The following is a 230,686-nucleotide window of genomic DNA, read 5'->3' on the forward strand; positions in this document are numbered from 1 at the left end:
TGGTACCGCTCAGGTGATAGCGGTCGCCCGCGTGTTTGCTGGCGAATGCTTGCAGTTTGCTTTTGAACAGGATGGCCAGGGCGGTGAGTACCAGGACCACGGCCAGGCCTTGCTTGATCACAGCGTTGGCGGCCTGGGTGTCGGTGTCCAGGGTGCTGAGGAACCACAGGGTTGCAGCAGCGGCAGGGACGCTGCCCAGGGTCAGCCAGCCGGTGATTTTCCAGTCGATGTTTTTGTTCTTGCTGTGGACCCAGACGCCGCTGGCTTTGGTAATGGCGGCGTACAGCAGGTCAGTGCCCACTGCGGTGGCCGGGCTGATGCCGAACCAGAGCAGGATCGGGGTCATCAATGAACCGCCGCCGACGCCGGTCATGCCGACGATGAAACCTACGATGAGGCCTGCAATGGTGAAGCCGAATGAACCTACATCCATAATTTACCTGAACGCCCAACGTGCCCGTGATCGGATGGCAGCCAGCATAAAGGTTTTTTTATAGCGAAATAGACTAGTTCGTTATTAGGTTATAACTAGGGTGTTGCGGGGCTAGCCCGGTGGGAGCGGGCTTGCCCCGCGATGAGACCCTCCCGTTTGTGAGCATATCCGTTTGCCAATGTGGCGCTGAGTCACCTTTCCGCCCTTACGGCGGCTTACTTTGGCAAACGCCCCAAAGTAAGCAAAGGTCTCGCCCCACCAGGGGCCCTACGCTGCGCTTCGGGTCCCTTCGCTCCGGCGTCGCTACGGGGCATTGCGAGCTACGAGTTGCAAGCAACTCTACGCTTCGCAACTTCGGCTACGCCGAAGGCGCTGCGCGCTAGCCCCTCCACGACACCTCCACTCAGCCCTACTGGTTAACGGGGCGGGTGGATCAAGATCAAGAGCACAATTCGCTTCGCTCTTGCTTTGTGTGCGCCCATCACCGATCCGTCATCACCACCATCACCTGTGCATCACCCCCATCTTCACTTTCCGACAGGTAGATGTGGCCAACATTGCTGTTGAAATAAGCGGTTTCCTGCGCGCCGATAGTCACCGCCTCACCGGTTTCGAACTCAATTCTTACCCGGCCACTGAGCACCAGGGCAAATTCCTGACCTGGGTGGCGAATGAATTCGTCGAACTGCTGCCGCTCACGCGCAATGATTCGTGCATACATCGGTGTCATCAGCCGCTCGGGAAACTCGCCGGCAATCAGGTGGTAGTCATAGGTTCCGGTGCTGTAACCCGGTGCTGAAGGCAGCGAATGGACCACCACGGTGGTCGACGCCGGGGCATCTCCCATGTCCGCCGAGCGAAATAATTGGGCGATGTCGACATTCAGCGCTCGCGCCGCTGCGGCGAGTTTTTCGTAACTCACCGATACCTGCGCCAACTCCATTTTCGACAAGGTCGAGACCGGCACCCCGGAGCGTTCCGACAACTGCTTGAGGGTCAGTTGCTGGCTCTTGCGCACGGTCCGCAGGCGGGCGCCAACTTCGGTGCGGTCGATCGGGGGCTGCGCGCCGGGGCGGTCGGCAGCAGGGGAGCGGTCACTCATCAAGAATCTCGGTCAGGTATCACGGACAGGCATCTTACCGTGGCCGCTTGCGTATTCTGAAATTCTCATATATTAGAATTCTCATAAGTGATAATTTCCTATTCCCTCATCAGGCAATGGCAAGGTTATGACGCAGATATTCGACAGCGTGATCATTGGCGCCGGTATTGCGGGTGCTTCCCTGGGGTACCGGCTGGCAGAGCAGCAAAGCGTGCTCTTGCTGGAGCGTGAATCGCAACCCGGCTACCACTCCACCGGGCGTTCGGCGGCAATGTTCATGGAGGCTTATGGCACCCCGCAGATCCAGGCGTTGACTCGGGCCAGCCGGGCTTTTTATCAATCGCCTCCGGCAGGGTTCTGTGAGCATCGGTTGCTGGAGCCGCGAGGGTGTCTGTATGTCGCCAATCTTGAGCAACAAGCGCTGCTCGCCAGCAGTTATGCGCAGAACCTGGCCAATGGCACCGAAGTGCGCTTGCTCGACCCCGAGGCTGCGGTGGCGATGGTGCCGAGCCTGAAGGGCGAAGTTATTGCAGGCGCGTTTCATGAGCCGGGGGCCATGGACCTTGATGTACACGCTCTGCACCAGGGCTTCCTGCGTGGCTTTCGTCAGGCCGGCGGCGAGCTGCGCTGCAATGCCGAGCTGGTTGAGGGGAGCTTTGCCGAAGGTCTCTGGCATCTGCACCTGGCCGACGGCAGCGTGGTCCAGGCTCGTCAGTTGGTCAACGCGGCTGGGGCCTGGGCGGATCGGATTGCCATAATGTGCGGTGTACAACCCGTTGGCCTGCAACCTTGCCGGCGTAGCGCCTTTACTTTCGAAGGGCCACAAGACCAGGCGTTTGCACAGTGGCCAGCGGTGATCGGGGTGGATGAGAGTTTCTATTTCAAACCCGATGCCGGGCAGTTGCTCGGCTCACCGGCCAATGCCGATCCGGTCGAACCTCAGGATGTGATGCCTGAAGAGCTGGATGTGGCCACCGGCATCTACAACATCGAAGCGCTGACCACGCTGACGATCCGTCGCCCCAGTCATACCTGGGCCGGGCTGCGTTCATTCGTCGCCGATGGCGATCTGGTCATTGGCCGCGATCCCCAGACTCCGGCGTTTTTCTGGCTGGCTGCCCAGGGCGGCTATGGCATCCAGTCGGCGGCCGGTGTCTCGCAGCTGGCCTGTGCGTTGCTGCTGGATCAAGCACTTCCCGCTTCCTTGCACCGCGAAGGTGTCGAGCCGCAACGCTTGTCACCGGCGCGTTTTCGTTAATCCCACAAAGGACATTGCCATGAGCTCGACTATCCAGCGTATTCCCAGCCACCTGCCGTTCCCGTTTTCCAAGGCGGTCAAGGTCGGGGGCTTTTTGTTTCTCTCCGGTCAGGTGCCGATGACTGCCACGGGCGAAGTGGTGCGTGGTGACATCCAGACCCAGACCCAGGCCACGCTTGAGCGTATCGGTGAAACCCTGGCCGAGTGCGGCGCAGGGTTCGAACAGGTGGTCAAGGCCACGGTGTGGCTGTCCGACATGGCGCATTTCGCCGGCTTCAACGAGGTCTACAAAAGTTTCTTCGCCAACGGCTATCCGGTGCGCTCGACAGTGAGCGCCGGCCTTGCCCTGGGCGTGGATGTGGAGATCGAAGTACAGGCCTGGATCGGTCACGACTGAGGTCGCACACGCCTGCGTGGTACTGGAAAAACAACAAGGCCTGACCAGGGCCATAGATGCCAGAGGGTTCGAGATGAAAGAGCAGCTGAAAATTGCAGGCGCCTTTATCGGCGTTATCGTGGGTGCCGGTTTCGCCTCAGGGCGGGAGTTATTGCTGTTCTTTGTCAACTTTGGCCTCTGGGGGCTGCTCGGCACCCTGGTCAGTGCGGCGCTCTTCACCTTTCTCGGCATGGCCCTGGCAGGTCTGGGCAACCGTCTGCAGGCCGCCTCGCACAAGGATGTGGTGTATGCCATCTGCGGACGCTACCTGGGTCTGTTTGTCGATCTGTTGATCACCTTCTTCATGTTCGGGGTGACGGTGGTGATGCTCGCCGGCGGCGGTGCCTTGCTCGAGCAGCAGTTCGGTATCCCGGCACTCACCGGCAGTGTGCTGGTGACCCTGTTGGTGGTGGCGGTAGTCTGTCTGGATATTCAGAAAGTCATCGTGTTGATCGGTGCCGTCACACCTTTCCTGATCCTGGCGGCAACGGCGATCGCGTTGTACGCGGTGTTCACCCGCGACCTGAGTTTCACCGCCCTGGACCAGGTCGCCAGCCAGCAGGAAGCGGGTGCCAGCCACTGGTTGCTCGGGGCCTTCCTCTATGTGTCGTACAACGTTGTGGCCGGGGCGCCGATGCTGGCGATCCTCGGCGGTTCGGCACGTCTGGAGAAGACTGCGATCTGGGGTGGCATCCTCGGTGGTGCGGGGCTTGGCGGTCTGATGCTGGTGATGAGCGCAGGCTTGCTCTCTCGTCTGGACACAGTGGCTGATTTGCCGATGCCGATGCTGTCGATTGCCAGCGAAATTTCCCCGGCGCTGGGTGTGATCATGTGCGTGATCATCTTCGGCATGATCGTCAACACCGCAGTGGGCATGCACTATTCGTTTCTGGCGCGGCTGCTGCCGGCGGGTACCCGCAGCTTTCGCCTGGGCGCTGTGGTGACGGGCGTGGCGGCGTTTATCTGCAGCCTGATCGGCTTTATCAGCCTGGTCGGCCAGGTCTATCCGTTCTTCGGTTACCTGGGCTTTGTGGTGATGCTGGCGGTGCTGATCGGCTGGGTGCGGATGGGCAGGGTCAAGCGCGCCGTGGTGGTGTAGTAACAGGCACCTGGCGAGGGCATTGCGCCCTCGCCAGGCCAACGGGTCAGATCTTGAAGCTGTCGACCAGTTGTTTCAAACGACCGGCCTGTTGAGCCAGGGCATCGCAATGACGCAGGGTGTCATTGAGGTTGGCCACGCCTTGCTGGTTCAGCACGTTGATCTGGGTGATGTCCAGGTTCAGGCTTTCGACCACGGCGGTCTGTTCCTCGGTCGCCGCCGCCACCGACTGGTTCATGCCGTCGATCTCGCCGATACGCTGGGTGACGCTGCTCAGGCGCTCACCGGCCTGGTTGGCGACCATCACGCTTTCCTCGCTCGACACCTGGCTGGCGTTCATGTTGTGCACCGCCTCGCGTGAACCGACCTGCAGGGTGGTGATCATCTTGTGGATCTCTTCGGCCGATTCCTGGGTACGGTGCGCCAGGTTGCGCACTTCGTCGGCGACCACCGCAAAACCGCGCCCGGCTTCCCCGGCACGGGCGGCCTCGATGGCGGCGTTGAGGGCCAGCAGGTTGGTTTGCTGGGAGATACCTTTGATCACATCGAGGATCTGCCCGATGTCGTCGGTGCTGGCGTTGAGGGTTTCGATCTGCTCGCAGGATTCGCTGATCTTCTGCGACAGCGCAGTCATCGCCGAGATGGTTTCTTCCACCACCTGGCGGCCGTCATTGGCCTGTTCGCTGGCACCGCTGGCGTGCTGCGAAGCATCGGCGGCGTTGCGGGCGATTTCCTGGGTGGCAGCGCCCAGTTCGTTGATCGCTGCAGCCACGCTATTGGTGCGCATGCTTTGCTCTTCGGAGCCGCTGATCGAGGCGTTGGACGCGCTCATTACTCGCTCGGACAGGTCATGCACCTGACGGGTGGCCGAGGACACTTCGGCAATCGAGGCGTGAATACGTTCGACGAACTGGTTGAAGGCGCCGGCCAGTTCGCCGAATTCGTCCTTGTTCTCCACGGTCAGGCGGCGAGTCAGGTCGCCTTCGCCCTGGGCGATGTCCTGCATGGCGCGGCCCATGGTGGTCAGTGGGCGCATCAATACCGGAATCAGCAAGCTGAGCAGGCCGGCGATGGCCGCCACGGCGATGAGCATGGCGATGATGGCCGAAGTACGGAACTGGCTGAGAGGGGCGTAGGCCTTGTCCTTGTCGATCGACAGACCGATGTACCAGTCGGCCGATGGCAGGCCGCTGACCGGAGCGAAGGAGATGATGCGCTCCTGACCGCCGAGGGTCGCTTCATGAATGCCCGGGGCCACCTGCAGGTTGCTGCCTGGATAGATGTCCTTGAGGTTTTTCATCACTCGGTCTTTGTCCGGGCTGACGATCACCTGGCCATTGCGGTCGACCAGGAAGGCATGGCCGATACCGCCGAAGTCCACGGCGTTGATGATGTCGACCAGTGACGCCAGGCTCAGGTCGCCGCCGACCACGCCGAGCAGTTCACCGTTGGTTTTGCTCTTGACCGGCATGCCAATGGTCACCACCAGGCCACCGACCGCAGCCATGTAGGGCGGGGTCAGCATGGTCTGGTTGGCGGCGACCGCGGCGGTGTACCAGGGACGCTGGCGCGGATCGTAGCCGTCAGGCATCTTCGCATCCGGGCGCTGGGTGAACACACCGTTGGCCTGGCCGACATAGGTGAACTGGAAGTTGTTGGTGAACGAAGGCTGGTCGACCAGCCCCGGGAAATCGGCATTGGCGCCTTGGTGGGCAACGTCCTGGGCGAGGTTTTCCAGCACCAGAATCCGGCCGCTCATCCAGTTCTGCACGCTGCTGGCGGTCAGTGCGCCAGCTTGCTTGACCGACGACTCGATGTTTTGCCGGATGGTGTTGCGTTGCAGGTAATCGTTGTAGAGGGTGAACAAAGCAAATGCCAGAACCACGACGCCGCAGGCGCACAGCAGGATCTTGTGGCGAAATTTCAGGTTCATGTTCCGATACCTTGTGCCAGTAAGGAGGAGTGCCGAGCGGTGCTTTTGGCCAATGCTCGTACCTATCCAGACGGCTATCGGCCGCAACGCTGAAAAATTGAAAAGGCAGATTGCCGCAGGGGCTGACAGGATTTTCCTACCCAAGGCTTTGGTCTGCGGCTTGGGGCGTTAAACGCCGAGGTGCCTGACCAGTTCCTGCGCGGCCTTTTGCAGCGGCTGGTTGTGGCGCCAAAAGGCATGCACCGGTAACTGCAGTTCGTTGCGGGTGTTCTTGAAGTCCAGGCGCAGCAGACGCCCGGCCTCAAGCAGCGGGGCTACCCGTGACAGGGGAAAGTCACCCCAGCCCAGGCCTGCTTCGACCATTTCCAGGGCCATGCTCAGGCTGTCGGTGCGCCAGTGCGCCTTGCCGATCAGGGCGCGGGTGTCAGTGATTGGCAGGTCGCGACTGGCCACCAGGATCTGCCGGACATTGACCAGGTCTTCGAGGTAGGCAATCTGCCGCGGCTGGCGTTGCAGGGCAGGGTGCTGCGGTGAGATGGTCGCCACCAGCGATTCCATACCGATGTTCTGGAAGCGTTGCTGCGGATCGACCGCCAATCCGGCAAAGGCCAGGCACAGACTGACCCGACCGCTGTGCAGCAATTGCAGGGCCTCCTCCTGAGGGGCGCTGAGCACCTCGATCTCCAGCAGCGGATAGCGTTCGCTGATGGTCTTGATCGCCGTCAGCAGCGGGCCGTGGTCGATGTCCGGCACCACGCTGATGGCCAGGGTGCTTTCCAGTCCCTGGGACAACTCCAGGGCATGCACCTGTAACTGTCCCAGTTGTGCCGCGATCATCCGCGCATGCGGTTCCAGCGCCAGGGCCAGTGCGGTGGGCCGGGTTTCCCGGTGGGTGCGTTCGAACAGGGCGTAGCCCAGTTCGGCCTCAAGGTTGCCGACCGCCATGCTCACGGCCGAAGGCACGCGGCCCAGGGCGCGGGCGGCGGCAGAGAAGGACCCGCGGTCAAGCACGGCGAGAAACAGTTCGATGTTGTCGCTGGAAAAATTCAATTGGGCAATCTCCTGTCAGTCAATCTGATAGCTGCTGACTTTTTCTGTCAATAAGATTGACGCATTCTTGCGCGCCTCTGCCGCCTGGATGGGCGGCGTCTGTTGATGCAATCGAGGTAGTACGGTGCAAGGTGTAAAACGCAAACTGGTCTACGTGACCGCCTACGAAGTGATTGGTCTGTGCATGTCGACCCTGGGCCTGGCCTATCTGTCGGACACGGCGCCGAGCAATACCGGACCGCTGGCGGTGATGATCACCACCATCGCCATGGCCTGGAACTTCATCTACAACACCCTGTTCGAGTACTGGGAAAGCCGTCAGGTCAAGCGCGGACGCAGCGTCGCCCGGCGTGTCGTACATGCCATCGGCTTTCAGCTGACCCTGGTGGTCTACCTGATTCCGTTGATTGCCTGGTGGCTGGACATGAGCCTGGTCGAAGCCTTCCTGGTGGACCTGGCTTTCATCATCCTCATCCCTTGCTACACCTTCCTCTACAACTGGTTGTTCGACCGCATTTTCGGCTTACCGACCTCGGCCCAGGCCGTGGACGACAATCGTGTCGCTGCCTGAGGCGGGCTATTGCGCCGGCAGAACGATGCGCAGCGAGCCGTTTTGTGTTTCATCCGGCTGCTGCCTGGCACCGAGCAGGCCCTCCTCGATTTCGCCGGACAAGTAGTACACCCCAGCCATGACGCCGCTCTTGCGGTTATCCATCAGCTCGCGCCATTCCTCGTTGAGCGCCACATTGAGGATCACCCGCAGTTGCTCGATCATGGCCGGTTGTTCCTGGTTGTGGCTGATGATGCCATAACCGGTCGCGGCCACCGAGATCAGGGCGCCCGCGACGCGGCCTACGGCGCTGGCCACGGCACTGGCAATGCCGCGCGGAGCCAGGGTTGCACCGAGTTTTTCACTGGCCTGCTGCGCCACCGATGACAGCCCGACATCCGAACGCTGGGTGCCGGCGCGTACGGCGCTGTGCATGTGCCCGACCAGTGACGCATACGCCGGCTGCTCGGCCAGCGACTTGCTGTAAAGCAGTTGGTAGAGCGAGGCATTGCGTGCCGCCGGAGGTCCCAGGTTGATCGCCTGGATTCGCGTCAGGCGCCGGTTGAACTGCTCGGGCGGCGCCCGGTAGCGCTGGGCAATCTGCTGCAGTTGTTGACCGAGTAGCTGGATGTAAAGCTCCATGGCGCGGTTGCGGATGCCTTCGGGGTCGATCTCCTTGGCCACCTGGTCGAGTACCCGTTGGTGATACTGCTCTTGCAGGTAAAGCGCCAGGCGTTTCTCCGGCGGCTCCTTGCCGTCGCCACTGTTCATCTTGTACCAGGCCACTTTCATGGTCAGCCATTGCTGGGTCCAGTAGCCGGTGAACCAGGGGATGAATTCGCTTTCGGTAAACTGCTGCACGCGGTCCTTCCACACGCGCATGGAGCGTCGGCTGTAGTCATTGACCGAGCTGGTACTGGCCAGCGAGGCGTCGATGATTTCCCGGTCGATTTGCTCCCAGGTAGCGGGGCTCAGTTGCACGGGAGGTGGCTCGGGGGGCTTTTCTCGCGAGGCGCAGCCGCCCAGGGCGAGCAGGAGGATGAGCAGGGAAATGAGGAATGAACGGGGGGTCACAAGCGCTACCCCCTTGCGACGGGATGTTTGGCGGGTTTGTTACCTTGGTGATTTCAGTATAGGTGGGAGGGGAGCGAGGGGCGCATCGGAACTTAACAAGACCGACCAAGTACAACCGTAGGAGCGGGACAAGGCCCGCTCCTACAGGGTCAGCCCTCCAGGTCCAGCTTGGCCTCGATATGGTCCAGGTGCTGATGCATCAAGGCCAGGGCCGCTTCGCCGTCACCCCGTTCGAGCGCATCGATGATCGCTGCGTGCTCTTGCCAGGCGCAATGGCTGCATGGGCGAGTTTCGTATTGGGCGATGATCAACGAAGTTTGCGGCACCAGACCATTGAGAAACCGCGTCAACGGCGCGTTGTTGGCGATCTCCGCCAGTTTCAGGTGGAACTCGCCTCCCAGGCGAATGGCCGTGCAGCGCTGACCCTGTTCGTGATGCTGGCGTTCGCGCGCAACCAGTTCACGCAACTGGCGGATTTTCGCTGGTCGCGAGCGTTGCGCGGCCAGGGTGATCAGGGTGGTTTCGGCCAGGCGCCGGGCGCTGAGGATCTGCCGCGCCTGTTGCGGATCGGGAGCTGCCAGGCGTGCGGTGTGGCTCGGGCGCTGGACGATTACCTGCTGGTCGCACAGGCGGCCCAATACCCGCCGAATCACCGTGCGGCTGACGCCAAATGCCTCACCCAGCGCTTGCTCAGGCAGGGCGCTGCCCGGCGCCAGGCGCTGTTCGAGAATGGCATCGAACAGGCGTGGGTAGATCTGCTCGGCCGACAGGCGCACTTCGCCATGGGCAAGCAATGGCGGCAGGGCGGTCACAGGGGCTTGGGCGCTGGCGTTCATCAATGCTCTCCTGAGTTCAAGTGGCCGGTTGTTCGTCCGGGATGTTCAGTTCGATACCCATGCGCCGGCCTTCCTGGAGGATGTGGTGGCGCATTTGCGCACTTGCCTGGGCGCTGTTCTTGTTGCGGATGGCACGGACCACCGCTTCGTTTTCTTCCAGACGCGCCGCCAGATGCTCGGGGGAGTTGCGCAGTACCGCGGCGCTTTGCTTGAGGGCATTGCTGGTTTGCTGCACGACACTCTGGAAAATCGGGTTGGCGGTGAGGGTGAACAATTCTTCGTGGAAGGCGATGTAGGCGTTGACCCCGGCTTCGCTGTCCTCGGCCTCAAGGGCTTCGCGCATGTCCATCAGGGTCAGGCGCAACTGGCCGATTTCCTTGCTGCTGATCGATTGCGCAACCAGGCCGACGATGAACGGTTCCAGGGTGTAGCGCAGTTGCAGGACATCTTCCAGGCTGGCTTCGGCCACGCCGGTTTGTGGTTTCGCGGTTTCGGCCAGGTCGGCGTCGAGCACCAGCACCCCTTTGCCCGGCATCGAGCGGACCAGGCCGAGGGTTTCCAGTACGGTTACCGCTTCACGCAGGCTGGGACGGCTGATGCCCAGTTGCTCGGCCAGCTCGCGTTGTCCCGGCAGCATGTCGCCGGAACGCCACTGGCCGCGGGCCAGGGCCTGGCGGAGTTTTTCCACCACGGAATTCACTACGGTCGATGAAGTAATCACTGTTCACTCCATGAGAACACTTGCATGGTTTGCTCCTGGGGCCGGCACTGTCAGCGCCGGCCCTTGCACTCAGAACTCTTGTTGATGGGCGTTGGGGGTCTTGCGCTGGGCAAAGCCAAAGCCCTGTTTGCCGGCCAGCACATTATTGGCCCGCTCCATGTCGATATCGCCTTCCCAGCGACCGATGGCGACGGTCGCCACGCAGTTGCCGATCAGGTTGGTCAGTGCCCGGCCGATGCCCATGAACCAGTCCACTGCCAGCACCAGCACCAGGCCGACCACCGGGATGGCCGGTATCGCCGTCAGGGTCGCGGCCAGAATCACCAGCGCCGAGCCCGGAATGCCATGGGCACCCTTGGAGGTGATCAGCGACACCAGCAGGATGGTCAGCAGGTCGGTCATTGCCAGTGGGGTACCGGTAGCGTTGGCGATGAACACGATCGCCAGGGTCAGGTAGATCGAGAAACCATCGAGGTTAAAGGAATAGCCGGTCGGGATCACCAGGCCGACGGTGGAATTGCCGATGCCCAGGTGCTCGAGTTTGCGCATGATTTGCGGCAGGACAGCATCGGAGGAAGCGGTGCCAAGAACGATGGTCAGCTCTTCGCGCAGGTACTTGATGAACGGCAGGATGCGCAGACCCGACAGGCGCATCACGCCACCCAGGATCAGCAGTACGAAACCGATGCAGGTCAGGTAGAACAAGGCGACCAGGCCACCCAGGTGCTGCAGCGATTCCAGGCCATATTTGCTGGTGGTGAAGGCGATGGCGCCGAACACGCCGATCGGCGCCAGGCGCACGATCATGCCCATGATGCGAAAGATCACATGACTCAGTTCATTGATCAGCCGCGAGATCCCCGAGGCCGCTTCACCGACCAGGTTCAGGGCACTGCCGAACAGCACAGAAAACAGCAGCACTTGCAGGATGTTGTTGTCAGCGAAGGCACCGATCACCGACGTCGGGATCAGGTCCATAAGGAACGCGGCGGTGCCGTGGATATGTTGGCCACGTTCGGCCAGGTTGCCGGCCTCGGCGGTCGACAGCTGGTCCAGGTGAATATTGGCGCCGCTGCCGATCCCGGAGGTAAAGGCAAACACCAGGCCGATGACCAGAGCAATGGTGGTCAGGATTTCGAAGTAGATCACCGATTTCAGGCCGATCCGCCCGACCTTTTTCAAGTCACCGGCACCGGAAATACCGCTGACCACAACACAGAACACGATCAGCCCGATGAGCATCTTGATCAGCTTGATAAAGCCGTCACCCAAGGGTTTGAGCTGCAGGGAAACTTCGGGAAAGCTGAGGCCACAGGCGACGCCAAGCGCCAGGCCGAGCACTACTTGGAGGAAGATCGAACGCGAGCACCATTTGAGCATGGGAGGGATCTCTGATCGGTGTCCTTGCTTCGATGCCGGGGGAGGGCGAAAGAGCGGAGGACTTAATTATTGTGGTCTTACCGGTATGTCCAGTGCGGGCTCAGTGTAGGCGTGGATTTTCCAGCTTTGCAAGGGCTTTTCGGCTGAAAGGGAGAAATTGGTTTTACCGGTCTGACCAGTTGAGATTCATCATGCTGATATAGCCAGCAACGGCCATGTTCACCGTAGGGCGAAGCAGGAGCTAACGCTTGGACAGGGTCCGATCGACAGCCGCGATCAGATCACCCAAGGCATGGGACGGGGCATTGTGGATGACGCCGAACAGGTACGCGCGCTGTTCGTCTTCGTCGTCTTGATCGGCGAAAAAGGCTTTCAACTTGATGCCCAGGACTTCGGCAAAGACCAGCAGGGCGTCGACGCTAGGGGTGTAGGTGCCGGTTTCAAAGCGGCTGATGGTCTTGGGGTCGAAACCGGACCGTTCACCGAGTTCAGCCTGAGTAAGCCCTGCGACCTTGCGGTATCGCCTGATGGCCGGACCCAAACTTGAATATTTCATCGCTTGATTCCCATTTAGAATCAAGAACTTAACGGCAATCGTCGGGATAGCACAACGCCATAATTCGTCACATTTGTTTACGGAATGTGATGTAATTCATCCCATCAATGGGGTGGACAGGTCAAAAGCCATCAAGTTTCAACCCGGTTTCGTGGCTCGGATAGCTGAGTGGAGCCCACGACAGATCGCTTCAAAGGGAGTTTTTACGTGCGTCTCAACCTGCCGGTCACCTCTGTCGAACAGACGTTCGGAGATGACCAACGGCTCATTTCTGCCACCGATATCGCCAGCAACATCACCTATTGCAACGCTGAATTTGCCGCCATGAGTGGCTTCAGCCAGGCCGAACTGATCGGTAGCCCGCACAACCTGGTCCGTCATCCCGATATGCCCGCCGTGGTGTTCCAGCAGATGTGGCAGTACCTCAAGGCCGGCCAGAGCTGGATGGGGATCGTCAAAAATCGCTGCAAGAACGGCAATTTCTATTGGGTCAGCGCTTACGTCACGCCGATTCTCGAAGGCGGTCGCCTGGTTGGCTACGAGTCGGTGCGGGTCAAGCCGAGCCGTGAGCAGGTGCGCCGCGCTGAAACACTTTATGCGCGTTTGCGCGAGGGCAAGGCGGCGGTTCCTGCGGGCCGGCGTCTGGCGCTGCTGGCGCAGGTCATGGCTGTGCCGCTGCTGGCTGGCGCGGCAGCCATTGCTGCGCAGCAACTGTTGTCAGGCTGGCCCGGCCACGGCATTACCCTTGGGTTGTTCGGCGTGGTCGGTGTGTGGGCTCATCAGCGTCTGGGGCGCCAGTTGGCGCAGATCGTTCAGGGCTCGGGCAACACCTTTGCCGACCCGGTCGTGGCGCTGACTTACAGCGATGCCCTGGGGCCTGCGGCGCAGTTGCAGATGATCCTGATCAGCGAAGAGGCGCGTTTGAAAACCGCACTGACACGTCTGAGCGACCTTGCGGTGCAAATGAGTGAGGCGGCCAGAGACTCCAGCAGCCTGTCGCGCCACACCGAATCGGCCCTGCTTGAACAGCGTGCGGAAACCGACATGACCGCCACCGCGATGACCGAGATGACGGCCTCGATTGCCGAGGTCGCGCGCCATGTGCAGGAAACCGCCGGTGAGGCGCACACCGCCAATCAACTGGCTGGGCAGGGCAGTGCGGTGGCGGGCAGCATGCGCGAGGCGATCCAGTTGCTGGCCGGTACCGTCAGCCAGATCAATCAGGCCGTAACTCACCTGGCCGGCCAGACCCAGGATATTTCCCTGGCCGCCGAAGTGATTCGCGCGATTGCCGAGCAGACCAACCTGCTGGCCCTCAATGCCGCTATTGAAGCCGCCCGTGCTGGTGAGCAGGGCCGCGGATTTGCCGTGGTTGCCGATGAGGTGCGGGCGCTGGCCAGCAAGACCCGGCAATCGACCGTACAGATCCAGGGTATCATCGAGAGTTTGCGCGCCGGTGCTGACCAGGCAGTGAGCATTGCCAGTCTGGGCATCGATGAAGCGCAGCACGGTGTGGCGCGGGTGCTGGAGGCACAGCAGGCATTGCAGGGTATCCGCGTGGCGGTGGAGCGTATCAGTGACATGAGCCAGCAAATGGCGGCAGCGTCTCAGGAGCAGTCGTCGGTGGCCGAAGAGGTCTGCGCGCAGATCAACAGCGTCGCCAGTACCGTGCAGCACACCGCGCAGAATGCCAATGCTGCCGCCACCCGCGGAGCAGAACTGGAACACATTTCTTCGGGCCTGCGTGCCCTGGTCGAGCGCTTCAATCGCTGAGCCTTCAGGGTACGAGATTTTCATGGACGACAATTACCGCACGGCCGTAGATGCGGCCGCGATCTTTTCCGAAACCGACTTGAGTGGTCGGATCACTTACGTCAACGAACAGTTCTGCAGCATCTCTGGCTATCGACGCGACGAGTTGCTGGGGGCCAATCACCGGATCCTCAATTCCGGTCTGCACGATCCGGCGTTTTTCGATGGCATGTGGCGTGCCCTGGTCGCCGGCAAGGCGTGGAAGGGCGAAATCTGCAACCGCGCCAAGGACGGTTCGCTGTACTGGGTCGACAGCACCATGGTGCCGTTGATCGATCCGGCCACCGGCCAGGTGCGCAAGTACGTGTCGATCCGCTTCGACGTGACCGAGAAGCGCCAGTTACTGCATACCCTGCAGTGGCGGGTGGGCCATGACGTGCTGACCGGCCTGCCCAATCGCGCCTACCTGTCTGACCTGTTGAATCAGGCGCTGGAGTTCTCGCGGCGCGAAGACATTGCCTTGGCCGTGTGCATGCTCGATCTGGATGGCTTCAAGGCGGTCAATGACGGCTACGGTCATGCCAGTGGCGACCTGTTGCTGGTGGAAGTGGCCAATCGCCTGAAAGGCATCTTGCGTGGCGGCGACGCGGTGGCGCGGCTTTCGGGCGATGAGTTCGTGTTGATCTTGCGTCATGTACAGGACCCTGCACAGCTGCACCTGGCATTGCAACGGGTACTCAAGGCGATTGCCGCGCCGTACTCGATCCGTGATCGCGAGGTCAGTGTCAGCGCCAGTATCGGGGTGACCCTGTTCCCCCTCGACAATGAAGATGCCGACACCCTGGTGCGTCATGCCGATCAGGCGCTGTATGTGGCCAAGCAGAGTGGACGCAATCGCTACCACCTGTTCGATGTGTCGCTGGACCGCGAGGTCAAGGCCACTCACCAGACGGTGGCACGGGTGCGTCAGGCGCTGACCATGGGCGAGCTGTGTCTGCATTACCAGCCCAAGGTCAACATGCGCAGTGGCGAGGTGCTCGGTTTCGAGGCTTTGCTGCGCTGGCAGCACCCGCTCAAGGGCTTGGTGGCACCGGCCGATTTCCTCCCGCTGGTGGAGCAGACCGACCTGATTGTCGATATCGGCGAGTGGGTCATCGACCAGGCCATGGCGCAGATGCAGCGCTGGCAGCAGGCCGGGCACGTATGGCCGGTGAGTGTAAACATTGCTGCCCGGCACGTTCAGCGCAGTGACTTTGTCGAGCGTCTAAAGCACCTGCTGGCGCGTCACCCGGGCGTGGCACCGCAGATGCTCGATCTGGAAATCGTCGAGTCGGTAGCGATCGAGAACATCCAGCGCGTCAGCCAGTGCCTGGACGCTTGCCAGCAGTTGGGCGTGCAGTTCTCGCTGGATGATTTCGGCACCGGCTACTCGTCGTTGAGCTACCTCAAGCGCCTGCCGACCCGCACCATCAAGATCGACAAATCCTTCGTGCGCGACATCCTCCATGACCATGACGATCTGGCGCTGACCCGGGCGGTGATCGGTCTGGCCAGGGCCTTTGGGCGCCAGGTGATTGCCGAGGGCCTGGAGACCATCGAGCACGGTCAGTTGCTGATGGACCTGGGGTGTGATGTCGCCCAGGGCTACGGCATTGCCCGGCCAATGTCGGCCGAGGCGGTCGTCGACTGGGTCGCCAATTACGTACAACCGCCACAGTGGCTGGCATTGGCAGGGCACTAACGGCGTTCTTTACGCATTCTTTATGAGCTGGCCAAGGTCCTGATCTCGCGCCTTTACAGCAGCTCTACCGACAATGACCGTCAGCGGCAAAGTGCCGTAAGGACGGAGAGTTTCGATGAGCATTCTGGACGGGGTGTCACTGCTGCTGGCAGTGGCGTTGATGATCTACCTGATGGTCGCGCTGCTGCGCGCTGACCGGGGTTAGGAGCGACCATGCACAGTTACGATTATGCGTTGCTGCTGGCGTTCTTTGCGCTGGTGTTGCTCCCGGCGCCCTGGCTCGGGCGTTTCTATTACAAGGTGATGGAGGGCCAGCGCACCTGGCTGACGCCGGTGTTGGGGCCGGTGGAGCGTGGCTGCTACCGGCTGGCCGGGGTCGATGCCGGAGACGAGCATAACTGGAAGCAATACACCCTGGCCTTGCTGGCTTTCAACCTGGCCGGCTTTGTGCTGGTGTTTGCCGTGTTGCTGTTGCAAGGCTACCTGCCACTCAATCCGCAGCACCTGCCGGGTCAGGAGTGGTCACTGGCGTTCAATACGGCGGTGAGTTTTGTCACCAACACCAACTGGCAGGCCTACAGCGGCGAAGCGTCGGTCAGCTACCTGAGCCAGATGATCGGCTTGACGGTGCAGAACTTTGTCAGCGCCGCCACCGGCCTTGCCGTGCTGGTCGCGCTGTGCCGTGGCATTGCCCGGCGCTCTGCCCACACCCTGGGCAACTTCTGGGTCGACATGACCCGGGCCACGCTCTACGGCCTGCTGCCGCTGTGCCTGCTGCTGGCTTTGTTGCTGGTCTGGCAGGGCGTGCCGCAGACCTTCGGTCATTACGTCCAGGCCCTGACCCTGCAAGGGGCTGACCAGACCATCCCGCTGGGCCCTGCGGCCAGCCAGATCGCCATCAAGCAACTGGGCACCAATGGCGGCGGCTTTTTCGGCGTCAACTCGGCGCACCCGTTCGAGAACCCGACGGCCTGGAGCAACCTGTTCGAGGTGGCCTCGATCATTCTGATTCCGGCAGCCCTGGTGTTCACCTTCGGTCACTATGTCAAAGACCTGCGCCAAAGCCGCGCGATCATCGCCTGCATGCTGGCGCTGTTCCTGATCGGTGGCGGCACGGCACTGTGGTCGGAATACCAGGCCAACCCGAGCCTGAACAACCCGCAGGTTGCACAGAGCGCACCACTGGAAGGCAAGGAGAACCGCTTCGGCACCACCGCCAGCGTACTGTGGACGGTGACCACCACTGCCGCCTCCAACGGCTCGGTGAACAACATGCACGACAGTCTCAACCCCATCAGCGGCATGGTCGCGCTGGTCAACATGATGGTTGGCGAGGTGATCTTCGGCGGTGTCGGTGCCGGGCTCTATGGCATGTTGCTCAACGTGCTGATCGCGGTGTTCCTGGCGGGCCTGATGATCGGCCGCACACCGGAATACCTGGGCAAAAAACTCCAGGCGCGAGAAGTGCAGCTGCTGGTGGCGACCCTGCTGGTGATGCCGGTCGGCGTGCTGATTCTCAGTGCCCTGGCGGCCAGCCTGCCAGGTCCTGCAGCCTCGGTCACCAACCCCGGTGCCCACGGCTTCAGCCAGGTGCTCTACGCCTATACCTCGGCCAGCGCCAACAACGGTTCGGCCTTTGCCGGCTTCGGCGCCAACACCACCTTCCACAACCTGATGCTTGGCTTGGGCATGTTGATCGGCCGCTTCGGCTACATCCTGCCGGTGCTGGCCCTGGCCGGCAGTCTGGCGCTGAAGAAGACCGCGCCGCTGGGCGAGAACAGCTTCCCGACCCACGGTCCGTTGTTTGCCACCTTGCTGGTCGTCACCATTCTGTTGATCGGTGGATTGACCTTCCTGCCGGCCCTGGCTCTGGGCCCGATCACCGAACACCTGAGCCTGGGTTTCTGAGGAGCGAATCATGAATATGCCGATTCCTGAAGTGAAAGCGGCTCCGGCCCCGGCGGCACGGACCAGCTTTGCCGCACTATGGCGCCCGGCGCTGCTGCAGGCGTTCGTCAAGCTCGACCCACGTCAGCTCAAACGCTCACCGGTGATGCTGGTGGTCGAGCTGACCGCCGTTTTCACCACCTTGCTATGCCTGGTGCCCGACATTGCTGTGCCGACCGCGGTGGCAGTGCAGATTGCCCTGTGGCTGTGGTTCACCGTGTTGTTTGCCAACTTTGCCGAAGCCCTGGCCGAAGGCCGTGGTAAAGCTCGTGCCGACAGCCTCAAGGCCGGTAGCCAGGGTCTCAGCGCCCGGCGTCGCAACGCGTCGGGCAGTTTCGAGATAGTGCCGGCGACCAGCCTGCGCAAGGACGATGTGGTCAAGGTCATGGCCGGGGAGATGATCCCCAGTGACGGCGAAGTGCTCGAAGGGATTGCCGCGGTCAACGAAGCGGCGATTACCGGTGAGTCCGCGCCGGTGATCCGTGAGTCCGGTGGTGATCGCTCGGCGGTGACCGGCAATACCCGGCTGGTCTCCGACTGGTTGCTGATCCGCATCACCAGCAACCCTGGCGAATCGACCCTGGACCGCATGATCGCCCTGGTCGAAGGCGCCAAGCGCCAGAAGACCCCCAACGAGATCGCCCTGGACATCCTGCTGATCGGCCTGACCATGATCTTCCTGGTGGTCGTGGTAACCCTGCAGCCGTTCGCGCACTTTGCCGGTGGCAGCATTCCGCTGGTGTTTCTGGTGGCGCTGCTGGTCACCCTGATTCCGACCACCATCGGCGGTCTGCTGTCGGCCATCGGTATCGCCGGCATGGACCGCCTGGTGCGCCTCAATGTGATTGCCCGTTCTGGCCGCGCGGTGGAAGCCGCCGGTGATGTGCATGTGCTGATGCTCGACAAGACCGGCACCATCACCTTCGGCAACCGTCGTTGCAGTGCCTTGCATGCCGCCCCTGGTGTGACTTCCAAAGAACTGGGCGAGGGCGCCTTGCTGGCTTCGCTGGCTGACGACACTGCCGAGGGCAAGTCGATTGTCGAGTACCTGCGCCAGTTGCACGACTTCGACGAGCCGGGCGCCGATCAACTGATACCCGTGGCCTTCAGCGCCGAGACGCGCCTGTCCGGTGTTGACTACCAGCAGCGTCGGTTCCGTAAGGGCGCGGTAGATTCAGTGCTGGCCTTCGTTGGCCTGCAGCGCCTGGAAATGCCGGCGTCGCTGGCCCGCGAAGTGGACAAGATCGCCCAGAGCGGCGGCACGCCCTTGCTGGTCTGTGTCGACAAGCGTCTGCTGGGCGTGATCCACCTCAAGGACGTGGTCAAGCCGGGGATTCGCGAGCGCTTTGCCGAGCTGCGCAAGCTGGGCATCCGCACTGTGATGGTCACTGGCGACAACCCGCTGACCGCTGCTGCCATCGCCGCCGAAGCCGGGGTCGATGATGTGCTGTCCGAAGCCACGCCGGAGAAGAAGCTGGCACGCATTCGCCAGGAGCAGAACGACGGCCGTCTGGTCGCCATGTGCGGCGACGGCGCCAACGACGCCCCGGCACTGGCCCAGGCCGATGTCGGCATGGCCATGAACGACGGCACCCAGGCAGCCCGCGAGGCGGCCAACATGGTCGACCTGGACAGCGACCCGACCAAGCTGCTGGATGTGGTCCAGGTCGGCAAGGAACTGCTGGTGACCCGCGGCGCCTTGACCACCTTCTCGATTGCCAACGACGTGGCCAAGTACTTCGCCATCCTCCCGGCGCTGTTTGCGGCGATCTATCCGCAACTGGGTGTGCTCAACCTCATGCGGCTGACCAGCCCGCAGAGCGCGATTCTCTCGGCGATTGTTTTCAACGCCCTGATCATCGTCGTGCTGATTCCCCTGGCCCTGCGCGGCGTGCGGGTGCAGGCCGCCAGTGCTGCCCACCTGCTGCGCCGCAATTTGCTGATCTACGGCGTGGGCGGGCTGATCGTGCCGTTCGCCGGGATCAAGCTGATCGACATGCTGCTCACCGCTTTGCATCTGGTCTGATACCAAGGAGATGACCATGACTACTTATCTACGTCCGGCCACGAGCCTGATCCTGCTGATGACCCTGATCACCGGTGCGGTGTATCCGCTGGTGGTCACCGGGGTGGCCCAGGTGGCTTTCCCCGAGCAGGCCAACGGCAGCCTGCTACGCGATGACCAGGGCCAGGTGCGCGGCTCGCTGCTGATCGCCCAGGTGTTCAAGGGCGATGCCTGGTTCCACGCACGGCCATCGGCGGCTGACTATGCCACCGTCGCCAGCGGTGCCAGCAACCTGGCGCCGAGCAACCCCGGCGCTGGCCCAACGCATCAACGACAGCGCTTCGCAGCAGTACATCGAAGCACAGGGCGCGGTACCGCTGGACCTGCTGACCACCTCCGGCAGTGGCCTGGATCCGCATTTGTCGCCTGCTGCAGTGGCCTATCAATTGCCGCGGGTAGCGGCTGCGCGTCAGCTCAGCACGGAGGTCTTGCAAGGTCTGGTCGAGCAGTCCACCCTGCAGCCATTGATCGGTCCGCCGGTGGTCAATGTACTGGCCTTGAACGCCGCCCTCGAACGGCTGGCCCCGGCTTCGAAATAAGGACAAGCAGTGAGCGATAGCAACTCCGAACGCGCTGATGCGTTGTTGGCCGGGCTGCCGCGCGAAGGGCGCGGCAGGCTCAAGGTGTTTTTGGGCGCAGCGCCGGGGGTGGGCAAGACCTACGCCATGCTCCAGGCCGCCCATGCCCAGGTGCGCCAGGGCGTGCAGGTGCTGGCGGCGGTGGTTGAAACCCATGGTCGGGCCGAAACCGAATCCTTGCTCGCCGGGTTGGCGCAACAACCTCTGGTGCGCTCGGAGTATCGCGGTGTGCAGCTTGAGGAAATGGACCTCGATGGCCTGCTCAAGGCCGCGCCGCAACTGGCGCTGGTCGACGAGCTGGCCCACAGCAACGCGCCCGGCAGTCGCCATGCCAAACGCTGGCAGGATGTGCAGGAACTGCTGGCGGCCGGTATCGATGTCTACACCACCGTCAACGTTCAGCACCTGGAAAGTCTCAACGACCAGGTGCGTGGCATCACCGGCGTGCAGGTGCGTGAAACCCTGCCGGACTGGGTGCTGCAGGAAGCCTTTGAACTGGTCCTGATTGACCTGCCGCCGCGTGAATTGCTCGAGCGCCTGCGCGAAGGCAAGGTCTATGTGCCGGAGCAGGCGCGGGCGGCAATCGATGCCTTCTTCAGCCAGACCAACCTCACCGCATTGCGCGAGCTGGCCATGCAGACGGCGGCGGCCCAGGTCGATGCTGATCTCGCGCATGGTTACCGTCAGCTGGGCCAGGATGCGCCGTCGTTGCGCGGGCGTTTGCTGGTCGGGGTGGATGGCGATGCCCAGGCCGAGCGTCTGGTGCGCCACGCCAGCCGGGTGGCCCAGCGTCGTCACCTGCCCTGGAGCCTGGTGCATGTCGACAATGGCAAACTGCGGGACGAAACCGCTCGCCAGCGTTTGCAGGCAGCCCAGCAACTGGCCGAGCGCCTGGGTGGCGAAGTGGTGTTGCTGCGCGCCGGTGAAGTGGCGAAAACCCTGATCCAGCACGCCCTCGAACGTCGCGCCAACCTGGTGCTGGTCGGCCAGTCCCGGGATCGCTTGCGTCGGCGCTTGTTCGGTGCCGGCGTGGCCACGCGCTTGTTGCGTGAGGCCCATGGCCTGGAAATCAACGTGCTCGACCGCGACGAACGCCCCGAACCGCCGAGCGCGGCGGTGAAGAAGGTCTGGGTCTGGCGCCACTACCTGTTGGCGCTGGTCGCCACTGTGCTCGCAGCGGGGATTTCCTGGGGCGTTTCCGGTGTTCTGGCTTTGCCCAACATCTCGCTGGTGTTTCTTGCCGCGGTGTTGCTGGTGGCCGTGCGCAGCAGCTTGGGCCCGGCGCTGGCCTGTGCGGCGATGTCGTTCCTGACCTATGACTTTCTATTCATTCCGCCGAACTTCTCCTTCAGCATCCAGCGTGAAGAGGATGTGCTGACCTCGCTGTTCTTTCTGTTGATGGCGGCGCTGACCGGCAACCTGGCTGCCCGCCAGCGTCGGCAGTTGCAGGCGCTGCGCGAGACGCAGGAACAGACCAACCAGTTGCTCGATCTGTCACGCAAACTGACCGCCGCCACTGACCGCCAGGCGGTGTTCAATGCCGCCGGACAACATCTGGATGGCTGGAACGATTTGCAGGTGTGTCTGCTTGAGCGCGATGTGGAAGGGCGCTTGCAGGTTGCCAGTGCTGCCAGCGTGCAGTTCAACGACAACGAGCGGGCCGCAGCCGACTGGGCCTGGCAGCACGATCAGGCCGCAGGCCTGGGCAGTGATACCTTGCCCAATGGCCGTTGGTGGTGGTGGCCGCTGTCGGTGGAAGAACAACCGCTGGCGCTGCTCGGCGTGCGTCCGCGGCAGGGCCAGAGCCTTACCGCGCAGCGCCGGCGTCTGCTCAAGGCGCTCAGCCAGCCCCTGGCCCAGGCCCTGGCCCGGGCACGTCTGGCTGAACAACTGGAAGCGGCGCGGTTGCATGGCGAAACCGAGCAATTGCGCAGTGCTTTGCTGGCGTCAGTGTCGCATGACCTGCGTACACCCTTGACTGCCATGCGCGGCAGCATCGACAGCCTTCTGGCCCTGGGCGAAGCGATCCCCATGGCGGATCGCCAAGAGTTGCTTGAGGGCACGCGTAACGAAGCCGAACGCCTGGACCGTTATATCCAGAACCTGCTGGACATGACCCGCCTGGGCCACGGCGGCCTGAAACTGGCCCGTGACTGGGTGGCGCCCACCGATATCGTCGGCAGTGCGCTCAACCGCTTGCGGGTGGTGCTGGCACCATTGCAGGTGTCTACCGAAGTGGCGGACGGTTTGCCGCTGCTGTTCGTACATGCTGCCTTGATCGAGCAGGCGTTGGTCAATGTACTGGAGAACGCCGCGCGCTTTTCGCCGGTCAACGGCCGCCTGCAGTTGCAGGTGTCGGCTGACGATGAACAGTTGCGCTTTGCGGTCAGCGATGAAGGCCCGGGTATTCCAGCGGCTGATCGCGAGAAGATCTTCGACATGTTCTACACCGCTGCCCGGGGTGATCGCGGCGGGCAGGGCACCGGCCTTGGCCTGGCCATCTGCCAAGGCATGATCGGGGCGCACGGCGGGCATATTCTGGTGAGTGAGGGTATCGATGGTCACGGCACCTGCATCACATTATGCTTGCCGCTTCCGACCCAGCCCGAGCCTGAAAGCGAAGCGCCATGAGCCAGATTGCCACCCTTCTGGTCATCGATGATGAACCACAGATCCGCAAGTTCCTGCGCATCAGCCTCAGTTCCCAGGGCTATAAGGTAGTGGAGGCGGCCAGCGGTGCCGAGGGCCTGACTCAGGCCGCGCTGGCCCGGCCCGACCTGGTGGTGCTCGACCTTGGCCTGCCGGACATGGACGGTCAGCAGGTGCTGCGCGAACTGCGCGAATGGAGCCCGGTGCCGGTGCTGGTGTTGTCAGTGCGTGCCAGTGAAATCCAGAAAGTCGAGGCCCTTGATAACGGCGCCAACGACTACGTGACCAAGCCGTTCGGCATCCAGGAGTTTCTTGCCCGGGTGCGCGCGTTGTTGCGTCAGGCGCCTCAGGCTGCGGCAACGGATGTCGCGCCAAGCTTCGGTCCCTTGACGGTTGACCTGGCCTTTCGCAAGGTCACCCTGGACGGTGTCGAGGTGGCCCTGACCCGCAAGGAATACGCGCTGCTGGCGCAACTGGCAACGCATCCGGGACGGGTGATTACCCAGCAGCAACTGCTCAAGGACATCTGGGGGCCGACCCATGTCGACGACACCCATTACTTGCGCATTGTGGTCGCGCATGTGCGGCAGAAGCTGGGTGATGACCCGACGGCGCCACGCTTCATCATCACCGAGCCTGGGGTCGGGTACCGGTTGGTGGGGCCGGAGCAGGGCTAACGGCCTGCTCCCACCATCAGCGCCGCTCCGCCTCGTAGTTCTCCATGGTATCGCGCGCTATCTCCCGGCCCAGGGCTATCAGCTCCGGCGCTTTGTAAAACTCGAAAAAACGACACACGCGCTTGGGGACGTTGATCAGCACGTCCGGCGGGTAGCCGGCGATCTTGTACTGGGCCAGCGAGGTCTGCATCACTTCAAAGCTCTGGTTGATCAGATCCAGCAGTGACGCGGGGCCGACGTTGTCGATGATGAACGAGCCGGCCGCCGACTTCGGTGCGCCGTCACTCTCCGGCGCTGCAGCCGGTTGCTGGGCTTCGGGGTTGGCAGCATCGCTGAGCCAGGGATTGGGGATATGTACGGCCTGCGGTGCGAGTTCCTGCTCGATGCGCATCAGCTGTTCGGCCTGTTTACGCCGGAACGGCAGGTGTGAGCCCAGGGAACTGATCAGGTTGTCGAAACGCAGCTTGAAGGCCGCCGGGCGTTCGATAACAGGTAGCTGATACTGCTTCTGGTTGGTCGAGTTGAGGTTCACGGCAATGATCAGGTCGCAGTGGCTGGAGACCACCGGAATGATCGGCAACGGGTTGAGAATGCCGCCGTCAACCAGCATGCGGTTGCCTTGCACCACCGGGGTGAACAGGCTGGGAATTGCCGCCGAGGCGCGCATGGCCTGGTGCAGACAACCTTCCTGAAACCAGATTTCCTGCTGGTTGGTGAGGTCGGCGGCCACTGCCGTGTAGGGGATACGCAGGTCTTCGATGTTTACGTCGCCGACAATCTTGCGGATCTGCCCGAATACTTTCTCGCCACGGATCGCCCCCAGGCGAAAGCTCACATCCACCAGACGCAGCACATCCAGGTAGTCGAGGCTCTCGATCCAGTTGCGATACTCCTCGAGCTTGCCCGCCGCATAGATACCACCAATCACCGCACCCATGGAGCAACCGGCGACACAGGCGATGTCATAGCCGCGACGTTCCAGTTCTTCGATAACCCCAATGTGCGCATACCCGCGAGCTCCGCCCGAGCCCAGTACCAATGCCACGCGTTTGCTCATGATGGCTCCCGGTTGTAATGCGTCGATGGTCTAACAATGCGCCCATTCGCGTCTGTGCTTCAATCGTCATCCGCGCTGCGCTACGCTTTGCAGGGCACTTTTCTTCTTTGTAGCCGTCGAACACGCCACTTTGCACTTTTCTTTTGAGGAATCACCGATGAAAGCCTGGATTTGCCTGCCCCTGATTGCTCTGCTCCTGACCGGTTGTGCTGGCAAGACAGCCTATCGCGACAGTTGTGCCAATCAGCTGGACTCGGCCTGGAAGGAACTTGATCTGGCCAAGGCTGAAGGCTTTGCTGGTACTGTCAGTTACTCCAAGGCGCTTTCGTTGTTGACCGGGGCCAAGACCCAGCAGCAGTTCGAAGCGTTCGAAGGGTGCAGCAACAAAGCTGAAAAAGCGCGTTTCTACATTCGTGAATCCCGCGCCGGTCGCTGATACAGGAGAACACCATGTCAGCCATGCTTGACCATGTGATTGCCCAGGTACTGGCACTGCAGGTTCGTCTGCTCGGTTGTCAGGCACGGCTGGCGGCTGACACCGACAGTGAGGCACTGCATGACTTGCGGATTGCCACGCGCCGCTTGCGCAGCTTGCTGCGACCACTGCGTGAGTTGCCAGGGGTCGAACAGCTGGAAGGCGCGGCGCAGGCGTTGGGTAATCTGACTACCCCGCTGCGTGACCGCGAGGTGCTGGCCGCGCAGTTGCTTGAGCGCGATCAGCTGGCGGCGGCGCAGGTGCGTCTGGCTCACCGCCGGGAAACTTTCGCCAGCGTAGCCGAGAGTGCCGAGCTGGGCCGACTGCTGGCGATTGTCGATGCTTTTCCGATCTTCCTGCGGGCCGCTGAGCGCGAAGGCTTGATCCGTAAACTGCACAAGCGCATCGACAAGCGCCTGGAAAAGCAGTGGAAGCAGCTGCGCGAAGCGCTGCAGGATCCGGCCCATGACCGTCATCGCCTGCGTTTGCTGATCAAGCGTGTGCGTTATGCAGCTGAAGCCTACCCGCAACTGGAGCATGCCGGGCGCCGTTTACAGCGCTTGCTCAAGCGTGCGCAAAGCGACCTGGGTAGTTGGCACGATCTTCTGCAATGGTTGCTGCAGGCCGGGCAACAGCGAGACCTGGCGCCTTGTGTCGAGCATTGGCAAGCCCAGCTGCAGGACGCCGAACAACGAGCCGATGTCACCCTGGAGCGCTTGCAAACGCTGCTGGTGCAGCGATAAGCCGCTGATATGGCTGAAATGCGGGCTGCTGCTGGCGCTTCTGCTGGTTAAGATCGGCCTTTTCCCACGGATGAGGTCGGCATGAACTTCTCGCAATTGCTCAAGACGGTCCGCCTGCATCCCCAGGCGGTAACCATTCCTGCCAGCTGGGCGCAAGGGCGCGCCTGTTTCGGTGGCCTGATGGCGGCCCTGCTCTACGAAACCATGCTCACCAAGACCTCGCCCGGTCGCCCGGTGCGTTCCCTGGCGATCACCTTCGTCGGCCCGGCCGAGCCCGAGGTGCCGATCAGTTTTGAAGTCGAGTTGCTGCGCGAGGGCAAAGCGGTCAGTTCCTTGTTGGGCCGTGCGGTGCAAAATGGCCAGGTAGTGACCCTGATACAGGGCAGTTTCGGTGGCGGACGCGATTCAGTGGTCAATCTTCCGGCATTGCCTGCGGTGGAGATGAGCAGCCTTGAGGCTGCCTCCAGCGAGCTCCCCTATATCAAAGGCGTGACCCCTGAGTTCATGCAGCATGTGGCCCTGCGCTGGGCGATTGGCGGGATTCCGTTCAGCAACAATCACTCGCGCAGCATGGGCGGTTGGGTGCGCTTGCGTGACGAAGGCGGTGACGAAACCCTGAATGAAGCGCACCTGCTGGCGCTGGTTGATGCCTGGCCACCCAGCTTGTTGTCGCACCTGAACAAGCCGGCGGCCGGCAGCACCTTGACCTGGACCATCGAATTCATTCAGCCGGTGGCGAGCCTGACCACCCAGGACTGGTGCAAGTATTGCGTGCAGACCGAGTATGCCCGCGATGGCTACGGGCACGCGGCGGCCGCCCTGTGGACGGCTTCAGGTGAGTTGCTGGCCATCAGCCGGCAAACGGTGACCGTCTTCGCCTAGGCTCTGTACGAAAAGCCTTGATACTCGGTGATGCTGCGTTGAAAACAGCCTCGGAATGCTCATTTACAACCCGTAAACTCCGCTTCCTCGGCTGTTTTCGCCTTGCCTGACCTTCGTCTCAAAACTTTTCACACAGAGCCTAGTGACGATGGCGGTTGCGCCAGGCGCGCCACCAGGCGCCACTGAGCACAAAGCGCGGAAAGGTAATGAACTGTTCCACCAACAACCGGCCGATGGCGTCCTTGCGGTCGCTGAAGGGTTCCGGTTGTTCGGCTTCCAGGCGATGGCCCTGGCGCTGCAGACCAAGGCCTGCGATCAGGGCGATGATGCCGACGGCCAGTTGCCCCAGGTCTAGCGAGAACAATCCGGACAGCACCAGTAGCACGCCGAGGATGAACAGCGGCACAGCGATCAGGTGCAACACCAGGTTGGTCGGGTTGCGGTGATTGTGGTGGTAGCCACGCCATTGCCAGGCGTGCAGGTTAGGCAAGCGTTTGCTCATGGGAAACTCCTCAGGGCCATGTCTGAAGAATAGTGCGGCCCCCGTCAGGGGGCCAATGAGCGCCGGCTATCGGGCCTATAGCTTGAGTTGGCCAATGGCCTTGTTCAGTTCACCGGCCAGGGTGGCCAGTTCGCTGCTGGTGGTGGCCGAGTCGACGGTCTGCTGAACGGTCTCTTCGGTGACGTCGCGAATACTCACCACCGCCCGGTTCATTTCTTCGGCCACCTGGCTTTGCTGCTCGGCGGCGACGGCAATCTGTGTGTTGCTTTCACGCATCTGTGCGACCGCACTAGTGATCTCGGCCAGGGCGGCGCCGGCTTCCTGGGCCTGCTGGACGCAATCGTCAGCCTTGAACGAGCTTTCCTGCATGAAGTCCACCGCATCGCGGGTGCCTGCCTGCAGCGCCGCAACCATGGTGGTGATTTCATCGGTGGAGGCCTGCACACGCTTGGCCAGGTTGCGTACTTCATCGGCGACGACGGCAAAGCCACGACCCAGATCGCCAGCACGGGCAGCTTCGATGGCCGCGTTGAGGGCCAGCAGGTTGGTCTGCTCGGCAATGCTGTGAATCACGCCGACCACACCGTTGATCTTCTGGCTGTCCTCGGCCAGCTGGCGAATCATTTCGGCGGTCTGCTGCACGCCGCTGGACAATCCGGAGATCGAAGTCTGTACGCGACTGACCACTTCCTGGCCGCTGCCGGCCAGGGTGTCGGCAGTCTGCGACAAGTCGCGGGTGGCGCCGGCATGCTGGGCGATGTGATAAACCGTGGCCGACATCTCGTTGATCGCGGTGGCGGCCTGATCGGTTTCGCTCTGCTGGCCGAGCATGCCGTGGCGCACGTCGTTCATGCTCGCGGCCAGGCGCGCGGCACCGGAGTCGAGCTGGGCGGCGGTACGCGCCACGGTGTTGACCACGCGATGATAGGTGGTCTGCATGGCGTTGAAGGCGCTGGCCATCTGCCCGACTTCATCGCCACAGGACAAGGGCACCCGGGCTGAGAGGTCGCCGGTCTTTTCGACATGCAGCATCACGTCCTTGAGGGTGTTGAGCTGGCTGAGCAGGAAGCGGATCAGCAGCTGCGAGGCGCAGAGCATTGCCAGCATCAGTATCAGCACGCAGACCGCGTAGTTGGTGAAGCGGTCGGTAAACACCTGAAGCAGGCTGGGGGAGGGGGCAAGAACGGCAATTTGCTGGCCGTCGCGGCTGATCACCTGGGCGCCGCTCAGTGGATCGGTGCCGGTCAGGGCCAGCCCCTGCAGCTCGACCCAGCCCTGAGCGCTGGCCAGGGCTTCGAGGTTGTGATCGGCAAACGAGGGCACTTGCCCCGGGGTGTACTGCAGCCACAGCGGGTTTTGCGGCAGATCCTGGCCAGCTGGCCAGGCCGCCAGCAACTGAGCCTCGGACTGGGCCTTGGCCTGGGCTTCCTGCGCCCTGGCCTGTTGCTCCAGGTGCACGGCATACAGCACCAGGAACAGGGTTGTGACGAAGGCCACCGCATTGACGGCCCAGAATTTGTATTTCAGGGAGATATTGCTAAGCCAGGCACCCATGGAAGGTCTTCTCTGATTGAGCGGAAACATTGTTGGCAAGGTGCCATCATTGTGCCGAACCGAGCAGGGGTGCGCCTTGATATGCGTCAAATAATCGCGGGCAGACCAAAGAAGGCGCGTGCGCAGGCGGTGGTATGGGCTGCCAGATGCTCGGTGCTTTCGTTCCGGTGCAAGGCGACTTCGCGCAGTACTTCGGTGAGGAATGCCGGCTCGTTGCGGCCGCTCTTGGGCTTTGGCCGCAGGCTGCGCGGTAACAGGTACGGCGCATCGCTTTCGAGCATTAGCCGGCCCTGGGGAATACTGCTCACCAGCGGGTGCAGGTGGGTGCCACGGCGCTCGTCGCAGATCCAGCCGGTGATGCCGATGTGCAGGTCGAGATCGAGGTAGCCGAACAGCGCGGCGCGTTCGCCGGTAAAGCAATGCACCACCGCGGCGGGCAGGCGGTCACGGTAGTCCTTGAGGATTGCCAGCAGACGCTCGCTGGCATCACGCTCATGGAGAAATACCGGCATCTGCAATTCGACCGCCAGCGCCAGTTGTTCCTCCAGGGCTTTCTCCTGCTGTGGGCGAGGGGAGAAATCACGGTTGAAATCCAGGCCGCATTCGCCCACCGCACGCACCCGGGGCTGCTCCAGCAAGGCCCGCATCTGCCGGGCGCTGTCGCTGCTCCAATGGCTGGCATCGTGGGGGTGAACACCGGCGGTGCTGAACAGCCGTTGGCCACTTTCATCCAGCGCCAGGCACAACTCCAGCGCCTGTTCGCTGCCCTCCAGGCTGGTGCCGGTCACCATCATTTGCACAACTCCAGCGGCCTCGGCGCGCTCGAGAATCGCTTGGTGTTTGTCGGCAAAACTTGGGTTGGTCAGATTGACGCCGATGTCGATGAGTTGCATGGTGCTACCTCAGGCCGCTGGCCGGCCAGCATAGCAAAGCTCGAGTAATTTCGATAAATCGAAGAACTTCAATGAGTTGTCGTGGTCTTTTGCGGTCAATTGTCATGGAGTGACCGCAAGCTATGGCGCCAACCCTACACGCGCGGACCTTGATACGGATGACCCGAGCGCTGTTTTTGTTGATCGTGCTGGGCTTTGGGCTGCTTCTGGCAGGCCCGGCCAGCGCGCGCCTGCCCGGTCCGCAACAAACGGTGAGCAAAACCCAGGTCCGCGACCTGGCGCAGATCCGCAGCAGCCGGGTGCTCAAGGTGCTGGTCAACCAGAGTCGCAACAGCTCCGGTGAAGTCAAAGGCGAGCCGGTGGGCGTGGAATATCACCGCCTGCGTGCCTTTGAGCACTACCTCAATGGCCGCGCCCGCGATGGCCAGGAAATTCGCCTGAAAATCATTCCGCGGGCCAAGGAGCAACTGCTGGCGGCGCTGCAGCGTGGCGAAGCCGATCTGGTGGCGCCGGGCGAACTGCTCGACCCCACCTCTACCCGTGGCCTGGTGGCCAGCGATCCGGTGGTGGACAACGTGCCCATGGTGCTGGTGGGGCGCAAGGGCGAACGCAGCTTTCAGCGGGTCGAGCAGCTGTCCGGGCGGACCCTGGCCCTGACCAGTGCCAGCGCCGCCGGCGATACCCTGCATGAAATCAACCAGAAGTTGGCCCTGCGCAAGCTGCCGCCGATCAAGGTCGAATGGGTCGATCCGACATTGGCGGTGGAAGATGTTCTGGAAATGGTTCAGGCCGGGATTTTTCACCTGACAGTCGTCGAGCAGCCAATCGCCGAGCGTTGGGCCAGGGTCATGCCCAAGCTGCGTATCGATCGCAAGGTGCAGGTTGCAGCTCCGGAGGCGATGCGTTGGTACGTGCGGCGCGATGCGGTGATGTTGCATGCCAGTGTCGACCGGTTCTTGCAGGGCTATCGGCCGCCGGAGAACCAGGATGCGGCGTTCGAGCGTATCTATCGACGCCTGTACCGGGTGCACAATCCCTTGGCGCGCAATGACCGCAAGCGGCTGGAAGCGCTGCGGCCGGTCTTGCAGCGTCATGCCAGCGAACAGAATATCGATTGGTTGAACCTGGCCGCGGTGGCCTTCAAGGAGTCTTCGCTCAACCCTGCGGCCCGAGGTGCCGGGGGAACCCATGGGTTGATGCAGATCACTTCCAGCGCGGCGCAGCGGGTGGGGGTGAGCAATATCAGCAATGTCGATGGCAATGTGCAGGCCAGTGCGCGCTATATGGCGATGATTCGGCGCAAATTCTTTTCCAGTAACCAGCTTAATGAGCGCGAGCGTATGGCCTTTACCCTGGCGGCCTACAATTTGGGGCCGGAGCGGGTCCAGGCGATGCGGGCAGAAGCGCGGCGCCGGGGTTTGAACGGCAATCAGTGGTTTTTCCAGACCGAGCGTATCGCCATGGAGCAGGTGGGGATGGGACCGGTCAGTTACGTCAACAGCGTTAACAAGTACTTCCTTGCATTCGACCGTGAACGGGAGTCGTTGGAGCCGAAGGGGCGCAAGGTGGTGGGGCGTAAATGACCGCGGGAGGCTAGGACGGGGCAGCAGCCCAACAATCCTTACGACGGCGCACAATTCGCTTCGCTGTTGTTTTGTGACGTAATGTTAGAAAGGTGGCTTTCTGCGGGTTGACATTCCGCCCGCAGCTTCTCTAGGATGCTGACTTGCGCCGATTTAAACAGCTACTTGCGGGGCGCAGGAGAACCCGATGTGGTTCACCGAATACCGCTAAAACGCTGGTTCGGTGACGCCTCCCACCGCAGCCCAGCGGGATCTGCGAGGCGGAGAATTACTCCATGAGTTGTCCACGTACCAGTGTCTGTCTGACCCCTCTGCCTGCCAGTCAGGCCACCCGTGTGCCGCGCATTTTGCTGGGCGGTAGCCACCAACCTACACTCCTGCGATTTCTCGATGGCTGGCCGCGCCGCAAAGGCAGCGCCACCGCATTCCTGATTCAGTTCGCCGACACCCGCGCCTCCCTTGACCAGTTCGCCAGCGACCGCTTCGACCTGGCAGTGATCCAGTCGCCCAGCGCTGAAGACGCCGCCGAGGTAATCGGGCACCTGACCCGCGTTGCGCGGCAAGGTTTGATCACCCGCGGTTGATCGCCAGTTTCATACTGAACTATGCATCTTCGGAGGAAACGGGTGGCCTGTAGGTGACACTGTTGATGTACCAGGTGGCTTCGCCTCCAGGCGTTTGCACAACCACTTCGTCATCCTTGCCTTTCTTCAGTAGCGCGCGGGCCATGGGCGAGTCGATGGAGATGTAGTCGTTTCGCCCATAGATCTCGTCGTAACCGACGATCCTGAAGGTCTTGATCTCGCCTTCGTCGTTCTCGATCTCTACCCAGGCGCCGAAGAACACCTTGCCTTCCTGTTCAGGCGAATAATCGACGACTTTCGCGTCCTCCAGGCGTTTGCGCAGGTAGCGCACGCGCCTGTCGATTTCTCGTAGCAGCTTCTTGTTGTACTGGTAGTCGGCGTTTTCACTGCGGTCGCCCAGCGACGCGGCCCAGGCAACCTTGGCGGTAATCTCGGGGCGGTAAGTGCGCCAAAGGTGATCCAGCTCGCTTTTCAGCGCCTCGTAACCTTCTCGGGTGATGATGTTTGTAGCCACGCTTGGTCCTTCATGGGGTCGGTATGGCGAGAGATGTACGGATTCTAACGATATCGCGCCAATACCACCTGCTTTCTGTCAGCCTTCGCGCAGTACTTTAAGCGGGCTGGCATTGAGTGCACGGCGAGTGCCGTAGACCCCGGCACCACCCACCAGCAAAGCGCCGATAACCGGCAGCAATAGCAACCAGGGGTGCGGACTCCAGCTCAGGTCGAAGGCGTAGCGGTACAGCAGCAGGGTGATCAGTTCACAGCCGATGGCCGCCAGTAAACCGCTGGCGGCACCCAGCAAGCCGAACTCGATGCGCCGGGCCTTGATCAGCAGGCCGCGACCGGCGCCCAGTGCACGCAACAGGGCGCCTTGACGAATGCGCTCGTCCAGTGTCGCCTGCAGGCCGGCAAACAACACTGCCAGCCCCGCCGCAAGGACAAACAACAACACATATTCAACGGCCAGGGTGACCTGGGCGAGGATGCTGCGTAGCTGTTCCAGCAGTGCATCGACCTGCAGGATGGTGACCGCCGGGAACGCCCGCGACAACGCCACCACCTGCTGATCGTGGCCGGCGGCGAGGAAGAAGCTGGTCAGGTAGGTGGTGGGCAAATTCTGCAACGTGCCGGGCTGGAAGATCATGTAGAAGTTCGGCTGGAAACTGTCCCAGTTGACTGTGCGCAGGCTGCTGACCACGGCCTGGCGCTGCTGCACACCGATGCTGAAGGTGAGCTGGTCGCCAAGTTTCAGTTTGAGGCTCTGCGCCAGTTCGCTCTCAACCGACACGCCGGGCAGGCCGCTGCCACTGTCAGGGCTGGCCTGCCACCACTGGCCTTCACTCAGGGCGTTGCCCTGGGGCAGGTCGGCGGCCCAGGTGAGGCTCAGGTCGCGCTGTACGGCGCGATCGCCGGTGGACTCTTTGCTGACGATCTGCTGTACGGCCTGGCCGTTGATTTCGGTCAGGCGCCCGGGAATGACCGGGTACAGCGGTGCGGCTTCGGCGGAAAATTCGTTCAGGCGCTGGGCAAAGGTGTTCTTGTCGTCGGGCAGAATGTTCAGGGCGAAGTAGTTCGGCGCGTCCTTGGGCAACTGGTTTTGCCAGGTGTCGAGCAGCTCGGCGCGCAGCAAGGCGATCAGCGCCATGGCCAACAGGATCAGGCCGAAGGCCAGGGATTGTCCGGCAGCTGCCAGCGGGTGGCGTAACAGTTGGCCCAGGCCCAGGCGCCAGGCCAGTGGCGAGCCGGCAAGCAAGCGCCGCAGGCTGCGCAGGCCGAGCAATAGCAGGCCACCGAGGAGTACCGCCGCCACCAGGCCGCCGCCGAGCAGGGCAAAGGTCAGCAGCAGGTCGAGGCTCAAACGCCACATGATCAGGCCCAGGGCGAGCAGGGCGGCTCCATACACCAGCCAGCTGCTTGGTGGCACCGGTAGCAAGTCGCGGCGTAGCACGCGCAGTGGTGGCACCCGGCCCAGGGCGGCCAGTGGCGGCAGTGCAAAACCCGCCAGAGCGACCAGGCCGGTAGCGATCCCGGCCAGCGCGGGTGCCAGCCCACCGGGCGGGATCTGCGCGGGCATCAGGCCTTGCAGCAGCTTGAACAGACCGAGCTGTGCCAGCCAGCCGAGCAGCGCGCCACCCAAGGCGGCCAGGCTGCCGAGGATTGCCAGCTGCAGACAGAACAGGCTCAGTGCCTGGCGCCGCGACAGTCCCAGGCAACGCAGCAGGGCGCTGGCATCAAATCGGCGGGTGGCAAAACGGCTGGCCGACAAGGCCACGGCGACGCCAGCCAGCAGCACTGCAACCAGGCTGGCCATGTTCAGATAACGTTCGGCCTTGCCCAGGGCACCGCCGATCTGCCGGTTACCGTCGCGCGAATCCTGCAGGCGCTGGTTTGGCGCCAGGTCTTTGCTGATGCTCTCACGGTAACTGGCCAGGGCCTCCGGTTCACCGCGCCAGAGATCACGGTAACTGACCCGGCTGCCAGGTTGCACCACGCCGGTGGCGTCGAGGTCGACAAGGTTGATCAGCACGCGCGGCGTCAGGCTGTAGAAGTTGCCGGCGCGGTCCGGCTCGTAGGTCAGCACCCGGCTCATGTGCAAGGTTTTCATGCCGACGTCAATGCTGTCGCCGATCTTCAGGTTCAGGGCCGCCAACAGCCGCGGTTCGACCCAGGCCTCGCCCGGCGCCGGCCCGCCGCCGCTAGTTTCGCTGGCATAGGGCTCGGCAGCGCTACGCAGTTCGCCGCGCAGTGGATAGGCGTTGTCGGCAGCCTTGATGCTCGACAACTGGATGCCGTTATCGGTGGCAATCACGCTGGAGAATTCAACCACCTGGGCGTGCAGCAGTCCGGCGGACTTGCCACTGGCGATCTGCTCGGGCCGGGCTGGCGAGCTGCCTTGCAATACCAGGTCGGCGCCGAGGAACTCAGTGGCGCGAAGCAGCATGGCGCCGTTGAGGCGGGCACCGAAGTAGCCGATGGCGGTGCTGGCGGCCACTGCCACCAGCAGGGCGAAGAACAGCACACGCAGCTCGCCGGCACGGGCGTCGCGCAGCAACTGGCGCAGGGCCAGGGCGAACAGGCGGAAAAACGGCAGGCGGGCCATCAGGGCTCCAGCGGCGCGACCAGGTGGCCGGCGTCCAGGCGGATCAGACGGCGGCAGCGCTGGGCCAGGCGTTCGTCATGGGTGACCAGTACCAGGGTGGTACCACGTTCCTTGTTCAACTCGAACAGCAGGTCGCTGACACGCTCGCCGGTATGGCTGTCGAGGTTGCCGGTCGGCTCGTCGGCGAACAGCACCGCAGGTTCCGCGGCAAAGGCCCGGGCGATGGCCACGCGCTGCTGCTCGCCACCCGACAATTGCCGTGGCGAGTGGCTCAGGCGCTGACCCAGGCCGACCCGTTCAAGCAGGCTGCGGGCATGTTCGCGGGCGTCGCGGCGACCGTCCAGTTCCAGGGGCAGCATGACGTTTTCCAGGGCGTTGAGGCTGTCGAGCAACTGAAACGACTGGAACACGAAGCCCACATGTTCGGCACGTACCCGCGCGCGCTGGTCTTCGTCCAGCGGACCGAGGTCATGGCCTGCGAGGGTCACCGAACCTGCGCTGGGCAGGTCCAGGCCGGCAAGCAGGCCGAGCAGGGTCGACTTGCCCGAGCCCGATGCCCCGACAATGGCCAGGCTGTCGCCCTGTTTCAATTCCAGTGAGAGTTCGTGCAGGATGGTCAGATCGCCTTCCGCGCTGGGAACCACTTTGCTAAGGTTCCGCGCAGTGAGAATGCTGGGGCCCATGGAGAATCCGATGCGAGTGTGGTTATTGAGTGCTGGCCTGGCCTTGATGTGCATGGCCCAGGGCGCAGCAGCGGGTACCGTGCTGATTGTCGGCGATAGTATCAGTGCCGCTTTCGGCCTGGATACCCGCCAGGGCTGGGTTGCCTTGCTGGAGCAGCGCCTGAAAACCGAAGGTATCGACGCCACAGTGGTCAATGCCTCGATCAGTGGCGACACCAGTGCAGGCGGCCAGGCGCGGCTACCAGCGCTGCTTGCAGAGCACAAGCCGGAGTTGGTGGTGCTGGAACTGGGTGGCAATGATGGCCTGCGCGGGCAGCTTCCAACGCAATTGCAACAAAATCTTGCCTCGATGATCGATGAGTCCCGCGCAGCCGGTGCCAAGGTGCTGTTGCTGGGCATGCGTTTACCGCCCAATTACGGCAAGCGTTACACCGATGCGTTCGCTCAGGTTTATGAAAATCTGGCGACGCAAAAACAGGTGCCGCTGGTGCCGTTTTTCCTCGAAGGGGTGGGCGGTGTGCCCGAGCTGATGCAGGCCGACGGTATCCATCCGGGGCAGGGCGCTCAGGCGCGCTTGCTGGAAAATGCCTGGCCGCAGCTAAAACCGCTGCTTTGATGCTTTTATACTGACCGGCTTTCGGCTAATGTGGCGCCCCCGATTTGGAGCCCCCGATGCCGCGTCCCGCCTGGTCCCTGTTTGCCTATCAATTGATCGAGCCTGACGAACAGCTTGACCTGTTCGCCTGCCAGGAGATCCGCGTCCATCTTGTGGCCCGTCAGCTGGAGCTGGGAGGCTCGGCCGACCGCACCCTGTGCGGCACCTTGTTGCCGGCGCAGCCGCGCTGGTCCACGGTCGAGCGCGGTATCTACCGCGATCGGCGCCTGTGCACGCTGTGCCGGGCCATTCTCGATGCCCAGCGCCGTGGAACGCGGCCTGTATGGCCGGAACTGTAGCGCTCCGATATAACCTTTCATCCCTTGTAACGCCTTCCTCCGTCCGGATCACTCCCGATTGTGCCGGGGGCGGTGTACAATCGTCGTCTTGACCTCACTGAATTAGCGAAGGATTTCCCGGATGTTGCCGCGCTTTCCCGCCGTCACCCGTTGCCTGTCCCTGGCCGCCCTGCTGGCGGCAGGTCCTGTTGCTGCGCTGGAGTTCCCCCTGCCACCGCCGGGCGAAGATGTCATTGGTCAGGTTCAGGTGATCAAGGCCAAGTACGAAGACACCTTTGCCGATATCGGCACGGCCAACGACCTGGGCTATCTGGAAATGATCGCCGCCAACCCGGGCGTCGATCCCTGGCTACCAGGCGCCGGCACCGAGATCATCTTGCCGACCCGTTTCATCCTGCCGCCAGGCCCGCGTGAAGGCATCGTCATCAACCTCGCCGAGTACCGCATGTACTTCTATCCGAAAGGGCAGAACGTGGTGCACACCTACCCGCTGGGTATCGGGCGTGAAGGCTGGGGATCGCCAATCGCCAATACCAAGGTCACGGCCAAGACGCCGAACCCGACCTGGACGCCTCCGGCCTCGATCCGCAAGGAACACGCCGAAGACGGTGACATCCTGCCAGCCGTGGTACCGGCAGGTCCGGATAATCCGCTGGGTCCGTACAAGTTCACCCTGGGCGTACCGGGTTACCTGATTCACGGCTCGAACAAGAAGTTCGGTATCGGTATGCGCACCAGCCACGGCTGCTTCCGCATGTTCAACAACAACGTGCTGGAGCTGTCGAAGATGGCCCCGGTCGGAGTTCCGGTACGCATCATCAACGAGCCGTACAAGTTCGGTATCAGCGCTGGCAAGGTCTACCTCGAGGCGCACACGCCGCTGGACGACAAGGGCGATCCGTCGGTGGTCGACAAGCACACCGCCGTGATCAACGCCTTGCTCAAGCGTGAAGACCTGGCCAACAACCTGCGCATGAACTGGGACATGGTGCGTGACGTGGTTGCGGCTGAAGACGGCATGCCGGTGGAAATCGCTGTGCCAACCACTGGCCAGCAGCCAATGGTTTCAAGCGTACCGCTAGACATGCAGTAAGCCCCCGGGGTTGTTGCATCCGAGGCCTGCCATTGTGCAGGCCTCGTCGTTTCTGTCGGTTACTTTCTTGCAGACAATAAAAAAGCCGACCCACAAGTGGGTCGGCTCCAAATAAAAATCCCGAGGGATAATTACTTACGGCTGGCTTTGTCCAGCATACGCAGAGCGCGCTCGTTAGCTTCGTCAGCGGTCTGTTGTGCTTTTTGAGCAGCAGCCAGAGCGTCGTCAGCTTTGCGGTAGGCTTCGTCAGCGCGAGCTTGTGCACGAGCAGCTGCGTCTTCAGTAGCGGTCAGACGAGCTTCGGTTTCTTTGGATACGCTGCTGCAACCGGTAGCCAGAACTGCGGCCAGAGCCAGAGCAGAAAATTTCAGAACGTTGTTCATCGTGTTCCCCTTCAAGGACTTTCTATTAAATAGCCATCTCTCAGCAAAGAGAAACTAGCCGGTGTACATAGTACCCATTACTTGTAGTAAGTAAACTGACAGAGCGCAAGAACTGCAAAAAAATACGCCTGTCCCGGGGCCGCCACAGCCTTTGTAAAAAAACTGTGAAGGCGCCGCCGCAGCGGCTGTAATCTAGTGTAGCAAGTGTGTTTTTTTGTTGAACTAACGGTGACTTAAAGTGTCATCCTACGTCTTAGCTCTACAACATCCGGCAAGTGTTCAGGGCGCTGCCCGCAGCCAGGTTCGCTGGCGGCTAGTGCACGATTTTTGCGACCAGACACCTTGAGCATTCGGGCCCGGGGCGCCTACTATTTGTACGTGCTCTTTTGCCAGAGAACGACCAAGCTGTTCTTGCTGTCCAAACGGGCACGGGGTGGCGTAGAGGTTCCTTCGCCGGATAAACATCGGTAAGGTAGGGGTCAAATCATAAGACCCGCGAGGAGTAGTGATGAGCGAGGCGTTGTCCATCCACCATGACCAGGCTGGTCATCAATTCGAGACCAGTGTGGACGGTCATCGTGCTTACCTGACCTACATGGACCTGGGTAAGCAAACCCTGGATATCTACCGCACCTTTGTTCCCAATGCGTTGCGGGGCCGGGGTATTGCCGCGGCGCTGACCGAGAAGGCGTTGCAGTACGCAGAAGACATGGGCTACACCGTGATTCCGTCATGCTCGTACGTGGAACGTTACATGGAGCGCCAGCAGCGGCACTCCAGCAAAGCCTGAGAATCGCGAAGGGCAGCCTGCTGCTGCCGTTCAACGCACACACAAAAACGCCGGGCTTAGCCCGGCGTTTTTGTGTCTGCCTGTCAGGCGCGGTTGCGCTTGGGCAGCACGTCCTTGAGCTTGGCGTGCATGCTGCGCAGGGTCTTCTCGGTGGCGTCCCAGTCGATGCAGGCGTCGGTGATGGAAACACCGTACTGCAGGTCGTTGAGGTCCTTCGGAATCGCCTGGCAGCCCCAGTTCAAGTGGCTTTCGACCATCAGGCCGATGATCGACTGGTTGCCTTCGAGGATCTGGTTGGCGACGTTCTCCATCACCAGCGGCTGCAGGGCCGGGTCCTTGTTGGAGTTGGCGTGGCTGCAGTCGACCATGATGTTCGGCTTGATCTTGGCCTTGGTCAGCGCCTGTTCGCACAGGGCGACACTGACCGAGTCGTAGTTCGGTTTGCCGTTGCCGCCGCGCAGTACCACGTGACCGTAGGCGTTACCTTTGGTGGTGACGATGGATACGCCGCCTTCCTGGTTGATACCGAGGAAGCGGTGAGGGCTGGAGACCGACTGAAGGGCATTGATTGCCACGGTCAGGCCGCCATCGGTGCCGTTCTTGAAGCCGACGGCCGACGACAGGCCCGAAGCCATTTCGCGGTGGGTCTGCGATTCGGTGGTACGCGCACCGATGGCCGACCAACTGATCAGGTCTTGCAGGTACTGCGGCGAGATCGGGTCGAGGGCTTCGGTCGCGGTAGGCAGGCCCATTTCCGCAAGGTCCAGCAGCAACTGGCGACCGATGTGCAGGCCGTCCTGAATCTTGAACGAGTCGTCCAGGTACGGATCGTTGATCAGGCCTTTCCAGCCGACCGTGGTGCGTGGCTTTTCAAAGTACACGCGCATGACCAGGTACAGGGTATCGGAGACTTCCGCGGCCAGGGCCTTGAGGCGCTCGGCGTATTCGTGGGCCGCTTTGATATCGTGGATCGAGCAGGGGCCGATCACCACGAACAGGCGGTGATCCTTGCCGTCGAGGATATTGCGCACCACTTCACGGCCCGCAGTCACGGTCTTGAGCGCAGCGGCGCTCAGGGGAATTTCCTTCTTGAGCTGATCGGGGGTGATCAAGGTCTCGTTGGAGGCAACGTTTAGGTCATCGATCGGTAAATCAGCCATCGTGTTACTCGTCAGGTCACGGGTGCCGGCCGCCAGCGATCCCCGTGCGGCGGAGCAGCGAAAATTGTACGCAGCGGGGAGCCGAACCTTAGCGCGTTACACCGTGGCTCGACAATGGGTAGAGCCCGCTTTCCTGCGTGTGAAAGCCCGCTGGCGCAGGGTTTTTTGCAGTTAAACGAGAATCTGGCGGGTATGGGTGGCCTCAAGGCTGGCTTCGGAGAATTCGCCGGCGTGCAGGCTGACCCATTGCTCGGCAAGGGCATTGAGGTCGGGCGGGGTGCTTTGGTCGAGGGCTTGCTGCTGGTAGAGGTGCTGAATCTGGCAGACCTGTTCACTCATTCTGGCCCCGAACAGCGCCTGTTCATCAACAAAGGCGATGCCAACCCGGTAGCCGTCCTGCTGCTTCTGACACCAGGCCACGTAGCCTGGGTAACGGGCTGATTCACCAAGGGAAGGGATAATCATTTCGATGGCCATGCCGCGGCGGTAGGCGCGGGGGTGGTTGCAGGCGATACCGCCCAGGCTGATAGTGTGCAGGCGCTGGCGAAACAGGCTGGGCGACTGGCGCAGCGCCAGTTCGACCGGAACATCGTCCGGGTGCGGCAGGTATCCACGCATGATCGACTCCGTGTCGATTTTTTGACCTTGTTCGCCTCAGTATAGTGAAGGTTCGTAAAGCGCTTGATTTGCGTGTAAAAAAATTGAACAAAAAATGAAAGGTTAAAGGAGAGCAGGATGAACACCAGCAGTCCGCGTATTGGCATCATCGGTACCGGCGCCATTGGCGGTTACTACGGCTTGATGCTGGCCCGGGCCGGGTTCGATGTGCATTTCCTTCTGCGTAGCGAGTTCGATGCGGTCAGTGCGAACGGGATTCGGGTCGAAAGCGCAGTTCATGGCACGCTGCAAATGCCGGTGCAGGCTTATGCCGATGTCGCTGACATGCCGCCCTGCGACTGGCTGCTGGTGGGCGCCAAGACCACCAGCAATGCCGAGCTGGCACCGTTGATCGCCAAGGCTGCGGCCAGCGATTGCAAAGTGGTGCTGTTACAGAATGGCCTGGGCGTCGAGGAGAGTCTGCGTCCGTTGCTACCCGACCATCTGCACCTGCTGGGCGGTTTGTGTTTTATCTGCGTCAATCGCGAGGCGCCTGGTGTGGTCCGCCACCAGTCCCTCGGGGCGGTGAACCTGGGGTATCACAGCGGCCCGGCTGCCGACGCCGCCGCGCGTCAGCATGTGGTCGAAGAGGGTGCCAAGCTGTTCCGCGCGGCTGGCATCGACTCGCAGGCCATGAGCAACCTGGCCCAGGCGCGCTGGCAAAAGCTGGTGTGGAATGTGCCTTACAACGGTCTGTCCGTCCTGCTCAGGGCCAGCACCACGCCGTTGATGGCGGATGTGCAGAGCCGTGAGCTGATCCAGGCACTGATGGCAGAGGTGGTGGAGGGCGCGCGTAGCTGTGGCCACGAGTTGCCCCAGGGCTATGCTGAGCATCTGTTCGCCGTAACGGAAAAGATGCCGGACTATTGGCCGAGCATGTACCACGACTTTGCCCAGCAGCGGCCTCTGGAGCTGGCAGCAATCTATGCCGAGCCGTTGGCGCAAGCGCGTGCGGCGGGTTGCAGCTTGCCGCGCATTGAGGCGTTGTATCAGGCGCTGGGCTTTATTGACCGGCATAATCTACAGCGCTGAAGCCCGCATAGAGCGCACAAGAGGAGCAACACATGAGCAAGAATCTCGGCGACAAACTGGTGGTCGCCATCTCCTCGCGGGCGCTGTTCGACCTCAGCGAAAGTCATCGCCTTTACCTTGCAGAGGGAGTCGAGGCCTACCGCCAGTATCAGATCGATCACGAGGACGAAGTGCTGGCGCCCGGTGATGCCTTCCCGCTGGTGCAAAAGTTGTTGGGCCTTAACGCCCATCTTGGCCAAGCCCGGGTCGAGGTGGTGCTGGTGTCGCGTAACAGTGCCGATACTGGTTTGCGGGTGTTCAACTCCATCGAACATCACGGTCTGGGTATCTACCGTGCCGCCTTTGTTGGTGGGCGCAGTCCGTATCCGTATCTGGCGGCTTTCGGCTGTCATCTGTTCCTGTCGACCGATGCGGACGATGTGCGCAGTGCGCTTGAAGCCGGTTTCGCTGCGGCCACCATCTTGTCTGGAGGTGCGCAACGAGCCGCCAGCGATGAATTGCGCATCGCTTTCGACGGTGACGCTGTGCTGTTCTCCGACGAGTCGGAACGGGTCTATCAATTGGGTGGGCTGGAGGCGTTCCAGGCCAGCGAACGCCAATCGGCTCGCGAACCATTGCGAGGCGGACCGTTCAAGCCGTTTCTCGCCGCGCTTAACCTGCTGCAGAAGGAGTTTCCCGACGGCACCTGTCCAATTCGCACGGCCTTGGTGACTGCACGTTCAGCGCCCGCGCACGAGCGGGTGATCCGCACGTTGCGCGAGTGGGATATCCGTCTTGACGAGTCGCTGTTCCTGGGCGGTCTGGACAAGTCGGCGTTCCTTGAAGCCTTCGCCGCCGATGTGTTCTTCGACGACCAGGCCGGCCATTGCGAACGGGCGCGCAGCGTTGTCGCAACTGGCCATGTGCCGCATGGCATCAGCAACGAACCGACCCTGAATCAGGCCGTTGATACCGGGCGCTAGACGGAACGGCACGACATCGGCGCGCTGCTAAGCTGAAGCTTGCTCTGCCCACGCGGCAGTCGAGGAGGTCGAATGATTCATTCCATGCTGTTTGCCACTGACCTCGGTGTCTACGCGCCTTTTGTCATGCAACACGCGCTGGCGTTGGCGCGCACGTTCAATGCAGAGCTTTATGTGATCCATGCCGTCGAACCCATGGGGCAATTCGCCGAGTCGCTGCTGCAAAGCTATCTGGATGAGCAGACGTTGGATCAGCTGCACAGCCAGGGGGTCAACAACGTCATGGCCAACATCGAGCAGAAGGTCCTGGAAAACTTTCGTGACGAGCTGGGCGAAGAAGCAGATCTGGCGCTGATCAAGGCGGTGCGGGTGCGCCAGGGCGATCCGGCCCAGGTGATTCTGGAGCAGGCGCAGCGCCTGAGTGTCGACCTGCTGATCTTTGGTAGCCATAGCCAGGGGGCGGGTGTTGATATTCCTATCGGCCGCACGGCGGTGCGTCTGCTGCAGCTTTCGCCAGTACCGGTGTACATGGTGCCGTTGGCCCAGCACCTGGGGCGTCGGAAGGCTTAGGGCTGCCTTGTCAGTGGATTCCTACTAGACTGTTAAAATAGTTCTAGATTTATTCTTCAAACCACTAATATAGTTATAAATCGTCGCTGCTGCCGGTGACGCCCCAGCTGATTTGAGGGATACCTATGAAGCTTCAACAATTGCGCTACATCTGGGAAGTGGCGCACCACGACCTCAACGTCTCCGCGACAGCGCAGAGTCTGTATACGTCCCAGCCGGGCATCAGCAAGCAGATCCGCTTGCTCGAGGACGAATTGGGCGTTGAAGTGTTCGCCCGCAGCGGCAAGCACCTGACCCGCGTGACCCCGGCCGGTGAGCGTATCATCACCACCGCTGGCGAGATCCTGCGCAAGGTTGAAAGCATCAAGCAGATTGCCCAGGAATTCTCCAACGAGAAGAAGGGCACCCTGTCGATCGCCACTACGCATACCCAGGCGCGCTACGCACTGCCACCGGTGATCAGCAGCTTCATCAAGCAGTACCCGGAAGTGGCCCTGCACATGCATCAGGGTTCGCCGATGCAGATCGCTGAAATGGCTGCTGATGGCACCGTCGATTTTGCCATTGCCACCGAAGCCCTGGAGCTGTTCGGTGACCTGGTCATGATGCCGTGCTATCGCTGGAACCGTTGCGTGGTGGTGCCGCAAGGCCACCCGCTGACCAAGTTGCCCAAGCTCACCCTCGAAGCCCTGGCCGAATACCCGATCGTTACTTATGTGTTCGGTTTCACCGGGCGCTCCAAGCTTGATGAAGCCTTCAGCCATCGCGGCCTGACCCCGAAAGTGGTGTTCACCGCCGCTGACGCCGACGTCATCAAAACCTATGTACGCCTGGGGCTGGGCGTGGGCATTGTGGCCAAGATGGCGGTCGATACCAAGCTCGACAATGACCTGGTGGTCCTCGATGCCAGCGAACTGTTCGAGTCCAGCGTGACCAAGATCGGCTTCCGTCGTGGCACTTTCCTGCGTGGCTTCATGTGCGACTTCATCGAGAAGTTTGCCCCGCACCTGACCCGTGAAGTGATGGCCAAGGCCATCCAGTGCCACAACAAGCAAGAGCTTGAAGAGCTGTTTGCGGATGTCGAGTTGCCGGTGCATTGATACCAGCAGCAGGCATGAAAAAACCGGCCATCGTGCCGGTTTTTTCTTGTCCTCGGTTCGGCTCAGAAAATGATGAGCATGAGAGTGCCAATGTATATCGACGCCATCAGCAGCGCGGTGCCCATGCCCCACTGGAATTTGCTCAGCGCACCCCGCCAGGCGAGCCTGGCCAGGCCAAGGCTCAATGCGAGCATGAACGCGCTGAAGGCAACCGCAGCCAGTGGCCGGTGCAATCCCGGGCTGTCGTTGTGTATCCCCATGGCAATCAGCAGCAAGGTCATCAGCACTTGGCGCTCGAGCAGGCTGCTACGTAGTTGGCGCAGCAGGGTCGCTTGCAATTGCTCGCGTGGCGGCAGGCCAGGCGCGAGGAGCAGTTCGGCCAGGGTCGCGCGGTTGCGTCCGTGAAGATCGATCAGCGTGCCTATGGGTTGCATGGGCGTCCAGACCAACAGGGCCGCCACCCACATGGCAAGGAAGCCACTGTTGTAGTCCGGCTCTATCCAGTAGACGAACGTCATGACGCTTGCCAGTGCCAGGTATGTCAGATACCGGCCGCGTTTACCGTATATCTGCTCGATGGTCTGGCAACTGCGGCCAAGCAGGGCGGCCATGCGATCCTGGCACTGTCGGTTCTGAGATGGAGCGCTGCTGCTGACAACGCCTGGTGCTGCAGCCGTGCACGCCTTGCCTGTGCCCGGCGAGCCAAAGGTGAGTCCGTTCAGTGCTACTCCCAGTGGCGTCATGAGCTTTGTCCGTGGACGCTGCGAATGGTACTGCCACAGTGCCCAGGTCAACAGCAGCGCCAGTACGCCTAGCAGAGCACTTTGGACGGGGTTGGCGAGCACAGGCCAGTACAGGCTGAGCAGGGTTACCGGGATGAAGTTCAAGGCCCACGGCATGCTGATGGTCAGCAAGCCGAAACATGAACCCAGCCATAATGCCGCCGCCAACTGCGGGAGGTGATGGCTGGCCGTTGGCCAAAGCGCCAGGCACATCAATGGTGGGGCGATACTCAGTGCCATGTGCATGCTGACTGCGCCCAGCAAAGTGCGACGAACCTTGGGTGCGCGTAAAGCAATCATGTTCGAAGTCAGGTTGCACAGCCTTGGGCCATGGAACAGCCACCACAGGGCGGCGGCAACGGCCCAGGTGAAAGGCCAGGCCAGTGATGCCTGGTCTTCAGGTGCGAGCTGCCAGAGGCTGACACCGATAGCCAGCGTCAGCACGTAGCACAGAGCGCCCACAGCGAGCAGCCACGACCCGAAGAACAGCGGCTTGAGTGCCGAGGCCTTCATGCTGCCAGCTCCATGAACAGGTCTTCCAGGCTAAGGCGCAATTCATCTTTGATCTGGTCAACTTCGGCATACAGTCGCAGCTGACCCTGATGAATCAGGGCAACATGAGACGCTATACGCTCCAGGTCGGAGAGTATATGGGTCGAGAACACCACGGTGCTGCCGTGCTCGCCCGCCAGCTCGACGATTTCTCGCAGCAATTCGCGACGAGCCAGTGGATCAAGGGCTGCGGCCGGTTCGTCCAGCACCAGCAGGCGCGGGCGCGGGGCCAGGGCGCGAATGATCGACACTTGCTGACGTTGCCCTGGAGACAGGCTGTGAATCAGGCGCTGGCTGTCCAGATTCCAGCGCTGCAGCAGCGTTTCGGCCAGGTCGCTGTCCCAGGTCGGGTACAGGCTGGCAAAGAACTTCAGGGCCTCGCCGACTTTCATCCAGTTCAGGCTGTCGCCTTGTTGTGGTACATAGCTCAAGGCGGCCTTGTCCTGATCATCGATCTGCTTGGCAGACTTGCCAAACAACCGGACCTCGCCACTGTCAGCCTGGCGCAGCCCCAGCAGGCACTCGATCAGGGTGCTTTTGCCTGCACCATTGCGTCCCAGCAAACCCAGTACTGTTCCCGGTTCGATGTTCAGAGAAACATCGTCCAGTGCCATATGATCCTTGTAGCGTTTGGTCAGACCGTGGGCTTCGATCACGGGGGGCAGGTTACTCATTGCGATCCTTCGAAAGCGCTGCTTCGTTCATGAGAGGGGTAAGGGCCTCGATCAATTGATCGAGGCTAAGGTCCAGCTGTCGGGCCTGGCGGGCCAGTTCCTGCAAGGTCGGCTGCAACACCTGCAGGCGTGTTTCTGTCGGGGTGACGGCCTGATGGTCGGCCGCAACCTGCATGCCCTTGCCACGCTGGCGCTCCAGCAATCCCTGGGCTTCGAGCAAGGCATAGGCTTTGGAAACGGTCATCGGGTTGATGGCATGGGCGGCGGCCACTTCGCGCACCGAGGGCAGGCGAGTGCCGGGTGGGCAGGTTCCAGCGCTGATCAGGCGAGTGACCTGGCCGACGATCTGGCGATAGATCGGGTCGGGGGAGCTGGGCTCGATGTGTAGTGTCATGGCGTCCATGTGTATTAGTGTAGCAATACACTATGGGCGCTAAGCAAGTGCTTTCTTTCGGGCATGAAAAAACCGGCCGAAGCCGGTTTTGCGAGTCTGGAGGAGCGTCAGCCTTTGCTGATCAGGTTGCCGGCATGCAGGCCGCATTCCTTCTGGGTCGACTCTTCCCACCACCAGCGGCCTTCGCGTTCGTGCTGGTTCGGCAGTACCGGGCGGGTGCAAGGTTCGCAACCGATGCTGATGAAGCCGCGCTCGTGCAGGCTGTTGTATGGCAGTTCAAGCATGCGGATATAGCCCCAGACCTCCTCGCTGCTCATCTGCGCCAACGGGTTGAACTTGTACAGGGTGCGCTCGGGGGTCGAGAACGCGCTGTCGATTTCCAGTGCGGCTACCTGGCTGCGGGTGCCGGGGCTCTGGTCGCGGCGCTGGCCGGTGGCCCAGGCGCTGACGGTGCTGAGCTTGCGGCGCAGCGGTTCGATCTTGCGGATGCCGCAGCATTCGCTGTGGCCATCTTTGTAGAAGCTGAACAGACCTTTCTCTTTGACAAAGGGGTCAAGTTTGCTGCGATCAGAGGAGAGGATCTCGATCGGCAGGTTGTAGAACTCGCGCACCTGATCGATGAAGCGGTAGGTCTCCGGGTGCAGGCGGCCGGTGTCGAGGCTGAACACCTTGACGTTCTTGTTCAGCTTCCAGGCCATGTCCACCAGCACCACGTCTTCGGCGCCGCTGAAGGAGATCCACAGGTCGTCGCCAAAGTGTTCAAAGGCAAGCTTGAGGATGTCTTGCGGGGACTTGTCGGCATAAGTCGCGGCCAGGGCGGCGACGTCGAAGGGTTGGCTCATCAGGCGGCTTCCGGTCATTGAATGGCGCTTGGCGCTCGTAATACCACGATCTTAACAAAAATTGCCGTGGCCGACGCCGCGCATGTAGAGTGCGGCTTCCCATTTTTGGCGTTGTTCGAGGAGTGTGCTGTGGAAATTGCCTGTCTCGACCTGGAAGGCGTGCTGGTCCCGGAAATCTGGATCGCCTTTGCGGAAAAAACCGGAATCGAATCGTTGCGGGCCACCACCCGTGATATTCCCGATTACGATGTGCTGATGAAGCAGCGCCTGCGCATTCTCGATGAGCATGGGCTGAAGCTTTCCGATATCCAGGCGGTAATCTCCACCCTCAAGCCGCTGGACGGCGCCATCGAATTCGTTGACTGGTTGCGCGAGCGTTTCCAGGTGGTGATTCTCTCCGACACCTTCTACGAATTCTCCCAGCCGCTGATGCGCCAGCTGGGCTTCCCGACCTTGCTCTGCCATCGCCTGATCACTGACGAGACGGACCGGGTGACCGGCTACCAGTTGCGCCAGAAAGATCCCAAGCGCCAGTCGGTGCTGGCGTTCAAGAGCCTGTACTACCGGGTGATTGCTGCCGGTGACTCGTACAACGACACCACCATGCTGGGTGAGGCTGACGCAGGGATTCTGTTCCATGCGCCGGAGAATGTGATCCGCGAGTTCCCGCAGTTTCCGGCGGTGCATGGTTTCGAGGCGTTGAAGAAGGAGTTCATCAAGGCTTCAAATCGTTCGCTGAGCCTGTAAGGGTCTCATCGCGGGGCAAGCCCGCTCCCACCGGAGTTGTGAGTGACCGGTGGGAGCGGGCTTGCCCCGCGATGCTTTTCAGAGGCCCTGCAAGGTATCGAGCAGCACCTTCACCTTGGTGATCGACTCTTCATACTCCGCCTGCCAGTCCGAATCGGCCACCACCGCACCACCACCCCAGCAGCACACCTGGCCATCCTTGATCAGCAAGCTGCGAATGGCGATCGAGCTGTCCATTTCGCCGCGCACGTCGACGTACAGCAATGACCCGCAATACAGCGCCCGACGGCTGGGCTCCAGCTCGTCGATGATCTGCATGGCGCGAATTTTCGGCGCGCCGGTGATCGAACCGCCGGGAAAACTGCCGGCGATCAGGTCCAGGGCGTCCTTGTCGGCGGCCAGCTGGCCGGTGACGCTGCTGACCAGGTGGTGCACATTGGGGTAGCTCTCCAGGCTGAACAGCTCCGGCACTTTCACCGAGCCGATCTCGCACGTGCGCCCCAGGTCGTTGCGCAGCAGGTCGACGATCATCAGGTTTTCCGCCCGGTCCTTGCTACTGGCCAGCAGTTCGGCGCCGTTGCGTGCGTCCTCTGCCGGATCTGCGCTACGTGGCCGGGTGCCCTTGATCGGGCGGGTCTCGACCCGGCCTTCACTGACCTGGATGAAACGCTCCGGCGAGAAGCTCAGCAGCGTGCTGCCATCGGCCAGGGTCTGGAAGCCGGAAAAAGGCGTCGGGCAGGCCTGGCGCACGGCCAGGTAGGCACGCCAGGGATCGCCCTGGCATGGCGCGCGAAAACGCTGGGTGAGGTTGATCTGGTAGCAGTCACCGGCATGGATGTACGCCTGCACCCGCTCAAAGGCCTGGTGATAGTCCTCGGCGCTGATATCGCTGCGCATCGGTGCCAGCAATGAGAAGTGCGTCTCGCTGTCCGGCACAGGGGCATCGAACAGCGCAATCAGACGCTGGCGCTCGCTTTCGGCCAGGCTCGGGTGAAACAGCAACTGGCTGCGCCCGAGCTGATGGTCGCTGATCAGTGCCCAGGCATACAGGCCGAGGCTGGCGTCGGCCAGGCCGAGGTCGTCGGCAGCCAGGCTCGGTAGTTGCTCCAGGCGCCGTCCGAAGTCGTAGCTCAGGTAGCCGATCAGGCCGCCGGCAAAGGGCAGTTCGACGCCGTCTGGCAGGGTTGCCCGTCCCAGTTGTGCAAGGCTGGCGCGCAGGCGCTGCAGGTAGGCTTCACCGCTTTCGGCGGCTTGCGGTGCCAGGGTTTGCACTGGCCAGGCGCTGAGCAGGTCGAAACGGCCGCGCTCGGCGTTTGGGCGGGCGCTGTCGAGCAGCACGGCACCGGGGGCCTGGCGGATGCGCGCGAAGTAGGCCGCAGGGTCGGCGAGGTAGGGCAGGGGGTGGAGCGTACAGGTCGGCATGCAAGTAACAGCTATGAATGCGGGGGAGGCGATTGTAGTCCTGTGTAGGAAATGCGCCTAGCGCAGACTACGACCTTGAGTGCCTTGCCTGCGTCGGCCAGGGTTGGCTGACGCAGGCAAGGTGGATTGCACTCAGTTGGACGGTACGTGGCCGAACAGCTCCTGGGCGAAGCGTACGCGCTCTTCGGCGGTTTCCTGGCGGCCGTCTTTGGCCAGTTGCTCCAGATGCGCTTCCACCGCGTGGGTACGCTTGGTCAGGCCGCAGTCGTTGGCGATCTGGATGTTCAGACCGGGACGGGCGTTGAGCTCGAGGATCAGCGGGCCCTTGTCCTGGTCCAGAACCATGTCGACACCGATGTAGCCCAGCCCACACAGCTCGTAGCAGCCGGCGGCCAGCTTCATGAAGCCGTCCCAGTTCGGCAGTTGCACGCCGTCCACCGCGTTAGTGGTGTCCGGGTGCTTGCTGATGATGTTGTTCAGCCAGGTGCCGCGCAGGGTCACGCCGGTCGCCAGGTCTACACCGACACCGATGGCGCCCTGGTGCAGGTTGGCCTTGCCGCCCGACTGACGGGTCGGCAGGCGCAGCATGGCCATCACCGGGTAGCCCATCAGCACGATGATGCGGATGTCCGGTACGCCTTCATAGCTGATGCTCTTGAAGATCTGGTCGGGGGTCACCCGGTACTCGATCAGGGCGCGGTCACGGTGACCGCCCAAGGAGTACAGGCCAGTGAGAATACTGGAGATCTGGTGCTCGATTTCCTCGTGGCTGATGATCTTGCCCGAGACCGTGCGATAACGGTCTTCGAAGCGATCAGCGACCACCAGGATGCCGTCACCGCCAGCACCCTGGGCAGGCTTGACGACGAAGTCGTTGCGCTGGCCGATGATCTCGCCGAGTTTGTCGATCTCTTTCTCGGTGGAGATGATCCCGTACATTTCCGGCACATGAATGCCGGCCTTGATCGCACGCTCCTTGGTGATGATCTTGTCATCGACGATCGGGTACAGGTGGCGCTTGTTGTACTTGAGGACGTAGTCCGCATTGCGCCGGTTGATACCCATGATGCCCCGGGCCTCCAGGGCTTTCCAGGTTTTCCAGAGACCGAACATTAGGCGTCAGCCTTCACGAAAGCTTTGAAACGTACCAGCTCCGTCAGGCGGTAGCCGCGGTAGCGACCCATCGCCAGCATGAAGCCCACCAGGATCAGCAGTACCGCCGGGAAGGTGAAGACGAAGTACACCAGCTCCGGCACGCTCATCAGCAGGTGTGCCAGGGAGGCGGCGAACAGGGTGCCGATGGCGACTTTCATCGCATGGCCGCCGCCACGCTCTTCCCAGGTGATCGACAGGCGTTCGATGGTCATGGTCAGGATCACCATCGGGAACAGTGCCACCGACAGGCCGCGTTCCAGGCCCAGCTTGTGGCTGAACAGGCTGATCGCGGCGATCAACACCACGACGAAGGTCAGTACCACCGACAGGCGCGGCAGCATCTGCAGCTTCAGGTGTTCAAGATAGGAACGTAGTGACAGGCCCAGCGCGGTAATCACCGTGAACAGGATGATACCGAAGCCCAACTGTGTTTCACGGAAGGCCAGGGCGATCAGAACCGGGGTGAAGGTACCCAGGGTCTGCAGACCGATCAGGTTGCGCAGCACCAGGATCACCAGCACGCCAATCGGGATCATCACCATGATCATGAAGGTCTGCTGGGTCTGCAGCGGCAGGCCGTACAGCGAGTATTCGAGGAAGTCGGCGTCGGTGTTCTCGTCGGTCAGCTTGGCCAGGCGGATGGCGTTCATCTCGCTGTTGTTCAGGCTGAAGCTGACGTTGGCTTTCTTGCCGCCATCGACGGTGATCAGGTTGTCATCACCGGTCCACCACAGCAGGCGGTCGGTCGGCAGGCCCTGTTCGCCGGTATCCGGGTTGAAGTACAGCCAGTCGGTGCCGTTGAAGCTGCGCAGCCACAGCTCAGGGGTTTGCGGCTGGTCGGCGACCAGGCGGATGGTGTGGACCTTTTCCACCGGCACGTGGGCGATGGACAGCAGCAGGTCGATGACCTTGGCCTTGTTCAGCGACGAGGTGTCACCGGCCAGCAGCAGCTTGACGTTGTCGTCATTGAGGTTGTTGACCCGCTTGATGGTTTCGCCGACAAAGGTCTCGACGTCCGCCGAGTGCTGGCGGATCGGTGCCATCAGGGCTTCGGCGGCGATCTTCTCCGGGCCTTCTACGGCCAGGCTGTCGCGGAAGGTCGGGCCCTTGATCTTGGCTTTTTCGGTGCTGTAGCGCTTGGTCAGGACCAGGCGGTAGTACAGGGTCTGGTTGCCGCTGGCGCGACGGGCCGACCAGGTGACCTTGCGGTTGCCGTCGACGCGGTTGACGCTGACTCCGTAGTTGTTGGAGATGAAGCTCTCATTGAGGCTGACGTAGTCGCGGTTCAGCGGCGGTACGAACATCTGTACCTTGATCGGGTCCTTGGGGTTGGCGACGAACTCGACCTTGGCGTCGATGTTCCACAGGTCGTCGGTCTCGTCTTCGGTCACCGGGATCCCGAGAAAGAAGATCTGATAGGCCGTGACGATGATGCCCAGTAGCACCAGTACGGTGATCAGGACTTTCAGATGGAGGGTAAGAGAGCGCATCGGGATTACTCTGCGGTGTGAGCGACAGGGGCGCAGGCAGGTTTGCCGGCCGCGTATTTAAGGCTTGGGTCGACCAGCGCATCAAAGTGCTTGAGCGCCTCGGAGCCGATCAGCAGTGGGTACTGGAACGCGCTGCGGTCGGTCAGGTTTACTTCGATCACGCGTTGGGCCGTGCCCATGCAGATGTTCAGTTCAATCACCGGGCGGGCGGTGTAGGCCTTGCCCTCATCCGGGTTGTAATCGCCGGCGCGCCGCTTGATCTTGCTGACACGGGCCAGCGGCCGTTCTATCGGATGCGCGTGGGCGGCGTCAATCGCCAGGTAGAAGCGTACCCAGGATTCGCCATTGCGCTTGAAGCGCTTGATGTCGCGGGCGCTGAGCGAGGCAGTCTTGGCCCCGGTATCGAGCTTGGCGGCAACCTCCAGGTCGATATCGGCGAGGCGGGCGTATTCATTAAGGCCGTACACGGTCTTTTCCGCAGCCTGGCCAACGGCAGGCAACAAAAACAGGCTGAGCAACAGTAGAAGGGGCGTAAGTCTCATAAATCCTGGCGCGGTGCTGTGCGGTGTTCGGGTCAAGGCCACTGGCAGTACTGCGCAAGCTTCCTCGTTTATCTGCCATCACCACAAAATGATGACAAGCCCACTATTCATGCCCTGTGTGGGGGCGCGGCATTCTATCACGCTGGTGTGCTGGCGCCAGCGGCTGCACTCAGACAACACCTCGGCAGGTGAAGTTCGTTCTTAGACGATTGTCGACAATATTGATTTTGTCTTTGACTATGCCGCTCGATTTGGCTAGTTTTGGCCTCATTGATTTATGAGGTGTCGACAATATGCTGGACACAGCCCAAGCCCCCGGCGCAACCGCAGAGGATACCGAAACCCTCTCGGAAAACGTCTTTCGGCGCATCCAGGCGGCCATCGTCAAGGGCGAGATCGCCCCTGGCAGCAAGATCTCCGAGCCTGAACTGGCGCGCACCTACGGCATCAGCCGCGGGCCGCTGCGCGAGGCGATCCATCGCCTGGAAGGCCAGCGCCTGCTGGTGCGCGTGCCGCATGTCGGCGCGCGGGTGGTATCGCTGAGCCATGCCGAGCTGATCGAGCTGTACGAGATCCGCGAGTCCCTGGAAGGCATGGCCTGTCGTCTGGCTGCCGAGCGTATGAGCGTAGCCGAGATCGATGAGTTGCGCCGGGTCCTCGATACCCACGAACGTGACGCTACCTTTCAGGCCGGCCTGGGTTACTACCAGCAGGAAGGCGATTACGACTTCCACTACCGGATTATCCAGGGCAGCGGCAACCGCACCCTGGTGCAGATGCTCTGCGGCGAGCTGTATCAACTGGTGCGCATGTACCGCATCCAGTTTTCCGCCACGCCCAACCGGCCACACCAGGCGTTCGCCGAACACCACCGGATTCTCGATGCCATCGCCGACCGTGACGGTGAACTGGCCGAGCTCTTGATGCGCCGTCACATCGGCGCTTCCAAACGCAATATCGAGCGTCATTATCTGGACGCTACCAGCCCACGAGGTGAGTCATGAGTCAGAAAAGCAGTCCCGGCCAGCGCTTTCGCGATGCAGTTGCCGCCGAACACCCCCTGCAGGTTGTCGGTGCGATCAACGCCAACCATGCACTGCTGGCCAAGCGTGCCGGTTTCAAGGCCATCTACCTCTCGGGTGGCGGTGTCGCCGCTGGCTCCCTGGGCCTGCCGGACCTGGGCATCACCGGGCTGGATGACGTACTGACCGACGTCCGTCGTATCACCGACGTCTGCGACCTGCCGCTGCTGGTGGATGTCGACACCGGTTTCGGTTCCTCGGCGTTCAACGTCGCCCGCACCGTCAAGTCGATGATCAAGTTCGGCGCGGCGGCGATCCACATCGAGGACCAGGTAGGTGCCAAGCGCTGCGGCCATCGTCCAAACAAGGAAATCGTTTCCCAGCAGGAAATGGTCGACCGCATCAAGGCGGCGGTGGATGCCCGTACCGACGACAGCTTCGTGATCATGGCGCGCACTGACGCCCTGGCCGTCGAAGGCCTGGAGTCTGCGCTGGACCGTGCCGCTGCGTGTATCGAAGCGGGTGCCGACATGGTGTTCCCGGAAGCCATTACCGAGCTTGCGATGTACAAGACCTTCGCCGACCGGATCAAGGCGCCGATCCTGGCCAACATCACCGAATTCGGTGCGACCCCGCTGTACACCACCGAAGAACTGGCTTCGGTCGACGTATCGCTGGTGCTTTACCCGCTGTCGGCGTTCCGCGCGATGAACAAGGCGGCCGAGAATGTCTACACCGCGCTGCGTCGCGATGGCACGCAGAAAAACGTCATCGACACCATGCAGACTCGGATGGAACTGTACGACGCCATCAACTACCACGCGTTCGAGCAAAGCCTCGACGCCCTGTTCGCCCAGAAAAAGGGTTGAACACCTGCTGAACCCTGTAGAAGCGGGCTTGCCCCGCGATTAGCCAAAGATTCCATAACAAATTCAAGAGTGGAGAAAAGCGATGGCCGAAGCAAAAGTACTCAGTGGAGCCGGCCTGCGTGGTCAAGTGGCCGGGCAAACTGCACTGTCGACAGTCGGGCAGGCCGGTGCCGGCCTGACTTACCGTGGTTATGACGTCCGTGACCTGGCCGCTGGCGCCGAATTCGAAGAAGTCGCCTACCTGCTGCTTTACGGCGAGCTGCCCAATGCTGCCCAGCTGGCCGAGTACAAGGGCAGGCTCAAGACCCTGCGCGACCTGCCACAAGCGCTGAAAGAAGTGCTCGAGCGCATCCCCGCAGATGCTCATCCGATGGATGTGATGCGTACCGGTTGCTCGGTGCTTGGCACCCTGGAGCCCGAGCTGACCTTCGAACAGCAACGCGACAAGACCGATCGCCTGCTGGCCCTGTTCCCGGCGGTGATGTGCTACTGGTACCGCTTCACCCACCATGGCGTGCGCATCAACTGCACCAGCGACGAAGACACCATCGGCGGCCACTTCCTGCACCTGCTGCACGACAAGAAGCCGAGCGAGCTGCACGTTAAAGTGATGAACGTCTCGCTGATCCTCTACGCCGAGCACGAATTCAACGCCTCGACCTTCACCGCCCGCGTTTGTGCCTCGACCCTGTCGGACCTGTACTCGTGCATCACCGCAGCCATCGGTTCGCTGCGCGGCCCGCTGCATGGCGGCGCTAACGAAGCAGCGATGGAGCTGATCGAGCGCTTCCAGAGCCCGCAGGAAGCGGTTGCCGAGCTGCTGCAGATGCTCGAGCGCAAAGACAAGATCATGGGCTTCGGTCACGCCATCTACAAAGAGTCCGACCCGCGTAACGAAGTGATCAAGGGCTGGTCGAAGCAGCTCGCTGACGAAGTCGGTGACACTGTGCTGTACCCAGTGTCCGAAGCCATCGACAAGACCATGTGGGAGCAGAAGAAACTGTTCCCCAACGCCGACTTCTACCATGCCTCGGCGTATCACTTCATGGGCATCCCGACCAAGCTGTTCACCCCGATCTTCGTCTGCTCGCGCCTGACCGGCTGGGCCGCCCACGTGTTCGAACAGCGTGCCAACAACCGCATCATCCGTCCGAGCGCCGAATACACCGGCGTCGAGCAGCGCAAGTTCGTGCCAATCGAACAACGCTGAGCCTGGCTGTAACTCCCTGGCTTGCCCCCGAACCAAGGGCAGGCAAGCCAGGATTGCCAGACACCGACCCTACCGTGATTGAGTCCCTGTGCCATGAATACTGAATTTCGCAAGAACCTGCCGGGCACTGGCCTGGATTATTTCGACGCTCGTGCCGCTGTCGACGCGATCGCGCCCGGCGCTTATGACCGTCTTCCCTACACCTCGCGCGTGCTGGCAGAAAACCTTGTACGCCGCTGCGATCCAGCGACCCTCAATGCCTCGCTGAGTCAGCTGATCGAGCGCAAGCGCGACCTCGACTTCCCGTGGTTCCCGGCCCGTGTGGTGTGCCACGATATCCTTGGCCAGACCGCGCTGGTCGACCTTGCCGGTCTGCGTGATGCCATCGCTGAAGGCGGCGGTGACCCGGCCCAGGTCAACCCGGTGGTGCCGGTGCAACTGATCGTCGACCATTCCCTGGCCGTGGAATGCGGTGGTTTCGACCCGCAGGCGTTCGAGAAGAACCGCGCCATCGAAGACCGCCGCAACGAAGACCGTTTCCACTTCATCAACTGGACCAAGAAGGCGTTCAAGAACGTCGACGTGATCCAGCCGGGCAACGGCATCATGCACCAGATCAACCTGGAGAAGATGTCACCGGTGATCCATGCCGAGCGTGGCGTGGCTTATCCTGATACCTGTGTCGGCACCGACAGCCACACCCCGCATGTCGATGCCCTGGGTGTGATCGCCATCGGCGTCGGCGGCCTCGAAGCCGAGAACGTCATGCTTGGCCGCGCCTCGTGGATGCGCCTGCCGGAAATCGTCGGCGTCGAGCTGTCCGGCAAGCCGCAACCGGGCATTACCGCCACCGACGTGGTGCTGGCCCTGACCGAGTTCCTGCGCAAGGAAAAAGTGGTCGGTGCCTACCTCGAATTCTACGGCGAAGGCGCCCGCGCCCTGACCCTGGGCGACCGTGCGACCATCTCCAACATGGCCCCGGAATACGGCGCCACTGCAGCGATGTTCTCTATCGACCAGCAGACCATCGACTACCTCAAGCTGACCGGTCGTGAAGACGAGCAGGTCAAGCTGGTGGAAACCTACGCCAAGGTTGCCGGCCTGTGGTCCGATAGCCTGGCCAACGCCGAGTATGAGCGTGTGCTGCGCTTCGACCTGTCCAGCGTCGTGCGTAACATGGCCGGCCCGTCCAACCCGCACGCCCGCGTGGCGACCAGCGACCTGGCCAGCAAAGGTATCGCCGGTCAGTGGGAAGAAGTGCCGGGGCAGATGCCTGACGGCGCGGTGATCATCGCCGCCATCACCAGCTGCACCAACACCAGTAACCCGCGCAACGTGATCGCCGCCGGCCTGCTGGCGCGCAACGCCAACAAGCTGGGGCTGATCCGCAAACCATGGGTCAAGTCGTCCCTGGCGCCAGGCTCCAAGACCGTGGCCCTGTACCTGAAAGAAGCGGGCCTTGATGCAGAGCTGGAACAGCTTGGTTTCGGCATCGTGGCCTTTGCCTGCACCACCTGCAACGGCATGTCCGGTGCGCTGGATCCGGTGATCCAGCAGGAAATCATCGATCGCGATCTGTATGCCACCGCCGTGCTGTCGGGCAACCGCAACTTCGACGGGCGTATCCACCCTTACGCCAAGCAGGCGTTCCTGGCTTCGCCACCGCTGGTGGTGGCTTACGCCATTGCCGGGACCATCCGCTTCGACATTGAGAAGGATGTACTGGCGGTAGTCGACGGCAAGGAAATCCGCCTCAAGGATATCTGGCCGAGCGACGAAGAAATCGACGCCGTGGTCAAGGCAGCGGTCAAGCCGGAGCAGTTCCGTCAGGTCTACATCCCGATGTTCGCCATTCAGGAAGACACCGGGCCGAAAGTCGATCCGTTGTACGACTGGCGTGAGATGAGCACCTACATCCGCCGTCCACCGTACTGGGAAGGCGCGCTGGCCGGAGAGCGTACGCTCAAGGGCATGCGTCCGCTGGCGGTACTGCCGGACAACATCACCACCGACCACCTGTCGCCGTCGAACGCGATCATGCTCGACAGCGCCGCCGGTGAATACCTGGCGAAAATGGGCCTGCCGGAAGAGGACTTCAACTCCTACGCAACCCACCGCGGCGATCACCTGACCGCGCAGCGCGCCACCTTCGCCAACCCGAAACTGTTCAACGAGATGGTTCAGGAAGGCGGCAAGGTCAAGCAGGGTTCCCTTGCGCGGATCGAGCCGGAAGGCAAGGTCACCCGCATGTGGGAAGCCATCGAAACCTACATGGAGCGCAAGCAGCCGCTGATCATCGTTGCCGGTGCCGACTACGGTCAGGGTTCGTCCCGTGACTGGGCGGCCAAGGGCGTGCGTCTGGCGGGTGTCGAGGCCATCGTCGCCGAAGGTTTCGAGCGCATCCACCGCACCAACCTGGTGGGCATGGGCGTGTTGCCGCTGGAGTTCAAGCCGGGCGTGAACCGCAAGACCCTGGACATCGACGGCACCGAGACCTTCGACGTGGTCGGTGAGCGTACCCCGCGGGCTACCCTGACCCTGGTGATCACCCGTCACACCGGTGAACGCGTAGAGGTGCCGGTGACCTGCCGCCTGGATACCGCTGAAGAAGTCTCGATCTACGAAGCGGGCGGGGTGCTGCAGCGCTTTGCCCAGGACTTCCTCGAATCGGCGGCGGTTTGAGGTAAGGCCTTATCGCGGGTCAAGCCCGCTCCCACCGACCGGTAGGAGCGGGCTTGACCCGCGATAGCCTCCCACAGCACTTACAGGACAACTCAGCTATGGCACACGCACCTCAAGTGAAAATCCCCGCCACCTACATCCGTGGCGGCACCAGCAAAGGCGTGTTCTTCCGCCTCCAGGACCTGCCTGAGCGCGCGCAGGTGCCGGGCCCGGCCCGTGACGCACTGCTGCTGCGGGTAATCGGCAGCCCCGACCCCTACGGCAAGCAGATCGACGGTATGGGTGGCGCCACCTCCAGCACCAGCAAGACCGTGATCCTCTCGCGCAGCATCAAAACCGATCATGATGTCGACTACCTGTTCGGCCAGGTGTCGATCGACAAGGCCTTCGTCGACTGGAGCGGCAACTGCGGCAACCTTTCCGCAGCGGTTGGCTCTTTTGCCATCAGCGCCGGTCTGGTCGACAGCAGCCGTATACCGCAGAACGGTATCGCCACCGTGCGCATCTGGCAGGCCAATATCAGCAAGACCATCATCGCCCACGTGCCGGTCACCAATGGTGAAGTGCAGGAAACCGGTGATTTCGAGCTGGATGGCGTGACCTTCCCGGCGGCTGAAGTACAACTCGAATTCATGGACCCGGCCGCCGACGAAGACGGCGAGGGCGGTTCGATGTTCCCGACCGGCAACCTGGTCGATGACCTGGTGGTGCCCGGTATCGGCACCCTCAAGGCAACCCTGATCAATGCCGGAATCCCGACCATCTTTATCCAGGCCGAAGCCATCGGCTACACCGGTACCGAATTGCAAGATGCGATCAACAGCGACCCCGAGGCTCTGGCCCGATTCGAAACGATTCGTGCCTATGGCGCCGTACGCATGGGCCTGATCGAGCACATCGATGAAGCCGCCAAGCGCCAGCACACCCCGAAAGTCGCCTTTGTTGCACCGCCGACCGCTTATCAGTCGTCCAGCGGTAAAGCCGTAGCGGCGACAGACGTTGATCTATTGGTACGTGCGCTGTCGATGGGCAAATTGCACCACGCCATGATGGGCACAGCAGCTGTGGCCATCGGTACTGCTGCGGCGGTTCCCGGCACCCTGGTCAACCTCGCGGCCGGTGGTGGCGAACGCAGCGCCGTACGTTTCGGTCACCCCTCGGGCACCCTGCGCGTTGGCGCCGAGGCTCGGCAGGTGAGCGGTGAGTGGGCTGTCACTAAAGCAATCATGAGCCGCAGTGCGCGGATACTGATGGAGGGCTGGGTGCGGGTACCCGGTGATGCCTTCTAACCAGTAAAGGCGCTTGGCTCCCTGTTACCTACAACAGAGAGATGTGAAATGAGTGCCAACGTTGATCTGAACAACCGCCCCGACTACGACCGGGTGCTGCAGGATATCGCTGACTATGTCCTGAATTACCAGGTCGGGTCCGCGCCGGCGCTGGATACGGCGCGTAACTGCTTGATGGACACCCTGGGCTGCGGCCTGCTGGCGTTGCGCTTCCCGGAATGCACCAAGCACCTGGGGCCGCTGGTGGAGGGCACCGTGGTGCCGTACGGCGCGCGGGTGCCGGGTACCAGCTACCGCCTGGACCCGGTCAAGGCCGCCTGGGACATCGGTTGTATCGTCCGTTGGCTCGATTTCAACGACACCTGGCTGGCCGCCGAGTGGGGGCACCCCTCGGACAACCTCGGCGGCATCCTGGCGGTGGCCGACCATCTTTCGCAAAAACGCGTGGCCAATGGCGAAGCCCCCTTGAATATGCGGGCAGTGCTGGAAGCGATGGTCATGGCTCACGAGATCCAGGGGGTGATTGCCCTGGAGAATTCCTTCAACCGCGTTGGCCTTGATCATGTGTTGTTGGTCAAGGTCGCCTCCACGGCGGTCTGCGCCAGGCTCATGGGCGCCAATCGCGAGCAAATACTGTCGGCGCTGTCCCATGCCTTTGTCGATGGACAGGCACTGCGTGCCTATCGTCATGCCCCGAATGCCGGTTCACGCAAATCCTGGGCGGCGGGAGATGCCTCGAGCCGCGGTGTACGCCTGGCGGATATCGCCCTGCGTGGCGAGATGGGTATTCCAGGTGTTCTGACGGCGCCGCAGTGGGGCTTCTACGATGTGCTGTTCAGCCACACCAACAAGGATCTGGCGCTCAAGCCTGAAGACAAACGAGCCTTCAGCTTCTCTCAGCCGTTCGCCAGCTATGTGATGGAAAACGTGCTGTTCAAGATCAGCTTCCCTGCCGAGTTCCATGCCCAGACAGCCTGTGAAGCGGCGGTGACCCTGCACCCGCTGGTGCGCAATCGCCTGCATGAAGTCGAGCGGATCGTCATTACCACCCATGAGTCGGCGATTCGCATCATCTCCAAGGTTGGCAAACTGGCCAACGCTGCCGACCGTGACCATTGCATTCAGTACATGACCGCTGTGCCGCTGATCTTCGGCGACCTGGTGGCTGAGCAATACGAGGATGAATTCCACGCTGCCCATCCGCTCATTGACCGCTTGCGCGAGAAGATGGAGGTCGTCGAAGACCCGCGTTTTACCCGCGAGTACCTGGAGGCCGACAAGCGTTCGATCGCCAATGCCGTGCAGGTGTTCTTCAATGATGGATCAAGCACCGAACAGGTGGTGGTGGAGTACCCGATTGGCCATCGCCGGCGTCGGGCCGAAGGGATTCCATTGCTTGAGGAGAAGTTCAAGGCCAGCCTGACGACGCGCTTTGCCGGACAGCGGGTGAACGAGATCTTTGCCTTGTGCAAGGATCAGGCGGCGCTTGAGGCCACGGCGGTGCATCGGTTTGTCGATCTGTTTGTGATTTGAGGGAACTGTGGGAGCGGGCTTGCCCCGCGATGCGATGTGGCTGACAGTCTGCAATCGCGGAGCAAGCCCGCTCCCACAGGTGGTTGCTCCCATAGATCAATAAAAAACCCCGCCGATTGGCGGGGTTTTTTTACGCTAGGTCAGCTTACGCTTGAACAACCGGGATGTTGGCGCTCGCAGCGGCTTCGCGGAACTCGGCGATCTGGTCGAAGCTCAGGTAGCGGTAAACGTCGGCAGCCATGCTGTCGATGTTCTTCGCGTACTCCATGTACTCTTCGACGGTTGGCAGCTTGCCCAGGATCGAGGCAACGGCAGCCAGTTCGGCCGAGGCCAGGTAGACGTTAGTGGCGTCGCCCAGGCGGTTCGGGAAGTTACGGGTCGAGGTGGACACCACGGTCGAACCGGTCTGCACGCGTGCCTGGTTACCCATGCACAGCGAGCAGCCTGGCATTTCCATGCGCGCACCGGCTTTGCCGTAGATGCCGTAGTAGCCTTCTTCAGTCAGCTGGTGAGCGTCCATCTTGGTTGGCGGAGCCAGCCACAGACGGGTAGGGATGCCACCCTTGACCTTTTCCAGCAGCTTGCCGGCAGCGCGGAAGTGACCGATGTTGGTCATGCACGAACCGATGAACACTTCGTCGATCTTCTCGCCCTGAACGGTCGACAGCAGACGGGCGTCGTCCGGGTCGTTCGGCGCGCAGAGCACAGGCTCTTTGACGTCGGCCAGGTCGATCTCGATGATCTCGGCGTATTCGGCGTCGGCGTCGGCTTCCAGCAATACCGGGTTGGCCAGCCAGGCTTCCATCGCCTGGGCACGACGCTCCAGGGTACGGGCATCGCCGTAGCCTTCGCTGATCATCCAGCGCAGCAGGGTGATGTTCGACTGCAGGTACTCGGCAATGGCCTTCTCAGGCAGCTTGATCGAGCAGCCGGCGGCGGAACGTTCAGCCGAGGCGTCGGACAATTCGAACGCTTGCTCGACGGTCAGTTCGTCGAGGCCTTCGATTTCCAGGATACGGCCGGAGAAGGCGTTGATCTTGCCTTTCTTCTCGACGGTCAGCAGGCCTTTCTGGATGGCGTAGTAAGGGATCGCGTGGACCAGGTCGCGCAGGGTGATGCCTGGTTGCAGTTTGCCCTTGAAGCGCACCAGTACCGACTCCGGCATGTCCAGCGGCATGACGCCGGTGGCAGCGGCGAAGGCGACCAGGCCGGAACCGGCCGGGAACGAGATGCCGATCGGGAAACGGGTGTGCGAGTCACCGCCGGTACCGACGGTGTCCGGCAGCAGCATGCGGTTCAGCCAGCTGTGGATGATGCCGTCGCCTGGACGCAGGGACACGCCGCCACGGGTGCGGATGAAATCCGGCAGGGTGTGGTGGGTGGTGACGTCGATCGGCTTCGGATAGGCCGCGGTGTGGCAGAACGACTGCATGACCAGGTCAGCAGAGAAGCCCAGGCACGCCAGGTCTTTCAGTTCGTCACGGGTCATCGGGCCAGTGGTGTCCTGGGAACCGACGGTGGTCATCTTCGGCTCGCAGTAGGTGCCTGGACGAACGCCAGTCACGCCGCAAGCTTTACCGACCATTTTCTGCGCCAGGCTGTAGCCTTTGCCGGTGTCGACCGGGGCTTCAGGCAGCTTGAACAGATCGGTTGGGCCCAGGCCCAGTTCGGCACGTGCCTTCTCGGTCAGGCCACGGCCGACGATCAGCGGGATACGGCCGCCAGCGCGGACTTCGTCGAGCAGCACCGGGGTCTTCAGTTCGAAGGTGGTGATGACGTCGTCGGTGCCGTGCTTGCAGACTTTACCGGCGTAAGGGTAAACGTCGATGACGTCGCCCATGCCCAGGTTGGTGCAGTCGAATTCGATTGGCAGAGCGCCGGCGTCTTCCATGGTGTTGTAGAAGATCGGGGCGATCTTGGTGCCGAAGCAGAAGCCGCCAGCGCGCTTGTTCGGCACGTACGGGATGTCGTCGCCGAAGAACCACAGCACCGAGTTGGTGGCGGATTTACGCGAAGAGCCGGTACCGACCACGTCGCCGACGTAGGCGACCGGGAAGCCTTTGGCTTTGACTTCTTCGATCTGCTTGAGCGGGCCGATGGCGCCTGGTTGCTCAGGCACGATGCCGTCACGGGCCATTTTCAGCATGGCCAGGGCGTGCAGCGGGATGTCAGGGCGCGACCAGGCGTCCGGGGCAGGGGACAGGTCGTCGGTGTTGGTTTCGCCTGGCACCTTGAACACGGTCAGGCTGTACTTCTGTTCGATCGCCGGGCGGGCGGTGAACCATTCACCGGCGGCCCAGGAATCCAGCACGGCCTTGGCGTGAGCGTTGCCGGCCTTGGCTTTTTCGGCGACGTCGTGGAAGGCGTCGAACATCAGCAGGGTGTGCTTCAGTTGCTCGGCGGCAACGGCAGCCAGTTCAGCGTCGTCCAGCAGCTCGACCATGGTGGCGATGTTGTAGCCGCCCTGCATGGTGCCCAGCAGCTCTACAGCGCGTTTTTTGTCGATCAGCGGGGAAGTGGCTTCGCCCTTGGCGACAGCGGAAAGGAAGCCAGCTTTGACGTAAGCGGCTTCGTCCACTCCTGGTGGAACGCGGTTGGTGATCAGGTCGACGAGGACTGCTTCTTCGCCAGCAGGGGGATTCTTCAGCAGCTCGACCAGGCCTGCGGTTTGTTCGGCGTTAAGCGGCTGGGGCACGATACCCTGGGCGGCACGCTCTTCGATGTGTTTGCGGTAGGCTTCAAGCACAGTTATTACCCTCATCAGTGGTCCCAAATGGGTGTCCGGGACGCTCATCCAGAAAGTCCGGCACCCGTGCGCAATACGGCTTCTTGGGCCGCGTAGCCAGGGTTGCAGGAAATCCTTACAGAAGCTGCTTTCAAAGTTTTACGCCTGTAGAACGGAGGCTGATGAGGGCTGGCGCGGGATATGCGATGAGGCGTATATCCCGGGCCAACGCCGTTCTACCGGATCAACTGTGCTCGTGACGCTTTGAAAACAGCTTCTAACGGACATTGCTGCCTTAAAAAGGCCGGGTGATTCTACGGTAAAAACTCGATAAAGGTAAGGCGCGGACGATGACTTTAGCGGGTGACCCCCGTTAGACAAAGGGCTAACATGGCAGCCTGTTCCACCGTCCAGTTGTAGATTTTTTCATGTCCAATCAGTCAATCAAAACACCTTGTGTCGGCCTCTGCTCCACGGTTTACGGGGATCTGGTGTGCCGTGGCTGCAAGCGTTTTCACCATGAAGTGATCAACTGGAACGGCTACAACGAAGATGAAAAGCGAGCGGTCTGGCTGCGCCTCGAGCAATTGCTGGTGCAGGTCATGGTGGCCAAACTTGAAGTCTTTGATGCCAACCGTCTGCGCTTGCAACTGGAGCAGCGCAAGATCCGCTTCGTGCCGCACCAGTCTGAGTATTGCTGGGCTTACCAGCTGATTGCCCGTGGCGCGCGGGTGATTCGTGAGCTTGAGGCTTACGGCATGGTGTTGTTGCCGGAGTTTCGTGACTGGGAATTGCCCGAGTTGCGCGATGCCATTGATCGGGAATTCTTCTTGCTGTCTGAAGCCCATTATCAGCGCTACATCGCGCCGGGGTTTCTCAAGGATGCTTTGGGTTGAAGGCTGGGGCCGCTTTGCAGCCCATCGCCGGCAAGGCCGGCTCCCACAAATGCTAATACTTGCAATCAGTGTGGGAGCTGGCCTTGCCAGCGATGAGGCCCTGAGGGCCAACTGAGAGAATCAGCCCTGCGCCAGCTCGGTCAGGTGCACCTTCACTTCTTCAGTCTTGAGCACCAGCACATCGCACTCGAGCGAATCGAGCACCACCTCGGCGGTGTTGCCGATCAACGCCCCGGAAATCCCGGTGCGGGCCACGGTGCCGATTACCGTCACCACCGCATCGTACTTGTTGGCGGTGTAGGGGATCAGCACATCGGCCGGTCCTTCGGCGACGTGCAGGCGATCGTCCTTGATATCGAACTCGGCCTGGAATGCGCTGCATTCTTCGCGGTAACGCTGTTCGATGGTTTCCTTCAGTTGATAGACCGGGTCGGCCGCCGACAGCATCGGCGACGGATGGGCGCTGATTACATGCAGGTTGCCCTTGGCCAGGTTGGCGATCTCGTAGCCGTGGTCGACGATGTTCTTGTGCAGCAGGCGATGCGCCTCGTCGTGATTGCCGACATCCACTGCAGCGAGGATCACGCCGCCAGTCCATGGCCGTTCGGTCTTGACCATCAGCACCGCGCAAGGGCACAGGCGCAATAGTTTCCAGTCGGATGGGGTGAGCAGGGCTTTTTTCAGCGGGTTGTCCGGCCGGTGCTCCTTGATCACCAGGTCGCAGCCTTCGGCCTGCTGCACGGCAATGATCGATTCGTGCAGGCTGCCGTGCCAGGCCTCCTCGTGGGTCACATTGTCGAACCCGTCGTCGTGCAACTGGCTGCTGAGCAGGCTGAGCAGGGCGCTGTGGTCGTGATTCTTGTCGGGCATCAACAGGTGCAGGCGCGCGCCAGTGGCACCGGCGATCAGTTTGGCCCGGGTCAGGGCACGGCTATGGGCGTGCTCGGGATCGAGGACCACCAGAATGCTGCGTACTTCTTGCATGAGCGTGAACTCCCTTCAGATTTGGCGACCGATGACTGACTATAGTCGGCGCCAAGTGCAATGGGCGTTGATATGTATCAAGCATAGTTCACTGGTGATCGCCGCCGCTGCCGGTATAATCGCCGGTCTTGCCGTTTGCCCTGCCTGTTTGTGAGCCTATGCACCTTATTCCCGAAATTGATGCGTTCCTTGGTTGCCGTACTCCTGATGCCTGGGTCCAGGCGGCGCTTGCCGACCAGGAAACCCTGTTGATCGACCACAAGAACTGCGAGTTCAAGGCCGCCAGCACCGCGCTGAGCCTGATGGCCAAGTACAACACGCACCTGGACCTGATCAACATGATGTCGCGCCTGGCCCGTGAAGAGCTGGTGCACCATGAGCAGGTACTGCGCCTGATGAAGCGCCGCAAGATTGCCTTGCGTCCTTTGTCGGCCGGGCGTTACGCCTCGGGCCTGCGCCGGGTGGTGCGTACCCATGAGCCGGTGAAGCTGGTCGACACCCTGGTGGTCGGTGCTTTTATCGAGGCGCGTAGCTGCGAACGTTTTGCCGCGCTGGTGCCGCATCTGGATGAAGAACTGGGCAAGTTCTATCACGGCCTGCTCAACAGCGAGGCCCGTCACTATCAGGGTTACCTGAAGCTGGCTCATCAATACGGTGAGGCGGCGGATATCGAACGGGTGGTGGAGAAGGTCAGGGCGGTCGAGGCTGAACTGATCAGCACCCCGGATGAAGAGTTCCGCTTTCATAGCGGTGTTCCTGCCTGATTTATCGCGGGGCAAGCCCGCTCCTACCGTAGGAGCGGGCTTGCCCCGCGATAGCTTTCGTCGCTCAAATAGAAAGCAAGCTAATTAATGCCTTGACGTTGGCTGCCTAAGCAGTAACATTATGTTACTTACTGCCTAAGCAGGTATCTCCGTTCATGCAGCACTTCACCCCCGAAAACTTCCAGACCTGCACCATCGGCATGCTCCTGGGCCGCGCCGCGCTGGTCAAAGACCGCATTCTCGACAGCCACCTGCAGGACTTCGGCGTTACCGCCGCGCAGTTCAAGGTGCTGATCATCGTCGCCCAGTACGGCGTCGATACGCCCGCCGAATTGTGTCGTTTCCTGTCCCTGGACAGTGGCTCGATGACCCGCATGCTTGATCGCCTTGAGCAAAAAGACCTGATCCTGCGCCGCCGCTGTCCGGACGATCGCCGCCAGGTGCGCCTGGCGCTGAGCGAGGAGGGCCAGAAGCTCGCCGATCAGTTGCCGCAGATCGGCGCGGCGGCGATGAATGAACTGGTAGGCGTGCTCGCCGCGGATGAACTGGCGACCCTGGAAAATCTGCTGAGCAAGGTGCTGCTCGCGGCTGGTGACACCCTGACAGCCCAGCGTATAGGTGCCAAATGAACACGCCGGAAAGTGCCAGCACAGCGCAAGACCTCAACAACACCGGTAAACGCAAAACCTGGCTGCTTGGCCTTGCTTTGCTGGTGGTCGTCGGCGGTGGTGCAGTCTGGGCCTGGCACGAGCTGTACGGGCGCTGGAATGAAGAGACCGACGATGCCTATGTCAACGGCAACGTCGTGGAAATCACCCCGCTGGTGACCGGTACTGTGGTCAGTATCGGTGCCGACGACGGTGATCTGGTGCATGCCGGGCAGGTGCTGATCGAGTTCGACCCCAGCGATGCCGAAGTCGGGCTGCAGTCCGCCGAAGCCCAGCTGGCCCGTGCAGTGCGCCAGGTACGCGGCCTGTACAGCAATGTCGATGGCATGAAGGCCCAGGTGGCGGCGCGTCAGGCCGAGCAGACCAAGGCCCAGGAAAACTACAACCGGCGCAAGACCCTCGCTGCCGGTGGGGCCATTTCCCTGGAAGAGCTGTCCCACGCCCGTGACGACCTGTCTTCGGCGCAGGGCGCGCTGCTCAACGCCAAGCAGCAGCTCAACACGACCAGCGCGCTGGTCGATGACACCGTGGTTTCCTCGCATCCGCAAGTCATGGCCGCAGCTGCCGACTTGCGCCAGGCCTACCTGGCCGTCGCCCGCACCACCCTGGTGGCACCGGTCACCGGCTACGTGGCCAAGCGCACCGTGCAGTTGGGTCAGCGCCTGCAGCCGGGCACCGCGACCATGGCGGTGATCCCCCTGGACCAGCTCTGGATCGACGCCAACTTCAAGGAAACCCAGTTGCGCAACATGCGCATCGGCCAGTCGGTGGATATCGTCGCCGATCTGTACGGCAGCGAGGTCAAATACAGCGGCACCATCGACAGCCTCGGCGCTGGCACCGGCAGTGCATTCGCCCTGTTGCCGGCGCAGAACGCCACCGGTAACTGGATCAAGATCGTCCAGCGGGTGCCGGTGCGCATCCATATCAATGCCGAACAACTGGCCGCCCATCCGTTGCGTATCGGCCTGTCGACCCAGGTCACGGTCGATCTGCACGACCAGAGCGGGCCGGTGCTGGCGCAGTTGCCGCCACAGAAGGCATCGTTTGCCACTCAAGTGTATGACCGCCAGCTGGTCGAGGCCGATGCAATGATCGCGCGGCTGATCCATGACAACAGCCAAGGCCCTGGCAAGACGGCGCAGCGATGAGTGGCAACGCGTCATTCAGCCCGCCAAGCCTGCTGCTGACCACCATCGGGCTGTCGTTGGCGACCTTCATGCAGGTGCTCGACACCACCATTGCCAACGTCGCGTTGCCGACCATTTCCGGCAACCTGGGAGTGAGTGCGGAGCAGGGCACCTGGGTGATTACCTCGTTCGCGGTGAGCAACGCCATTGCCTTGCCGCTGACCGGCTGGCTGAGCCGGCGTTTTGGTGAGGTGAAGCTGTTTATCTGGGCCACGCTGCTGTTTGTGCTGGCGTCGTTTCTCTGCGGTATCGCCCGCTCGATGCCGGAGCTGGTGGGGTTCCGGGTGCTGCAAGGTATCGTTGCCGGCCCTCTGTACCCGATGACCCAGACGCTACTGATCGCCGTCTATCCGCCGGCCAAGCGCGGTATGGCGCTGGCGTTGCTGGCGATGGTCACGGTGGTGGCGCCGATTGCAGGTCCCATCCTCGGCGGCTGGATCACCGACAGCTACAGCTGGCCGTGGATTTTCTTCATCAACGTGCCCATTGGCCTGTTTGCCGCAGCGGTGGTACGTCAGCAGATGCGCACCAGGCCGGTCACCACCCAGCGCCAACCCATGGACTATATCGGCCTGCTGACCCTGATCATTGGCGTCGGCGCCCTGCAGATCGTGCTGGACAAGGGCAATGACCTGGACTGGTTCGAGTCGAGCTTCATTGTGATCGGCAGCCTGATCTCGGTGGTGTTCCTGGCGATTTTTATCATCTGGGAACTGACCGACAAGCATCCGGTGGTCAATCTGCGGCTGTTCGTGCACCGTAACTTTCGTATCGGCACCATTGTATTGGTCGGCGGCTATGCGGGCTTTTTCGGCATCAACCTGATCCTGCCGCAGTGGCTGCAGACCCAGATGGGCTACACCGCTACCTGGGCCGGGCTGGCGGTGGCGCCGATCGGATTGCTGCCGGTGCTGATGTCGCCGTTTGTCGGCAAGTACGCGCATAAGTTCGACCTGCGTTTATTGGCAGGACTGGCGTTCCTGGCTATCGGCGCCAGCTGCTTCATGCGTGCAGGGTTCACCAATGAAGTGGACTTCCAGCATATCGCCCTGGTGCAGCTGTTCATGGGCATTGGCGTGGCGCTGTTCTTCATGCCGACCTTGAGCATCCTGCTCTCGGACCTGCCGCCGCATCAGATCGCCGATGGCTCGGGGCTGGCCACCTTCCTGCGCACCCTGGGCGGCAGCTTCGCGGCCTCGTTGACCACCTGGATCTGGATTCGCCGGGCTGACCAGCATCATGCCTATCTCAGTGAAAGCATCAGCACCTATGAGCCTGCCACCCGTGAGGCACTCAATCAGCTGGGCGGTGCGAACGTGCAGTCTTACGCGCAGCTGGAGCGCATGCTCAGCAGTCAGGCGTACATGATGTCGACGGTGGATTACTTCACCCTGATGGGCTGGGTGTTTGCTGGGTTGATTCTATTGGTGTGGCTGGCCAGGCCGCCATTTGCGGCCAAGGCTGGGCCGGCGTCGGCGGGGCACTGAGCAAAAGCATCGCTGGCAAGGCCAGCTCCCACAGGGATTGCATGCACTGAACCATTGTGGGAGCCGGCCTTGCCGGCGATAAGGCCCGAAGGGCCTTCAATCAGGGAAACGCAAACGGCTGCAACTGAAACCCTTGCTCATCCACCTGTAACGCCCAACCCTGACGATCCCAATCCCCCAGCACGATACGTCGCGCCGGTTGGTCCTCGACCATCAGCTTGTGGATCGCCGGTCGGTGGGTGTGCCCGTGGACCAGGGTGTGCACGCCATATTCGGCCATGATCCGCGGCACTTCTTCCGGCGTCACGTCGACAATGTCGTTGGCCTTCATCCGCGTCTGCGCCTTGCTTTCGCTGCGTAGCTTGCGCGCCAGCTTCTGCCGGGTGCCGAGGGGTAGGTGGCGGAGGATCCACAGGCTCAGGGGGTTGCGCAGGTATCGGCGCATCTTCATATAGCCGATGTCCAGGGTGCACAGGCTGTCGCCATGCATCAGCAGCACCGATTCGCCGCCCATGCGCACCACGCTGGGGTCGGCCAGCAGGGTGGCGCCAGCCGCCTTGCAGAAGGCTTCGCCGATCAGGAAGTCGCGGTTGCCATGCATCAGGTAGATCTGCGTGCCACTGTCGCTCAAAGCACGCAGGGCCTGGCAGATCGTGGTCTGGAACGGTGTCATGGCATCGTCGCCGATCCAGGCCTCGAAAAAGTCACCGAGGATGTACAGCGCCTCGGCGTGGCGCGCACGACCGTCGAGCAGATCAAGAAACGCCCGGGTAATGTCCGGGCGTTCTTCTTGCAGGTGCAGATCAGAGATCAGCAGTATCACTCAATGATCTCGGCTTTCTCGATGATCACGTCTTCAACCGGCACGTCCTGGTGGCCGGACTTGGAACCGGTGGCAACGGTCTTGATCTTGTCGACAACGTCGGTGCCTTCGGTGACTTTACCGAATACCGCGTAGCCCCAGCCCTGGACGTTCTTGCCGCTGTGGTTGAGGAAGCTGTTGTCGGTGACGTTGATGAAGAACTGCGCCGAAGCCGAATGCGGCTCCATGGTACGGGCCATGGCGATGGTGTATTTGTCGTTGCTCAGGCCGTTGTCAGCTTCGTTCTGGATGCTTGGGCGCTTGTCTTTCTTTTCTTTCATGCCTGGCTCGAAACCGCCGCCCTGGATCATGAAGTTACCGATGACGCGGTGGAATACGGTGTTGCTGTAGTGACCAGCGTTCACGTATTCGATGAAGTTAGCCACAGTGATCGGGGCTTTCTCGGCATTCAGTTCGATGACGATGTCGCCATGATTGGTGCTCAGTTTGACTTTGGACATGCTGGAATTCGCTCTTTCAAGGCATTTGAAGTAGGGTCGCGCAGGATCGCGATACAAACCTGACGCACAGTCTACAACCCGCGATACGTGGCTTGCGGCAGTTTTTTTGCCGCCAGTACCGAATATAGGGCCAGTTTGTCGGCCGGACGCTGTCGGCAGCTCGACCGCTTCGGCTATGATAAGCGCTTTGATTCAGTCGGCCTACCCAGGCCGTGTACCCGTATTTCAAGGATCCTATGAGCAAGCCCACTGCCGACACCGCTCCCAACGCCGCTGCCAAAGGCGCTCCCGCCGTCCCTGCGAACTTCCTGCGCCCGATCGTGCAGGCCGACCTGGACTCGGGCAAGCACAGCAGCATCGTCACCCGTTTCCCGCCTGAGCCCAACGGTTACCTGCACATCGGCCATGCCAAGTCGATCTGTGTGAACTTCGGCCTGGCCCAGGAATTCGGCGGAGCCTGTCACCTGCGTTTCGATGACACCAACCCGGCCAAAGAGGACCAGGAGTACATCGACGCCATCCAGAGCGATGTGCAGTGGCTGGGTTTCCAGTGGACCGGCCCGGTGCGCTACGCCTCCGAATACTTCGACCAGTTGCACGATTGGGCCGTGGACCTGATCAAGTCGGGCAACGCCTACGTCTGCGACCTGACCCCGGAGCAGGCCAAGGAATACCGTGGCAACCTGACCGAGCCGGGCAAGAACAGCCCGTTCCGCGAGCGCAGCGTCGAAGAAAACCTCGATCTGTTCGCCCGGATGAAGGCTGGCGAGTTCAAGGACGGTGAGCGTGTGCTGCGGGCCAAGATCGACATGGCCTCGCCGAACATGAACCTGCGCGACCCGATCCTCTATCGCATCCGTCATGCCCACCACCACCAGACCGGTGACAAGTGGTGCATCTACCCCAACTACGACTTCACCCACGGTCAGTCGGACGCCATCGAAGGCATCACCCACTCCATCTGCACCCTGGAGTTCGAAGGCCATCGTCCGCTGTACGAGTGGTTCCTCGAGCACCTGCCGGTGCCGGCCAAGCCGCGGCAGTACGAGTTCAGCCGCCTGAACCTGAACTACACCATCACCAGCAAGCGCAAGCTCAAGCAACTGGTCGACGAGCAGCACGTCAACGGCTGGGACGACCCGCGCATGTCGACCCTGTCCGGCTTCCGTCGCCGTGGTTACACCCCGGCCTCGATCCGCAATTTCTGCGAAATGATCGGCACCAACCGTTCCGACGGCGTGGTCGACATGTCGATGCTCGAGTTCAGCATCCGTGACGACCTCGATCGCACCGCGCCACGTGCCATGTGCGTGCTGCGTCCGCTGAAAGTGGTCATCACCAACTACCCGGAAGGCCAGGTCGAGAACCTCGAACTGCCTCGCCATCCGAAAGAAGACATGGGCGTGCGCGCGCTGCCGTTCGCTCGCGAGATCTACATCGATCGCGACGACTTCATGGAAGAGCCGCCAAAAGGCTACAAGCGCCTGGAGCCTGCCGGTGAAGTGCGCCTGCGCGGCAGCTACGTGATCCGCGCTGATGAAGCAATCAAGGACGCCGACGGCAACATCGTCGAACTGCGCTGCTCCTATGATCCGGACACCCTGGGCAAAAACCCTGAGGGTCGCAAGGTCAAAGGCGTGATCCACTGGGTGCCGGCTGCGGCCAGCGTCGAGTGCGAAGTGCGTCTGTACGACCGCCTGTTCCGCTCGGCCAACCCCGAGAAGACCGACGATGGCGGCAGCTTCCTCGACAACATCAATCCCGATTCGCTGCAGGTACTCACTGGTTGTCGTGCGGAACCTTCCCTGGGCCAAGCCCAGCCAGAAGACCGCTTCCAGTTCGAGCGCGAAGGTTACTTCTGCGCCGACCTGAAAGACTCCCAGCCGGGTCGCCCGGTATTCAACCGGACTGTGACCCTGCGCGATTCGTGGGGCAGCTGAGGAACGCTCGTGCTTACCATCTACAACACGCTTAGCAAGACCAAGGAAGTTTTCAAACCGCTCGACGGTAACAAGGTGCGGATGTACGTCTGCGGCATGACCGTGTACGACTTCTGTCACCTGGGCCACGGCCGCAGCATGGTCGCCTTCGACCTGGTCACCCGCTGGCTGCGTTACAGCGGCTACGACCTGACCTACGTGCGCAACATCACCGACATCGATGACAAGATCATCAACCGGGCCAACGAAAACGGCGAGTCGTTCGACGCGCTGACCGCCCGCATGATCGACGCGATGCACGAAGACGAGCGCCGCCTGAACATCCTGCCGCCGGACCAGGAGCCGCGTGCCACCGACCATATCGCCGGCATGCACGCGATGATCCAGACCCTGATCGACAAGGGCTACGCCTACGCGCCAGGTAATGGTGACGTGTACTACCGGGTCGGCAAGTTCGTCGGCTATGGCAAGTTGTCGCGCAAGAAGATCGAAGACCTGCGCATCGGTGCGCGGATCGAGGTCGACGAAGCCAAGCAGGACCCGCTCGACTTCGTGCTGTGGAAGGGCGTCAAGCCGGGCGAACCGAGCTGGGAGTCGCCATGGGGCGCGGGTCGCCCGGGTTGGCACATCGAGTGCTCGGTGATGTCCACCTGCTGCCTGGGCGAGAGCTTCGACATCCACGGCGGTGGCAACGATCTGGAGTTCCCGCACCACGAGAACGAAATCGCCCAGAGCGAGGCCGCCACCGGCAAGCAGTACGCCAACTCGTGGATGCATTGCGGCATGATTCGCATCAATGGCGAGAAGATGTCCAAGTCCTTGAACAACTTCTTCACCATTCGCGACGTGCTCGACAAGTATCACCCGGAGGTGGTGCGCTACCTGCTGGTGTCGAGCCACTACCGCAGTTCGATCAACTACTCCGAAGACAGTCTGCGTGAGTCCAAGGGTGCCCTGGAGCGTTTCTACCATGCGCTGCGTGGCTTGCCGCGGGTCGAAGCCAAAGGTGGCGAGACTTACGTCGAGCGCTTCACCCTGGCAATGAACGACGACTTCGGTACGCCTGAAGCCTGCGCCGTGCTGTTCGACCTGGTGCGTGAGATCAATCGTCTACGCGAAAGTGATCCAGAGGCAGCGGCTGGCCTGGCCGGTCGTCTGCGTCAGCTGGGTGACCTGCTGGGTGTGCTGCAACTGGACGCCGACGACTTCCTGCGTGCCGGCGCCGAAGGCAAGGTCGATGCGGCTGAAGTCGAAGCCTTGATCCAGGCGCGCCTGCAGGCGCGTGCGGACAAGAACTGGGCAGAGTCGGATCGCATCCGTGACCAGATCACCGCCATGGGTGTGGTGCTGGAAGATAGCAAGGGTGCCACTACCTGGCGCTTGGCTGACTGACCAATCGCGGGGCAAGCCCGCTCCCACAGTGGGAGCGGGCTTGCCCCGCGATGGCCCTAACCGGCCACCCCGGTCCGGCAATGCAACACCAGTTTCGCCCCACCCAGCTCACTGGCCCCGACCTCCAGCGCAAAGCCATGCAGGTCGACAATCGCCGCAACCACCGACAGTCCTAGCCCGAACCCCGGGTGACGATGGCCTTCCTCGCTGCGATAAAAACGCTTCAACACCGCCTCACGCTCATCCTCGGGAATCCCGGGCCCGCTGTCCTCCACTGCAATTTTTACCACACCGTCTTTGCTGCTGGCGCCCATGCGCACCTGGCCGCCCGCAGGGGTGAACTTGATGGCATTGCCCAGCAGATTGGCCAGGGCTTCGAACAACAGCTCGCGGTCACCATTGAGCGGCGGCAGTTGTGCAGGCACATCAAGGCCCAGTCGAATATCGCCATCTTCAGCCAGCGGAAGGTAGAAATCGTGCATTTCCACCAGCAGGGCGCGTGGGTCGAGCTCGACAAACCCGGCCCGGCGTTGACGATCCTCCAGCTCGCTGATGCGTAGCAAGCCGCGAAAGCGCGCCATCAGCGTATCGGTTTCGCCAATCGCCTGTTGCAGCGCTTCAGCCTGCGGAGATTCGTCGCCAGCCTGCTGGCGGATCCGGTAGAGCTGGGCGCGCAAGCGGGTCAGCGGGGTGCGCAGGTCGTGGGCAATGTTGTCGCAGACACCCTTGACCTCATGCATCAGGCGCTCGATGCGGTCGAGCATGGCGTTGACGATGGCAGCGAGCATGTCCAGTTCATCGCGGCGCTGGGACAACGGCAGACGCTGGGTCAGGTCGCCGGAGACAATTTGTTCGGCGGTGGCCTGGATCGCGCGGATGCGCTTGAGCGGCCGGCGGCGCAACAAGTACCAGCCTGCGATGCCGGGGATGATGGTCAGCGACAGCCCCCAGAGCAGGGCGTGCAGAATGATGCGGGTAACCACGAACAGTGAGCCGTTGTCACGTACCAGCACCAGCCAGCGGCCATCACGGACCTTGATCGCCACGGCGTCGCAACTGTCGCGCGGCAGGTGCGGGTCTTCGGCGTCGAGGCAGCGGCTCAGTTCGTGGATCTTGCCGTCCAGGCCCAGCTCGGTTGGCAGCTGGCGGATCTGCCCGCCCAAGGGGTTGAACTGGGCGTCGAACAGGCCATAGGCATCGAAACTGCGCTCTTCGAAGGCCTGGCTGGCGATCAGTGCGTCGTCCAGCTGTTTACCGCTCATGTGCGCAAACAGGTGCTGGCGCTGCAGCAGCGAATGGCGGGTGAGTTTGTTCAGATAGCCCGAGACCTCGAAGTACAACACCCCCATGAGGATGCTGCTCCAGGCCACGAACAGAAAGCTGTACAGCGCCAGCAGGCGGCTGGTCGAAGAACTCCAGCCCTTAGACGGGTTCGGCAATGGCATAGCCCGAGCCCCGCACGGTCCGAATCAGCGGGGTCTGGCCAGCGGCATCGATCTTCTTGCGCAAGCGCCCGATGTGCACATCGATCAGGTTGGTGCCGGGGTCGAAGTGATAGCCCCAGACTTCCTCGAAGATCATCATCCGGGTGATCACCTGGCCGGCGTGGCGCATGAGGAACTCCAGCAACTTGTACTCGGTGGGCAGCAGGTTGAGGGTCTGCTCGCCGCGCCGCGCCTCGTGGCTGATCAGGTCCAGTTCCAGGTCGGCGACCTGCAGGCGGGTCTGCGCCATCGGCACGCTGTTGCGCCGCAGCAGCACTTCAACACGGGCGGCCATTTCGTCGGAGGCGAAAGGCTTGGTCAGGTAGTCGTCGCCACCGGCACGCAAGCCGCGCACCCGTTCGTCGACATCGGACAGGGCGCTGATCATCAGGATCGGCGTGGCGATTTTCAGGTTGCGCAGAGTGGTGACGATGGTCAGGCCGTCGAGCTCGGGGAGCATACGATCGAGGGTGATCAGGTCGTAACCGCCGGCAATGGCCTTGGCCAGGCCTTCGCGGCCGTTGTCGGCCCAATCCACTTCCAGGCCATGGCTGGAAAGCTCGGCGACGATCTCCTGAGCGGTCACGGCGTCGTCTTCGATAGTCAGTACGCGGGGCATGCTAATACCTGGGCGGCGAGTAGAGACTTGATTGTGCCAAAGAATAGGCGGTGCCCGGGTTAAAGAAAAATTCATCTGCGCTGTGTTCTTCCCTTCCTGTTGGGTGGCAGGGGTGATGAGGTGGCATGCGTGTGCCGAAGAATTAACCATTGGAGCAAGCCTACTCGATCCCCGGACGGATCCTACAGCTTCGGATTGAGTGTTCTTGCTAGATTGCTGTCTTTACCACTTTACAAGTGCTCATGAGCGTTTTTTTTGTGCTTGTAGATATTTTGGCTCCCCATTTGGCGTAGGGGAAACGACTGAAAAATTCGCAACTAGCTCAGGCTGTAGGTGAGATTATGAATAGTGCTTCCTCACAAAATTGTTCCGATATTTTTGAAAAATCGACGTCGATGCGCGAGTTTGGTGAAGTGTTTATTGAGGCGCTACCAAGACATCTGGACAGTTTGAAAATACCCGGACGCTTGATAGAGAGCGATTTTAGAGCTTCCCCTCTATCTGCTCAAGTGGAGCATATAGCTGAGCTCCAGCAGGTAATGCGCGAGGTGCTACATCATCCGATTACGCACGACGCCCAGTCCTGTGCTGAGAAGACGTTCAAGGTTTTCCTTGAAAGAGAGGCGGTTGATGTCGGTGTTTTGAAATTTTTCAATGGCTGGAATGAAACGCACAAAACAACCAGTCTCGTCTCTGCAAAGGTAATTATGCGGTTGTCAGCGGACGCACGCTTCATTCCAGCCGAAAAGCGAGAAAGTTATAATCGTGTCATGGCACATATGCATGAAGTTGCAAAAGATGACTTTGGTCTGGGGCATGAAGGGCATGATGGGATGTACGCCTATATGACGGCTGCATTTGATGCGTCAGGGTGGGAGGGGGATCGGTATGCGATTACTGAATGCTGTGAGTTTTCTAGATTTTTATACGGTGTAGGCGTTGCGAAGCATAAAGCTGCCATTACTTCCGTCGAACATAAAAGCTCAATAATGAACGCCATGATGGTGTCCATTGCATCTGAGTTATGGAATGGGCGTGAGTACAATTTCATCGCTCAATTCATCGAGAAAAAACTCATTTCCGTCAGGCCGTCACTGTGCAGTGATTTGAAAAGTCTGCGCGATGCAAAGGGCTATGTATTGGGGCATTCTGGTGAAGTAGAGAACAAACACGGAATGCATGCCTTCGCTGCGGCGCAAGCTTTTGGTCGCACCGTAGAGCTTGGGTTTGAAATGAGTCGGCTCAAAGAGGTGATGCTTGATTATAATACGCGTGTTGGGGCCGCCTTCCATTCTTTGCATGAGGCATTAGGTGAGTGACAAGTAGTTGCTGGCGAAATCGTCTGAATAGTTTGTGCTGGTCTGTGTTTTTTAGGTGTTCTGAGTTGCGCAATTTTTTTACTTTATTAGTGCCGGCTTCCAATGGCTAGCAATCTTTCGCTTAATTTAAAGGCGTGCCGTAAGGTAAGTATGCATGCCCTTGCTGGATCAAACATATGGATTATGAATACACGCTGGTTGCGCTGGGCTTCTTTGCATTTTGCGGTGGCTTAATAGATGCGGCAGTGGGTGGAGGAGGGCTGGTTCAAGTGCCTGCGCTCTTGCACGCTTTGCCGCAATATAGCTTGTCTACCGTTTTTGGAACTAACAAGCTGGCGGTTCTGGCAGGGAATCTTTCTTCTATTTTTAGCTACACAAAAAGAATAGAAATTGCATGGAGGCTTCTGCTGCCTACTCTGATTTCGGCCTTCTTGTTCGCATTGCTAGGCGCTTTTTCTATCTCGCTCGTTCCGAAAGCGCTTATGGAGCCCGTTGTTTTTGTGGTTTTGATTGTGATGGCGGTTTATACCTTTATAAAAAAGGATCTAGGGCGGGTTCATGCGGAAATACAGTGTGGAGCCAAAGAGGTGTTGTTGGGGGTGTTTTTTGGAGGGTTGATTGGTTTCTACGACGGAGTTTTTGGGCCAGGGAGTGGGAGCCTGTTGCTTTTTTTCTTTGTGAAAATTTTTGGCTTCGACTTCTTGAATGCATCGGCTTCGGCAAAGCTGGTTAATCTAGGGACATTTAGCGCGGCGTTGCTCTTTTTTATTCCGTCGGGAAATGTGCTGTGGGCGATCGGTGGAGTGGTAGCTATCTGTAATATCGCAGGCTCTGTCACAGGAGTCTTTTTGGCATTGCGATATGGTAGCGGTTTTATTCGGGTGTTCTTTTTGATCTTGCTGATATTTCTTATCGGTAGAATGGGCGTGTCCATGTTGATATGAAAAAGGGCATGCCATCTCTGGCATGCCCTTCGCTTATCGCTCGGTAGCGCTTTAGGCGACCTTGACGATCCAGCCCGCCGGGCCTTCGATGTCGCCGCTCTGGATGCCGGTCAGCTCGTCGTAGAGCTTGCGGGTCACCGGGCCGACTTCGGTCTCGCTGTGGAACACATGCAGCTCGCCGTTGTAGTGGATGCCACCGATCGGCGTAATGACAGCTGCGGTGCCGCAGGCACCTGCTTCTTTGAAGCGTTTCAGGTCATTGATCAGCACGTCGCCTTCGATCACCTTCAAGCCAAGACGCGATTCGGCCAGCTCCATCAGCGACAGACGGGTGATCCCCGGCAGCACGGAGGCGGATTTCGGGGTGACGAATTCGTTGTTGGCGGTGATGCCGAAGAAGTTGGCCGAACCGACTTCCTCGATCTTGGTGTGGGTCAGCGGATCAAGGTAGATGCAATCGGCAAAACCGGCTTGCTTGGCCTTGTAGCCCGGTTGCAGGCTGGCCGCGTAGTTGCCACCGACCTTGGCGGCACCGGTGCCCTGAGGCGCGGCACGGTCGTAATCGGAAATCAGGAACTTGTGCGGGGTCATGCCGCCTTTGAAGTACGAGCCGACCGGGATGGCGAAGATCGAGAAGATGAATTCCCGGCGCGGTGCGCACACCGATGTTGTCGCCTACGCCGATAACGAACGGACGCAGGTACAGTGCACCTTTGCCGTATGGCGGAATGAAGCGTTCGTTGGCCTTGACCACCTGTTTGCAGGCGTCGATGAACTGTTCGGTAGGCACCTGTGGCATCAGCAGGCGATCGCAGCTGCGCTGCATGCGCAGGGCGTTCTGGTCCGGGCGGAACAGGTTGATCGAGCCGTCCTTGCAGCGGTAGGCCTTCATGCCTTCGAAACATTGCTGGCCATAATGCAGCGCGGTCGAACCTTCGCTGATGTGCAGCACGTTGTCTTCGGTCAGGGTGCCCTTGTCCCACTCGCCATTACGGAAGTAGGACAGGTAGCGCTTGTCGGTCTTGATGTAGTCGAAGCCCAGCTTGTCCCAGTTAATGCTTTCGTTACTCATGGCACCCTCGAATCGGTTTGCATATGCCTGATCGCTCAGGCGTCTGTTATCGCGCACGCAGCCACGATAATACATCCCGTGCGGATCGGGAACGCCCAGTCATAGGATTGGACCATGGTCGCAGTGAAAATTTCAGCCCGCCAGCTCACGCAGCAGCACCAGGCGCGCGCCGAAGCCGATCAGCAAGGTGCCGAACAGGCGGTTTTGCAGCTTTTGTTTCCACGGGCTGGCGGCCAGCCAGCGGCCGATGCGATCACCGCTCAGGGCATAGAAACTGTCAAAAACCAGGCCAACGACCACCAGCACCGTACCGAGAATTGCGAACTGATGTCCGACCGGACCTGCCTCCTGGCTGATGAACTGTGGCAGCAGCACTGAACAGAACAGCAGCGCCTTGGGGTTGAGCAGGTTGGTCAGCAGGCCTTTCTTCAGCGCCGCAGACCAATGGCCGCAGCGGCGTGTGATATCAGTGCTCGCTGGCAATGGGGTGACTGGCGCGCACAGCAGCTGCCAGCCGAGCCATGCCAGGTACAGGCCGCCGGCGATGCTGAGCAGATCAAACGCCCAGGGGTGGCTGCGCAGCAGGGCGGCCAGGCCCAGGGCTGCCAGGCTGACATGCGCCGCGCGGGCCAGGGCCAGGCCCAGCGCGGTCATCAGTGCCTGACGTCGGCCTTCGCTGGCGCCGGTATTGAGCAGCAGGAACATGTCCGGCCCCGGCACCAGGTAAACCACCAGAAGGGCTGCGCAAAACAAGCTGTATTGAGTCATCGGACAATCCCCAGGCAAGCAACAGACTGGAGAAAATTCTAAGCCCGAAAGGGCTGGCAGGTGCTTGCGTTTGTTGCGCTGCTACGGGGCTGTATTGATATAAACTGCCAGGATCAGTAATGGAAAATACAGATCATGCCAAAAATCACCCTGGATGCTTTTGACCGCAAGATTCTCGATGCCCTGCAGCGCAACGCGCGCCTGAGTAATGTCGAATTGGCCGAACTGATCGGCCTGTCACCGTCACCCTGTCTGCGCCGGGTGCGGTTGCTGGAGGAGGCGGGGCTGATCAAGGGCTATGCGGCCCAGCTGGACCGTGACGAAGTGGGCCTGGGCCTGACGGTGTTTGTCGGGGTCAAGGTCGAGCGTCATCACGAGCCGGCGGCCCAGGCCTTTCAGCAGGCGGTACTGGCGTTACCGGAAGTCATTGCTGCGCACCTGGTGTCCGGCGAGTCGGATTTTCTGCTGCAGGTGGTGGTGCCGGACCTGCGCAGCTATGAGCGCTTTCTGATCGACACTTTGCTCAAGCTGCCGGGGGTGAGCGATATCCGCAGCAACTTTGCCATCCAGACGGTCAAGCCCCATGGGCCTTTGCCGCTGTCTCATCTGCAGGCTTGACGTGCTGTAAAGGCAGGCGCAGTATGAAGTCAAGACGATTTGCCTGCTGACCTCGATGCGTACCACGACTACCGCCTATAGCGGAGCGGGTACCAATGATTGACCTTTAGGCAGTAGGTAAAACAAGGCCCCGCCAGCAATGGACGGGGCCTTGTCTTTTCTGGGGGTTATGCACCGTGTTGCCAGCTCAGCCTTCGATCTGCTGACAGAAGCGCAGACGATTGCCGAACGGATCGGCGATCTCCATCTGCAGGCCCCAGCCGACCTGGATCGCTTCAGGACGGGAATAGCCGTAGCGCTTGTCTGTCAGCTCGTTCTGCAAGGCGACGATGTCCTCGACGCGGGCAAACACTGTCGAGCCGGGAGTGGCATCGCCATGATGTTCGCTCAGGTGCAGGATCAGCCCGTCGCGGCGCACCTGGGCATACAGGGGCAGTTCGGGCTCGAAACGGTGTTCCCAGTCCAGGGTGAAACCGAGAAAGTCCAGGTAGAACTCCTTGGCTTTTTCGACGCAGAAGATGCGCAGGACCGGGATGGCGGGGGCGAGCTGGATCGGTGATGGCATGGGCATTCCGCGCGGTGAGTGGGCCAGCCGGCAGTGTGACAGGCGCTCAAGTAGCCAGCAATTGCATGGCAAAGTTTTGCCACGGGCTATTGCCACCCTGTGGGAGCTGGCGAAGCCGGCGATCGACCGCGCAGCGGTCGCAAAAAACGGCTGCGGTCTGTTGTGGTCTGTACCGGCCCCTCGCCGGCTTCGCCAGCTCCCACAGAACGACCTGCGCTTTTTGCGCTCAGAACGTAGCCTTGACCTGCAAGCCCAGAACCAGCGCATTGTCGATCTGCTCACCGGAAAACGCCCCGGGTTCGATGATGTACTGCACGTCCGGGCGCAATGTCAGCCAGGGTGTGGCCTGGTAGCCGTAGCTGAGTTCGATCAGCTGTTCGGCGCTGTCCAGGTTCGGGAAGGCTTCGCCATTGGCCACGGCGGCGTCCTGCTGGACGTCGCGGCTGCGCGGGTTGGGTACGGCGCGCCCGTAACCCAAGGCAACGGTGTCGCGCGGTCGGCCTGCGAAGGGCTTGTACAGGACCATGCCGACGCCATACCAGGTGCTGAACGGCGATGCGGCGCTGCTTGCCGCCGAGTACTGGCCGAAGGCATGCAAGCTACGGCCCGTTGTGGCTTGCGAGTTCCATAGCGCCTGGTCGATCAGCAGGTAGTGACCCTCACGGCCGGCTACTTCGTTGTCGCTGCCGATGCGTTTGGCATCGGAACTGTCGTAGTAGTAGCCCAGTTTGTATTCCCCGGGCAGTTCACCCTGCAGTTTGTACACCAGCTCAACCGGCACTACGGTGCCGGTGCTGTGTTTGGGCCCCAGGTGCCAGGCGCGGCTGGGGTTACCGTTGCTCTCGGGGTCGACGTTGAAGGCGGCGACCCGCAGTTGCCAGGTCGAGGACAGGTCGTACTTCACCCGCACGCCGAGATGCGCGTTGGGGTAGTTGGTCCAGCCGCTGCCGCCCGACATGTTCAGCGGATGGCCGCAGAAACCGGCGTTCATGAAGTTGCAGAGGATGCCGCTGTCGAGGCCGCCGAGGTCGTTGCCCATGGCCATGTAGCCGAGCTTGAGGTTGAGTGCCGGGGTGAACAGGCTGCGCTCGTAGCTCAGTTCGGTCAGGCGGGTATAGAGGCCGCCGTAGTTTTCCTGGATTGGCAGACGGTTGCCGACCAGATCTTCCGAGGCACTGTTGCCGCGACGGTCGTTGACGGTCAGCTGGATCTTGTCGCCGTTTTCCAGGCCATACAGCTTGCCCAGATCGAACTGCACGCCAAGCTTGATGTTCTGCGAGTAGCGCGCTGAGCGGTGCAGGCCGCCAGCGGCGTTGTAGGCGGTCTCACCGCTGTAGTCGCCGGTGAACGTGACGCCTTGCTCGTTCAGTTGCTGACGCAGACCGCTCCAGTCGCCGGTAAGCGTGCTGCGGGTCAGAAGGTCTGAGTCATTCGCCAATGCGGGGAGGGTGGTGGTGCAGCACAGAGCGAGCAGCAGACCGGTGATCGGGCGGGGATGAAAAAAACGGAAAACGCGGGACATGCACAACCTATCTGACGGAAACGCGAGGGAAACAAAGGAAGGGGGCGCGGTGCCGGAGCACCGCGCCAATGCAGCGATGGCTGTTACGGCAGGGCGTAGGCCATGACGTAATCGCCACGATCAGTCGACTGGCGCGCGCCGCCAGCGGTGATGACGATGTACTGCTTGCCGGTTTTCGGCGACACATAGGTCATAGGGCCGCCCTGGCTGCCGACCGGCAGGCGGGCTTTCCAGACTTCCTCACCGTTGCCGCTATTGAAGGCGCGCAGGTAGAAGTCCTGGGTGCCGGCAATGAACACCAGGCCGCCCTGGGTCGACAGGGTGCCGCCGAGGGTTGGCAAACCGACCTTGATCGGCAGGTGCATGCGGATACCCAGCGGGCCGGTGTCTTCGACGGTGCCCACCGGCACCTGCCAGGCGACTTTTTGCGTCTTCATGTCGATGGCGGTCAGGGTGCCGAACGGTGGCGCCTGGCAGGGAATGCCGGCAACCGAGAGGAAGCGGTTCTTGTTCACCGCATACGGCGTGCCCTTGAGCGGCACGGCGCCCATGCCGGTGTTCAGCGCTTCACCGCCGGAGCTGGCCTGGCCACTGTTTTGCGATGGGATCATCTGGATCCACAGACCCAGGCGCATGTCGTTGACGAAGATAAAGCCATGCACCGGATCCGTGGAAATGCTGCCCCAGTTCATTCCACCCAGCGAGCCCGGGAAGCTCAGCGACAGATCCGTGCCGGGCGCCGTGTAGAGCCCGTCATAGCGCATTTTCTTGAAATCGATGCGGCACAGCAATTGGTCGAAGGGCGTGGCACCCCACATGTCCGACTCGGTCAGTTGTTGGGCGCCGATCTGCGGCATGCCCACCGATTTTGGCTGGGTCGGCGAGTAGGGCTCGTTGGGAATGTTGCCCGCTTTGACCGCGACTTCTTCGACCTGGGTCAGCGGTTTACCGGTGGCGCGGTCGAGGACGAAGATCTGCCCGGCCTTGGTGCCGATTACCAGTGCCGGAACAGACTGACCGTCGGCCTTGGTAAAGTCGATCAGGCTCGGCTGCATCGGCAGGTCGAAGTCCCAGAGGTCGTTGTGCACGGTCTGGTACACCCATTTCTCTTCACCGCTGCTGGCGTCCAGGGCCAACACTGAAGCGCCGTACTTGTGGTTCAGCTCAGTGCGCTCGACACCATAGATGTCGGTGGAAGAGCTGCCCATCGGCAGGAACAGGGTGTTCATCGCCGGATCATAGGACATCGGCGCCCAGCTGTTGGGGGTACTGCGCACGTAGGTGCTGTCGCCGCTCGGAGCGTTTCTGTCTTCGGGGTTGCCCGGGTCGAAGGCCCAGCGCATTTGCCCGCTGATAACGTCGAAACCGCGGATCACGCCGCCTGGCATATCGGTCTGGACGTTGTCGGCAATGCGCCCGCCGACGACCACGGTAGTGCCGGCCATCAGCGGTGCCGACGACAGTTGGTAGTAGCTGTCCGGGACGTTACCCAGGCCCGTCTTGAGATCGACCTGGCCGTTGTTGCCGAAGCCCTGGCAGAACTCACCGGTATCGGCGTCGACGGCGATCAGGCGGGCGTCGATGGTGTTGGTCAGCAGGCGGCGCTGGCAGTTGGCGCCGGCCGCTACGCTGGCGGCGATGATCGCCGAGGCGTTGGCCTGGGTCGGTTGTGCGATCGGCGCGCTGGCGTCGAAGTAGGCCATGCCGCGGCAACGCTGCCAGACCGCCGACTTGGCGTTGATTGCATTCTTCCACAGCTCTTTGCCGGTGTCGGCATCGAGGGCGATCAGGTTGTTGTGCGGGGTGCAGATGAACACCTTGTTGCCGATCTGCAACGGGGTCAGCTGGTCTTCGGCACCGTTGCCGTCGCTGAAGGCCACATCACCGGTGTGATAGGTCCAGGCCACCTTTAGCTGGTTGACGTTGTCGCGATTGATCTGGTCCAGCGCGGCGAAACGGCTACCGCCTTCGGTGTTGCCGTAGTGCGCCCAGTCTTTCTGAGCATTGGCCGGATCAACTGCGGTTACGCCAGGGCCATTGCCAGTGGGGGCAACGCTGGGGTGGGCGACGAACATGTTGCCAGCGGCAATGACCAGCGCTACGGCCAGCACGCCGGCCACACCATAGGCACTGCGGCCAGGGGTATTACCCGCAGCGCGGGCCAGCATCGGGTAGACCAGCGCCAGCGCCAGGCCGATGGCGCCGAACATGAACAGGCGCGAGAACAGCGGCCAGAACACCAGCCCGACATCCGCCAGCGCCCAGATCGCGGTGCCGACCAGGAACGCGGCGTACAGCCAGGCACCTGCCGGCTTGCGGCGCGCGACCAGCAGGCCGGAAATAGCCATCAGCAGACCGCCGATCAGGAAGTACCAGGAGCCACCCAGGCTGACCAGTTTCACGCCGCCAGCGGCCAGCGCCAGGCCGAGCAGGGCGATGATCAGCCCCAGGCCAACCAGGATGAATATTGAGGCGCCAGAGGTGCGCGGTGCGTGCTTCATACCGAAAAAACTCGAAGTGGGGGAGTGGCCGAATTATACCCTTAGCAAGCTAATTAACAAGTTAGTACATTTTAGACCATGGGATCATTGGCTGCTCTGTTGCTTTCAAGGCAGCGTCAGGGTTTCATGGTGGCCAATGCGCGGAATCGCGTAATGGCGTGCAACGAGACCCGATATGAAAACCCGTTTTGAGAGATGTGGTGTGCCTGTGCTCAGTATTCAGTGTGATGACAACCTTCATGGCGTCAACCTTCAGCCATCGGTGATAAACGCATGATCGAAGTGACCGAAGTTTCCATTGCCCAGCTGCGCGCGGCGCTCGAATCCGGCCAGACCACCGCGGTCGAGCTGGTTCAGGCCTATCTTGCCCGTATCGCTGCCTATGACGGTCCCGCTACGGCCACTGCACTTAATGCCGTGGTAGTGCGCAACCCCGAAGCACTCAAGGAGGCTGAGGCCTCTGATGCCCGCCGGGCCAGGGGCGAAACCCTCGGGCCGCTCGATGGCATCCCCTACACGGCCAAAGACAGCTACCTGGTCAAAGGCCTCACCGCTGCTTCCGGCAGCCCGGCGTTTGCCGACCTGGTCGCCTACCGCGATGCGTTCACCATCGAACGCCTGCGTGCTGCCGGCGCCATCTGCCTGGGCAAGACCAACATGCCGCCGATGGCCAATGGCGGCATGCAGCGTGGGGTGTATGGCCGGGCCGAGAGCCCGTACAACGCTCAATACCTCACCGCGCCGTTCGCCTCGGGCTCCTCCAATGGCGCAGGTACCGCCACGGCCGCGAGCTTCTCGGCATTCGGCCTGGCCGAAGAAACCTGGTCGAGCGGGCGTGGTCCTGCTTCGAACAACGGCCTGTGTGCTTACACCCCTTCGCGCGGGGTGATCTCGGTGCGCGGTAACTGGCCGCTGACGCCGACCATGGACGTGGTCGTGCCGTTTGCCCGGACCATGGCCGACTTGCTCGAAGTGCTCGACGTGGTGGTCGCCGAAGACCCCGACACCCGCGGCGATCTGTGGCGGATGCAACCCTGGGTGCCGATTCCGAGTGTCGGTTCGGTGCGTCCGGCTTCGTACCTGGAGCTGGCGGTCAACGACACGGCACTGGCAGGCAAGCGCCTGGGCATCCCGAAGATGTATATCAATGCCGATCCTGAGGCGGGCACCAGTGAAGCACCGGGTATCGGCGGTCCGACCGGTCAGCGTATCAACACCCGCCCGACGGTTATCGATCTCTGGGAACAGGCGCGTAAGGCCCTGGAAGCCGCAGGCGCGGAAGTGATCGAGGTGGATTTCCCGCTGGTTTCCAATTGCGAAGGCGATCGTCCAGGCGCGCCGACGGTGTTCAACCGTGGCCTGGTGTCCAAAGAGTTTCTCCACCATGAGTTGTGGGACCTGACCGCCTGGGCCTTCGATGATTTCCTCCAGGCCAACGGCGACCCGAAACTCAACCGTCTGGTCGATGTCGATGGTCCGAAGATCTTCCCTCACGACCCGGGCACGCTGCCAAACCGCGAAGGCGATCTTGCTGCAGGCATGGACGAGTACGTGCGCATGGCCGAGCGTGGCATCACCCCTTGGGATCAGATCAGCACTGTGCCTGACGGCCTGCGCGGGCTGGAGAAAACCCGCCGGATCGATCTGGAAGACTGGATGGATCGCCTCAAGCTCGATGCCGTGCTGTTTCCGACGGTCGCCGACGTTGCCCCGGCCAATTCCGATGTCGACCCGGTGTCGGCGGATATTGCCTGGAGCAACGGCGTCTGGGTGGCCAACGGCAACCTGGCGATTCGTCACCTGGGTGTGCCGACGGTCACCGTGCCGATGGGCGTGATGGCTGACATCGGCATGCCGGTCGGGCTGACCTTTGCCGGACGCGCCTATGACGATTCGTCGTTGCTGCGCCTGGCGTCGGCGTTCGAATCGACAGGGTCCAAGCGCCTGGTGCCGCCGCGCACGCCGCCATTGGTTGCTGGCAATTAAAGAGAGGGCGGGGTTGGCGCTATGCAGCGTCAATCCCGGTCTTGAATTGACCGTGCATTGTGCTTGGAAGTGTGCGCGTGGCTACGACAGAGATGTCGAGAGATGGGTTTGGATCAGAAGAAGAAAATGGCAGGGGCGGCTGGATTCGAACCAACGCATGGCAGGATCAAAACCTGCTGCCTTACCGCTTGGCGACGCCCCTGTAGCTGTTGCGACGAGTGTCTGGCACTCGTTTGAAGAGATAGCATTCGCTGCCGTTGCAGGAATGCGCGGAAATTTATCAACTTTTTTGCCGTCTGGGAAGAGCCAGAGCAAATAAATTGTTTTTAAAACAGCCGGTTACTGTTGTGCCCGGTCAGGCATCATAGTGTTTTATCCCATCCAGCAGGAAATCTTCCATGGCAAACCATGACATCACCTTCGTTCCCGACCCCGACCCGGAATCCATCTCCAGCGACGTAGCCGGTTTCGGCGGCATGCTGGTTTCCACCCAGATCCCGACCCGCGCCGATGGCAGCCTGGAGCTGGGCGATATCACCCTGCAGAGCGAATGTACCCTGCAAGCGCTGAAGGTTGCGCTGGAACGTGCTGGCAGCTCGATGGACCGGGTTCTGCACCTGACCATCTATCTCACCGACATGGCAGACCGCGCCGCCTTCAACGAGGTCTACCAGCGCTTCTTCGCCAAACCCTGGCCGGTGCGCGCCGCTGTCGGCGTGGCCTCGCTGGCGGTAGAAGGCATGCGTGTGGAAGTGACGGCGATGGCCGCCAAGGCCTAAAGCCGCCGCCGATCCTTGTAGGAGCGGGCCTTGCCCGCGATCGGCCGCGCAGCGGCCGTAATCCAGCCTGCTCGGTATCTGCATGCTGCACTGGCCTCATCGCCGGCTCCGCCAGCTCCCACAACGGCATGCAGCTCGGCAGCCAGCGGGTGCGAGTCACGCGTTTCGCGCTACAATGCGCGCCTTGACCGTGACAAGCCTGACTAAAAAAACATGTCCTTACCCAAGCATCACCTGGAACTGCTCAGCCCCGCCCGCGATGTGGCCATCGCCCGTGAGGCCATCCTGCATGGCGCCGACGCCGTGTACCTCGGTGGCCCAAGCTTCGGCGCCCGCCACAACGCCTGTAACGAGGTGAGCGATATCGCTCAGTTGGTGGAGTTCGCCCATCGTTACCACGCGCGGGTGTTCACCACCATCAACACCATCCTCCACGACAACGAGCTGGAACCGGCGCGCAAGCTGATCCACCAGCTGTACGATGCCGGTGTCGATGCGCTGATCGTCCAGGATCTGGGGGTGATGGAGCTGGATATTCCGCCGATCGAGCTGCACGCCAGCACCCAGACCGACATCCGCACCCTGGCGCGGGCGAAATTCCTCGATCAGGCCGGTTTCTCGCAACTGGTCCTCGCTCGCGAGCTGAACCTCAAGGAAATCCGCGCCATCGCCGACGAGACTGATGCGGCGATCGAGTTCTTCATTCACGGTGCGCTGTGTGTGGCCTTCTCCGGTCAGTGCAACATTTCCCACGCCCAGACCGGACGCAGCGCCAACCGCGGCGACTGCTCCCAGGCGTGCCGTCTGCCGTACACCTTGAAGGACGAAAAAGGCGGCGTGATCGCCTATGAAAAGCACCTGTTGTCGATGAAGGACAACAATCAGAGCGCCAACATCCGCGCCCTGGTCGAGGCCGGTGTGCGTTCGTTCAAGATCGAAGGCCGCTACAAGGACATGGGCTATGTGAAGAACATCACCGCCTATTACCGCCAGCGCCTGGACGACGTCCTCGAAGACCGCCCGGACCTGGCCCGCGCATCCAGCGGCCGCACCGCACACTTCTTCGTGCCTGATCCGGACAAGACTTTCCACCGCGGCAGCACCGACTACTTCGTCAGTGACCGCAAAATCGACATCGGCGCCTTCGACTCACCGACCTTCACCGGTTTAGAGGTGGGCGTGGTGGAGAAAGTCGGCAAGCGTGACATGCAAGTTGTCACCCATGAGCCGCTGTCCAACGGCGACGGCCTCAACGTGCTGGTCAAACGTGAAGTGGTGGGCTTTCGCGCCAACATCGCCGAGCCGAAGGGCGAGTTCGATGAAGATGGCGAAAAGCGCTACCGCTACCGCGTCGAGCCCAACGAAATGCCCAAGGGCATGTACCAGCTACGGCCCAACCATCCGCTAAGCCGCAACTTGGACCACAACTGGCAACAAGCCCTGCAGAAGACCTCCGCCGAGCGCCGCATTGGCCTGGCATGGGTTGCGCGTCTGCGTGAAGAGCGTCTGCAGTTGACCGCCACCAGCGAAGAGGGTGTCAGCGCCAGCGTTGTCCTCGACGGCCCGTTCGGTGTCGCCAACAAACCAGAACAGGCCCTGGAGCAACTGCACGACCTGCTCGGCCAACTGGGCACCACCGAGTACCACGCCACCGCCATCGAGCTGGATGCGCCACAGGCGTTTTTCATCCCCAACTCGCAGCTCAAGGCCTTGCGCCGCGAAGTGATCGAAGCGCTGACGGAGGCGCGTATCAAAGCGCACCCTCGCGGCGGGCGTAAAGCAGAAAGCAATCCGCCACCGGTGTACCCGGAATCGCACCTGTCGTTCCTGGCCAACGTCTACAACCAGAAGGCGCGCGACTTCTACCACCGTCACGGCGTCAAACTGATCGACGCGGCCTATGAGGCCCATGAAGAGAAGGGCGAAGTGCCGGTGATGATCACCAAGCACTGCCTGCGCTTCTCCTTCAACCTTTGCCCGAAACAGGCCAAGGGCGTCACCGGCGTACGTACCAAGGTTGCGCCGATGCAGCTGATTCACGGCGACGAGGTGCTGACCCTGAAGTTCGACTGCAAACCTTGCGAGATGCACGTTATCGGCAAGATGAAGGGGCACATCTTCGATCTGCCGCAGCCGGGCAGCCAGCAAGTGGTCGGCCATATCAGCCCCGAAGACCTGCTGAAAACCATCCCCCGCGCCCCGCACTGAGTGACTACGAGCGCGACGTTACGGCGTCGCGCTCGTCCTCAGCCGCGCAGCTCCATTCCCGCCTTGTCCAGCAGCCAGCTACGGAACGCCTCCAACGCTGGCAGCGCCTGATTGCGCGGCGGATACACCAGGTAGTAACTGCGTGCACTGGCAAAGGGCAGGGCAGGGCTGCTCAGCTCGCCGCTGGCCAGTTCGTCGCTGATCAGGATGCGTGGCACCAGGCCGATGCCGATGTCGGCGCGCACCGCCTGGATCAAATGCGAAGTCAATTCGAAACTCGGCCCCAGGCGCATGGCCTGGTGCGCCAGACCGTGGTGGGTGAACCATTCGCCCCAGGCATTGGCGTTGTTGGCGACGCTGAGCAGTACCTGCTGGCTGATGTCTTTCGGGCGCCAGCTGGGCCGGGTGGCCGCCAGGCTCGGTGACAGAATCAGCATCAGTTCTTCGGCGTGCAGGCGATGGCAGATCAGCCCCGGCAGTTCGCTGGTGGCGACCACGATGGCAGCGTCGATGCCACTGGTGGCGAAGTCCACCGGTTCGATCCGTGAATTGATATGCACCAGCACGTCCGGATGGCTGCGGTAGAACTCATGCAGGCGTGGTAACAACCATTTCGAACCGAAGGTCGGCAGGGTGGCCAGACGCAGGCTGCCGCCACCGGCCTGATGGGCGATGGCGTGCAGGGTGGCGCTGCGCACACGCCCCAGGGCCTCGCTGATTTCACGCTGGTACAAGCGTCCGACATCGGTGAGCTTGACCGTGCGGCCTTCGCGGCGGAACAACGTCACCCCCAACTGTTGCTCCAAAGCCTGGACCTGACGGCTGACGGCGCTCTGGGTCAGCGCCAGTTCCACCGCCGCGCGGGTATAGCTTTCATGGCGCGCCGCGGCTTCAAATGCCAGCAGCAAGGACATCGACGGGGTGAGATTGCGGTAATTCATTCGTAAAAGTCATCAAAGGCTGCGGGATTATCCGTTTGTGCCTGGCGCAAGGCTGCGGGATCATTGGCATCATCCACTACCTGGCGGTGTACTGACCATACCGTTTCAGCAAGTATTCTCGATTAGCCTGACATAAATGAGGCCATCCCCCGATGATCGCCCGACTGACCGGCACTGCACCGGCCACGCTGTACCCTGATTTTCTCGAAGCCCTGCGCGCTGCCGGTTTCCGCGGCCAGCTCAGTGCCGACTACGCTACGCGCACCGTGCTGGCGACCGACAACTCGATCTACCAGCGCCTGCCGCAGGCGGCGGTATTCCCCCAGGATGCCGAGGACGTTGCGCGCATTGCCGCGCTGATGGCCGAGCCGCGCTTCAATGCGGTCAAGCTGACCCCGCGCGGTGGCGGTACCGGTACCAACGGCCAGTCGCTGACCGACGGCATTGTTGTCGACCTGTCGCGGCACATGAATAGCATCCTCGAAATCAACGTCGAGGAGCGCTGGGTGCGGGTCCAGGCCGGTGTGGTCAAGGACCAGCTCAATGCCGCGCTCAAGCCGCACGGGTTGTTTTTCGCCCCGGAACTCTCCACCTCCAACCGCGCTACCGTCGGCGGCATGATCAACACCGATGCCAGTGGCCAGGGCAGCTGCACCTACGGTAAAACCCGTGATCACGTGCTGGAGCTGCACAGCGTGCTGCTCGGTGGCCAGCGCCTGCACACCCGGCCGCTGGACGACGCTGAACTGGAACAGGCCTGTGCCGAGCCTGGCCGCGCCGGCGAGGTGTACCGCACTGCCCGGCAGATCCAGGAAACCCAGGCCGAGCTGATCGAGCAGATTTTCCCCAAGCTCAACCGCTGCCTGACCGGTTACGACCTGGCGCACCTGCGCGACGAGCAGGGTCGCTTCAACCTCAACAGCGTCCTGTGCGGCGCCGAGGGCTCGCTGGGCTATGTGGTCGAAGCCAAGCTCAATGTGCTGCCGATCCCCAAGTACGCGGTACTGGTCAACGTCCGCTACACCAGCTTCATGGACGCCCTGCGCGACGCCAATGCACTGATGGCGCACAAGCCGCTGTCGATCGAGACCGTCGATTCCAAGGTGCTGATGCTGGCGATGAAAGACATCGTCTGGCACAGCGTCGCTGAGTACTTTCCCGCCGATGCCGAGCGTCCGACCCTGGGCATCAACCTGGTGGAATTCTGTGGTGATGATCCGGCCGAAGTGAATGCGCGGGTGCAGGCGTTTGTCGCCCACCTGCAGGCCGACCAGGGTGTCGAGCGCCTGGGTCACACCCTGGCCGAAGGCGCCGAGGCGGTGACGCGGGTCTACACCATGCGTAAACGCTCGGTGGGCCTGCTTGGCAACGTCGAGGGCGAAGTGCGTCCGCAGCCGTTCGTGGAAGATACGGCGGTGCCGCCGGAGCAACTGGCGGATTACATCGCCGAGTTCCGCGCCTTGCTCGACGGCTATGGCCTGGCCTACGGCATGTTCGGTCACGTCGATGCCGGTGTGCTCCATGTGCGCCCGGCGCTGGACATGAAAGACCCGGCCCAGGCGGCGTTGGTCAAGCCGATTTCCGATGCGGTGGCGGCGCTGACCCTGCGCTATGGCGGCCTGCTCTGGGGGGAGCACGGCAAGGGCCTGCGCTCGGAATACGTGCCGGAGTACTTCGGTGAACTGTACCCGTCGCTGCAAGCGCTCAAGGGTGCTTTCGATCCGCACAACCAGCTCAACCCCGGTAAAATCTGCACCCCGCCGGACAGTGCCCAGGGCCTGATCAAGGTCAACGAAGCGCCGCTGCGTGGCGACTTCGACCGGCAGATCGACGAGCGCGTGTGGCAAAGCTTCGGCAGCGCCGTGCACTGCAACGGCAACGGCGCCTGCTACAACTACGATCCCAACGACGCCATGTGCCCTTCGTGGAAAGCCACCCGCGAACGCCAGCACTCGCCCAAGGGCCGCGCCTCGCTGATCCGCGAGTGGTTGCGTTTGCAGGGCGCCGCCAACATCGATGTGCTGGCCACCGCCCAGGGCAAGCTGAACTGGCTCAAAGGCCTGCCGGCACGTCTGCGCAACAATCTTTCGCGTAGCAATGGCGAGGCGGACTTCTCCCATGAAGTCTACGATGCCATGGCCGGTTGCCTGGCCTGCAAATCCTGCGCAGGCCAGTGCCCGATCAAGGTCAACGTGCCGGAATTCCGCTCGCGCTTCCTGGAGCTGTACCACGGGCGCTACCAGCGGCCACTGCGTGACTATCTGATTGGCTCGCTGGAGTTCAGCATCCCTTACCTGGCCCATGCGCCTGGGCTGTACAACGCGGTGATGGGTTCGAAGTGGGTCAGCAACCTGCTGGAGCGGCATGTCGGCATGCTCGACAGCCCGCTGATCAGCCGTTACAACCTGCAGGCCACCCTGACCCGTTGCAACGTGCGCATGGCCAGCATCCCGGCCCTGCGCGAACTGACCCCGGCCCAGCGCGAACGCAGCATTGTCCTGGTCCAGGATGCCTTTACCCGCTATTTCGAAACGCCGGTGCTGGCAGCGTTCATTGATCTGGCTTACCGCCTCGGTCACCGCATCTACCTGGCGCCCTACAGCGCCAACGGCAAGCCGCTGCACGTCCAGGGTTTCCTCGGTGCCTTCAACAAGGCGGCCATCCGCAACGCGCGTCAGCTCAGTGCCCTGGCCGACTGCGGTGTGCCGCTGGTGGGCCTGGACCCGGCCATGACCCTGGTCTACCGCCAGGAGTACCAGAAGGTGCCGGGCCTGGGCGATTGCCCGAAAGTGTTGCTGCCACAGGAGTGGCTGATGGATGTGCTGCCCGAGCAGCCGACCCGGGCAACCACCACCTACCGCCTGATGGCGCACTGCACCGAGAAGACCAACGTCCCGGCCAGTACCCGCCAGTGGGAGCAGGTGTTCGCCCGCTTGGGCCTGAAGCTGTCCACCGAGGCCACCGGCTGCTGCGGCATGTCTGGCACCTACGGCCACGAAGCGCGCAACCAGGAAACCTCGAAGGTCATCTTCGAGCAATCCTGGGCGGGCAAACTGGACAAGGAGGGTGAAGCGCTGGCCACCGGATACTCATGCCGTAGTCAGGTCAAGCGCCAGGCGGATCGCACCTTGCGCCATCCGCTGGAGGTGCTGTTGCAGCAGCTCAGCCGCTGAAACAGCGGGGCCTCAAGCAGATTGGCGGAGCGGTCAAGGGTAAAAGAGCACCAGCCCGAACACTGCGAATACCACCAGATGCATGAGGCCCTGGATCGGTGAGGTTTTCTGGCTGTTGAAGCTCAGCATGGTCAGCACCACGGTGACGACGAAGAGCAGGATTTCGGTATTGGAAATTCCCATCACCACCTGCTTGTTGGTGACCATGCCGATCACCAGCACAGCCGGCACCGTGAGGCCGACGGTCGAAACGAATGCCCCCAGGCACAGGTTGATCGCGCGTTGCATTTCGTTGTTGATCGCCGCCTTGACCGCGGTAATCGACTCGGGGGTGAAGACAATGATCGCAATCAGCACACCGCCCACCGCGGTCGGTGCGCCGACTGCCTCGATGCCGTAGTCGGTCACCACCGCCAGGTAATGCGCCAGCAATACGATCGGCAGTATCAAACCGAGCAGCACCAGTGAACGTACCAGGATCTCTTTGCTATCGAGCGGCGTCTGCTCGCTGCTGGCGGGTGCATCGCTACGCGCTTCAGGCTGGGCGATGCTCATCTGGCCGGCTGGCGGCTGCATGAAGAAGCGTCGGTGGCTGCGCATCTGCATCCACAGGAACGCTGCGTACAGCACAAGGGTCAGCGCAGAGATGCCAACCGCCTGGGTGATGCTGAACTCGCCCGTGCTGGAGGTGTAGTTGGGGAGTATCAAGGCAACTGCGGTGAGCAGCACGATCATCGAAATGTACGCGTTGGCACCCTGGATATTGAACGCCTGCTCGCCATTGCGCACAGCGCCGGCGATCAGGCAGATACCGATGACCAGGTTCATGATGATCATCATCACGGCAAATATCGAGTCTCTGCCAATGGTCGGGAAATCACCTGGTCCCAGCAGGACCGAGGCGATAAGTATCACTTCGATCGACACGATCGACAGCGTCAGAATCAGTGTGCCGTAGGGTTCGCCAAGCTGTTGCGCCAGGTGGTCGGCTTCGTGCACCACACCGAAAGACGCCATCAGGATGGTAAAGAACAGCAGCAGAAACACCCAGGTCGAGGTCAATGAGTTCAAGGTGCTGCCAAGCAGCTCTGCGCCTACCAGCATGAACAGGCCTACCACCAGCCAGGCGCCGGCAAGCCTCATCCAGGTCGAAAGGGCAATTAGTGGAGGTTTTTTGATAGCGTCGCTCAACAGGACGTCTTGGCTTGGTGCGGTGTTCATGTTGTCAGTCTCCCCGTGAACACGATGGATGTTTTTCGTCTACGGCGTTCACCTGGCGCTTTTTCGCAACGCCGCCATTGAGGGCGCCCATCGAGCCTTCATAGACCAGCCCGAGCAACAGGATGGCGGCGAAGATAAAGGCCCCGATGAACCCGGCCCAGCCGGTTTCCCTGACCGACACGGCGTAGGCAAACAGGAACAGTGCCTCGGCCTCGAAGATCACGAAGAGAATCGCAACCAGATAGAATTTTGCCGATAGCCGTAGGCGGGCATCACCCACGGGCAGCATGCCCGACTCGAAAGGTTGGTTCTTGCTCCGCCCCCAGGCCTTGCCGCCGAGAAATCTGGAGACTCCCAGCATCAGCAGGCAAAGGGTGACAACGCCGAGCAGAAAGACGCCGAACGCCCAGTTGTGCGAGATAGTGGCTGCAGTGTCTGTCATTGTTCAGTCCCGGTATGAATTTCCAGAGGGGAACTGGCTAACCACAGGCGCACGGCGCTGACGGGCAGTGTTGAATACGCTGCGCGCGCGAAAAGAGAAGGGGGAGAGATGGAGGGTGCTGATAAATCGGTCACAGCCTGCTTCCTTGGAAGTGCAGGGCCGTCCCCGATCGGTATTCGAGCCTGAGGTCGTCCTCAGGTGAGCGTGTCATGTAGCGGGTGAGACTGTACTGATTTTTGCCGCCGATGCCAACGCTCGTGTCCGTTTACCTTCAGTCGCGCCGCTCGGCCACCAGCAGCAGCGACTGCGGCACAAGGCTTTGCGGGTGTTGCGGCTCCTGCAGGCCGACCAGGCGAAAACCGGCCATGTCCAGCGCATTGAACCAACTGGACAAGGTGCGCATGTACCACGGCATGGGTTGCCATTGTCCCTGGAAGTCGGCAAAGGTCTCCACGCGCCAACCATCCTGATAGTCGCCCGCCGCCGCAGTCCAGGGGTGAAGGGTCTGGATCAGCAACGCACCGCCAGGGACGAGCAGGGCGTTCATCGCCGCGAGCAGCGGGATGATGTCCTGGTGCAGCAGGGCGAAGTTGGCGCAGATCAGGTCGTAATCGCTACCGATGTTTACCTGGGCCTCCACCAACGCGTCGTAGTTGGCTTGATGCACCGGCGAACTGCCTGCTGCCCGCGCTGCTTCGACCAGGGTTGCGTCGCCATCCACCCCGACCGCCTTGATGCCCCGTTCGGCCAGGGCACGCAGCAGCCAGCCCTCACCACAGCCGAGGTCGAGCACATGTTCGGGCTGGCGGCCCAGCACGGCCAGGAGGATGGCCTGGTCGGTGACTTTCAGGCGGCTTTCGATGGCGCCGCTACGGATCGCTTCGATCCAGGCGCGGGCGTTGTGGTGCCAGCTTTGCAGGAGGGTGGATTCGTGGCTGCTCATTTGCGTGTCCGCGGTTGGGGGCTGCAGAGAAGGATAGGGCATGCAGGCACTGCGCGGTGTTCGGCTCGCGCCGGCTGGTAGCTGCCTATACTTATGAATGGCCGGATGACAGGTCGGAGCAACGCTGTATCTGACAGGTGGTGTATGAACCACATCATTGCGGGTTTCAACCGCTGCTTGCTCACCATTGTGCTGGCCTGGACATGCCTGGCAACGGCCCAGACCGTACCGGACCTGCCCAGTGTCGAACTCACCCCGGCCGAAGAAGCCGAAGTGCAAAGCCTGGTGTTGCCGGTGCCAGCGAGTCGGACCAAAGATTTTGATGACATGCGCGAGCGGCGCCTGATACGCATTCTGGTGCCCTACAGCCGGACTTTTTTCGAGATCAGCCGTGGCCGTGAACAGGGTATCAGTTACGAGTTCGGCAAGGCCCTGCAGGCCTGGCTCGACAAGGCCTACCCGGACAAGAACAAGTCACTGAAATGGCGGGTGATGTTCATCCCGGTCACGCGCAGCGAGCTGATGCCCAAGCTGATCGAGGGTGTCGGTGACATTGCCGCCGGTGGGCTGACGGTCACCGAGGGGCGTTTGAAAACTGTCGACTTTGCCGACCCCTTTGCCACGGGCATACACGAAGCGCTGATCACCGCGCCTGGCAGCAAGGCGTTTACCAAGCTTGAGGACCTCAGCGGTGAAGAGGTTACGGTGCGCAAGTCCAGCAGTTACTACGAGCATTTGCTGGCGCTCAACGAATCGTTCAAGCAAAAGGGACTGCCGCCGGTCGATGTAAAACAGGCTGACGAAAACCTGCAAACCGAAGACCTGCTGGAAATGGTCAATGCCGGTTTGCTCAAGGCTACCGTGGTCGACCGCTATATCGCCAAAGCCTGGAGTCCGCTGTACACCGATATGAACATCCATGACGAGTTTTACCTTCATTCCAATGCTGCGTTCGCCTGGGCTGTTCGCAAGAACAATCCGCTGCTCAAACAGACCCTGGCCGGTTTTGTCAAAACCCACAAAGTCGGCAGCGCATTCGGCAATACCTTGAGGAACAAGTACGTCAATAACAGCAAGCGCGTACTCACGCGACCTCAGAAGAGGAGATGAAGAAGTTCAAGGAACTGGTGGTTATTTTTGAAAAACATGCGGACAAGTACGGGTTCGACCACCTGATGCTGATGGCCCAGGGCTTTCAGGAATCGCAACTCGACCAAGCGGCCCGCAGCCATCGCGGCGCGGTGGGGGTGATGCAACTGTTGCCTACCACCGCCGCCGACCCGACCGTCGGCATTGAAGGCATCGACAAAAGTGCTGACCGCAACATCGAAGCGGGTACCAAGTACATGCGCCTGCTGGCTGACAAATACCTGAACGATCCGGCCTTGAGTCCGACCGACAAGACCCTGATGACCTTTGCTGCGTATAACGCCGGCCCCGGCAACTTGCGCAAATTTCGCGCCCTGGCGCAGAAGTCCGGGCTGAACCAGAACATCTGGTTTGAAAACGTCGAATATGCCACGGCGCAAATAGTCGGACGCGAAACCGTGGATTATGTCGGCAATATTTATAAGTACTACGTGGCTTACAAGCTTGTGGAAGAGAAGAACAAGGCTGCTGCCAGCAAAGCGGCTCCTTGATGGGTAGCTGCTATCTGCACCAGCGTCCTATCATTTTTACCAGCTAGCCACGGCCGTATCGCGCGTTTATAAGTGGCTGACCGCTAGTGATGGATCGACCCCATGCGTGCACAGATGCACCACCACACCCCCACGCTCACCGTCCTCGAGGGTCGTGGCCTGGTTGTGCGGCAGGTGACCTATCATCGGACTGAACCCACAACACCCGCCCAGGCGCGCATCAGTGCCTCGGGCTACGACCTGTTTGGCCGTGCCATTGCCAGCTGGGATCCGCGCCTGTTTGCCCAGGCGCGCGAGCCCAACCAGAGCACAGTGTTCAGCCTCTGCGGCACATCGCTGCACAGCCACAGTGCCGATGCCGGTTGGCGCCTGAGCCTGTGCGGTGTGGGCGGGCAAACGCTGGAAAACTGGGACAGTCGTGACAGTCATTGGCACACCGCTTACGACGCCTTGCTGCGGCCTGTACTGCGGCGAGAACAGACCCTCGGGCAGGTTTCACGCATTGCCGAGCGCTTCAGCTATGCCGGGATGTCAGCCGAAGAGGCCAGGCACAATCGTTGTGGCCGTTTGATCCGTCAGGATGACAGCGCGGGTAGCCAGCGTCTGAACGATTATGACCTGAGCGGCCAGGTACTAAGCGAGACGCGACGCTTCCTGGCTAGCCTGGAGCTGCCCGACTGGCCCGACACCCTAGCTGAGCGTGACACGCTGCTCGAACCCGGCCCCGGCGCCACCAGCCTGTTCCGCACCGGCCCCAGCGGTGACGTGCTGGAGCAAACCGACGCCCAGGGCAATCGACGCACCCTGCACCACAACGTTGCCGGCGACTTGCGCGAACTGCAGCTCTCGCTCGACGGCGGCCAACCACAAAGTGTGCTGTCGGCCATACGCTACAACGCTTTCGCTCAGGTTGAAGCGCAGACCGCTGGCAATGGCGTCATCAGCCAGGCCGACTACGATCCGGCCGATGGCCGCCTGCAGCGCTTGTGTGCCTCGCGTAGCGGGCGTACGCGGCTGCAGGACCTGGTCTATGCCTACGACCCGGTCGGTAACGTGCTCAGCATCGAAGACCTGAGCCAGCCTGTCCGTTATTTTGCCAATCAGCGGGTTGAAGCAATCAGCGAATACTATTACGACTCGCTCTACCAGCTGATCGAAGCCAGTGGCCGTGAAGCGCTGGGCGCCACCATCGGCCCGGGCTTGCCGGGATTGAGCCTGACGCCTGGTGATACCAGCCAGTTGCTCAACTACCGGCAGTATTATCAATACGATGCCGGCGGCAATCTGCAGGAGTTGCGTCATGTCGGTCGCCAGTCCTACACCCGGCGCATGCTGGTGAGCGAGACCAGCAATCGCGCTTTGCCTTGGCCGGACGGCACTGCCGCACCAGACCCGGACCACGGCTTCGACGCCAACGGCAATCTGCAAGCCCTGCAACCCGGACAAGTGCTGCGTTGGGATGCCCTGAATCAACTGCACAGCAGCCGCCAGGTGGCCCGTGCGCAAGCCCGCGATGATCTGGAGCAGTACGTCTACGACGCGGGCGGCCAGCGCGTGCGCAAGGTAACCAGCCGCCAGGCTCGCGTGCTGACGCAGCGTAGCGAAGTGCGCTACCTGCCGGGCCTGGAAATTCGCACCGACAGCGCCACGGGCGAGCGCCTGGCCGTGCTGACCGTGCAAGCTGGCCGCTGCAGCCTGCGCTGCCTGCACTGGCACGAGGGTAAACCGCAAGGCATCGCCAATGATCAGCTGCGCTACAGCCTCGACGATCATCTGGGCTCGAGCACGTTGGAGCTGGATGCCGAGGCCAGCATTCTCAGCCACGAGGGCTATTACCCCTACGGCGGCACGGCCTGGTGGGCGGCACGCTCGACGCTGGAGGCGCAGTACAAGACCGTTCGTTATTCGGGTAAGGAACGCGATGCCAGTGGTTTGTACTACTACGGGTTTCGTTATTACGCGCCGTGGTTGCAGCGCTGGATCAACCCGGATCCGGCGGGGGATGTGGATGGGTTGAATAGGTATCGGATGGTTGTAAGCAATCCTGTTACCCATTTTGATGTTGACGGCCTAATGCCGGATCAGATTGAGCAATGGGTATCTCATCATGGTATGACGCTTTCCGCTCGTGGGCTCGCTGATTTTAATTTACAAGAGCGACGTTTGGTGACAACCGCACTTCGCGATGCCCAAATAATATTGTGGGAGGCAATAGCAGAATTCGACGAGCTGTCAGGCGTGGGACCAGTGAGTCCAGATCCATTGCAAACTGTTTTCGGTACCGATTACTCATGGCGGAGTTACGAAATTCGTCAGGCGTGGGACTCCATAGGAAATTACATTAAGCAATACGACACAGTTGCTGGAGGTAAATTATTCCTGAGGGGCGCGGGGGACGATAAGCTCATGGGTATGGTGGTTGGGCGGGCCGCCCCAAGATATCCAGGAGATTTATCTGCGCAAGATGGACATATTACCATAGGTGATAATTTTTTTCGCCAGCACACCAATGGTCGTGTTGAGCGGGCCTTTACTATTATTCATGAAGTTTCCCATCATAGAGTTATCAATAACTTTTCTGGAGATCCGGCACCTGGAACGAAAGACTATTTTTATTTACGCTCAGGGATAACCAGTGCGCATTCTTCTCGAATTGTCGATGGAGAGGGCACGGGGACAGGAGCTTTGTTAGTCAGCGATCTTGAACCTCAGGGGCACTATGCTTTTGTTTCGGCAGTGGCAGGTTGGGCCCAAGATAAGGATGGTGTTGTAATAAGCAACCTTGACCAAGCGGTCTACTACTTCAATAAAACGGGCTCTTTGCGTACCCAGGTGGCACTTGATAACGCCGATTCGCTAGCGTATGGATCGCTGTTGCTCTACGACGCTCGGATGTCGCGCCCAAGGAACTCAAGCGCACAGGTCAGCGGCGAAGCACGTCGCCACTAATACCAGCTCTAAATTTCGCACTTCGGCCATCAGCTTTTGAGCATCAACCCATGCAGCACCCCAAACCTCAAGCCAGGCTCGGACGGCATCATTTCGGTGATGCCAAACGCCTTGAACGCCGCCAGCATGATCGCCAGACCACCCGGCAACGCGCTTTGGCGATGAGGCTGCAAGCCACCCAGACGGGTGCAGTTAACGTGACCGGCCTCCAACAGCAGCACCGACAGGCGCAACAGACCACGGTAGGTGATGCCACCTTCGCCACAGTCGTTCAGGGCATTGGCCCTGAGCACTTTGGCCAGCATTCGCGCAGTACCTGAAGAGCCGATGGCCTGCTGCCAACCCAGGTGGCGATAGCGTCGGGCGACTTTTTCGAACTGCAAGGTGGCGGTGCGCTCGGCGTCCAGCAGGGCCTGGGCACGAACCACGCCGCCAGGGAAATAGCGCGTACTCCAGATGCCACTGCCGATATTCAGGCTCTCGGTCAGCAGTGCCTGTTGACCGCGGCCCAGAATCAATTCAGTGGAGCCGCCGCCGATGTCCACCACCAGGCGTCGGGTATCGGCAGCAGGGATGCGATGGCTGACACCGGCATACACCAGCTGGGCTTCTTCCTGGCCGGAGATGACGTCGATGGGAAAACCCAGGTGGCGCTGGGCATCGCTGAGGAAAAGTCTGGCATTGGCGGCTTCACGCACAGCGCTGGTGGCCACTGCGCGTACGCGTCCAGGCTCGAAGCCGCGCAGCTTTTTGCCAAAGCGGGCGAGCGCTTGCCAACCGCGGTCCAGCGCCAGTTCGTCCAGGGCGCCATCGTGCAGACCTTCGGCCAGGCGAACCGGCTCGCGCAAGGATTTCACTTCTTCGATAACCCACTGGCGGTTCCGTTTGACCGGCTGGCCGATCATCATGCGAAACGCATTGGACCCCAGGTCAATCGCCGCAAACAGGGAGGTATCGCTTTTCATCGAGTGTTCCTTGCAGGTTCATCAGGCAACGCTCAAAAGCGTTTGCGATGATCTTGCCACTCGATCGATGACGCGAAGATGACAGCCAGTACCCGCACCTACGGCTTTTTTACAACGGCGAAATCGTCCCTAACGCGCCAATCCCAATAGCCAGCACCAGAAAACCAACGACGAAAAGCGCAAGCTTGCCCATATGAACTCCGAATTGAACAGGAAAGAGGCAACAGGCGCTGCAGATAACCCAGCCACCTGATCAGACACGCTGTGAAAGGTGCCTGTTAGGGGCCTCATTGTCCGAGTGTCAGGGTTTTCATTACAGATGCAGATGAAGCAGAAAAATACGGATCAGAATAAAAACGCCCCGACCTGAACATCCGGGCCGGGGCGTTTTTTGTGGCTGTATCAGGCTGCGGCGTTGCTCTTACGCCAGGTCAAAACGGTCCAGGTTCATCACTTTGCTCCAGGCAGCAATGAAGTCCCTGACGAACTTGTCCTTGCCATCGTTGCTGGCATACACCTCAGCCAGCGCACGCAGTTGCGCATGCGAGCCGAATACCAGATCGACACGGCTACCGGTCCACTTCAGCTCGCCGGTTTTGCGGTCGCGGGCTTCATAGCTGTCGTTGGCGCTGGAGGCCGGCTTCCATTCCACGCTCATGTCCAGCAGGTTCTGGAAGAAGTCATTGGTCAACTGCTCAGGCCGCTGGGTGAACACGCCCTGGGTGTTGCTGCCGACATTGTTGCCCAGCACCCGCAGGCCGCCGATCAACACGGTCATCTCCGGCGCGCTGAGGTTCAGCAGTTGCGCCTTATCGACCAGCAGCGCCTCGGGTTTGGCTTTGGCTCCTGCCTTGACGTAGTTACGGAAGCCATCGGCAACCGGTTCCAGCAAGCCGAAGGACTCGACATCAGTCTGCGCCTGGGAGGCGTCGGTGCGGCCGGGGGAGAAGGGCACCGTCACGCTGTGCCCCGCATTTTTCGCCGCTTGCTCGACACCGGCGTTACCGGCCAGAACGATCAGGTCGGCGAGGGAGATTTTCTTGCCGCCGCCCTGAGCGTTGAAGTCGTTCTGGATGCTTTGCAGCTTGCCCAGCACTGCGGCCAGTTGTGCTGGCTGATTGGCCTCCCAGTCTTTTTGCGGCGCCAGACGCAGGCGCCCACCGTTGGCACCTCCGCGTTTGTCTGATCCGCGGAATGACGAGGCCGCGGCCCAGGCAGTAGACACCAGCTGCGACACTGACAGGCCCGAGGCCAGCACTTTGGCTTTGAGCGCGGCGACGTCGGCGTCGTTGACCAGGGCATGGTCGACAGCCGGGATCGGGTCTTGCCAGAGCAGTTCTTCACCGGGCATTTCCGGGCCGAGGTAGCGTGACAGCGGGCCCATGTCGCGATGAATGAGTTTGTACCAGGCGCGGGCGAAGGCGTCGGCCAGTTGCGCGGGGTTTTCCTTGAAGCGACGGGCGATCGGCTCGTAGATCGGGTCGAAGCGCAGTGCCAGATCCGAGGTCAGCATCCGCGGTTCCTGCTTTTTCGCCGGGTCGAAAGCGTGGGGGATGCGGTCTGCACCAGCACCGCCTTTGGGCCGCCACTGGTGGGCGCCGGCCGGGCTTTTGGTCAGCTCCCAGTCGAAGCCGAAGAGGTTTTCCAGGTACTCGTTGCTCCATTTCGTGGGGGTCGAAGTCCAGGTCACTTCCAGGCCGCTGGTGATGGCGTCGGCGCCTTTTCCGCTGCCGAATTTGTTGCGCCAGCCCAGACCCTGTTCCTCAAGGCCGGCGGCCTCGGGTTCAGGGCCGACGTTGTCGGCCGGGCCGGCACCGTGGGTCTTGCCGAAGGCGTGACCGCCGGCGATCAGCGCCACGGTTTCTTCATCGTTCATAGCCATGCGGCCGAAGGTGTCGCGGATGTCCTTGGCGGAGGCGACCGGGTCGGGATTGCCTTCAGGGCCTTCGGGGTTTACGTAGATCAGCCCCATCTGCACCGCGGCCAGCGGGTTATCGAGGTTGCGCTCGGTTGGCGGCAGGTTGCGGCCTTGTTCTTCGCCATGCTTGGAAGGTTCAGCCACCAGCGGCACGTCGCCTGGCGGTTGCGCTTTGCCATAGCGGATATCGCCCCCCAGCCAGACGGTCTCTGCACCCCAGTTCACCGCTTCATCCGGTTCCCAGACATCGGCGCGGCCGCCGGAGAAGCCGAAGGTCTTGAAGCCCATGGATTCCAGGGCGACGTTGCCGGTCAGCACGATCAGGTCGGCCCAGGAAATGTTCTTGCCGTACTTCTGTTTGATCGGCCAGAGCAGGCGCCGGGCCTTGTCCAGGCTGACGTTGTCGGGCCAGCTGTTGAGCGGGGCGAAGCGCTGCTGGCCGGAGCCGGCGCCACCACGGCCATCACCGATGCGATAGGTGCCGGCGCTGTGCCAGGCCATGCGGATGAACAACGGGCCATAGTGACCGAAGTCGGCGGGCCACCAGTCCTGGGAGTCGGTCATCAGTGCCCGCAGGTCTTGCTTGAGGGCGGCAAAGTCCAGGCTCTTGTAGGCCTTGGCGTAATCGAAATCCTCGTCCATCGGGTCGGAGAGGCACGAGTGCTGGTGCAGGATTTTCAGGTTCAGCTGGTCGGGCCACCAATCGCGGTTGCTGGTGCCGCCGCCAGCGGCAGGATTGAACGGGCATTTTGACTCGTTTGACATGACTGTTTCACCTCTGGATGGACTCACCCCACAATCCGACCCGTTCTATCAACCGAGTAGAGATGAGTGAAATCAATGACATAGGTTCAAGGCCAGCGGTTCGATCAACGAATCGGTGATGGCCATCACGGACAGTTCAGCGTAGCGGCAATCTCGTTATCGGAAAGATGAATCACTGCGGGAAGGGCAGCTGTAGCCGCTTTGTTACCGCCTTCCCAGAAGCCATCCGGCCGGATCAGTGCAGCGATAAATATAGGCTAGACCTGCCGAAGAGCGAGGGCTAATAGCGGGAGTATTGGGGGTTGATAGAGTGACTCTCTCAGCTGGCCGGTGGGAGCGGGCTTGCCCCGCGATGCGAGGTGACTGACAAACCGCAATCGCGGGGCAAGCCCGCTCCTACCGTCAAGCCGTTGCCTCAAACGCGTCGTGGTATTTGACCACGCCAGTTGGTGCGACATCCCCGAATGACAATGCCTGGAAGTACTCAGGGGGGACGCCGGGCAGCTCAAGGTCGGGGTGCGTCTTGAAGCCGAAGCGTCCGTAGTAGCCTGGGTCGCCGAGCAGCACGCAGCCGGCACCGCCAAGACGTTGCAACTGCGCCAGCGCGGCGTTCATCAATGACGAGCCAATGCCTTGACCCTGGCGCTCAGGGTGCACCGAAATAGGCCCCAGGCCGTACCAGCCGGTTGCCCCCGATGACACCGTAACGGGCGACAGGGCAACGTGACCGATGATTTCGCCGTCTTCCACTGCCACCAATGAGACGCTCATCTGATTGGCCTTGCGAAGGGCATTGACGATGAAATGCTCGGTGTGGCTTGAGTGCTCCTGATTCTTGAATGCGGCCTCGGTCAGGCGTGCAATGCTGTCGATGTCTGCAGGTTGTTCATTGCGAAGGGTGATGTTCATGTTGATCCTGGCTTTGGTGTCCCGGTTGATGGCCTTGCGCAGCACTTGGTAAAGAGCATCAGGTTGTACTACGAGGCAGTGAACGACAAGGCGGCTGTTACCTTGCGTTAACTCGGCAAACAACCGCCACTGTCCGCTGCCAGGCCCTGTAACATGCATCACCTTCCCACCACGCACGAGTCTGAAAAATGGATGCTCACTCGATACTTGCTTATGTGCTGGTTGCCGCGATTGCTATCGCCAGTCCAGGTCCTGCCACGTTGATGGCGATCAACAACAGCCTGGCCTATGGTCCGCGTTCTGCGCTGTGGTCTTCGTTGGGCAATGCGTGCGGACTGTTCTGCCTGTCGGCAGCGGCAATGCTGGGCCTGGGTGCTTTGCTCGCCAGTTCCGAGTGGATGTTCAACGTGGTGAAAATTGCCGGGGCCGGCTACCTGTTCTATCTGGGGGCCAAGCAGTTGTTCAAGAGGACGCCGATGCTTGCGGCCGATGTTCCGGGCAATCAGAAAGTCAGCAAACCATCGCGTCTGAAGCTGTTCAAATCGGCTTTCCTGACCGCAGCTACCAATCCCAAGGCGACGATGTTCTTCTCGGCACTGTTCCCACAGTTCATTGACCAAAGCGCCGCATTGCTGCCGCAGTTTCTGCTGCTCACGTCGATCTTCATGGGCTTGTCGCTGACGTCCCTGACGCTGTACGCAGGCCTGGCTTCCCGGGCCAAAGGCGTACTGACTCGGCCGCGCTTTTCGCTGTGGGTGAGCAGGGCGGTAGGCTCGACGTTCATCTTCTTCGGGGCCGCCATTCTTACCATGCGCAGGCAAGGTGCGTAGTCGGGTTATCAATGGGCAAAGCCTGAGAACACTGCTATTCCTATTGCTTGGAGCATTTGGATAGCCGTTGATGCTGGTCGTCGAACAGTTGCACAAGTCGTTCATTACCGCGCAAGGCACACTGCCGGTGCTGCAGGGCGTCGACTTGCGTCTGGCGCGGGGCAGCAGCCTGGCGTTGATGGGCGAGTCGGGCAGCGGTAAAAGTACCTTGCTGCACCTGCTCGCAGGACTCGACCGCGCTGACAGCGGGCGCATCCTGATCGACGCCGAACCCCTCGACGCGCGTTCGGAGTCAGGCCTGGCGCGCTGGCGCCGGGAAGGCATCGGTCTGGTGTTCCAGCAGTACAACCTGATCAGCAGCCTGGATGTGGCAGCCAACCTGGCGTTTCAGGCCAGGCTGGCCGGGCGCTTCGATCAGCAATGGCTGGACTATCTCTGCGAGCGCCTGGGGCTGGCGGATGTGTTGCAGCGCTACCCGGAGCAATTGTCCGGCGGCCAGCAGCAACGCGTCGCCATCGGCCGGGCACTGGCGGGGCGACCTGCGTTGCTGCTGGCCGATGAGCCCACCGGCAGCCTCGACGAGGCCAGTAGCGATCAAGTGTTGAGCCTGCTGCTGCAACTGGTTGCCGAGGCCGGCAGCAGCGTGTTGATGGTCACCCACAGCCAGCGCCTGGCTGCGCGCCTGCAGCAACGTTGCTTCCTGCATGCCGGCCGGGTGCGGGTCGAGACGGCTTGATGAACGCCTTGCTGATGACCTTGCAGGCGCTGCTGAGCCATTGGTGGCGCCATCGTTTGCAGTGCTTCAGCCTGTTTACCGGATTGTGGCTGGCCACTGCGCTGTGGACCGGCGTCCAGGCCTTGAACAGCCAGGCACGCAATGACTACGCCCGTGCCAGTGCGCTGTTGACCGGCCCTGTGCAAGCACAACTGGTGGCCCGCGATGCAGAGCGATTCGAGCAGGCGCTGTACCTCCAACTGCGCCAGCTGGGCTGGTCGGTATCCCCGGTGGTGGAAGGGCGCGTGCGTTTTGCCGGCGAGCGGCCGCTGACGGTGCGCCTGATCGGTATCGAACCGCTGAGCCTGCCAGCGGCAGCGAGCGTCGCCGGTACCCCGATGCAAGACTTCGATCTGCAGGCGTTCATCGGTACTCCGGGGCAAGCCTGGGTTGGCCCGGACACGTTGCAGCAATTGGGTATGCAAGCGGCGGATCAAGCACTCAGCAGTGATGGCCAGGTATTGCCACCTTTCGTCCTCAAGCCGCAGCTGGCACCGGGCGTGATCATCGTCGACATCGGGCATGCCCAGACCTTGCTGCAAGCACCGGAGCAGCTATCGCGGTTGTTGTTGGCGGATGACAAGGCGCCATTGCCCGCGGCCATTGCTGCCCGCCTCAAGCTGCAACCAGCCGGTGACGATGGCGGCTTGCAACGCCTGACCGAGAGCTTTCACCTCAATCTCACCGCGCTCGGCCTGCTGGCCTTTGTCGTCGGGCTGTTTATCGCTCACGCCGCCATCGGCCTGGCCCTTGAACAGCGTCGTAGCCTGATTCGCACCCTGCGTGCCTGCGGCATCAGCTTGAATTTGGTGTTGATCGGCCTGACGCTGGAGCTGGGTGTGTTCGCGGTGCTCGGCGGTTTGGCCGGGGTCGCCAGCGGCTATGTGCTGGCCGCCTTGCTGTTGCCCGATTTCGCCGCCAGCTTGCGCGGTTTATATGGCGCCCAGGTCGCCGGGCAACTGAGTCTGCCGGCCTGGTGGTGGTTGGCCGGGGTGCTGGTGAGTGTGTGCGGCGCGCTGATCGCCGGGTTGAGCAGTGTTTTGCGCGCAGCCCGCCTGCCACTGCTGGTGTTGGCGCAACCTCAGGCCTGGCGGTTGGCCCAGGGCCCGTGGCTGCGACGTCAGGCAATTGCAGCAGGGCTGTTACTACTGGTGGCACTCGGCTGTTGGCAATACGGGGCCAGCCTGCCCAGTGCGTTCATCTTGCTTGCGGCGCTGTTGCTGGCCGCAGCGCTGCTGTTGCCGACGTTGCTCGATGGCGCGTTAGCCTGGCTGGCACGCTTCTGTCGTCGGCCATTGGCGCAGTGGTTCATCGCCGACAGTCGTCAGCAATTGCCCGCATTGAGCCTGGCGCTGATGGCCTTGCTGCTGGCGCTGGCTGCCAGTGTCGGCGTGGGCAGCATGACCGAGGGCTTTCGCAAGACATTTACCGGCTGGCTCGATCAGCGTCTGGCAGCCGATCTCTATGTCACCCCTCGGGATAACGCGCAGGCTGCGCAGATCAACGAATGGCTCGGCGAACAGCCGGGAATCAGCGCGGTGCTGCCCAGCTGGCGCCTTGAGCTACGCCTGCAGGAATGGCCGGTACAAGTCCAGGGCATCATCGACCACCCTGGCTATCGCACACGCTGGCCGTTGCTGGAACACAGCGCACGGGCCTGGGAGCAACTGGCGAGCGGTCGCGCAGTCATGCTCAGTGAACAGTTGGCGCGGCGTTTGCGCGTGCGGTTGGGCGACAGTCTTCAACTGCCGGTGGAGCCTGTGCAAGCCATGACCGTGGTCGGCATCTACGCTGACTATGGCAATCCCAAAGGCCATCTGTTGGTCAACGCCGACTGGCTGCGCAGGCATCGGCCTGAGGCGAGCCTGAACAATATCAGCCTGAACCTGGTTGCCGAGCGTGTCCCGGTGCTCAAGGCCGAGCTGCAACAACGCTTTGCCCTGGACGACAGCCGCGTGGTCGAGCAAGCCACCTTGAAGCGCTGGTCGACTGAAGTTTTCAGCCGCACCTTTGCCGCCACGTCCGCGCTCAACAGCCTGACCCTCGGTGTCGCTGGCATCGCGCTGTTCATCAGTCTGCTGAGCCTGAGCCAGAGCCGCCTCGGCCAACTGGCGCCGCTCTGGGCGCTGGGTGTGCAGCGCGGGCAGTTGGTGTGGCTTTCACTCGGTCAAACCCTGATGTTGAGCTGCTTCACCGTGCTGCTGGCGATACCCCTGGGCTTGCTGCTCGCCTGGTGTCTGGTGGCGGTGGTCAACGTCCAGGCGTTTGGCTGGCGCTTGCCGCTGCATGTCTTTCCCGGGCAACTGCTGCAACTGGCCATGCTAGGGCTGTTGACCAGTCTGCTGGCCAGTGCCTGGCCGCTATGGCAATTGGCACGGCGCCAACCGAGCGAGTTATTGAGGCAATTTGCCGATGAAGCCTGAAGTTTGGGGATTGATTGTCTTGTTGCTGCTGAGCGGTTGCGATCAGCCTGAACCAGCAGGCAAAAGTTTTGCCGGCTTGGGTCAGGAGGCGGACGCCTTCAGGCAGGTGACGCGCAATCATGTGCTGGAGTTTCCTCGCGATCACGGTGCGCACAATGGCTTTCGCATCGAGTGGTGGTACGTCACCGCCAATCTCAAGGACGCTCAGGGACGTGAGTGGGGCGCACAGTGGACCTTGTTCCGCTCGGCCCTGCACACCGGCGCGGAAACTGCCGACTGGAGCAGCCCCAACCTGTGGATGGGCCATGCGGCGCTGACCGGCCCTGGTGGCCATCAGTCCAGCGAAACCCTGGCGCGCGGTGGTGTCGGCCAGGCGGGGGTTGCAAGCCAGCCGTTCCGGGCCTGGATAAATGACTGGTCGCTGCAGGGCAGTGATGACATCGGGCAATTACAGATGGTCGCCCGCGGCGCAGGCTTTGCTTACCGCCTGAACCTGCTGAGCACGGGGCCGCTGGTGCTGCATGGCGCACAGGGCTACAGCGAAAAATCCGGCAAGGGTCAGGCGTCTTACTACTACAGCCAGCCGTTCTACCAGGTCAGTGGCGAAGTCGAGCGCGAAGGCCAGCGCATTGCGGTCACCGGCAACGCCTGGCTTGATCGTGAATGGAGCAGCCAGCCGCTGGCGGCCGGGCAATCGGGGTGGGACTGGTTTTCCCTGCACCTGGACAGCGGCGCGAAATTGATGCTGTTTCGCGTGCGTGAGGCTGCGGGCACGCCCTACCGGGCGGGCACCTGGATCAGCGCACAAGGGCAGACCCAGGCGCTGCAAGGCGAACAGATCCAGCTCCAGGCGCTGGCCTGGTCAAAGCAGGACAACGGCGTCCAGATGCCCACCCGCTGGCGCGTGCAGGTGCCGAGTCAGGGGGTCGATGTGCAGGTTGAGGCGCTGGAGCCGAAAGCGTGGATGCACACCAGCTTCCCGTATTGGGAAGGCCCGGTGCGCATCAGCGGCAGTGTGGGCGGCAGGGGCTATCTGGAAATGACCGGTTACTAGCCGTAATGCACCTTCTCGGTGGGAGCGGGCTTGCCCCGCGATTGCAGACCATTAGCCACATCGCATCGCGGGGCAAGCCCGCTCCCACCGGGATCTCACCTCACGCCAACAGTGAAACTGCCTTGAGCAGATCGTGAAGCCCTTCAGGAACCAGCGGTGATGTATCCGAGAAGCTTGAACTGTCGCGCCATGTGGCCTTGAACGCTGCGCCATCGCTTTCGTGACCAATCAGGCAGGATTGTTGGTAAAGGCTCATGTCGCTGAATTTAGCGTCATAGACCTGAACAATCTCGTGCCCCGGCTTACCGGCATAGGTGAAGATGCTCTCCAGAGTGCCGAGCAGACGCACATCGCTGATCGACTGGTTCAGTTCTTCCTGCACTTCTCTGGCAATGGCATCAATGCTGCGCTCGCCGAAATCGATGCCACCGCCGATGGGGCGAAACAGGGTCTGATCAGATTCAGCGTCGTAAAACTGGTTAACCAGAATCTTTCCCTGGTGATGAAAGACGCACAGGGCGAGGGCGCGAATGCGGTGCTCGGACACGAGTCCAATTCCTTTTGTGAGTGAGTGGCGCGCGACGATACGTTTGTGCTCGTGTTTAAGCCAGCCCAGTGTTAAACACCGGGCTGGCTGAGTGTGCGGATTCAAACGCTCGACACTACCCGCAGCCTACAGCGACACCAGCACATCACACTGGGATTCGTTGAGCACATGCTTGGTAACGCTGCCGATCAACAGTTCTTCCAGAGCGCTTTCCCCCTGCTTGCCGATCACGATCAGGTCGCAGTCCAGCTCCTGTTCCTGCTCAACGATCCGCCAGGCGGCGTCACCATGCACCACGATTTGCCGGGCATTGCTCAGCCCGGCGGCTTCGCTCAATGCCGCGAGTTGTTGCACGGCATCTTTCCTGATGACATTGCGGTAGTGATTGAGGGTCTCCTGGTCAATGTGGGCGAAGCGCATGCTCCCCTCGAAGGGGGCTTCGTACACGTGCAGGAGGATGATCTCGGCCTGCGGCGCAACAGCCTTTGCCAGTTCGATGGAACGCAGCGATGCAGGCGAAAAATCAACCGGGACGAGCAAGGTACGGTACGCATCGCGAGGTGCGTGCTTGACCACCAGCAAAGGGCAGAGCATGCGGCTGAGTATTCTTTGCACGGTAGAACCGAGCAGCAGGCGACGGGCCAGGCTTTGGCCCTTCGCTCCGCAGACCAACAGGTTGCTGTGTTTGTCCTGCACCACCCGGGTGATTTCGCTGACAACCGAACCGGACGCGACCTGTACGCCTGCGCCGATGTCGTAGCGCTGGAACAGCGCCTCTGCCAGTTCGTGAATTTTTTCTCTCGCACTCCCAAGCACGCGATTCAACAAGTCTTCATCAGGTACCACGACCTGCTTGAGGCGCTCGAAGGGGGCTGGATTGGCGACGTAGAGCAGATCCAGCGATGCGTGCTGTTCCTTGCTCAACAGTGCGGCCCGCTGTGCCGCGTTGCGGGCAGAGGTGGACAGGTCGGTGGCAACCAGTACGTGGTTCAACGAGGTCATATGGGTTTCCTTATGCAATGTTGTGCACATGAATCTTAGGCGTTGGCCTGTTATCGATCCGTTCCCTGCTTGCAGCCATCCTCTCGCGAACCACGCCCGGCGTTTTGACTTGCGTCAAACGCCGTGGTCATAGCATCCGCTGGTCACGGTTGCGGACAGCCTGTCTGATTCGACCTTCTCCGGCGCTGTCATTGTGAAGTTTAAAGTTGCTAGTTTTCTTTTTAGTTTGGTATTTCTTTGAGTTGAGTAAAAGATTGCAAGTGCAAAAAAACTTAACTAATGCATTCACCCTGCCGGTCATACCGATCGAAATCGCTAGCTGAATATTCGCATCAGCTGGCAGCTGTTGCGTTTACACCTGACGTAAGGCTTACCTGCGCATTGCTCTGAATGCCCACTGCCTGAAACCCGCCTGAACAAAGGCTTTGGCGTGGATCTGCCGCCAGCAGCAGTGCTGGCGGCACTGCGGCGATCTGGAACCGGTCAGCGGCCATTGCTGAAAGCGCAAGACTTTCGCCTGAAAAACCGGATAATGGCGGCCAAATCGTTTTGCACGTTATTATGGTGTTCCCGCATGGAAATCAAGGTCAACTTTCTCGACAACCTTCGGCTTGAAGCCAAGTTTGATGACTTCACCGTGGTCGCCGATCAGCCTATCCGCTATAAAGGCGATGGTTCGGCGCCGGGTCCGTTCGATTATTTTCTGGCGTCGTCGGCGTTGTGTGCGGCTTACTTTGTGAAGTTGTACTGCCAAACGCGTGATATTCCCACCGATAATATTCGCCTGTCGCAAAACAATATTGTTGATCCGGAAAACCGTTACAACCAGATCTTCAAGATTCAGGTCGAGCTGCCAGCCGATATCTCCGCCAAGGATCGCCAGGGCATTCTGCGTTCCATCGACCGTTGTACGGTGAAGAAGGTGGTGCAGACCGGCCCTGAGTTTGTGATCGAGGAAGTCGACAACCTCGACGCCAATGCCCAGGCATTGCTGATGCTGGACCCGGCGTCCGACGCCAGCACCTATATCGTCGGCAAGGATCTGCCGCTGGAGCAGACCATCGCCAACATGTCGGCGATTCTCGCCGGCCTGGGCATGAAGATCGAAATCGCGTCGTGGCGCAACATTGTCCCCAACGTCTGGTCGCTGCATATCCGCGATGCGCAGTCGCCGATGTGTTTTACCAATGGCAAGGGCGCGACCAAAGAAAGCGCGCTGGCTTCGGCGCTGGGCGAATTCATCGAACGACTGAACTGCAACTTCTTCTACAACGATCAGTTCTGGGGCGAAGAGATCGCCAACGCGGCGTTTGTGCATTACCCGGACGAGCGCTGGTTCAAGCCTGGCCGCAAAGATGCGCTGCCGGCGGAAATCCTCGACGGCTACTGCCTGGAAATCTACAACCCCGATGGCGAGCTGCGCGGCTCGCATCTGTACGACACCAACTCCGGCAATGAAGCGCGCGGCATTTGCTCGCTGCCCTTTGTGCGCCAGTCGGACGGCGAGGTGGTGTATTTCCCCTCCAACCTGATCGAAAACCTGTACCTGAGCAACGGCATGAGCGCCGGTAACACGCTGGCCGAAGCGCAGGTGCAATGTCTGTCGGAAATCTTCGAGCGCGCGGTCAAACGCGAAATTCTGGAAGGTGAACTGGCACTGCCGGATGTGCCGCAGGAGGTGCTGGCCAAGTACCCGGCGATCCTCGCCGGTATTCAGGGCCTGGAAGAGCAGGGCTTCCCGGTGCTGGTGAAGGATGCGTCGCTGGGCGGGGAATTCCCGGTGATGTGCGTCACCTTGATGAACCCGCGTACCGGCGGCGTATTTGCCTCGTTCGGCGCACACCCAAGCTTTGAAGTGGCGCTGGAGCGCAGCCTGACGGAACTGCTCCAGGGCCGCAGCTTCGAAGGCCTGAACGATCTGCCGCAGCCGACGTTCGAAAGCCACGCGCTGACTGAGCCGAACAACTTTGTTGAACACTTCATCGATTCCAGCGGTGTGGTGTCGTGGCGCTTCTTCAGTGCCAAAGCCGATTTCGAATTCGTTGAGTGGGACTTCTCTGGCCAGGGTGAAAACTCCAACGCCGAAGAAGCCGCGACCTTGTTCGGCATTCTCGAAAGCATGGGCAAAGAAGCATACATGGCGGTGTACGAGCACCTCGGCGCAACAGCCTGCCGCATTCTCGTGCCGGGCTATTCGGAAATTTACCCGGTCGACGACCTGATCTGGGACAACACCAACAAAGCCCTGTTTTTCCGCGAAGACATTCTCAACCTGCACCGCCTGGACGAGAGCGAGCTGCGTGCCCTGGTTGAGCGTCTGGAAGAGAGCGAGCTGGATGACTACACCGACATCACCACGCTGATCGGCATCGAATTCGATGACAACACGGTCTGGGGGCAGTTGACGATTCTGGAGTTGAAGCTGCTGATCCATCTCGCCTTGCAGCAGTTCGAAGAGGCCAAGGAACTGGTGGAAACCTTCCTGCAGTTCAACGACAACACCGTCGAGCGTGGACTGTTCTATCAGGCCCTGAACGTGGTGCTGGAAGTGCAGCTCGATGACGACCTGGAGCTGGACGACTACGAGTTCAATTTCCGCCGTATGTTTGGCAACGAGCGGATGGACGCGGTGATCGGCTCGGTGGACGGCAGCGTGCGCTTCTATGGCTTGACGCCGACGAGCATGAAGCTGGAAGGCCTCGACAGGCATTTGCGGTTGATCGACAGCTATAAAAAGTTGCACGCGGCGCGGGCCAAAACATTGGTTTGATTCTGCTAACTGCACCGACAAAAAAGCACCTTGGGTGCTTTTTTGGGTTCTTCACGCAATCCCGGGGAGCATGATCTTGAGGCTGGGCTGGGCTGGGCTTCGGATGGGGGGATCCATTCCCTGCGGCGCCGCTGATGGCCCCTTCCGCCGTAAGGGCGGAAGGGGCCAGAAGCGGCGCCACAGCGAATGGATAAACTCGCAGCCTCAGCAACCAGACCCAACCCAACCCAACTCAAGAGTCATAGCCCTCGGGATTCCGTGAAGAGCCTTTTTTTATTTGGCAGAGGTGAAGGAGGGCGTGGCTGCTAGTAACCGAGGCGATGAAAGAAACTGCATGCAGCGCGGGCCAAAGTGGCGGCGTTGTCCAGTTAACGGCGCTAGCCAAAAGCACGATAGGCGCTAGCTGCCATTGCACTGGCGCCAGAAATATATACCTCTGACAAACAAGAGTATTTATACTCGCCGCGCCTCCAGCGTGGCAATTTGACATCACTCCTAGACGAAGCCACGCAAGGACGCGTTCTCACCTCGATTTCAAAGGAAGAAAAAGTGGCTGTCGTTAACCTACAAAAAACCCTTATCGCGCTTGCTATCACCGCAGCAGCACATCCCGTTTACGCTGAAACCCTGGCGCTGACCAACGCGGGCGTGCAGATCGAAAACGTCTCTTATGCGGACCACGTTGAAGTCAATGGCGCGTTCGCTACGACCAACAGTGACCTGGACGCCATCGAGTTCAACAGCGTTACCTTCAACAAGGACCTGATCATCAATGCCAACGTTAATGCCAATGGCACTAACGCTGATGGCCTGGACCTGTCTATGGCGGGTGAGGACGAAGACCCTTCGTCGTTCGGCCCGGCGACCGAAATCTTCGGTAACCTGGTGAACAAGGGCAGCATTGCGGTGAGTGGCGGTGGTGTGTCGGCGATGCTGGTTGACCCGGCTATCATCCACGGCAACCTGGTCAACGAAGGCACCTTGAGCGTCAGCGGCGATGAGTTCGAAGGTGACGGTATCCGTGCGCTGGAATTCTCCGGTGAGTCGGAATTGCACGGCAATCTGATCAACGCCAGCACTGGCCAGATTCTGGCGAACGGCAAGAACGCCAAGGGTATCTTGCTCGAAGGCGGTGAGATTGACGGCAAGCTGATCAACAATGGCTTGATTCAGGTCAGCGGCGAGGGCGCCACTGCTCTGGATGCCACCTCCAATGAATACTTCGGCTACACCGATCGTGTCGACATTGGCGGCATTGAAAACAATGGCCGCATCATCGCAACGGGTGACGATGCGGTTGGCGTTGAGCTGGACGGCGTCAGCTTTACCACTTCTTCTGCCCAGTTCGTCAACAATGGCCTGATTCAGGCTACCGACGCCGCGATTGAAATCGGTGGCTTTGACATCGATGGTGAGGGCGAAGGCGGCCCGCTCACGCTGGTCAACCGTGGCACCCTGGTTTCTGAAGACGAAGCCATCGATGCCTCCGACGCATCCGGTGTGGTGGTTCTGGACTGGCAAGGCGGCGCGATCACCGGCAACCTGATCGATCTGGATCGCATTACTGTTACCGGTGATGCAGTGTTCAAGGGCACCAGCGCCGATGTCGATGGCTACAACATCCGCATGTACGACAACGGCCCGTTGAATGTCGGTACCGAGAGCAGCGCAGGGCATCTGCAGCTGGCTAATGCCCACACCTCGTTGCAGGGTGACCTGGTGGTAGCCAATGGCTCATCGCTGGATCTGAACCTGAGCAGCGCGACGGATGCCAGCAAGGCAGTCTTGAGCGTCGACGGCAATGCAACCTTCAAGAAGGGTTCGCAAATCACCCTGGCCGCCCAGGGCAACGATTTTACCGCCGCTGGCAGCACCTACACCCTGGTCAAGGCTGATTCGCTGGATAACCAGACCGAGTCCGGCAAGCTGGTCAGCAGCCGCTCCTCGCTGTTGAACGTCGATACCTATGTCGTCGAAGGTAATCAGGTCGTTGCGACCGTCACCGGGAAATCGTCTTCGCAAGTCGGTGAGGTGATCAAGGACATCGGCGGTTCGGGCAACGCCCAGCGCGCCGCTTCGGCATTCAGCAGTGTTGCCACGCAACTGGCCAGCTTGAACCCGCAGGACAAAGTCTTCCAGGCCTATGTCAATGCATCGCAGGACGCTCAAGCGCTGCGCGCGCTGGCTGAGCAGTTGACCCCAGAGGTCAATGGAGGGGCGACTCAGGCCGCGACCACCGGCCAGACACTGATCAGCAACGTCACCAGTGGCCGCACCTCCGGGGCGCGCGGCATGTCTTCGGGCGAGGGCTTCAAGGAGGCGGGTGTCTGGGTGCAAACCCTGTACAGCGATGCCAGCCAGGACCTGCGTGACAATGTCGCCGGTTACAACGCCTACAGCCGCGGTATCGCGGTGGGTGCCGACGGTAAGCTCAACGATCAGCTGACCCTGGGTGTGGCGTACAGCTACCTGAATACCGACGTCAACGGCAAGAGCGGTGACAAAACCAAGGTCGATGGTCATGCATTCACGCTGTACGGCGGTTTCGAGCAAGGTAACTACTTTGTCGATGGCAGCCTGACCTATGGCCTGAACGACAACGAAAGCAAGCGCAGCATTGCCAACACGACCGCCAAAGGCGATTACGACAGCAACCTGTTTGGTGTGAACCTGGTCGGTGGCTACACCTACCACGTCTCGCCATCGGTGCTGGTTGAGCCTCGCGTAGCCGCCCGCTACAGCCGCGTCGATATCGACGGTTACCGTGAAAAAGGCAGCTCCGCAGCACTTAAAGTCGAAGATCAGCGCTTCGAAGTGGCCGAGCTGGGTGCAGGCTTGCGCGTTGCCGGCAATTTCCCGCTGGGCAGTGGCACGCTTGAGCCGCAGGCCCAAGTCATGGCGTATCACGACTTTATCGGTGATGAAGTCAGCAGCACCTCCACCTTCATTTCGGGCAACACGCCGTTCGTGACCAGCGGTGCCAGTGCCGTACGAAACAGCTATGAAGCGGGTGTAGGCGCTGACTACCACCTGGGCGCTGTGACGGTTGGCTTGAGCTACGACTATGTAGGCAAGTCCGACTTTGATGCCGATACGGTCACCGCCAAAGTGCGTTACGACTTCTGATGACCGCTGCAAGTCTCAGCCCGCTACGGTGGGCCGGGGTTTGCCTGCAAGGCGCGGCACTGTTGTTCAGTGCCGCGCTGAGCGGTTGCCAGTCGCCTAGGCAGGCGCTGCAAGCGTTGGCATCCTCCCATGGCCAGCACCTGGAAGTGTTGGCCACTACCCCCTTTCCCCTGGCGATGATCGCGTCGCACAAGCAGCAAAATGCCGCGCGATTACGCATCTATCTGGAAGGTGATGGCCACGCCTGGGCCACGCCGACGCAACCGAGTATCGACCCCAGTCCCCGGCAACTGCTGGTGGCGCAATTGGCGCTGGATGACCCCACGCCGGCACTCTATCTTGGCCGTCCCTGTCAGTTCGTCAGCGTCTCGACCTGTACGCCTGAAATGTGGACTAACCGGCGCTTCTCCGAAGAGGTCATTGCCAGTCTTGACCAGGCGCTGGATCTGCTCAAGGCGCGTTATCGCAACCAGGACTTCGAACTGGTCGGCTACTCCGGTGGCGCCGCAGTGGCACTGCTGTTGGCTGCCAGGCGTGACGACATTGGCCAGGTACAAACGCTGGCGGGTAACCTCAGCCCGACGGAGTGGGTCCGGATACACCAGCTCACACCATTGCGCGGTTCGCTTGAGCCCTTGCAGTACCGCCAACGTCTGGCTTCGATCCCGCAACGGCACTTGTTCGGCAGTGAGGACCGGGTGATTCCGAGCACTATTGAAGGATTTTACCGCCGTCAATTAGGGCCGGCCGCATGCCTGGAAACCCTCGTGATACCGGGTGTCAGCCATGAGACTGGATGGAACCAGGCCTGGCAGCGCTGGCGAGAGCAGCCGATCAAATGTGCGTTGCCTGCACGAGAGGGAGCTGCTGATGGTGCAGAAGAGGGCGTAGCAGGTAGCGCGTCCCGTTAGTTTAGTAATAACCAACCTGAGCGTTAGAAAAGCAGAGTCTAACTACCTTAACTTCCGTGCCACCTTACACGGCAAGAAAAACTGACCACAGGAAAACATTATTGTTCGTTGCGGGGGCTGCCCGAGTGGCCAGTTCGGCATCGAATGGAACGAGACCCGGATGTCTCGCCTGGGAAGGCTTAGTTAATCCCGGTGTCTTGAGTGATTTGCAATCACCCATGAACAGTAGGAGATAACAATAATGATCAAGACTCTGAAATTCGCAGCGCTGGCAACCGGGTTGTTGGCTGCCAGTCACGGCCTTGCGGCCGATCTCACCATCGTCTCCTTCGGTGGCGCCAACAAAGAGGCCCAGGTAAAGGCCTTCTACAAACCCTGGCAGCAAGCCAGCGGCAGCAAGATCATTTCCGGTGAATACAACGGCGAAATGGCCAAGGTCAAAGCCATGGTCGACACTCGCAGCGTCTCCTGGGATGCGGTGGAAGTCGAATCGGCCGAGCTTGCCCGCGGTTGTGACGAAGGCATGTTCGAAACCCTCGACCCGGCGCAGATCGGCCTCGACAGCAAAGACTTCGTACCCGGTGCCATCCAGCCATGCGGCATCGGTTTTCTGGTGTACTCGACGGTGCTGGCCTACAACGCCAGCAAGTTGAAAGAAGCGCCCACCGGCTGGCAAGACTTCTGGGATGTCGAGCGCTTCCCGGGCAAGCGCGGCCTGCGAAAACTGGCCAAATCGACCCTGGAATTCGCCCTGATCGCCGACGGTGTGGCGCCTGGGGAGGTCTACACCTTGCTGGCGACCGAGGCGGGTCAGGATCGCGCCTTTGCCAAACTCGACCAGATCAAGCCGCACATTCAGTGGTGGGAAGCCGGCGCACAGCCGCCGCAGTACCTCGCGGCCGGGGATGTGGTGATGAGTTCGGTGTACAACGGCCGCCTTTCGGCTGAGCAACGCAAAACCTATGACCTGAAAATCGTCTGGTCGGGCGGGCTCTACGAGTTCGACTCCTGGGCCATTCCGCGCGGTGCTTCACGCCAGGAGAAAACCCGCGAATTCATCGCCTTCTCGCTGGAGCCTGTGCAACAGAAAAGCTTTGCCGAGCACATCGACTACGGCGCCGCCAACCTGCAGGCGATGGACCTGCTCGACAAGGCACGCATCGCCGAACTGCCCACCGCGCCAGAGAACCTCGCACAGCAGGTACCGGTAGATGCACTGTTCTGGGCGGACCATGGCGAACATCTGGAGCAGCGCTTCAACGCCTGGGCTTCACGTTGATTTTCTGAGCGCTCATGCCAGCCATGGGGTGTATACCCCATGGCTTTTTCCAGGGTTGGCGTCATCCGTCAGGAGATGGCGTTCAGTCCGGCCTGTTGTGCCTTGGCCGCGGAGCGGCTGCGCAGCCAGCTGAAAGCAATGGCGAGTATCAGTGCGAAACCGACGTAGCCCAGCAGCGGATAGACGGTGCCGACCAGCTTGCTGAAGCCGCCCAGGCTCAAGACCAGACCTACGCATACAGTCGCTGCGCTGACCAGTTTGAAGCGGCGCGTATCAGGCTTGGCAAAGCGTGCGCTGAAGGCAAAGAACATTCCCACCGCAGTACTGTAAATCATGCAAACCAGTGCGATCGACATCACCACCGACAGGATTGGCGAGATGCGCCCGGAAAGTGCCAGGGCCGGCATTTCGATACCCTGCAGTTGATTGATGTTGGCGAACAGGCCGATGTTCAACAACAGGATCAACGCACCCAGGCCCAGACCGCCGAGTACACCGCCGACTGCTGCAGCCCTGGGCTGTTTGGTCATGCCGCCGATGACTGCCAGCATCGGAAAGCCCACGGCGATATTGAACGATGCGTACAGCAAGGCGCCGACGAACCAGTTGCCGGTGACCGTCTCGTTGTTCTCGCGGGCAGCTGCGTCGAGGGCCTCGACCGAAGCGTTGTAGCTGAAGATCGAGTAAGTGGTGATGAGCAGTACCATGGCCAGCAGGAAAGGCATGACCGCGCTGATCAGGTTGATAATGCGCTTGACGTTCAGGCACAGGGTGGCAATCACCAGCACGGTCATCAGTACACCGCCGAACAGCGGTGGCAGGTTGTACTCCTGGGTGAAGATCGAACCACTGCCCGCCAGCATCACGACGCCGACGCCGTACAGGAAGAACGACAGCACAACATCGACCAGCAGCCCGATTCGGCTACCGAACAATCTGTAGAGAACTTCCTTGTGCGAGTTCGCTTGCATCTGCGAACTCATCCGGGCGATCTGCATGCCGAGGAAGGCAAACAGCACACCGCTCACCAGAGTGCCGACGATGCCTATAAGCCCATAGCCGGTGAAGAACTGCAGTACCTCCTGCCCGGAGGCAAAGCCGCCGCCGATCACCACGGACATGTAAGCAAGCGCAATCTGGATAGATTGTTTATTCATTACACTTAATCTCGTTCTTAGACTTATTAGTTGCATGGAATAGCGCGGTAACTCCTGTCCGCGCCATTCCGCATAGCGACGATCTGCATGGCAGCACAACAAGCACCCTGGCTCGCTGGATCGTGCAGGCATGCCGACGCCAGGCGCAGTATAGGAAGAGTGGGCTAGTTGTTTTGACTGTATAGGCAGTCATATCTGGCGAAAAGTGCTGTAGAAGCTTGATTTGTAATACTGTTTTCGCGAAACGGCAGAAATTTACCGAAAAGTCCTCTACAGTCTGGCCCATTGCAAGCCTAAGTCCGGCGGATTTCCAGCGTAGCCTTCAGCCCGCCTACCGCGCGGTTTTCCAGCCTGACCTGGCCACCGAGTCGCATGGCAATAGTCTGCACGATGGTCAAGCCCAAGCCTGCGCCCTGGTCATTGCCACGGCTGTAGAAACGTTCGAAAAGCCGCTCACGCTCTGCCTCGTCGATGCCCGGTCCGTCATCTTCGACCGACAGTTCGAAATGCTTGTCCCGGCAGGCCAGGCGCACGGTGATCAGGCCCTTGGCCGGTGAAAAGTTCGCCGCATTGGTGAGCAGGTTGTGCAATGCGATAGTGATCGCCGCATTGTCTACCTGCGCCCGATAATCGCCTGGCTCAACGTCGAACTCCAGCTCCAGGCCTTTGTCCAGCAGCCAGGCAGTGAGTTGCGCAAGGCTGTCGCGAACGGTGCTTTGAAGGTCAGTCTGCAACGCTTTGCGGGTGCTGGCCTGGGGCTCCAGGCGGGCCATGGTCAGCAGTTGATTGACCAGCCGGGTGGTGCGGTCCACGCCACTGATCAAGTAGTTCAACGACTCGCGACGCTGCTCCGGTGTCCCGGCTTCCAGCAGGTTCTGTGCGTGTACCCGCAGTACCGCCAGGGGTGTGCGCATTTCATGCGCGGCATCGGCGATGAAGCGGCGCTCACGGCCCAATACATCCTCGATCTGCGCCAGCATCCGGTTGAGTGCCGACTGCATGGGCTCAAGCTCCGTGGGCAGCGGCATCATCTTCAGCGGTTCAAGCGAGCCTGCATGCCGTGCGCGCAAGGTCGCCGCCATGTCCGCCAGCGGCTTGAGCCCCCAGCCAATCGCCAGCCACACCAATGCAACGAGGATCAGGCTGCCGAGCACATTGGGCCAGAGGGTATGGCGCACGATGCGGCCTACCAGGTCCGAGCGGACATCGTCGCGTTCGCCGACCCATATACGCAGGTGGTTTTCCTTGTCTTCGAGCAGAAACCCACGCCAGGTGCGCTGTTTGAGGTCGGTCACATCGCTGAAACCTGCGGTTGTCGGTGCTCGCTCGAAGGCCGGGGCACTGGCGGTCTGTACCAGCACATCGCCTTGCGGGTTCCACACCTGGAAAGCGATCTTGCTTTCATAGGGATGGCCATCGACCCTGGGCATGGCTTCGCCCAGGGCTTTGTTGAAGGCTTGATAAAGCTCGTTATGTTCGCGCGTCGCCACGGGCATGCGCATGACGCCCTGGAGCAGCCGTGCGTTCTGCGCCAGTTGGGCGTCGTAAACCTCGGCGATTTCGTGATTGCTGTCGTGCAGGTTGAGCAGACTGATCACCAGCAGCCCGGACAGCATCAGGCCGATGATCAAGGTCAGGGTGCGCCGCCGGATCGAAGTCATGAGCCCTGTTCTACCCGGTAACCGACACCACGGATCGTGCGGATCAGGTCGGTGGAGAACTTTTTGCGCAAGTGGTGGATGTGGACTTCCAGGGTGTTGCTCTCGGCTTCTTCATTCCAGCCGTACAACAACTGGGTCAGGCGCTCGCGCGTCATCACCCGGCCGGGGGGCGACAGCAGTTCGTGCAGCAGCTGATATTCCTTGGGCGTCAGGGACACGAGCCGACCGTTATAGGTGACCTGCTGGTTGCCGGGGTCCAGCGTGATGCCAGCATGCTGGATCAGTGCGCTGGCGCGTCCGGCGCAACGTCGCAGCAGCGCGCGCAGCCGGGCCTTGAGTTCATTCAGGTCAAAGGGTTTGACCAGGTAGTCGTCTGCACCGGCATCCAGCCCGGCAATGCGGTCTTCGGTTGCATCTCTGGCCGTCAGGATCAACACCGGCAATGCCGAGCCGCTTTGGCGCAGGCGGCGCAGCACTTCCAGCCCGTCCAGGCGCGGCAGGCCAAGGTCGAGCACGGCCAGGTCGAAGGTTTCGCTGAGCAGCGAGTGCAAGGCGCTGCTGCCGTCCTGCAGCCAGTCGACCGTGTAGCCCTCGCGGCCCAAGGCCTGATGAATGCCCTCACCGAGGGCGACGTCGTCTTCGATCAGTAATAGCCGCACCGGAACTCCTGTCAGTCAACTTTCTTGTGGATGTCGACCAGCAACGCTTTGATTTCGTCACGACGACCTGCGTCCGCGCTTTCCCGACCCGGTCGTGGTGCTGCTTGCAGGGCCTTCTGCAAGGCTGTCCGGGCTTCGCCGTATTTCTTCTGACGGTAGAGGTGATCGCCCCAGAAGTACAGGCTGTCGATGCCGTCGGGGTTGACCTGCAACGCCTGCTGGAGCAACTGCTCAGCCTTGTCGGCATCGCCGAAACCGATCGGCCAGCCCGGTACCCGGTCATACAGCGCTGCCAGGCTGGTGTAGGCCGAGCCTTGCAATGCCTTGGGGTCCAGGCTCAAGGCTTTCTCAAGGTCGGCTTTGGCTGCCTTGACCTTGCTCAACGCGCCCAGCCCGCCCTGGGCGCCGGCCCAGCTGCTGGTGACGATGCCCGACCAGATCCACGCTTCCGCCGCTGCCGGCTGATCATGGGTAAGCGCCGCCGTCCGGCTGGCGAGCTGTTCGAACGCCGCGGGGCGTTGTGCGGCTGGTAACTGATACTGAATGGTTGCCCAGCGCTGCTGGATCTCGGCAAGGCGTTGCTGATCGCCGGCATCCAGCGCCGCCCAGGCGCCCTGGCTGAGCAGACCGATGAGCATGCAGATGGCTGGTTTGTTCATGGCTTGAGGTCTTCCTTCGTGGGTTTCTGGCTCAGACGACGGATCAGTGGCAAGTGCTTGCGCAAGCCACGGTCGACAAGATTGGGGAGCAGAGTATTCAGGCGTACGAAGAAGCGCTCCGGCCAGCCCAGGTACAGGTCGCGATGATCATTGGTGATGGCGCGCAGCACTGCCGCCGCCACTTGCTGTGGCTCGTCGACCCCGGACTTGAGTGCGTCGTTGAGCGCCTGTGCCGCCACGCTGTTCATGCTCGTGCGGGTCGCACGAGGGGCTACGTACAGCACATTGACGCTGGTGTCGGCCAGTTCACGGCGCAACGCTTCGGAGAATCCGCGCAAGGCGAATTTGCTGGCACTGTAAGTGGCATAGCCAGGATAGGCGATTGAGCCATAGGTCGAGCCCACATTCACCACCATGGCACTTTTGGCCTTGCGCAGTAATGGCAGCAGGCTTTTTGTCAGGCACAGTGGGGCGCCGACATTGACTGCCAGCATGGCGTTGATCTCGCTGTCGTCCAGCTGTTCGATCATCGCAAAACGGTTGATGCCCGCTGCGTTGATCAGCAGGTTGATGCCACCGATGGCCTGGGCAGCCAGCAGGACCTTGCTCCGGTCGCTGGCGGTGGTCAGGTCTGCAGCGATCCAGGAAATGCTCTCTGGGTAGCTCAACAACAGCGATTCCAGCATGTCCCGGTGGCGGGACACGGCAATCACTCGCGCCCCCTCGGCACACAGACCCTGGGCGATTGCCAGGCCGATACCACCGCTGGCACCGGTCAACACCACACGAGCATCAGACAGGCGCATGCGTCTGCTCCCCGTCCCGTGGCAAACCACGGAACATATCGGTGTACAGCCGGTACACCACCCGTGAGGCATGGATTACAGCGGCCTGGTCGTGCGGGTCGTCGAGCTGGTCCATCAAACGGCGGTAGGTCTGCATGTGCCCGATATCCAGCGCACCGTGGGAGTTGAGGTAGCTGAAGGCAGTGTCCGGCAGTTTCAGACCGGCCTGAATGCTGCCGGCAGCATGCGTCGCCAGGGCAATACTGGTGCCCTCCAGAACATTGACCATACCGAACAGGCCGACCGGGTTGTCGCGAGCGATCAGGTCGTAGAGGAAGCTGACCATCAGCTCGATCGGCACTGCCGGGCGACCGTTGCGCACGGCCTCCTTATCGCCACCACAGGCCTCGATGTCGTCGAGTACCCAGGCCTCGTGCCCGTACTCGTCCTCGATATAGTCGCAGACGGCCTGGCGCAGCCATTCCAGGCGCGACGGCAAACGTGCACCACAGGCCATCATCAGCGGTACGGTATGGCGCACGTGATAGTAAGCCTGGGTCAAAAATTCCCGGTAGCTGTCCAGGCTGACTTTGCCTTCAAGGGCATCGCGGATGATCGGCAGGCTGAACAAGGCCTGGCGTTCATCGGCGGTCGAGTGTTGCAAGGTGTCGAAAAAGCTCATCGTGCGGTGTCCTCGGAGAATTCGCCTGCGCTCAGGAGCATGCGGTAGCGTTCGGCGATGGCATCCCGGCGCGGGCGGCCATTGACGGTCAGCAGGCCATTGTCGGGCGTGAAGGGTTGCTCGAGTCGGGTCCAGCGATGGGCCCGGGCGTAGTCGGGTAGCGACTGGTTGGCTTGCGCCACGGCGGCCGCCAGTTGCTCATCGGTGCAGTCAGAACGCTGCGGCCAGAGCAGCGCATGGTTACAGGGCATGGCTTCGCCGTAGACGAAGGCCTGTGCGATCACGCCGCGTTGGGTGAGTTCGGCCTCGACCCATTCCGGGTTCACGTTGCGACCGAAGCTGGTGACGAACTGGTGCTTCTTGCGCCCCTTGAGGTACAGGTAGCCGTCGGCATCGAATTCCCCGAGGTCGCCGCTGGCCCACCATTCGCAGGTCTGCGCAGGCTCGCCCAGATAGCCGAGCAGGGTCGGGCCCTTGACCAGCACTTCGCCATCTTCGGCCAGGCGTACCTGCAGGTGGGGCAGCGGCCGCCCGACACTGCCGGGACGGCAAGCCTGGGGTTGGTTCAGGCACACCACCGAAGCACATTCCGATAACCCGTAGCCTTCGTAAACCGGCATGCCAACCTGCTGGGCACGGGCGAGCAGTGCTGTGCTGACCCGGGCGCCGCCCACCGCGGCAAAGCGCAAGGCGCGCGGATTGAAGGCGTGTTGTTCGGCGGCGCTGACCAGCAGCAACAGCAACTGCGGCACCAGAATCACACTGTGCGGCGCACGTTCGGCCAGAAAACCCAGCAACCGCGGTGTATCGATGCCCGTGGCACCCTGGATACCCAGGGTCTGCGGGCCAGGCAGGCTCAGGGTTGCGCCCGCCAGTAGCGCGGCATAGCAGCCCAGGTTTTCCAGCAGTATCGCCAGCGGCAGTAGCGCCAGGTGATGCTGCGGATCTTTGGCTTTGCTGGCCTGGTGCAACGCGCGGGCGACACTCAGGATGCTCGCGACACTCAGGCACACACCCTTGGGCGTGCCGGTGGTGCCGGAAGTGAAGGTCAGTTTGGCCGTACCTTCGGGCATGCAGGTGTCGGCCAGCTCATGGCGATACCAGACATCGCCCCGCTGCAGATACCCGGCTGCCTGTAGCTCCGGTGCCATTGCCGGTTCGGCGATCACCAGGCTGGCGCCGCTGCGTTCAAGGCAGTGCTTGCGCTGCGATGGGCTGAAAAAAGCGGGCAACGTTACGCAGGTCAGCCCTTCGATCAACAGCGCCAGATCCCAGAGCAGCGCGTCCACACCGTTGTCCAGCGCCAGGGCGACCACCTTCGCCTGTTCATCGCGTAACCGTTGTTGCCGAGCCGCTACCCCGGTGCAGAGGGTGGCGTAGTCGACCTTCAGGTTGTCGCCCCACAAGGCAATGGCGTGCGGCGTACGTTCGGCGTGCTGGTGTAGTGTTTGCTGGAAATACCTCAACTCAGGCGACATCGCTGGCCTCCGCTGTGCAGGTCGGCAGGCCGAGGCGATTCAACAGGCCGGCATTTCGCAAGTGGATGAAGCCGGCGCGGATGTTGCCGGCATGCACCTTTGGCTGACTCTGGTAATAACTGCCCCAGTCGTGCCGATCTTCACCGAGCCGTAGCGGGTCCGCTGCGCAGAGGGTCTGCGGTTTCAGCCCCAGGCGATGGAAGCTGTTCACCAGACCGATGCTGCCGGTGAACGCGACCCACTCCAGCCCGCCCATGGCCAGCAGGTAGGTGATGGCAATGATGCTAAGGCGTGCGCTGCCGGTATCGGCAGCTGCGAGGTTGCCGACTTCGACGATTGCCGTGCGCGCCACCGGTTCGCCGCTTGCACCGCTGAGCAGCGGCTCGATCGGTTCATCCAGGTAACGTTCGAGAAACAACGGCCCGGCGCTGGCCAGGCGCACGCCGGCCACCGCGCAGAGCGTCCCGCGGGCATCGCTGACCCCGAACAGTTCGGGCATGAATTGCTGGATACGCGCGCCATGGGCCTTGCGAAAACGCTCCTGGATGAACGCTTCGTAGGTGTTGCGCTGGTGTTCGCCGGGTATGGCTCTGGCCAGGGTCAGGGGAGCGTCCGGCGTTGCACCGAAGCGCAAGGGCAGAGGAATGTTCCAGTCGAAATCGGGCATGACGTGATGCCTCCCAGGAAAGGTCTTGGGAGGAGTATTTGCGGCAATCCTTAACGAAGTCTGAAGATACCGAAAGTGTCGCTGATTGAAGTCAGGGGGCTGTCGCTGCTTGCCTGGTTATTCGTCGATTTCACTCCGTGGGTTGTAGTCACCGCCAGCCATGGGGTATGAACACATGGCAGCCAAACACCAATCAGCAAGGAGCCAGGCATGAGTGTTCGAGGGAATGATCGTCAGATTGACAACATTGAGTTCAACGTCAGCGACATCGCTCGCAGCAAAGCCTTCTATGGCGCTGCGTTCGGCTGGACATTCGTCGATTACGCCCCGAGCTATACCGAGTTCAGTGATGGTCGGCTTACCGGTGGTTTCACCACCGGCGAGGCCGTTCGGCCGGGTGGGCCATTGATCATCCTGTATGCGGATGATCTTGAGGCAGTGCAGCAGCGTCTTGAAGGCCTTGGCGCTGTGATCAGCCGCGACACCTTTGCATTTCCCGGAGGGCGTAGGTTTCATTTCATTGACCCGGACGGCTATGAGCTGGCGGTCTGGACCGCGCAGCAGTAGGCTTCGGCGCCTGATTTTATGGAAACAGCTCAATCGGGAGGCGCCGAGTGGCCGAACAAATCCTGAAGACCAAGCTGGTCAATTTTCTTGTGGCTGACGCCAGGATCAATCACAGGAGCGTCAGCGCCTTTGGCAATGCGAGTTCATTGTCCGCCTTGATGGAGGTCTTCAAGCAGGTATCCGGAGGGCTGTGGGTCGGCGGCAAACTGGTGGTTACCCAAAGCGTAATTCGCCTGAGCGCCAACGCCATGAATCGCTTTGTTCAGCACGGCACGCTGGATATTGAAGTGCCATTGGCATTGATTCGAAAGGTCAGCGTCGAACATGGCTACATCACTAACATCGTGTGTGTGGAGACCGATGCGGGTAGCGTCAAATTTCGGTGTTTCGGGGCGAAGGCCATCGCCAGGGAGATTGAGAGGTTGAGCGTTTCGCAGACTTGGGTGGAGGCTCTGTAGGCGGGCTTTTTGACTCATTGGCAGCAGTGATAATGATTGTCGGTGGTGGGCCGCATCTGCGGCCTCAGTGCGATGCTACTTAAGACCAGATTGGTTATTTCGGTACCCGACGTTCCGCCATCTCTTCCTCGATACCATCGAGCAACGCATCGACCAACCCTTTGGCCATCTCGATGGAATGCAGCGTCGACCAGATCAACCCGCGGGTGTTCGGGTCGACCTTGTCACAGGCCTGCATCCCCGTGTCATTGGCGCATCGCAAGTACATCGACGCATGTACCAAAGCGTCATGTGCTTCGATACCGGCGCGCACGGTGAACAAGGGTGGATGACCTGCGGCACAGGTACCGAAAGGGGTACTGGCAGTGTGTGGGAGAGCGCCGGCTGGCGGTGGATCAGGAACGATCTTGGACATGCTGCAACTCCTATATCAGCCAGGAAACTGCCAGCATCCGCTTGCACACGAATGGGTGGCAGCTGTGCGCAGGTGTGCAAGACCGAGGATATAGGACCCGGCAGACCCGAAGGTCTCCCACGCACAGCCACCATAAAACGATTCCTCAGGCGTAAAGACGCGCCGGGAAGGTCTCAAGGTACTGATTGCTCCATATCTGTCGGGCTTGCACACCCGATCGCTGAATTGGCAGCGACCGGGGGAGAGTAGCGTGCTGGGTGGGGGAGGGCAAGGGGGAGTTAAGCGGGCATAGTATTGCCAGCATCCGAACCAAAACTGCCTTTTAGGAAAGGCAGCTAACGGCCAAAAGCGGACGTTCCTTCTCAACGGCTTTCAAGATCCAACCTGAGGCATAATCTGATCGTAAACGGGCCAGAAAATAGCAATCATATGGACATGCACACCTCATGCGGGCTGATCGAAATAGTTGACGAGCCTACTTACTCGTTTAATTCCACTGACAACGCACAGCCCTATGCTCTCGAGATCCTCCTTACGGACAAGTCGATCACGTCTATCCATGGTGTGAAATTAAATGGAGTCAGCATCCTGGTAATTGGTGCTGGGGGAGGATGCACCGCAATCCATAAGCATTCGGTACTCGTGCTCGACGACAAGCTCTATTTGGCCGTCGGCGACCACATCGCCTGTTTGTCGCTAGAGCTTCCCTATCAGCTTCTCTGGTCCGTTCAGGTCGACAGCGCAACGTGCTTTGGCATCCACTATGAAAACCAACAAGGTGCTCTCCTTTCACACGGCGAACTGGAGATTACTCGCCTGTCCATGGATGGCGTCATAATCTGGCAAGTCTCTGGCGCAGACATATTCTCTGAAAATTTTTGCTTAACCGCGGATTACATCGAGGCCGTTGATTTCAACATGTCTATCTATCGGTTTGATTACGTGACGGGTGAACTACTTCATGATTAGCAGCCTCTTCGGCCGTCCGCTTAGGGTCGGTTGCTGCCCTTCGCGACAGGCAGCAATCGGCCATAGCCCTTCCCGACAACGGCCCTTTTTAGCCCTGCCAATCGTGTCCCTGGCAAGGTATGAGAGCCCCGCATCCGGCAACCCAACACTCAGAGCCCGCAGTTAACAGCGCCATACCTCACCTTCGCAAATCCCTCAAAGCAACAGTTCGATGGCAGAATCTGCTGAATTTGATCGTTTTGGAGACCACCATGCTTGGTGCATTTGAGCGGAAGCTCGACCCCTTTCCTCCTGACGAGGTACCGCCACCACCCGAGGGTCTGGCTCGGTTCCTGTGGGCCTGCACACGCGGCGCCCGCGGCTATATTCTTGTGTTTGCGCTGCTCAGTGCCAGCGTGTCGATCTACGAAGCCTGGCTGTTTTCTTTCCTCGGTCAGGTCGTGGATCTGCTCGCCACCTGGCAGGCAGGGGGGGAGGCGGCGGCGCAGGAAAGCCGGGTGTTGTGGGGCATGGGGATCGTCATGGTGTGTAGCATCGGGCTGGTAGCCTTGCGCACCATGGTGCAGCACCAGATATTGGCGATTAACCTGCCATTGCGACTGCGTTGGGACTTCCACCGTTTGATGCTGCGGCAAAGCCTTTCGTTCTTTTCCGATGAGTTTTCCGGCCGGGTCACCACCAAGGTCATGCAGACGGCGTTGGCCGTGCGCGACCTGCTGTTCACCCTGATTGAGATCGCCCCCGGGATTGGGGTGTATTTCATTGCGATCATCGCCCTGGCAGGCGGTTTCGCGCTGAAACTGATGCTGCCTTTCGTTGCCTGGGTGGTGTTGTTCGGCCTGGCCATGTTGTACTTCGTGCCGCGTCTGGGGAAGGTCGGGCAGGAACAGGCCAATGCGCGGTCGATGATGACCGGACGTATCTCTGATGCCTACACCAACATCACCACAGTAAAGCTGTTCTCCCACTCCAATCGTGAAGCGCACTTCGCACGTGCCGCGATGGAGGACTTCAAGCAAACCGGCTTTCGCCAGATGCGCCTGGTCAGCCAGTTCGAGATCGTCAACCAGGCATTGGTGGTGGCGTTGATCATGGCGGCCGGTGGCTATGCTCTGTGGCTTTGGCACCAGGGTGAAGTCGGCGCCGGTGCCGTGGCGGCAATCACTGCCATGGCGTTGCGTATCAATGGCATGTCGCACTGGATCATGTGGCAAATGACGTCGCTGTTCGAGAGCATCGGCACCGTGCAGGATGGCATGGCAACCCTTACCCGCGGCCCCAAGGTGAAGGATGCGCCGGATGCGGGTGTGCTGGTGACCACCGGCGGGGCAGTAACCTTCGACAATGTCAGCTTCAATTACAGTGGCGAGCGCCAGGTGCTCGATGGCCTGAGCCTGCACATTCGCCCGGGTGAAAAAATCGGCCTGGTAGGCCGCTCCGGCGCGGGCAAATCCACGCTGATCAACTTGCTGCTGCGCTTCTATGACGTCGACAGCGGTCAGATTCGCATTGACGGACAAGACATTGCACAGGTGACGCAAGACAGCCTGCGCAGCGCCATCGGCATGGTCACCCAGGATACGTCACTGTTGCACCGTTCCATTCGTGACAACATCGCCTACGGCCGACCCGATGCGAGCGACGCACAAGTCCGTAGCGCCGCAGCCAGTGCCCAGGCCGATGAATTCATCAGCCAACTGAGCGACCGGCAAGGCCATACCGGTTACGACACCCTGGTGGGCGAGCGCGGCATCAAGCTTTCGGGCGGCCAGCGCCAGCGCGTCGCGATTGCCCGAGTGATGCTCAAGAACGCCCCGATCCTGCTGCTTGACGAGGCTACCAGCGCGCTGGATTCCGAAGTAGAAGTGGCCATTCAGGAAAGCCTCGATGAAATGATGGAAGGCAAAACCGTGATCGCCATCGCCCATCGGCTGTCCACGATTGCGGCCATGGATCGGCTTATTGTCATGGATGAAGGACGCATTATCGAACAAGGTACCCACACCGAGTTGCTCGCAAAGAACGGCATCTATGCGCAACTGTGGCACCACCAGAGTGGCGGGTTTCTGGGTGAGGATCGGGGGGTGGCCGAGGTTATGGATCAGGGGTGAGGGTGAACGGCCCGGGGATCTGCGGGCGGCTGCTTTGGGGCTCCACCAACGTGTCAGTCAGGTGCATCAATGCCCGGCAAAAGACCGGATGACAAAGGGCAAATGGCAAGTCATCAAGTGGAGCCCAGAAAAATTTGAAAGTGTGGCCGTGGTCGTCGAGGGTGTTGTGAGTCCATTGATCTGGCAGCACCACCTGCGGCTCACACAGTTGAAACGACCATATCTGATCCAGATGCCCGGCATCCCAGCAGCCCAAATCGCTGACAACCGTGGCCGAGTCGATCCCGGATTCTTCTTTCAATTCGCGAAGCGCGGCCTGGGCAGGTGATTCACCGGTCTCGATGGTGCCTTTGACCAGTTGCACTCCAGCCAGTGGATGCTGGAACAATAGAATGCAAGGGTCAGGCGAACGGCGGAGGATGACGGGGCAGGCCTTGTTGGGTGACATGACGATCTCCTTATCGACAAGCTGGCAATCATACCTCTTGGGCGAGCGTTTCCGCGTATATGTGACCACTTGGGCTCGTGTTAGTCCCGTGAGTGGGGCTGGCACTCTACCTCATCCAAACACCGCCCTCTGCCAGTGCTCCTCACTAACAATTGCAATCCCCCCACCAGCCTCCCTGATTTCCACCGCCTTCTTGATCTTCGTCCCATAACTACTGTGCAACCACTGCTCATTGCCGACACTACCCACCACCAGATAGTGCACCTTCTTGCTCACTGAACCGCCAATCAATCCACCTCGCTCAAGCACCAGCGCTTCGCACTCTTTGCGTGGTCCAAAGGCCATGGCTCCGGTAAACAGATATACCCGTTCCGACCAATCCAATACGGGGGCGGGATTGTTCAGAGGCAGGGTGGTTGGCGCAGCAAAGGGCCTGACGCTGCTGTTGGGGACGCCAGTGAACTGTTGGAGTACATCCAGTAGTTCCGTCGACTCGTCGGCATCCAGAACCCCGTCGCTGAGCATGTCGGCCAGGCGTCGGTAGAGCAGGTTGATGACCGGATCATCGAGGTGGGCCAGGTGCTGTTCAATCCAGCTTTTGAGGAACTCGGCTTCCTGCTGATTGATGCTGCTATCTGCCGTCAGACCTGCAGCGATGCCGAGCAACGCATCGGCAGAACGCCGGTCGATCCGGGCCTGATGATAGAAACGGCTGTTCTGGAATTCCTCATGCAAATCGACCATGACGCAACGCTCCTCAATCTTCGATTTCAACCTGCGGGTTGTAGTACTTGCTCTGATCCGGGGTAAAGGTCACCACCATGCCGGTGCGGCTGCAACTGAGGGTCAGTTCCGCGTTGGTGTCGATCTGCAGGTCTTCGCCGCGCAGGCCTTGCCATTGGGCGAGGTATTTGAGCGAGCCGAATTTCTCGCGTTTCTTCAGGGTGCGTTCCACGCCGCCTTTCCAGCCCAGTACCGGCAGTTCTCCGGCGAGGCAGCGACGGGCGATGTCGGGGTGTTTGAGGGCGCGTTCGCGACCGATTTCCCAGCAGCGAATCAGGCCGTTGTCCGGGCCTTGCCAGGTGTCGATCCAGGTGAGGGCAGGGCGCAGTGCGAGGTGGATCGGGCGGTGGACAATGCTGCTCATTCAGCCTCCCTGGCTGGTTGTTTTTGTTGGGGTAAGGCAGTTTCGAGAGTGCGATGCTACTAATTGGCCATTATTGGTGTCCAGCATTGAAAAATGAAGATGTTGAGCGGCGGTGCAGGCTGTTTTTTTGGGAGCCGGGCTGCGACCGCGTTGCGGTCGATCGCCGGCTTCGCCAACTCCTACACAGGTATTGCGCTGCCTGTCAGGTCTTCGGGGTGTCCAGGCTGGCCATGTCGATCACGAAGCGGTAGCGCACGTCCGAGCGCTCCATGCGTTCGAAGGCGTGGTTGATCTGTTCCATGCGGATCATTTCGCAGTCCGGGAGGATGTTTTTGCGCGCGCAGAAGTCGAGCATTTCCTGGGTCTGGGCGATGCCACCAATCGGCGAGCCGGCCAGGCGACGACGGCCGAGGATGAAGGGCAGGGTGAGCTGCTCGTCGATGGGGCCGACCTGGCCGACGATCACCAGAGTGGCGTCGATGTCGAGTAGTGCCATGTAGGGTGAGACGTCGTGGCGCACGGGGATGGTGTCGATGATCAGATCGAAACTGGAGCGCGCAGCGGCCATGGCCTTGGCGTCGGTCGATACCAGCAGCTTGTCGGCACCCAGCTCCAGGGCATCGGCAAGTTTGTCTGCAGTGCGGCTTAGCACGGTGACAACAGCCCCCATCCCGGCAGCCAGTTTCACCGCCATATGGCCCAGGCCGCCCAGGCCGATGACCGCCACCCGGCTGCCCGGCCCGACATTCCAGGTGCGCAACGGCGAGTAGGTGGTAATGCCGGCGCACAGCAGCGGCGCGGCTTTGGCCAGGTCCAGGCCATCGGGCACGCGCAGGACGAATTCCTCACGCACCACAATGTGCTTGGAGTAGCCGCCGTAGGTCGGTTCTTTGGTGATGCGGTCGAGGCCGTTGTAGGTCTGGGTATTGATTTCCCGGCACAGCTGCTCTTCGCCTTTGCGGCACTGGTCGCACTGCTGGCAGGAGTCGATCATGCAACCTACGGCTACGGCGTCACCGACCTTATAGCGGGTCACCGCGCTACCGACTTCGGTCACCCGACCGATGATTTCGTGTCCGGGCACAATCGGATAGCGGCTGATGCCCCAGTCGTCACGGGCCTGATGTAGGTCCGAGTGACAGACGCCGCAGTAGAGAATCTGCATGGCCACATCGTTGGGGCGCAGGTTGCGGCGTTCGAAGGTGAAGGGCGCGAGCGGTGCGCTGGGCGTTTGGGCAGCGTAGCCGATGGTGTACATGAGTCACCTCTCTACAAGTCGTGTGTTGGCTGAAGAAAAAAGTGTCAGCCAATGACTATAGACACTGAAGAGGGGGCAGCGCATAAAGCAAGAGCGAAGCGAATGTGCTTTTGATCTTGATCTGCTTTTGACTTTGATCCACCGGCCCCGTTAACCAGTAGGGCTGAGTGGAGGTGTCGTGGAGGGGCTCGCGCGCAGCGCCTTCGGCGTAGCCGAAGTTGCGAAGCGTAGAGTTGCTTGCAACTCGTAGCTCGCAATGCCCCGTAGCGGCACCGGAGCGAAGGGACCCGAAGCGTAGCGTAGGGCCCCTGGTGGGGCGAGCCCTTTGTGTTCCTTTGGGCTGGGCCGGCACACCGGCGTTTGCCAAAGGGACCCGCCGTAAGGGCGGAAAGGTGATTGAGCGCCACCTTCGCCAATGGATATGCCCACAAATCAGAGGCCGCATCGCGGGGCAAGCCCGCTCCCACCGAGGCAGGTATATCAGCGCTGACCTACCCAATAATCATGCAACGCCCGCGCAGCCGGCTCGATCGCCGCCACCCGCTGACGATGCAGCACCACATCCAGATCCACCGGCAACTCATAGTTATCCTGCTCGGCACAATCAGTGATCACCTGCAACCGACCCGCCAGCCCCTCGGGCAGCTCCGGCCAGTTACCGACAGCAACCCCACGCACATACCCAAAGCACCATTCCTCCGCCAGCGTCAGCGGCTGACCGCGATGCTCCGTCTGTTCAAAGCGCGCCTTGAACGCCTGTGGCTCGCTAGCCAGCTGGCTCGCCAGTGTATTGAGATGACGCACACAGAGGTCGATAAAACGCCGGCACTCTTCAGGCTTTTGCCATTCCGGCGTCTTTCCGCCCCAGATCGCCGGGAACCACTCGGCAATGTCCACCTGCACCGGGCTCGACACCAGCGCAGTGAAGTAGCCATCCAGCTCGGACGGGTTGAGCACCGAGTGGTCGTCGCCGTACTTGAGCAGAATGTCTTCGATGAACTCGAACTCGCTGGGGTTGAGAGGTTGGGCTTGCATGAAAAGGATCCTTTGCGAGGTGAGCGTGAAAAAAAGCGGGGAGGATGGCCCTTTGCGACGAATTTTTCCAGTCTGGACAACACTATAAGTCGTACCCAAGCCCTCTGGCACTGGCCTTTGGCCGGTAACTGTGGCCTGCTGGGCACTCTTTTGACAGTACAAGGACGTCATCATGTCATTCCCTGCGAACGAGCGCGCAGCCCTGCTGGCGGTCAAGGGCGTAGGCCCCACCGTGGTCGAACGCCTCGAACAACTGGGCTATCACTCCCTGGCCCAGCTGAGCCAGGCCGATGCCCTGGAGATCGTCACCCAGGCGGCGTCGCTGGTGGGCTCCAGTTGCTGGAAAAACAGCCCGCAAGCGCGCGCGGCGATTCAGGCCGCCATCGCCCGGGCGCGGCTCGGTTGAGTCCGCTCACCACACTAAATTCCAGCACAGGCTTTTCGTTCTCTTGGTAGCCACCGTACGCCAGCTGTGCGGCGGGCCCATTCAATCCAGGAGACAGGCAATGACATCCGTATTCGACCGCGACGACATCGTGTTCCAGGTAGTGGTCAACCACGAAGAGCAGTATTCCATCTGGCCCGACTACAAGGCCGTGCCCGCCGGCTGGCGTACCGTTGGCAAGAGCGGCCTGAAAAAGGAATGCCTGGCCTACATCGATGAAGTCTGGACTGACATGCGCCCGCTGAGCCTGCGCCAAAAGATGGCCGAAACCGCAGCGTCGCACTGAGGGCCGGCTTGTGTCGTCACTGACCCTGTTGTGCCTGCCGTATTCCGGAGCCAGCGCCATGGTCTACAGCCGCTGGCGGCGCAAGTTGCCGGCCTGGCTGAACCTGCGCCCGGTGGAGTTGCCCGGGCGCGGGGCGCGCATGGGCGAGCCGCTGCAAACCGATATGCAGGCTCTGGCACGGCAGCTGGCCAGTGAGCAGCGCCTGGCCGCCAGTCAGCCCTATGCCTTGCTCGGTCACAGTCTGGGGGCATTGCTCGCCTTCGAGCTGGCCCACGAGTTGCGGGCCCTCGGCTGCCCGTCGCCGGTCGCGCTGTTTGCCTGCGGCACGGCCGCACCGACCCGGCGTGAAGATTACGACGGCGGAAACTGGCGCGAGCCGAAAAGCGATGAGGTACTGATCGACGAGCTGCGCAAACTGCAGGGCACGCCGGAAGAAGTGCTGGCCAACCAGGAGCTGATGAGCCTGACCTTGCCGGTGCTGCGCGCCGACTTTCTCCTGTGTGGCCGTTACAGCTACCGTCAGCGCCCGGCGCTGTATTGCCCGCTGCATGTGCTCGGCGGTGAAGAGGACCGCGCCACTGAAGAACAGCTGCTGGCCTGGCGTCGCGAAACTTTGGGTGATTTTTCCCTGGAGACCTTCCCCGGCGGCCACTTCTTCATTCATGAGCATGAAGACCGGGTACTGGCTGTGCTCGGCGCCGCGCTGGAGCCTCATCGCTTGTCGGCCTGACACTGAAGCATTGACGCAACAGCCAGCGCTGGGCGAGCCTTGGAGGTTCAACCACGACGCAGGTGCAAGGAATGTTGATCAAGCCGAACCAGGCCAGCTTGCTGGTCATCGACGTGCAGGAAAAACTCATTGGTGCCGTCAGCGACCCGGCCGGTACCCTGGCGCGCACGCGCTGGCTGATGGCCGCCACTGCCGAGCTGGGGCTGCCGACGGTGATTTCCGAGCAGTACCCCAAGGGCCTCGGGCCGACCGTCGCGGCCCTCAAGCAGGCGTCGCCGGGGGCCCAGGTGGTAGAGAAACTGCACTTTTCCTGCGTTGCCGCTCAATGCCTGCCGGCATCCTTGCTGGAGCGCGAGCAGGTGATTGTCTGCGGCATGGAAACCCATATCTGCGTGCTGCAAACCGTGCTCGGCCTGCGCGCGCTGGGCAAGCAGGTGTTCGTGGTCGAAGACGCCTGTGACTGCCGTGGCGCCCACAACCAGGCGGCGGGCATTGCCCGTATGCGGGATGCCGGAGCGCAGATCGTCACCCGCGAGATGGTGCTGTTCGAGCTGATGGAAAGCTCGGGCCACGAACAGTTCCGCCACATCAGCAAGACCTACATGGTCGGCGAGCAGCCCTGAAGCATGCACGGGCAGGTGGCTCGGGGTCGGCAAGTGCATTAGAGTGCGCGGCAAATTCATAACGACAGGATGTTCCCATGAAAGCCCGCGCCTTGCTGCCCCTCGTCTCCACTCTGGTGGTTGCCGCCATGCCTGTGGTTGCCCAGGCCCAGGCCAGCGTAGCTCAGGTGTTCAACGGTGAAATGCTCGGTACCAACCTCAAGTACTTCGAATCGCTTGCCGGTGTTGCCCGCAGCAGCCTCGGTGACAAGCACACCTACAAGGTGCAGGGCTGCGAGATCACTGCCGACGCTACTGGTGGCACCATCAATGACCTGCGCCTGACCCTGTCGCCGACCTGCAAGGCGGATCTGCGTTCCTTCATCGGCGACTTCGCGCCGCCCGCCAACCAGCCGCTGACCTTCGCTGCGCTGCACCAGTCCACCGGCGGCCCGCTGGAGTTCTACGCCGATTGCCTGGAGATGTGCGGTAACGCCTACGACCCTTCGGTGTATGCACTGTGGGAAGGTCCGCGGGCGATCGGTTTTACCCAGGTGCTGGTCGAAGCCATGCTCACCGATGACGCGGCCATCGACGCCGCGGGCAAGTGGAGCACGGAGATGAAAAAGCACAAGGGCGAGGATTTCGTCATCGACAACAAGTACAACTGCGAGCGCAGCTTCGATCCGATTGCGCTGCAGAGCTTCAAACCGGTGGCGATCACTGCCGTGACCATCGGTACCCAGCTGAGCAAGCCAGGTTGCTGAGCAGCAGCCTGATTGCAGTCAGGCATGGCCCTCGCTACTGTGCTGGTGTTACCGCAAGAGGCGAGGGTGCTGCATGCAAGTTCGGGGTTTAGTTCTGGCCTTTGCCGTGTTGTTGACGGTGCAGGGTTGCGTTACTCAGCGCGAAGAGCCTGAGGCAGAGCCTGCCAAGGTGCGGGCGCAGATTGTGCGCTTGCTGCCTGCCGCAACCAAGGACCGTGAAGGCTGGGCGCGCGACATCCAGACCGCCTTCGCCACGCAGAAAATCAGCCCCAGCCGCTCCAACCTGTGTGCGGTGCTGGCGGTGACCGAGCAGGAGTCGACCTTCCAGTCCGACCCGCAGGTGCCGGGCCTGGGGCGTATCGCCCGCCAGGAAATCGACCGCCGCGCCGCCCGCCTGCATATCCCGCAAATGCTGGTTAACGCTGCATTGCAGACCCGCTCACCCAACGGCAAGAGCTACAGCGAACGGCTCGACGCCGTGCGCAGCGAAAAGCAGCTCAGTGCGATTTTCGATGACCTTATCGGCAGTGTGCCTCTGGGTCGCACGTTGTTGGGCGACCTGAACCCGGTGCGTACCGGTGGGCCGATGCAGGTCAGCATTGATTTCGCCGAGCGCAATGCCCGCGACTATCCCTACAGCCATACCGGGACGATCCGCCAGGAAGTCTTCAGCCGCCGTGGCGGTATGTATTTCGGCATCGCCCACCTGCTTGGCTACCCCAGCCACTATGAGCGCCAGGTGTACCGTTTTGCCGACTTCAACGCCGGTTGGTATGCCAGTCGCAATGCGGCGTTCCAGAGCGCCTTGAGTCGTGCCAGTGGAGTGAAGCTGGCGCTGGATGGCGACCTGATCGCGCCGGGAGCGATCCTGCCGGGTACCACCGAGAAGGCCGCGCGGCGTTTGGGCGAGCAGCTTGGCTTGCGTAACCCGAGCATTCGCGATCAGTTGGAGAAGGGCGACAGCCTGGCGTTTGAACAGACCCGGTTGTATAGCGGGGTCTATGCCCTGGCGGAAGGTAAATCCGGTAAACCGTTGCCGCGGGCGCAGTTGCCGGGGATTGAACTGAAGAGCCCGAAGATCACCCGCAAACTGACCACGGCCTGGTTTGCCAACCGGGTGGATGAGCGCTATCAGCGGTGCATGAAGCGCTGAGTTTAATGAGAAACAGAGGGCTTGCTTGCGGTGGGAGCGGGCTTGCCCCGCGATAGCGATTTTTCAGTCACATCGCATCGCGGGGCAAGCCCGCTCCCACCGGGTCAGCCGGTGATCAAGGCATTCACGACTTGCTCGACACTGGCCTTCAACCCCACCAGCGTATCTTGCGGGTCAGTATCCACCACCACCAGCTTGGCACCTGAAGTGGCAATCACCTCCGCCACTTCCTTGCTTGGCTGCTTGTGATGCAACACCAGCGCCACATCCTGACCCTTGAGCTCATCGCCCAGGCGCTTGAGAGCCGCCGCATCCCACTGGTCGTCCGCCACCTGCGGGTGGTCGATCAGGTCCAGGTTCAGGCCGCTGATCAGGTAATCCAGGCGGTCCGAGAGATTGACCACGCTAAGGTTGTCCGCTTCAGCCAGCCGCGCTTCGCTCCCCGCGCTGAGTTCCAGCAACTGACGCTTGAGGCTGGCCAGGTTGGCCTGGATCTTCGGCTGCTCGCTCGGGCTCAGGCGGCCCAGGTCGTTGGCCAGCACATCGGCCATGCGCCCGAAGTTGCTGGGGTTGAGCCACGGGTAGGCGGCAAAGGCATTGCTGCCTTGCACGGCGATCCCCGGCAGCGCGCCATCCACCGGGCGGGCGGCGTCGATTTCGACGATGCGGATGTTGCTGCGCCGCGCCACCGGATACAGCGGGTCGTCGCTCCAGATCGAACGCAGGGCGATCACCGCATCGGCCTGGCTCGCTGCTTTCTGCAAGCTCGCGCCACCGCGGCCACTGAAGTAGGACGGCTGGCGCGACGCCGGAATGTTCGCCGGCGCGGCGCGCTGCAGCTTGACCGCGGTGCCGTCGAGCAGGGCGCTGGCCAGGGCGTGGGTGAGCGGCAGCGAGGCGAGCACGGTGATGTCTGCTGCTTGCTGGGCCGCCGCCGGAGCGTTCTGCGCCAGGCTCAAGGTGGGCAGGCCGGCCAGGGCCAGCGCCAGGCACAGGTGCTTGAGATCGAAGGTCATGCCGGATTTCCTTGCAGGCGTGGGACAAGGCCGCGGGCCAGGGCGGCGAGGGCGAAGCAGCAGCCGGCGACGAGGATGATCGCCGCACCGGAAGGCACCGGCAGGTCGAAGACGATCGGCAGCAGGATGCCGACCAGGGTGCTCAGGGTGGCGATCAGCACCGAGGCCCAGAAGAAGCCCTTGAGCGACTGGCTGATCAGACGTGCGGCAGCGGCCGGAATCACCAGCAGGGCACCCACCAGGATCGCGCCGATAACCTTCACTGCAGCCACCGTGACCAGCGTCACCAGCACCACGAACAGATAGTCCAGGCTCTTTACCGCCACACCACGCACCGCCGCCAGCTGCGGGTTGAAACTGGCGAGCATGATGCGGTTGTACAGCGGCAGGGCCAGCGCCAGTACCAGCGTACCGACGATGCCGAGCACCAGCAGGTCCTGGCCGCTGACGGTGAGCACCGAACCGAACAGGACGTTTTCGAGGATGTGCACGTTGATCTTGCCGGCCAGCATCAGCAGCAGGCTCGCACCCAGGGCCAGGGACACCGAGAGGAACACGCCGATCAAGGTGTCTGGCGACAACCCGGTGCGGTTGCGCAAAAAGTTCAGCAGGATACCGAACAGCAGGCAGTAGCCGAACAGGCTGCCATACGGGCCGGTGTAGGGTTCACCGAGGAGGATGCCGATGGCCACCCCGGTCAGCGCTGCGTGGCCGACCGCTTCGGAGAAAAAGGCAAAGCGCTTGACCACCACCAGGGTGCCGAGCCCGCCGAGTACCGGGCCGATCATCAGGCCGGCGAGCAGGGCGTTGACCACAAAGCCATAGGCCAGGGCCTCAGGCAGATAACCGGAACTGGCCCAACCCTGGATCAGCAGGCGAAATTCTTCGTAGTTCATCAGGCGACGCTCTCGCTGCGCGGGTGGATGGAGAACAGGCTGAGCAGGCGATCCGGCGTCAGGGCCTGTTTCGGCGGGGCGTCGAACAGCACCCGGCGGCTGAGCCCGGTGACTTTGTCGGCCAGGCGCGCCACCGCTTGCAGGTCGTGCTCGATCCACAGCACCGTGGTGCCAGCGGCGCGCCAGTCCAGTAGCAGGTGTTCGAACACCTGGATGCCGGCTTCGTCCAGCGCCGACATCGGCTCATCCAGCACCAGCAGTTGCGGGGCCGGAATCAGGCCCTGGGCCAGCAGCACGCGCTGACGTTCACCACCGGAGAGGGCGCCCATGCGTCGCTTGCGCTTGTCGAGCATGCCGACCCGCTCCAGCGCCGCGTCGATAGCCGGGGCAACCTTGCGCGACAATCCAAGAAAAGCCGGGCGGCGCTGACACATGGCCGCCATGAAATCGTCGACGGTCATCGGCAGGCCACGGTCGAACTCCAGCGCCTGCGGCACATAGCCGATCACCTGCGCATCCGTCGGCCAGCTCAGGGTCAGCTGGCCCTGGTGCGGCATCTGCCCGAGCAGGGTCTTGATCAGCGAACTCTTGCCGCCGCCGTTGGGCCCGACCAGAGCGTGAACGCTACCGGCGGCGACCTTGAAGCTGACCTGGTCGAGAATCCGCGTGCGCCCCAGGGTCAGGTCGATGGCGGCGAACTCGATGTCCGGCCCGCACGGCTGGGCGATGACGGTTTCGGCGACGGTCATGCCTGCGACTCCTTGATCGCCCGCACCACGGTGTCGAGGTTGCGCTTCATCTCCACTTCGTACTTCTCCTTGCTGTAGTCGCCGTAGGAGATGTGCGTCAGCGGGTAGATCTTCACCCCGGACTCGCGCTGGATGGTTTCGACATAGGCCGAGGGGAAATCCATCTCCGAGAAGATCACTTTCACATCCAGGGCCTTGAGCTGGTCGATGGTTTTCTTCAACTGGCTCGGACTCGGCTCGATGCCGTGGGCCGGTTCCACCACGGCGGTGACTTCCAGGCCGAATTCACGCACCAGGTAGTCGTAGGCGGCGTGGATGGTGGCAACGCGGAACTCCGCGCCCGGTGCTTCAGTGACCTGGGCCAGGGCGTCGGCGCGCAGTTTGCGCAGGCGTTTGGCATAGGCGCGGGCGTTCTGGCTGTAGTACTTGGCGTTGTCCGGATCGAGCTTGCCCAGCTCGCGGGCGATGTTGTTGACCTGGGCGATGCTGGCGCTGATCGACAGGAAGGTGTGCGGGTTGACCACCTTGCCGGCACCGCGCGCAGCGACACCGGTGGCGGCCAGCAGCGGGACGTTGGTGTTGGATTCGATCACGGTGATCTGCGGCTTTTCGCTGGCGGCGATCATGCGGTCGGCAAAGTCATCGTGGCCGATGCCGTTGAGCACCACCACATCGAGGCTGCCGATGCGCTTGATGTCTTCGGCCCGTGGCTCGTAGGCGTGAGGGTTGAAACCGGCCGGAATCAGCGGCACCACTTCGGCTTTGTCGCCAACGATGTTGGTCACGTAGCTGTAGTACGGGTGCAGGGTGATGCCGATACGCAGCGGTTTGCCATCGACGGCGGCCTGAGCCAGGCCGGGCAGAGCCACAGCAATGAGCACGGTCAGAAGACGACGGGCGAGGGCGGAGCGAAGCATGGGGCGTCCTTGTGTCAGTGGCGATGCTGGCGGGTGACGCCAGCGTCGTAGTGGGCGGCGATCTGCTGCCAGCCGGCGGCGATCAGAGCGGCGGGGGTCAGCTCGGCAGGAACGCTGGCGTCAGCCTTGCGCTGCAGCCAGACATCGGCGGCGCCGTCGTGCTGTGCAGGCACCAGCATGAGGAAACTGCCGGCCACGCTTGGTGACTGGCTCAGGCCGAGGTAGGCCTGCTCGCCGAGCAGTTGCCATTGATGCTCGCCGCGGCTGGCGCTGCTGGCATCCTTGATGAACGGCGGGAAGCCTTCTTCGACCAACACTGCAACCTCGACCAGGGCCGGATCTTCTTCGCGGCGCAGCTGGATTTCCTCGAAGGCCACCCGCAGGTCGGCATACACCCCTTGCTCGGCGGCGCTGAGGTCGCGGCGGGCGTCGAGTTGATGGGCCTCGATGCTGACTTCGTCATGGCGCTCGCCGCGCAGGGCAACAATGCCCGCGGCCACGGCGAGGATCAGCAGGCTGACCAGCAACACATACAGGGTTTCATGTCCGGCGCCGGCCGGGCGCACCACCTGGACCCGGCTCATTGCTCGATATCTGCGTAGTCGATTTCCACCACGTGGCCGGGGCCGGCGTCGAACAGCACATAGAACTCGCCTGCGGGGCGCTTGAAGGTCAGCTTGGAGTTTTCCCCGAGCTTGCCGGGCACGAGGATTTCTTCGTTGTAGCCGATCACGTCGAGGGTCACCCCCGGCGCGCCGCTGCCATCGGAAAAGCCGCCGGTGCATTCGATCTGCTCGCCGTCGATCGGCTTGCATTCGCACATCGGGTTATGGGCCTGGGCCGGGCTGGCGGCGCCGAGCAACAGCAGGGGCAGGAGCAGCTTGCGGACGGTGGACTTCATCATTTGCCTCCTTGTTTGTTCAGCCAGGCGACGGTGGCCGGCGATGCCTTGGCCAGCGGTACGGAGGCCTGGTGCATGCTGCCGTCCCAGCCTTCGAGGGTGATCCAGATTTCAGCGTCCGGACGGGTTTTGAGCGGGATCGGCAGGCTGGTCGCCATGCGGTATGGCGGGCCGAAGAAAATCGTGCCGGCAGCACGCAGGCTGCGCGGTTTGCCGATACGCAGATAAACGGCCTTGATCGATTCGGTGCAGGTTCTGCAGAGGCTGGCGTTGAAGGTCTTGAAGTGGCCAGCCGGGCCGTCGGCCAGCGGTGCCTGGTCGCGCAGCTCGGCCAGTTGCAAGCTCCAGGGGCCGACCTGGATTTCGCCCAGCTCCCGCTCACCCAGACCGTTGTCACCACGGAACAGCGCCGTTTCGGCAAAGTATTTGGGCATGAAGCCCAGCGGGATCAGCACCAGCAGGATGTTCAGATGAAAGCGCCATTTATGCCAGAAACGGCTCAGCGGGCTTTGCGGCGCAACTGTTGCCTTGCTCATAGGCTGGCCTCCGTAGCGGTATCGGCGCAGGTCCTGTTGCTCTTGCGCGAAGTGCGTTCAGTGCGTTTCAGCGCCGCGGCGGTGGCCTGGGCGGTGCGTTTGGTCCAGATCAGCAGGCCGCTGAGGACCATCATCGACAGCACCAGGCCGAAGAAGGCCCAGATCAGTTTGATGGTCAGGCCGCCAAAGTCGCCGGTGTGCAGCGGGCGCATGGATTCGGTGACGAACTCCAGGGGCGAACGGTCGCTGACCAGGAACTGTGCCTCGATCCTGCTGTTGTAGGGGTTGACGTTGGCGGTCTGGAACATCAACGGATACCAACCGCGCCCGCCCAGGTAGACGTGGGCGTAGGCGTTGCCGGGCAGCGATACGAAACTCACGTCGAGGCCGGGAATTTGCGCCTTGGCGATGCGCGTGGCTTCATCCAGATTGATGCGTGGCGCAGGCTCGCCGGACTGAGTCAGCGGCACATCCTCGCGGGCGATTACTGGCACCACAGGCTCGGTGGAGACGGTGATGTGGTTGTCGGCGAGGATCGCCTGGATCAGGAACCAGGTGCCGGTGATGGAGATGACCGCGATGAACCAGATCGACCAGATTCCGCTCAGGCGGTGAAAGTCGCCCCAGAAGATCCGCGCGCCATGGTTGAAGCGCAGCGTCGGCTTGAAGAACCCTTTCCAGAACCGCTTATAGACCACCAGCCCTGTGACCAGCGAGGCCAGCATCGGCAGGCCGAGCAGCGACACCAGGTACCAGCCCCAGCTGTAGCCGTTGGTGAAGGGCACCAGCCACCAGCCGTGCAAGGCACGGGTAAAGTCCTCAAAGCTGAAAGACGGGCTCTTGCCCTGGATCGCCCCGGTGTAGGGATTGACGTAAAGCATCGGGGCGCTGCCGTCGGCATAGGTCACGGCCGCGTGCAGGGCGAAGTGCGAGCCGTCCGGCTGGCTGAGAAAGCGCACGGCCATGTCCGGCTCGGCCTTGTTCAGGGCGTCGAGCACCTGCTGGTAGCTGAGCCGCTCGGCATCATCGCTGGGTTTGCTGGCGCGCACATCCGGGTTGGCCAGCCAGACGATCTCCTGGCTGACCACGGCCAGGGTGCCGGTAACGCAAACGATCAGGACGAAGAACCAGATCGGCAGGGCGAGCCAACTGTGGACCAGAAACCAGAGTTTTGAGCGTGACTTTTTCGACATGAGCCTGTCTTTTGTAGGTGAACGGTCGGCAGCCGCACTCGTCAGTTGGCTACTCGTCTCTATAAAGGACGGATGAGAGGGGCAAAACCCGTCTGTTTTTTTCTAGATAATGTTTCTGATTATTACTTGCGATCCCTTTCTCTGGCTGCAGGCCGCTAATTTTCCCAATGTTTCGTCCGTTTCCCATGGATAGCTGAGCCTTTGCTCGACGCCCACGTGCACGGATGAAAACCAATGAATGCCGAAAAATCCCTCAAGCTCGCCCGCCGTTTCCTCGAGTTGCCATTGGAGAAGCGTCAGGTATTTCTTCGCACCCTGAGTGCTGAAGGGCTGGATTTTTCGCAATTCCCGATTTCATCGGCGGTGGACATCGCCGGCCGTGATGAGTTGTCGTACGCCCAGCAGCGGATGTGGTTTCTCTGGCGCCTGGACCCTCGCTCCAGCAGTTACAACATCCCCACCGCTGCGCGCCTGCTCGGTCCGCTGCAGCCAGCTGCGGTGGACGCCGCCATTGCCAGCCTGGTCGAGCGCCATGCCACCTTGCGTTGCGTGTTTGCCCAGGATGAGGACGGGCGCGTGCTGAGCAGGCCGGCGAGCCAGTTGCCTCAGGTCAGCCATGAGGACTGGAGCGCACAGCTGCTTGATGATGCGGCGCTGGCGCTGGAAGTGCAGGCGGAGTCCGCGCGGCCTTTTGACCTGGAGTCCGGCCCGTTGCTGCGGGTACGTCTGCTGCGATTGGCCGACGAGCATCATGTGTTGCTGCTGACCCTGCACCACATCGTTGCCGACGGTTGGTCGATGGGAGTCATGCTCGAAACTTTCAGCCAGTGTTACGAAGCGCATTGCCAGGGGCGTCCGTTGGCATTGCCGGCGCTGCCGATCGAATATGCCGATTACGGCTTGTGGCAGCGCCGTTGGCTTGAAGCCGGGGAGCAAGCGCGTCAGCTGGCTTACTGGCAGGCCCAGTTGGGCGACGAGGATCCGCTGCTGGAACTGCCGCTGGATCACCCGCGCAACGCTTTGCAGGATCGGCAGTGCAAGCGCCTGGAGTGGACGCTGGACGCGCAACTGGTGCGCGACCTCACAGCCCTTGCCGGCCAGCATGGCCTGACCCTGTCGATGGTGTTGCTGGCCGGGTTCCAGCTGTTGTTGCAACGCTACAGTCAGCAGCACGACATTCGCGTCGGTATGCCGATCGCCAATCGCAACCGGGTCGAAACCGAGGGTTTGATCGGTTTCTTCGTCAATACCCAGGTGCTGCGCAGCGTGATCCAGCCGGACATGACTGTGGCCGAGTTGTTGGCACAGGTGCGCGAGGCTGCTCTCGGCGCTCAGGCGCATCAGGAACTGCCTTTCGAGCGCCTGGTCGAGGGCCTCAAGGTGGAGCGTCGGCCAGGGGTCAACCCGCTGTTCCAGGTGCTCTACAACCACCAGACCGAAGGGGGGCAGCTCAATGCGCTGAAGATGGCCAGCGGCTTGCAGATCAGTCCATTGCCCTGGCGTTCGCGCACTTCGCCGTTCGATCTCGGTCTGGACACCTTCGAGCGTGAAGGTCAGGTGCAGGCGGCCTTCAATTACTGTGCGGCGTTGTTCGAGGCGAGCAGTATCGAACGCTTGCGCCGTCACTGGCAGAACCTGCTGCAGGGCCTGTGTGCGGGCGGTGAAGTTCGCCTTGAGGCGTTGCCGATGCTCGACCAGGCCGAGCAGGCGGCGTGCCTGAGCGATGCCCGGCCAGCGCCGCAGGTGTTTGCCTGCGCAAGCGTACTGGCGCTGATGCGTCGGCGCACCGACACTCCGAATCCGGCAGTGGTGTGTGCCGAACAGGTGCTGAGCGACGAGCAACTGCAATCCCAGGCCAACCGTCTGGCGCATCGGCTGATGGCCGCAGGGTGCGGGCCGGAAACCCGGGTAGGGATTGCAGTCGAGCGCAGTGCGCAGATGATCGTCGGCCTGCTGGCCGTGCTCAAGGCTGGCGCCGCCTATGTGCCGCTGGATCCGGACCTGCCCCATGAGCGTCTGAAGTACATGATCGAGGACAGTGGCATCGCTCACCTGCTGACCCAGTCACGCCTGCTCGAACGTTTACCGGGAGCTGATCAACTGGACGTGCTGTTGCTCGATCAGGTTCATGCCGACTGGCCAGACCATGAGCCTCAGGTTGCCGTGCTGCCCGAACACCTTGCCTATGTGATTTACACCTCCGGTTCCACCGGGCGGCCCAAAGGCGTGATGATCAGCCATGGCGCCCTGGCCAACTACGTCCAGGGCATCGCTCACGTGCTGCCGCTGGATCAGGTGCGCAGCCTGGCAATCGTCTCCACGCTGTCGGCGGACCTGGGCCACACCACCCTGTTTGCCGCCCTGTGCGCCGGGCGCACGTTGCATGTGATCGAGCGCGACACGGCGCTCGACGCCGAGCGTTTTGCCACTTACATGAGCCAGCACGCTGTCGATGTGCTGAAGATCGTGCCGTCGCACATGGATGCCTTGCTCGGCGAGGTGGCCGATGCACGGGCGCTGCCGCGGCACACCCTGGTCCTGGGTGGCGAGGCCTGCTCGCCAGCGCTGCTGCAACGTTTGCGTTCAGTGGCCGGTGCTTGCCGGATCCTCAACCACTATGGCCCAACGGAGACGACGGTGGGTGTCTTGACCCAAGATGCCCAGCTTAGTGCCGAGGGGCAGCGCCTGCCCCTTGGTCGGCCGTTGGCCAACGTCAGCTTGAGTGTGCTCGATGCCGCACTGATGCCGGTGCCCGCCGCGGTGGCCGGTGAACTGTATGTGGCCGGTGCCGGTTTGGCACGGGGTTATCACGGGCGTCCGGGACTCACCGCCGAGCGCTTCGTGCCGGATCCGTTCGGCACGCCGGGTAGCCGGACTTACCGCAGTGCCGACCTGGTTCGTCGCGATGCCGAGGGTGTTATCGACTATGTTGGCCGTAGCGACCATCAGCTGAAGATTCGCGGCTTTCGGGTCGAATTGGGAGAAATCGCTGCCAGTTTGCAGGCCCAGCCGCAGGTGCGCGAAGCCGTGGTGCGGCTGGTCGGTGACGGGCCATCGGCGCAACTGCTGGCCTGGTTGGTGCTTGAGGCCGACACGGTTGCCGAGGTCGCCCTGGCGCAGGTGCGCCAGCAACTGGCCGCGAGCCTGCCGGAGTACATGATTCCGGCACAGCTGCTGGCGCTCCCGGCGCTGCCGCTGACCCTCAATGGCAAGCTCGATGTCCAGGCCTTGCCACAGCCGGCGGCGAGTGCCAGCAGCGTTTTCGAGGCGCCGCACACTGCGCTGCAGATTAGTCTGGCCGAGGTCTGGCGCGATGTGTTGAAGGTCGAGCGGGTGGGCCTAGCGGATAATTTCTTCGCCCTGGGCGGCCACTCGCTGCTGGCGACCCGGGTGATTGCCCGCTTGCGCAGCCGCCTGGCCCTGGAGGTACCGCTGCGCAGTCTGTTCGAGCATGCCACCTTCGGCCAGTGGTGTGCGGCGCTGGAACACCTGGTGCCGGGCAGTGGCCGCACACAGATCCAGGCCCTGGGGCGCGACGCAGACCTGCCTGCGTCCCATGCCCAGTACCGGCAATGGCTGTTCTGGACCCTCAACCCGGACAATCCGGCCTACAACACACCGATTGTGGTGCGCCTGCGCGGCGCGTTGAACCTGGCGGCCGTGCAGGCGGCTTTCGATGCGCTGGTGGCGCGCCACGAGCCCCTGCGCACCACCTTCCGCCTGGACGGCGAGACCTTGCTGCAGGTCATTCAGCCGGCGCAGCCGGTCACCCTTGAGTACGAGTCGCTGCGCCACGAAAACGGTTGGGCCGATGACGCCTTGGTGCGCCAGCGGGCGGTCCAGGAGACTCAGCGCCTGTTCGACCTGGACCACGGGCCCTTGCTGCGGGTCAAGCTGCTGCAGTGTGCCGAGGACGAACATGTCCTGGTGCTGACCTTGCATCATATTGTCTGCGATGGCTGGTCAATGGATGTGATGGCGCACGAGTTCGTCAGCAACTACCAAGCCTGTTGCCTTGGCCAGTTGCCGGATCACCCGGCACTGGCGGTGCATTACGCCGATTATGCGCAGTGGCAGCGGCAATGGCTGGCCGAGGGTGAAATGCAGCGCCAGCTCGATTACTGGACTGTGCAGTTGGGCGGCGAGCAGCCGTTGCTTGAGTTGCCGCTGGATCATCCGCGTGTGCCAGGCGCGGTGATGCGCGAAGGGCGCATCGACCTGCGTTTGCCGGTAACGCTGGAGACGCGTTTGCGCAGCTTTCTGGCGCAGCACAACATGACCCAGTTCCAGTTGTTCCTGGGGGTGTTCGGTTTGCTGTTGCAACGTTACAGCGGCCAGTCGGACCTGCGCATCGGCGTACCGATCAGCAACCGTAATTGTGAAGAGGTCGAAGGCCTGATCGGCTTCTTCGTCAACACCCTGGTGCTGCGCTTGCAGATCGAGCCACAGGCTTCGGCGCTGCACTACCTGTGCCGGGTGCGCGAAGCGGTGTTGGCCGCCCAGGCCCATCAGGACCTGCCGTTTGACCGGCTGGTGGAGGCGCTCAACCCACAGCGGCTGGCTGACCACAATCCATTGTTCCAGGTCATGTACAACCACCTGTCCAGTCGCGAAGGCGAAGTCGGCAGCAGCAGCCTATACGGGCTCAGCGCCCAGGAGCTGCCGCTGGATGGCATCACCGCGCAATTTGACCTGACCCTGGAGACCCTGGAAACCCGTGACGCCATCCAGGTTTCCCTGCTGTACGCGGCCGACCTGTTTGAGCGCAGCCGTATCGAGCAGATGCTCGGGCACTGGCTGAATCTGCTTGAGGCTGTGGTCAGCACTCCGGTCACGCCGGTAGCGGCACTGACCTTGCTCAGCAGCAATGAGCAGCAGGCACTGTGCGCCCCTGTACCACCATCCAGCGCCGCGTCCAGCGTCATCGAGTTGTTCGAGGCGCATGCCGCTTCAACACCCTCTGCGACAGCGCTGATTCTGGGTGAGCAGAGCCTCAGCTATGGCCAGCTTCAGCAGCGTGTCGCGCAACTGGCCGCACGTCTGCAGGCGATGGGCGTTGCTCCCGACACCCTGGTCGGCGTCTGTGCGCCCCGCGGTTTTGAACTGATTGTCGCGTTGCTGGCGGTGCACCGGGCGGGCGCAGCCTATGTGCCGCTGGACCCGGCCTATCCGGTTGAACGCCTGAAACACATGGTCAATGACAGCGGCCTGAGTGTACTGCTGTGCGACACCCCGGCCCCGTGGATGCAGGCGCTGGCGGCGGTTCGCCGCTGCAGTATCAGCCCGGAAGACAGCGTCGCGCCGGCCGTGCCCGCGCCGCTGCAGGTACTCGGACAAAACCTGGCCTATGTCATCTACACCTCTGGCTCCACCGGTCTGCCCAAAGGCGTGGCCGTCAGCCATGGCGCCCTGGCCATGCATTGCCAGGCGGCTGCCGCGTTGTACGCGGTGGGTGCGGGTGATGGCTTGCTGCAGTTCGCTTCAGCGAGTTTTGACGCAGCGGCCGAACAGATCTTCATGGCACTTGGCAGTGGCGCCCGTCTATTGCTGGGTGACGTGACGCAGTGGAGTGGCGATGAACTGGCCGATCAACTGCAACGTCATCACATCGATGTGGTCGATTTGCCGCCGGCCTATCTCGCTCAGTTCGACCAGGCCCTGGCCGCTTCGGGCCGCCAGGTTGCCGTGCGCACCTGTGTACTGGGGGGTGAGGCTTGGGACGAGCAGCTGATTCAGGGGCTCGGTCATTTCAGTTTCGAGCGCTTGTTCAACGCCTATGGCCCGACTGAAGCGGTGATCAGTCCGTTGCTGGACCACTACCGGCCGGGCACCGAGCTGGGCGGCAAGCCGAGTATTGGTCGGCCGGTCGGCCAGCGCCGGGCTTATCTGCTCGATGCTGAGTTGAACCTGGTGCCGAAGTCGGTGCGTGGCGAGCTGCTGATCGGTGGCCTGGGGTTGGCGCGTGGTTACCTGCATCAGCCAGGTCTGACGGCCGAGCGCTTCGTCCCCGATCCGTTTGGCGCAGTGGGTGAACGCCTGTACCGCACGGGGGATGCCGGGCGCTATCTGGACGATGGCCGGGTGGTGTTTGCTGGCCGTATTGACGAGCAGCTGAAAATTCGCGGGTTCCGGATCGAACCGGGCGAGATCGAAGCCGCGCTGCTGAGTTTGGATGGCGTGCGCGAAGCGGCGGTGATTGCTCAGCCCGGGCCTGCTGGCGCACGTCTGGTTGCCTACGTGGCAGGTCAGGCCCTGGAGTCTGATGCTTTGCAGGCACTGTTGCGCGAACGTCTGCCCGAACACATGGTGCCGCGACGGATCATGTGCCTGGCGCAACTGCCGATGACCCTCAATGGCAAGCTCGATCGCCATGCGCTGCCGCCTATGCAAGAACAGGACACCGCGACGCAGCCCGTGGCTCCAGGCAATGCCCTGGAGCGTGAGATCGCCGAGCTCTGGGCGCAGGTGCTGCGCCTGCCACAGGTGGGGGTAGCGGATAATTTCTTCGAGCTGGGCGGTGACTCGATCATCTCGATCCAGGTCGTCAGCCGGGCTCGTCAGGCCGGCATCCTGTTCTCGCCTCGTGACCTGTTCAAGTACCAGACGGTGCGCGAGTTGGCGCGCATCGCTCAGCGTGGTGCGCTCGCGCCGGCGGTCGATCAGGGGCCGGTCAGCGGCGAACTGGTGTTGCAACCGGCGCAGCAACGTTTCTTCGACGAAGCCATCCCGGCGCGTCATCACTGGAACCAGACCGTCCTGTTGAGCACCACCACACCCTTGCAGGCCGAATTGCTTGAGCGCGCCCTGCAAGCGGTGGTGGCGCACCATGACAGCCTGCGCAGCCGCTTCCGTCAGGGTGAACAGGGCTGGCAGGCGCATATCGCAGACCCGCAAGCGCCGCAGCAAACGCTGCTGTGGCGCGCCCGTGTGGCGGCCGGTGAGTCGCTGCTGGCGCTGTGCGAGAGCGCCCAGCGCAGCCTCGACCTGGGCGAGGGGCCGCTGCTGCGCGGCCTGTTGATTGAGGCTGAAGATGCTTCCCAGCGTTTGTTGCTGACCGTGCATCACCTGGTGATTGACGGTGTGTCGTGGCGGGTGCTGCTGGAAGATCTGCAGGCTGTTTATGGACAGCTGCACGCAGGTCTTGCGCTGCAACTGCCGGCCAGAACCACCTCGACTCAACGCTGGGCTGCGCGCCTGGCCGAACAGGCGCGCAGCCCGGCCTGGGCCGATGCCGCACAACACTGGCAGGCGGCGTTGGCCGGCGCCGACGCGACGCTGCCGGCCAACAATCCGCACGCGCTGTGTGTGCAAGGTGATGCGCAGAGCATCAAGGTGCAGCTCGACAGCGCGCTGACCCGGCAGTTGCTGCAACAGGCACCGGCCGCCTATCGCACTCAGGTCAATGACCTGTTGCTGACCGCCCTGGCCAGGGTGGTCGCCGACTGGACGGGGCGCGCCGAAGTCCTGCTGGAGCTGGAAGGCCATGGCCGCGAAGGCTTGTTCGATGACCTTGACCCGAGCCGTACCCTGGGCTGGTTCACCAGCCTGTTTCCGGTGCGCCTGAGCGTTGCCGAAGACCGTGTCGGCACCCTCAAACAGGTCAAAGAACAGCTGCGTGCGATTCCTCAGCGTGGCGTGAGTTTTGGTGCGCTGCGCTACCTGGGGGAAGAAACCGTGCAGCAGACCTTGGCGGCGTTGCCGCTGCCGCGCATCACCTTCAACTACCTGGGGCAGTTCGATGGCAGTTTCCAGGCCGATGAAGGGGCCTTGTTCGTGCCCTGCAGCGATGCCTTCGGTCGTACCATGAGCGCAGAGGCGCCGCTGGGCAACTGGCTGAGCATTGACGGTCAGGTGTATGGCGGCCAGCTGACCCTGGGCTGGACGTTCAGTACGGCGATGTTCGATCCGGCATCGATCGAGGCACTGGCCGCTGCCTATATCCGCGAACTCGAAGCGTTGATCGGCGAGTGCGTGCACAGCCGTGACGGCGGTGTCACACCGTCGGACTTCCCGTTGGCCGGGTTGACCCAGGCTGAACTCGACCGCCTGCCGCTGGCCGCACGCCAGCTGGAAGACCTCTATCCACTGTCGCCGTTGCAGCAGGGACTGCTGTTCCATGCGCGCTACGGGCAGGGCCAGGGCGACTACATCAACCAGACCTGCGTCGACATTCATGGGCTCGATGTCGGGCGCTTCGAGCAGGCCTGGCGCGAGACCCTGGCCGCTCACCCGATTCTGCGCAGCGGCTTCATCTGGCAGGGCGAAATGCACCAGCCGCTGCAGTTGGTGCAGCGTGATGTGCCGTTGCACATGAGTCAGCACGACTGGCGCGCGCATCCGGCTGCGCAGCAGGCAGTGCTGGCGCTGGAGCAGGAGGAGCGTGAGCGTCCCTTCGACTTGAGCCGGGCGCCGTTGCTGCGCCTGGTCCTGGTGCGCCTGGCTGACGACAGCTACCGGCTGATCTACACCAACCACCACATTCTCCTCGACGGCTGGAGCAACGCCCGGCTGATCGGCGAGGTGCTGGCGCGTTACAACGGCCAGGCGGTTGCAGCGAGCCCGGGCAGTTACCGTGACTACATCCAGTGGCTGCAAGGCCGTGATGTGCAGCGTGATCGTGAATTCTGGCAGGCTCAACTGGCCCGCCTGCCGGCGCCAACCCGCCTGTCGCAAGCGCTGCAGGGGATGGTGCTCGACGATGCTGCGCTGCGTCATGGTCATGGGGACCTGCGCAGCAGTCTGGACCCGCAAGCGACAGCGCGTCTGGTGCAGGCTGCACGCCACGCCAAGGTCACCGTCAACACTCTGGTTCAGGCGGCCTGGCTATTGCTGCTGCAACGCTGTACCGATCAGCCCGCGGTGGCGTTCGGCGCCACAGTTGCCGGCCGGCCCAGTGACTTGCCGGGGATCGAGGAGCAGGTCGGGCTGTTCATCAACACCTTGCCACTGATCGCCGAACCGCAGCCGCAACAGCCGCTGGGGGCCTGGCTTGGTGAACTGCAGGCGCTCAACCTGGCGATGCGTGAACACGAACATACACCGTTGTTCGAGATCCAGTCGTGGGCCGGGCAGGGAGGCGATGCGTTGTTCGACAGCATCCTGGTGTTCGAGAACTACCCGTTGGCCGAAGCCTTGCAACGCCACTCGGCGCAAGACGTACAGTTCGGGTTGCCGAGCAACCACGAACAGACGCATTACCCGCTGACCCTGGCCGTAGCCCTGGATGCGCAACTGAGCATTCATTACAGCTACCAGCGCGAGGCGTTCACTGATCAGCAGGTGGCGTGCCTGAATCAGTACCTTGGCGGCTTGTTGCAGCAAATCGCCGAAGCGTCGCTGGAGCTGCCGTTGGGTGAACTGCGTTTGCTCGACGACGCGCAGCAGGCCGAACGCCTGCTGGCCGGCAGCGACTGCCCGTGGCACTTCCCGGCCAGCCGTTCGTTGCTCGGCATGATTGCCGAACACGCGCGCAAGCGACCGTTTGCCCCGGCGCTGATCGACGGCCAGCGGCGGGTCGATTTCGCTCAGCTTGAACAGGCCTCCAACCGCCTGGCCAGGCATCTGTTGAGCCTGGGCGTAGGGCGCGGGGTCAAGGTCGGGGTGGCCCTGGCCCGTGGCGTCGAGGTGCCGATCGCGTTGCTGGCGATTCTCAAGACCGGCGCCGCCTATGTGCCGATGGACGCCAGTTATCCTGCCGAGCGCCTGGCCTACATGATCGAAGACAGCGGCATGACACTGCTGCTGAGCCAGCGCCAACTGGCTGCGCAGCTGAGCTGCCCGGCGCAGGTCCAGGTGCTCTTGCTCGATGAGTTGAGCCCGGACGTGGAGGCCCTGTCGGACCAGGCGCTGGCGCTGGCTATCGAAGAGCAGGACCTGGCGTATGTGATCTATACTTCAGGCTCCACCGGCCAGCCCAAGGGCGTATGCGTCAGCCACGGGCCGCTGAGCATGCATTGCCAGGCCATTGCCGAACGCTATGAAATGCGTGAAGACGATTGCGAGCTGCACTTCCTGTCGTTTGCCTTCGACGGAGCCCATGAGCGCTGGCTGACGGTCCTTACCAGCGGTGCCAGCCTGCTGATCCGCGACGACAGTCTGTGGACCCCGAGCCAGACCCTGGAGGCGATGAAACAGCACGGTGTGAGTGTGGCCGCATTCCCGCCGCTGTACCTGCACCAGCTGGCCGAGAGTGCGCTGCAGCAGGGCCGGCCGCAGCGCTTGCGGGTGCTGTGTTTTGGAGGTGATGCGGTACCGCGGGCGAGCTTTGATCTGGTGCGTCGGGCGCTGGACCCGGAGTACATGATCAACGGTTACGGGCCGACCGAAACCGTGGTCACACCGCTGATCTGGAAAGCCGGGCGCCAGGACCCTTGCCCAACGGCCTACGCGCCGATTGGCAAGCGCATCGGCCAGCGTAGCGGCTATGTGCTCGATGCTTGCCTGCAGCCGGTGGCCAAGGGCATGCCGGGCGAGTTGTATCTGGGTGGTGAAGGGGTCGCCCTGGGGTATCTGCAGCGCCCGGGGCTGACTGCCGACCGTTTCGTCTGCGATCCGTTCGACCCGAGTGGCGCACGCTTGTACCGCAGCGGTGACCTGGTTCGCGAGCTGCCTTGTGGCAACCTCGAATACCTCGGGCGGCTGGACAGCCAGGTGAAGATACGTGGCTTCCGGGTCGAAGCCGGTGAGATCGAAGCGCGCCTGCGTCAGCTCCCCGAAGTGGCCGAAGCCGCCGTGATTGCCAGCGTCGGTGCCCAGGGTCAGCAATTGCATGCCTACCTGGTGGCGCACGATGGCGCGGTGCTCGACACCGAGCAATCTCGCCACCAAGTGCGCCAGCACGTACGCCAGGCGCTGGCCAGGCGCCTTCCGGACTATATGGTGCCATCGAGCTTTACCTGGCTGGCCAGCCTGCCGCTGTCGCCGAACGGCAAGCTCGACCGCAAGGCCTTGCCGCTACCGGAGGCTGTGGGCTGCGGGCGTCCTTACGTGGCGCCGGAGTCAGCGTTGGAGCAGCAGATTGCACAGATCTGGGCATCGGTTCTGCAGGTGGAGCAGGTGGGGCTCGACGATCATTTCTTCGAACTGGGCGGCCACTCGCTGATGGCCACTCAGGTCACCGCGCGCGTCGAAACCGAGCTCGGTACCACCGTACCGCTGGATCTGCTGTTCAAGGCCGAATCGCTTAAAGACTACGTAGCGTCAACCGTCCCTTATCTGAGCCTGGGTTCCGAGAGCGATCTCAACGAACTGCAAGACTTCCTCTCGGAATTGGAGACGATCTGAACATGCGTAATGAAGAACAACTGGCCCTGGTCCAACGCTTCGTCCGTTTGCCGTTGGCGCAGCGCAAGGCCTTCCTGGAAAAGCTCGGTGCCAAAGGCATGAGCCTGGCGCAGTTGCCCATTGCGCCGGTCAGCGAGGGTGTGCAGAGCTTGCCGCTGTCTTACGCACAACAGCGTCAGTGGTTTCTCTGGAAGTACGAGCCGGCAAGCCCGGCCTATCACATTCCGGTGGCGTTGCGCCTGCGCGGGCCGTTGAACTTCGACGCCCTGCAGGCGGCCTTCAACGACCTGGTGGCGCGTCATGCGGCCTTGCGCACTCGCTTTGTCGAGCAGCAAGGGCATGCGTTGCAGGTGATCGAGGCGCAGGCCGAAGTGGCGATCGAACGCAGTGAGGGCGGGTTCGACGATGCGCTGGATCAACCGCAGGCACTGGCGGCGTTCATTGAAGGGCAAACCCGGCGTCTGTTCGACCTGGCCTCGGGCCCGCTGTTGCGCGTTCACCTGCGCACGCTCGGCGCTGACGATCACCTGTTGGTGCTGACCGTGCATCACATCGTTGCCGATGGTGCCTCGATGCCGGTGATGGTCCGCGAGTTGAGCGCCTGCTACGAAGCCCGTAGCCAGGGACAGTCCGCGACGTTGCCGGCGCTGCCTGTTCAGTACGCCGATTACGCACTGTGGCAGCGCAGCTGGATGGAAGCCGGCGAGCAACAACGGCAACTGGCGTACTGGTGCGAACAGTTGCAGGGCGATCAGCCGGTGCTGGAGTTGCCGTTGGACCGTGCGCGTCCGCTAAGTCGCGACGGCCGGGGCGATAGCCGCCAGGTGCAGCTGCCTCTTGAACTGCTGAACGCGCTCAGGCAATTGGCGCAACGTCAGGGGGTGAGCCTGTTCGTGTTGATGATGGCCGCGTTCCAGACCCTGCTGCACCGTTACAGCGGGCAGCAGGAGATCTGCGTCGGTGTGCCCTTTGCCAATCGCAACCGTGTGGAGACGCAGGGGCTGGTTGGTTTTTTCGTTAATACCCAGATCCTGCGCGGACGCTTCGATAGCCGTGCGCGTTTCACCGATGTACTGGCGCAGATGGGCCAGACCGCCATTGAGGCTCAGCGCTATCAGGATCTACCGTTCGACCTGTTGGTCGAAGCCTTGCAGCCCGAACGCAGCACTCGCCACAACCCGTTGTTCCAGGTCATGTTCAACTACCAGCATGACCAGGCGGGTGGCGCCAGTGGTCGTCGTTTCTCCGGGCTGGGCATCGAGGGCGTGCAATGGCAGAACCGCTCCGCGCAGTTCGACCTCAGCCTGGATATCGTCGAGGCCGAGCAGTCACTCACTGGCAGCTTTATCTTTGCCACCGATGTATTCGAAGCGGCCACCATCGAGCGCATGATGCAGCACTGGCAAACGATGCTGTGGGCGATCGTCGATCAGCCTCAGCGCAGCATCGGTGAGCTGCCGATGGTGTCCGCGGCGCAGCAGCAAGTCATCGTCCAGGACTTGAACCCGACAGTGGCCAGCCACGCCAGCCAGGTTTGCCTGCATGAGCAGATTGCCGAACAGGCTGCGCGCACGCCGCAGGCTGTGGCCTTGGTCTTTGAAGGGCAGCACCTGAGCTATGCCCAGCTCAACGCGCGGGCCAACCGTCTGGCTCACCGGCTGATCGCCGCCGGGGTTGGCCCGGAGAGCCGGGTCGGTCTGGCGGCCGAGCGTTCGCTGGAGCTGGTGGTCGGTTTGCTGGCGATCCTCAAGGCGGGCGGCGCCTACGTGCCGCTGGACCCGATGTACCCGGCCCAGCGTCTGGAGTACATGATCCAGGACAGCGGCATCAGCTTGCTGTTGAGCCAACCGGGTCTGAACTTGCCAGTGTTTGACGGTCCGTGCCTGAGCCTGGACGAGGACCTGCAGGGCTTCAGTGACGCCGATCCGAAGGTGAACATGAGCCCGGACAACCTGGCCTATATCATCTACACCTCGGGCTCGACCGGGCAGCCGAAGGGCGCCTTGCTCAGCCACCACAACGTGCAACGGCTGTTCGCGGCCACCGGGCAGTGGTTCGCCTTCGACAGCCGCGACACCTGGACCCTGTTCCATTCCTACGCCTTCGACTTCTCGGTCTGGGAAATCTTCGGCGCGCTGCTGCATGGCGGTCGGTTGGTGATCGTGCCGTATCTGGTCAGCCGTTCACCGGAAGACTTCCATCAGTTGCTGATCGATGAGCAGGTGACGGTGCTCAACCAGACACCGTCGGCGTTCCGCCAGTTGATGCATGTGGCCTGTGCCGATCCACGCGAGCATTCGCTGCGCGCAGTGGTATTCGGTGGAGAGGCGTTGGATGTGCAGGGCCTGCGTCCCTGGTTCGAACGCTTCGGCGACGCACCGACGCGGCTGATCAACATGTATGGCATCACCGAAACCACCGTGCATGTGACTTACCGGCCACTGTCCTGGACGGACCTCGACAGCGGTGCGGCCAGCCCGATCGGTCTACCGATTCCCGACCTGTCCTGGTACGTGCTGGATGCCGAACTGAATCCGGTGCCGGCCGGTTGCGTGGGTGAGCTGTATGTCGGTCGTGCCGGTTTGGCGCGGGGTTATCTGAACCGTGGCGACCTCAGCGGCGCACGTTTTATTCCCGATCCCTTCGGTGCAGAGGGTGGTCGTCTGTACCGTACCGGTGATCTGGCCCGTTACTGCGCCGATGGCGCGGTGGAATACATCGGTCGCCTGGATCAGCAAGTGAAAATCCGTGGCTTCCGTATCGAGCTGGGCGAAATCGAAGCCCGTTTGCAGGCGATGGAGCAAGTACGCGAAGCGGTGGTACTGGCCGAAGACGGCCGTCTGCTGGCTTACGTGGTACCAACGGCAGAGGACGCGGGCTTGCGCGAAACGTTGCAGGCGCAACTCAAAGCCGACCTGCCGGATTACATGGTGCCCGCGCACTGGCAATTCCTCAGCGTGTTGCCGCTGACCGCCAACGGCAAGCTCGACCGCAAGGCCTTGCCGCGCCCGGACGCGGCGCAATCGCAACAGACCTACGTGGCGCCGGTGGGCGAGATCGAGGAGCAAATCGCCGCGATCTGGCAGGAGGTGCTCGGCGTCGAGCAGGTCGGGGTCAACGACAACTTCTTCGAACTGGGCGGCGATTCCATCGTCTCCATCCAGGTGGTCAGCCGCGCCCGCCAGGCGGGAATTCGCTTCACCCCCAAAGACCTGTTCCAGCACCAGACCGTGCAAGGCCTGGCCTCGGTGGCGCAGACCGGTGAGGCAGCTCAGATCGTCCAGGCGGCGGCCGAGGGTGATCTGGCGTTGCTGCCGATCCAGCAGCAGTTTTTCCAGGACGTGGTTGCTAGCCGTCATCACTTCAACCAGTCGGTGTTGCTGCAAGCGCGTGAAACCTTGCAGGTCCCTGCGCTGGAAACAGCCTTGGCGGCACTCTGGTCGCATCACGACGCCTTGCGCCTGCGTTTTAGCGAAGCGCGCGACGGCTGGTGTGGCCGTTACAGCGATGCGGCGGCGCCGAGTGATCTGCTGTGGCAGGTGACGGTGGCCGATGCCCAGGCTCTTGAGGCCGAGGGCGAACTGGCCCAGCGCAGTCTGGATCTGAGTGCCGGGCCGCTGTTGCGCGCGGTGCTGATGAACCTTGGCGACGGCAGCCAGCGCTTGCTGCTGGTGATCCATCACCTGGCGGTGGACGGGGTGTCGTGGCGGATTCTGCTGGAAGATTTGCACAGCGCCTACGAACAGGCCTGCGCCGGGCAACAGCCGCTGTTGCCGGCACGCACCAGTTCGGTGAAGGCCTGGGCTGAGCGTTTGCAGCAGTACGCTCGCGAAGGGGCGCTGGCCGAGGAACTGGTGTATTGGCGTGAACAACTGCATGGCGTGTCGAACGACTGGCCGCAGTGCAACAGCCAGGGCTCACTGGACAAACGCCATGCCGCCAGCGTCGACACGCGCCTTGACGCACAGGCAACACGGCAGCTGCTCAAGGAGGCCCCGGCGGCCTATCGCACCCAGGTCAACGACTTGCTGCTGACCGCGCTGGCCCGGGTCATCGGGCAATGGACCGGCAACCCGCGCACCTTGCTGCAACTGGAAGGCCACGGTCGTGAAGACCTGTTCGAGGACATCGACCTGACTCGTACCGTTGGCTGGTTCACCAGCCTGTTTCCGCTGCGCCTGAGCGTCTGCGACGACCTGCGCAGCTCGATCCTGCAGGTCAAGGAACAGCTGCGCGCGCTGCCGAACAAAGGTCTGGGCTATGGCGTGTTGCGTCACCTGGGCAATGCCGAGCAGCAGGCGGCCTTGCAAGGTATGGCGCAGGGACGCATTACCTTCAACTACCTGGGGCAGTTCGACTCCAGTTTCGATGCTCACAGCAATGCCCTGTTGCGTCCGGCCACTGAGGCCCGCGGTTCGGAAATCGGCAGTGCGGCGCAATTGGCCAACTGGTTGTCGATCAATGGTCAGGTCTATGGCGGTGAGCTGACCCTGAGCTGGACCTTCAGCCGCGAAATGTTTGCCGAGGCTACGGTGCAGGCGTTGGCCGATGCCTTTGCGCTCGAATTGCGCGCGCTGATTGCGCACTGCTGCGACCCGGCCCAGGGCGGTGTGTCGCCCTCTGACTTCGCCCTCGCGCGTTTGCCCCAGGCAACCCTGGACACGCTGCCCGTACCGGCGCGGGAGATCGACGATCTGTACCCGCTGTCGCCGATGCAGCAAGGCATGCTGTTCCACTCGTTGTACGAACAGGCCGGTGGCGACTACATCAACCAGGTCCGTGTGGATATCCACGGCCTTGATCCGCAGCGGTTCCAGCAGGCCTGGCAGGCGGCGGTCGATCGCCATGACATCCTGCGCACCGGGTTCGTCTGGGAGGGGCTAGAGCAGCCGCTGCAAGTGGTGCGCAAGCAGGCCCGCGTGGCCTTCGAACTCATCGAAGCGCCAGGACTGAGCGAAACTGAACTCGGCAGCCTGGCGCAGGCGCACAAACACGGCTTCGACCTGGGGCGCGATGCCTTGTTGCGGCTGTTACTGGTGCGCACGGGTGAGCACACGCACCACCTGATCTACACCCATCACCACATCCTGATGGACGGCTGGAGCAATGCGCAGTTGCTCGGCGAAGTGCTGCAGCACTACCACGGCCACGGGCTGTCGAGCACCACGGGTCGTTATCGGGATTACCTGGCCTGGTTGCAGCAGCGCGATGGCGAGGCCGCGCGCAGCTTCTGGCAGAACCAGCTCAATACCCTGGATGAGCCGGTCCGTCTGGCCGAGGCCTTGCTGCCTGACACCCTTGGCGAAGGCCAGGGCGATCGGGTGCACCAGGCCAGTGATGCGCTGTTCCAGCGCCTGCAGCATTTTGCCCGGCAAACGCGGGTTACCCTCAACACGGTGCTGCAGGGCGCCTGGCTGTTGCTGTTGCAGCGCTACAGTGGCAAATCGACCGTTGCCTTCGGCGCCACGGTGGCGGGGCGTCCGACCGAACTCAATGGTATCGAGCGGCAGATCGGGCTGTTCATCAACACTTTGCCGATCATCGAAAGCCCCTCGGCCGAACTGCAGTTGGGCACCTGGCTGGAACGTCTGCAGAACCTCAACCTGGCCTTGCGTGAGTATGAGCACACGCCGCTGGCAGACCTGCAGCGTTGGGCCGGCTTCAACGGCCAGCCACTGTTCGACACCAACCTGGTGTTCGAGAACTACCCGGTATCGCAAGCCTTGAGCGCCAGTGAAGGCACCCCTGTCAGCTTCTCTGGCCTGCGCAGCCATGAACAAAGCAGCTTCCCGTTGACCCTGATCGTCACCTGCGACGACGCGCTGCGACTGCACCTGCGTTATCAACGTGGCCTGTTCAGCGAGACGCAGATCGCCACCCTGATGGTTAACCTTGAACAGTTGCTCGACAGCCTGGTTCACGCCAGCGTTGACACACCGCTGGGTGAGCTGGACATGCTCGGTGATCGTCGCCAGGACAGCCTGCGCGCGCTCAATCCTGCAGTGGTCAGCCACGCCAGCGAGGTTTGCCTGCATGAGCAGATTGCCGCTCAGGCGGCCCGCACGCCGCAGGCTGTGGCGTTGGTCTTTGAAGCGCAGCACCTGAGCTATGCCCAGCTCAACGCGAAGGCCAACCGCCTGGCTCATCGCCTGATCGCCGCCGGGGTCGGCCCGGAGAGCCGCGTCGGTTTGGCTGCCGAGCGTTCGCTGGAACTGGTGGTCGGCTTGCTGGCGATTCTCAAGGCGGGCGGCGCCTATGTGCCGCTGGACCCGATGTACCCGGCCCAGCGTTTGGAATACATGATCCAGGACAGCGGCATCAGCCTGCTGTTGAGCCAGCCGGGTCTGAACTTGCCAGTATTTGACGGTCCGTGCCTGAGCCTGGACGAGGACCTGCAGGGCTACAGCGACGCCGATCCGCAGGTGAGCATGAGCCCGGACAACCTGGCCTACATCATCTACACCTCGGGCTCGACCGGGCAGCCGAAGGGGGCGCTACTCAGCCACCACAACGTGCAACGGCTGTTCGCGGCCACCGGGCAGTGGTTCGCCTTCGACAGCCGCGACACCTGGACCCTGTTCCATTCCTACGCCTTCGACTTCTCGGTCTGGGAAATCTTCGGCGCGCTGCTGCACGGTGGCCGGTTGGTGATCGTGCCGTACCTGGTCAGCCGTTCACCGGAAGACTTCCATCAGTTGCTGATCGACGAGCAAGTGACGGTGCTCAACCAGACGCCGTCGGCGTTCCGTCAGTTGATGCATGTAGCTTGTGCCGATCCACGCGAGCATTCGCTGCGCGCAGTGGTGTTCGGCGGTGAGGCCTTGGACGTGCAGGGCCTGCGCCCCTGGTTCGAACGCTTCGGCGACGCACCGACACGTTTGATCAACATGTATGGCATCACCGAAACCACGGTGCACGTGACCTACCGGCCGTTGTCCTGGGCCGACCTCGACAGCGGTGCTGCAAGCCCCATCGGTCTGCCGATTCCCGATTTGTCCTGGTACGTGCTGGATGCCGAGCTGAACCCGGTGCCGGCCGGTTGCGTGGGTGAGCTGTATGTCGGCCGTGCCGGTCTGGCGCGCGGCTACCTGAACCGTGGCGACCTCAGTGGCGCACGCTTTATCCCTGATCCCTTCGATACAGATGGCGGCCGCCTGTACCGCACCGGCGACCTGGCCCGTTACTGCGCCGATGGCGCGGTCGAATACATCGGGCGCCTGGATCAGCAAGTGAAAATCCGTGGCTTCCGTATCGAACTGGGCGAAATCGAGGCTCGTCTGCAAGCCATGCAGCAGGTGCGCGAAGCGGTGGTACTGGCCGAAGACGGCCGTCTGCTGGCTTACGTGGTACCAACGGCAGAGGACGCGGGCTTGCGCGAAACGTTGCAGGCGCAACTCAAGGCCGACCTGCCGGATTACATGGTACCCGCGCACTGGCAATTCCTCAGCGTGTTGCCGCTGACCGCCAACGGCAAGCTTGACCGCAAGGCCTTGCCGCGCCTGGACGCGGCGCAATCGCAACAGACCTACGTGGCGCCAGTGGGCGAGATCGAGAAGCAAATCGCAGCGATCTGGCAGGAAGTGCTCGGCGTCGAGCAGGTCGGGGTCAACGACAACTTCTTCGAACTGGGCGGCGACTCCATCGTCTCCATCCAGGTGGTCAGCCGCGCCCGTCAGGCGGGAATTCGCTTCACCCCCAAAGACCTGTTCCAGCACCAGACCGTGCAAGGCCTGGCCTCGGTGGCGCAGACCGGTGAGGCAGTACAGATCGTCCAGGCCGCGGCCGAGGGTGAGCTGGCGTTGCTGCCGATCCAGCAGCAGTTTTTCCAGGACGTGGTTGCTAGCCGTCATCACTTCAACCAGTCGGTGTTGCTGCAAGCGCGTGAAGCCTTGCAGGTCCCTGCGCTGGAAACAGCCTTGGCGGCACTCTGGTCGCATCACGACGCCTTGCGCCTGCGTTTTAGCGAAGCGCGCGACGGCTGGTGTGGCCGTTACAGCGATGCGGCGGCGCCGAGTGACCTGCTGTGGCAGGTGACGGTGGCCAATGCCCAGGCCCTTGAGGCCGAGGGCGAACTGGCTCAGCGCAGCCTGGATCTGAGTGCCGGGCCGCTGTTGCGCGCGGTGCTGATGAACCTGGCCGACGGCAGCCAGCGCTTGTTGCTGGTGATCCATCACCTGGCGGTGGACGGGGTGTCGTGGCGGATTTTGCTGGAGGATTTGCACAGCGCCTACGAACAGGCCTGCGCGGGGCAACAGCCGCTGTTGCCAGCACGCACCAGTTCGGTGAAGGCCTGGGCTGAGCGCTTGCAGCAGTATGCCCGCGAGGGTGCGCTGCAAGAAGAACTCGGTTACTGGCAGTCTCAGGTCCAGGATATCGACACCACGCTGCCTTGCGACGCGCCGGACGCGGGCTTGCAGATTCGTCATGCCGGCAGCGTCCACAGTCGTCTGGATGCGCGCCTTACCGGCCAGTTGTTGCAGGACGCTCCCGCCGCCTACCGGACCCAGGTCAATGACTTGCTGCTGACGGCGCTGGCCCGCGTGATTGCCAGGTGGACCGGGCGTGACGAGGTGATGGTGCAACTGGAAGGCCACGGCCGCGAGGACCTGTTCGAAGACATCGACCTGACCCGCACCGTCGGCTGGTTCACCAGCCTGTTCCCGCTGCGCTTGAGTGTTGCCGAGGATCTGCCAGGCTCGATCCTGCAGGTCAAGGAACGCCTGCGCGCCGTGCCTAACAAAGGCGTGGGCTATGGTGTCTTGCGCCATCTGGGCAGCACTGAGCAACAGGCGCTGCTCAGCCGCATGCCACAACCGCGGATCACCTTCAATTACCTGGGGCAGTTCGACGCCTCGTTCCAGGGCCAGACCGGCGCCTTCCTGCCTGCCGCTGAAGCCCACGGGCTGGAGGTGGGCGAAGACGCACCACTGGGCAACTGGCTGTCAGTCAATGGCCAGGTCTATGGCGGTGAACTGAGCCTGAGCTGGACCTTCAGCCGCGAAATGTTCGCCGAGGCTACGGTGCAGGCGCTGGCCGATGCCTTTGCGCTCGAATTGCGCGCGCTGATTGCGCACTGCTGCGACCCGGCCCAGGGCGGCGTGTCGCCTTCGGACTTCCCGCTGGCACAGCTGAGTCAGGCGACGTTGCACAAACTGCCAGTGCCGGCGCGGCAGATCGAGGACCTGTATCCGCTGTCGCCGATGCAGCAAGGCATGTTGTTCCACTCACTGTACGAGCAGGCGGGCGGTGACTACATCAACCAGGTGCGCCTGGACATTCACGGTCTCGACCCGCTGCGCTTCGAACAGGCCTGGCAGGCGGCGTTCGACCGTCACGACATCCTGCGCACCGGCTTTGTCTGGGAGGGCCTTGAGCAGCCATTGCAGGTAGTGCGCAAGCAGGTAAAGGTGCCGCTACGACTGCTCGATGGGCGCCCTGAAGCTGCTCTTGAACAGTATCTGGACCGTGTTGCGCAGGACGAACTGAACGCCGGCTTCGACCTGGCGGCGGCACCCTTGTTGCGCCTGGTGCTGGTACGCAACGGTGAGGACAGCTGGCATGTGATCTACACCAACCATCACATTCTGATGGATGGCTGGAGCAACGCGCGCCTGCTCGGTGAAGTGCTGCAACGTTATGCCGGTGACGCGCCGCCACGCCATCCAGGCCGCTACCGTGACTACATTGGCTGGCTGGCCGCTCAGGATGTCGAGCAGGATCGTCGTTTCTGGCAAGCTGAACTGGCTGATCTGGCCGAGCCTGCACTGCTGGCTGCCGCTGTCGGCACCGGGGCCACTGGCGACAGTGGCTATGACGAACGCCACCTGCGCCTGAGTGTCGAGCAGACCGCACAGCTGGCCGAGTGTGCCCGTGCACTGAAGATCACGGTCAACACCCTGGTCCAGGGCGCCTGGGCCATTCTCTTGCAGCGCTATCTGGGCCGCGATCAGGTGGTCTTCGGTGCCACGGTGGCCGGGCGGCCGACCGAGCTGCAAGGGGTCGAGGAGCAGATCGGGCTGTTTATCAACACGCTGCCGGTGCGTTTCGAGCACACTGGCAGCACACCGGTGCAGCAAGGCCTGCGTGAGTTGCAGGCACGTAACCTGAGTTTGCGCGAACATGAGCATTCGCCGCTGTTCGACATTCAGCGCTGGGCCGGGCAGGGCGGCGAGGCGTTGTTCGACACCTTGATGGTGTTCGAAAACTACCCGGTTTCCCAGGCCCTGGCAGCGGGCACGCCGAGCGGTCTGCGCTTCGGCGAGGTCGCCAATCGTGAGCAGAGTCACTATCCACTGACCCTGGTGGTCGGGCTCAGTGATCAATTGTCGGTCGAGATGCGTTACGACCGCGGCTGTTTTGCTCCGGGTGTGCTGGACAATCTGGTGAGCCATCTGGGCAACCTGCTGTTGTCCATGGTCCGCGCTGATGCCCGGACCCTGATCGGCCAGCTTGATCTGCTCGGTGATCAACGCACGGGGTTGATCGCGGCCATGAACCCGGCCGTGGTCAGCCACAGTACCCACGTCTGCCTGCATGAGCAGATTGCCGCGCAGGCTGCGCGCACGCCGCAGGCTGTGGCGTTGGTGTACGAGGGGCAGCAGCTGAGTTATGCCCAGCTCAACGCAAGGGCCAACCGCTTGGCTCACCGCCTGACCGCCGCCGGGGTCGGCCCGGAGAGCCGTGTCGGTCTGGCGGCCGAGCGTTCGCTGGAACTGGTGGTCGGCTTGCTGGCGATTCTCAAGGCGGGCGGCGCCTATGTGCCGCTGGACCCGATGTACCCGGCCCAGCGCCTGGAGTACATGATCCAGGACAGCGGCATCAGCCTGCTGTTGAGCCAGCCGGGTCTGAACTTGCCAGTGTTTGACGGTCCGTGCCTGAGCCTGGACGAGGACCTGCAGGACTTCAGCGATGCCGATCCGCAGGTGAGCATGAGTCCGGATAACCTGGCCTATATCATCTACACCTCGGGCTCGACCGGGCAGCCGAAGGGGGCGCTACTCAGCCACCACAACGTGCAACGGCTGTTCGCCGCCACCGGGCAATGGTTCGCCTTCGACAGCAGCGACACCTGGACCCTGTTCCATTCCTACGCCTTCGACTTCTCGGTCTGGGAGATCTTCGGCGCGCTGCTGCACGGTGGTCGGTTGGTGATCGTGCCGTATCTGGTCAGCCGTTCACCGGAAGACTTCCATCAGTTGCTGATCGATGAGCAGGTGACGGTGCTCAACCAGACACCGTCGGCGTTCCGCCAGTTGATGCATGTGGCCTGTGCCGATCCACGCGAGCACAGCCTGCGGGCGGTGGTGTTCGGTGGTGAAGCCCTGGATGTGCAGGGCCTGCGCCCCTGGTTCGAACGCTTCGGTGACGCACCGACACGCTTGATCAACATGTATGGCATCACCGAAACCACCGTGCATGTGACTTACCGGCCGCTGTCCTGGGCGGACCTTGACAGCGGTGCGGCCAGCCCGATCGGCCTGCCGATTCCCGACCTGTCCTGGTACGTGCTGGATGCCGAGCTGAACCCGGTGCCGGCGGGTTGCGTGGGTGAGCTGTATGTCGGTCGTGCCGGTCTGGCGCGAGGCTACCTGAACCGTGGCGACCTCAGCGGCGCACGCTTTATCCCCGATCCCTTCGGTGCAGAGGGTGGTCGTCTGTACCGCACGGGCGACCTGGCCCGTTACTGCGCCGATGGCGCGGTGGAATACATCGGTCGCCTGGATCAGCAAGTGAAAATCCGTGGCTTCCGTATCGAGCTGGGCGAAATCGAAGCCCGCCTGCAGGCGATGGAGCAAGTGCGCGAAGCGGTGGTGCTGGCCGAAGACGGCCGTCTGCTGGCTTACGTGGTGCCAACGGTAGAGGAAGCGGGCTTGCGCGAAACGTTGCAGGCGCAACTCAAGGCCGACCTGCCGGATTACATGGTGCCTGCACACTGGCAGTTCCTCAGCGTGTTGCCGCTGACCGCCAACGGCAAGCTCGACCGCAAGGCCTTGCCGCGCCCGGACGCGGCGCAATCGCAACAGACCTACGTGGCGCCGGTGGGCGAGATCGAGAAGCAAATCGCCGCGATCTGGCAGGAGGTGCTCGGCGTCGAACAGGTCGGGGTCAACGACAACTTCTTCGAACTGGGCGGTCATTCGTTGCTGGCCACCCAGGTGGTTGCGCGCTGCCGTGACTGCTTGCCTGTTCAGGTGCAATTGCGTGATCTGTTCAGTCATCCGCAGCTGGCTGATCTGGCCGCCCACGTGAATGCACAACGGGCACCGTTGGTCAGCCGCTATCCACGGCTGCAGCGCCAGACGTTCGTCGGTGAGGCGCCGCTGTCCTTGGCCCAGCGTCGTTTGTGGGTGGTCGAGCAGCTCTCAGGTGCAGGCGCCGCGTATGGCATGCCGCTGGCCTTGCGCTTGCACGGTGAGCTGTCGACCGAGCATCTAATGCGCAGCCTGACGCTGATCGTTGCCCGTCACGATGTGCTGCGCACCGCCTACCTGCAGAATGATGACGGCGACCCGGTGGCGTTGATCCATCCGCAGATCGAGCTGAATGTTCCGCTGGTCGACCTGTCGATGCTGAGCCGGGCGCAGCAGGAGCACCAGGTGGCCGAAGATGCCTTGGCCAATGCCTGCCTGGCAATCGATCTGGAGCAGGCACCGCTGTGGCGCGCACGTATCCTGCGCCTGTCCGCTGATGAGCACGTGTTGCTGTTCTCCATGCACCACATCATCTCCGATGGTTGGTCGATGGGCGTGCTGGTCAACGAACTGGTGACCTTGTATGCCCAGCTGCAACAAGGCCAGGCGCCGCAGCTGGCACCGTTGCCGATCCAGTATGCCGACTATGCGTCCTGGCAGGCGCAGTTGCAGGACAGCGGTGTGCTGGGCCAGCAGGCCGATTTCTGGCGCACCACGCTGGATGGCTGCAGCGGTCAGTTGGCCTTGCCCGGCGATTTCCCGCGGCCGGTCCGTGCCAGTCAGGAAGGTGGCCTGGTCTCGTTCGAACTGTCGGCGCCCTTGAGTCGACGCATCACCGCCATGGCGCGCCAAGCCGGGGTTACGCCCTATGTGGCCTTGCTGACCGCCTTCAGCATGTTCCTGCACCGCGTGTGCGGCAGTGATGACCTGGTCATCGGCGCCGACATCGCCGGACGTCATCAGCCGGAGCTGGAAGGTTTGATCGGCTTCTTCGTCAACGTCCTGCCGTTGCGCTCGCAGTTCCCTGCCAGCAGCAGCTTCCGCGAGCGCATGGCCCGCCTGCAAGCGATCACCCTGGATGCGCTCGAGCACCAGGACCTGCCGTTCGACCAGATCGTCGAGGCCGCCGCTGCTCCACGCTTGCCGGGTATGAACCCGCTGGTACAGGTGCTGTTCGTGATGAACAACCTGCCGAGCCGGGCCAGCAGTCTGAGCGGCATACGGGTCGAGGAACTGCCGCTGACCCAGGTGCACAGCAAGTTCGACATGGCGCTGTTCATGAGCGAGCAGGGCGAGTGCCTGAGTGGGGTCTGGCAGTACGCCGCGTCGCTGTTCAAACAAGAAACCATCGAATCCTTCGTGAAGGCCTGGATTGCCATCCTCGAACAGATTACTGCCGATCAGGCAGCCACAGTGGGAGATATCGACATGGCTCTAGCCAGCAGCGCAGTGCCACCGGCCAACCCGGGCAAAAAGGACAAGGTCGACAAGTTGGGCAAGTTCCTGAAAAAGGCCGCCAGCCCGGCCCGTCCTGCCAACACCAGCGTGCGCGAGTATCGGCTGCTACCAGCGCAGAGCTTTCCCTTGGTGATGGAGCCGACGGACCCGGGCGTCGACCTGGTTCAGTGGGTCAACGAGCATCGTGACGAGATCGAGCGCAAGTTGGTCGAACATGCCGGCATTCTCTTCCGCGGTTTTGACGTCAGTGGCATTGAAGGCTTCGAAGCCTTTGCCGAGGCGGTCCAGCCGGGGTTGTACGGGCAGTACGGCGACTTGCCGAAGAAGGAAGGCGGCAAGAACACCTACCGTTCCACGCCGTACCCGGAGCAGAAAATGATCCTGTTCCACAACGAGAGTTCGCACCAGGACCGCTGGCCGCGCAAGCAGATGTTCTACTGCGAGCTGCCTTCACCTGTGGGCGGTGCGACACCGGTGGTCGATTGCCGGGTCATGTACCGGCAATTGCCGGCGCCGCTGCGCCAGACTCTGGAAGAGAAGGGCCTGCTTTACGTGCGCACCTTCACCGGCAACCTTGATGTGCCGTGGCAGCACTTCTTCAAGACCGAGGAGCGCAGCGAAGTTGAAGCGCGCTGCCGAGAAAGCGGCATCGAGTGGTCGTGGCTGGACGATGACGCCCTGCAGATTCGCACCTGGTGCCCGGCCATCATCAGTCATCCGCATACCGGCGAACGCTCGTTCTTCAACCAGGTGCAGTTGCATCACCCGTTCTGGCTCGACGCCGATGTGCGCGAAGATTTGTTGGCCCTGTTTGGTAATGATCGCCTGCCGCGAAACGTTTACTACGGAGATGGCAGCCCGATTGCCGAATCCGACCTGCAGTTGATCGGTGAACTGTACGAAGCCTGTGCGGTGCGCTTTGACTGGAGGAAGGGCGACATCATTCTGCTGGACAACATGCTCGTGGCCCACGCCCGCGATCCCTATGAGGGACCGCGCAAAATCGTGGTTGCCATGGGTGACATGGTGGAGCGGGTCGCCCTGGCCGAAACACGTCCGCGGGTGATCGATCCATCGGCGGACAAGGAGACAATCGACGCATGAGCACATTGCTACAGCAGCCCGTAGACACGGGTATGGCGCTGAGCCCGGAGCAGGCCGCCATCCTCCAGACGCGGCCGGCCTCGTGGGCGGCCGCCGCCCATACCCTGGTCATGAGCTTCGACGGCGTGCTGGATCCGGCGCGCCTGCAGCAGGCACTGGAACAGCTGTTGAGCAACCAGCAGGCGCTGGCACTGCAGCTCAAGGAAGTTGTCGGCTACCGAGGCTTGCGCCAGTTCTTCGCACCTGCCGCCATTGCGCCGTTGCAGTGGCAGCAGGGACCGGTCGATGAGTCGAGCCTGCAGGCCTGGCTGCAGCAGCCCTTTGATAGCCAGGCGGCGTTGCTGCGCATGGCTGCCTGGCAGGCACCCCAGGGCGGCACACTGGCCCTGGCCGTAGCGGCCTGCGCTTGCGACGAAGCGGGCCTGGCGTTGCTCCATGATCAGTTGCTGGCGGCCTATCAGGCCGGTGGCCAGGCGCCTGGAGCCGACGACGAGGCCAGTTTCAGTCAATACCTGCAATGGCGTGCCGAAGTGGCTCAGGACGAGGACGCCGACAGTGCCCGAGGCTGGTGGCAACAGCAGGCCCGGCAGGCGCACGCGAGCGCCGGGCCGGCGTTGGTCCAGGGGCCGGTTGCGACAGTCACGCAGTCGGGGATCGCCGGTATCGCCGAGTTGGCGGAGCGTCTTCAGCAGCCTGCGCAGCGTGTCCTGCAGGCGGCCTGGTACTGGCTGTTGGCGCGGGTCAGCGGGCAGCAAGCGTTGACTGTCGCCTGGCAACATGACGGACGTGAGGACTACGCGTACTTTGCCGATTGTGCCGGGGTGTTCAGCCACACATTGCCGTTGAACCTGCGCATCGACGCCGGGGAAACCTTCGGCAATTGGCTTGCGCGCCTGGGCAATGATCTGGACGAACAGATCACCTGGCAAGAGTACTGCCCGGCACCGGCAGCGCCGCTGTGGTTGCCTTTCCGCTATCAATCGCAACTGGCAGCAGTCAGCGGCGATGGGCTGCAGTGGCAAGCCCGATTGCTCGGGGCCGCAGGTGAACAGCGAGGTCTCACCCTGCAGGCGCTGCTTGACGATGCCGGTCAGGTCGCAGAACTGCGCCTGCACTATCCGCAACCCTATGCCGGGGCAGCGGCCATGCAGGCGCTGCTGGTGCAATACCGGACGTTGCTGGAACAACTGCTCGCACAGCCTCAGGTCACTTTCGCGGCGATGCACTTGCTGGCACCCGCCGAGCAGCAACGCCTGCTGGCGCAGGCCTGCGGTGCGCCGTTGGCGCGGGCGGCGCTGCTGGTGCCGCAGGCGATTGCCGATCAGGCCCGGGTGCACCGCGATGCCTTGGCAGTGGTCGAAGGCGGGCAGCAATGGCGGTATGGCCAGTTAATGGAGCACGCCGAGCGTGTCGCGGCCCGCTTGCAAGAGGCTGGGGTCGGTCGAGGTGATCGGGTCGCCCTGGCCTTGCCGCGTAGTGCCTCGTGGGTTATCGCCATGCTGGCCGTTTGGCGTTGTGGCGCCGCTTATGTTGCGCTCGACCGGCAATGGCCGATCCCGCGCCAATTGCAGATCATCGACCAGGCAGCGGTCCGTTGCGTGCTGGGCGATGTGCAAGCAGTCGGGGCGTTGGCACAGGCATCGGCACCGCTGCTTGAGCTGGAGCAGGCGCTAGCGTGTGCCGGTACCTTGCAGCCGGTAGCGGTCGAAGGGCACGACACGGCCTATGTACTGTTCACCTCCGGCTCTTCCGGCAGCCCCAAAGGGGTGGTGATCGAACACCGGCAGTTGGCCAACTATGTGGCGGCCGCCAGCGAGGCGCTGTCGCTTGAGCAATGCCGGCATTTTGCTTTTGGTTCCAGTGTGGCCGCTGACTTGGGGCACACCAGTCTGTTTGGTGCGTTGTACCAGGGCGCGACGCTGTATGTGGCCGACGACGCGACGATGCAGGATGCCGATGGCTTTGCCCGCTTTATTGATGCGCACGGCATTGACTGCCTGAAAATAGTGCCTTCACACCTGGCGGCCTTGCTCGAAGCGCAAGCGCCGCGCCTGCCGCAGACCCTGGTGCTGGGGGGCGAAACTGCGAGCCCGGCATTGCTTGAACGTGTGCTGCAGTTGCGTCCTGACCTGCGTCTGTTCAACCACTATGGTCCGACGGAAGCCACTGTGGGCGTGATGATTCACCGCATCACTGAGGCCGGGGGCGAGGTGCCTTTGACCCGCGTCCTGGCGAACAATCGTGTGTATGTGCTGGATGAGCACGGTCAGTTGTTGCCCAGCGGCATTGACGGTGAGCTGTACATCGGCGGCGACCAGCTTTGCGCGGGCTACCTCAATAGCCCTGAGGAGAGCGCTCAGGCCTTCATCGACGACCCCTTCAATCCAGGCCAGCGCCTGTACCGCACGGGGGATCGGGCTCGTTACCGCGCTGAAGGGGGGCTCACCTTGCTGGGGCGCATCGACCAGCAGATCAAGGTCCGCGGCATTCGTGTGGAGCCTGCGGAAATCGAGGCGAGCCTGCGTCAGGATGAGCAGGTGTCTGATGCCTTGGTACTGATGCATCAGGACGAGTTACTGGCCTTTGTGACCTCCAGTGCTGCGGACAGCGCCTTGCCATTGCTGGAGCAGCTGCGCGCCCGTTTGCCGCTTGCTCTGGTGCCCAGCCGGGTGCTGGTGCTCCAGCAATGGCCGCGTCTGGTCAACGGCAAGATCGATCGTCAGGCGCTGGTCGGCAATCTGTTGCCTCAGGCCGCCACTGCCTCCCGAGAAGCGCAGACCGCGCTGGAGCGTTGGCTGGTCGAGCGCATGAGCCAGTTGCTTGGCAGCAGGTCGCTGGGGGTCGAGGAGGATTTCTTTGCCGCCGGTGGACATTCGCTGCTGGTGATCAAGCTGGTGGCGGCGGTGCGCAAGTTGCTGCAGTGCGAGATACCGCCAGCGATTGTCTTTGACCATGCAAGCGCTGCGCAGTTGGCGCAGGCATTGCTGACGGTAGAGCCGGCAACGGGGCAGTTCGAACGTCTGGCCCAAGCGCGCTTGCGTCTTGATGGCATGAGTGAGCAGGAGAAGGCCGAACTCTTGGCCAAGGCGCGGATGCTCAAGCAAAACCAGTCGGCTTGAGGTTGGGTTGGGTTGGGTTGGATTGGGTTGCTGAGGCTGGGAGCTTATCCATTCGGTGTGGCGATGCTGCCGGCCCCTTCCGCCCTTACGGCGGCCTACTTTTTTCTTGGAAAAAGTAGGCAAAACCGCTGGCTCCTACATACGGCCCTACGCTGCGCTCCGGGTCCCTTCGCTACGGTGCCTTCCAGGGGCATCGCGGCCTACGACTTGCTTCGCCAAGTCTACGGCTCGCGAACTTCGGCTAAGGCCGAAGGGTGCTGCGCACCAGCCCCCTCCAGACACCTACGCTCAGCCTCCTGAAGTCGCAAAGTTACGGGTGGCGCCTGTGCTGATGCATCTTCGAAATCAAACTCTGGCGGAGCCAGGATGTCATCGCGGGGCAAGCCCGCTCCCACCGGGTTAATTGATCTCCCGGTGGGAGCGGGCTTGCCCCGCGATATCGACCCGCCAGTTACATCGCATCGCGGGAAAGTCCCGCTTCAACGTGTTGATCTTGATCTTCATGCACGCAAGTGCAGGCGCCGCGGACTGCGACTTCAGGAGGCTGAGTGGAGGTGCCTGTAGGGGCCAGTGCGTAGCACCTTCGGCGTAGCCGAAGAGCGCGAGCCGTAGACTTGGCGAAGCAAGTCGTAGGCCGCGTGGCCCCGGAAGGTACCGGAGCGAAGGGACCCGGAGCGCAGCGTAGGGCCGGATGCAGGAGCGAGCGGTTTTGCCTACTTTTTCCAAGAAAAAAGTAGGCCGCCGTAAGGGCGGAAGGGGCCGGCAGCATCGCCGCACCGAATGGATAAGCTCCCAGCCTCAGCATCCCAACCCAACCCAACCCCAAGATCACGCGCCTCGAGATTGCGTGCAGAATTTTTTACCCACTGAAAACACACACAAATAAATCAGCAAAAAAGTTTTCCGGTTTTTACCCACCCCTGCGTCTAATACAAAACACATATATAAACAGAATCATTCTCGTTTACTTGGGGTTGTCATGAGTCTTGCCGTACGTCGTCTGCGTTCGTTGATCTCACCCTTTGCCGGGGTAGAGCGTTCCAGGTCCGCACCTTGGGTGCTGCTGGGGGTATTGGGCTTGGCTTCGCTGGCCGAAGCGGCGCCGGTAACGGTCAACATTCCTGCCCAGAGCCTGGCCGGCGCTTTGCGCGAGTTCGGCGAGCAGTCAGGCCTGCAAGTGCTGTACGAGCCAAGCCTGGTGGAAGGCAAGCGTGGCGCAGCGGTCAGCGGGGAGATGGAGTCCAACGACGCGCTGGGGCAATTGCTGCGTGGCAGCGGCCTGCGTTATCAGATCGACAACGGCACCGTGCTACTGCTCGGTACCCCGGACGACGCTGCGCTGGAACTGGGCGCCACCAGCATCACCGGCGCCGGCCTGGGGGCGGCCACAGAGCGCACCGGCTCCTACACCGCAGGTTCTGTATCGATCGGCAAGATGCCGCAGTCGATCAAGGACACTCCGCAGAGCGTCAGCGTCATCACCCGGCAACGGATGGAAGACCAGCATCTGACCACCATGAACGATGTGCTCACCCAGACCACCGGGGTGACCGCCTATCAGGGCAGCATGACCAACTCCCGCTACCTGGCGCGGGGTTTTGAAATCACCAACTTCCGTCTTGACGGTGGCGCACCGGTGGGGGTCAGTGCCTTCGCCTGGAAAGACCTCGACATGGCCATCTATGACCATGTCGAAATTCTACGCGGCGCCGATGGCCTGTATTCGGGCAACGGCGAGCCAGGCGGCAGCGTCAACCTGGTGCGCAAGCGTCCCACTGCCTACAACCAGTTCTCGGTGACCCAGTCCATCGGCAGCTGGGACAACTACCGTACCGAACTCGACGTCAGCGGCCCGCTGGGCTTTGACGGCAAGCTGCGCGGGCGCAGCGTCATCGTCTACCAGGACCGCAACTCCTACATCGACGAGTTCGACTCCGATCGCCAGCTGTTTCATGGCGTGCTGGAGGCTGATCTCACTGACAGCACCTTGCTCACCGTTGGCTACACCCACGACCGCCTGAACTCGTCCGACCAGGCCTATGGCCTGCCGCGCTACAGCAACGGCGCTGACCTGGACCTGTCGCGCAGCACCTTTCTGGCCGGCAAGCACGACTACAAGAACCGTCGTGGCGACAACTTTTATGCACGGCTTGAACAGCATCTGAACGAAGACTGGACGGCGACGCTGGATGCTATCTACGCCAAGAACCAGCAGGACCGCGATTACTACAACTTTATTGGCGCCATCGATCCGGTGACCCATACGGGATCTAGAGGCGTTTGGGCCTTTCAAGACGAAACCTATCGTGATCGCGCTGTAGATTTCTCCCTCAAGGGTGGCTTCGACCTGTTTGGCGGCCGTCACGATGCAGTGCTGGGGTATACCTGGCAGAACTCCAAGCAGGACATTGATGCCTATGCGTCCGGAGGGCGCGTTTCGGCGGGCGATATTTTTGCCTTCGATCCGAGCAAATTTCCTTCGCTCAAAGGCAATAGTTACCCGAGTCAGGTGTTGCCGACCTACATCAAACAGAACGGTTTCTACGGTTCGCTGCGTCTGCAGCTGGCTGACCCGTTGCACTTGATCCTCGGTGGTCGCTACAACGATTACTACTACAGCTTCGAAGCCACTCGTTTCAACGCCGCCGGTGCACAGACCTCCAACAGTAGGACGGTGTACAGCGACGACAACGTGTTCACCCCGTTTGCCGCGTTGACATACAAATTGACCGATGAATGGACCGCCTATACCAGCGTTGCCGAGATCTACAAATCCCAGGCCAATTATCTCAAGGGGCCAAGTCCCGGCACTTCGTCGCTGGACCCGGTCAAAGGGCGTGCCTACGAGCTGGGCATCAAAGGCGAACTGTTCGAAGGCCGTTTGAACACCACCACCGCGCTGTACTACACCAAGCGTGATGGTGAGGCTGTGCAAGACCTCAACGAAGACTATGTGGTCTCCGGGCAGGGCGCTTCGTGCTGCTTTCTGGATGAGGGCGAGGTCACCAGCAAGGGTATTGAGTTCGAAGCCAGCGGGCAGATTACCGAGCGTCTGGAAGGCACTTTCGGCTACACCTACAACCACAACCGCAACGTAGCCACCGAAAGCGGCTCGACCACCGCTACTGCCTTGAGCCTGACGCCCAAGCACCTGGGCAAGGCGTTCCTGACCTACCGCATGCCGGGCGCGCTGGAAAACCTGCGCGTCGGTGGCGGTGTCACGGCTCAGAGCGCGAGCTACGTATCGGAGGGCAACATCGACTTTTCCCAGCCGGGTTACGCGGTGTACAACGCCTTTGCCGACTATCGCCTGAACGAACACTGGAGCGTGGCCCTCAACGGCAACAACCTGGCCGACAAGAAGTACTACTCGACCATCGGTAACTCTATGTACGGCAACTTCTACGGCGACCCGCGCAACTTTGTGTTGACCCTGCGCGGTACTTACTAAGCTTCATCCCCCAAGGCCGGCAGCCAGTAATGGCTGCCGGCCTTGTCGTTTCCGCTGGTGCTACCCCCGGTGGGAGCGGGCTTGTCCCGCGATGCGATGTGGCTGACAGCCCGCAATCGCGGGGCAAGCCCGCTCCCACCAAGGGTCAGGCCAAGGCCTGGCAGATTGCGTCGATGACCTCTGGCGAGTACGCCAGCGTTGCGTGAGTGACCTCGAACCCGCGGCTGCAGGCCACCCGCTGCTGCGTATTCAAGCGTCGCAGGGCCTCGGTGCGCGCCTGGAAATCCGGGGTGTCGAGCGCCGACCACCAGCAATGCGCAGCGACCTGCAACGGCGGGTAGTGGAGGTCTTCGCTGAGCTTTTCCAGGTAGGCATACACCGATTTGCCGAGGGCCACTTCGCGTTCGGTACTGACGTTGAGGAACACCGCTCGCGCCTGCTCGGCGCTGATGTCGGCAACGCCCGTTGACCACTGGATGAAGTCTTCGACCACGGTATCGTCGAGCAGTGGATTGCCCTGTGCCTGGCAATAGTGCGTGGCGGTCTGTGCATGGTTGACGAACAACAGCGAGAAAAACCCGGTCAGCGCTTGCAGCCGCAGCGGCTGGTCGCTGTTGTCCGTCTCGGCGACTGCCTCGATAGCGGCCGGGCCCTTGTGCTCGACGGTCGGGTCGAGCAGGCCGACGAACGCCACGGTCCGACCCAGGTCTTCCAGGTTCTGGGCAATCTGCATCGCCAGCGGCGCGCCCAGGGACCAGCCCAGCAGATGGAACTCGCCTTCGGGTTGGTCGGCGAGGATCTGCCGGGTGTAGTCGTCGACCATCTGTTGCCAGCTCGGCCGCGGGCTGTTCGGCTCATTGACGTAGTCATGGAACATCAGGCCCTTGACCCGGATGTGTTCGGCCAGTGCTGCCGCCAGCGGGAAATAGCACAGCGCTGAACCGCCGCCCGGGTGCAGGCAGTACAGCGTCCGAGGCTGCGCTGAACGGTTGAGGTCGATGATCGCGCTGCGCTGGCTGCCCTGGCCCTCGAGGTAGGCACACAGCTCACGCAACGACGGTTGCTGGATGAAGGCGTGCAACGTGAGCTCCACGCCCAGCTCGGCCTTGATCGCCGACACGGCCACCAGGACTTTCAGCGAATGGCCGCCGAGCTCGAAGAAGTTGGCATCCACCGCGACATGTTCAGGCTCAAGTTCCAGTACCTGGGCCCAGAGGCGTTGCATGCGCTGCTCGCCGGCCGTGGCCGGCGCGCTGTTGGTCGCGGCCTGGACACGCTCGGGCAACGGCAGGCGGCGCCGGTCGATCTTGCCGTTGTGGGTCAAGGGCCAGTGTTCAAGCAGGACGATATCGCTGGGGACCATATAGGCCGGCAACTGCTCGGCCAAGCGGCGTTTTAGCGCGGCAGGATCAGCGTGCATGAACGATTCGCTGTCGGTGAAACTCGCGTAGGCCAGCAGGCTGTCGGCCTGTGGATGGCGCATGACCAGGGCCTGATGGATGCCAGGCAAGCTGCACAGACGGCTTTCGATTTCGCCGGCTTCCATGCGCAGGCCGCGGATCTTCAGTTGCTGATCGCTACGGCCGTGGTAGTACAAGGCCGCATCGCTACCGCGTTCGGCCAGATCACCGGTGCGGTACAGGCGCGCGCCGGGGGCGCCGAAGGGATCGGGGAGGAAGCGTTGTGCGGTCAGGCCGGGCTGATTGAAGTAACCCAGGGCCAACAGTTCACCGCCCAGGTACAGCTCGCCGCTCAGGTGCTCGGGGAGCTGGCCGAGCATGCTGTCCAGGACGTACGCCTGGCGTGCGCCCAGCGGCTTGCCGATGGCCAGGCGTGCGCCGTGGACGTCCAGCGGAACAGTCCAGGCCAGCGGGGTAATCACCGCTTCGGTCGGTCCATAGGCATTGATCAGCCGTTGGCAGCTGATACCGTGCTGCTTGTCGAAATGCTCGCGGCTCCAGCCTTCACCGCCAAGAATGCAGGTCTTGACCTGCACCTTGCGACCCTGGCTCTGCAGTACCCGCGCGGTCTCGAAGAAGTACGAGGGCGGCAGGTTCAGGCAGGTCACGCCGTGGCGCTCGACGGCATCGGCCAGCTGTTGGCTGGTCCATCGGTGGGTGTCACCGATCAGCAGGCTGGCACCGCACAGCAGGGGCATGAGGATCTGCTCACTGGCCGCATCGAAGCTGATCGAGGCGAACTGCAGGCAACGATCCCGGGCGTTCAGCTCGTAGGCCGCGGCGGCACTGAGGCAGTGCCGGGCCACGGCCTGCTGTTGCACGGCAACGCCCTTGGGCAGGCCGGTGGAGCCGGAGGTGTAGATGATGTAGGCCAGTTGCTCCGGCCAGCTGCAGCGCTGGACCGCTGGCAAGGCTTGTGCGGTCAGTGCATCGATCGAGGCGATATTCAGGGTCGGGCCAGGGAAGGGCGGTAGTTTGTCGAGGACGGCGGACTCGCTCAGCAGCAGGCTCAGGCCGCTGTCTTCGATGATGTGCTGCAGGCGTTCCCGTGGGTAGCTCGGGTCCAGCGGCACATAGCTGCCGCCGGCCTTGAGGATGCCCAACAGCGCGGCAATCCGCGTGAACGACGGGTTCAGGGCCAGGCCGACGCGGCCTTGCGGTGTGAGGCCGAGATCGATCAGGTAGCGGGCAATGTAGTCAGCCTGCTGCAGCAGTTCGCCATAGCTGAGGTGGCCGTGCGCATCGACCAGGGCAATGGCATCGGGCGTGCGCCGGGCCTGTTGCTCGAACAGGTCATGGACACAGGCTGGTGCTGCTGGCGTTAGCACCGGGGTTGGCTGCGGCCGGGTGATGGTGAGTTCGCCTGCCGGCTGTTGCGTGCTGGCCTGGCCCAAGGCCTGCAGCCAGGCAACGAAATGTCCGGTGATCTGTTCGGCACGTGCGCTGCTTACGTGGTCGAGGCGATGGTGCAGCTTGATCTCCAGACGCTGTCCCAGGGTGACCGCCACGCTGATCGGATAATGCGTTTGACCATGGGTGCTGATGTTGCCGATGTGCAACTGATCGTCGGCTTGCTGTTGCAGGGCTTCGTCCACGGGGTAGTTTTCGAACACCAGCAGGGTGTCGAACAGCGGACCACCGAACAGGCGCTGGATTTCGAACAGCGGGCTGTGTTCGTGTTCACGCAGGCTCAGGTTGTCTGCCTGCAGGCTGCGCAACCATTGTGCCAGGGGTTGCTCGGGGCGCGGCTCGACGACCACCGGCAAGGTGTTGATGAACAAGCCCATCTGCTCGTCGGCATGGGCCAGCGAGCTTGGCCGGCCGGCGACCGTGATACCGAACACGACGCTGGCCTGTGCGCTGTATTGCTGCAGCAGCAAGGCCCAGGCGGCCTGGACCAGGGTATTGACGGTAACCCTGGCGTTGCGTGCGAGTTGCTCCAGCGCGCGGGTTTGCCCAGCCTCGAGCAGACGCTGGCAGTAACCATGGCCGAGGTCTGCCGGGTGACTGTTGACGGTGGCCGGAGCGAGCAAGGTCGGTTCGTCCTGGCCGCGCAGGTACTGCTGCCAGAAGAGCCGGTCGGCATCGTGGTCGCGCTCTTGCAGCCAGGCAATGTAGTCCTTGAAGTGCGCCTTGGGCGCGGGCACCGGGATGCCGTGATAACGCTGCATCAATTGCGCGAACAGCTGCGAGGTGCTCCAGCCGTCGAGCAGGATGTGGTGGCTGGTGAACACCAGGTGCCAGCGCTGGCGGTCTTGCTGCAGGGCGGCCCAGCGCAGCAACGGTGCCTGGCTGAGATCGAAGCCGCGTTCGCGCTCCTGGCGCGCCAACTGCTCGGCACTCAGGCTGCCCTGGGCATGGCAGGTGAAATCGGCGTTCAGCTGTCGGGTCACCCGTTGCAGCGGTTGCGCCAGGCCATCACCCCAGTGGAAGCTGCTGCGCAGAATCGCATGACTGTCCAGAGTGGCTTGCCAGGCACGCTGGAACCGCTCGATGTCGAGACCGTCAACCTCTAGCTGCAACTGCTGCTGGTAATCACCATGGTCGGCATTGAGCTGGGCATGGAACAACATGCCTTGTTGCATTGGCGACAACGGATAGAGGTCTTCGAGCTGGCGGGGCGTGTCGATCAGGCGGTCAAGCTGGGCCTGGGACAGCTGCGCCAGTGGCACGTCGTGGGGCGTTATCGCACCCTGGTCGGGTGTGCAGCAGTGTTCGATCAACGCGTGCAACTGCTCGCCCAGGGCGTCGGCCAGTGCCTGGATCGTTGCGGTATCGAAGGCGGTCTGGCTGAAACGCCACACCACACTCAACGCGCCGGCGCGGACTTCGGCAGTGATTTCCAGACCGTCGCCCAGCGGCCCATAACTGTCATGCCGGGCACCGGCCGCTTCGTCGCAAGGGGCGAATAACGCGTCGGCGGCGTCGCTGAAGCGCGCTTGGTAATGGCCCAGGTAGTTGAAAGTGACGCGCGGCGTTGGCAGGGACGCGAGGGCTTCGCGGCTGGCGTGATCACCCAAATAGCGCAGGGCACCGAAGCCCAGGCCGTTGTTGGGGACGCCGCGCAACTGCTCCTTGATGCCTTTGATCGAGTCTGCCAGCGAGGGTGCGGTGCTCAGGCACAGTGGGAACCGCTGGGTGAACCCGCCCAGGCTGCGCGTCAGGTCGACATCGTCGAAAAGGGCATTGCGGCCCGGCTCCTGGAGCTGGAGCAGTACCCGCGGCTGAGAGTGGCACAGGGTTCGGGCCAGCGCGGTCAACAGCAGGTCGTTGGTTCGGGTGCGGTAGGCAGCCGGCGCCTGTTGCAGCAAGCGTTGCGTCTGGTTGCGGTCCAGCCGGGTGTGAACAAGGACGGTTTGCGGTTCAGTGCAAGGCGTTTGCGCAGGGGCACCGGGCAGGTCGGGGTGGGGGCCCTGCAACTGCTGCTGCCAGAACTCACGCTCGGCGCTGCCCTCAGGGCTACGGGCGAATTGCTCCAGGCGTTCGCTCCAGTGGCCCATGGCATGGGTCTTGGCCGCCAGCGGTTGGCCAAGGTACGCCGATTGCAAATCTTCCAGCAGAATCCGCCAGGACACGCTATCGATCACCAGTGAGTGGATCACCAACAGCAGGCGCTGGCTGCCGTCGGCCAGGTCCATGAGCGCTGCCCGCAACAGCTGACCCTGCTCCAGGTCGAGGCTGTGCCGGGCGCGCTGGAGCGTTGCGCCAACCTCTTCGACCTGCAGGTGCCAGAGCAGGTCCTGCACCGGTGCGTCGCAATGGCAGGCTCTCGCGTCGGTAAAACGCAGGCGCAGGGCGTCGTGATGGATAAGCAACTGATGCAGCGCCTGGCTCAGGCGCTGTGTATCGAGCGTGCTGGACGGTTTGAGCAACATCGACTGATTGCAGAGGTTGCGTTGCGCAATGTCCAGTTCGAAGAATGCATGCTGGAACGGCAGCAGTGGGCTGACACCCCGTAGCGGGCCTTGGTCGATCTGCGTGCGTTGATCGTCTTCGACCACGACCTTGGCCAGGCTTTCGATGGTCTGGTGCTCGAATACATCCTTGGGGCTCAAGTGCAGGCCCAGGCGGCGCGCGCGGCTGACCAGCTGGATAGAGATGATCGAGTCGCCACCGAGCTCGAAGAAATTGTCGCTGATGCCGATCGACTCGCGGCGCAGCACGTCCTGCCAGAGCTGCACCAGCTGTCGTTCGCGCGCGGTACGTGGTGCCAGGTGTTCTCGCTGGACGGCCTCGGGCAGCGGCAGGGCGCGGCGATCCAGTTTGCCGTTGGGGCTCAACGGCAGTGCATCGAGCAGGAGGATATGCGCCGGTACCATATAGTCCGGCAACTGGCTGCGCAGGGCGCTTTGCAGTTCGCTCACCTGCGAGTCGGCAGCGCCGACCACATAGGCCACCAGTTGCAAACCGGTCAGGCCGGGTTGGGCCAGTACTGCCGCTTCGCGCAGGCCAGGCTGTTCGAGCAGGCGCGCCTCGATCTCGCCGAGCTCGATGCGCAGGCCGCGGATTTTCACTTGATGGTCGAGGCGTCCGCAGTAGTCGATAGCACCATCGGTACGGTAGCGGGCCAGGTCGCCGGTGCGGTACAGACGCGCACCCGGCGTCGGGCTGAACGGGTCGGGTATAAAGCGTTCGGCGGTCAGCGCCGGACGGCGGTGATAACCACGGGCCAGGCCGCAGCCGCCGAGCAACAGTTCGCCCTGGGTGCCGATGGGCACCGGCCCGAAACTGTGGTCGAGGACATGGGTGTAGAGGTTGGCGATCGGGTGGCCGATCGGCACGCTGTCCAGGCCTTCGTCGCGGCAAGTCCAGTGGGTGACGTCGATGGCCGCCTCGGTGGGACCATAGAGGTTGTACAGGCCGGTAGCGGGCAACTTGTCGAAGACGTGATACTGGGCGTCGGCCTGTAGCGCTTCGCCGGAGCAGATGATGCGCGTCAGCGAGGTGCAGCGCTCGACCCCCGGCTCGTGAATAAACACCTGCAACATCGATGGCACGAAGTGCAAGGTGGTGACCTGGTGGCGTTCGATGGTGGCGATCAGTTTATCCGGTTCGCGGTGCTCGCCCGGCGCGGCGATGACCAGGCGCGCCCCCTGGATCAGCGGCCAGAAAAACTCCCAGACCGAGACATCAAAGCTGAACGGGGTCTTTTGCAGCACGGTGTCGGCCGCGCTTAGTTGGTAGGCCTGCTGCATCCAGGCCAGGCGGTTGTGCAGGGCCAGGTGACGGTTGCCGGCGCCCTTGGGCTTGCCGGTGGAGCCGGAGGTGTAGATGACGTAGGCCAGGTGTTCGCTATCGACCTCGACCGCCGGGGCCTGATCGGGCCAGCGGCTGAAATCATCGTCCAGCAGCAGCGTCTGGCCGGTAAAAGCAGGCAGCTTGTCTTGCACCTGCTGCTGGGTCAGCAACAGGCCGATGGCACTGTCGTCGAACATATAGGCCAGGCGCTCGCCCGGGTATTCCGGGTCCAGCGGCACATAAGCGCCGCCGGCCTTGAGGATGGCGAGCAGACCGATGACCATTTCCAGCGAGCGTTCGGCGGCAATCCCGACCAACACTTCGGGGCCGACGCCGTGCTGGATCAGGGCGTGGGCCAACTGGTTGGCGCGCTGGTCGAGCTGGCGGTAAGTGAGGCTCTGGTCGGCGAAGACCAGCGCACAGGCATCGGGGCTTAGCCGTGCCTGTTGCTCGATCAGACGCTGGACCCGGAACTCGCCGGGGTAGGGCTGCGCGCTCGGGTTGAGGCCGCGCAGGATTGCCTGTTGCTCGGCAGGGCTGAGCATCGGCAGTTCATCCAGGCGCCTGTCGGGACCCGCCAACAGCGCCTGCAGCAGGTTAAGCCAGTGCCGGGCCATGCCAGCGACGGTGGCCGGGCTGAACAGGTCAGTGCTGTACTCCAGGCTCACGGCGATGGCGTCGGGCGCATAGTCCACCTCCAGCGACAGGTCGAACTTGGCCTGCCGCGAGCCGCCTTCAAGGAACGTCACCGCAAGCTCGCCAAGGTTCAGGGCGGTTGTGCCCGGGGTGCTTACGCGCCAGTTGAACAGGGTCTGGAACAGCGGGTTGGCCAGACTGCTACGGTGCAGTTCGAGGGACTCGAGGATCAACTCGATGGGGTAATCGGCATGCTCCAGTGCCGCCAGGCTGTCGGCCTTGAGGCGGTTGAGCAACTGCAGGCCGGTGCTCTGCGCTGGCAGCTGAGCGCGGTAGACCTGGCTGGTGACAAACAGACCCACCAGTTGATGGGTTTCGCTACGGGTGCGGGTGGCACTGGGAATGCCCACGGTGAAATCGGTCTGCCCGCTGTAACGCCCCAGCAGTAGTTGCCAGGCTGCCAGCAGTACCACCATCGGTTGCAATTTGTGGGCACGGCACAGGGCCTGCAATTGCTGGCAGGTGTGCGTGTCCAGTTGCTCCAGGTGATAGCCGGCGCTGTGACGCTGCGCCGCTTGGCGCGGGTAGTCCAGGGGCAGGGCCAACGGCTGGATTTCGTCGCCCAGGTAGTCACGCCAGTAGCGGGCACTGGCAGCGAACTGCGGGCTGTCGGGGTAGTGCTGGCGTTGCCAGCGGGCATAGTCGGCGTACTGCTGTGCCGGCACTGGCAGGCTTTGCTCGGCCGGCAGTGCATAGGCCTGGGACAGGTCGGCGACCAGCAGTGGATTGGACCAGGCATCGGAGACGATATGGTGCAGGGTCAGCAGCAGGTAATGCTGTTGGACTCCGGTCTGCAGCAGTGCTGCACGGATCAGTGGTGCCACTTGCAGGTCGAATGGCGTGCTTGCCTGGTCGGCGATGTGTCGTTGCAGCTCGCGCTCCAGCCTGTCGCCGTGCAGATGGCTCAATGTAACGTGCTGCAGTGTGAGGCGCGCATCGGGCTCGATGATTTGTTGCGGCTCGTTGTCGTCCTGGGTAAAGCGCGTGCGCAAGATGGCATGGCGCTCGATCACCCGGTTCAGCGCTCGCTCCAGACGTTGTGCATCGAGTTGGCCGTCCAGGCGCAGGACACGCGGCAGGTTGTAGGCGCTGCTGCCCGGATCCACTTGCTGCAAGAACCACAGGCGCTGTTGGGCAAATGTCAGTGGCTGCGGCCCTGATAACGCTTCAGCCTGGTCAGCGTTGGTGTCAGGGGCGAAATCGAGGGGTAATTCGTCTTCGGCCAGCAGCAGGGCCAACAGGTCGTCTTCGAGGCAGGGATCGAGGGTGTGCATGGTCGATTCTCAAGCGGGCTTCGCGGAAAAGTTCTGCTTATGGAACGAAGCACCGGGAGATCGATTTAGGCGGGCTGGCGGCGCGGGGCAAGCCTTGCCGGCAGACAAGTGTCTGCCTCGCGCCGGGGTGGGATCAGAGGTCGCGGGCTACCCGAAAGCCCAACCAGTCGCCGAGCACATGGGGCGCTCGGGTGTTGCGGTTGCCGGAACGGGTGAAAATCGGCGCCTCGGTCCAGTCGTTGCCGCGGATCTGCCGGGTTTCGCAGCCCTGATCGGTCCAGGCGCTGCCGTCGCCGGGGGCGCCCTGGTAGTTCTCGTGCCAGCAATCCTCCACCCGCTCGTAGACGTTGCCGTGCATGTCGTAGAGGCCGAAGGCGTTGGCCGGGTAACTGCCCGACGGCGCGGTGTAGCTGTAGCCGTCGGTGGGCCCGTAGGTGTTGGCGTGTTTGCTGATCTGGTATTCGCCTTCCTTGTCGAACGGGAACGGGAAGGGGCCGCTGGAGCCTGCGCGGGCGGCATATTCCCATTCGGCTTCGCTGAGCAGGCGGTAGGTGGCGCCGGTTTTTTTCGACAGCCAGCCGAGGTAGCCCTGCATGTCCTGGTAGTTGATGCACACCTGGGGTTGTTCCGGGCCCATGGTGTAGGTCGGTTTACCGGCTTTGCAGGCACGGCCGGGGCGGGTGTCGCCGTCAGGCGGGGTGGCGCCGGTGGCTTTGCTGTAGGCACTCCATTGCCCGGCGGTGACGGCGTAGCGGCCCACTGCAAACGGACGGGCGAAGGTCACCGGATGCTGGGGGCCTTCATCGGCCTCGCGGCCCAGCTCATCTTCCGGGGCGCCCATGACAAACTGGCCGGCAGGCACGACGACCATCTGCGGGCAGTCCTTGCAGTCCTGGAACACGGTACCCGGCGTGGTAGGGGCGGCGCCGTGGGCACTGAGGCTGAACAGGCCCAGCGCCACGGCGGCAAACAGCGGATGATTCATCGTAAGGATTCCTTTCAGGCGGGTTCAGGCTCGGCGGCGACGCAGCCGGCTTTCATTCGCACCAACTGGTCGGCTACGTGGAAATAGCGGTCGTCGTGGGAGATGACAATGATGGTCTTGCCCAGGCGTTTGAGGTCCGGCAGCAGCTCGTTGTAGAAAATGTGCCGGAACGTCGGGTCCTGGTCGGCGGCCCATTCGTCGAACACCAGTACCGGGCGTTGCTCAAGCCACGCACTGACCAGCGCCAGGCGCTTGCGCTGGCCGGTGGAGAGGTCGGTGGTGGTGAAACGGCCGTTGTCGATACTGACCTTGTGAGCGATCTGCAGGCGTTGCAGGTACTGGTTGGCTTCCTCGGGAATGTTCTCGTCGCCTTGCACCAGGTCATCGAACAGGAAGTAGTCGGCGAAGATGGTGGTGAACGACTGGCGATAATCGTCGCGTGTTTCGGGGCTCACCACCTTGCCGTTGAGCCGCAGCTCGCCGTGTTGCGGGGCATAGAGGCCGAGCAGCAGCTTGATCAGGGTGGTCTTGCCACCGCCGTTTTCACCGACGATGAACACGATGTCGCCACGCTGCACCTTGAGGTTCACCGGCCCCAGGCTGAAGGGGGCGGCGCCGGCAACGGCAGGGAAGGTGTAGCCGGCGTTGCGCAGTTCAAGGCTGGTGAAGGGCTCGGTCGTGCTGGCCTTGTCGTTGAGCAGCAGGTGCGGCTCGGGTGAGGAGAACTGCCTGGAAAGCTCGGCGATGCGGCGAAACGCGATCTGCGCCCGGCTGACAATCGGCAGCACGCTGACCAGATAATCCAGCGGCCCCTTCATGTACAGCAGTACCAGCACGAACCCGCTCATGGCGGCTTTATCCATGCCCGGCCACAGGCTCTGAATCAGTAGCGCCAGGCCAATGACCACGAAGAACAGGGTCGAGCCAAAGGTTTTGGCGACAATGAAGGTGTTCACCGCACGAACCTGCGTGCTGCAGATGTCGTCGGCGGTTTGCAGAATGCGCTGGGTGAACAGGCGATTGCGCCGCGGGCGGTGGATGCGCAGTTCCTTGGCGCCTTCGGCGATGGCGTGGTAGTGCTTTTGCAGTTCGTCTTGCGCTTCGCGGGCCTTGTCGAAACCCTGGATGCCCCGGCGGCGAGCGACCAGCTGCGCGCCCAGGCCAATCGCCAGGCCGCCGACCATCAACAGGAACAACGGCCACGAGAGCGTCGCCAGGTAGCCCAGGCAGCCCAGGGTGACGGTCATGGAGATGGTCAGCGGGGCGAAGGCGAAAGAGAAGTCGCTGATGGTGTTGATGTCGTGGGTGAGCACCGGGATCAGGCGATGACTCTTGTAGCGCTCGATCTGGTCGATAGGCGCGCACAGCACCTTTTCCCCCAGCTCCTTGCGCAGCTTGAGGATGATTTTCTGGCCGACGAAGTTGCTGGCCATGTCCGAAAATCCGGTGCTGAGCAGCGACAGCACACACAGCCCGGCAAAGGCCCAGAGCATGCCGCTGGCGACACCTTCGGGCGCATGCAAGGCTGTGTTGATGCTGGATAGTAGCGTGGTGACGCTGGCGCCACCGACTATGCCCAGAGCAATCGACAGCAGCACGATGGGCCAGAACGGTTTGAGCAGGTGCAAGAGTTCACGGGTCGCGCCGCGAGCGTTGTGGTTCATGCGATTGCCTTGACGGTATGGGCATTGTTCAAGGGGCGCGTGGCGGTTTTACCCAGGGTCTGGTACAGCGATTCGCCGATTTCCCGGGCGCGGATCGGCAGTACCGAGAGCAGGGTATCGCTCAAGCCGTGGCTGGCTTCACAGAACCCCTGCAGGTACACCGCAGCCTTGAAGCCGTGGTTGGTCAGGCATTGGTAATCGCGATTGACCGCGAACGCTTGCAGGTGTTCGGCCAAAGGCGCCAACAGGGTCTGGTGCGAACGACGTTCATAGCCGGTGGCCAGGATCACGGCATCGTAGCGATGGGTTTGCATCTGCTGGGTGGCAAGATCACGCAGGGTCAGCTCGATACCGTCAGCGTTGCTGACCACCGCTTCCACCTGGCGGCGGCAGAGCACGGCATGACGGAACTGGTGGGCGACTTTCTGCCGGTAAAGAATGCCGTAGATACGCTCGATCAGGTCGATGTCGACTACCGAGTAGTTGGTGTTGTGGTACTCCTCGATCAACTTGGCGCGCTCGTTTGTCGGCTGGTTGAACACCAGGTCCGTGTAGTCGGGGGCGAACACTTCGTTGACGAACGGGCTGTCGTCGGCAGGCTTGAGCGCCGAGCCACGCAGGATCATCTCGACCTTCACCGACGGGTAGCTGTCATTGAGGTCGATGAAGGCTTCTGCCGCGCTCTGGCCGGAGCCGATGATGGCGATGCGCATGGGCTTGCCCTGGGCGCAAGGCAGTTGCTCGAGGCTGCTCAGGTAGCGTGAATGGTGGAATACCCGTGGATCGTCGCGCAGTGCCTTGAAGACCTCCGGGATTTTCGGCGTACCGCCGCTGCCGATCACCACCGAACGGGCCCCGCGGCTGTGTTCATGGCCGTTGGCGTCACGGCTGATCAGGCGCAAGTGATCGACCTGGCCGTTGTCCATCACCGGCTCAATGCGCAGCACTTCCTCGCCATAAACGGCCTGGTTGGCGAAGTGATCGGCGGCCCACTTGAGGTAGTCGTTGTATTCCAGGCGGCAGGGATAGAAGGTGCCCAGGTTGATGAAATCGACCAGGCGCTGTTTCTGGTGCAGGTAGTTGATGAAGCTGTAGGGGCTGGTGGGGTTGCGCAGCGACACCAGGTCCTTGAGGAACGAGATCTGCAGCTCGCTCTGGGTCGCCAGGGTGTTGCCATGCCAGCGGTAGTCGCTCTGTTTGTCGATGAACAGGGCATCGAGGGCGTGGCCGTTGGTTTCAGCCAGTTCTTCCAGGGCAATGGCCAGGGCCAGGTTGGAAGGGCCGAAACCAACGCCGATCAGGTCGTGGATTTTTTCGAAAGGGTGGGACTGGCTCATGCTGGGCGGTTCCTTGGATGGTCGGGAGGGGGCCTGGTGCTGAGCCCCCTGGTCCTGCGCAAGTACACCGATAGAACGAGCCGTCCGTGGCAGAATTTACTGCTGTGCTCAGCCAAGTTTTTTGCGCAACAGGGCGACGGCGCGGTCGATTTGCGCTTCGTCGTTGAGCAGGCCGGGCGCCATGCGCAGCACCGGACCAACGTCACGGTCCACGGCATCGACGACGATACGGTTGTGGTTGAGGTAGCTGGCCAGGGCATCGCAATCCTGGTCTTTGACCCGCAGGAAGGTGAAACCGGCCGAGTATTCAGCGCTCAACGGTGTCACCAGTTCGATGGCCTTGTGCTCGAGCAGGCGTTGCTTGAGGTAGTCGTTGAGCTGGTGAATGCGCGCCTGGACCTCCGCCTTGCCCAGCTGCAGGTGCAGTTCGAAGGCCTTGCCCAGCGCCCAGCGGTGCTCGAAGGCGTGATAGCCGCCCGGGGTCATGATGGTGGCGAAGTCCTTGTCTTCGGAGAAGGTGGCGAAGGTCGGCACCAGATTCTGCATCGACTCGGAGGCGGCGCAGATGATGCCGGTGCCGCGCGGGCCGAACATCCATTTGTGTGTGCCGGAGATGAAGTAGTCGCAGTTGAAATCGGCGAAGTTGGCGTTCTCCACGCCAAAGCCGTGGACGCCGTCGACGACATAGAGAATGCGCCGGTCTTCGTCGCGGTTGCGGTTGTGCGCGCGCACCAGTTCGCCGATCTGCCCGATCGGCAGTTTGACCCCGCTGCCCGAATGCACCCAGGTCATGCCCAGCACCCGCGTGTTGGCGTTGATGGCTTTGTCGATAGTGCTCAGCACCTGATCGCTGGACACCTCCCGCGGGTGCTGGAACAGACGCAGCTTACGGACCCGGGTGCCGTCCTGGCGTTGGCGGAACTCCAGGGTCTTGCGGGTGGCATAGTGCTCGTGCTCGGTGGTGAGGATTTCCTGTCCAGGGGCAATCTTGAGCCGACCGTAGATCATCCCCAGGCCTTCGGTGGTGCTGCCAGTCAGGGCGATTTGCCGGGGCCTGACCGCCAGGTAGCGGGCGGCCCACTCGCGCACCTCGCCCTCGCGCTGCCATTCGATCTGGGTTTCCCAGTCGACCCAGTGTGCCGGGTTGCGGTCGATCTGCGCGCGGTAGTAGTCGATGGCCTCCTGCACCGGGCGCGGGTGGGCGGTGACCAGGAAGTTGGCGAAATGCGCGTAGTCAGGGTCGAGGGGGAACAGTTGGCGTAGCTGCTGCCATTTTTCCTTGCCGGACAGTGATGCCAGAGACGGTGTCGCCGCCAGTGCCTGGGAGAACAGTGGCAGGCTGGCGGCGAGCAGGCCGGCCTGTTTGAGGAAGGTACGACGGTCAGTCATGTCGGAGTTGCCTGGATCAAGGAGTGGAGAGGCTGGCGACTGGTTGGGCGGCTTTTTGCACCTGCGCCCAGACCCGCAGGAAGTTACCGCCCCAGAGCTTGGCAATATCGGCTTCCGAGTAACCTCGGCTGAGCAGCTCGGCGGTGACATTACGAATCTCGCTGACATCCTTCCAGCCATCGAGGCCACCGCCGTCGTTGAAGTCCGAACTGATGCCGACGTGGTCGATGCCCATCTTCTTCACGGCATAGTCGATGGCGTCGCCGTAGTCCTTGAGCGTGGCCTTGGGCTCCAGGTCGACGATGTCGTAGAGACTGCCGGCATATTCGCCGAAGCGCTTCTCAGGCCAGATGGCGATCACTGCGTCGCCCGGCATCAGGGCATTGGCCAGGCCTTGCAAGGGTTGCAGGTCAAAGCGCGCGCGCAGGGCTTCGAGTTTTTCCAGGCTCGGCTTGCTCAGGGGCTTGAGGTAGGTGCCGAAGGCGACTACCTGGAGCACGCCACCGCTGTCCTTGATCAGTTGCATTTCCTTGTCGCTGAGGTTGCGTGGAATATCCACCAGCGCCCGGGGCGCCGAGTGCGACGCCACCAGCGGTGTGCGGCTCAGGCGTGCGACGTCTTCAAGGGCCAGGGTCGACATCTGCGAGACATCGATGATGATCCCCAGGTCGTTCAAACGCTTGACCGCTTGCTCGCCCAAGGGCGAAAGGCCGCCGAGGGCATCAGGGGTGTCGTTGAAGAACGGCAGAGGGCGCGAAGAGTCGGCCCAGTCGTTGTTGGCCACATAGCTGAAGCCGAACATGCGCATGCCGCGGGCGGCCCACAGATCCAGTTGAGACAGGTCACGACCCAGCGGGTAGGCGTTGAGCATGCTGATGAAAATAGCGAATTTGCCTTCGCCATTCAGGCGCCGGAAGTCTTCCGGGGTGTAGGCGATACCGACCTGGTTGGGGAAGTCGCGGACCATGTTACTGATGATCTTGTAGCGCACTTCCTGCTGGTGCCGGGCCTCATCGACAAAGCCTGGCGTCGGGCGATGGGGGGCATTGGGGCCGTTCCACAGCTCTGGCCAGCCGAAGATGGTCAGCGCTGCACCAGACAGACGACCCTGGCCAGCCTTGATCAGGTCGAACTGATAGCGACCGTTCTTATCGAACTCGGTGCCTTCACCGCCGAAGGCCAGTGGCACGGTGATGTGGCTGTCGAACGACAGCATGTGCTCATGCAGGGCATTGGCCTGCTCGACGATTTTGCGCGGGTAGCCGGCGTTACTCTGGAAGTACAGGTAACCGGCAACGGCGGCGCCTGCGGCGACCACCAAGGCAAGGGGCAGGCCGATATACAGGGCTTTGCGGGAACGGGGCTTGGTCTTGGTCATTGCCATCTCGACGCTGGGCTGATCGGAACGGTTTGCCCGGCGCACGGGTGGGCCAGGGGCAAAGCTCGGGTATCAGGAGGGACGAACGGTGCAGGGGTAAATTTATGGTTCTTCACAGAGTCCCGGGGAGCATGGTCTTGGGACTGGGCTGGGGTTGGGATGTTGAGGCTGCGGGCTTATCCATTTTGTGTGGCGATGCTGCCGGCGCCTTCCGCCTTTACGGCGGCCTACTTTTTTCTTGGAAAAAGTAGGCAAAACCGCTGGCTCCTACATCCGGCCCTACGCTGCGCTCCGGGTCCCCTCGCTCCGGTGCCCTCCAGGGGCATCGCGGCCTACGACTTGCTTCGCCAAGTCTACGGCTCGCGAACTTCGGCTAAGGCCGAAGGGTGCTGCGCACCAGCCCCCTCCAGACACCTCCACTCGGCCTTCTGAAGTCGCAAAGTTACGGGTGGCGCCTGTGCTGACGTATCTTCGAAATCTGATTCTGGCGGAGCCAGGATGTCATCGCGGGGCAAGCCCGCTCCCACCGGGTTAATTGATCTCCCGGTGGGAGCGGGCTTGCCCCGCGATATCGACCCGCCAGTTACATCGCATCGCGGGAAAATCCCGCTTCAACGTGTTGATCTTGATCTTCATACACGCAAGTTCAGGCGCCGCGGATTGCGACTTCAGGAAGCTGAGCGGAAGGTGCCGTAGCGAAGGGACCCGCAGCGCAGCGTAGGGCCGGATGCAGGAGCGAGCGGTTTTGCCTACTTTTTCCAAGAAAAAAGTAGGCCGCCGTAAGGGCGGAAGGGGCCGGCAGCGTCGCCACACCAAATGGGTAAGCTCCCAGCCTCAACAACCCAACCCAGGATCAATAGTCCCCAAGGTTCCGTGAAGAACCAAATGTATGCGCGGACAGATGGCTCAAGTTTTGTGGCCGATAGCCGATAGCAGAGTCAACCCATAGACCATCAGGATGATAAAAGCATGGTTGGCATCAATGCCGTATCGATCAATGGCAACCCGCTGAGCAGCGGGACCCCAGGTGTTGTCAGCGTCAATCTTGGCGCTCAGGACCCGGCGGCGAAAACTGAAGAAGGCACGCTCAAGGTCAACCTTTCCGGTGTCGCGGAAAGCAACAAGACCGAATCCAGCCAAAGCAGCGAAAGTAGCGAACCGGCGCACATCCGCCAGTTGCGTGAAATGATCAAAGAGCTGCAAAAGCAGTTGGCCGAACAGCAGAAACAACTGCAGGCAATCATGGCCAGCAACATGGAAGAGACCGCCAAAGCCTCGGCGGTTGCCGCCGCGCAGTCATCGGTGAGTACCACCATGGGCGCGATCCAGACGGCCACCGCGCAGTTGCTCAAAGCCCTACTGGACAGCGGTGGCAGCAGCTCCGGCAGCATGGTCAGCACCAGCGCTTGATGGGCAACGGGCCTGGCGCCGATGGCGCGCAGGCCCGTCAGCTCAGTCGACCGCAGGGCGGTTCTGGCCGCGCTCGGATTTATAGCGCATGGCCACCGCTGGTGCCGGTTTGGTGCTGCCGGTTTCCAGCCACTGACGCATGCGGTTGGCGTCGGCGAAGTGGGTGTACTTGCCGAAGGCATCGAGAATCACCATGGCCACCGGACGGTTGTCCATCCTGGTCAACAGCACCAGGCAGTGCCCGGCATCGTTGGTGAAGCCGGTCTTGGTCAGGTCGATATTCCAATTGCTCTTCTTGACCAGATGGTCGGTGTTACGAAAGCCCAGGGTGTAGTTGGGTTTGCGAAACGCCACGGTCTTCTCGGGAGTGACGCTCAACTGCTTCAGCAGCGGGTAGTTGCGTGCCGCCAGCAGCAGCTTGCCCAGGTCGCGCGCGGTGGACACGTTGCTGGTCGACAGACCGGTGGGTTCGACATAGCGGGTGTTACTCATGCCCAGGGCCCTGGCCTTGGCGTTCATCGCCTTGATGAACGCGTTGTAGCCACCGGGATAGTTATGCGCCAGGGTCGAGGCGGCGCGGTTTTCCGATGACATCAGGGTAATCAGCAGCGTTTCCCGGCGGCTGAGCTGGCTACCGAGGCGCACCCGCGAATACACCCCTTTCATTTCCTTGTTCTGGGCGATGGTCATGGTCAGCATCTCGTCCATGTTCTGCTTGGCGTCGAGCACCACCATGCCGGTCATCAGCTTGGTCACCGAGGCAATAGGCACCACCCGGTCGGCATTGTTGGCGTAAAGCACCTTATTGGTCTGCAGATCGATCAGCAGAGCGGCGCCAGAAGCCAGGTGCAACTTGGCAGGATCGCGTTGTACCTGGGCAGGGGGTTGCGCAGCAGTGGCGGTGGGGACAGTCGCGGTACTGGTGAGCAACAGCAGCAGGCTTAGAATCGAAAGGGAGGTTTTCACGTCGAGGCTCACTAAAAGTTGGTATGTCGTTGGCTGTGCAAGGGTTTTCCCCCAAAAACGCTCGCATTCTGGAGTATGGCCTAGAGTCTGTCGATTAGCCCGTAAACATTGGGCTAAAGATGAACGAAATTTAATCCTGTACCCATTGTGGCTCCGTTGTTTCACCTTCATCCATGCCGACTGTTCGCGGTTTGCTATAAAGAAAAGGCTGCCTTTGATGAGGGGGCACTCGGCTCACCCCAGATCGGTTAACTCCCCATGCCTACTTTTCGTATTCTGGTTTGTTTGTTGCTGGTAGCGAACATTGCTGGCTGTGCATCCCCAGGAAAGCCTACGGCCAGTAAAACAACGAAAAAAACCCCTGAAGAGTACGCTGCTTGCGTGCTGCCGAAGTGGCAAGCGCTGGCGCCGCTTGCTTCGCAGAAATCAATCGTCAACGGCTATCGGATTACGGCGCCCAGTGCAGTGGCATCTGACGAGGTCCTGGAAGTCGTCGAATATCAGGACGGCAGTCGGGCGACGTTCTACAAAGGAAGCTTTCTGTCGGGAGATAAACTGCGCCGGGAGGCAAGAGATTGCCTGGAGTGAATTTTGCAATCGCGCAGTTGCTGCCGAGCGGTGTGTTGAGGTAGGGTCCGTGCTTTTTTTCGATTGGCAGGAGAGCCGGATGCGCAACAGAACACTTTTGCTGGCCTTCGGGTTGGCCATCACCGCGGCATCTGCCACCAGCGGGTACCTGGCCTACGGAACGAGCCAGGTCGTGCTGAAGAACTATTACATGGGTTCGGACCCCACCGAGCAGGCGCAAAACAGCGAACCTGCTGCAGGTGGCAGCGAAGATGGCACTACGTAGCTGCGCTGGCGGGCAGGGCTGCAAGGGCAGGCTGCAACATCAGCGCTATTCGGGCGTGTTCAGTACGTTTGCGTTCAGGTGTGTGCAGGTGATGCGCCGTTTACATCGGCAGTGATTTTTTCCAGCATGTAGTCGGGGCTGTATTGATGCAGGATTTCGCGCGGTACGGCGACAGTCTCTGTGTTGATGAAACTCTCGAGGTCGTCAAGGTTGTCCTGGCCGATAACGAATATGTTTTCTGGCCTGTAAAAGTCTTGTGATTTTATTTCGCTGTTTGAGGTGATCAGTTTCTTGTTGAAGAAAATCGCCTCGAGCACCCGCAACGTTATACCGGTTTGCCCCTCTTTGTTTATATCGGCCAAAATGCTGGAGTTGATCGACTTTTCAATGTTTTCGTCATAGGAAAGACCCTCGTCGATATGGTATTCGGAAACACCCTGGGTGTCGTTGTCCTTGACAATATGGAAGTCAACAACGCAGTTCACGTCGCGAAGTTTTTGAGCGATCGATTCGATAGCGGCGGTCCGACCTTTGTCGCGGCCGAGGAAAAAGCATTTCGCGGCATTGCCCGGGACCGCAATCTGGCTGTACAGGCGTGCTGCATCGTCTACCCCGTATGGGAAAAACTGGTGCAGGTAGTCCATGCCAAAGGCTTCGCACTGCTGCTTGTCAAAACTGTAGACCTTGTCAAAAACGCCTTCGATGCTCCGCATGAACTGCGGGTCGACCAGGTTTCTGACGAGCAGTACTTTTTTGCCACTGAAGTTTTTGATGATGGTGGGCTGGAAGCTTCTCTTGAACTGCCAGTCATTGCAGATGACGATATCGCGGTCAGTCACGTTGTGTGGCTGCCATAATTTTCTCGCCAGCCAGTCATCGCTGATGACATTTGTGTGCAGCAGCTTGTTTATGCCTGAAATGTAGCGATTCAGTCGTTTTATTTTTTTCGGGGTGGTAATGATTTCTGTGTTATAGCGCAACGACAGGTTTGCAATCATCGTCCGCTCATACTGAGCGATCCAGCCCAGAAAAAAATACCTCACTACATACCCCTTTCAGCTTTGCTTGAATTTTACGCACATGAAAATATGGCCGAATGCTACTGCGGTATTTTCCCCTAAGTGGGTTATGCGAGCAAACCAAAATAACGAAGCCGACCCATCATTTGCGTGATTTCATTTCGTCAGTCCCTTTCTCCAGCAAAGGGCGGGGCAAGTGACTGGCCAAGGCTTGCGCTGCCAGTAGTGAGGTCAAGGGCCCGGACACCGGTTCGCCATCGCGTACCAGATACCAGCAGGCCAACAGGCCTGACTCCCTGAGTGAGGCAGGGACGGCGCTGCCGATGACCGACATGATGTTGACAGAGGCCATGGCGACTCTCCTGTGATTCGTGGTCGTGGTCCTACCTTACGTGGCGCGACAGGTCGGTTGAAATCAACCGCTTCGATAGTGCTCATCACTGTCATCGACCCGGCCTTGACAGGGCGGCGGGCCGTTGCAACGCACAGGCTAAGGGGGCGGCGAAGTGGTTACCAACGCCCAATCGCCGGCAAGCGAGGTGAAGATGCATAATGCCCAGTCGATTGTAAAAGGAGAGTCAAATGGCCCAAGTTCCCGGTAAAGACACCGTCCTGTGCATCTCCCTGGCGGGTCGTCCTGGCACCTTTGGCGTGCGCTTTCACAACCACTTGTACCAGCAGTTGGGCCTGGATTTTTACTACAAGGCCATGACCACCCAGGATTTGCCGGCCGCCGTGGGTGGTATTCGCGCCCTGGGCATTCGCGGTTGCGGTGTGTCGATGCCGTACAAGGAAGCCTGCATGGCGCTGGTCGACGAGATCGACCCGTCGGCGGCGGCCATCGAGTCAATCAACACCATCGTCAATGACGGCGGTCGGCTCAAGGCCTACAACACCGACTATCTGGCTGTGCGTCAGTTGCTGGAGCAGCATCGCCTGGATCCGGATACGGCTTTTGCCCTGCGCGGCAGCGGCGGTATGGCCAAGGCGGTGGCCAGCGCCTTGCGCGATGCCGGGTTCAAGCAGGGCATCATCGTTGCCCGCAATGAACAGGCGGGCCGGCAACTGGCCGACAGTTGCGGCTATCGCTGGCAGGCTGAGCTGGGCGATCTGTGTCCGCCGATGCTGGTCAACGTCACGCCGATCGGCATGGCTGGCGGGGTAGAGGCCGAGCAGTTGGCGTTCAGCCGCGAAGCGATTGCGGCGGCGCAGGTGGTGTTCGATGTGGTGGCGATGCCGGCGCGTACGCCGCTGATCATCGAAGCCGAGCGGCACGGCAAAACGGTGATTACCGGGCTGGAGGTGATTGCCCTGCAGGCGCTGGAGCAGTTTGTGTTGTATACCGGCGTGCGGCCGACGGCCGAGCAGGTGGCGCAAGCGGTGGTGTACGCCCGAGGGTAGGTAGCGAACCCTGTGGGAGCCGGCTTTGCCGGCGATGAGGCCGGTGCAGGCCCCATCGCTGGCAAGGCCAGCTCCCACAAAGGTTGCAGCAGCCGGGGTTTACTCCAGCGCCGCCAAGCGTTCTTCCAGCGCGGCAATCCGCGCCTCCAGCGCCTCGATGCGCTCTGCCGACACCGCACCACCCGCGCTGCGTTCCGGCCCTTGCTGGCGCGCGGCAAGAATCGCTTCAATCTCCGCCGGATCACCCAACGCATGGGTATAGCGGTCTTCACGCTGCCCGGCCTGGCGCGGCAGGTGCAAGGCAAAGCCACGGGCGATCAGGCGTTCCAGCTGATGCACCACCTGTTCGGCGTCTTCGAATTCATGCATGCGGCTGCTGCGGGTCAGCAGTTCATTGACCGTCTGCGGGCCGCGCAGGAACATCAGGCCCAACAGGGTAACCTGCGCCGGCACCAGCTCCAGCGCCTTGTCCACGCGCTGCTCCCAGCGGTCGGCGCGGCTGCCCATCTGCAAGCGGGTCAGGCCTTGCCCCTCAAGGGCGCGCAGGGCCTGGCCAACCTGGCCCTGGCTCAGGTTCATCACCGGCTCGCGGCTGGTCTTCTGGTTACAGGCCAGGACCAGGGCGTTCAAGGTCAGCGGGTAGGTTTCCGGGCTGGTGGCCTGTTTTTCGATCAGCGCACCGAGAACGCGGATTTCGCTGCTGTTGAAGCGGGCTTCGGAAGGGGATTGATGATCGTCGGACATAACCCTGTCTCTATGCGAAGAAAGGCCTCTAGCCTAGGTGCGCGACAGGGTAAAACACAAGCAGCCGGTGCAGGACGCACCGGCTGCGGGTCAGGCTCAGGCGCTACGGCGCTCTTCGCCCATGCACGCGGCGGCGGTGAACAGCACGTCGGTGGAGGAGTTCAGCGCGGTTTCCGCCGAGTCCTGCAGCACGCCGATGATGAAGCCCACGGCCACCACCTGCATGGCGATTTCGCTAGGAATGCCGAACAGGCTGCAGGCCAGCGGGATCAGCAGCAGCGAACCACCGGCCACCCCCGAAGCACCACAGGCGCACACGGCGGCGACGACGCTGAGGAGAATGGCAGTCGGGATATCGACGGCGATACCCAGGGTGTGTACGGCGGCCAGGGTCAGCACGGTGATGGTGATCGCCGCGCCAGCCATGTTGATGGTTGCGCCCAGCGGGATCGATACCGAATAGGTGTCTTCGTGCAGGCCCAGGCGTTCGCTCAAGGCCAGGTTGACCGGGATGTTGGCGGCCGAGCTGCGGGTGAAGAATGCGGTGATGCCGCTCTCACGCAGGCACAGGAACACCAGCGGGAACGGGTTGCGGCGAATTTTCCAGAACACGATGAGCGGGTTGACCACCAGGGCGACGAACAGCATGCAGCCGATCAGCACCGCCAGCAGGTGCAGGTAGCCAAGCAGGGCGTCCAGGCCCGACTGCGCCAGGGTCGAAGCCACCAGGCCGAAAATACCCAGCGGCGCGAAGCGAATCACCACCCGCACGATCAGGGTGACGCCGTTGGACAGGTCTTCGACGACGGTACGGGTGGTTTGCCCGGCGTGACGAATCGCCACACCCAGGCCGATGGCCCAGGCCAGGATGCCGATGAAGTTGGCGTTCATCAGCGCGCTTACCGGGTTGTCGACCACGCTCAGCAGCAGGCTCTGCAGCACTTCAGTGATGCCGCCCGGAGCGCTCAGGGCAACGTCCGAGGTGCTCAGGGCCAGGTTCGACGGGAAGGCCATGCTCGCTACGACCGCGACCACCGCCGCAGCGAAAGTACCGAACAGGTACAACACCAGGATCGGTCGGATGTGGGTTTCGGTCCCGTGTTTATGGTTGGCGATCGAGGCCATGACCAGAATGAACACCAGGATCGGCGCTACGGCCTTGAGGGCCGAGACGAACACCTTGCCGATGAAGCCCAGGCTCAAGGCAACCTCGGGGGCGATCAGGGCCAGGGCAATACCGGCCACCAGACCGATCATGATCTGCAGGACCAGACTGGTACGGTTCAATAGTTTTAGAACGGGTGTCATGTCGGGTGTTTCTCAGTCTTGTAGAGGGGTCGCCAGCCCGTTGCGACGCCGGAAAATACAGGGCGTCAGGCGATCAGGGGCATGAAAGGGGCGCGACTTTAGCACAGCGAGGCACAATCGGTGATTGCCCTGTGTCAGTCGGTAGGACACAGGTGTAGTATCCGCGCCCCTTGGAAACGGCTCAGCGCCGTGAATGTTTAGAACGCTGGAGTGTAGATGTTATTGCCGATTCTGTTGCTGGCTGCGGCCGGCTTCACCGTGTTGACTACCGAGTTCGTGATTGTCGGCCTGTTGCCGGGGATCGCTCGCGATCTGGCGGTCAGCGTGCCCCAGGCCGGGCTGCTGGTGACCCTGTTTGCCTTTACCGTGGCCTGCTTCGGCCCCTTCCTTACTGCGTGGTGCGCACGCTTCGAGCGCAAGCGCCTGTTCGTCGGCATCCTCTTGCTGTTCGCTGCCTGCAACGCCTTGGCAGCGATCGCGCCGAACATTTATGTCATGGGCCTGGCGCGGCTGTTGCCGGCGCTGGGCCTGCCGGTGTTCTGGTCGCTGGCCAGTGAAACGGCGGTAGATATCGTCGGGCCTGCGTATGCCGGGCGGGCGATCTCCAAGATCAGCTTCGGGGTGGTGTGTGCCACGGTGTTTGGTATCCCGGTCGGTACCCTGGTCGGCGATGCTCTGGGCTGGCGTGCGGCCTTTGCCTTGCTGGCCGTGCTGGCGCTGGCCAAGGCGTTGCTGCTGCACCTTTACCTGCCGCGTACACCGCGGCATAACCAGGCGACCTCGTTGCGCGGGCAGTTCGGCATCTTGCGTAGCCGTTTGCTGCAAGGCCATGTGCTGCTTTCAGTGCTGGTGTTCAGCGGTATGTTCACCATCTATACCTACCTGGCCGATATCCTTGAGCGTCTGGCTGGATTCGATGGCGCGCGGGTTGGCTGGTACCTGATGGGGTTCGGTGCGGTGGGCCTGATCGGCAACAGCCTGGGTGGCCGCGCGGTGGATCGTCACCCGTTGCTGGCCTCGGCGGGCTTTTGTGCGTTGATGCTGGTTGGCCTGATTGCCCTGATGCCGAACATCCATTCCCCCTACGGCCTGATTGCCGCGCTGGCGATCTGGGGCGCGGCCCAGGCGGCGCTGTTTCTGGTCAGTCACGTCCGCCTGATCAAGGCTGCACCGCAGGCACCGGCCTTTGCCGCTTCGCTGAATGTCGCCGGGGGCAATCTGGGGATCGGTCTTGGCGCCATCATCGGCGGCCGGGTGGTCGACAGCGTAGGTCTGGCTGCGCTCGGTTATGCCGCCGCCGTACTGATTGGCGCTGCGGTGCTGCTGGCGTTGGGCTTGATGCGCATGCGCAGCGCCACTGCTACCAGTTGAACAATTGGCGGCGGGCCCCTTCGGTGATGGCGAGGATGCCTGGGTGCTTGACCTTGCGCTCCACCGAAATGGCGTAGAACGACTCGATCACCGCGTCGGTCTGGCCGATCAGTTCGACGCCGTATTGGCGGCAAACCTCATCGGCAATCACGCTGGGGCCGATGAAAATGCCGCTGCCGGACTGGCCGAAAGCCTGCATCAACGCGCTGTCATCGAACTCACCGACAATCCGTGGCTGAATCTGCTGCTCGGCGAACCAGCGCAGCAAGCGGCTGCGCACCACGGTTTCCTGGCCGGGAATCAGCAACGGGGCATGTTGCAGACAGGCCGGGAAGTCTTCGCTCAACTCAGCGGCCAGGGCGGGGGTGGCGAAGAAACTGATGCCACACTCACCCAGGCGCTGGCTGTAGCCCTTGATGTCCAGATGGCTGGGCATGGGGCTGTCGGAGATCACCAGGTCCAGGCGCTGGATCGCCAGGTCGGCCAGCAGGCGTTCGAGTTTGTCTTCGCGGCAACTCAGGCGCAACGCGTCTTCCATGTCCATGGTCGGTGCCAGCAGGCGGTAGACGATGGACTTGGGCACCACATCGGCGACCCCGACCCGAAACAGGATCTGCTGTTCATCTGGACGGGCACGCAGCATGGCCTCCAGCTCCCCGCCGATCTGAAACATCTGCTCGGCGTAGGTCAGTGCCTGGCGACCGGTTTCAGTCAGTTCCAGCTGCCGCCCGACCCGGCGAAACAGCTCGATGCCGTAAGTCTGTTCGAGCAGGCTGATCTGCCCGCTGATGGTCTGCGGCGTCAGGTTCAACTGCTCGCCGGCGCGCACGATGCTGCCGGTGCGGGCCACCACCCAGAAGTAATGCAACTGACGGTAGTTGAGCATGCAGGTTCCCGATTCGTAAAAACCGAAGTATAAGCGCTGAAAATACGAATTTTCCTGATGTATCGAGATATTTACAATCCCCAGCCATCACGGTGCCACTGATTGGGCACTGATCATCGACACGGAGAACCACAGATGCTGCAACTCAAATCCATCGGAACACCCCTGGTGCTACTGCTGGCCCTGTTTGCCGTGAGCGGTTGCGAGCAGGCGGAAAAATCCGCCCAGCAGATGCTCAACCAGGCCGCAGAGTCCGCCAAGGAAGCCATCGACCAAACCAACGAAGCCGCCCAGCAGGCCCTCAGCGAAGCCACTGGCTCCGAGGGCGAGAAGGCCGCCAAGCCCGAGCGCGACGACAGCGCTAAAGAAATCTGACCCACCCTTACCTTGATGCAGGATTGATTCATGGAATACTTGTTGGAACTCGCTGCAAGCCCGACCGCCTGGGTAGCCCTGGCCACCCTGGTGGCCATGGAGATCGTGCTCGGCATCGATAACCTGATCTTCATCTCCATCCTGACCAACAAGTTGCCCGAGGAATTCCGCTCCAAGGCGCGTCGAATCGGTATCAGCATGGCGCTGGTGATGCGCCTGGGTCTGCTCAGCACCATTGCCTGGATCGTGCAACTGACCGAGCCGGTCATCGATGTGTTCGGCCATGCCTTCTCCTGGAAGGACATGATCCTGATTGCCGGTGGTCTGTTCCTGCTGTGGAAGGCGACCACTGAAATCCACGAGAGCGTCGACCCGCGGGCCAAGGAAGAAAGCAAAGCGTCCTCGACCATCACCCTGGGCTTTGCGGCCGCTATTGGTCAGATCCTGCTGCTGGACATCGTCTTCTCGATCGACAGCATCATCACCGCCGTGGGCATGACCGAGCACTTGCCGATCATGATCATTGCTGTAGTGAGTGCCGTGGTGGTGATGCTGGTGGCGGCCGACCCGCTGGCCAAGTTCATCAACGACAACCCGACCGTGGTGATGTTGGCCCTGGGCTTCCTGATCATGATCGGTATGACCCTGATCGCTGAAGGCTTTGGCGCCCATGTACCGAAAGGTTATGTGTATGCAGCGATGGCGTTCTCTACCGCGATCGAAGCGCTGAACATTCTGTCGCGTCGGGCGCGGATCAAGCGCGAAGCGGCTGAGGGTTGATGTAAATCGCGGGGCAAGCCCGCTCCCACAGTGGGAGCGGGCTTGCCCCGCGATGCTTTTCAGGAATCAATGCGCACTGGCATGCCGACGACTACGTCGCGTCGGCACCGCCTCACTGGTTTTCTTAGGCAAGGTATGGTGCGGGTGATGGCGGCGGGCAATCCGCAGCACGCCCCAGAGCATGGCGGCGGCGACGCTCAACCAGGCACTCACCAGCATGAAAATGGCCATTGTCAGGCTCATGTCTGCCTCCTCAGGTCCCTGGCCAGCCCATGATGCTTGCCACGCGGACACCCCTAGAGTCTAGCCCAAGCCCTGTTTCAATCCATTGACCGATGGTCTAGCCCCTTGGGCCGCTTTGTTCTAAGCCGCCTGCACACTATACCCACGCGGCCTGCCGGCCTATGATCGCACCCCAGGGCCGGGCGCTGTCTGCCGGGCATCAGCACAAGCGAGTGTTCATGCTGCCACTGTCTACCACATTCTCCGCTTTCGCCCCGCGCCGCCTGCTGGCCGCCTGTGCGATGGCCCTGGCCCTGGCCGGTTGCGCCAGTCAGCCTGCTGCGCCGACCAAGGGTTTGCCACAACGGGTGGAAATCGGCTCGGTGCCGTTCTACCGCGGCAATGCCAACCAGAGCGCGCCGATGGCCCTGGCGGCGATCCTTTCGCAACAGGGCGTGCGTATTACCCCGGGGTTGCTCGAACAGTCATTGGGCCTGCCCCAGGGCATCGACAAATTGCAGGGTTCGATGCAGAACGTCGCCCGTCAGTACGGCATGGTGGTCTATCCGCTGGAGCCGAAGCTGAACGCGCTGCTGACCCAGGTGGCTGCAGGCAATCCGGTGCTGCTGCGTTTCGAACAGGGTGCGGCGTTCTGGGGTGAGCCGCGTTATGCCTTGCTGGTCGGTTACGACAGCTACAAGCAACGGGTGCTGCTGCGCGCGGGGAATAATCGACGGTTGCTGATGGACTTCGACGACTTCGCATCGGCGTGGAGCAAGCAGGGGAGTTGGGCAGTGCTGGTGCAGCCGCCGAGCCAGTTGCCGGCTCAGGTTGACCGTCAGCGTTGGCTGAAGGCGGCCAATGACCTGGCCCAGGCGGGCCAGGAACAAGCGGCCCGCCAGGCCGTCAGCGCCCTGGGGCAATGACGGCGCCGGCCGGGCCCGGGCTTAGAAGCCCAGACGGTCGCGCAGGCTGTAGTACCAGGCGCCGATGGCGCTGAACGGCACACGCAGCATCTGGCCACCCGGGAACGGGTAGTGCGGCAGTTCGGCGAATGCGTCGAAACGCTCGGCCTGACCACGCAGGGCCTCGGCCAGTACCTTGCCCGCCAGGTGGGTGTAGGTGACACCGTGGCCACTGCAGCCCTGGGAGTAGTAGATGTTGTCGCCCAGACGGCCGACCTGTGGCAGACGCGACAGGGTCAGCAGGAAGTTGCCGGTCCAGGCGTAGTCGATTTTCACGTCCTTGAGCTGCGGGAAAGCCTTGAGCATCTTCGGACGAATGATTGCTTCGATGTTTGCCGGGTCACGGGCACCGTAGACCACGCCGCCACCGAAGATCAGGCGCTTGTCGCCGGTCAGGCGGTAGTAGTCGAGCAAGTAGTTGCAGTCTTCGACGCAGTAGTCTTGCGGCAGCAGGCTGCGCGCCAGTTCCTCGCCCAACGGCTCGGTGGTGATCACCTGGGTGCCGCACGGCATGGACTTGGCCGCCAGCTCTGGCACCAGGCCGCCGAGATAGGCGTTACCGGCAACGATGACGAACTTGGCGCGTACTTTACCTTGCGGGGTGTGCACCACCGGGTTGGCGCCACGCTCGATGCGCACTGCCGGGGATTGCTCGTAGATCTTGCCGCCCAGCGACTCGACGGCTGCGGCTTCGCCGAGGGCCAGGTTCAGCGGGTGGATATGGCCGCCGCTCATGTCGAGCATGCCGCCCAGGTACTGATCGCAATCGACCACTTCACGAATGCGCTTCTGGTCCATCAGTTCCAGCTGGGTGTGGCCGTAGCGTTCCCACAGGCGCTTTTGCGATTCCAGGTGGCCCATCTGCTTGGCGGTCAGGGCGGCGAACACGCCACCGTCTTTCAGATCGCACTGGATGTTGTACTTGGCCACACGCTCACGGATGATGCGTCCACCTTCGAAGGCCATCTGGCCGAGCAGTTGCGCCTGCTTGGGGCCGACGGTGCGTTCGATGACATCGATGTCGCGGCTGTAGCTGTTGACGATCTGGCCACCGTTGCGGCCCGAGGCGCCGAAACCGACTTTCGCGGCTTCCAGCACGGTCACACTGAAGCCCGCTTCCAGCAGGAACAGGGCGCTGGACAGACCGGTGTAGCCGGCGCCGATCACGCAGACATCGGTCTGAACCTCTTCCTGCAGCGCCGGGCGCGGCGGAACCGGATTGGCCGATGCGGCGTAGTAGGACTGAGGGTAGGGGGTATTGGCCATGCTGCGAAACCTCTGTTTTATATTTTTTACGACTGTACCGATGCTATCAATAATAATAAACACCCGCTAGTCGTGTGTTGAAAATCCTTTACCCCCGGTTTTCACAAATACGTTTGTTATTCAGTGGCTTAGCTAGAAAAAAAGAGTTGACACGCTCAGCCGATTCCGTAGAATGCCGCCTCACAGCAGGCACATAGCTCAGTTGGTTAGAGCACCACCTTGACATGGTGGGGGTCGTTGGTTCGAGTCCAATTGTGCCTACCAAATCAAATCCGCCCCTGCTGGCGGTACCAAAAAGGCGATCCGAAAGGGTCGCCTTTTTTGTTTCTGCAATCCCGTCTCCTCGGGGACCGGCCATCCGAAGTACAGCCTGTATAGACAGCACCGCTAGAATTAACAGGGGGATAACTTTCATGCGTACTGCTTGTAAGGAGTCCTACGATGAAGATTCTATCTTCGCTGGCGCTAGTGATAGCGGCCGGTTGGATGTCGGGGTGTGCTACAGCACCTGATCATCAGTTGGTCAGCGTCCCGCTGAATGCAACTCAGGACAATGCCGGGCATATCGCTCATGCCAGCCTGGTGGCGATGGGCAGCGAGACGCAAATCAGGATCGCTGTCAGTGGTGTGCCTGATTCAACGACCCTTCCTGCGCGCCTCTATACCTACCTCTACGCAGGTGGGTGCGGCGCCTTGACTGGCAAGCCGGCTTACTCGATGAATGACACCGTGCGTTCGGATCTGCATGGCCCGGGTATGGAGCTGGTGAAGGTTGCGCCCTTGTCGCTCGATAGCCTGCGCTCGGGCAACTATGCCCTGGTGGTGCGCAGCAGTGCTGCAGACGGCAATCAGGATCTGTTCTGTGCCAAGGTCATCTAGTGTTTTTGTATGACCTCGTGCCCCCGGTGGGAGCGGGCTTGCCCCGCGATACGATGTGACTGGCACACTGCAATCGCGGGTCAAGCCCGCTCCCACCGGAGGTGTGGCACGGTCGCTAATCAGGCGTTGCGCTTCACCACCAGGGTGAGGATGTCATAGCTGGCGCACAGCTCGCCGTTCTGGTTGGTCACCTCGACGTCCCAGGCCACCACACCTTGCGGCTCGCCTTTCGGGCTGACCTTGCCCTGGTCGATCTTGCGCTTGCAGGTCAGGCGCGCCTGGATGGTGTCGCCGATGCCCACCGGGGTGATGAAGCGCAGGGTGTCCAGGCCGTAGTTGGCCAGTACCGGGCCGACGCCGGGGGAGACGAACAGGCCGGCGGCGGCCGACAGCACGAAGTAGCCGTGGGCAATACGCTTGCCGAACTGCGAGTCCTTGGCGGCAATATCGTCGAAGTGCATGTAGAAGTGGTCACCGGACAGGCAGCCGAAGTTGACCAGGTCCGATTCGGTGACGGTGCGGCGGTGGGTCAGCAGCGACTCGCCGATCTGCAGGTCTTCGAAGTGGCGGCGGAATGGGTGCACCTCGCTCTCGTAGACCTTGGCGCCGCGTACGTACTCGCCGGTGACCGCCATCAGCATGCTTGGCGAACCTTGTACCGCGGTGCGCTGCAGGTAGTGCTTGACCGCACGCAGGCCGCCCAGCTCTTCACCGCCGCCGGCACGCCCCGGGCCGCCGTGCTTGAGCTGTGGCAGCGGCGAGCCGTGGCCGGTGGATTCGCCGGCCGATTCGCGGTCGAGGATGTGCAGGCGGCCATGCAGTGCGGCGGCCGCTGGCACCACTTTGGCGGCGACGCGTGGGTCCTTGGTGATCAGGCTGGCGACCAGGCTGCCTTTGCCGCGGGCGGCCAGGGCGATGGCTTCGTCGAGGTCGTCGTAGGTCATCAAGGTGCTGACCGGACCAAACGCCTCGATGTCGTGGGCGCCGCCCTCGGCATGCGGGTCGCGGCTGCGCAGCAGGGTCGGGGCGAAGAACGCGCCTTCGTTGACGCCATCGCCGCGCGGGGCGAAGCCGTCCTTGGCGCCGAACAGCAGGTCACTCGATTGCAGCAGCGCGGCGACGCGTTCGGCGACGTCGGCCTGCTGGGCGTGCGAGGCCAGCGCGCCCATTTTCACACCTTCCACCGACGGGTCACCGACCACAACCTTGGCCAGGCGTTCGCGCAGACGCTCGGCAACCGCGTCGATGTGCTTGGCCGGAACGATGGCACGGCGAATCGCGGTGCACTTCTGCCCGGCCTTGGTGGTCATCTCGCGGGCGACTTCCTTGACGAACAGATCGAACTCCTCGTCGTCCGGGGTGACTTCCGGGGCGAGGATCGCGCAGTTCAGCGAGTCGGCCTCGGCGTTGAACGGAATCGAATTGCGCACCAGGTTGGCGTTGACGCGCAGCTTGGCGGCGGTGTCGGCGGAGCCGGTGAAGGTCACCACGTCCTGGCCCTGCAGGCGGTCGAGCAGGTCGCCGGTGCCACCGACGATCAACTGCAGGCTGCCAGCCGGCAGCAGGCCGGACTCGTCCATCAGGCGTACCGCGGCTTCGGTCAGGTAGCTGGTGGCGGTGGCCGGCTTGACGATGCACGGCATGCCGGCGAGGAAACTCGGGGCGAACTTCTCGAGCATGCCCCAGATCGGGAAGTTGAAGGCATTGATGTGCACGGCGACGCCGCCGCGCGGCACCAGGATGTGGCTGCCGACGAAAGTGTTGTTCTTGCCCAGCGCGATGGCCGGGCCTTCATGCACCACATTGCCGGACGGCAGCTCGCGGCTGCCCAGGCTGGCGTAGGCGAACAGGGTGCCGGCGCCGCCTTCGATGTCGATCCAGCTGTCGGCACGGGTTGCGCCACTGTGGTGAGACAGGGCGTAAAGCTGCTCCTTGCGCTCGAGCAGGAACTTGCCAAGGGCTTTGAGGCGGGCTGCGCGCTGCTGAAAGTCCATCGCCATCAGTTCGGCGATGCCGCGCTGGCGGGCATGGGCAACGGCTTCGGCGAAGTCCAGCACTTCTTCATGGGTGCAGGCCAGCGGCTGGCCGTTGATCGCGCTGCGCAGTGTCTGGGCACCGTGCTGGCCGATCCAGCGACCGCCGATGAAGCTTTGCAGGGTGGGGTTGTTGCTCATTACCAATTCTCCAGGGTGTCGGGGGCGGCCGGGAGCCCGTGGGCCCGGCCGCAAGTCTTACCAGAGGGCCAGGGAATAGCCGAGGATCAGGCGGTTTTCGTCAATGTCCGAGGTCAGGCCGGCGCCAGAACGGAAGGTGGCGTTGCGCAGGCGAATGTTGAAGTTTTTGAAGGTGCCGGACTGGAAGGTGTAAACCAGGTCGGTGTCGCGTTCCCATTCCTTGCCACCGCTGACTTTCGCCGTTTCGATGTTGCGGCCGTTGACGTAACGGGTCATGAAGGTCAGCCCGGGCACGCCGAGGGCGGCGAAGTCGTAGTCGTAGCGGGCCTGCCAGGCGTCGGTCTCGGCTTTGGTAAAGGTGTTGACCGTTACCAGGTTGACCGAGTACGGGTCCAGGCCGACGAAGGCAAAGTCGCCGTCGCCCGACAGGCTCTGGTAGCCGGCCCCGAATTTGTGGGCGCCAACGCCCAGGGTCAGCATGCCGTTGAAGAAGCGGTTGTCGATACGGCCACCGTCGACCCGGGCGGCGCTACGGAAGTTGTGGTCACCGCTTTCGCCGGTGTTGAAGTAGCGCAGGTCGGTCTTGAGGGTGATGCCTTCGGCCAGGGTGGCGTTGTGTAGCAGGCCGGCGTAGTGCTGCTGGTAGATGTTGTCCATCTGTGCGTAGTAGTAGCTGAGCAGCAGGCTCGGGTTGATGGCGTAGCTGCCGCCCGCCAGGTCGAGGTGGGCGCTTTCGACACCGTTGTAGTTCATCTCGTCATTGCTCGACGAGTCGCGCAGGTTGATCTTTTCCAGACGCCCGGCGTTGAGGGTCAAACCACCAATTTCCTGGGAGTTGAGCAAAGTCCCGGCATAGGTGGAGGAGAGCAGGCGCGTGTCGTTGTAGGCGGCGACCGGCAACTGAGGCTGCAAGGTGCCGACTTTCAGCACGCTTTTCGACAACCGTACTTTGGCGGTCAGGCCCAGTTCGCTGTAGGTGTCTTCCGGCTCCTGGCTTTCGGCGCCGAAGGCCAGCAGGCCAGTGCCGCGACGATCACGGCTGGAGTCGAGTTTGATCGCCGTTTCGCCAATGGCGTCCAGGCCCAGGCCCAGAACGCCTTCGGTAAACCCCGATTCAACGCGTGCGGTAAAACCCTGCGCCCATTCTTCGGCCTTTGCCTGCGGCGCGTTGCTTTGCCGGAAGTCGCGGTTCATGTACATGTTGCGGGCTTCGAAGCTGCCTTTGCTGTCTTCGATAAAGCCGGCCATGGCTACTGGTGACAGGGCCAGGCCGAGCGCCGCCAGTAGCGGCGCGGGGTAACGGATATTAGTCATTGTTATTGTTGTTCCGTTGAGTCAGTGGCGGTTGGCGGCGGCTGCGCCGATACCGGTCATCGAGCGGATGAACTGGGCCAGGTAGCGACCACGCTCGGTTTGCGCGCGCTCTGAGCGGTCGGTCACCGAAAACACCCAGGCGCCGAGGAACGCCAGCGTCATTGAGAACAGCGCCGGGTTCGAGTAGGGGAACAGTGCCTTTTCATGGTGCAGCACGCCGACCCAGACCACCGGGCTCAGCAGCAGCAGGACCACAGCGGAAGCCAGGCCAACCAGGCTGCCGGCGACAGCGCCACGGGTGGTCAGGCCCTTCCAGAACATCGACAGGAACAGCACCGGGAAGTTGACCGAGGCGGCGATGGCCAGCACCAGGCCGGACAGGAAGGCAATGTTCTGCGACTCGAACAGCAAACCGAGGACCACCGCCAGCGCGCCAATAACCAGGGTCGCCAGGCGCGACATGCGCATCTCTTCGCGTTCGCTGGCCTGACCCTTGCGGATCACGCAGGCGTACAGATCGTGGGCCACCGCCGAAGCGCCGGACAGTGCCAGGCCGGCGACTACGGCGAGGATGGTGGCGAAGGCCACTGCCGAGATGAAGCCGAGGAACAGGTTGCCGCCCACCGCCTGGGCCAGGTGTACCGCAACCATGTTGCCGCCACCGACAATCGCGCCGCTGGCATCGCGGAACGTCGAGTCAGTGCCGACGATGACGATGGCGCCGAAGCCGATGGCAATCAGCAGCACATAGAAGTAGCCGATGAAGCCGGTGGCATAGAGCACGCTCTTGCGCGCTTCCCGGGCATCCTTGACGGTGAAGAAACGCATCAGGATGTGCGGCAGGCCGGCGGTGCCGAACATCATGCCGACCGCCAGCGAGAGGGTGTCGATGGGATTGCCCAGCAGACCGCCCGGGGCCATGATCGCCTGGCCCTTGCTGTGCACGGCGGCAGCACCGGCGAACATCGCCTCGGTGCTGAAGTTGAAGTGCTTGAGCACTGCGTAGGCCATGAAGGTGGCGCCGCAGAGCAGCATCACTGCCTTGATGATCTGCACCCAGGTGGTGGCGAGCATGCCGCCGAAGGTCACATAGAAGACGATCAGCACGCCAACCAGCAGTACTGCATGCAGGTAGCTGATGCCAAACAGCAGTTCGATCAGCTTGCCGGCGCCGACCATCTGCGCCATCAGGTACATCAGCGCCACGATCAACGTGCCGACGGCGGCGACGATGCGGATCGGGGTCTGCTCCAGGCGGTAGGAGACCACGTCGGCGAAGGTGTACTTGCCTAGGTTGCGCAGCCGTTCGGCGATCAGGAACAGGATGATCGGCCAGGCGGCGACCACGCCCAGGGAGTAGAGCAGGCCGTCGTAGCCGGCCATGAAGATCATCGCCGAGATGCCCAGGAACGACGCGGCGCTGATCATGTCGCCGGCAATCGCCAGGCCGTTCTGCAGGCCGCTGATGCCGCCGCCGGCAGTGTAGAAGTCGCTGGCCGAGCGGGTGCGCAGGGCGGCCCAGCGGGTGATGCCAAGGGTGAACAGGACGAATACCAGGAACATGCCGATGGCGTTCCAGTTCAGCGGCCGCGCGGCAGTCTCAGCAGCCATGGCGGCGCCGCTCGACAGCAGGCCGCCACTGAGCAGCAGCAGGTGGGAAGTCTTCATTGCTGAGCCTCCTGCTGCAGTTTGGCAACCAGCGGGTCGAGCACCTGGTTGGTCTGGCGCACGTAGAACGCGGTGAAAATGAACGAGAGCAGGATCACCACCACGGCCACCGGAATGCCGATACTGGTGGCGCCGCCGTTCAGCGGCTGGGCGAGTACCCCCGGGGCGAATGCCATCGTCAACACGAAGCCGTAGTAGATCGCCAGCATCGCCAGGGTCAGTGACCAGGTCAGGCGCTGTTTGCGGCGCACCAGCTGAATGAAATCCGGATGTTGCCGGAGACGTTCGGGGTCTTGTGGGGTCATGGTTGCACGCTCTCTTGTTGTGATTGTCGAGTCAGTGTTTTCGGGGGTACGGCAAAGCCCGGGCGTTGCAGGTGTCACTTCGCCGGCGAGGTGACACCTGCAACGCACCGGGCGGTCAGAGCTGGTCGAAGTCGAGTACGACCTTGTCGCTGAGCGGGAAGGACTGGCAGGACAGCACGTAGCCGGCCGCCACCTCGTAGTCCTCAAGGGCGAAGTTGCTGTCCATTTCCACCTCGCCTTCGATCACCTTGCACTTGCAGGTCGAGCACACCCCGGCCTTGCACGAGTAGGGCAGTTCGGCGCCGTGTTCATTGCCGGCGTCGAGCACGCTGGCGCTGTTGCGTGCCAGCTCGAAGGACAGCTCGCGCCCGTCGCTGATCACGGTGATCTGGCTCTTGGCGCTGTCGACCTGGGCAGCGGCCTGGCGCGCTTCGCGTTTCTGCGTGCTGCCAACGGCGGCGAACAGTTCGAAGTGGATGCGCTCGGCGGGCATGCCGTTGGCCTTGAGCTGGTCGCGCACGGTTTCGGTCATGGCCTGCGGGCCGCAGATAAAGGCGGCATCGAGCGCCTTGACGTCGAGCCAGCGGCTGAACAGTTGCGCGCATTTGTCAGCGTCGATGCGGCCGTTGTAGAGGTCGACATCCTGTTGCTCGCGGCTGAATACGAAGATCAGGTTGAGGCGCTGTAGGTAGCGGTTCTTCAGGTCTTCGAGCTGTTCGCGAAACAGCGCGGAGTTGCTCGAGCGGTTGCCGTAGAGCAGGGTGAAGCTGCTGTGCGGTTCGCGTTCCAGGGTGGTCTTGATGATCGACAGGATCGGCGTGATGCCGCTGCCGGCGGCCACTGCCAGGTAACGGCCGTGGCGTGCGGCATCGAGTGGCACGTAGAAGTGTCCGGACGGCGGCATCACTTCCAGGCTCTGCCCGGCCTTGAGGCTGTCGTTGGCGTGGGCGGAGAACAGCCCGCCGGGCACGCGCTTGATCGCCACGCGCAGCTCGCCGTCGTTGACCCCGGTGCAGATTGAGTACGAACGGCGTACTTCCTGACCCTCGAGGTGGGTACGCATCACCAGGTGCTGGCCCTGGGTGAAGGCGAAATCGTTGGCCAGCTCGGCCGGCACGTCGAAGGCGATCGACACCGCGTCGCGGGTCTCCGGGCGCACTTCTTTAATCTTCAGGCTGTGGAACTTGCTCATTTTTATTGGTCTCCGGCAGCACGCTGCTCAGATGCACTTGAAGTAGTCGAAAGGCTCACGGCACTCGATGCAGCGGTACAGCGCTTTGCAGGCGGTCGAGCCGAATTCGCTGAGGCGTTCGGTGTGGGCGCTGCCGCACTGCGGGCAGCACACCGGGTCACGCTCACCGAGCAGGCTGCGCTTGCTGGTGCTGTCGGCAGGCGGGGCGATGCCGTAGGTGCGCAGGCGCTCGCGGCCGCTGTCGCTGATCCAGTCGGTGGTCCACGCCGGGGTCAGCCGGCGCTCCAGCTGCGGTGCGGCGAAGCCGGCCTGCTGCAGGGCGTCGGTGATGTCCTGCTCGATCACCTCGGTGGCCGGGCAGCCGGAGTAGGTCGGGGTGACCACCACATGCAGGTGGCCGCCTTGCCAGTCGAGGCCGCGCACGATGCCCAGATCGACCACGCTGACGACCGGGACTTCCGGGTCCATGACTTCGCCGAGCACGGCCCAGGCCTGCTCCAGGTCGTTGGCCTGGAGTGGGCGGGCGCCGCGGTCGCTGGCGATCAGCTCACCAGGTCGCATCGGGATAGGCTCGCGGCAGGAACTGCATTTCGGCCAGCAGGATGCCCAGGTGCTCACTGTGCACACCACGGCGCCCGCTGAGGTAGAAGTGGTTGGGCGCTGCCGGTACCGGCAGGGTGGCCCGGGTGAACACTTCCTCGACCTTGGCGCGCCAGGCGCTGGCGATTTCCTCCGGCTGTGCGGCGATGCCGGCCTCGGCCAGGCGCTGCTCGACCTCGTCGCCATCGACCAGTTCGCCGCTGAAGCGCCAGACCTGGTCGATCGCTGCCAGCATGCGCTGGTGGCTTTCTTCGGTGCCGTCGCCCAGGCGCTCGACCCACTCGCCGGAGCGGCGCAGGTGGTAGGTGACTTCTTTCAGCGCTTTGGCGGCGATGCCGGCGATGCGCTCATCGCTGGACGCGCTGAGGGCGCTCAGTACCTGGAAGTGCCAGGCATCGTAGAGGAACTGTTTGACGATGGTTACCGCGTAGTCGCCGTTGGGTTGCTCGACCAGCAGCAGGTTGCGGTAGGCGCGCTCGTCGCGACGAAACGCCAGGTGGTCGGCGTCACGGCCGTCGGCCAGCAGCTCGGCGGCGTAGTCCAGCCAGTTGCGCGCCTGGCCGACCAGGTCGAGGCCGACGTTCATCAGCGCCAGTTCTTCTTCCAGTGCCGGGGCTTTGCCGCACCATTGGCACAGGCGCTGGCCCTGAATCAGGGCGCTGTCGCCGAGGCGCAGCAGGTATTGGATGAGGTCTTCACGTTGGGTCATGGCAGTGGCCTCACATATGACCGACTTCGGCCGGCAGCTCGTAGAAGCTGGCGTGGCGGTAGACCTTGTCTTCCGAGGGCACGAACAGCGGGTCTTTCTCGTCCGGCGAGGAGGCGGTGATCAGTGCCGAAGGCACCACCCACAGGCTCACGCCCTCGTTGCGGCGGGTGTACAGCTCGCGCGCGTTCTCGATGGCCATCGCCGCGTCGGCGGCATGCACGCTGCCGACGTGCTTGTGGTTGAGGCCGTGCTTGCTGCGCACGAAAACTTCGAACAGGGTCCATTCGGACATGGCGGGACTCTCCAGATCAGTGGCTTATCAAGCGGCGTTGCGCTTGGCTTGTTGTTTTTTGGCGTGGGCGACCGCGGCCTGGCGCACCCAGGCGCCGTCCTCGATGGCCTTGCGGCGGGTGTCGATACGCTCGGCGTTGCATGGGCCGTTGCCTTTGAGCACGTCGTAGAACTCGTCCCACTGGATGTCGCCGAAGTCGTAGTGGCCGCGCGCTTCGTTCCACTTCAGGTCCGGGTCCGGCACGGTGCAGCCGAGCAGTTCCAGTTGCGGGATGGTCTGGTCGACAAAACGCTGGCGCAGTTCATCGTTGCCCTGGCGCTTGATCTTCCAGGCCATCGACTGGGCGCTGTTCGGCGAATGCTCGTCGCTCGGGCCGAACATCATCAGCGCCGGCCACCACAAGCGGTTGATCGCGTCCTGGACCATGTCCTTCTGCGCCTGAGTGCCTTCTTTCATCATGGTCAGCAGCAGTTGGTAGCCCTGACGCTGGTGGAAGCTCTCTTCCTTGCAGATACGGATCATTGCCCGCGAGTAGGGGCCGTAGGAGGTGCGCTGCAGCACCACCTGGTTGACGATCGCTGCGCCGTCGACCAGCCAGCCGACCGCGCCCATGTCGGCCCAGCTCAGGGTCGGGTAGTTGAAGATGCTCGAGTACTTGGCCTTGCCGCTATGCAGCTTGGCGATTTCCTCGTCGCGGTCGGCGCCGAGGGTTTCCATTGCGCTGTACAGGTACAGGCCGTGACCGGCTTCGTCCTGGATTTTGGCCATCAGCTGCAGCTTGCGCTTGAGGGTAGGGGCGCGGGTTACCCAGTTACCTTCCGGCAGCATGCCGACGATCTCGGAGTGGGCGTGCTGGGAGATCTGGCGGATCAGGGTCTGCCGGTAGGCGTCCGGCATCCAGTTCTTTGCTTCGATCTTGATCTCGGCATCGATCTTCTCTTGGAAGGCGCGTTCTTCGGGGGACATTTCGTCCAGCGCTTTGACCCGCTTAACGCCGGTCTCAACCAGTTGTGCGTACATGCTGCGTCTCCAGCCTTTTAAAGGTTTTTGTCGGGAGGCCTTGGCCATGGCTGTATTTTTAAATGATACAAAAATAAATATCAAACATTAAATTGTGTGTCGCATGTGATTTTTGTATCGCATTGCCGAATCGAGGGAGAAAGGGCGGTGGCAGGTGCTGGCTACCAGCACCTGGTCAGGGCTTGCGGGCGTGATGAATAGCGGGGATACAGCGCTTTTTACGGCCAAAAAAAAGCCCCGCCGAAGCGGGGCCGAGACAATCTGGAGTTAGCCTTGGACGCGTTTGTCAAATACGTGGCAGGCCTTGCCTTCCGAGCGTTTCAGGCTGTGCGAGGGCTGGATCAGTACGCGCGCGCTGATGCCGATGTAGGTCTTGATCTGCTTGCTCAGTTCGTTGCCGATCAGTTTTTGCTGATCGCCGTCCAGGCCTTGCAGGTCATGCTTGAGCTCCACGTGCACATCCATGCTGTCGAGGTTGCCATTGCGATACAGATGTATCTCATAATTCTCAGAAAGCTGTTTTATTTTAAGTACCTGTTCCTCGATCTGCGTAGGGAACACGTTGACCCCGCGGATGATCAGCATGTCGTCGCTGCGTCCGGTGATCTTGTCGATGCGCCGCATCGGCCGTGCGGTACCCGGCAGCAGGCGGGTGAGGTCGCGGGTGCGGTAGCGGATCATCGGCAGCGCTTCTTTGCTCAGCGAGGTGAACACCAGCTCGCCGTATTCGCCGTCGGGCAGCACTGCGCCGGTCACCGGGTCGATGATTTCCGGGTAGAAATGGTCCTCCCAGACGGTCGGGCCGTCCTTGGTCTCGGCGCATTCCATGGCCACGCCCGGGCCCATGATTTCCGACAGGCCATAGATGTCCAGGGCGGTGATACCCATGCGTTCTTCGACTGCGCGACGCAGCTCGGCGGTCCAGGGTTCGGCGCCAAAGATGCCCAGGCGCAGTGCCAGCTTCTGCGGATCGATGCCCTGGCGCTCGATCTCGTCGGCGATATTGAGCATGTACGACGGGGTGACCATGATGATGTCCGGCTGGAAATCACGGATCAGCTGGACCTGCTTCTCGGTCTGGCCGCCGGACATCGGGATCACTGTGCAACCGAGGCGCTCGGCGCCGTAGTGGGCGCCCAAACCGCCGGTGAACAGGCCGTAACCGTAGGAGATCTGTACCTTGTCGCCACGCCGGCCGCCAGCCGCGCGGATCGAGCGAGCGACCACGTTGGCCCAGGTGTTGATGTCGTTTTGCGTGTAGCCAACCACGGTCGGCTTGCCGGTGGTGCCGCTGGAGGCATGCAGGCGCACGACGTCGTGCATCGGCACGGCAAACATGCCATAGGGGTAGTTGTCGCGCAGGTCGTTCTTGCCGGTGAACGGGAACCTGGCCAGGTCGTCCAGCGATTTCAGGTCGTCCGGGTGCACGCCCAGGCTGTCGAAGCGCTGCTTGTAGAGCGGCACGTTGTGGTAGGCGTGGTTGAGGCTCCAGCGCAGGCGCTCCAGCTGGTGCTGGCGCAACTGATCGATGCTGGCGGTTTCCATCGGATCAAGCAGGGATGTGTTAGCAAACATATTCATGGTTTCACTCGAATTTTATTTTTGTGCATTGGCCCGCACGCAGGCCTATGAGTGCTGATGAGCAGAATAACCTTCGGCGGCTGGCGTGTCAGAGCCGCTCGATGATCAGTGCGATGCCCTGGCCGACGCCGATGCACATGGTGCAGAGTGCGTAGCGGCCCTGGCGTTCTTCCAGTTCGTGCAGCGCGGTGGTGACCAGGCGCGCGCCGCTCATGCCCAGCGGGTGGCCGAGGGCGATGGCGCCGCCGTTCGGGTTGACCCGTGGGTCTTCGTCGTCCAGACCGAGTTCGCGCAATACCGCCAGGCCCTGGGCGGCGAAGGCTTCGTTGAGTTCAATGACGTCCATGTCGGCCAGGCTGAGGCCGGCCAGTTCCAGCACCTTGTGCGTGGCCGGTACCGGGCCGATGCCCATCAGGCGTGGTTCGACACCGGCAGTGGCCATCGCAACCACCCGGCCACGGGCTTTGAGGCCATGCCGTGCAGCCGCTTGCGGGCTGGCCAGCAGCAGTGCGCAGGCACCATCGTTGACCCCCGAAGCATTGCCGGCTGTGACGCTGCCGCCTTGACGGAACGGCGTGCCGAGCCTGGCCAGCTGCTCCAGGGTGGTGTCGCCGCGTGGGTGTTCGTCGTGTTCGACACGTTTGGCCGGGCCTTTGCGCTGGGCGATTTCCACCGCCACGATTTCCTTGGCCAGGCGGCCGCTGGCCTGGGCTGCGGCGGCCTTGTGCTGGCTGCGCAGGGCGAAGGCGTCCTGGTCGGCGCGCGAGACATTGAACTGCGCGGCGACGTTTTCGGCGGTCTCCGGCATCGAGTCAGTGCCGAATTGCGCCTGCAGCAGCGGGTTGATGAAGCGCCAGCCGATGGTGGTGTCGAAGATTTCCGCGCTGCGGCCGAAGGCTTGCTCGGATTTGCCCATGACGAACGGGGCGCGCGACATCGACTCGACGCCGCCGGCGATCATCAGCCCGGCTTCACCGCAGCGCAGAGTGCGCGCGGCGAAGCCGATGGCGTCCAGGCCCGAGCCGCACAGGCGGTTCAGCGTGGTGCCCGGAACGCTGGCGGGCAGGCCCGCGAGCAGCGAGGCCATGTGCGCGACGTTGCGGTTGTCTTCGCCGGCCTGGTTGGCGCAGCCGTAGATCACATCGTCGATGGCGCTCCAGTCCAGTTGCGGGTGGCGCGCTTGCAGGGCCTTCAGCGGAATCGCGCCGAGGTCGTCGGCGCGCACGCTGGAGAGGGCGCCGGCGTAGCGGCCGATGGGGGTACGGATGGCGTCGATGATCAGGGCGTCATTCATTCGGGGTCTCCTGCGCCAGCACGGTGCCGCGCACTTTGTAGGACTTGCCACGGAACAGGGCGATCAACTGGCCGTGCTGGTTTTCAATGCGTACGTCGTAGTTACCGGTGCGGCCACTGCGGCTTTGCTCACTGGCGTGCGCGGTCAGGGTGTCGCCCAGGCGGGCCGGGGCGACGTAGTCAATGCTGCAGCCGATTGCCACGCAGGCGTCGTTGTAGCTGTTGCAGGCGAACGCGAAGGCCGAGTCGGCGAGGGCGAACAGGTAGCCGCCATGGCAGGTGCCGTGGCCCTGGATCATGTCTTCGCGCACGCTCATGCCGATCATCGTCCGCCCGGGGGCGATCGACAGCAGGCGCATGCCCATGCGCTGGCTGGCGGTATCGCGCTCGAACATTGCCTCGGCGCAGCGGGTGGCAAGTGCCAAGGCGTCGTGGTTAGTCATGGAAGCACCTCCCTTCGGCGACCAGGCGGCGCAGCAGCAGGGAAGGGCGATAACGCTCCTCGCCGTAGCTGGCCTGCAAGTGCTCCAGGGTGCGCAGCACGCCTGGCAGGCCGATCGCGTCGGCCCAGGCCAGCGGACCCTGCGGGTAATTCACCCCAGCGCGCATCGCCAGATCGATATCGGCGGCACTGCCGACACCCTGCAGCACCGCGTCGGCGCCTTCGTTGGCGAGCATCGCTACGCTGCGCAGCACCGCCAGGCCAGGCAGATCGGCGAGTTGGCTGACCTTGATCCCGGCACGCTGCAGCAGGGCCACGGCCTGCTCGCGGGCAGCGGCGCTGGTGTCGGCGGCGCAGGCGATGGCCAGGCGGCCGGCCTTGGCATAGTCCAGCGCCAGGTCAATCAGCACCAGATTGCGCAAGCCATCTTCCTGAGCGCGCTGGCTGGCCAGGCGCCCGTCGGACAGGGCCAGCACTGCATCGCCGACACGCAGCAGGCCGCTGCCGTCACGCCGCACCACCTGCACGCCAGCGTCCTGCAGGCGCTGGATCAGCGGTTCGGCGACACCCAGATGGCCTTCCACCACGCAACTGTCGATGCTGGCGGCGCTGCTCAGCTCCACCGGCTGCGGGCGCTCAACGCCTTCGGCGTAGTTATAGAAGCCGTGGCCGCTTTTGCGGCCGAGGCGGCCGGCGTCGACCAGTTCCTTCTGGATCAGCGACGGCTGGAAGCGCATGTCGTTGTAATAGGCCGCGAACACCGAGCAGGTCACGGCATAGTTGACGTCGTGGCCGATCAGATCGGTGAGTTCGAAGGCACCCATGCGAAAACCGCCGGCGTCGCGCAGCAGGGCGTCGAGGGTCGCGCAGTCGGCGGCGCCTTCCTGCAGCAGACGCAGGCTTTCGGCGTAGAACGGCCGGGCCACGCGGTTGACGATGAAGCCGGGGGTGGATTTGGTGTGCACCGGCTGTTTACCCCAGGCGCTTGCCGTGGCGTACAGCTGCTCGGCCAGCGTGCGTGGCGTGGCCAGGCCGGAGACAATCTCGACCAGCGCCATCAGCGGCGCTGGATTGAAGAAATGCATGCCGATCACCCGCTCGGGGTGGGCGAGGCCGGCGGCCAGGCTGGTGATCGACAGCGATGAGGTGTTGCTCGCGAAGATGCAGTCGGCGCTGCACAGCGCCTCCAGTTGACGCAGCAGGCCGCGCTTGACCTCAAGGTTCTCGACGATCGCCTCGATCACCAGGCCCGCATCGGCCAGTGCCTCGATGGCGTCGGCCGGCTGCAGGCGGGCCACCGTGGCAGTGCGCGCCTCGGCACTGAGGCGGCCTTTTTCCACCAGCTTGCCGAGCTGCCGGTCGATACCGTCGATGGCCTGGGCGGCGGCGCCGGGGCGGCTGTCATGCAGCTTCACTGGATGGCCGGCCTGTGCCGCCACCTGGGCGATGCCGGCCCCCATGGCGCCAGCGCCGATCACGGCGACGACGGTGCTGTGGTTCAGTGCGCTCATCGCTTAGCGTCCCTTGAAGGCTGGGGTGCGTTTGGCCATGAAGGCGCTGACGCCTTCACGGTAGTCTTCGCTGCGCCCGGCCAGGCGCTGCAGGTCGCGTTCGAGGTCGAGCTGTTCGTCGAAGCTGTTGTTCAGGCTGGCGTTCAGGCTGCGCTTGATCAGCGCCAGGCCGTAGGTCGGCTGGCTGGCCAGGTGGCGCGCCAGTTTCAGCGCTTCATCGCGCAGCTCGGCATCGTCGACCACGCGGTAGATCAGCCCCCACTGCTCGGCCTGTTCGGCGCTCAGGCGCTCGCCGAGCAGCATCAGCGCCTTGGCGCGGGCAGTGCCGACCAGGCGCGGCAGGGTCCAGGTGCCGCCGGAGTCGGGGATCAGGCCGATCTTGCAGAACGCCTGGATAAAGCTCGCCGAACGCGCTGCCAGAACCAGGTCGCAGGCCAGCGGAATGTTCGCCCCGGCACCGGCGGCGACGCCGTTGACTGCGCAGATCACCGGCAGCGGCAGGTCGCGCAGGGCGCGAATCAGCGGGTTGTAGTACTGCTCGATGGACTCGCCCAGGTCGGGTGCGGCGGCGTCCGGGGCGACGTTGCGGTCGCCCAGGTCCTGGCCGGCGCAGAAGCCACGGCCTTCGCCGCTGAGCAACAGCACGCGCACTTCGGGGTTCTGCCGCACCTGTTTGAGGGCTTCGCGCACTTCAGCGTGCATCTGCGCGTTGAAGCTGTTGAGTTGTTCCGGGCGATTGAGGCTGAGGGTGGCAACGCCTTCCTCGATGGCAAACAGGATGTGCTGGAAATTCATGGCAGGGGTGCTCTAGGGATAACCAGGGAACGGGCAGCCAGGCTTACTGGCCAGTGAATTCGGGGCGGCGCTTGGCCTGGAAGGCGGCGATACCTTCATTGCGGTCGGCAGTGCCGGCCAGCACGGTGAAGGCGTGGCGCTCGAAGCGCAGGCCGCTGGCCAGGTCCGTGTCCTGGGCCTTGAGCAGCGCTTCCTTGGCCAGGCGCACCGCCAACGGCGCTTTCTGTGCGATCACGCGGGCGATGGCGATGGCGCGATCGACGGTGAACTCGGGCTGGGTCACTTCGCTGACCAGACCGGCACGCTGGGCGAAGCGTGCATCGATGGCTTCGCCGGTGAGCACCATCTGCATGGCCAGCGATTTGCCGACCGCGCGCAGCAGGCGTTGGGTACCGCCGGCGCCGGGCATGATGCCGAGGTTGATTTCCGGCTGGCCGAAGCGGGCGTCTTCGCCAGCGATGAGGATGTCGGCGTGCATAGCCAGTTCGCAGCCGCCGCCCAGGCAAAAGCCGTTGACCGCGGCGATCAGCGGTTTGGAGAAGGCGGCGATACGCTGCCAATGGGCGACACGCGGGTCGTTGAGGATACCGACCAGGTCGCGCTCGGCCATTTCCTTGATGTCGGCACCAGCGGCGAACGCCTTGCGGCTGCCGGTGATGACCACGGCGCGAGTGTCGGGGTCGCGTTCGGCGTGGTCCAGTTCTGCCGCCAGTTCACCGAGCAGCTCGGTGTTCAGGGCGTTCAGCGCTTCCGGGCGCTGCAGGGTGATCAGGCGTACGCCCGCTTCGGTGGCAAGGACGGCAAGGGTGCGAGGCATCAAACGCTCCTCAGGCTGCACGCGCGGCTTGGTTGGCCGGCTAGTTATTGGTAGTTGCGGCGATCTGGCGGGCAGCGACGAGGGTGCCTGCCAGGGCCGACTTTTTCCGAGTATACGCACAAAGCGATACAAAACAACAACGCAAAAATACAATTTTGTGTCTTATGTGTTGATGCTTTAGTGGTGCATGTTCCGGGGTTAAGGCTGCTAAATCCGGCTGGAATGAGGGTTGTAGCGCGCTGCTGGTGGGGAATGGTCGCTACGTTTCGCTGATATTCCGATACAGGTGGCTTTACTTATTTATCAAAAAGCGTTGTGATACAGAAAATCTCATCAAGCGCATCGCTTTCTGTAGCTTTGTGCTGTTGCCGCCAGCTTTTCGAGGATCTACGCGATGCCGTCCACTGCCACCCGTGCCGCCCAGGAACTGTTCGACCACCACCGCGCCACGCTCGACCGCGCGTTGCAGGCCATTGCCGAACGTGGCTACTGGTCGCCCTACAGCGAGCAGCTCAAGCAATACCCGCAAGCGGCGGTAGAGGGCGCACAGGCGGCATTCGAGGCGCTGCTCAACCGGCCGTTCGTGCTGCAAGGTCCGGCTGCGGTGGGGCGCGCAGGTGCCGAGCGTTCGCCCTACGGCTTCGATCTTGGTGTCAGCTACGATCAGTACGATCCGGAACAGTTGCTGACACGTCAGCAACAGGCGCTGCCAGCCTGGCGCGATGCCGGCCCGCAGGCGCGGGTCGGCGCCTGTCTGGAAATCCTCGAACGCCTCAACGCGCTGAGCCCGACCCTGGCCCATGCGGTGATGCACACCACAGGCCAGGCTTTCATGATGGCCTTCCAGGCCGGCGGCGCGCATGCCCAGGACCGTGGTCTGGAAGCTGTGGCCTACGCCTGGCGGGCGATGGCCGAGGTGCCGCAGGCGGCGCAATGGCTCAAGCCGCAGGGCAAGCTCGATCCGCTGCACCTGGACAAACGCTGGCACATCGTGCCGCGCGGCCTGTCGCTGGTGGTCGCCTGTTCGACCTTCCCGACCTGGAACACCTATCCGGGCCTGTTCGCCAGCCTGGCCACCGGTAACCCGGTATTGGTCAAGGCGCACCCGGGGGCGATCCTGCCGGTGGCGATGAGCGTCAAGGTGGCACAGGAGGTGCTCGCCGAGCTGGGCTTCGACCCGGCGCTGGTCAGCCTGGTGGTCGACAGCCCTGAGGCGCCGGTGGCGCAGCAGCTGGCGCTCGATCCGCGGGTCAAGCTGGTCGATTTCACCGGCTCCAATGCCTTCGGCGAGTGGCTGGAGCGTCACGCGCTGCAGGCCCAGGTGTTCACCGAGAAGGCGGGCATCAACACGGTGATCATCGACAGCACCCGCGATCTCAAGGCGGTGGCGAAGAACCTGGCGTTTTCCCTCAGCCTCTATTCCGGGCAGATGTGCACTACTACCCAGGCTATCTATGTGCCGCGCGGCGGGATCCGCAATGGCGACGAACAGCTCAGCTTTGCTCAGGTTGCCGAAGCACTGAGCGCTGCGATCAACGCTTTGCTCGCCGACAACGACCGCGCCTGCGCGGTGCTCGGCGCCATCCAGGCGCAAGCGACAGCGGCACGCATCGACGCCTGCCGTGAGCTGGGCGACGTGCTGCTCGACAGCGAAGTACGCGAGCACCCGCAGTTCCCCGGTGCACGGGTGCACACGCCGCTGCTGCTGAAGGTCGACGCGGCGCAGCGCGACGCTTATACGCAAGAGCGCTTCGGACCCATTGCGTTCATCGTTGCCACCGACGACAGCGCGCACAGCTTGCAGGTCGCCCGCGAAGTGATCGCCGCCAGGGGCGCCATGACCCTGGGTGTGTACTCCACCGACGAGGCGTTCCTCGAACAGGCTGAAGCCTTGGCTCAGGATGTCGCCGTGGCGCTGTCGGTGAACCTCGACGGCGGTGTGTTCGTCAACCAGTCGGCGGCTTTCAGCGACTTCCATGCCACTGGCGGCAACCCGGCGGCGAATGCTTCGATCAGCGACGGCGCCTTTGTCAGCCGGCGCTTCGTCATCGTCCAGAGCCGCCGCCACGCGGCCCAATGAGGACACTGCCATGACGTGCTACAGCCTCGACGGCCTGACCCCGGTCGTCCACCCCAGCGCCTATGTGCACCCCAGTGCGGTGCTGATCGGCGACGTGATCATCGCTGCCGGCTGCTATGTCGGCCCGTTGGCCAGCCTGCGCGGCGACTTCGGGCGCATCGTCCTGGAAGAGGGCGCCAATATTCAGGACACCTGCGTGATGCACGGCTTCCCTGAGAGTGACACGGTGGTCGGGCGCAACGGCCACATCGGCCACGGCGCGGTGCTGCACGGCTGCCGCATCGGTGACGACGTACTGGTCGGCATGAATGCGGTGGTCATGGACAACGCCGAGATCGGTGCGCGCTCGTTCGTTGCCGCCACTACGTTCGTCAAAGCCGGCTTTCGTTGCGACGAGCAGTCGCTGGTGCTCGGTTCGCCTGCGCAGGTCAAACGTCGCCTCAGTGATGAGGAGGTGGCCTGGAAGCTGGCGGGTACCGAGGAATACCAGCGTCTTGCCCAGCGTTGCCTGCAGGGCCTGGTCGCCTGCGAGCCGCTGCGCGAGGTCGAAGCGGCTCGCCCGCGGATCAGTGCCAGCACCTTGCGGCCCAAAGGGGAGGGGCGATGAACAGTGCGGCGAAGCTTGCTGGCAATGGTCAGGACTGGCGCTCAGCGGGTATATTTCGCAGCAATCTCATGCCCGGTTCTCCCATGACGTCCCTTGCTCCCCTCAATCAGTTGATCGCCCGCTTCCAGCAGCAAACTCCGCTGCGTGCCAGTTCGCTGATCATCACCCTCTACGGTGATGCCATCGAACCACATGGTGGAACGGTCTGGCTCGGTAGCCTGATCCAGTTGCTCGAACCCATTGGCATCAACGAGCGGCTGATTCGTACCTCTATATTCCGCTTGACCAAGGAAGGCTGGTTGAGCGCCGAGAAGGTCGGTCGACGCAGTTACTACAGCCTGACCGGGACCGGTCGTCGGCGATTCGAGAAGGCGTTCAAGCGCGTTTACAGTTCGGCGCTGCCCGCCTGGGATGGTTCCTGGACCCTGGTGCTGCTTTCGCAACTGCCGCAGGACAAGCGCAAACAGGTGCGCGAAGAGCTGGAGTGGCAAGGTTTTGGTGCGATCTCGCCGGTGATGCTGGCTTGCCCGCGCTGTGAACGCGCCGATGTGGTGGCGACCCTGCAGGATCTTGAGGTACTGGAAGACACCATTCTGTTTGAAACCACCGCGCAGGACGTACTGGCCTCCAAGGCACTGCGCATGCAGGTGCGCGAGAGTTGGAACATCGAGGCGCTGGCCGCGCAGTACAGCGAGTTCATCCAGTTGTTCCGGCCATTGTGGCAAGCGCTGCGCGAGCAGGATGAGCTGCAGCCGATGGACTGTTTTCTGGCGCGAACCTTGCTGATTCATGAATACCGCAAGTTGCTGTTGCGCGATCCGCAACTGCCCGAAGAGCTGCTCCCGGGGGACTGGGAAGGGCGGGCGGCGCGTCAGCTGTGCCGCAATATCTATCGTCTGGTCCAGGCCAGAGGCGAAGAGTTTCTCAGCAGCGCGCTGGAAACGGCCGACGGTCCGTTACCGGAGGTCGGAGAGAGTTTCTATCGGCGCTTCGGCGGGCTTAAATAGCCGCGGCAGGTGACGGAGAAATTGCCGGACAATGAGGTAACCCAGGCGCGATGAGGTCGGTGCCTGGCTAATAATAAAAATAGCAGAGAGGCCTGTGACATCGTGATGACTGCAAGTGCGCTCAGGGCAGACCGTTTTGATGAATGGCTGCAGCAAATCAACCAGGCTTGTGGCCGTTTTTGTGCCAGCACCCTGGGGCCCGACTTTTCCGGCTCGGTTAAGGAGCACAAGGTCGGCGCGATCAAGCTGAGTCTCGTTGATGTCGCTCAAGCTCGTCTCTATCGCACCGGACGTGAAGTAGAGCAGAGCGAGGGCAGGCAT

At 62.1% G+C, this 230,686-nt stretch carries 180 protein-coding genes, 2 tRNA genes and 5 pseudogenes (2 of these 187 cut by a window edge); 86 read left to right on the plus strand and 101 right to left on the minus strand.

Translation table 11 applies throughout. From position 1 onward, the window contains the following. Both ACVI9W_RS20775 and ACVI9W_RS20780 read right to left on the minus strand, forming a co-directional pair. On the minus strand, window positions 1–433 hold the 5' portion of the coding sequence (locus tag ACVI9W_RS20775) for a sulfite exporter TauE/SafE family protein (RefSeq protein ID WP_157191863.1). The gene continues 353 nt to the left of window position 1, outside the view; 433 of the gene's 786 nt are visible here — the first part of the coding sequence; it begins with the start codon at window positions 431–433; its stop codon lies off the left edge, out of view. A 481-nt stretch (window positions 434–914) separates the two neighbouring features. Then, window positions 915–1,535 (minus strand): helix-turn-helix domain-containing protein, encoded by a 621-nt coding sequence (locus tag ACVI9W_RS20780; RefSeq protein ID WP_461531022.1) that lies wholly within the window; start codon window positions 1,533–1,535, stop codon window positions 915–917. Between the two features lie 127 nt (window positions 1,536–1,662). Here ACVI9W_RS20780 and ACVI9W_RS20785 point away from each other — a divergent pair, with 127 nt between their 5' ends. The 3 genes from ACVI9W_RS20785 to ACVI9W_RS20795 all read left to right on the plus strand — a co-directional run bounded on the left by ACVI9W_RS20785 (window position 1,663) and on the right by ACVI9W_RS20795 (window position 4,328). Beyond that, window positions 1,663–2,793, plus strand: coding sequence for an NAD(P)/FAD-dependent oxidoreductase (locus ACVI9W_RS20785; protein WP_461531023.1), 1,131 nt, complete (start codon window positions 1,663–1,665; stop codon window positions 2,791–2,793). Window positions 2,794–2,812: 19 nt separating this feature from the next. Then, window positions 2,813–3,190: a RidA family protein gene (locus tag ACVI9W_RS20790; protein ID WP_461531024.1), complete on the plus strand. Its 378-nt coding sequence runs from the start codon at window positions 2,813–2,815 to the stop codon at window positions 3,188–3,190. Between the two features lie 73 nt (window positions 3,191–3,263). Next, complete coding sequence (locus ACVI9W_RS20795) at window positions 3,264–4,328, plus strand: YkvI family membrane protein (protein WP_461531025.1); 1,065 nt, start codon at window positions 3,264–3,266, stop codon at window positions 4,326–4,328. A gap of 46 nt (window positions 4,329–4,374) precedes the next feature. Here the strand turns inward: ACVI9W_RS20795 and ACVI9W_RS20800 are convergent, their stop codons facing one another. The 3 genes and pseudogenes from ACVI9W_RS20800 to ACVI9W_RS20810 form a co-directional block, all read right to left on the minus strand. Further along, complete coding sequence (locus tag ACVI9W_RS20800) at window positions 4,375–5,160, minus strand: methyl-accepting chemotaxis protein (protein ID WP_422415429.1); 786 nt, start codon at window positions 5,158–5,160, stop codon at window positions 4,375–4,377. Window positions 5,161–5,277: 117 nt separating this feature from the next. Continuing rightward, window positions 5,278–6,261 (minus strand): annotated as a pseudogene (locus ACVI9W_RS20805) (cache domain-containing protein); the annotation flags it as partial. Between the two features lie 168 nt (window positions 6,262–6,429). Next, window positions 6,430–7,311, minus strand: coding sequence for a LysR family transcriptional regulator (locus ACVI9W_RS20810; RefSeq protein WP_422415400.1), 882 nt, complete (start codon window positions 7,309–7,311; stop codon window positions 6,430–6,432). Window positions 7,312–7,435: 124 nt separating this feature from the next. Here ACVI9W_RS20810 and ACVI9W_RS20815 point away from each other — a divergent pair, with 124 nt between their 5' ends. Next, window positions 7,436–7,882, plus strand: coding sequence for a PACE efflux transporter (locus ACVI9W_RS20815; RefSeq protein ID WP_038609104.1), 447 nt, complete (start codon window positions 7,436–7,438; stop codon window positions 7,880–7,882). Window positions 7,883–7,888: 6 nt separating this feature from the next. Here the strand turns inward: ACVI9W_RS20815 and ACVI9W_RS20820 are convergent, their stop codons facing one another. The 5 genes from ACVI9W_RS20820 to ACVI9W_RS20840 all read right to left on the minus strand — a co-directional run bounded on the left by ACVI9W_RS20820 (window position 7,889) and on the right by ACVI9W_RS20840 (window position 12,428). Further along, window positions 7,889–8,935: a hypothetical protein gene (locus ACVI9W_RS20820; RefSeq protein WP_461531026.1), complete on the minus strand. Its 1,047-nt coding sequence runs from the start codon at window positions 8,933–8,935 to the stop codon at window positions 7,889–7,891. Between the two features lie 149 nt (window positions 8,936–9,084). Continuing rightward, complete coding sequence (locus ACVI9W_RS20825; protein ID WP_461531027.1) at window positions 9,085–9,771, minus strand: GntR family transcriptional regulator; 687 nt, start codon at window positions 9,769–9,771, stop codon at window positions 9,085–9,087. A 16-nt stretch (window positions 9,772–9,787) separates the two neighbouring features. Further along, window positions 9,788–10,492, minus strand: a complete 705-nt coding sequence (locus tag ACVI9W_RS20830; protein WP_461531028.1) for a FadR/GntR family transcriptional regulator — start codon at window positions 10,490–10,492, stop codon at window positions 9,788–9,790. Window positions 10,493–10,561: 69 nt separating this feature from the next. Further along, window positions 10,562–11,872, minus strand: coding sequence for a C4-dicarboxylate transporter DctA (locus ACVI9W_RS20835; RefSeq protein WP_461531029.1), 1,311 nt, complete (start codon window positions 11,870–11,872; stop codon window positions 10,562–10,564). Between the two features lie 241 nt (window positions 11,873–12,113). Beyond that, a complete protein-coding gene (locus tag ACVI9W_RS20840; RefSeq protein WP_461531030.1) occupies window positions 12,114–12,428 on the minus strand; it encodes a helix-turn-helix domain-containing protein in 315 nt (104 codons plus the stop codon). A gap of 324 nt (window positions 12,429–12,752) precedes the next feature. Between ACVI9W_RS20840 and ACVI9W_RS20845 the strand changes: the two are divergent. From ACVI9W_RS20845 to ACVI9W_RS20885, 9 genes and pseudogenes are all read left to right on the plus strand, one after another. Continuing rightward, window positions 12,753–12,914, plus strand: a pseudogene (locus tag ACVI9W_RS20845) (PAS domain-containing protein); the annotation flags it as partial. Window positions 12,915–13,091: 177 nt separating this feature from the next. Next, on the plus strand, window positions 13,092–14,201 hold the full coding sequence (locus ACVI9W_RS20850; RefSeq protein ID WP_461531854.1) for a methyl-accepting chemotaxis protein: 1,110 nt from the start codon (window positions 13,092–13,094) through the stop codon (window positions 14,199–14,201). Window positions 14,202–14,223: 22 nt separating this feature from the next. After that, window positions 14,224–15,921 carry a putative bifunctional diguanylate cyclase/phosphodiesterase gene (locus ACVI9W_RS20855; RefSeq protein WP_461531031.1) on the plus strand — a complete coding sequence of 566 codons (1,698 nt, stop codon included), beginning with the start codon at window positions 14,224–14,226 and terminating at the stop codon, window positions 15,919–15,921. Window positions 15,922–16,036: 115 nt separating this feature from the next. Further along, window positions 16,037–16,126 (plus strand): K(+)-transporting ATPase subunit F, encoded by a 90-nt coding sequence (kdpF, locus tag ACVI9W_RS20860; protein ID WP_105642480.1) that lies wholly within the window; start codon window positions 16,037–16,039, stop codon window positions 16,124–16,126. 8 nt (window positions 16,127–16,134) lie between these two features. Continuing rightward, window positions 16,135–17,829: a potassium-transporting ATPase subunit KdpA gene (gene kdpA, locus ACVI9W_RS20865; protein ID WP_461531032.1), complete on the plus strand. Its 1,695-nt coding sequence runs from the start codon at window positions 16,135–16,137 to the stop codon at window positions 17,827–17,829. 10 nt (window positions 17,830–17,839) lie between these two features. Next, window positions 17,840–19,894: a potassium-transporting ATPase subunit KdpB gene (gene kdpB, locus ACVI9W_RS20870; RefSeq protein ID WP_461531033.1), complete on the plus strand. Its 2,055-nt coding sequence runs from the start codon at window positions 17,840–17,842 to the stop codon at window positions 19,892–19,894. A gap of 16 nt (window positions 19,895–19,910) precedes the next feature. Beyond that, window positions 19,911–20,472, plus strand: a pseudogene (gene kdpC, locus ACVI9W_RS20875) (potassium-transporting ATPase subunit KdpC). Between the two features lie 9 nt (window positions 20,473–20,481). Next, a complete protein-coding gene (locus ACVI9W_RS20880) occupies window positions 20,482–23,142 on the plus strand; it encodes a DUF4118 domain-containing protein (protein ID WP_461531034.1) in 2,661 nt (886 codons plus the stop codon). Next, window positions 23,139–23,837, plus strand: a complete 699-nt coding sequence (locus ACVI9W_RS20885) for a response regulator (RefSeq protein WP_038609137.1) — start codon at window positions 23,139–23,141, stop codon at window positions 23,835–23,837. Before ACVI9W_RS20880 ends, ACVI9W_RS20885 begins: the two co-directional genes overlap by 4 nt. A 16-nt stretch (window positions 23,838–23,853) precedes the next feature. Here the strand turns inward: ACVI9W_RS20885 and ACVI9W_RS20890 are convergent, their stop codons facing one another. Next, window positions 23,854–24,894, minus strand: a complete 1,041-nt coding sequence (locus ACVI9W_RS20890) for a patatin-like phospholipase family protein (protein ID WP_461531035.1) — start codon at window positions 24,892–24,894, stop codon at window positions 23,854–23,856. Between the two features lie 157 nt (window positions 24,895–25,051). Here ACVI9W_RS20890 and ACVI9W_RS20895 point away from each other — a divergent pair, with 157 nt between their 5' ends. The 3 genes from ACVI9W_RS20895 to ACVI9W_RS20905 all read left to right on the plus strand — a co-directional run bounded on the left by ACVI9W_RS20895 (window position 25,052) and on the right by ACVI9W_RS20905 (window position 26,994). After that, entirely contained in the window at window positions 25,052–25,330 is a 279-nt protein-coding gene (locus ACVI9W_RS20895) for a hypothetical protein (RefSeq protein ID WP_332510225.1), read from the plus strand. Window positions 25,331–25,344: 14 nt separating this feature from the next. After that, entirely contained in the window at window positions 25,345–26,112 is a 768-nt protein-coding gene (locus tag ACVI9W_RS20900; protein ID WP_461531036.1) for a CHAD domain-containing protein, read from the plus strand. Window positions 26,113–26,193: 81 nt separating this feature from the next. Then, window positions 26,194–26,994, plus strand: coding sequence for an acyl-CoA thioesterase (locus tag ACVI9W_RS20905; RefSeq protein ID WP_461531037.1), 801 nt, complete (start codon window positions 26,194–26,196; stop codon window positions 26,992–26,994). A gap of 139 nt (window positions 26,995–27,133) precedes the next feature. Here ACVI9W_RS20905 and ACVI9W_RS20910 read toward each other — a convergent pair whose 3' ends face one another. From ACVI9W_RS20910 to ACVI9W_RS20920, 3 genes are all read right to left on the minus strand, one after another. After that, window positions 27,134–27,496, minus strand: coding sequence for an Mpo1-like protein (locus ACVI9W_RS20910; RefSeq protein WP_342624876.1), 363 nt, complete (start codon window positions 27,494–27,496; stop codon window positions 27,134–27,136). Window positions 27,497–27,571: 75 nt separating this feature from the next. Further along, window positions 27,572–29,050 carry a methyl-accepting chemotaxis protein gene (locus ACVI9W_RS20915; RefSeq protein ID WP_342624877.1) on the minus strand — a complete coding sequence of 493 codons (1,479 nt, stop codon included), beginning with the start codon at window positions 29,048–29,050 and terminating at the stop codon, window positions 27,572–27,574. An 86-nt stretch (window positions 29,051–29,136) separates the two neighbouring features. Beyond that, a complete protein-coding gene (locus ACVI9W_RS20920; protein WP_461531038.1) occupies window positions 29,137–29,943 on the minus strand; it encodes a TatD family hydrolase in 807 nt (268 codons plus the stop codon). Window positions 29,944–30,101: 158 nt separating this feature from the next. Between ACVI9W_RS20920 and ACVI9W_RS20925 the strand changes: the two genes are divergently transcribed. After that, window positions 30,102–31,526, plus strand: a complete 1,425-nt coding sequence (locus tag ACVI9W_RS20925) for an MltF family protein (RefSeq protein ID WP_461531039.1) — start codon at window positions 30,102–30,104, stop codon at window positions 31,524–31,526. Between the two features lie 275 nt (window positions 31,527–31,801). Beyond that, window positions 31,802–32,110 carry a hypothetical protein gene (locus ACVI9W_RS20930; RefSeq protein WP_038609161.1) on the plus strand — a complete coding sequence of 103 codons (309 nt, stop codon included), beginning with the start codon at window positions 31,802–31,804 and terminating at the stop codon, window positions 32,108–32,110. A 19-nt stretch (window positions 32,111–32,129) separates the two neighbouring features. Here the strand turns inward: ACVI9W_RS20930 and greB are convergent, their stop codons facing one another. From greB to ACVI9W_RS20945, 3 genes are all read right to left on the minus strand, one after another. Next, entirely contained in the window at window positions 32,130–32,624 is a 495-nt protein-coding gene (greB, locus tag ACVI9W_RS20935; RefSeq protein WP_461531040.1) for a transcription elongation factor GreB, read from the minus strand. A 78-nt stretch (window positions 32,625–32,702) separates the two neighbouring features. Next, window positions 32,703–35,213 (minus strand): ABC transporter permease, encoded by a 2,511-nt coding sequence (locus ACVI9W_RS20940; RefSeq protein ID WP_461531041.1) that lies wholly within the window; start codon window positions 35,211–35,213, stop codon window positions 32,703–32,705. Continuing rightward, window positions 35,213–35,896 carry an ABC transporter ATP-binding protein gene (locus ACVI9W_RS20945; protein ID WP_461531042.1) on the minus strand — a complete coding sequence of 228 codons (684 nt, stop codon included), beginning with the start codon at window positions 35,894–35,896 and terminating at the stop codon, window positions 35,213–35,215. Before ACVI9W_RS20945 ends, ACVI9W_RS20940 begins: the two co-directional genes overlap by 1 nt. A gap of 10 nt (window positions 35,897–35,906) precedes the next feature. Here ACVI9W_RS20945 and ACVI9W_RS20950 point away from each other — a divergent pair, with 10 nt between their 5' ends. From ACVI9W_RS20950 to ACVI9W_RS20960, 3 genes are all read left to right on the plus strand, one after another. Continuing rightward, window positions 35,907–36,512 carry an arylesterase gene (locus ACVI9W_RS20950; protein ID WP_038609176.1) on the plus strand — a complete coding sequence of 202 codons (606 nt, stop codon included), beginning with the start codon at window positions 35,907–35,909 and terminating at the stop codon, window positions 36,510–36,512. A gap of 56 nt (window positions 36,513–36,568) precedes the next feature. Then, a complete protein-coding gene (locus ACVI9W_RS20955; protein ID WP_038609179.1) occupies window positions 36,569–36,850 on the plus strand; it encodes a hypothetical protein in 282 nt (93 codons plus the stop codon). A gap of 121 nt (window positions 36,851–36,971) precedes the next feature. Further along, window positions 36,972–37,943 carry a L,D-transpeptidase family protein gene (locus ACVI9W_RS20960; protein ID WP_038609182.1) on the plus strand — a complete coding sequence of 324 codons (972 nt, stop codon included), beginning with the start codon at window positions 36,972–36,974 and terminating at the stop codon, window positions 37,941–37,943. 131 nt (window positions 37,944–38,074) lie between these two features. Here ACVI9W_RS20960 and oprI read toward each other — a convergent pair whose 3' ends face one another. Beyond that, complete coding sequence (oprI, locus tag ACVI9W_RS20965) at window positions 38,075–38,326, minus strand: outer membrane lipoprotei OprI (protein WP_003259780.1); 252 nt, start codon at window positions 38,324–38,326, stop codon at window positions 38,075–38,077. Window positions 38,327–38,834: 508 nt separating this feature from the next. Here oprI and ACVI9W_RS20970 point away from each other — a divergent pair. Then, on the plus strand, window positions 38,835–39,116 hold the full coding sequence (locus ACVI9W_RS20970; RefSeq protein WP_038609187.1) for a GNAT family N-acetyltransferase: 282 nt from the start codon (window positions 38,835–38,837) through the stop codon (window positions 39,114–39,116). An 83-nt stretch (window positions 39,117–39,199) separates the two neighbouring features. Here ACVI9W_RS20970 and ACVI9W_RS20975 read toward each other — a convergent pair whose 3' ends face one another. Both ACVI9W_RS20975 and ACVI9W_RS20980 read right to left on the minus strand, forming a co-directional pair. Then, window positions 39,200–40,276, minus strand: a complete 1,077-nt coding sequence (locus tag ACVI9W_RS20975; protein WP_461531043.1) for a 3-deoxy-7-phosphoheptulonate synthase — start codon at window positions 40,274–40,276, stop codon at window positions 39,200–39,202. Window positions 40,277–40,447: 171 nt separating this feature from the next. Further along, a complete protein-coding gene (locus ACVI9W_RS20980) occupies window positions 40,448–40,894 on the minus strand; it encodes a PilZ domain-containing protein (protein ID WP_461531044.1) in 447 nt (148 codons plus the stop codon). Window positions 40,895–41,011: 117 nt separating this feature from the next. Here ACVI9W_RS20980 and ACVI9W_RS20985 point away from each other — a divergent pair, with 117 nt between their 5' ends. The 4 genes from ACVI9W_RS20985 to cysB all read left to right on the plus strand — a co-directional run bounded on the left by ACVI9W_RS20985 (window position 41,012) and on the right by cysB (window position 44,597). After that, a complete protein-coding gene (locus ACVI9W_RS20985) occupies window positions 41,012–41,965 on the plus strand; it encodes a putative 2-dehydropantoate 2-reductase (protein WP_461531045.1) in 954 nt (317 codons plus the stop codon). A 32-nt stretch (window positions 41,966–41,997) separates the two neighbouring features. Next, on the plus strand, window positions 41,998–42,927 hold the full coding sequence (locus ACVI9W_RS20990) for a 5'-nucleotidase (RefSeq protein ID WP_461531046.1): 930 nt from the start codon (window positions 41,998–42,000) through the stop codon (window positions 42,925–42,927). Window positions 42,928–42,999: 72 nt separating this feature from the next. After that, window positions 43,000–43,497 (plus strand): universal stress protein, encoded by a 498-nt coding sequence (locus tag ACVI9W_RS20995; RefSeq protein ID WP_038609202.1) that lies wholly within the window; start codon window positions 43,000–43,002, stop codon window positions 43,495–43,497. 125 nt (window positions 43,498–43,622) lie between these two features. Then, complete coding sequence (gene cysB, locus ACVI9W_RS21000; RefSeq protein ID WP_038609205.1) at window positions 43,623–44,597, plus strand: HTH-type transcriptional regulator CysB; 975 nt, start codon at window positions 43,623–43,625, stop codon at window positions 44,595–44,597. A gap of 62 nt (window positions 44,598–44,659) precedes the next feature. Here the strand turns inward: cysB and ACVI9W_RS21005 are convergent, their stop codons facing one another. The 4 genes from ACVI9W_RS21005 to ACVI9W_RS21020 all read right to left on the minus strand — a co-directional run bounded on the left by ACVI9W_RS21005 (window position 44,660) and on the right by ACVI9W_RS21020 (window position 47,841). Further along, on the minus strand, window positions 44,660–45,892 hold the full coding sequence (locus ACVI9W_RS21005; RefSeq protein WP_461531047.1) for a hypothetical protein: 1,233 nt from the start codon (window positions 45,890–45,892) through the stop codon (window positions 44,660–44,662). Beyond that, window positions 45,889–46,605 (minus strand): ABC transporter ATP-binding protein, encoded by a 717-nt coding sequence (locus ACVI9W_RS21010; RefSeq protein ID WP_461531048.1) that lies wholly within the window; start codon window positions 46,603–46,605, stop codon window positions 45,889–45,891. The genes ACVI9W_RS21005 and ACVI9W_RS21010 overlap by 4 nt, the downstream gene beginning before the upstream one ends. Next, window positions 46,598–46,999: a GntR family transcriptional regulator gene (locus ACVI9W_RS21015; protein WP_461531049.1), complete on the minus strand. Its 402-nt coding sequence runs from the start codon at window positions 46,997–46,999 to the stop codon at window positions 46,598–46,600. The genes ACVI9W_RS21010 and ACVI9W_RS21015 overlap by 8 nt, the downstream gene beginning before the upstream one ends. A 107-nt stretch (window positions 47,000–47,106) precedes the next feature. Continuing rightward, window positions 47,107–47,841 (minus strand): phosphoadenylyl-sulfate reductase, encoded by a 735-nt coding sequence (locus ACVI9W_RS21020; RefSeq protein WP_461531050.1) that lies wholly within the window; start codon window positions 47,839–47,841, stop codon window positions 47,107–47,109. A gap of 129 nt (window positions 47,842–47,970) precedes the next feature. On the opposite strand from ACVI9W_RS21020, the gene thrH reads away from it, so the two are divergent. Continuing rightward, window positions 47,971–48,588: a bifunctional phosphoserine phosphatase/homoserine phosphotransferase ThrH gene (gene thrH, locus ACVI9W_RS21025; RefSeq protein WP_461531051.1), complete on the plus strand. Its 618-nt coding sequence runs from the start codon at window positions 47,971–47,973 to the stop codon at window positions 48,586–48,588. Window positions 48,589–48,666: 78 nt separating this feature from the next. Here the strand turns inward: thrH and pabB are convergent, their stop codons facing one another. The 4 genes from pabB to rloA all read right to left on the minus strand — a co-directional run bounded on the left by pabB (window position 48,667) and on the right by rloA (window position 53,197). Further along, window positions 48,667–50,010, minus strand: coding sequence for an aminodeoxychorismate synthase component I (gene pabB / locus ACVI9W_RS21030; protein ID WP_461531052.1), 1,344 nt, complete (start codon window positions 50,008–50,010; stop codon window positions 48,667–48,669). 132 nt (window positions 50,011–50,142) lie between these two features. Then, window positions 50,143–51,123, minus strand: coding sequence for an alpha-L-glutamate ligase-like protein (locus ACVI9W_RS21035; protein WP_342624892.1), 981 nt, complete (start codon window positions 51,121–51,123; stop codon window positions 50,143–50,145). Continuing rightward, a complete protein-coding gene (gene rloB, locus ACVI9W_RS21040; protein WP_461531053.1) occupies window positions 51,123–52,655 on the minus strand; it encodes an osmotic stress tolerance membrane protein RloB in 1,533 nt (510 codons plus the stop codon). The genes ACVI9W_RS21035 and rloB overlap by 1 nt, the downstream gene beginning before the upstream one ends. Before the next feature lie 5 nt (window positions 52,656–52,660). Beyond that, window positions 52,661–53,197 (minus strand): retropepsin-like aspartic peptidase RloA, encoded by a 537-nt coding sequence (rloA, locus tag ACVI9W_RS21045; protein ID WP_157191901.1) that lies wholly within the window; start codon window positions 53,195–53,197, stop codon window positions 52,661–52,663. Window positions 53,198–53,490: 293 nt separating this feature from the next. Between rloA and ACVI9W_RS21050 the strand changes: the two genes are divergently transcribed. The 6 genes from ACVI9W_RS21050 to prpD all read left to right on the plus strand — a co-directional run bounded on the left by ACVI9W_RS21050 (window position 53,491) and on the right by prpD (window position 61,802). Further along, window positions 53,491–54,201, plus strand: coding sequence for a GntR family transcriptional regulator (locus ACVI9W_RS21050; protein WP_038609226.1), 711 nt, complete (start codon window positions 53,491–53,493; stop codon window positions 54,199–54,201). Beyond that, a complete protein-coding gene (prpB, locus tag ACVI9W_RS21055) occupies window positions 54,198–55,088 on the plus strand; it encodes a methylisocitrate lyase (RefSeq protein WP_422422921.1) in 891 nt (296 codons plus the stop codon). Before ACVI9W_RS21050 ends, prpB begins: the two co-directional genes overlap by 4 nt. An 82-nt stretch (window positions 55,089–55,170) precedes the next feature. Then, window positions 55,171–56,298 (plus strand): bifunctional 2-methylcitrate synthase/citrate synthase, encoded by a 1,128-nt coding sequence (prpC, locus tag ACVI9W_RS21060; protein ID WP_461531054.1) that lies wholly within the window; start codon window positions 55,171–55,173, stop codon window positions 56,296–56,298. A gap of 93 nt (window positions 56,299–56,391) precedes the next feature. Next, the gene (acnD, locus tag ACVI9W_RS21065) at window positions 56,392–58,980 is read left to right on the plus strand and encodes a Fe/S-dependent 2-methylisocitrate dehydratase AcnD (RefSeq protein ID WP_461531055.1); all 2,589 of its coding nucleotides are present in this window, start codon (window positions 56,392–56,394) and stop codon (window positions 58,978–58,980) included. Between the two features lie 98 nt (window positions 58,981–59,078). Further along, entirely contained in the window at window positions 59,079–60,269 is a 1,191-nt protein-coding gene (gene prpF, locus ACVI9W_RS21070; RefSeq protein ID WP_461531056.1) for a 2-methylaconitate cis-trans isomerase PrpF, read from the plus strand. 48 nt (window positions 60,270–60,317) lie between these two features. Next, window positions 60,318–61,802 carry a 2-methylcitrate dehydratase gene (gene prpD / locus ACVI9W_RS21075; protein ID WP_461531057.1) on the plus strand — a complete coding sequence of 495 codons (1,485 nt, stop codon included), beginning with the start codon at window positions 60,318–60,320 and terminating at the stop codon, window positions 61,800–61,802. 145 nt (window positions 61,803–61,947) lie between these two features. On the opposite strand, the gene acnB is transcribed toward prpD, so the two are convergent. Continuing rightward, entirely contained in the window at window positions 61,948–64,548 is a 2,601-nt protein-coding gene (gene acnB, locus ACVI9W_RS21080) for a bifunctional aconitate hydratase 2/2-methylisocitrate dehydratase (protein ID WP_461531855.1), read from the minus strand. Window positions 64,549–64,955: 407 nt separating this feature from the next. On the opposite strand from acnB, the gene ACVI9W_RS21085 reads away from it, so the two are divergent. Then, on the plus strand, window positions 64,956–65,423 hold the full coding sequence (locus ACVI9W_RS21085; RefSeq protein WP_038609241.1) for a DUF1289 domain-containing protein: 468 nt from the start codon (window positions 64,956–64,958) through the stop codon (window positions 65,421–65,423). Between the two features lie 120 nt (window positions 65,424–65,543). Here the strand turns inward: ACVI9W_RS21085 and ACVI9W_RS21090 are convergent, their stop codons facing one another. Continuing rightward, a complete protein-coding gene (locus ACVI9W_RS21090; RefSeq protein WP_461531058.1) occupies window positions 65,544–66,407 on the minus strand; it encodes a universal stress protein in 864 nt (287 codons plus the stop codon). 158 nt (window positions 66,408–66,565) lie between these two features. On the opposite strand from ACVI9W_RS21090, the gene ACVI9W_RS21095 reads away from it, so the two are divergent. The 4 genes from ACVI9W_RS21095 (at window position 66,566) to ACVI9W_RS21110 (ending at window position 70,516) form a co-directional block, all read left to right on the plus strand. Further along, on the plus strand, window positions 66,566–67,171 hold the full coding sequence (locus ACVI9W_RS21095; RefSeq protein ID WP_461531059.1) for a MiaE family protein: 606 nt from the start codon (window positions 66,566–66,568) through the stop codon (window positions 67,169–67,171). Between the two features lie 155 nt (window positions 67,172–67,326). After that, window positions 67,327–67,800 (plus strand): MarR family winged helix-turn-helix transcriptional regulator, encoded by a 474-nt coding sequence (locus ACVI9W_RS21100; RefSeq protein ID WP_038609258.1) that lies wholly within the window; start codon window positions 67,327–67,329, stop codon window positions 67,798–67,800. Beyond that, window positions 67,797–68,990 (plus strand): HlyD family secretion protein, encoded by a 1,194-nt coding sequence (locus tag ACVI9W_RS21105; protein ID WP_461531060.1) that lies wholly within the window; start codon window positions 67,797–67,799, stop codon window positions 68,988–68,990. Before ACVI9W_RS21100 ends, ACVI9W_RS21105 begins: the two co-directional genes overlap by 4 nt. Next, complete coding sequence (locus tag ACVI9W_RS21110) at window positions 68,987–70,516, plus strand: DHA2 family efflux MFS transporter permease subunit (protein WP_461531061.1); 1,530 nt, start codon at window positions 68,987–68,989, stop codon at window positions 70,514–70,516. Before ACVI9W_RS21105 ends, ACVI9W_RS21110 begins: the two co-directional genes overlap by 4 nt. Window positions 70,517–70,616: 100 nt before the next feature. Here ACVI9W_RS21110 and ACVI9W_RS21115 read toward each other — a convergent pair whose 3' ends face one another. Together ACVI9W_RS21115 and ACVI9W_RS21120 are read right to left on the minus strand one after the other, a co-directional pair. Further along, window positions 70,617–71,339 carry a UDP-2,3-diacylglucosamine diphosphatase gene (locus ACVI9W_RS21115; RefSeq protein WP_461531062.1) on the minus strand — a complete coding sequence of 241 codons (723 nt, stop codon included), beginning with the start codon at window positions 71,337–71,339 and terminating at the stop codon, window positions 70,617–70,619. Further along, a complete protein-coding gene (locus ACVI9W_RS21120) occupies window positions 71,336–71,839 on the minus strand; it encodes a peptidylprolyl isomerase (protein ID WP_038609267.1) in 504 nt (167 codons plus the stop codon). Before ACVI9W_RS21120 ends, ACVI9W_RS21115 begins: the two co-directional genes overlap by 4 nt. Window positions 71,840–72,075: 236 nt before the next feature. On the opposite strand from ACVI9W_RS21120, the gene ACVI9W_RS21125 reads away from it, so the two are divergent. Both ACVI9W_RS21125 and cysS read left to right on the plus strand, forming a co-directional pair. Then, window positions 72,076–73,779, plus strand: coding sequence for a glutamine--tRNA ligase/YqeY domain fusion protein (locus ACVI9W_RS21125; RefSeq protein ID WP_342624902.1), 1,704 nt, complete (start codon window positions 72,076–72,078; stop codon window positions 73,777–73,779). 9 nt (window positions 73,780–73,788) lie between these two features. Then, window positions 73,789–75,171, plus strand: coding sequence for a cysteine--tRNA ligase (cysS, locus tag ACVI9W_RS21130; protein WP_038609272.1), 1,383 nt, complete (start codon window positions 73,789–73,791; stop codon window positions 75,169–75,171). Window positions 75,172–75,227: 56 nt separating this feature from the next. Here cysS and ACVI9W_RS21135 read toward each other — a convergent pair whose 3' ends face one another. Beyond that, window positions 75,228–76,616 (minus strand): sensor histidine kinase, encoded by a 1,389-nt coding sequence (locus tag ACVI9W_RS21135; RefSeq protein WP_461531063.1) that lies wholly within the window; start codon window positions 76,614–76,616, stop codon window positions 75,228–75,230. Further along, window positions 76,594–77,274: a response regulator transcription factor gene (locus ACVI9W_RS21140; RefSeq protein ID WP_038609277.1), complete on the minus strand. Its 681-nt coding sequence runs from the start codon at window positions 77,272–77,274 to the stop codon at window positions 76,594–76,596. The genes ACVI9W_RS21135 and ACVI9W_RS21140 overlap by 23 nt, the downstream gene beginning before the upstream one ends. Window positions 77,275–77,615: 341 nt before the next feature. Here ACVI9W_RS21140 and ACVI9W_RS21145 point away from each other — a divergent pair, with 341 nt between their 5' ends. Both ACVI9W_RS21145 and ACVI9W_RS21150 read left to right on the plus strand, forming a co-directional pair. Continuing rightward, a complete protein-coding gene (locus ACVI9W_RS21145; RefSeq protein ID WP_461531064.1) occupies window positions 77,616–78,593 on the plus strand; it encodes a hypothetical protein in 978 nt (325 codons plus the stop codon). 176 nt (window positions 78,594–78,769) lie between these two features. Beyond that, window positions 78,770–79,537, plus strand: coding sequence for a sulfite exporter TauE/SafE family protein (locus ACVI9W_RS21150; RefSeq protein WP_461531065.1), 768 nt, complete (start codon window positions 78,770–78,772; stop codon window positions 79,535–79,537). Window positions 79,538–79,588: 51 nt separating this feature from the next. Here the strand turns inward: ACVI9W_RS21150 and ACVI9W_RS21155 are convergent. Both ACVI9W_RS21155 and ACVI9W_RS21160 read right to left on the minus strand, forming a co-directional pair. After that, window positions 79,589–80,609, minus strand: a pseudogene (locus tag ACVI9W_RS21155) (branched-chain amino acid aminotransferase). A 132-nt stretch (window positions 80,610–80,741) separates the two neighbouring features. Continuing rightward, window positions 80,742–81,377: a LysE family translocator gene (locus tag ACVI9W_RS21160; protein WP_038609280.1), complete on the minus strand. Its 636-nt coding sequence runs from the start codon at window positions 81,375–81,377 to the stop codon at window positions 80,742–80,744. 144 nt (window positions 81,378–81,521) lie between these two features. Between ACVI9W_RS21160 and ACVI9W_RS21165 the strand changes: the two genes are divergently transcribed. Then, window positions 81,522–81,995, plus strand: coding sequence for an Lrp/AsnC family transcriptional regulator (locus ACVI9W_RS21165; protein WP_198325430.1), 474 nt, complete (start codon window positions 81,522–81,524; stop codon window positions 81,993–81,995). A gap of 187 nt (window positions 81,996–82,182) precedes the next feature. On the opposite strand, the gene ACVI9W_RS21170 is transcribed toward ACVI9W_RS21165, so the two are convergent. The 3 genes from ACVI9W_RS21170 to ACVI9W_RS21180 form a co-directional block, all read right to left on the minus strand. Beyond that, complete coding sequence (locus tag ACVI9W_RS21170; RefSeq protein WP_422421601.1) at window positions 82,183–82,548, minus strand: glyoxalase superfamily protein; 366 nt, start codon at window positions 82,546–82,548, stop codon at window positions 82,183–82,185. A 238-nt stretch (window positions 82,549–82,786) separates the two neighbouring features. Further along, window positions 82,787–84,082, minus strand: coding sequence for a carbohydrate porin (locus ACVI9W_RS21175; RefSeq protein ID WP_461531066.1), 1,296 nt, complete (start codon window positions 84,080–84,082; stop codon window positions 82,787–82,789). A gap of 83 nt (window positions 84,083–84,165) precedes the next feature. Beyond that, window positions 84,166–86,583, minus strand: a complete 2,418-nt coding sequence (locus ACVI9W_RS21180) for a glucose/quinate/shikimate family membrane-bound PQQ-dependent dehydrogenase (RefSeq protein WP_461531067.1) — start codon at window positions 86,581–86,583, stop codon at window positions 84,166–84,168. A gap of 273 nt (window positions 86,584–86,856) precedes the next feature. Between ACVI9W_RS21180 and ACVI9W_RS21185 the strand changes: the two genes are divergently transcribed. After that, window positions 86,857–88,569, plus strand: a complete 1,713-nt coding sequence (locus ACVI9W_RS21185) for an amidase (protein ID WP_461531068.1) — start codon at window positions 86,857–86,859, stop codon at window positions 88,567–88,569. Between the two features lie 127 nt (window positions 88,570–88,696). Here the strand turns inward: ACVI9W_RS21185 and ACVI9W_RS21190 are convergent. Then, window positions 88,697–88,771: transfer RNA gene (locus ACVI9W_RS21190), tRNA-Gln, on the minus strand. A gap of 196 nt (window positions 88,772–88,967) precedes the next feature. Here ACVI9W_RS21190 and ACVI9W_RS21195 point away from each other — a divergent pair. After that, complete coding sequence (locus tag ACVI9W_RS21195) at window positions 88,968–89,348, plus strand: RidA family protein (protein WP_461531069.1); 381 nt, start codon at window positions 88,968–88,970, stop codon at window positions 89,346–89,348. A 213-nt stretch (window positions 89,349–89,561) separates the two neighbouring features. After that, a complete protein-coding gene (locus ACVI9W_RS21200) occupies window positions 89,562–91,556 on the plus strand; it encodes a peptidase U32 family protein (RefSeq protein ID WP_461531070.1) in 1,995 nt (664 codons plus the stop codon). A 38-nt stretch (window positions 91,557–91,594) separates the two neighbouring features. Here the strand turns inward: ACVI9W_RS21200 and ACVI9W_RS21205 are convergent, their stop codons facing one another. After that, on the minus strand, window positions 91,595–92,497 hold the full coding sequence (locus ACVI9W_RS21205) for a LysR substrate-binding domain-containing protein (protein WP_461531071.1): 903 nt from the start codon (window positions 92,495–92,497) through the stop codon (window positions 91,595–91,597). A gap of 152 nt (window positions 92,498–92,649) precedes the next feature. On the opposite strand from ACVI9W_RS21205, the gene ydiJ reads away from it, so the two are divergent. Next, entirely contained in the window at window positions 92,650–95,670 is a 3,021-nt protein-coding gene (ydiJ, locus tag ACVI9W_RS21210) for a D-2-hydroxyglutarate dehydrogenase YdiJ (protein WP_461531072.1), read from the plus strand. Window positions 95,671–95,703: 33 nt separating this feature from the next. On the opposite strand, the gene ACVI9W_RS21215 is transcribed toward ydiJ, so the two are convergent. The 3 genes from ACVI9W_RS21215 to ACVI9W_RS21225 all read right to left on the minus strand — a co-directional run bounded on the left by ACVI9W_RS21215 (window position 95,704) and on the right by ACVI9W_RS21225 (window position 98,276). Continuing rightward, window positions 95,704–96,891, minus strand: coding sequence for a calcium:cation antiporter (locus ACVI9W_RS21215; RefSeq protein WP_461531073.1), 1,188 nt, complete (start codon window positions 96,889–96,891; stop codon window positions 95,704–95,706). A gap of 4 nt (window positions 96,892–96,895) precedes the next feature. After that, window positions 96,896–97,333: an NADH-quinone oxidoreductase subunit A gene (locus ACVI9W_RS21220; protein WP_461531074.1), complete on the minus strand. Its 438-nt coding sequence runs from the start codon at window positions 97,331–97,333 to the stop codon at window positions 96,896–96,898. A 271-nt stretch (window positions 97,334–97,604) separates the two neighbouring features. Then, window positions 97,605–98,276 (minus strand): class I SAM-dependent methyltransferase, encoded by a 672-nt coding sequence (locus ACVI9W_RS21225; protein ID WP_461531075.1) that lies wholly within the window; start codon window positions 98,274–98,276, stop codon window positions 97,605–97,607. A gap of 144 nt (window positions 98,277–98,420) precedes the next feature. Between ACVI9W_RS21225 and ACVI9W_RS21230 the strand changes: the two genes are divergently transcribed. The 3 genes from ACVI9W_RS21230 (at window position 98,421) to ACVI9W_RS21240 (ending at window position 102,865) form a co-directional block, all read left to right on the plus strand. After that, window positions 98,421–99,386 carry a transporter substrate-binding domain-containing protein gene (locus ACVI9W_RS21230; protein ID WP_461531076.1) on the plus strand — a complete coding sequence of 322 codons (966 nt, stop codon included), beginning with the start codon at window positions 98,421–98,423 and terminating at the stop codon, window positions 99,384–99,386. Beyond that, on the plus strand, window positions 99,383–99,916 hold the full coding sequence (locus tag ACVI9W_RS21235; protein WP_461531077.1) for a transglycosylase SLT domain-containing protein: 534 nt from the start codon (window positions 99,383–99,385) through the stop codon (window positions 99,914–99,916). The genes ACVI9W_RS21230 and ACVI9W_RS21235 overlap by 4 nt, the downstream gene beginning before the upstream one ends. Before the next feature lie 102 nt (window positions 99,917–100,018). Then, complete coding sequence (locus ACVI9W_RS21240) at window positions 100,019–102,865, plus strand: RHS repeat protein (RefSeq protein WP_461531078.1); 2,847 nt, start codon at window positions 100,019–100,021, stop codon at window positions 102,863–102,865. A 29-nt stretch (window positions 102,866–102,894) separates the two neighbouring features. On the opposite strand, the gene ACVI9W_RS21245 is transcribed toward ACVI9W_RS21240, so the two are convergent. From ACVI9W_RS21245 to ACVI9W_RS21255, 3 genes are all read right to left on the minus strand, one after another. Then, window positions 102,895–103,830: a Ppx/GppA phosphatase family protein gene (locus ACVI9W_RS21245; protein ID WP_461531079.1), complete on the minus strand. Its 936-nt coding sequence runs from the start codon at window positions 103,828–103,830 to the stop codon at window positions 102,895–102,897. A 421-nt stretch (window positions 103,831–104,251) separates the two neighbouring features. Beyond that, window positions 104,252–106,513 (minus strand): catalase/peroxidase HPI, encoded by a 2,262-nt coding sequence (gene katG, locus ACVI9W_RS21250; protein WP_461531080.1) that lies wholly within the window; start codon window positions 106,511–106,513, stop codon window positions 104,252–104,254. 402 nt (window positions 106,514–106,915) lie between these two features. Continuing rightward, window positions 106,916–107,422: a GNAT family N-acetyltransferase gene (locus tag ACVI9W_RS21255; protein WP_461531081.1), complete on the minus strand. Its 507-nt coding sequence runs from the start codon at window positions 107,420–107,422 to the stop codon at window positions 106,916–106,918. Window positions 107,423–107,610: 188 nt separating this feature from the next. On the opposite strand from ACVI9W_RS21255, the gene ACVI9W_RS21260 reads away from it, so the two are divergent. From ACVI9W_RS21260 to ACVI9W_RS21275, 4 genes are all read left to right on the plus strand, one after another. Beyond that, on the plus strand, window positions 107,611–108,252 hold the full coding sequence (locus tag ACVI9W_RS21260; protein ID WP_461531082.1) for a LysE family translocator: 642 nt from the start codon (window positions 107,611–107,613) through the stop codon (window positions 108,250–108,252). A gap of 70 nt (window positions 108,253–108,322) precedes the next feature. After that, window positions 108,323–108,988, plus strand: coding sequence for an ABC transporter ATP-binding protein (locus ACVI9W_RS21265; RefSeq protein WP_461531083.1), 666 nt, complete (start codon window positions 108,323–108,325; stop codon window positions 108,986–108,988). Further along, window positions 108,988–111,450 carry an ABC transporter permease gene (locus ACVI9W_RS21270; protein ID WP_461531084.1) on the plus strand — a complete coding sequence of 821 codons (2,463 nt, stop codon included), beginning with the start codon at window positions 108,988–108,990 and terminating at the stop codon, window positions 111,448–111,450. The genes ACVI9W_RS21265 and ACVI9W_RS21270 overlap by 1 nt, the downstream gene beginning before the upstream one ends. Further along, window positions 111,440–112,504, plus strand: coding sequence for a lipocalin-like domain-containing protein (locus tag ACVI9W_RS21275; RefSeq protein WP_461531085.1), 1,065 nt, complete (start codon window positions 111,440–111,442; stop codon window positions 112,502–112,504). Before ACVI9W_RS21270 ends, ACVI9W_RS21275 begins: the two co-directional genes overlap by 11 nt. A gap of 100 nt (window positions 112,505–112,604) precedes the next feature. Here ACVI9W_RS21275 and ACVI9W_RS21280 read toward each other — a convergent pair whose 3' ends face one another. Both ACVI9W_RS21280 and ACVI9W_RS21285 read right to left on the minus strand, forming a co-directional pair. Beyond that, the gene (locus ACVI9W_RS21280) at window positions 112,605–113,051 is read right to left on the minus strand and encodes an NUDIX hydrolase (RefSeq protein WP_461531086.1); all 447 of its coding nucleotides are present in this window, start codon (window positions 113,049–113,051) and stop codon (window positions 112,605–112,607) included. A 126-nt stretch (window positions 113,052–113,177) separates the two neighbouring features. Continuing rightward, window positions 113,178–114,053 carry a universal stress protein gene (locus ACVI9W_RS21285; RefSeq protein WP_461531087.1) on the minus strand — a complete coding sequence of 292 codons (876 nt, stop codon included), beginning with the start codon at window positions 114,051–114,053 and terminating at the stop codon, window positions 113,178–113,180. A 574-nt stretch (window positions 114,054–114,627) separates the two neighbouring features. Here ACVI9W_RS21285 and ACVI9W_RS21290 point away from each other — a divergent pair. The 4 genes from ACVI9W_RS21290 to ACVI9W_RS21305 all read left to right on the plus strand — a co-directional run bounded on the left by ACVI9W_RS21290 (window position 114,628) and on the right by ACVI9W_RS21305 (window position 122,139). Beyond that, on the plus strand, window positions 114,628–116,823 hold the full coding sequence (locus tag ACVI9W_RS21290) for an OsmC domain/YcaO domain-containing protein (protein WP_461531088.1): 2,196 nt from the start codon (window positions 114,628–114,630) through the stop codon (window positions 116,821–116,823). 549 nt (window positions 116,824–117,372) lie between these two features. Further along, window positions 117,373–119,949, plus strand: coding sequence for an autotransporter family protein (locus ACVI9W_RS21295; protein ID WP_461531089.1), 2,577 nt, complete (start codon window positions 117,373–117,375; stop codon window positions 119,947–119,949). Continuing rightward, complete coding sequence (locus tag ACVI9W_RS21300) at window positions 119,949–120,860, plus strand: alpha/beta hydrolase (protein WP_461531090.1); 912 nt, start codon at window positions 119,949–119,951, stop codon at window positions 120,858–120,860. The genes ACVI9W_RS21295 and ACVI9W_RS21300 overlap by 1 nt, the downstream gene beginning before the upstream one ends. A 241-nt stretch (window positions 120,861–121,101) precedes the next feature. Continuing rightward, window positions 121,102–122,139 carry an ABC transporter substrate-binding protein gene (locus ACVI9W_RS21305; RefSeq protein ID WP_461531091.1) on the plus strand — a complete coding sequence of 346 codons (1,038 nt, stop codon included), beginning with the start codon at window positions 121,102–121,104 and terminating at the stop codon, window positions 122,137–122,139. Between the two features lie 68 nt (window positions 122,140–122,207). On the opposite strand, the gene ACVI9W_RS21310 is transcribed toward ACVI9W_RS21305, so the two are convergent. The 8 genes from ACVI9W_RS21310 to ACVI9W_RS21345 form a co-directional block, all read right to left on the minus strand. Beyond that, the gene (locus ACVI9W_RS21310; RefSeq protein ID WP_157191939.1) at window positions 122,208–123,296 is read right to left on the minus strand and encodes a YkvI family membrane protein; all 1,089 of its coding nucleotides are present in this window, start codon (window positions 123,294–123,296) and stop codon (window positions 122,208–122,210) included. A gap of 293 nt (window positions 123,297–123,589) precedes the next feature. Next, window positions 123,590–124,957 carry an ATP-binding protein gene (locus ACVI9W_RS21315; RefSeq protein ID WP_461531092.1) on the minus strand — a complete coding sequence of 456 codons (1,368 nt, stop codon included), beginning with the start codon at window positions 124,955–124,957 and terminating at the stop codon, window positions 123,590–123,592. Continuing rightward, on the minus strand, window positions 124,954–125,616 hold the full coding sequence (locus tag ACVI9W_RS21320) for a response regulator (protein ID WP_038609348.1): 663 nt from the start codon (window positions 125,614–125,616) through the stop codon (window positions 124,954–124,956). Before ACVI9W_RS21320 ends, ACVI9W_RS21315 begins: the two co-directional genes overlap by 4 nt. Window positions 125,617–125,627: 11 nt before the next feature. Then, window positions 125,628–126,275, minus strand: a complete 648-nt coding sequence (locus ACVI9W_RS21325; protein ID WP_461531093.1) for a tetratricopeptide repeat protein — start codon at window positions 126,273–126,275, stop codon at window positions 125,628–125,630. Beyond that, window positions 126,272–127,081 (minus strand): SDR family oxidoreductase, encoded by an 810-nt coding sequence (locus ACVI9W_RS21330; RefSeq protein ID WP_461531094.1) that lies wholly within the window; start codon window positions 127,079–127,081, stop codon window positions 126,272–126,274. The genes ACVI9W_RS21325 and ACVI9W_RS21330 overlap by 4 nt, the downstream gene beginning before the upstream one ends. Beyond that, window positions 127,068–127,742, minus strand: coding sequence for a TenA family transcriptional regulator (locus ACVI9W_RS21335; protein WP_461531095.1), 675 nt, complete (start codon window positions 127,740–127,742; stop codon window positions 127,068–127,070). The genes ACVI9W_RS21330 and ACVI9W_RS21335 overlap by 14 nt, the downstream gene beginning before the upstream one ends. Further along, window positions 127,739–129,220, minus strand: coding sequence for an AMP-binding protein (locus ACVI9W_RS21340; RefSeq protein ID WP_461531096.1), 1,482 nt, complete (start codon window positions 129,218–129,220; stop codon window positions 127,739–127,741). The genes ACVI9W_RS21335 and ACVI9W_RS21340 overlap by 4 nt, the downstream gene beginning before the upstream one ends. Further along, a complete protein-coding gene (locus ACVI9W_RS21345; protein ID WP_157191946.1) occupies window positions 129,210–129,887 on the minus strand; it encodes a thermostable hemolysin in 678 nt (225 codons plus the stop codon). The genes ACVI9W_RS21340 and ACVI9W_RS21345 overlap by 11 nt, the downstream gene beginning before the upstream one ends. 210 nt (window positions 129,888–130,097) lie before the next feature. Between ACVI9W_RS21345 and ACVI9W_RS21350 the strand changes: the two genes are divergently transcribed. Both ACVI9W_RS21350 and ACVI9W_RS21355 read left to right on the plus strand, forming a co-directional pair. Continuing rightward, window positions 130,098–130,454 carry a VOC family protein gene (locus tag ACVI9W_RS21350; protein ID WP_461531097.1) on the plus strand — a complete coding sequence of 119 codons (357 nt, stop codon included), beginning with the start codon at window positions 130,098–130,100 and terminating at the stop codon, window positions 130,452–130,454. A gap of 47 nt (window positions 130,455–130,501) precedes the next feature. Next, on the plus strand, window positions 130,502–130,912 hold the full coding sequence (locus tag ACVI9W_RS21355) for a hypothetical protein (protein ID WP_461531098.1): 411 nt from the start codon (window positions 130,502–130,504) through the stop codon (window positions 130,910–130,912). A 94-nt stretch (window positions 130,913–131,006) separates the two neighbouring features. Here the strand turns inward: ACVI9W_RS21355 and ACVI9W_RS21360 are convergent, their stop codons facing one another. Next, the gene (locus tag ACVI9W_RS21360) at window positions 131,007–131,327 is read right to left on the minus strand and encodes a DUF6124 family protein (RefSeq protein ID WP_461531099.1); all 321 of its coding nucleotides are present in this window, start codon (window positions 131,325–131,327) and stop codon (window positions 131,007–131,009) included. A gap of 429 nt (window positions 131,328–131,756) precedes the next feature. Between ACVI9W_RS21360 and ACVI9W_RS21365 the strand changes: the two genes are divergently transcribed. Together ACVI9W_RS21365 and ACVI9W_RS21370 are read left to right on the plus strand one after the other, a co-directional pair. Beyond that, complete coding sequence (locus tag ACVI9W_RS21365) at window positions 131,757–132,296, plus strand: hypothetical protein (protein ID WP_342622622.1); 540 nt, start codon at window positions 131,757–131,759, stop codon at window positions 132,294–132,296. A 251-nt stretch (window positions 132,297–132,547) separates the two neighbouring features. After that, the gene (locus tag ACVI9W_RS21370) at window positions 132,548–134,407 is read left to right on the plus strand and encodes an ABC transporter ATP-binding protein (protein ID WP_461531100.1); all 1,860 of its coding nucleotides are present in this window, start codon (window positions 132,548–132,550) and stop codon (window positions 134,405–134,407) included. Here ACVI9W_RS21370 and ACVI9W_RS21375 read toward each other — a convergent pair. The 5 genes from ACVI9W_RS21375 to ACVI9W_RS21395 all read right to left on the minus strand — a co-directional run bounded on the left by ACVI9W_RS21375 (window position 134,391) and on the right by ACVI9W_RS21395 (window position 138,295). Beyond that, complete coding sequence (locus ACVI9W_RS21375; RefSeq protein ID WP_461531101.1) at window positions 134,391–134,855, minus strand: NUDIX hydrolase; 465 nt, start codon at window positions 134,853–134,855, stop codon at window positions 134,391–134,393. The two genes, ACVI9W_RS21370 and ACVI9W_RS21375, sit on opposite strands and share 17 nt — an antisense overlap. A gap of 111 nt (window positions 134,856–134,966) precedes the next feature. After that, window positions 134,967–135,599 carry a BRCT domain-containing protein gene (locus ACVI9W_RS21380; RefSeq protein ID WP_461531102.1) on the minus strand — a complete coding sequence of 211 codons (633 nt, stop codon included), beginning with the start codon at window positions 135,597–135,599 and terminating at the stop codon, window positions 134,967–134,969. Between the two features lie 13 nt (window positions 135,600–135,612). Beyond that, on the minus strand, window positions 135,613–136,002 hold the full coding sequence (locus ACVI9W_RS21385; protein WP_461531103.1) for a hypothetical protein: 390 nt from the start codon (window positions 136,000–136,002) through the stop codon (window positions 135,613–135,615). A 202-nt stretch (window positions 136,003–136,204) separates the two neighbouring features. After that, window positions 136,205–137,260, minus strand: coding sequence for an NAD(P)-dependent alcohol dehydrogenase (locus ACVI9W_RS21390; RefSeq protein WP_461531104.1), 1,056 nt, complete (start codon window positions 137,258–137,260; stop codon window positions 136,205–136,207). 480 nt (window positions 137,261–137,740) lie between these two features. Then, the gene (locus tag ACVI9W_RS21395; protein WP_461531105.1) at window positions 137,741–138,295 is read right to left on the minus strand and encodes a UPF0149 family protein; all 555 of its coding nucleotides are present in this window, start codon (window positions 138,293–138,295) and stop codon (window positions 137,741–137,743) included. A 172-nt stretch (window positions 138,296–138,467) separates the two neighbouring features. Between ACVI9W_RS21395 and ACVI9W_RS21400 the strand changes: the two genes are divergently transcribed. The 6 genes from ACVI9W_RS21400 to ACVI9W_RS21425 all read left to right on the plus strand — a co-directional run bounded on the left by ACVI9W_RS21400 (window position 138,468) and on the right by ACVI9W_RS21425 (window position 142,278). After that, window positions 138,468–138,701 (plus strand): Pathogenicity locus, encoded by a 234-nt coding sequence (locus ACVI9W_RS21400; protein WP_038609383.1) that lies wholly within the window; start codon window positions 138,468–138,470, stop codon window positions 138,699–138,701. Between the two features lie 100 nt (window positions 138,702–138,801). Continuing rightward, window positions 138,802–139,026 carry an MbtH family protein gene (locus ACVI9W_RS21405; RefSeq protein ID WP_038609386.1) on the plus strand — a complete coding sequence of 75 codons (225 nt, stop codon included), beginning with the start codon at window positions 138,802–138,804 and terminating at the stop codon, window positions 139,024–139,026. Between the two features lie 10 nt (window positions 139,027–139,036). After that, on the plus strand, window positions 139,037–139,756 hold the full coding sequence (locus ACVI9W_RS21410; RefSeq protein WP_461531106.1) for a thioesterase II family protein: 720 nt from the start codon (window positions 139,037–139,039) through the stop codon (window positions 139,754–139,756). Window positions 139,757–139,827: 71 nt separating this feature from the next. Then, window positions 139,828–140,379 carry a hydrolase gene (locus ACVI9W_RS21415; RefSeq protein ID WP_461531107.1) on the plus strand — a complete coding sequence of 184 codons (552 nt, stop codon included), beginning with the start codon at window positions 139,828–139,830 and terminating at the stop codon, window positions 140,377–140,379. A 77-nt stretch (window positions 140,380–140,456) separates the two neighbouring features. After that, window positions 140,457–141,125, plus strand: a complete 669-nt coding sequence (locus ACVI9W_RS21420; protein WP_461531108.1) for a hypothetical protein — start codon at window positions 140,457–140,459, stop codon at window positions 141,123–141,125. Between the two features lie 73 nt (window positions 141,126–141,198). Further along, window positions 141,199–142,278: a DUF1615 domain-containing protein gene (locus ACVI9W_RS21425; RefSeq protein ID WP_461531109.1), complete on the plus strand. Its 1,080-nt coding sequence runs from the start codon at window positions 141,199–141,201 to the stop codon at window positions 142,276–142,278. A gap of 104 nt (window positions 142,279–142,382) precedes the next feature. Here ACVI9W_RS21425 and ACVI9W_RS21430 read toward each other — a convergent pair whose 3' ends face one another. From ACVI9W_RS21430 to ACVI9W_RS21465, 8 genes are read right to left on the minus strand one after another with little or no spacing between them, the layout of a single operon-like run. Then, window positions 142,383–143,294 (minus strand): metal ABC transporter solute-binding protein, Zn/Mn family, encoded by a 912-nt coding sequence (locus ACVI9W_RS21430; protein ID WP_461531110.1) that lies wholly within the window; start codon window positions 143,292–143,294, stop codon window positions 142,383–142,385. Beyond that, the gene (locus ACVI9W_RS21435) at window positions 143,291–144,190 is read right to left on the minus strand and encodes a metal ABC transporter permease (RefSeq protein WP_191833815.1); all 900 of its coding nucleotides are present in this window, start codon (window positions 144,188–144,190) and stop codon (window positions 143,291–143,293) included. The genes ACVI9W_RS21430 and ACVI9W_RS21435 overlap by 4 nt, the downstream gene beginning before the upstream one ends. Continuing rightward, complete coding sequence (locus tag ACVI9W_RS21440) at window positions 144,190–144,939, minus strand: metal ABC transporter ATP-binding protein (RefSeq protein ID WP_461531111.1); 750 nt, start codon at window positions 144,937–144,939, stop codon at window positions 144,190–144,192. Before ACVI9W_RS21440 ends, ACVI9W_RS21435 begins: the two co-directional genes overlap by 1 nt. Then, window positions 144,936–145,856, minus strand: coding sequence for a metal ABC transporter substrate-binding protein (locus ACVI9W_RS21445; RefSeq protein WP_461531112.1), 921 nt, complete (start codon window positions 145,854–145,856; stop codon window positions 144,936–144,938). The genes ACVI9W_RS21440 and ACVI9W_RS21445 overlap by 4 nt, the downstream gene beginning before the upstream one ends. Before the next feature lie 14 nt (window positions 145,857–145,870). After that, window positions 145,871–146,440 carry a DUF6162 family protein gene (locus ACVI9W_RS21450; RefSeq protein ID WP_461531113.1) on the minus strand — a complete coding sequence of 190 codons (570 nt, stop codon included), beginning with the start codon at window positions 146,438–146,440 and terminating at the stop codon, window positions 145,871–145,873. Further along, on the minus strand, window positions 146,437–146,757 hold the full coding sequence (locus tag ACVI9W_RS21455; RefSeq protein ID WP_422416716.1) for a hypothetical protein: 321 nt from the start codon (window positions 146,755–146,757) through the stop codon (window positions 146,437–146,439). The genes ACVI9W_RS21450 and ACVI9W_RS21455 overlap by 4 nt, the downstream gene beginning before the upstream one ends. Continuing rightward, window positions 146,757–147,293, minus strand: coding sequence for a thiamine pyrophosphate-binding protein (locus tag ACVI9W_RS21460; protein WP_461531114.1), 537 nt, complete (start codon window positions 147,291–147,293; stop codon window positions 146,757–146,759). The genes ACVI9W_RS21455 and ACVI9W_RS21460 overlap by 1 nt, the downstream gene beginning before the upstream one ends. Then, entirely contained in the window at window positions 147,290–148,486 is a 1,197-nt protein-coding gene (locus ACVI9W_RS21465; protein WP_461531115.1) for a PepSY-associated TM helix domain-containing protein, read from the minus strand. The genes ACVI9W_RS21460 and ACVI9W_RS21465 overlap by 4 nt, the downstream gene beginning before the upstream one ends. A 234-nt stretch (window positions 148,487–148,720) precedes the next feature. On the opposite strand from ACVI9W_RS21465, the gene ACVI9W_RS21470 reads away from it, so the two are divergent. The 4 genes from ACVI9W_RS21470 to ACVI9W_RS21485 all read left to right on the plus strand — a co-directional run bounded on the left by ACVI9W_RS21470 (window position 148,721) and on the right by ACVI9W_RS21485 (window position 181,092). After that, window positions 148,721–159,769 carry an amino acid adenylation domain-containing protein gene (locus ACVI9W_RS21470; RefSeq protein WP_461531116.1) on the plus strand — a complete coding sequence of 3,683 codons (11,049 nt, stop codon included), beginning with the start codon at window positions 148,721–148,723 and terminating at the stop codon, window positions 159,767–159,769. Between the two features lie 2 nt (window positions 159,770–159,771). Further along, on the plus strand, window positions 159,772–174,522 hold the full coding sequence (locus ACVI9W_RS21475; protein ID WP_461531117.1) for a non-ribosomal peptide synthase/polyketide synthase: 14,751 nt from the start codon (window positions 159,772–159,774) through the stop codon (window positions 174,520–174,522). Then, window positions 174,519–177,641 (plus strand): non-ribosomal peptide synthetase, encoded by a 3,123-nt coding sequence (locus tag ACVI9W_RS21480; protein ID WP_461531118.1) that lies wholly within the window; start codon window positions 174,519–174,521, stop codon window positions 177,639–177,641. The genes ACVI9W_RS21475 and ACVI9W_RS21480 overlap by 4 nt, the downstream gene beginning before the upstream one ends. A 979-nt stretch (window positions 177,642–178,620) precedes the next feature. Next, complete coding sequence (locus tag ACVI9W_RS21485) at window positions 178,621–181,092, plus strand: TonB-dependent siderophore receptor (protein WP_461531119.1); 2,472 nt, start codon at window positions 178,621–178,623, stop codon at window positions 181,090–181,092. Between the two features lie 145 nt (window positions 181,093–181,237). Here ACVI9W_RS21485 and ACVI9W_RS21490 read toward each other — a convergent pair whose 3' ends face one another. The 7 genes and pseudogenes from ACVI9W_RS21490 to pvdM form a co-directional block, all read right to left on the minus strand. Continuing rightward, complete coding sequence (locus ACVI9W_RS21490) at window positions 181,238–183,880, minus strand: amino acid adenylation domain-containing protein (protein ID WP_461531856.1); 2,643 nt, start codon at window positions 183,878–183,880, stop codon at window positions 181,238–181,240. A 33-nt stretch (window positions 183,881–183,913) separates the two neighbouring features. Then, window positions 183,914–189,760: pseudogene (locus tag ACVI9W_RS21495) on the minus strand (amino acid adenylation domain-containing protein); the annotation flags it as partial. Window positions 189,761–189,893: 133 nt separating this feature from the next. Beyond that, on the minus strand, window positions 189,894–190,745 hold the full coding sequence (locus ACVI9W_RS21500) for a formylglycine-generating enzyme family protein (RefSeq protein WP_461531120.1): 852 nt from the start codon (window positions 190,743–190,745) through the stop codon (window positions 189,894–189,896). A gap of 14 nt (window positions 190,746–190,759) precedes the next feature. Continuing rightward, complete coding sequence (locus ACVI9W_RS21505) at window positions 190,760–192,409, minus strand: cyclic peptide export ABC transporter (protein WP_461531121.1); 1,650 nt, start codon at window positions 192,407–192,409, stop codon at window positions 190,760–190,762. Further along, a complete protein-coding gene (locus ACVI9W_RS21510) occupies window positions 192,406–193,746 on the minus strand; it encodes a lysine N(6)-hydroxylase/L-ornithine N(5)-oxygenase family protein (RefSeq protein ID WP_461531122.1) in 1,341 nt (446 codons plus the stop codon). Before ACVI9W_RS21510 ends, ACVI9W_RS21505 begins: the two co-directional genes overlap by 4 nt. 108 nt (window positions 193,747–193,854) lie before the next feature. Then, the gene (gene pvdN, locus ACVI9W_RS21515; protein WP_461531123.1) at window positions 193,855–195,135 is read right to left on the minus strand and encodes a pyoverdine-tailoring periplasmic protein PvdN; all 1,281 of its coding nucleotides are present in this window, start codon (window positions 195,133–195,135) and stop codon (window positions 193,855–193,857) included. A 16-nt stretch (window positions 195,136–195,151) separates the two neighbouring features. Continuing rightward, window positions 195,152–196,513 carry a pyoverdine-tailoring dipeptidase-like protein PvdM gene (gene pvdM, locus ACVI9W_RS21520; protein ID WP_461531124.1) on the minus strand — a complete coding sequence of 454 codons (1,362 nt, stop codon included), beginning with the start codon at window positions 196,511–196,513 and terminating at the stop codon, window positions 195,152–195,154. 969 nt (window positions 196,514–197,482) lie between these two features. Here pvdM and ACVI9W_RS21525 point away from each other — a divergent pair. Beyond that, window positions 197,483–197,923: a hypothetical protein gene (locus tag ACVI9W_RS21525; RefSeq protein ID WP_461531125.1), complete on the plus strand. Its 441-nt coding sequence runs from the start codon at window positions 197,483–197,485 to the stop codon at window positions 197,921–197,923. Window positions 197,924–197,965: 42 nt separating this feature from the next. Here the strand turns inward: ACVI9W_RS21525 and pbpG are convergent, their stop codons facing one another. Next, window positions 197,966–198,889: a D-alanyl-D-alanine endopeptidase gene (pbpG, locus tag ACVI9W_RS21530; RefSeq protein WP_461531126.1), complete on the minus strand. Its 924-nt coding sequence runs from the start codon at window positions 198,887–198,889 to the stop codon at window positions 197,966–197,968. A gap of 258 nt (window positions 198,890–199,147) precedes the next feature. Between pbpG and ACVI9W_RS21535 the strand changes: the two genes are divergently transcribed. Together ACVI9W_RS21535 and ACVI9W_RS21540 are read left to right on the plus strand one after the other, a co-directional pair. Beyond that, window positions 199,148–199,477 carry a hypothetical protein gene (locus ACVI9W_RS21535; protein WP_461531127.1) on the plus strand — a complete coding sequence of 110 codons (330 nt, stop codon included), beginning with the start codon at window positions 199,148–199,150 and terminating at the stop codon, window positions 199,475–199,477. A 79-nt stretch (window positions 199,478–199,556) separates the two neighbouring features. Further along, window positions 199,557–199,742, plus strand: a complete 186-nt coding sequence (locus ACVI9W_RS21540; RefSeq protein ID WP_461531128.1) for a hypothetical protein — start codon at window positions 199,557–199,559, stop codon at window positions 199,740–199,742. Window positions 199,743–199,816: 74 nt separating this feature from the next. On the opposite strand, the gene ACVI9W_RS21545 is transcribed toward ACVI9W_RS21540, so the two are convergent. Next, the gene (locus tag ACVI9W_RS21545; RefSeq protein ID WP_461531129.1) at window positions 199,817–200,740 is read right to left on the minus strand and encodes a hypothetical protein; all 924 of its coding nucleotides are present in this window, start codon (window positions 200,738–200,740) and stop codon (window positions 199,817–199,819) included. 163 nt (window positions 200,741–200,903) lie between these two features. Further along, entirely contained in the window at window positions 200,904–201,113 is a 210-nt protein-coding gene (locus tag ACVI9W_RS21550) for a hypothetical protein (RefSeq protein ID WP_461531130.1), read from the minus strand. A gap of 230 nt (window positions 201,114–201,343) precedes the next feature. On the opposite strand from ACVI9W_RS21550, the gene ACVI9W_RS21555 reads away from it, so the two are divergent. Further along, entirely contained in the window at window positions 201,344–202,162 is an 819-nt protein-coding gene (locus ACVI9W_RS21555) for a shikimate 5-dehydrogenase (RefSeq protein ID WP_461531131.1), read from the plus strand. A gap of 99 nt (window positions 202,163–202,261) precedes the next feature. Here ACVI9W_RS21555 and ACVI9W_RS21560 read toward each other — a convergent pair whose 3' ends face one another. Both ACVI9W_RS21560 and sstT read right to left on the minus strand, forming a co-directional pair. Next, window positions 202,262–202,906 (minus strand): YceH family protein, encoded by a 645-nt coding sequence (locus ACVI9W_RS21560; protein ID WP_157191987.1) that lies wholly within the window; start codon window positions 202,904–202,906, stop codon window positions 202,262–202,264. A gap of 96 nt (window positions 202,907–203,002) precedes the next feature. Continuing rightward, window positions 203,003–204,214 (minus strand): serine/threonine transporter SstT, encoded by a 1,212-nt coding sequence (gene sstT / locus ACVI9W_RS21565; RefSeq protein ID WP_157191988.1) that lies wholly within the window; start codon window positions 204,212–204,214, stop codon window positions 203,003–203,005. 216 nt (window positions 204,215–204,430) lie between these two features. Here sstT and ACVI9W_RS21570 point away from each other — a divergent pair, with 216 nt between their 5' ends. Next, window positions 204,431–205,585, plus strand: a complete 1,155-nt coding sequence (locus ACVI9W_RS21570) for an MFS transporter (protein ID WP_461531132.1) — start codon at window positions 204,431–204,433, stop codon at window positions 205,583–205,585. Here ACVI9W_RS21570 and nhaR read toward each other — a convergent pair. Then, entirely contained in the window at window positions 205,575–206,471 is an 897-nt protein-coding gene (gene nhaR, locus ACVI9W_RS21575; protein WP_038609548.1) for a transcriptional activator NhaR, read from the minus strand. The two genes, ACVI9W_RS21570 and nhaR, sit on opposite strands and share 11 nt — an antisense overlap. A 135-nt stretch (window positions 206,472–206,606) precedes the next feature. Between nhaR and ACVI9W_RS21580 the strand changes: the two genes are divergently transcribed. Together ACVI9W_RS21580 and ACVI9W_RS21585 are read left to right on the plus strand one after the other, a co-directional pair. Continuing rightward, window positions 206,607–206,846 (plus strand): hypothetical protein, encoded by a 240-nt coding sequence (locus ACVI9W_RS21580; protein ID WP_038609551.1) that lies wholly within the window; start codon window positions 206,607–206,609, stop codon window positions 206,844–206,846. A 30-nt stretch (window positions 206,847–206,876) separates the two neighbouring features. Next, a complete protein-coding gene (locus tag ACVI9W_RS21585) occupies window positions 206,877–207,626 on the plus strand; it encodes a TerC family protein (protein ID WP_422416004.1) in 750 nt (249 codons plus the stop codon). Window positions 207,627–207,692: 66 nt separating this feature from the next. Here ACVI9W_RS21585 and ACVI9W_RS21590 read toward each other — a convergent pair whose 3' ends face one another. Then, on the minus strand, window positions 207,693–207,869 hold the full coding sequence (locus ACVI9W_RS21590) for a hypothetical protein (protein ID WP_198325408.1): 177 nt from the start codon (window positions 207,867–207,869) through the stop codon (window positions 207,693–207,695). Window positions 207,870–208,030: 161 nt separating this feature from the next. Here ACVI9W_RS21590 and ACVI9W_RS21595 point away from each other — a divergent pair, with 161 nt between their 5' ends. Further along, the gene (locus tag ACVI9W_RS21595; RefSeq protein ID WP_461531133.1) at window positions 208,031–208,774 is read left to right on the plus strand and encodes a PA2778 family cysteine peptidase; all 744 of its coding nucleotides are present in this window, start codon (window positions 208,031–208,033) and stop codon (window positions 208,772–208,774) included. 21 nt (window positions 208,775–208,795) lie between these two features. Here the strand turns inward: ACVI9W_RS21595 and ACVI9W_RS21600 are convergent, their stop codons facing one another. Then, the gene (locus tag ACVI9W_RS21600; RefSeq protein ID WP_461531134.1) at window positions 208,796–210,079 is read right to left on the minus strand and encodes an NAD(P)/FAD-dependent oxidoreductase; all 1,284 of its coding nucleotides are present in this window, start codon (window positions 210,077–210,079) and stop codon (window positions 208,796–208,798) included. Window positions 210,080–210,266: 187 nt separating this feature from the next. Here ACVI9W_RS21600 and ACVI9W_RS21605 point away from each other — a divergent pair. Both ACVI9W_RS21605 and ACVI9W_RS21610 read left to right on the plus strand, forming a co-directional pair. Continuing rightward, window positions 210,267–210,343, plus strand: a tRNA-Val gene (locus tag ACVI9W_RS21605). A 177-nt stretch (window positions 210,344–210,520) separates the two neighbouring features. After that, window positions 210,521–210,958 carry a hypothetical protein gene (locus tag ACVI9W_RS21610; protein ID WP_157191991.1) on the plus strand — a complete coding sequence of 146 codons (438 nt, stop codon included), beginning with the start codon at window positions 210,521–210,523 and terminating at the stop codon, window positions 210,956–210,958. Between the two features lie 119 nt (window positions 210,959–211,077). Here ACVI9W_RS21610 and paaZ read toward each other — a convergent pair whose 3' ends face one another. From paaZ to paaF, 15 genes are all read right to left on the minus strand, one after another. Further along, window positions 211,078–213,132 carry a phenylacetic acid degradation bifunctional protein PaaZ gene (gene paaZ / locus ACVI9W_RS21615; RefSeq protein WP_461531135.1) on the minus strand — a complete coding sequence of 685 codons (2,055 nt, stop codon included), beginning with the start codon at window positions 213,130–213,132 and terminating at the stop codon, window positions 211,078–211,080. A 57-nt stretch (window positions 213,133–213,189) separates the two neighbouring features. Then, on the minus strand, window positions 213,190–214,446 hold the full coding sequence (locus ACVI9W_RS21620) for an OprD family porin (RefSeq protein WP_461531136.1): 1,257 nt from the start codon (window positions 214,444–214,446) through the stop codon (window positions 213,190–213,192). A 21-nt stretch (window positions 214,447–214,467) separates the two neighbouring features. Beyond that, window positions 214,468–216,114 (minus strand): cation acetate symporter, encoded by a 1,647-nt coding sequence (locus ACVI9W_RS21625; RefSeq protein ID WP_461531137.1) that lies wholly within the window; start codon window positions 216,112–216,114, stop codon window positions 214,468–214,470. Further along, a complete protein-coding gene (locus tag ACVI9W_RS21630; RefSeq protein WP_461531138.1) occupies window positions 216,111–216,419 on the minus strand; it encodes a DUF485 domain-containing protein in 309 nt (102 codons plus the stop codon). Before ACVI9W_RS21630 ends, ACVI9W_RS21625 begins: the two co-directional genes overlap by 4 nt. Before the next feature lie 115 nt (window positions 216,420–216,534). Continuing rightward, complete coding sequence (gene paaE, locus ACVI9W_RS21635; RefSeq protein ID WP_157191996.1) at window positions 216,535–217,611, minus strand: 1,2-phenylacetyl-CoA epoxidase subunit PaaE; 1,077 nt, start codon at window positions 217,609–217,611, stop codon at window positions 216,535–216,537. Between the two features lie 27 nt (window positions 217,612–217,638). After that, the gene (paaD, locus tag ACVI9W_RS21640; RefSeq protein ID WP_461531139.1) at window positions 217,639–218,172 is read right to left on the minus strand and encodes a 1,2-phenylacetyl-CoA epoxidase subunit PaaD; all 534 of its coding nucleotides are present in this window, start codon (window positions 218,170–218,172) and stop codon (window positions 217,639–217,641) included. Next, a complete protein-coding gene (gene paaC, locus ACVI9W_RS21645; protein WP_461531140.1) occupies window positions 218,159–218,920 on the minus strand; it encodes a 1,2-phenylacetyl-CoA epoxidase subunit PaaC in 762 nt (253 codons plus the stop codon). Before paaC ends, paaD begins: the two co-directional genes overlap by 14 nt. 10 nt (window positions 218,921–218,930) lie before the next feature. Beyond that, window positions 218,931–219,212, minus strand: a complete 282-nt coding sequence (gene paaB / locus ACVI9W_RS21650) for a 1,2-phenylacetyl-CoA epoxidase subunit PaaB (protein WP_128324817.1) — start codon at window positions 219,210–219,212, stop codon at window positions 218,931–218,933. Between the two features lie 27 nt (window positions 219,213–219,239). Continuing rightward, window positions 219,240–220,232 carry a 1,2-phenylacetyl-CoA epoxidase subunit PaaA gene (gene paaA / locus ACVI9W_RS21655; protein ID WP_157191999.1) on the minus strand — a complete coding sequence of 331 codons (993 nt, stop codon included), beginning with the start codon at window positions 220,230–220,232 and terminating at the stop codon, window positions 219,240–219,242. A gap of 267 nt (window positions 220,233–220,499) precedes the next feature. Next, on the minus strand, window positions 220,500–221,813 hold the full coding sequence (paaK, locus tag ACVI9W_RS21660; RefSeq protein ID WP_461531141.1) for a phenylacetate--CoA ligase PaaK: 1,314 nt from the start codon (window positions 221,811–221,813) through the stop codon (window positions 220,500–220,502). Between the two features lie 88 nt (window positions 221,814–221,901). Continuing rightward, window positions 221,902–223,107, minus strand: coding sequence for a 3-oxoadipyl-CoA thiolase (gene pcaF / locus ACVI9W_RS21665; protein WP_461531142.1), 1,206 nt, complete (start codon window positions 223,105–223,107; stop codon window positions 221,902–221,904). After that, the gene (gene paaI / locus ACVI9W_RS21670) at window positions 223,100–223,549 is read right to left on the minus strand and encodes a hydroxyphenylacetyl-CoA thioesterase PaaI (RefSeq protein ID WP_461531143.1); all 450 of its coding nucleotides are present in this window, start codon (window positions 223,547–223,549) and stop codon (window positions 223,100–223,102) included. The genes pcaF and paaI overlap by 8 nt, the downstream gene beginning before the upstream one ends. Then, complete coding sequence (paaH, locus tag ACVI9W_RS21675; RefSeq protein ID WP_461531144.1) at window positions 223,542–225,059, minus strand: 3-hydroxyacyl-CoA dehydrogenase PaaH; 1,518 nt, start codon at window positions 225,057–225,059, stop codon at window positions 223,542–223,544. The genes paaI and paaH overlap by 8 nt, the downstream gene beginning before the upstream one ends. 3 nt (window positions 225,060–225,062) lie before the next feature. Further along, entirely contained in the window at window positions 225,063–225,854 is a 792-nt protein-coding gene (paaG, locus tag ACVI9W_RS21680; protein WP_157192004.1) for a 2-(1,2-epoxy-1,2-dihydrophenyl)acetyl-CoA isomerase PaaG, read from the minus strand. 43 nt (window positions 225,855–225,897) lie between these two features. After that, entirely contained in the window at window positions 225,898–226,671 is a 774-nt protein-coding gene (gene paaF / locus ACVI9W_RS21685) for a 2,3-dehydroadipyl-CoA hydratase PaaF (protein WP_157192005.1), read from the minus strand. Between the two features lie 394 nt (window positions 226,672–227,065). Here paaF and paaN point away from each other — a divergent pair, with 394 nt between their 5' ends. From paaN to feaR, 4 genes are all read left to right on the plus strand, one after another. Beyond that, window positions 227,066–228,751: a phenylacetic acid degradation protein PaaN gene (paaN, locus tag ACVI9W_RS21690; RefSeq protein WP_461531145.1), complete on the plus strand. Its 1,686-nt coding sequence runs from the start codon at window positions 227,066–227,068 to the stop codon at window positions 228,749–228,751. Between the two features lie 10 nt (window positions 228,752–228,761). Continuing rightward, the gene (gene paaY / locus ACVI9W_RS21695) at window positions 228,762–229,358 is read left to right on the plus strand and encodes a phenylacetic acid degradation protein PaaY (protein ID WP_461531146.1); all 597 of its coding nucleotides are present in this window, start codon (window positions 228,762–228,764) and stop codon (window positions 229,356–229,358) included. 83 nt (window positions 229,359–229,441) lie between these two features. Beyond that, window positions 229,442–230,365: a phenylacetic acid degradation operon negative regulatory protein PaaX gene (paaX, locus tag ACVI9W_RS21700; protein ID WP_461531147.1), complete on the plus strand. Its 924-nt coding sequence runs from the start codon at window positions 229,442–229,444 to the stop codon at window positions 230,363–230,365. Between the two features lie 102 nt (window positions 230,366–230,467). Further along, window positions 230,468–230,686: the beginning of a transcriptional regulator FeaR gene (gene feaR / locus ACVI9W_RS21705; protein WP_157192009.1), read on the plus strand. It continues 699 nt past the right edge of the window; 219 of the gene's 918 nt are visible here — the first part of the coding sequence; the start codon lies at window positions 230,468–230,470; its stop codon lies beyond the right edge, outside the window.

Source organism: Pseudomonas sp. 210_17 TE3656, from assembly GCF_054821965.1.

What these genes read in the sequence shown, in the direction of transcription:
- ACVI9W_RS20780 (WP_461531022.1), bottom strand. Translation starts at nt 1,535, where the DNA reads ATGAGTGACCGCTCCCCTGCTGCCGACCGCCCCGGCGCGCAGCCCCCG.
- ACVI9W_RS20785 (WP_461531023.1), top strand. Translation starts at nt 1,663, where the DNA reads ATGACGCAGATATTCGACAGCGTGATCATTGGCGCCGGTATTGCGGGT.
- ACVI9W_RS20790 (WP_461531024.1), top strand. Translation starts at nt 2,813, where the DNA reads ATGAGCTCGACTATCCAGCGTATTCCCAGCCACCTGCCGTTCCCGTTT.
- ACVI9W_RS20795 (WP_461531025.1), top strand. Translation starts at nt 3,264, where the DNA reads ATGAAAGAGCAGCTGAAAATTGCAGGCGCCTTTATCGGCGTTATCGTG.
- ACVI9W_RS20800 (WP_422415429.1), bottom strand. Translation starts at nt 5,160, where the DNA reads ATGAGCGCGTCCAACGCCTCGATCAGCGGCTCCGAAGAGCAAAGCATG.
- ACVI9W_RS20825 (WP_461531027.1), bottom strand. Translation starts at nt 9,771, where the DNA reads ATGAACGCCAGCGCCCAAGCCCCTGTGACCGCCCTGCCGCCATTGCTT.
- ACVI9W_RS20835 (WP_461531029.1), bottom strand. Translation starts at nt 11,872, where the DNA reads ATGCTCAAATGGTGCTCGCGTTCGATCTTCCTCCAAGTAGTGCTCGGC.
- ACVI9W_RS20840 (WP_461531030.1), bottom strand. Translation starts at nt 12,428, where the DNA reads ATGAAATATTCAAGTTTGGGTCCGGCCATCAGGCGATACCGCAAGGTC.
- ACVI9W_RS20850 (WP_461531854.1), top strand. Translation starts at nt 13,092, where the DNA reads ATGGCTGTGCCGCTGCTGGCTGGCGCGGCAGCCATTGCTGCGCAGCAA.
- ACVI9W_RS20855 (WP_461531031.1), top strand. Translation starts at nt 14,224, where the DNA reads ATGGACGACAATTACCGCACGGCCGTAGATGCGGCCGCGATCTTTTCC.
- kdpF (WP_105642480.1), top strand. Translation starts at nt 16,037, where the DNA reads ATGAGCATTCTGGACGGGGTGTCACTGCTGCTGGCAGTGGCGTTGATG.
- kdpA (WP_461531032.1), top strand. Translation starts at nt 16,135, where the DNA reads ATGCACAGTTACGATTATGCGTTGCTGCTGGCGTTCTTTGCGCTGGTG.
- kdpB (WP_461531033.1), top strand. Translation starts at nt 17,840, where the DNA reads ATGAATATGCCGATTCCTGAAGTGAAAGCGGCTCCGGCCCCGGCGGCA.
- ACVI9W_RS20885 (WP_038609137.1), top strand. Translation starts at nt 23,139, where the DNA reads ATGAGCCAGATTGCCACCCTTCTGGTCATCGATGATGAACCACAGATC.
- ACVI9W_RS20890 (WP_461531035.1), bottom strand. Translation starts at nt 24,894, where the DNA reads ATGAGCAAACGCGTGGCATTGGTACTGGGCTCGGGCGGAGCTCGCGGG.
- ACVI9W_RS20895 (WP_332510225.1), top strand. Translation starts at nt 25,052, where the DNA reads ATGAAAGCCTGGATTTGCCTGCCCCTGATTGCTCTGCTCCTGACCGGT.
- ACVI9W_RS20900 (WP_461531036.1), top strand. Translation starts at nt 25,345, where the DNA reads ATGTCAGCCATGCTTGACCATGTGATTGCCCAGGTACTGGCACTGCAG.
- ACVI9W_RS20905 (WP_461531037.1), top strand. Translation starts at nt 26,194, where the DNA reads ATGAACTTCTCGCAATTGCTCAAGACGGTCCGCCTGCATCCCCAGGCG.
- ACVI9W_RS20910 (WP_342624876.1), bottom strand. Translation starts at nt 27,496, where the DNA reads ATGAGCAAACGCTTGCCTAACCTGCACGCCTGGCAATGGCGTGGCTAC.
- ACVI9W_RS20915 (WP_342624877.1), bottom strand. Translation starts at nt 29,050, where the DNA reads ATGGGTGCCTGGCTTAGCAATATCTCCCTGAAATACAAATTCTGGGCC.
- ACVI9W_RS20920 (WP_461531038.1), bottom strand. Translation starts at nt 29,943, where the DNA reads ATGCAACTCATCGACATCGGCGTCAATCTGACCAACCCAAGTTTTGCC.
- ACVI9W_RS20925 (WP_461531039.1), top strand. Translation starts at nt 30,102, where the DNA reads ATGACCCGAGCGCTGTTTTTGTTGATCGTGCTGGGCTTTGGGCTGCTT.
- ACVI9W_RS20930 (WP_038609161.1), top strand. Translation starts at nt 31,802, where the DNA reads ATGAGTTGTCCACGTACCAGTGTCTGTCTGACCCCTCTGCCTGCCAGT.
- ACVI9W_RS20940 (WP_461531041.1), bottom strand. Translation starts at nt 35,213, where the DNA reads ATGGCCCGCCTGCCGTTTTTCCGCCTGTTCGCCCTGGCCCTGCGCCAG.
- ACVI9W_RS20945 (WP_461531042.1), bottom strand. Translation starts at nt 35,896, where the DNA reads ATGGGCCCCAGCATTCTCACTGCGCGGAACCTTAGCAAAGTGGTTCCC.
- ACVI9W_RS20950 (WP_038609176.1), top strand. Translation starts at nt 35,907, where the DNA reads ATGCGAGTGTGGTTATTGAGTGCTGGCCTGGCCTTGATGTGCATGGCC.
- ACVI9W_RS20955 (WP_038609179.1), top strand. Translation starts at nt 36,569, where the DNA reads ATGCCGCGTCCCGCCTGGTCCCTGTTTGCCTATCAATTGATCGAGCCT.
- ACVI9W_RS20960 (WP_038609182.1), top strand. Translation starts at nt 36,972, where the DNA reads ATGTTGCCGCGCTTTCCCGCCGTCACCCGTTGCCTGTCCCTGGCCGCC.
- oprI (WP_003259780.1), bottom strand. Translation starts at nt 38,326, where the DNA reads ATGAACAACGTTCTGAAATTTTCTGCTCTGGCTCTGGCCGCAGTTCTG.
- ACVI9W_RS20970 (WP_038609187.1), top strand. Translation starts at nt 38,835, where the DNA reads ATGAGCGAGGCGTTGTCCATCCACCATGACCAGGCTGGTCATCAATTC.
- ACVI9W_RS20975 (WP_461531043.1), bottom strand. Translation starts at nt 40,276, where the DNA reads ATGGCTGATTTACCGATCGATGACCTAAACGTTGCCTCCAACGAGACC.
- ACVI9W_RS20980 (WP_461531044.1), bottom strand. Translation starts at nt 40,894, where the DNA reads ATGCGTGGATACCTGCCGCACCCGGACGATGTTCCGGTCGAACTGGCG.
- ACVI9W_RS20985 (WP_461531045.1), top strand. Translation starts at nt 41,012, where the DNA reads ATGAACACCAGCAGTCCGCGTATTGGCATCATCGGTACCGGCGCCATT.
- ACVI9W_RS20990 (WP_461531046.1), top strand. Translation starts at nt 41,998, where the DNA reads ATGAGCAAGAATCTCGGCGACAAACTGGTGGTCGCCATCTCCTCGCGG.
- ACVI9W_RS20995 (WP_038609202.1), top strand. Translation starts at nt 43,000, where the DNA reads ATGATTCATTCCATGCTGTTTGCCACTGACCTCGGTGTCTACGCGCCT.
- cysB (WP_038609205.1), top strand. Translation starts at nt 43,623, where the DNA reads ATGAAGCTTCAACAATTGCGCTACATCTGGGAAGTGGCGCACCACGAC.
- ACVI9W_RS21005 (WP_461531047.1), bottom strand. Translation starts at nt 45,892, where the DNA reads ATGAAGGCCTCGGCACTCAAGCCGCTGTTCTTCGGGTCGTGGCTGCTC.
- ACVI9W_RS21010 (WP_461531048.1), bottom strand. Translation starts at nt 46,605, where the DNA reads ATGAGTAACCTGCCCCCCGTGATCGAAGCCCACGGTCTGACCAAACGC.
- ACVI9W_RS21015 (WP_461531049.1), bottom strand. Translation starts at nt 46,999, where the DNA reads ATGACACTACACATCGAGCCCAGCTCCCCCGACCCGATCTATCGCCAG.
- ACVI9W_RS21020 (WP_461531050.1), bottom strand. Translation starts at nt 47,841, where the DNA reads ATGAGCCAACCCTTCGACGTCGCCGCCCTGGCCGCGACTTATGCCGAC.
- pabB (WP_461531052.1), bottom strand. Translation starts at nt 50,010, where the DNA reads ATGCCGACCTGTACGCTCCACCCCCTGCCCTACCTCGCCGACCCTGCG.
- ACVI9W_RS21035 (WP_342624892.1), bottom strand. Translation starts at nt 51,123, where the DNA reads ATGTTCGGTCTCTGGAAAACCTGGAAAGCCCTGGAGGCCCGGGGCATC.
- rloB (WP_461531053.1), bottom strand. Translation starts at nt 52,655, where the DNA reads ATGCGCTCTCTTACCCTCCATCTGAAAGTCCTGATCACCGTACTGGTG.
- rloA (WP_157191901.1), bottom strand. Translation starts at nt 53,197, where the DNA reads ATGAGACTTACGCCCCTTCTACTGTTGCTCAGCCTGTTTTTGTTGCCT.
- ACVI9W_RS21050 (WP_038609226.1), top strand. Translation starts at nt 53,491, where the DNA reads ATGCTGGACACAGCCCAAGCCCCCGGCGCAACCGCAGAGGATACCGAA.
- prpB (WP_422422921.1), top strand. Translation starts at nt 54,198, where the DNA reads ATGAGTCAGAAAAGCAGTCCCGGCCAGCGCTTTCGCGATGCAGTTGCC.
- prpC (WP_461531054.1), top strand. Translation starts at nt 55,171, where the DNA reads ATGGCCGAAGCAAAAGTACTCAGTGGAGCCGGCCTGCGTGGTCAAGTG.
- acnD (WP_461531055.1), top strand. Translation starts at nt 56,392, where the DNA reads ATGAATACTGAATTTCGCAAGAACCTGCCGGGCACTGGCCTGGATTAT.
- prpF (WP_461531056.1), top strand. Translation starts at nt 59,079, where the DNA reads ATGGCACACGCACCTCAAGTGAAAATCCCCGCCACCTACATCCGTGGC.
- prpD (WP_461531057.1), top strand. Translation starts at nt 60,318, where the DNA reads ATGAGTGCCAACGTTGATCTGAACAACCGCCCCGACTACGACCGGGTG.
- ACVI9W_RS21085 (WP_038609241.1), top strand. Translation starts at nt 64,956, where the DNA reads ATGTCCAATCAGTCAATCAAAACACCTTGTGTCGGCCTCTGCTCCACG.
- ACVI9W_RS21090 (WP_461531058.1), bottom strand. Translation starts at nt 66,407, where the DNA reads ATGCAAGAAGTACGCAGCATTCTGGTGGTCCTCGATCCCGAGCACGCC.
- ACVI9W_RS21095 (WP_461531059.1), top strand. Translation starts at nt 66,566, where the DNA reads ATGCACCTTATTCCCGAAATTGATGCGTTCCTTGGTTGCCGTACTCCT.
- ACVI9W_RS21100 (WP_038609258.1), top strand. Translation starts at nt 67,327, where the DNA reads ATGCAGCACTTCACCCCCGAAAACTTCCAGACCTGCACCATCGGCATG.
- ACVI9W_RS21105 (WP_461531060.1), top strand. Translation starts at nt 67,797, where the DNA reads ATGAACACGCCGGAAAGTGCCAGCACAGCGCAAGACCTCAACAACACC.
- ACVI9W_RS21110 (WP_461531061.1), top strand. Translation starts at nt 68,987, where the DNA reads ATGAGTGGCAACGCGTCATTCAGCCCGCCAAGCCTGCTGCTGACCACC.
- ACVI9W_RS21120 (WP_038609267.1), bottom strand. Translation starts at nt 71,839, where the DNA reads ATGTCCAAAGTCAAACTGAGCACCAATCATGGCGACATCGTCATCGAA.
- ACVI9W_RS21125 (WP_342624902.1), top strand. Translation starts at nt 72,076, where the DNA reads ATGAGCAAGCCCACTGCCGACACCGCTCCCAACGCCGCTGCCAAAGGC.
- ACVI9W_RS21135 (WP_461531063.1), bottom strand. Translation starts at nt 76,616, where the DNA reads ATGCCATTGCCGAACCCGTCTAAGGGCTGGAGTTCTTCGACCAGCCGC.
- ACVI9W_RS21140 (WP_038609277.1), bottom strand. Translation starts at nt 77,274, where the DNA reads ATGCCCCGCGTACTGACTATCGAAGACGACGCCGTGACCGCTCAGGAG.
- ACVI9W_RS21145 (WP_461531064.1), top strand. Translation starts at nt 77,616, where the DNA reads ATGAATAGTGCTTCCTCACAAAATTGTTCCGATATTTTTGAAAAATCG.
- ACVI9W_RS21150 (WP_461531065.1), top strand. Translation starts at nt 78,770, where the DNA reads ATGGATTATGAATACACGCTGGTTGCGCTGGGCTTCTTTGCATTTTGC.
- ACVI9W_RS21160 (WP_038609280.1), bottom strand. Translation starts at nt 81,377, where the DNA reads ATGACTCAATACAGCTTGTTTTGCGCAGCCCTTCTGGTGGTTTACCTG.
- ACVI9W_RS21175 (WP_461531066.1), bottom strand. Translation starts at nt 84,082, where the DNA reads ATGTCCCGCGTTTTCCGTTTTTTTCATCCCCGCCCGATCACCGGTCTG.
- ACVI9W_RS21180 (WP_461531067.1), bottom strand. Translation starts at nt 86,583, where the DNA reads ATGAAGCACGCACCGCGCACCTCTGGCGCCTCAATATTCATCCTGGTT.
- ACVI9W_RS21185 (WP_461531068.1), top strand. Translation starts at nt 86,857, where the DNA reads ATGATCGAAGTGACCGAAGTTTCCATTGCCCAGCTGCGCGCGGCGCTC.
- ACVI9W_RS21195 (WP_461531069.1), top strand. Translation starts at nt 88,968, where the DNA reads ATGGCAAACCATGACATCACCTTCGTTCCCGACCCCGACCCGGAATCC.
- ACVI9W_RS21200 (WP_461531070.1), top strand. Translation starts at nt 89,562, where the DNA reads ATGTCCTTACCCAAGCATCACCTGGAACTGCTCAGCCCCGCCCGCGAT.
- ACVI9W_RS21205 (WP_461531071.1), bottom strand. Translation starts at nt 92,497, where the DNA reads ATGAATTACCGCAATCTCACCCCGTCGATGTCCTTGCTGCTGGCATTT.
- ydiJ (WP_461531072.1), top strand. Translation starts at nt 92,650, where the DNA reads ATGATCGCCCGACTGACCGGCACTGCACCGGCCACGCTGTACCCTGAT.
- ACVI9W_RS21215 (WP_461531073.1), bottom strand. Translation starts at nt 96,891, where the DNA reads ATGAACACCGCACCAAGCCAAGACGTCCTGTTGAGCGACGCTATCAAA.
- ACVI9W_RS21220 (WP_461531074.1), bottom strand. Translation starts at nt 97,333, where the DNA reads ATGACAGACACTGCAGCCACTATCTCGCACAACTGGGCGTTCGGCGTC.
- ACVI9W_RS21225 (WP_461531075.1), bottom strand. Translation starts at nt 98,276, where the DNA reads ATGAGCAGCCACGAATCCACCCTCCTGCAAAGCTGGCACCACAACGCC.
- ACVI9W_RS21230 (WP_461531076.1), top strand. Translation starts at nt 98,421, where the DNA reads ATGAACCACATCATTGCGGGTTTCAACCGCTGCTTGCTCACCATTGTG.
- ACVI9W_RS21235 (WP_461531077.1), top strand. Translation starts at nt 99,383, where the DNA reads ATGAAGAAGTTCAAGGAACTGGTGGTTATTTTTGAAAAACATGCGGAC.
- ACVI9W_RS21240 (WP_461531078.1), top strand. Translation starts at nt 100,019, where the DNA reads ATGCGTGCACAGATGCACCACCACACCCCCACGCTCACCGTCCTCGAG.
- ACVI9W_RS21245 (WP_461531079.1), bottom strand. Translation starts at nt 103,830, where the DNA reads ATGAAAAGCGATACCTCCCTGTTTGCGGCGATTGACCTGGGGTCCAAT.
- katG (WP_461531080.1), bottom strand. Translation starts at nt 106,513, where the DNA reads ATGTCAAACGAGTCAAAATGCCCGTTCAATCCTGCCGCTGGCGGCGGC.
- ACVI9W_RS21255 (WP_461531081.1), bottom strand. Translation starts at nt 107,422, where the DNA reads ATGAACATCACCCTTCGCAATGAACAACCTGCAGACATCGACAGCATT.
- ACVI9W_RS21260 (WP_461531082.1), top strand. Translation starts at nt 107,611, where the DNA reads ATGGATGCTCACTCGATACTTGCTTATGTGCTGGTTGCCGCGATTGCT.
- ACVI9W_RS21265 (WP_461531083.1), top strand. Translation starts at nt 108,323, where the DNA reads ATGCTGGTCGTCGAACAGTTGCACAAGTCGTTCATTACCGCGCAAGGC.
- ACVI9W_RS21270 (WP_461531084.1), top strand. Translation starts at nt 108,988, where the DNA reads ATGAACGCCTTGCTGATGACCTTGCAGGCGCTGCTGAGCCATTGGTGG.
- ACVI9W_RS21275 (WP_461531085.1), top strand. Translation starts at nt 111,440, where the DNA reads ATGAAGCCTGAAGTTTGGGGATTGATTGTCTTGTTGCTGCTGAGCGGT.
- ACVI9W_RS21285 (WP_461531087.1), bottom strand. Translation starts at nt 114,053, where the DNA reads ATGACCTCGTTGAACCACGTACTGGTTGCCACCGACCTGTCCACCTCT.
- ACVI9W_RS21290 (WP_461531088.1), top strand. Translation starts at nt 114,628, where the DNA reads ATGGAAATCAAGGTCAACTTTCTCGACAACCTTCGGCTTGAAGCCAAG.
- ACVI9W_RS21300 (WP_461531090.1), top strand. Translation starts at nt 119,949, where the DNA reads ATGACCGCTGCAAGTCTCAGCCCGCTACGGTGGGCCGGGGTTTGCCTG.
- ACVI9W_RS21305 (WP_461531091.1), top strand. Translation starts at nt 121,102, where the DNA reads ATGATCAAGACTCTGAAATTCGCAGCGCTGGCAACCGGGTTGTTGGCT.
- ACVI9W_RS21310 (WP_157191939.1), bottom strand. Translation starts at nt 123,296, where the DNA reads ATGAATAAACAATCTATCCAGATTGCGCTTGCTTACATGTCCGTGGTG.
- ACVI9W_RS21315 (WP_461531092.1), bottom strand. Translation starts at nt 124,957, where the DNA reads ATGACTTCGATCCGGCGGCGCACCCTGACCTTGATCATCGGCCTGATG.
- ACVI9W_RS21325 (WP_461531093.1), bottom strand. Translation starts at nt 126,275, where the DNA reads ATGAACAAACCAGCCATCTGCATGCTCATCGGTCTGCTCAGCCAGGGC.
- ACVI9W_RS21330 (WP_461531094.1), bottom strand. Translation starts at nt 127,081, where the DNA reads ATGCGCCTGTCTGATGCTCGTGTGGTGTTGACCGGTGCCAGCGGTGGT.
- ACVI9W_RS21335 (WP_461531095.1), bottom strand. Translation starts at nt 127,742, where the DNA reads ATGAGCTTTTTCGACACCTTGCAACACTCGACCGCCGATGAACGCCAG.
- ACVI9W_RS21340 (WP_461531096.1), bottom strand. Translation starts at nt 129,220, where the DNA reads ATGTCGCCTGAGTTGAGGTATTTCCAGCAAACACTACACCAGCACGCC.
- ACVI9W_RS21345 (WP_157191946.1), bottom strand. Translation starts at nt 129,887, where the DNA reads ATGCCCGATTTCGACTGGAACATTCCTCTGCCCTTGCGCTTCGGTGCA.
- ACVI9W_RS21350 (WP_461531097.1), top strand. Translation starts at nt 130,098, where the DNA reads ATGAGTGTTCGAGGGAATGATCGTCAGATTGACAACATTGAGTTCAAC.
- ACVI9W_RS21360 (WP_461531099.1), bottom strand. Translation starts at nt 131,327, where the DNA reads ATGTCCAAGATCGTTCCTGATCCACCGCCAGCCGGCGCTCTCCCACAC.
- ACVI9W_RS21365 (WP_342622622.1), top strand. Translation starts at nt 131,757, where the DNA reads ATGGACATGCACACCTCATGCGGGCTGATCGAAATAGTTGACGAGCCT.
- ACVI9W_RS21370 (WP_461531100.1), top strand. Translation starts at nt 132,548, where the DNA reads ATGCTTGGTGCATTTGAGCGGAAGCTCGACCCCTTTCCTCCTGACGAG.
- ACVI9W_RS21375 (WP_461531101.1), bottom strand. Translation starts at nt 134,855, where the DNA reads ATGTCACCCAACAAGGCCTGCCCCGTCATCCTCCGCCGTTCGCCTGAC.
- ACVI9W_RS21380 (WP_461531102.1), bottom strand. Translation starts at nt 135,599, where the DNA reads ATGGTCGATTTGCATGAGGAATTCCAGAACAGCCGTTTCTATCATCAG.
- ACVI9W_RS21385 (WP_461531103.1), bottom strand. Translation starts at nt 136,002, where the DNA reads ATGAGCAGCATTGTCCACCGCCCGATCCACCTCGCACTGCGCCCTGCC.
- ACVI9W_RS21390 (WP_461531104.1), bottom strand. Translation starts at nt 137,260, where the DNA reads ATGTACACCATCGGCTACGCTGCCCAAACGCCCAGCGCACCGCTCGCG.
- ACVI9W_RS21395 (WP_461531105.1), bottom strand. Translation starts at nt 138,295, where the DNA reads ATGCAAGCCCAACCTCTCAACCCCAGCGAGTTCGAGTTCATCGAAGAC.
- ACVI9W_RS21400 (WP_038609383.1), top strand. Translation starts at nt 138,468, where the DNA reads ATGTCATTCCCTGCGAACGAGCGCGCAGCCCTGCTGGCGGTCAAGGGC.
- ACVI9W_RS21405 (WP_038609386.1), top strand. Translation starts at nt 138,802, where the DNA reads ATGACATCCGTATTCGACCGCGACGACATCGTGTTCCAGGTAGTGGTC.
- ACVI9W_RS21415 (WP_461531107.1), top strand. Translation starts at nt 139,828, where the DNA reads ATGTTGATCAAGCCGAACCAGGCCAGCTTGCTGGTCATCGACGTGCAG.
- ACVI9W_RS21420 (WP_461531108.1), top strand. Translation starts at nt 140,457, where the DNA reads ATGAAAGCCCGCGCCTTGCTGCCCCTCGTCTCCACTCTGGTGGTTGCC.
- ACVI9W_RS21425 (WP_461531109.1), top strand. Translation starts at nt 141,199, where the DNA reads ATGCAAGTTCGGGGTTTAGTTCTGGCCTTTGCCGTGTTGTTGACGGTG.
- ACVI9W_RS21430 (WP_461531110.1), bottom strand. Translation starts at nt 143,294, where the DNA reads ATGACCTTCGATCTCAAGCACCTGTGCCTGGCGCTGGCCCTGGCCGGC.
- ACVI9W_RS21435 (WP_191833815.1), bottom strand. Translation starts at nt 144,190, where the DNA reads ATGAACTACGAAGAATTTCGCCTGCTGATCCAGGGTTGGGCCAGTTCC.
- ACVI9W_RS21440 (WP_461531111.1), bottom strand. Translation starts at nt 144,939, where the DNA reads ATGACCGTCGCCGAAACCGTCATCGCCCAGCCGTGCGGGCCGGACATC.
- ACVI9W_RS21445 (WP_461531112.1), bottom strand. Translation starts at nt 145,856, where the DNA reads ATGCTTCGCTCCGCCCTCGCCCGTCGTCTTCTGACCGTGCTCATTGCT.
- ACVI9W_RS21450 (WP_461531113.1), bottom strand. Translation starts at nt 146,440, where the DNA reads ATGAGCCGGGTCCAGGTGGTGCGCCCGGCCGGCGCCGGACATGAAACC.
- ACVI9W_RS21455 (WP_422416716.1), bottom strand. Translation starts at nt 146,757, where the DNA reads ATGAAGTCCACCGTCCGCAAGCTGCTCCTGCCCCTGCTGTTGCTCGGC.
- ACVI9W_RS21460 (WP_461531114.1), bottom strand. Translation starts at nt 147,293, where the DNA reads ATGAGCAAGGCAACAGTTGCGCCGCAAAGCCCGCTGAGCCGTTTCTGG.
- ACVI9W_RS21465 (WP_461531115.1), bottom strand. Translation starts at nt 148,486, where the DNA reads ATGTCGAAAAAGTCACGCTCAAAACTCTGGTTTCTGGTCCACAGTTGG.
- ACVI9W_RS21470 (WP_461531116.1), top strand. Translation starts at nt 148,721, where the DNA reads ATGAATGCCGAAAAATCCCTCAAGCTCGCCCGCCGTTTCCTCGAGTTG.
- ACVI9W_RS21475 (WP_461531117.1), top strand. Translation starts at nt 159,772, where the DNA reads ATGCGTAATGAAGAACAACTGGCCCTGGTCCAACGCTTCGTCCGTTTG.
- ACVI9W_RS21480 (WP_461531118.1), top strand. Translation starts at nt 174,519, where the DNA reads ATGAGCACATTGCTACAGCAGCCCGTAGACACGGGTATGGCGCTGAGC.
- ACVI9W_RS21485 (WP_461531119.1), top strand. Translation starts at nt 178,621, where the DNA reads ATGAGTCTTGCCGTACGTCGTCTGCGTTCGTTGATCTCACCCTTTGCC.
- ACVI9W_RS21500 (WP_461531120.1), bottom strand. Translation starts at nt 190,745, where the DNA reads ATGAATCATCCGCTGTTTGCCGCCGTGGCGCTGGGCCTGTTCAGCCTC.
- ACVI9W_RS21505 (WP_461531121.1), bottom strand. Translation starts at nt 192,409, where the DNA reads ATGAACCACAACGCTCGCGGCGCGACCCGTGAACTCTTGCACCTGCTC.
- ACVI9W_RS21510 (WP_461531122.1), bottom strand. Translation starts at nt 193,746, where the DNA reads ATGAGCCAGTCCCACCCTTTCGAAAAAATCCACGACCTGATCGGCGTT.
- pvdN (WP_461531123.1), bottom strand. Translation starts at nt 195,135, where the DNA reads ATGACTGACCGTCGTACCTTCCTCAAACAGGCCGGCCTGCTCGCCGCC.
- pvdM (WP_461531124.1), bottom strand. Translation starts at nt 196,513, where the DNA reads ATGACCAAGACCAAGCCCCGTTCCCGCAAAGCCCTGTATATCGGCCTG.
- ACVI9W_RS21525 (WP_461531125.1), top strand. Translation starts at nt 197,483, where the DNA reads ATGGTTGGCATCAATGCCGTATCGATCAATGGCAACCCGCTGAGCAGC.
- ACVI9W_RS21535 (WP_461531127.1), top strand. Translation starts at nt 199,148, where the DNA reads ATGCCTACTTTTCGTATTCTGGTTTGTTTGTTGCTGGTAGCGAACATT.
- ACVI9W_RS21540 (WP_461531128.1), top strand. Translation starts at nt 199,557, where the DNA reads ATGCGCAACAGAACACTTTTGCTGGCCTTCGGGTTGGCCATCACCGCG.
- ACVI9W_RS21545 (WP_461531129.1), bottom strand. Translation starts at nt 200,740, where the DNA reads ATGATTGCAAACCTGTCGTTGCGCTATAACACAGAAATCATTACCACC.
- ACVI9W_RS21550 (WP_461531130.1), bottom strand. Translation starts at nt 201,113, where the DNA reads ATGGCCTCTGTCAACATCATGTCGGTCATCGGCAGCGCCGTCCCTGCC.
- ACVI9W_RS21555 (WP_461531131.1), top strand. Translation starts at nt 201,344, where the DNA reads ATGGCCCAAGTTCCCGGTAAAGACACCGTCCTGTGCATCTCCCTGGCG.
- ACVI9W_RS21560 (WP_157191987.1), bottom strand. Translation starts at nt 202,906, where the DNA reads ATGTCCGACGATCATCAATCCCCTTCCGAAGCCCGCTTCAACAGCAGC.
- sstT (WP_157191988.1), bottom strand. Translation starts at nt 204,214, where the DNA reads ATGACACCCGTTCTAAAACTATTGAACCGTACCAGTCTGGTCCTGCAG.
- ACVI9W_RS21570 (WP_461531132.1), top strand. Translation starts at nt 204,431, where the DNA reads ATGTTATTGCCGATTCTGTTGCTGGCTGCGGCCGGCTTCACCGTGTTG.
- nhaR (WP_038609548.1), bottom strand. Translation starts at nt 206,471, where the DNA reads ATGCTCAACTACCGTCAGTTGCATTACTTCTGGGTGGTGGCCCGCACC.
- ACVI9W_RS21580 (WP_038609551.1), top strand. Translation starts at nt 206,607, where the DNA reads ATGCTGCAACTCAAATCCATCGGAACACCCCTGGTGCTACTGCTGGCC.
- ACVI9W_RS21585 (WP_422416004.1), top strand. Translation starts at nt 206,877, where the DNA reads ATGGAATACTTGTTGGAACTCGCTGCAAGCCCGACCGCCTGGGTAGCC.
- ACVI9W_RS21590 (WP_198325408.1), bottom strand. Translation starts at nt 207,869, where the DNA reads ATGAGCCTGACAATGGCCATTTTCATGCTGGTGAGTGCCTGGTTGAGC.
- ACVI9W_RS21595 (WP_461531133.1), top strand. Translation starts at nt 208,031, where the DNA reads ATGATCGCACCCCAGGGCCGGGCGCTGTCTGCCGGGCATCAGCACAAG.
- ACVI9W_RS21600 (WP_461531134.1), bottom strand. Translation starts at nt 210,079, where the DNA reads ATGGCCAATACCCCCTACCCTCAGTCCTACTACGCCGCATCGGCCAAT.
- ACVI9W_RS21610 (WP_157191991.1), top strand. Translation starts at nt 210,521, where the DNA reads ATGAAGATTCTATCTTCGCTGGCGCTAGTGATAGCGGCCGGTTGGATG.
- paaZ (WP_461531135.1), bottom strand. Translation starts at nt 213,132, where the DNA reads ATGAGCAACAACCCCACCCTGCAAAGCTTCATCGGCGGTCGCTGGATC.
- ACVI9W_RS21620 (WP_461531136.1), bottom strand. Translation starts at nt 214,446, where the DNA reads ATGACTAATATCCGTTACCCCGCGCCGCTACTGGCGGCGCTCGGCCTG.
- ACVI9W_RS21625 (WP_461531137.1), bottom strand. Translation starts at nt 216,114, where the DNA reads ATGAAGACTTCCCACCTGCTGCTGCTCAGTGGCGGCCTGCTGTCGAGC.
- ACVI9W_RS21630 (WP_461531138.1), bottom strand. Translation starts at nt 216,419, where the DNA reads ATGACCCCACAAGACCCCGAACGTCTCCGGCAACATCCGGATTTCATT.
- paaE (WP_157191996.1), bottom strand. Translation starts at nt 217,611, where the DNA reads ATGAGCAAGTTCCACAGCCTGAAGATTAAAGAAGTGCGCCCGGAGACC.
- paaD (WP_461531139.1), bottom strand. Translation starts at nt 218,172, where the DNA reads ATGCGACCTGGTGAGCTGATCGCCAGCGACCGCGGCGCCCGCCCACTC.
- paaC (WP_461531140.1), bottom strand. Translation starts at nt 218,920, where the DNA reads ATGACCCAACGTGAAGACCTCATCCAATACCTGCTGCGCCTCGGCGAC.
- paaB (WP_128324817.1), bottom strand. Translation starts at nt 219,212, where the DNA reads ATGTCCGAATGGACCCTGTTCGAAGTTTTCGTGCGCAGCAAGCACGGC.
- paaA (WP_157191999.1), bottom strand. Translation starts at nt 220,232, where the DNA reads ATGTACGCACAACTGGTTGAGACCGGCGTTAAGCGGGTCAAAGCGCTG.
- paaK (WP_461531141.1), bottom strand. Translation starts at nt 221,813, where the DNA reads ATGAATATGTTTGCTAACACATCCCTGCTTGATCCGATGGAAACCGCC.
- pcaF (WP_461531142.1), bottom strand. Translation starts at nt 223,107, where the DNA reads ATGAATGACGCCCTGATCATCGACGCCATCCGTACCCCCATCGGCCGC.
- paaI (WP_461531143.1), bottom strand. Translation starts at nt 223,549, where the DNA reads ATGACTAACCACGACGCCTTGGCACTTGCCACCCGCTGCGCCGAGGCA.
- paaH (WP_461531144.1), bottom strand. Translation starts at nt 225,059, where the DNA reads ATGAGCGCACTGAACCACAGCACCGTCGTCGCCGTGATCGGCGCTGGC.
- paaG (WP_157192004.1), bottom strand. Translation starts at nt 225,854, where the DNA reads ATGAATTTCCAGCACATCCTGTTTGCCATCGAGGAAGGCGTTGCCACC.
- paaF (WP_157192005.1), bottom strand. Translation starts at nt 226,671, where the DNA reads ATGCCTCGCACCCTTGCCGTCCTTGCCACCGAAGCGGGCGTACGCCTG.
- paaN (WP_461531145.1), top strand. Translation starts at nt 227,066, where the DNA reads ATGCCGTCCACTGCCACCCGTGCCGCCCAGGAACTGTTCGACCACCAC.
- paaY (WP_461531146.1), top strand. Translation starts at nt 228,762, where the DNA reads ATGACGTGCTACAGCCTCGACGGCCTGACCCCGGTCGTCCACCCCAGC.
- paaX (WP_461531147.1), top strand. Translation starts at nt 229,442, where the DNA reads ATGACGTCCCTTGCTCCCCTCAATCAGTTGATCGCCCGCTTCCAGCAG.